The 181,400-nt window shown below is 34.0% G+C and carries 135 protein-coding genes, 6 tRNA genes and 1 pseudogene; 52 read left to right on the plus strand and 90 right to left on the minus strand.

The features are described 5' to 3' along the window. Positions 1-146: 146 nt before the first annotated feature. Positions 147-1,100 (minus strand): AAA family ATPase, encoded by a 954-nt coding sequence (locus NJT12_RS05455; RefSeq protein WP_271334888.1) that lies wholly within the window; start codon positions 1,098-1,100, stop codon positions 147-149. Between the two features lie 78 nt (positions 1,101-1,178). After that, complete coding sequence (locus tag NJT12_RS05460) at positions 1,179-2,609, minus strand: peptidylprolyl isomerase (RefSeq protein ID WP_271334889.1); 1,431 nt, start codon at positions 2,607-2,609, stop codon at positions 1,179-1,181. Between the two features lie 540 nt (positions 2,610-3,149). Here NJT12_RS05460 and NJT12_RS05465 point away from each other — a divergent pair. Both NJT12_RS05465 and NJT12_RS05470 read left to right on the plus strand, forming a co-directional pair. Beyond that, positions 3,150-4,592 (plus strand): alpha-amylase, encoded by a 1,443-nt coding sequence (locus NJT12_RS05465; RefSeq protein ID WP_271334890.1) that lies wholly within the window; start codon positions 3,150-3,152, stop codon positions 4,590-4,592. Between the two features lie 159 nt (positions 4,593-4,751). Continuing rightward, on the plus strand, positions 4,752-6,341 hold the full coding sequence (locus NJT12_RS05470; protein WP_271334891.1) for a peptide chain release factor 3: 1,590 nt from the start codon (positions 4,752-4,754) through the stop codon (positions 6,339-6,341). Positions 6,342-6,595: 254 nt separating this feature from the next. Here the strand turns inward: NJT12_RS05470 and NJT12_RS05475 are convergent, their stop codons facing one another. From NJT12_RS05475 to NJT12_RS05565, 19 genes are all read right to left on the minus strand, one after another. Continuing rightward, complete coding sequence (locus NJT12_RS05475) at positions 6,596-6,907, minus strand: DUF3467 domain-containing protein (protein WP_072959407.1); 312 nt, start codon at positions 6,905-6,907, stop codon at positions 6,596-6,598. A 10-nt stretch (positions 6,908-6,917) separates the two neighbouring features. Further along, positions 6,918-11,225, minus strand: a complete 4,308-nt coding sequence (rpoC, locus tag NJT12_RS05480) for a DNA-directed RNA polymerase subunit beta' (RefSeq protein WP_479686966.1) — start codon at positions 11,223-11,225, stop codon at positions 6,918-6,920. 321 nt (positions 11,226-11,546) lie between these two features. Then, positions 11,547-15,359, minus strand: a complete 3,813-nt coding sequence (rpoB, locus tag NJT12_RS05485; RefSeq protein WP_271334893.1) for a DNA-directed RNA polymerase subunit beta — start codon at positions 15,357-15,359, stop codon at positions 11,547-11,549. 264 nt (positions 15,360-15,623) lie between these two features. Further along, positions 15,624-15,995 (minus strand): 50S ribosomal protein L7/L12, encoded by a 372-nt coding sequence (gene rplL / locus NJT12_RS05490; protein ID WP_007807437.1) that lies wholly within the window; start codon positions 15,993-15,995, stop codon positions 15,624-15,626. A 91-nt stretch (positions 15,996-16,086) separates the two neighbouring features. Continuing rightward, positions 16,087-16,593 carry a 50S ribosomal protein L10 gene (gene rplJ, locus NJT12_RS05495; protein ID WP_271334894.1) on the minus strand — a complete coding sequence of 169 codons (507 nt, stop codon included), beginning with the start codon at positions 16,591-16,593 and terminating at the stop codon, positions 16,087-16,089. A 22-nt stretch (positions 16,594-16,615) separates the two neighbouring features. Beyond that, entirely contained in the window at positions 16,616-17,305 is a 690-nt protein-coding gene (gene rplA, locus NJT12_RS05500) for a 50S ribosomal protein L1 (protein ID WP_072944426.1), read from the minus strand. A 13-nt stretch (positions 17,306-17,318) separates the two neighbouring features. Next, on the minus strand, positions 17,319-17,756 hold the full coding sequence (gene rplK / locus NJT12_RS05505; RefSeq protein ID WP_007807442.1) for a 50S ribosomal protein L11: 438 nt from the start codon (positions 17,754-17,756) through the stop codon (positions 17,319-17,321). A 67-nt stretch (positions 17,757-17,823) separates the two neighbouring features. Further along, a complete protein-coding gene (gene nusG, locus NJT12_RS05510; protein WP_271334895.1) occupies positions 17,824-18,375 on the minus strand; it encodes a transcription termination/antitermination protein NusG in 552 nt (183 codons plus the stop codon). 10 nt (positions 18,376-18,385) lie between these two features. Further along, positions 18,386-18,583 carry a preprotein translocase subunit SecE gene (secE, locus tag NJT12_RS05515; protein ID WP_008466927.1) on the minus strand — a complete coding sequence of 66 codons (198 nt, stop codon included), beginning with the start codon at positions 18,581-18,583 and terminating at the stop codon, positions 18,386-18,388. 19 nt (positions 18,584-18,602) lie between these two features. Further along, a tRNA-Trp gene (locus NJT12_RS05520) sits at positions 18,603-18,673 on the minus strand. Between the two features lie 60 nt (positions 18,674-18,733). Then, entirely contained in the window at positions 18,734-19,921 is a 1,188-nt protein-coding gene (gene tuf / locus NJT12_RS05525; RefSeq protein WP_072959420.1) for an elongation factor Tu, read from the minus strand. A gap of 55 nt (positions 19,922-19,976) precedes the next feature. Then, positions 19,977-20,048: transfer RNA gene (locus NJT12_RS05530), tRNA-Thr, on the minus strand. An 83-nt stretch (positions 20,049-20,131) separates the two neighbouring features. Further along, a tRNA-Tyr gene (locus NJT12_RS05535) sits at positions 20,132-20,212 on the minus strand. A 53-nt stretch (positions 20,213-20,265) separates the two neighbouring features. Continuing rightward, positions 20,266-20,339, minus strand: a tRNA-Thr gene (locus NJT12_RS05540). 91 nt (positions 20,340-20,430) lie between these two features. Continuing rightward, entirely contained in the window at positions 20,431-20,733 is a 303-nt protein-coding gene (hpf, locus tag NJT12_RS05545) for a ribosome hibernation-promoting factor, HPF/YfiA family (protein ID WP_213302146.1), read from the minus strand. 34 nt (positions 20,734-20,767) lie between these two features. Beyond that, complete coding sequence (locus NJT12_RS05550) at positions 20,768-21,661, minus strand: tyrosine-type recombinase/integrase (protein WP_271334896.1); 894 nt, start codon at positions 21,659-21,661, stop codon at positions 20,768-20,770. A 121-nt stretch (positions 21,662-21,782) separates the two neighbouring features. Then, positions 21,783-21,977: a 30S ribosomal protein S21 gene (gene rpsU / locus NJT12_RS05555; protein WP_072959426.1), complete on the minus strand. Its 195-nt coding sequence runs from the start codon at positions 21,975-21,977 to the stop codon at positions 21,783-21,785. A 193-nt stretch (positions 21,978-22,170) separates the two neighbouring features. Beyond that, a complete protein-coding gene (locus tag NJT12_RS05560) occupies positions 22,171-23,313 on the minus strand; it encodes an acyl-CoA dehydrogenase family protein (RefSeq protein WP_271334897.1) in 1,143 nt (380 codons plus the stop codon). Between the two features lie 17 nt (positions 23,314-23,330). Then, positions 23,331-24,218, minus strand: a complete 888-nt coding sequence (locus tag NJT12_RS05565) for a ComEA family DNA-binding protein (RefSeq protein ID WP_271334898.1) — start codon at positions 24,216-24,218, stop codon at positions 23,331-23,333. A 267-nt stretch (positions 24,219-24,485) separates the two neighbouring features. Between NJT12_RS05565 and NJT12_RS05570 the strand changes: the two genes are divergently transcribed. Beyond that, positions 24,486-26,123, plus strand: a complete 1,638-nt coding sequence (locus NJT12_RS05570; RefSeq protein WP_271334899.1) for an amino acid permease — start codon at positions 24,486-24,488, stop codon at positions 26,121-26,123. A gap of 73 nt (positions 26,124-26,196) precedes the next feature. On the opposite strand, the gene NJT12_RS05575 is transcribed toward NJT12_RS05570, so the two are convergent. The 9 genes and pseudogenes from NJT12_RS05575 to NJT12_RS05615 form a co-directional block, all read right to left on the minus strand. Next, a complete protein-coding gene (locus NJT12_RS05575) occupies positions 26,197-26,424 on the minus strand; it encodes a PspC domain-containing protein (protein ID WP_264204740.1) in 228 nt (75 codons plus the stop codon). 102 nt (positions 26,425-26,526) lie between these two features. Next, a pseudogene (locus NJT12_RS05580) lies at positions 26,527-27,799 on the minus strand (DUF2851 family protein). 78 nt (positions 27,800-27,877) lie between these two features. Next, on the minus strand, positions 27,878-28,360 hold the full coding sequence (locus NJT12_RS05585; RefSeq protein WP_271334900.1) for a 3'-5' exonuclease: 483 nt from the start codon (positions 28,358-28,360) through the stop codon (positions 27,878-27,880). A 17-nt stretch (positions 28,361-28,377) separates the two neighbouring features. Next, positions 28,378-28,710: a Fic family protein gene (locus NJT12_RS05590; RefSeq protein ID WP_271334901.1), complete on the minus strand. Its 333-nt coding sequence runs from the start codon at positions 28,708-28,710 to the stop codon at positions 28,378-28,380. Between the two features lie 29 nt (positions 28,711-28,739). Then, positions 28,740-29,162: a hypothetical protein gene (locus NJT12_RS05595; protein ID WP_271334902.1), complete on the minus strand. Its 423-nt coding sequence runs from the start codon at positions 29,160-29,162 to the stop codon at positions 28,740-28,742. A 151-nt stretch (positions 29,163-29,313) separates the two neighbouring features. Beyond that, positions 29,314-30,675 carry a pyridoxal-phosphate dependent enzyme gene (locus NJT12_RS05600; protein ID WP_271334903.1) on the minus strand — a complete coding sequence of 454 codons (1,362 nt, stop codon included), beginning with the start codon at positions 30,673-30,675 and terminating at the stop codon, positions 29,314-29,316. Positions 30,676-30,723: 48 nt separating this feature from the next. Further along, positions 30,724-32,691: a putative porin gene (locus NJT12_RS05605; RefSeq protein ID WP_271334904.1), complete on the minus strand. Its 1,968-nt coding sequence runs from the start codon at positions 32,689-32,691 to the stop codon at positions 30,724-30,726. 182 nt (positions 32,692-32,873) lie between these two features. Next, positions 32,874-34,481 carry a RagB/SusD family nutrient uptake outer membrane protein gene (locus tag NJT12_RS05610; RefSeq protein ID WP_271334905.1) on the minus strand — a complete coding sequence of 536 codons (1,608 nt, stop codon included), beginning with the start codon at positions 34,479-34,481 and terminating at the stop codon, positions 32,874-32,876. Positions 34,482-34,490: 9 nt separating this feature from the next. Further along, positions 34,491-37,613, minus strand: a complete 3,123-nt coding sequence (locus tag NJT12_RS05615; protein ID WP_271334906.1) for a SusC/RagA family TonB-linked outer membrane protein — start codon at positions 37,611-37,613, stop codon at positions 34,491-34,493. Positions 37,614-37,987: 374 nt separating this feature from the next. Between NJT12_RS05615 and NJT12_RS05620 the strand changes: the two genes are divergently transcribed. Further along, positions 37,988-38,650 carry a ribonuclease HII gene (locus NJT12_RS05620; RefSeq protein WP_271334907.1) on the plus strand — a complete coding sequence of 221 codons (663 nt, stop codon included), beginning with the start codon at positions 37,988-37,990 and terminating at the stop codon, positions 38,648-38,650. A 53-nt stretch (positions 38,651-38,703) separates the two neighbouring features. Here NJT12_RS05620 and NJT12_RS05625 read toward each other — a convergent pair whose 3' ends face one another. From NJT12_RS05625 to NJT12_RS05640, 4 genes are all read right to left on the minus strand, one after another. Continuing rightward, the gene (locus tag NJT12_RS05625) at positions 38,704-39,555 is read right to left on the minus strand and encodes a nuclear transport factor 2 family protein (RefSeq protein WP_271334908.1); all 852 of its coding nucleotides are present in this window, start codon (positions 39,553-39,555) and stop codon (positions 38,704-38,706) included. Positions 39,556-39,879: 324 nt separating this feature from the next. Beyond that, entirely contained in the window at positions 39,880-40,578 is a 699-nt protein-coding gene (gene lipB / locus NJT12_RS05630) for a lipoyl(octanoyl) transferase LipB (protein ID WP_271334909.1), read from the minus strand. 5 nt (positions 40,579-40,583) lie between these two features. Beyond that, positions 40,584-41,339 carry a hypothetical protein gene (locus tag NJT12_RS05635; protein ID WP_271334910.1) on the minus strand — a complete coding sequence of 252 codons (756 nt, stop codon included), beginning with the start codon at positions 41,337-41,339 and terminating at the stop codon, positions 40,584-40,586. 233 nt (positions 41,340-41,572) lie between these two features. Continuing rightward, positions 41,573-42,298 (minus strand): hypothetical protein, encoded by a 726-nt coding sequence (locus NJT12_RS05640; RefSeq protein WP_271334911.1) that lies wholly within the window; start codon positions 42,296-42,298, stop codon positions 41,573-41,575. 449 nt (positions 42,299-42,747) lie between these two features. On the opposite strand from NJT12_RS05640, the gene lysS reads away from it, so the two are divergent. Further along, positions 42,748-44,448 carry a lysine--tRNA ligase gene (lysS, locus tag NJT12_RS05645; RefSeq protein WP_271334912.1) on the plus strand — a complete coding sequence of 567 codons (1,701 nt, stop codon included), beginning with the start codon at positions 42,748-42,750 and terminating at the stop codon, positions 44,446-44,448. A gap of 332 nt (positions 44,449-44,780) precedes the next feature. Here the strand turns inward: lysS and NJT12_RS05650 are convergent, their stop codons facing one another. The 6 genes from NJT12_RS05650 to NJT12_RS05675 form a co-directional block, all read right to left on the minus strand. After that, entirely contained in the window at positions 44,781-45,383 is a 603-nt protein-coding gene (locus NJT12_RS05650) for a hypothetical protein (protein ID WP_271334913.1), read from the minus strand. 62 nt (positions 45,384-45,445) lie between these two features. Continuing rightward, complete coding sequence (locus tag NJT12_RS05655) at positions 45,446-46,471, minus strand: 2-hydroxyacid dehydrogenase (protein ID WP_271334914.1); 1,026 nt, start codon at positions 46,469-46,471, stop codon at positions 45,446-45,448. A 125-nt stretch (positions 46,472-46,596) separates the two neighbouring features. Then, the gene (locus tag NJT12_RS05660) at positions 46,597-46,809 is read right to left on the minus strand and encodes a hypothetical protein (RefSeq protein WP_271334915.1); all 213 of its coding nucleotides are present in this window, start codon (positions 46,807-46,809) and stop codon (positions 46,597-46,599) included. A 162-nt stretch (positions 46,810-46,971) separates the two neighbouring features. Beyond that, positions 46,972-47,892 (minus strand): DUF4274 domain-containing protein, encoded by a 921-nt coding sequence (locus tag NJT12_RS05665; RefSeq protein WP_271334916.1) that lies wholly within the window; start codon positions 47,890-47,892, stop codon positions 46,972-46,974. A gap of 102 nt (positions 47,893-47,994) precedes the next feature. Further along, positions 47,995-48,303, minus strand: coding sequence for a hypothetical protein (locus tag NJT12_RS05670; protein ID WP_271334917.1), 309 nt, complete (start codon positions 48,301-48,303; stop codon positions 47,995-47,997). A 101-nt stretch (positions 48,304-48,404) separates the two neighbouring features. Beyond that, positions 48,405-48,749, minus strand: a complete 345-nt coding sequence (locus NJT12_RS05675; RefSeq protein WP_271334918.1) for a hypothetical protein — start codon at positions 48,747-48,749, stop codon at positions 48,405-48,407. A gap of 239 nt (positions 48,750-48,988) precedes the next feature. On the opposite strand from NJT12_RS05675, the gene NJT12_RS05680 reads away from it, so the two are divergent. Then, positions 48,989-49,429 carry a hypothetical protein gene (locus tag NJT12_RS05680; protein ID WP_271334919.1) on the plus strand — a complete coding sequence of 147 codons (441 nt, stop codon included), beginning with the start codon at positions 48,989-48,991 and terminating at the stop codon, positions 49,427-49,429. A 164-nt stretch (positions 49,430-49,593) separates the two neighbouring features. After that, the gene (locus NJT12_RS05685; RefSeq protein ID WP_271334920.1) at positions 49,594-50,328 is read left to right on the plus strand and encodes a hypothetical protein; all 735 of its coding nucleotides are present in this window, start codon (positions 49,594-49,596) and stop codon (positions 50,326-50,328) included. Positions 50,329-50,381: 53 nt separating this feature from the next. Here NJT12_RS05685 and NJT12_RS05690 read toward each other — a convergent pair whose 3' ends face one another. The 6 genes from NJT12_RS05690 to NJT12_RS05715 all read right to left on the minus strand — a co-directional run bounded on the left by NJT12_RS05690 (position 50,382) and on the right by NJT12_RS05715 (position 56,767). After that, on the minus strand, positions 50,382-52,856 hold the full coding sequence (locus NJT12_RS05690) for a zinc-dependent metalloprotease (RefSeq protein ID WP_271334921.1): 2,475 nt from the start codon (positions 52,854-52,856) through the stop codon (positions 50,382-50,384). A gap of 166 nt (positions 52,857-53,022) precedes the next feature. Continuing rightward, complete coding sequence (hemL, locus tag NJT12_RS05695; protein ID WP_271334922.1) at positions 53,023-54,309, minus strand: glutamate-1-semialdehyde 2,1-aminomutase; 1,287 nt, start codon at positions 54,307-54,309, stop codon at positions 53,023-53,025. A gap of 40 nt (positions 54,310-54,349) precedes the next feature. Continuing rightward, entirely contained in the window at positions 54,350-54,601 is a 252-nt protein-coding gene (locus tag NJT12_RS05700; protein WP_271334923.1) for a hypothetical protein, read from the minus strand. Positions 54,602-54,633: 32 nt separating this feature from the next. Further along, on the minus strand, positions 54,634-55,533 hold the full coding sequence (locus tag NJT12_RS05705; RefSeq protein WP_271334924.1) for a glucosaminidase domain-containing protein: 900 nt from the start codon (positions 55,531-55,533) through the stop codon (positions 54,634-54,636). Further along, entirely contained in the window at positions 55,526-56,422 is an 897-nt protein-coding gene (locus NJT12_RS05710) for a 1-aminocyclopropane-1-carboxylate deaminase/D-cysteine desulfhydrase (RefSeq protein WP_271334925.1), read from the minus strand. The genes NJT12_RS05705 and NJT12_RS05710 overlap by 8 nt, the downstream gene beginning before the upstream one ends. 3 nt (positions 56,423-56,425) lie before the next feature. After that, complete coding sequence (locus NJT12_RS05715; protein ID WP_271334926.1) at positions 56,426-56,767, minus strand: hypothetical protein; 342 nt, start codon at positions 56,765-56,767, stop codon at positions 56,426-56,428. 113 nt (positions 56,768-56,880) lie between these two features. Between NJT12_RS05715 and NJT12_RS05720 the strand changes: the two genes are divergently transcribed. The 7 genes from NJT12_RS05720 (at position 56,881) to NJT12_RS05750 (ending at position 65,360) form a co-directional block, all read left to right on the plus strand. Continuing rightward, positions 56,881-57,063: a C1orf53 family protein gene (locus NJT12_RS05720; protein WP_271334927.1), complete on the plus strand. Its 183-nt coding sequence runs from the start codon at positions 56,881-56,883 to the stop codon at positions 57,061-57,063. Positions 57,064-57,081: 18 nt separating this feature from the next. Continuing rightward, positions 57,082-58,056: a 2-hydroxyacid dehydrogenase gene (locus NJT12_RS05725; RefSeq protein ID WP_271334928.1), complete on the plus strand. Its 975-nt coding sequence runs from the start codon at positions 57,082-57,084 to the stop codon at positions 58,054-58,056. A 489-nt stretch (positions 58,057-58,545) separates the two neighbouring features. Further along, positions 58,546-60,522: a urocanate hydratase gene (locus NJT12_RS05730; RefSeq protein WP_271334929.1), complete on the plus strand. Its 1,977-nt coding sequence runs from the start codon at positions 58,546-58,548 to the stop codon at positions 60,520-60,522. 104 nt (positions 60,523-60,626) lie between these two features. Next, positions 60,627-61,166, plus strand: a complete 540-nt coding sequence (locus tag NJT12_RS05735) for a DUF4136 domain-containing protein (protein ID WP_271334930.1) — start codon at positions 60,627-60,629, stop codon at positions 61,164-61,166. 335 nt (positions 61,167-61,501) lie between these two features. Continuing rightward, positions 61,502-62,746 (plus strand): threonine ammonia-lyase IlvA, encoded by a 1,245-nt coding sequence (ilvA, locus tag NJT12_RS05740; RefSeq protein ID WP_271334931.1) that lies wholly within the window; start codon positions 61,502-61,504, stop codon positions 62,744-62,746. A 139-nt stretch (positions 62,747-62,885) separates the two neighbouring features. After that, positions 62,886-63,269 (plus strand): group III truncated hemoglobin, encoded by a 384-nt coding sequence (locus NJT12_RS05745; protein WP_271334932.1) that lies wholly within the window; start codon positions 62,886-62,888, stop codon positions 63,267-63,269. Positions 63,270-63,584: 315 nt separating this feature from the next. Beyond that, a complete protein-coding gene (locus NJT12_RS05750) occupies positions 63,585-65,360 on the plus strand; it encodes an aromatic amino acid hydroxylase (protein WP_271334933.1) in 1,776 nt (591 codons plus the stop codon). 276 nt (positions 65,361-65,636) lie between these two features. Here NJT12_RS05750 and NJT12_RS05755 read toward each other — a convergent pair whose 3' ends face one another. The 5 genes from NJT12_RS05755 to NJT12_RS05775 all read right to left on the minus strand — a co-directional run bounded on the left by NJT12_RS05755 (position 65,637) and on the right by NJT12_RS05775 (position 75,991). After that, positions 65,637-66,266 carry a DUF4230 domain-containing protein gene (locus tag NJT12_RS05755; protein WP_271334934.1) on the minus strand — a complete coding sequence of 210 codons (630 nt, stop codon included), beginning with the start codon at positions 66,264-66,266 and terminating at the stop codon, positions 65,637-65,639. Between the two features lie 243 nt (positions 66,267-66,509). Then, positions 66,510-68,828, minus strand: a complete 2,319-nt coding sequence (tamL, locus tag NJT12_RS05760; protein WP_271334935.1) for a translocation and assembly module lipoprotein TamL — start codon at positions 68,826-68,828, stop codon at positions 66,510-66,512. Beyond that, positions 68,812-73,908, minus strand: a complete 5,097-nt coding sequence (locus NJT12_RS05765; protein WP_271334936.1) for a translocation/assembly module TamB domain-containing protein — start codon at positions 73,906-73,908, stop codon at positions 68,812-68,814. Before NJT12_RS05765 ends, tamL begins: the two co-directional genes overlap by 17 nt. A gap of 229 nt (positions 73,909-74,137) precedes the next feature. Then, positions 74,138-75,109 (minus strand): GSCFA domain-containing protein, encoded by a 972-nt coding sequence (locus NJT12_RS05770; RefSeq protein WP_271335009.1) that lies wholly within the window; start codon positions 75,107-75,109, stop codon positions 74,138-74,140. Positions 75,110-75,214: 105 nt separating this feature from the next. After that, positions 75,215-75,991: a hypothetical protein gene (locus tag NJT12_RS05775; protein ID WP_271334937.1), complete on the minus strand. Its 777-nt coding sequence runs from the start codon at positions 75,989-75,991 to the stop codon at positions 75,215-75,217. Positions 75,992-76,377: 386 nt separating this feature from the next. Between NJT12_RS05775 and NJT12_RS05780 the strand changes: the two genes are divergently transcribed. Next, complete coding sequence (locus NJT12_RS05780; RefSeq protein WP_271334938.1) at positions 76,378-78,123, plus strand: ABC transporter ATP-binding protein; 1,746 nt, start codon at positions 76,378-76,380, stop codon at positions 78,121-78,123. A gap of 468 nt (positions 78,124-78,591) precedes the next feature. On the opposite strand, the gene alaS is transcribed toward NJT12_RS05780, so the two are convergent. After that, positions 78,592-81,228 (minus strand): alanine--tRNA ligase, encoded by a 2,637-nt coding sequence (gene alaS, locus NJT12_RS05785; RefSeq protein ID WP_271334939.1) that lies wholly within the window; start codon positions 81,226-81,228, stop codon positions 78,592-78,594. A 269-nt stretch (positions 81,229-81,497) separates the two neighbouring features. Between alaS and NJT12_RS05790 the strand changes: the two genes are divergently transcribed. The 8 genes from NJT12_RS05790 to NJT12_RS05825 all read left to right on the plus strand — a co-directional run bounded on the left by NJT12_RS05790 (position 81,498) and on the right by NJT12_RS05825 (position 89,034). Next, positions 81,498-82,475 carry a M23 family metallopeptidase gene (locus NJT12_RS05790; protein WP_271334940.1) on the plus strand — a complete coding sequence of 326 codons (978 nt, stop codon included), beginning with the start codon at positions 81,498-81,500 and terminating at the stop codon, positions 82,473-82,475. 48 nt (positions 82,476-82,523) lie between these two features. Then, entirely contained in the window at positions 82,524-82,856 is a 333-nt protein-coding gene (locus tag NJT12_RS05795) for a MerR family transcriptional regulator (RefSeq protein WP_271334941.1), read from the plus strand. A 45-nt stretch (positions 82,857-82,901) separates the two neighbouring features. Further along, positions 82,902-83,483: a LemA family protein gene (locus tag NJT12_RS05800; RefSeq protein ID WP_110837347.1), complete on the plus strand. Its 582-nt coding sequence runs from the start codon at positions 82,902-82,904 to the stop codon at positions 83,481-83,483. A gap of 61 nt (positions 83,484-83,544) precedes the next feature. Then, positions 83,545-83,982, plus strand: a complete 438-nt coding sequence (locus tag NJT12_RS05805) for a TPM domain-containing protein (protein ID WP_271334942.1) — start codon at positions 83,545-83,547, stop codon at positions 83,980-83,982. A 3-nt stretch (positions 83,983-83,985) separates the two neighbouring features. Beyond that, entirely contained in the window at positions 83,986-84,810 is an 825-nt protein-coding gene (locus NJT12_RS05810) for a TPM domain-containing protein (RefSeq protein ID WP_271334943.1), read from the plus strand. 103 nt (positions 84,811-84,913) lie between these two features. After that, the gene (locus NJT12_RS05815) at positions 84,914-85,327 is read left to right on the plus strand and encodes an RrF2 family transcriptional regulator (protein WP_041517419.1); all 414 of its coding nucleotides are present in this window, start codon (positions 84,914-84,916) and stop codon (positions 85,325-85,327) included. A 249-nt stretch (positions 85,328-85,576) separates the two neighbouring features. Further along, the gene (locus NJT12_RS05820; protein WP_271334944.1) at positions 85,577-88,123 is read left to right on the plus strand and encodes a TonB-dependent receptor; all 2,547 of its coding nucleotides are present in this window, start codon (positions 85,577-85,579) and stop codon (positions 88,121-88,123) included. Positions 88,124-88,290: 167 nt separating this feature from the next. Then, the gene (locus NJT12_RS05825) at positions 88,291-89,034 is read left to right on the plus strand and encodes a DUF2490 domain-containing protein (protein ID WP_271334945.1); all 744 of its coding nucleotides are present in this window, start codon (positions 88,291-88,293) and stop codon (positions 89,032-89,034) included. Positions 89,035-89,216: 182 nt separating this feature from the next. On the opposite strand, the gene NJT12_RS05830 is transcribed toward NJT12_RS05825, so the two are convergent. Together NJT12_RS05830 and der are read right to left on the minus strand one after the other, a co-directional pair. Beyond that, entirely contained in the window at positions 89,217-92,012 is a 2,796-nt protein-coding gene (locus tag NJT12_RS05830) for an outer membrane beta-barrel protein (protein ID WP_271334946.1), read from the minus strand. Between the two features lie 155 nt (positions 92,013-92,167). Beyond that, positions 92,168-93,478: a ribosome biogenesis GTPase Der gene (gene der, locus NJT12_RS05835; RefSeq protein ID WP_271334947.1), complete on the minus strand. Its 1,311-nt coding sequence runs from the start codon at positions 93,476-93,478 to the stop codon at positions 92,168-92,170. Between the two features lie 243 nt (positions 93,479-93,721). Here der and NJT12_RS05840 point away from each other — a divergent pair, with 243 nt between their 5' ends. Then, positions 93,722-94,084: a GTP-binding protein gene (locus NJT12_RS05840; RefSeq protein WP_271334948.1), complete on the plus strand. Its 363-nt coding sequence runs from the start codon at positions 93,722-93,724 to the stop codon at positions 94,082-94,084. A gap of 382 nt (positions 94,085-94,466) precedes the next feature. Here NJT12_RS05840 and era read toward each other — a convergent pair whose 3' ends face one another. Then, positions 94,467-95,348 carry a GTPase Era gene (gene era / locus NJT12_RS05845; RefSeq protein WP_041517423.1) on the minus strand — a complete coding sequence of 294 codons (882 nt, stop codon included), beginning with the start codon at positions 95,346-95,348 and terminating at the stop codon, positions 94,467-94,469. A 116-nt stretch (positions 95,349-95,464) separates the two neighbouring features. Here era and NJT12_RS05850 point away from each other — a divergent pair. Continuing rightward, positions 95,465-95,537, plus strand: a tRNA-Met gene (locus tag NJT12_RS05850). Here the strand turns inward: NJT12_RS05850 and NJT12_RS25115 are convergent. The 6 genes from NJT12_RS25115 to NJT12_RS05875 form a co-directional block, all read right to left on the minus strand. Next, positions 95,497-97,149 (minus strand): recombinase family protein, encoded by a 1,653-nt coding sequence (locus NJT12_RS25115; protein WP_414655382.1) that lies wholly within the window; start codon positions 97,147-97,149, stop codon positions 95,497-95,499. The two genes, NJT12_RS05850 and NJT12_RS25115, sit on opposite strands and share 41 nt — an antisense overlap. A 10-nt stretch (positions 97,150-97,159) precedes the next feature. Next, the gene (locus NJT12_RS05855; protein ID WP_271334949.1) at positions 97,160-97,420 is read right to left on the minus strand and encodes a hypothetical protein; all 261 of its coding nucleotides are present in this window, start codon (positions 97,418-97,420) and stop codon (positions 97,160-97,162) included. Between the two features lie 370 nt (positions 97,421-97,790). Continuing rightward, complete coding sequence (gene mobA, locus NJT12_RS05860; protein WP_271334950.1) at positions 97,791-98,228, minus strand: conjugal transfer protein MobA; 438 nt, start codon at positions 98,226-98,228, stop codon at positions 97,791-97,793. 253 nt (positions 98,229-98,481) lie between these two features. After that, complete coding sequence (locus NJT12_RS05865) at positions 98,482-101,163, minus strand: carboxypeptidase regulatory-like domain-containing protein (protein ID WP_271334951.1); 2,682 nt, start codon at positions 101,161-101,163, stop codon at positions 98,482-98,484. A gap of 5 nt (positions 101,164-101,168) precedes the next feature. Further along, entirely contained in the window at positions 101,169-101,942 is a 774-nt protein-coding gene (locus tag NJT12_RS05870; protein ID WP_271334952.1) for a GLPGLI family protein, read from the minus strand. Positions 101,943-102,007: 65 nt separating this feature from the next. Further along, positions 102,008-102,340 carry a hypothetical protein gene (locus NJT12_RS05875; protein ID WP_271334953.1) on the minus strand — a complete coding sequence of 111 codons (333 nt, stop codon included), beginning with the start codon at positions 102,338-102,340 and terminating at the stop codon, positions 102,008-102,010. Between the two features lie 286 nt (positions 102,341-102,626). Between NJT12_RS05875 and NJT12_RS05880 the strand changes: the two genes are divergently transcribed. The 5 genes from NJT12_RS05880 to NJT12_RS05900 all read left to right on the plus strand — a co-directional run bounded on the left by NJT12_RS05880 (position 102,627) and on the right by NJT12_RS05900 (position 107,616). Then, positions 102,627-102,962 (plus strand): helix-turn-helix domain-containing protein, encoded by a 336-nt coding sequence (locus NJT12_RS05880; protein WP_271334954.1) that lies wholly within the window; start codon positions 102,627-102,629, stop codon positions 102,960-102,962. A gap of 835 nt (positions 102,963-103,797) precedes the next feature. Further along, on the plus strand, positions 103,798-104,493 hold the full coding sequence (locus NJT12_RS05885; RefSeq protein WP_271334955.1) for a pseudouridine synthase: 696 nt from the start codon (positions 103,798-103,800) through the stop codon (positions 104,491-104,493). A gap of 348 nt (positions 104,494-104,841) precedes the next feature. After that, entirely contained in the window at positions 104,842-105,978 is a 1,137-nt protein-coding gene (locus NJT12_RS05890) for a helix-turn-helix domain-containing protein (protein ID WP_271334956.1), read from the plus strand. A gap of 88 nt (positions 105,979-106,066) precedes the next feature. Then, entirely contained in the window at positions 106,067-106,606 is a 540-nt protein-coding gene (locus NJT12_RS05895; RefSeq protein ID WP_271334957.1) for a DUF3575 domain-containing protein, read from the plus strand. Positions 106,607-107,061: 455 nt separating this feature from the next. Then, entirely contained in the window at positions 107,062-107,616 is a 555-nt protein-coding gene (locus NJT12_RS05900) for a porin family protein (RefSeq protein WP_271334958.1), read from the plus strand. Between the two features lie 248 nt (positions 107,617-107,864). On the opposite strand, the gene NJT12_RS05905 is transcribed toward NJT12_RS05900, so the two are convergent. The 8 genes from NJT12_RS05905 to NJT12_RS05940 all read right to left on the minus strand — a co-directional run bounded on the left by NJT12_RS05905 (position 107,865) and on the right by NJT12_RS05940 (position 115,179). Next, positions 107,865-108,398 (minus strand): hypothetical protein, encoded by a 534-nt coding sequence (locus NJT12_RS05905; protein WP_271334959.1) that lies wholly within the window; start codon positions 108,396-108,398, stop codon positions 107,865-107,867. 4 nt (positions 108,399-108,402) lie between these two features. After that, on the minus strand, positions 108,403-108,951 hold the full coding sequence (locus NJT12_RS05910; RefSeq protein WP_271334960.1) for a hypothetical protein: 549 nt from the start codon (positions 108,949-108,951) through the stop codon (positions 108,403-108,405). Further along, positions 108,948-111,623 carry a TonB-dependent receptor gene (locus NJT12_RS05915; protein WP_271334961.1) on the minus strand — a complete coding sequence of 892 codons (2,676 nt, stop codon included), beginning with the start codon at positions 111,621-111,623 and terminating at the stop codon, positions 108,948-108,950. Before NJT12_RS05915 ends, NJT12_RS05910 begins: the two co-directional genes overlap by 4 nt. Further along, on the minus strand, positions 111,624-112,421 hold the full coding sequence (locus NJT12_RS05920; RefSeq protein ID WP_271334962.1) for a hypothetical protein: 798 nt from the start codon (positions 112,419-112,421) through the stop codon (positions 111,624-111,626). A gap of 119 nt (positions 112,422-112,540) precedes the next feature. Next, the gene (locus NJT12_RS05925) at positions 112,541-113,095 is read right to left on the minus strand and encodes a hypothetical protein (RefSeq protein WP_271334963.1); all 555 of its coding nucleotides are present in this window, start codon (positions 113,093-113,095) and stop codon (positions 112,541-112,543) included. 673 nt (positions 113,096-113,768) lie between these two features. Next, complete coding sequence (locus tag NJT12_RS05930; protein ID WP_271334964.1) at positions 113,769-114,200, minus strand: hypothetical protein; 432 nt, start codon at positions 114,198-114,200, stop codon at positions 113,769-113,771. A gap of 107 nt (positions 114,201-114,307) precedes the next feature. Further along, complete coding sequence (locus NJT12_RS05935; RefSeq protein ID WP_271334965.1) at positions 114,308-114,991, minus strand: hypothetical protein; 684 nt, start codon at positions 114,989-114,991, stop codon at positions 114,308-114,310. A gap of 11 nt (positions 114,992-115,002) precedes the next feature. After that, complete coding sequence (locus NJT12_RS05940; RefSeq protein ID WP_271334966.1) at positions 115,003-115,179, minus strand: hypothetical protein; 177 nt, start codon at positions 115,177-115,179, stop codon at positions 115,003-115,005. Between the two features lie 263 nt (positions 115,180-115,442). Between NJT12_RS05940 and NJT12_RS05945 the strand changes: the two genes are divergently transcribed. After that, positions 115,443-115,928 (plus strand): hypothetical protein, encoded by a 486-nt coding sequence (locus NJT12_RS05945; RefSeq protein ID WP_271334967.1) that lies wholly within the window; start codon positions 115,443-115,445, stop codon positions 115,926-115,928. Positions 115,929-116,324: 396 nt separating this feature from the next. Here the strand turns inward: NJT12_RS05945 and NJT12_RS05950 are convergent, their stop codons facing one another. After that, positions 116,325-116,501, minus strand: a complete 177-nt coding sequence (locus NJT12_RS05950; RefSeq protein WP_271334968.1) for a hypothetical protein — start codon at positions 116,499-116,501, stop codon at positions 116,325-116,327. Positions 116,502-117,272: 771 nt separating this feature from the next. Between NJT12_RS05950 and NJT12_RS05955 the strand changes: the two genes are divergently transcribed. After that, the gene (locus tag NJT12_RS05955) at positions 117,273-118,364 is read left to right on the plus strand and encodes a Ppx/GppA phosphatase family protein (protein WP_271334969.1); all 1,092 of its coding nucleotides are present in this window, start codon (positions 117,273-117,275) and stop codon (positions 118,362-118,364) included. A 283-nt stretch (positions 118,365-118,647) separates the two neighbouring features. Here the strand turns inward: NJT12_RS05955 and NJT12_RS05960 are convergent, their stop codons facing one another. The 7 genes from NJT12_RS05960 to NJT12_RS05990 form a co-directional block, all read right to left on the minus strand. After that, positions 118,648-119,943, minus strand: a complete 1,296-nt coding sequence (locus tag NJT12_RS05960) for a serine hydrolase domain-containing protein (protein WP_271334970.1) — start codon at positions 119,941-119,943, stop codon at positions 118,648-118,650. A 6-nt stretch (positions 119,944-119,949) separates the two neighbouring features. Beyond that, positions 119,950-122,454: a beta-N-acetylhexosaminidase gene (locus NJT12_RS05965; RefSeq protein WP_271334971.1), complete on the minus strand. Its 2,505-nt coding sequence runs from the start codon at positions 122,452-122,454 to the stop codon at positions 119,950-119,952. A 20-nt stretch (positions 122,455-122,474) separates the two neighbouring features. Continuing rightward, positions 122,475-123,947, minus strand: coding sequence for a glycoside hydrolase family 10-like protein (locus NJT12_RS05970; RefSeq protein WP_271334972.1), 1,473 nt, complete (start codon positions 123,945-123,947; stop codon positions 122,475-122,477). Positions 123,948-124,687: 740 nt separating this feature from the next. Continuing rightward, positions 124,688-125,512, minus strand: coding sequence for an alpha/beta hydrolase (locus NJT12_RS05975; RefSeq protein ID WP_271334973.1), 825 nt, complete (start codon positions 125,510-125,512; stop codon positions 124,688-124,690). A 132-nt stretch (positions 125,513-125,644) separates the two neighbouring features. Continuing rightward, entirely contained in the window at positions 125,645-128,560 is a 2,916-nt protein-coding gene (locus NJT12_RS05980; protein ID WP_271334974.1) for an FAD-binding and (Fe-S)-binding domain-containing protein, read from the minus strand. Positions 128,561-128,771: 211 nt separating this feature from the next. Next, the gene (gene nagB / locus NJT12_RS05985) at positions 128,772-130,697 is read right to left on the minus strand and encodes a glucosamine-6-phosphate deaminase (RefSeq protein WP_271334975.1); all 1,926 of its coding nucleotides are present in this window, start codon (positions 130,695-130,697) and stop codon (positions 128,772-128,774) included. 133 nt (positions 130,698-130,830) lie between these two features. After that, the gene (locus NJT12_RS05990) at positions 130,831-131,580 is read right to left on the minus strand and encodes a DeoR/GlpR family DNA-binding transcription regulator (protein WP_271334976.1); all 750 of its coding nucleotides are present in this window, start codon (positions 131,578-131,580) and stop codon (positions 130,831-130,833) included. A 248-nt stretch (positions 131,581-131,828) separates the two neighbouring features. Here NJT12_RS05990 and NJT12_RS05995 point away from each other — a divergent pair, with 248 nt between their 5' ends. From NJT12_RS05995 to NJT12_RS06025, 7 genes are all read left to right on the plus strand, one after another. Beyond that, positions 131,829-135,116, plus strand: coding sequence for a SusC/RagA family TonB-linked outer membrane protein (locus NJT12_RS05995; protein ID WP_271334977.1), 3,288 nt, complete (start codon positions 131,829-131,831; stop codon positions 135,114-135,116). Between the two features lie 24 nt (positions 135,117-135,140). Continuing rightward, a complete protein-coding gene (locus tag NJT12_RS06000) occupies positions 135,141-136,871 on the plus strand; it encodes a RagB/SusD family nutrient uptake outer membrane protein (RefSeq protein WP_271334978.1) in 1,731 nt (576 codons plus the stop codon). Between the two features lie 254 nt (positions 136,872-137,125). Further along, positions 137,126-138,325 carry an exo-beta-N-acetylmuramidase NamZ family protein gene (locus NJT12_RS06005; protein ID WP_271334979.1) on the plus strand — a complete coding sequence of 400 codons (1,200 nt, stop codon included), beginning with the start codon at positions 137,126-137,128 and terminating at the stop codon, positions 138,323-138,325. 31 nt (positions 138,326-138,356) lie between these two features. After that, positions 138,357-139,184: an N-acetylmuramic acid 6-phosphate etherase gene (gene murQ / locus NJT12_RS06010; RefSeq protein ID WP_271334980.1), complete on the plus strand. Its 828-nt coding sequence runs from the start codon at positions 138,357-138,359 to the stop codon at positions 139,182-139,184. Positions 139,185-139,333: 149 nt separating this feature from the next. Next, on the plus strand, positions 139,334-140,839 hold the full coding sequence (locus NJT12_RS06015; protein WP_271334981.1) for a sodium:solute symporter: 1,506 nt from the start codon (positions 139,334-139,336) through the stop codon (positions 140,837-140,839). A gap of 75 nt (positions 140,840-140,914) precedes the next feature. Then, positions 140,915-143,908 carry a serine hydrolase domain-containing protein gene (locus NJT12_RS06020; RefSeq protein ID WP_271334982.1) on the plus strand — a complete coding sequence of 998 codons (2,994 nt, stop codon included), beginning with the start codon at positions 140,915-140,917 and terminating at the stop codon, positions 143,906-143,908. 62 nt (positions 143,909-143,970) lie between these two features. Beyond that, entirely contained in the window at positions 143,971-145,242 is a 1,272-nt protein-coding gene (locus NJT12_RS06025) for an acyltransferase family protein (RefSeq protein WP_271334983.1), read from the plus strand. Positions 145,243-145,834: 592 nt separating this feature from the next. On the opposite strand, the gene NJT12_RS06030 is transcribed toward NJT12_RS06025, so the two are convergent. Together NJT12_RS06030 and NJT12_RS06035 are read right to left on the minus strand one after the other, a co-directional pair. Further along, positions 145,835-146,299 carry a GNAT family N-acetyltransferase gene (locus tag NJT12_RS06030; RefSeq protein ID WP_271334984.1) on the minus strand — a complete coding sequence of 155 codons (465 nt, stop codon included), beginning with the start codon at positions 146,297-146,299 and terminating at the stop codon, positions 145,835-145,837. A gap of 41 nt (positions 146,300-146,340) precedes the next feature. Further along, entirely contained in the window at positions 146,341-147,078 is a 738-nt protein-coding gene (locus tag NJT12_RS06035) for a class I SAM-dependent methyltransferase (protein ID WP_271334985.1), read from the minus strand. 716 nt (positions 147,079-147,794) lie between these two features. Between NJT12_RS06035 and NJT12_RS06040 the strand changes: the two genes are divergently transcribed. Together NJT12_RS06040 and NJT12_RS06045 are read left to right on the plus strand one after the other, a co-directional pair. Then, the gene (locus NJT12_RS06040) at positions 147,795-148,385 is read left to right on the plus strand and encodes a TetR/AcrR family transcriptional regulator (RefSeq protein ID WP_271334986.1); all 591 of its coding nucleotides are present in this window, start codon (positions 147,795-147,797) and stop codon (positions 148,383-148,385) included. Positions 148,386-148,571: 186 nt separating this feature from the next. Beyond that, positions 148,572-149,768 (plus strand): MFS transporter, encoded by a 1,197-nt coding sequence (locus NJT12_RS06045; protein ID WP_271334987.1) that lies wholly within the window; start codon positions 148,572-148,574, stop codon positions 149,766-149,768. A 32-nt stretch (positions 149,769-149,800) separates the two neighbouring features. Here NJT12_RS06045 and NJT12_RS06050 read toward each other — a convergent pair whose 3' ends face one another. The 11 genes from NJT12_RS06050 to NJT12_RS06100 form a co-directional block, all read right to left on the minus strand. After that, complete coding sequence (locus NJT12_RS06050) at positions 149,801-150,802, minus strand: isoaspartyl peptidase/L-asparaginase family protein (protein ID WP_271334988.1); 1,002 nt, start codon at positions 150,800-150,802, stop codon at positions 149,801-149,803. 283 nt (positions 150,803-151,085) lie between these two features. Then, positions 151,086-151,988, minus strand: a complete 903-nt coding sequence (locus tag NJT12_RS06055) for an ROK family protein (protein ID WP_271334989.1) — start codon at positions 151,986-151,988, stop codon at positions 151,086-151,088. A gap of 126 nt (positions 151,989-152,114) precedes the next feature. Then, positions 152,115-153,575: a glycoside hydrolase family 125 protein gene (locus NJT12_RS06060; RefSeq protein ID WP_271334990.1), complete on the minus strand. Its 1,461-nt coding sequence runs from the start codon at positions 153,573-153,575 to the stop codon at positions 152,115-152,117. Between the two features lie 4 nt (positions 153,576-153,579). Then, entirely contained in the window at positions 153,580-155,865 is a 2,286-nt protein-coding gene (locus NJT12_RS06065; protein WP_271334991.1) for a GH92 family glycosyl hydrolase, read from the minus strand. Positions 155,866-156,327: 462 nt separating this feature from the next. After that, positions 156,328-158,604, minus strand: a complete 2,277-nt coding sequence (locus NJT12_RS06070; RefSeq protein ID WP_271334992.1) for a GH92 family glycosyl hydrolase — start codon at positions 158,602-158,604, stop codon at positions 156,328-156,330. A 281-nt stretch (positions 158,605-158,885) separates the two neighbouring features. After that, positions 158,886-160,874: a beta-mannosidase gene (locus NJT12_RS06075; protein WP_271334993.1), complete on the minus strand. Its 1,989-nt coding sequence runs from the start codon at positions 160,872-160,874 to the stop codon at positions 158,886-158,888. A gap of 463 nt (positions 160,875-161,337) precedes the next feature. Next, positions 161,338-162,852 (minus strand): SusD/RagB family nutrient-binding outer membrane lipoprotein, encoded by a 1,515-nt coding sequence (locus NJT12_RS06080; protein ID WP_271334994.1) that lies wholly within the window; start codon positions 162,850-162,852, stop codon positions 161,338-161,340. A 16-nt stretch (positions 162,853-162,868) separates the two neighbouring features. Next, the gene (locus NJT12_RS06085; protein ID WP_271334995.1) at positions 162,869-165,958 is read right to left on the minus strand and encodes a SusC/RagA family TonB-linked outer membrane protein; all 3,090 of its coding nucleotides are present in this window, start codon (positions 165,956-165,958) and stop codon (positions 162,869-162,871) included. 303 nt (positions 165,959-166,261) lie between these two features. Beyond that, the gene (locus NJT12_RS06090; protein WP_271334996.1) at positions 166,262-167,272 is read right to left on the minus strand and encodes a LacI family DNA-binding transcriptional regulator; all 1,011 of its coding nucleotides are present in this window, start codon (positions 167,270-167,272) and stop codon (positions 166,262-166,264) included. A gap of 324 nt (positions 167,273-167,596) precedes the next feature. Beyond that, positions 167,597-168,565 (minus strand): type I phosphomannose isomerase catalytic subunit, encoded by a 969-nt coding sequence (locus NJT12_RS06095; protein WP_271334997.1) that lies wholly within the window; start codon positions 168,563-168,565, stop codon positions 167,597-167,599. Positions 168,566-169,276: 711 nt separating this feature from the next. Continuing rightward, the gene (locus tag NJT12_RS06100) at positions 169,277-171,379 is read right to left on the minus strand and encodes a glycoside hydrolase family 97 protein (RefSeq protein ID WP_271334998.1); all 2,103 of its coding nucleotides are present in this window, start codon (positions 171,377-171,379) and stop codon (positions 169,277-169,279) included. 268 nt (positions 171,380-171,647) lie between these two features. On the opposite strand from NJT12_RS06100, the gene NJT12_RS06105 reads away from it, so the two are divergent. From NJT12_RS06105 to NJT12_RS06155, 11 genes are all read left to right on the plus strand, one after another. Then, on the plus strand, positions 171,648-172,001 hold the full coding sequence (locus NJT12_RS06105) for a hypothetical protein (RefSeq protein WP_271334999.1): 354 nt from the start codon (positions 171,648-171,650) through the stop codon (positions 171,999-172,001). Positions 172,002-172,162: 161 nt separating this feature from the next. Beyond that, complete coding sequence (locus NJT12_RS06110) at positions 172,163-172,525, plus strand: heavy-metal-associated domain-containing protein (protein WP_271335000.1); 363 nt, start codon at positions 172,163-172,165, stop codon at positions 172,523-172,525. An 87-nt stretch (positions 172,526-172,612) separates the two neighbouring features. Further along, the gene (locus NJT12_RS06115; protein WP_271335001.1) at positions 172,613-173,098 is read left to right on the plus strand and encodes a TlpA family protein disulfide reductase; all 486 of its coding nucleotides are present in this window, start codon (positions 172,613-172,615) and stop codon (positions 173,096-173,098) included. 1 nt (position 173,099) lies between these two features. Further along, the gene (locus tag NJT12_RS06120) at positions 173,100-173,627 is read left to right on the plus strand and encodes a heavy-metal-associated domain-containing protein (RefSeq protein WP_271335002.1); all 528 of its coding nucleotides are present in this window, start codon (positions 173,100-173,102) and stop codon (positions 173,625-173,627) included. A gap of 2 nt (positions 173,628-173,629) precedes the next feature. Then, positions 173,630-174,436: a hypothetical protein gene (locus NJT12_RS06125; protein WP_271335003.1), complete on the plus strand. Its 807-nt coding sequence runs from the start codon at positions 173,630-173,632 to the stop codon at positions 174,434-174,436. A gap of 737 nt (positions 174,437-175,173) precedes the next feature. After that, positions 175,174-175,662, plus strand: coding sequence for a TlpA family protein disulfide reductase (locus tag NJT12_RS06130; protein ID WP_271335004.1), 489 nt, complete (start codon positions 175,174-175,176; stop codon positions 175,660-175,662). A 102-nt stretch (positions 175,663-175,764) separates the two neighbouring features. Continuing rightward, positions 175,765-177,738, plus strand: a complete 1,974-nt coding sequence (locus NJT12_RS06135; RefSeq protein WP_271335005.1) for a protein-disulfide reductase DsbD family protein — start codon at positions 175,765-175,767, stop codon at positions 177,736-177,738. Positions 177,739-178,028: 290 nt separating this feature from the next. After that, positions 178,029-178,571, plus strand: coding sequence for a DUF4494 domain-containing protein (locus tag NJT12_RS06140; protein WP_271335006.1), 543 nt, complete (start codon positions 178,029-178,031; stop codon positions 178,569-178,571). 205 nt (positions 178,572-178,776) lie between these two features. Next, on the plus strand, positions 178,777-180,303 hold the full coding sequence (locus NJT12_RS06145; RefSeq protein WP_271335007.1) for a glycosyltransferase family 39 protein: 1,527 nt from the start codon (positions 178,777-178,779) through the stop codon (positions 180,301-180,303). A 5-nt stretch (positions 180,304-180,308) separates the two neighbouring features. After that, a complete protein-coding gene (locus NJT12_RS06150; RefSeq protein WP_271335008.1) occupies positions 180,309-180,833 on the plus strand; it encodes a DUF4269 domain-containing protein in 525 nt (174 codons plus the stop codon). A gap of 127 nt (positions 180,834-180,960) precedes the next feature. Beyond that, a tRNA-Met gene (locus NJT12_RS06155) sits at positions 180,961-181,033 on the plus strand. Positions 181,034-181,400 lie beyond the last annotated feature (367 nt).

The raw sequence follows: 181,400 nt of genomic DNA on the forward strand, positions 1-181,400 counted from the left end.
TAAAAAGCCTTATGATTACACCCAAAAGATACAAAAAAAAGAGTAGAAAACTTTTAGCTTCTACTCCTTTAATTAACAATTATTCCTGAAAAGGACTTTTTCAGTGCCCTCATTTATTTAGTCCGGCTTTTCTATTTATTCTTTTTTTACATCAGTTTCTGAATAATAATCTCTTCTGTGATTCCTTCAGCATCTGCTTTATAGTTTTTAATAATTCTATGACGCAAAATTCCGGTTGCTACCGCTTTTACATCTTCGATATCCGGTGAGAATTTACCATTAAAAGCTGCATGTGCTTTTGCTGCCAAAATCAAGTTTTGTGATGCTCTTGGCCCCGCTCCCCAATCTAAATAATTTTTCACAAAATCATTTGACAATGCATTGTCCGGACGTGTTTTACTTACCAAAGTTACTGCATATTCAATCACATTATCCGCCACGGGAATTCTGCGAATCAAATGCTGAAAATCGATAATTTCCTGAGCAGTAAACAAAGGATTAATTATTGTTTTAACATCAGACGTGGTACGTTTAACTACCTGAACTTCTTCTTCAAAACTTGGATATTCCAGCTTAATAGCAAACATAAAACGGTCTAATTGAGCTTCTGGTAACGGATACGTTCCTTCTTGCTCAATTGGGTTTTGAGTCGCCAAAACAAAATAAGGCAAATCCAGTTTATAATTTTGTCCGGCAATTGTAACTGAACGTTCCTGCATTGCTTCAAGTAAAGCTGCTTGAGTTTTTGGGGGCGTTCTGTTAATTTCATCTGCCAGAACAATATTAGAAAAAATTGGACCTTTGATAAATTTAAAATGCCTGCTTTCATCAAGAATTTCACTTCCTAAAATATCAGATGGCATTAAATCGGGCGTAAACTGAATTCTTTTAAAATCTAATCCTAAAGCCTGCGCCAAAGTATTTATCATTAACGTTTTTGCCAATCCCGGAACACCTATTAAAAGTGCGTGTCCGCCTGAAAATATACAAAGTAAAATTTGATCTACAACTTCATCCTGGCCTACAATGATTTTTGCTATTTCGGTTTTTAATTCGTTTCTTTTTTGAACTAAATTATGAATTGCTGCTACGTCAGACATTTAGATATGTTTTTAAAATTGAAAAGAGTTAGCTTTATGAATTCATAAAACTAACTCTTTTTATTTATTTAATAAAAATTATTTTTTCAACCAATTGTATACAAAATTACAATCTCTGTATTCTCCAATAATCTTAATGTAAGTATCTTTTATTTTAGTATCAAACCACTTTGAGATGGTTGTGATTTGTTTTTCTTTCAATGCTAATTCTTTAATCTTAGTGTAATCTTTAGCATAATCTGCTGTATGAGCATCAATTCTATTAGTGATAGTAATTAACTTATATGTTTTTTTACCTTTATCATCCGTGTTCAGAATTGGCTGAGAAACTTCATTGTCTTTTAGATTAGAAACCTGGCTGTATAAAGTTGGATCCATTTTAGTCAACTCAAAACGAGTATCCTGAGTATTAGGATTTACTAAAGTTCCTCCGTTTGCTCTGGTTTCTTTTTCATCAGATTCAGTTCTTGCGGCTTCAGCAAAAGTAATTTCTTTGTTTACTATCTTATTTCTTATATTGGTAATTCTTTCTTTAGCATCCTTTAGAGCATCTTCAGATACTGTAGGCGAAATTAAAATATGACGTAATTCAACTTCCTGACCTTTTATTTTATCAATCATAATAATATGATATCCAAAATTAGTTTCAAATGGCTCAGAAATTTCACCTTCACCTAAACTAAAAGCAACATCTTTAAACTCTTTTACAAAAGGAGTTTTTCTGGTCATTTTGTAATACCCTCCATTAGGTGCTGATCCTGGATCCAGCGAATATAAAACGGCTTTTGTCGCAAAGCTTGATCCTTCAAGAACATCTTTTCTGATCGCGTTTAATCTGTCGATTACTTTTTGTTTATCTTCTTTTGAAACTTTAGGTTCTACAACAATCTGTGCTACTTCCATTTCAGCTCCAAAAGTTGGCAATTCGTCTTTTGGTATTTTCTTAAAAAAATTACGAACTTCTTCTGGTGTAATTTCAACTGCATCAACAATTTTTTTAGTCATTTCTGACGCCAATTTTTGTTCTTTCAAGATATCAGAAAAATAGGTTTTGAATTCCTCTACTGAATTCTTTTTATAATAAGCAACAACCTTGTTGATATCCCCAACTTGTTGAATCATATAATTCAATCGGTCATCCATCATACTTCTAACTTCAGCATCACTAACCACAATACTATCCTGAATTGCCTGGTGCGCATACAATTTATCTTCTAAAAGCTTACCTAACATCTGGCATCTTGTAATATCTTTTGTAGAACCTCCTGATGCAGAAATTTCTAAATATCCTTTATCAATATCAGAATCTAAAACAATATAATCTCCAACATTAGCAATAATACCATCAATTTTTTGCTTGTGTCCAGAAGGAATTTCAACTGGTTTCTTAATCACAGTATCTTTTATAATTTCCTGAGCTGAGATAATTGAGGTGAAAAAAAATAAAAAACACATTGTCAATATTAACTTGTAATCAATTGTTTTTAACTGTAATTTTTTTAATAACATTATTTTAAATTTAATTTGAATGTAAAGATCTTGCTTTAGAATTTCGTTTTAAACTAAAATCACTTTACAATGTATTTTCAATGTTTATCCTGAAAATACTAAATAATTAAGATCTAGTTCAATTTACCTTATAACGAACAAAAATAACAATTCAATTACATAATACAACTATCGGCTATACTATTAACAAAAAATTATATGGATGATCGTTGAATTTCATACAGGACAACTGTTTCTATGGGATTAATCTCTTTAAAAAAACGGCAGTAATCTTTACCACAATGCTCACAAAGATCGATTTGATGAATATTTTATATACATTCAAAAGAAGCAACTTTTGATAAAATAAAAAAGTTATCAATACTACAACGTTTTCGCTGTATAAACATTTTCTTATAAAAACAAACCGAATCAAAAAACACATACTTTAGATAAATAATTGATAATTATTAGGGGATAAAATTACGAATAGCATTTACAAAACCTTTAATAAATATCAAATTACAAACTTTATTATCTAACCTAAACCCAAGTCTAACTATGAAAAAACCTATTGTAAAGATTTATCTGCTTGCAGCAATTACTATATTCCTATATTCGTGCTCGCAGAACGAAACAAATGAAACAGATCTAAAAGCTTCAAGTCAGCAATTTGAGATCATTAATGTTACCCATCATGACGGAAAACCATTCAGCACCGGAACTTCCAGTTCATCCCTAACAGGAAAATATGTCGATAATCCGGGCGGAGGAGTTATGATGCAAGCCTTTTATTGGGATGTTCCTGCCGGAGGAAATTGGTGGAATACTGTAAATAGTAAATTAACCGCGTGGTCAAATGCCGGGATAGGATCTATTTGGTTACCTCCTGCTTCAAAAGCTCAAAATGGGGCATTCTCTATGGGATATGATCCAACGGATTATTTTGATTTTGGAGATTACAACCAAAATGGTTCTGTAGAAACCCGATTTGGCTCTAAAACCGAATTGGTAAGTCTGATCACAAATGCACATACGGAGAACATGAAAGTATATGCAGATATAGTAATCAATCATAACAGTGGCGGTCAATCAGAAGCTAATCCGTTTACAGGAACAAATACCTGGACAGATTTTAGCGGAATTGCTTCTGGAAAATTTAAACGTTCTTATAATGACTTTTATAAAAACAGTTATGGTAATAATGATGAAGGTGCTTTTGGCGGATTTCCGGATTTATGCCATGCAAATCCGTATGTACAGGATTGGTTATGGGGAAGAGCTGACGGGGTTGGAAAATATTATAAAAACACCATGAAATTTGATGGCTGGAGATTCGATTACGTTAAAGGATTTGGTGCTTGGGTTGTAAATGCCTGGAATGCTAATGTAGGCGGGTTTTCGGTTGGGGAATTATGGGATTCAAATGTAAACGTATTAAATGACTGGGCTAATAACGCCAATAGTTCTGTTTTTGATTTTGCTTGTTATTATAAAATGAATGATGCATTCGACGGAAATAATCTTGCATTATTAAATGACGATATGATGTGGAAAAGAAACCCCTATAAAGCGGTGACTTTTGTAACAAATCATGATACTGATGAAATTTCTAATAAATTATTAGCCTATTCTTATATTTTAACTCACGAAGGATATCCTACAATTTTCTATAGAGATTATGAAGAATGGCTGGATAAAAATAAATTGAACAATCTGATTTGGATTCATAATAACAAGGCTACAGGCACAACTTCGATTTTATATTCAGATGATGACGAATATGTAGCCCGCAGAAATGGATATAATGGAAACCCTGGATTAGTAGTGTACATCAACAATTCAAACACTTGGCAAGAAAGATGGATCCAGACCAATTGGGCAAACACTCAAATTAAAGACTTTACAGGAAATTCAACATGGGTACCAACCACACAAGCAGATAAATGGGTAAAAATTCAATGTCCACCCAAAGGTTATTCAGTTTGGTCAGTTAACCAATAATTTAAATTTTAATAATTTTAAGGCTGTTTGAATAAAAACAGCCTTATTTTTTTGAATGCTGGCTGATTTGTAATAAAACGAAAGTCTTCCTAATTTAAGAAGTGAATATTTTTATTAAGCCGTAATTAATAGTACTTTTGCAACCTATTTATACGAAATATGAGCTTTTTAAAAGAAATACAACGCAGAAGAACATTTGGAATTATATCGCATCCTGATGCCGGTAAAACAACATTAACGGAGAAATTATTATTGTTTGGAGGGGCTATTCAGGAAGCTGGTGCTGTAAAAAACAATAAAATTAAAAAAGGAGCAACGAGTGATTTCATGGAAATCGAACGCCAAAGAGGTATTTCGGTTTCAACATCTGTACTTGCTTTTAATTACCAGGATAAAAAAATCAACATTCTTGACACGCCTGGTCACAAGGATTTTGCTGAAGACACTTTTAGAACTTTAACTGCTGTTGATAGTGTTATTGTTGTTATTGACGTTGCAAAAGGGGTTGAGGAACAAACAGAGAAATTAGTTGCTGTTTGTAGAATGAGAAATATTCCGATGATTGTTTTCATCAATAAGTTAGACCGTGAAGGAAAAGATGCTTTTGACTTAATGGATGAAGTAGAACAAAAGCTTGGTCTTACGGTTACGCCTTTGAGTTTCCCAATTGGTATGGGTTATGACTTTCAGGGAATTTATAATCTTTGGGAACAAAACATTAATCTTTTCAGTGGAGACAGTCGTAAAAATATCGAGGAAACGATCGCATTCTCTGATGTACAAAGTCCGGAATTAGAAAAAATAATTGGTCAGAAACCAGCAGATAGATTACGTGAAGAATTAGAATTAATCGATGAAGTGTATCCTAAATTTGATCGTCAGGATTATTTAGATGGGAAATTACAACCTGTATTTTTTGGTTCTGCATTAAATAATTTTGGAGTTAGAGAATTGTTAGATTGTTTTGTAGCAATCGCTCCGTCTCCAAGACCTAAAGATTCTGAAACTCGTCTGGTAGATCCTACTGAAGAAAAAATGACTGGTTTTGTATTTAAAATCCATGCTAATATGGATCCTAAACACAGAGACCGTTTAGCTTTTATCAAAATTGTTTCCGGAACTTTTGAAAGAAACAAGCCTTATTACCACGTTCGTCAGAAGAAAAATTTAAAATTTTCTAGCCCGAATGCCTTTTTTGCTGAGAAAAAAGAAATTGTCGATATTTCTTATCCCGGTGATATTGTTGGTTTGCACGATACAGGAAATTTCAAAATTGGAGATACTTTAACCGAAGGCGAAATAATGAGTTTCAAAGGAATTCCGAGTTTCTCTCCGGAACACTTTAGATATATTAACAACGCTGATCCTATGAAAGCCAAACAATTGGACAAAGGTATCGATCAGTTAATGGATGAAGGTGTAGCACAGTTGTTTACATTAGAAATGAACAACCGTAAAATAATTGGAACTGTTGGAGCGCTTCAATATGAGGTTATTCAATATCGTCTAGAGCATGAATATGGTGCAAAATGCACTTACGAAAACTTCCCTGTTCATAAAGCTTGCTGGGTAAAACCTGATGATGCTAAAAACAATGAATTCAAAGAATTTAGACGTATTAAACAAAAATTCCTAGCGCACGATAAATACGGTCAATTGGTTTTCTTAGCTGATTCTGACTTTACGATTCAGATGACACAAAGTAAATATCCAAGCGTGAAGCTATTCTTTACTTCAGAATTTGACTAAGTTTTTATTTAAAATACAACATAAAAAAAGCGCTAATTTATAATTAGCGCTTTTTTTTAATTTGAATTAAACCAACCTTTATAAGTTATTATATTCCAAAAATTAATCCTTTTCTACAAGGAGAAACCAATTTAGCACAATAGTTTCATACTAAGAAATTTAGTCGATGAAAGTAAAACTAAATCAGTTGAATTACATTTTACTCTTACCTTAAAAAAAAAGCCCCATTAAAAAAATAATGGGGCTTTAATAATTTATGCTTGTCCTGCCGGACCAAAATTAAGCGGTATTGGTGCTTGTTCCGTCTCTTTGATTTCGCCGTGGGCTGCTTCAAAACGATGAATATTTTCTCCAATTGCTTTTAATAATCTTTTAGCATGTTGTGGTGTCAAGACAATTCTTGACTTTACCTTGGCTTTAGGAATACCTGGCATAATACTCACAAAATCTAAAACAAACTCTGATGATGAGTGGTTGATAATCGCAAGATTAGAATAAATTCCTTCTGCAATAGTCTCGTCTAACTCAATATTAATTTGCTCCTGTTGTTGTTTCGGATTACTCATAGTTTCCTAATTAATAGATATATTCTTCTTTATTAGCCATCATTTCATTGTAATCGTCTTTAGATCCTACGATAGTATTATCGTATTCTCTCATACCAGTTCCCGCAGGAATTCTGTGTCCAACAATTACATTTTCTTTCAATCCTTCCAGATTATCTACTTTACCAGCTACTGCAGCTTCGTTAAGTACTTTTGTTGTTTCCTGGAATGAAGCAGCAGAGATGAATGATTTAGTTTGTAGCGAAGCTCTTGTAATACCTTGTAGAACTGGTGTTGCAGTTGCAGTAATTACATCTCTTGCTACTACTAAATTTTTATCATTACGTTTAAGTAATGAATTTTCATCACGTAAATCACGAGGCGAAATAATCTGACCTGGTTTCAATACCGCAGAATCTCCAGCGTCTTCAACTACTTTCATACCATATAATTTATCATTTTGAACGATAAAATCTTTAGTGTGAATTAATTGATCTTCTAGGAACAATGTATCTCCCGGATCTTGAACTCTTACTTTACGCATCATTTGACGAATAACTACCTCAAAGTGCTTGTCATTAATTTTTACCCCTTGTAAACGGTATACCTCTTGAATTTCATTTACCAAGTACTGTTGAACAGCAGCCGGTCCTTGAATTCTTAAAATATCATCTGGTGTAATTGCACCGTCAGACAATGGTACTCCTGCTCTTACGAAGTCATTTTCCTGTACTAAGATTTGGCTAGAAAGTTTAACTAAATACTTTTTAATCTCACCAAATTTAGATTCGATAACAATTTCACGGTTACCTCTTTTGATTTTTCCAAAAGAAACAACACCGTCAATTTCAGAAACAACCGCTGGGTTAGAAGGGTTACGAGCCTCAAGCAACTCAGTAATTCTTGGTAAACCTCCTGTAATATCTCCTGCTTTAGAAGAACGACGTGGAATCTTAACCAATACTTTACCTGCTTTAATTTTCTCTCCATTCTCAACCATAAGGTGGGCTCCTACTGGTAAGTTATACGAACGAATTAATTCACCTTCTTTACCGTAAACCAATAAAGTTGGAATTAATTTTTTATTTCTTGCTTCAGAAATTACTTTTTCCTGGAATCCTGTTTGCTCATCGATTTCAACCATGAACGATTGTCCTTGCTCTAAATCCTCGTAAGCAATCTTACCAGTAAATTCAGAAACAATTACACCATTATATGGATCCCATTTACAAATAGTAGATCCTTTAGTAACTACTTCACCATCCTTAACGAAAATACTAGATCCGTAAGGGATATTATGTGTATTTAAAACGATTCCAGTTTTCTCGTCAACTAATTTTAATTCAGTTGAACGTGATACTACGATATCTACCGCATTACCTTCACTATCCTCACCTTTTACAGTTTTTAAATCTTCAATCTCAAGTCTACCGTTAAATCTTGTAACAATACTAGATTCTTCAGAAATACCTCCTGCAACCCCTCCAACGTGGAACGTACGAAGTGTTAACTGTGTACCTGGCTCTCCAATAGACTGAGCTGCAATAACTCCTACTGCTTCACCTCTTTGTGTCATCTTACCAGTAGCTAAGTTTCTACCGTAACATTTAGCACAAATACCTTTTAAAGCCTCACAAGTTAATGGAGATCTAACTTCTACTCTTTCAATCGGAGAAGCTTCAATAACTCTCATGATTGCTTCAGTAATTTGTTGACCTGATTGAACTAATACTTCATTAGTAAGAGGATTAATAACATCTTGCAATGCAACACGTCCTAAAATTCTTTCTCCTAAAGATTCAACAATTTCCTCATTTTTCTTCAAAGCAGAAACTTCAACACCTCTAAGAGTACCACAATCTTCGATGTTTACAATAACATCTTGTGATACGTCATGAAGCCTTCTTGTCAAGTATCCGGCATCGGCAGTTTTAAGAGCCGTATCCGCAAGTCCTTTACGAGCACCGTGAGTAGAAATGAAATACTCAAGAATCGAAAGACCTTCCTTAAAGTTAGAAAGAATCGGGTTTTCAATAATCTCACCACCACCGGCAGTAGATTTTTTAGGCTTAGCCATCAAACCACGCATACCTGTTAACTGACGAATCTGTTCCTTAGAACCCCTCGCCCCAGAGTCAAGCATCATATATACAGAGTTGAAACCTTGTTGGTCTTCTCTAATATTTTTCATTGCTAATTCTGTCAACTGAGCATTTGCAGAAGTCCATACGTCAATAACCTGGTTGTAACGTTCGTTATTGGTAATAAGACCCATGTTATAATTCACAGAAATACCTTCAACTTGCTCTCTGGCATCTGCAATTAATTTTGTTTTTTGTTCTGGAATTCTAATATCACCAAGAGAGAATGATAAACCTCCTCTAAATGCGAATTTATAACCCATATCTTTCATATTGTCCAAGAAAGCAGCAGTAGTAGGTACATTAGTCACACTTAAAATGTGTCCAATAATATCTCTAAGGTTTTTCTTAGTCAATACATCATTGATATATCCGGCTGCTTCAGGTACTACTTCATTAAATAATACACGTCCTGCAGTTGTTTGGATAATCTTGTACACTAATTCTCCAGCTTCATTAAAATCTTTTGCTCTGATTCTTACACGAGCATTCAATTCTAATCTTCCTTCGTTTAATGCAATATTTACTTCTTCAGCAGAATAGAATGTTAAGTCTTGACCTAAAATTATGTGTTCTGGTGTAGAGATACGTTCTTTGGTCATATAATATAGACCCAAGACCATATCCTGAGAAGGTACAGTAATTGGCGCACCATTTGCAGGGTTAAGGATATTGTGAGAAGCTAACATTAATAATTGTGCCTCTAAAATAGCCTCTGGTCCTAATGGTAAGTGAACCGCCATTTGATCCCCATCAAAATCGGCATTAAAAGCCGTACATACTAATGGGTGCAACTGGATTGCTTTTCCTTCAATTAATTTTGGTTGAAAAGCCTGGATACCAAGTCTGTGTAACGTAGGAGCACGGTTAAGTAATACTGGGTGACCTTTAATTACATTTTCAAGGATATCCCAAACAACTGGCTCTTTTTTGTCTATAATTTTCTTAGCAGATTTTACTGTTTTTACAATACCTCTTTCAATCAATTTACGGATAACGAAAGGTTTGTATAATTCAGATGCCATATCTTTTGGCAATCCGCATTCGAATAATTTTAATTCAGGACCAACAACAATTACCGAACGAGCAGAATAATCCACACGTTTTCCAAGTAAGTTTTGACGGAAACGTCCTTGCTTACCTTTTAAGGAATCAGATAATGATTTTAATGGTCTGTTAGATTCTGTTTTAACAGCAGAAGCTTTACGCGTGTTGTCAAATAATGAATCTACAGATTCCTGTAACATACGTTTTTCGTTTCTTAAGATAACTTCTGGAGCTTTAATCTCCATTAATCTTTTCAAACGGTTGTTACGGATGATTACACGACGGTATAAGTCATTTAAATCTGAAGTTGCAAAACGACCTCCATCAAGTGGCACAAGCGGACGTAATTCTGGCGGAATAACAGGAACCACTTTCATAATCATCCACTCAGGACGATTTTCGCGGTTTAAGTTAGACTCACGGAATGACTCAACAACTTGTAATCTTTTTAAAGCTTCAGTTTTACGTTGTTTAGATGTTTCGTTATTAGCACTGTGTCTCAATTGGTAAGACAACTCATCTAAGTCGATACGTGCTAATAAATCCATAATACATTCTGCTCCCATTTTGGCAACAAATTTATTAGGATCCATATCATCTAAATATTGATTTTCTTGCGGAAGAGTATCTAAAATATTCAAATATTCTTCTTCAGTTAAGAAATCTAATCTTTGTAATGATTCTCCATCTGCATTTTTAGCAATACCAGCCTGGATTACTACGTATCTTTCGTAGTAAATGATCATGTCTAATTTCTTAGATGGAAGACCAAGGATATAACCAATTTTGTTTGGAAGAGAACGGAAGTACCAGATGTGAGCAATTGGCACAACAAGGTTGATGTGTCCTACTCTGTCACGACGTACTTTTTTCTCAGTAACTTCAACACCACAACGGTCGCAAATGATACCTTTGTAACGAATTCTTTTATATTTACCACAAGCACACTCAAAATCCTTAACAGGTCCGAAGATTCTTTCGCAAAAAAGTCCGTCACGTTCTGGTTTGTGCGTTCTGTAGTTGATAGTTTCTGGTTTCAAAACCTCTCCTCTTGATTCTTTCAAGATAGATTCAGGTGAAGCCAATCCAATTGAGATTTTATTAAATCTTTTAACCGGATTTTTATCTTTATTATTGTTTCTATTATTCATCATAGTTTTTACTATTGATTTATCTGCAATTAAAAAATTGATTTCGCTTTAGTCAAAAGTTTAAAAATCGAAAGTCAAAAGTCATTTTCAGGACTTTAAGACTTTAAGACATTTTACTTTATGACTTTAACACTACCTCGGATTACTTCTCTAAACTTCAAATATCAATGTTGAAGCGCTAATTATAAAACTTTTCAGGTCTAAATAAAAAATCGGAACGGGTTACGGGTATAAATCCTAAAAACTTTTATTTTAATAAACAGCTTCAGTCTCAGCTTCCAGTGTTGAACTGAATACTGAGACTGTAACTGAAAACTTTATTTATTCTTCTAAACGAATGTCAAGTCCAAGACCTTTCAATTCATGCATTAATACATTGAATGATTCTGGTAATCCCGGTTCTGGCATAGACTCTCCCTTAACGATAGCTTCGTAAGTTTTAGCTCTACCAATAACGTCATCCGACTTAACTGTTAAGATTTCACGTAGTGTACTTGATGCTCCATAAGCTTCAAGTGCCCAAACCTCCATCTCTCCAAAACGCTGACCTCCAAATTGAGCTTTACCTCCAAGTGGTTGTTGAGTAATCAACGAGTATGGACCAATAGAACGCGCGTGCATCTTATCATCAACCATGTGTCCTAATTTAAGCATGTAAATTACTCCCACAGTTGCAGCTTGATGGAAACGCTCTCCAGTACCACCATCATAAAGGTGTGTATGTCCGAAACGTGGAACTCCAGCTTCATCAGTTAATTCATTGATTTGGTCTAAAGAAGCACCATCAAAAATTGGAGTAGCAAATTTTCTACCTAAATTTTGTCCAGCCCATCCAAGAACAGTCTCATAAATCTGACCAATGTTCATACGTGAAGGTACCCCAAGTGGATTCAATACGATATCTACCGGTGTTCCGTCTTCAAGGAAAGGCATATCTTCATGACGGACGATTCTTGCAACAATACCTTTGTTACCGTGACGTCCAGCCATTTTATCCCCTACTTTCAACTTACGCTTTTTAGCGATATAAATTTTCGCTAATTTCAAGATTCCAGATGGCAATTCATCTCCGACTGTAATAGTGAATTTTTCTCTTCTTAAAGCTCCTTGTAAGTCGTTTAGCTTAATTTTATAGTTATGAATTAAATCATTAACCATTTTATTAGTAGCATCATCAGCAACCCATTGACCTTTGCTTAAGTGAGCAAAATCTTCTACTGCGTAAAGCATTTTCTGAGTATATTTTTTACCTTTTGGTAAAACTTCTTCACCCAAATCATTCATTACACCTTGAGATGTTTTTCCGTTCACGATCAAGAATAATTTCTCAACCAATCTGTCTTTCAATTCAACAAATTTAGTTTCGAATTCCATTTCTAAAGCGCCTAAAGCATCTTTATCCTGAGTACGTTTACGTTTATCTTTTACGGCTCTTGCAAATAATTTTTTGTCAAGAACTACACCGTGTAAAGATGGAGACGCTTTTAATGAAGCATCTTTTACATCTCCTGCTTTATCCCCGAAGATTGCACGAAGCAATTTCTCTTCCGGAGTAGGATCTGACTCTCCTTTTGGTGTAATTTTTCCGATCAAAATGTCGCCAGGTTTAACCTCTGCACCAATTCTGATCATACCGTTTTCATCTAAATCTTTAGTAGCTTCTTCAGAAACGTTAGGAATATCGTTTGTTAACTCTTCATTTCCTAACTTAGTATCTCTAACCTCTAATGAATAATCATCAACGTGGATAGAAGTAAAAATATCATCACGAACTACTTTTTCAGAAATTACAATCGCATCCTCAAAGTTATACCCTTTCCATGGCATGAACGCAACTTTTAAGTTTCTACCTAAAGCTAATTCACCATTTTGAGTAGCATACCCTTCTGATAATACTTGTCCAAGAACTACTCTGTCACCTTTTCTTACGATTGGTTTCAAGTTGATACTTGTTCCTTGATTTGTTTTTCTAAATTTAATTAAGTTGTATGTTTTTTCATCAGAATCAAAACTTACCATTCTTTCTTCTTCAGTACGGTCGTATTTGATAGTAATGATGTTTGCATCAACATACTCTATAGTTCCATCTCCTTCAGCATTAATCAATACTCTAGAATCTGAAGCTACCTGACGCTCTAAACCTGTACCAACAATTGGTGCTTCCGGACGGATCAAAGGAACCGCCTGACGCATCATGTTAGATCCCATCAAGGCTCTATTCGCATCATCATGTTCCAAGAAAGGAATCAATGAAGCCGAAATCGAAGCAATCTGGTTAGGAGCAACGTCTGTATAGTGTACTGCAGAAGGTTCAACAACCGGGAAGTCACCTTCCTCACGAGCAATAACATTAGTCGCCGTGATTTTACCAGTCTCATCCATTTCAATGTTTGCCTGAGCAATCATTTTTCCTTCTTCTTCTTCAGCACTTAAATAGATAGGTGTACTTACTAAATCAACTACACCATCTGTAACTTTACGGTAAGGAGTTTCGATGAAACCCATTCCGTTAACTTTTGCATAAACACCAAGAGATGAAATCAAACCAATGTTTGGTCCCTCTGGAGTTTCAATCGGACATAAACGACCATAGTGTGTATAGTGAACGTCACGAACCTCAAATCCAGCTCTTTCTCTCGAAAGTCCACCAGGTCCAAGGGCAGAAAGTCTTCTTTTGTGTGTAATCTCAGCTAATGGATTCGTTTGATCCATAAATTGAGATAACTGGTTCGTACCAAAGAAAGAGTTGATAACCGATGATAATGTTTTAGCATTAATCAAATCGATTGGTGTAAACACCTCGTTATCTCTAACGTTCATTCTCTCACGAATAGTTCTCGCCATACGCGCTAAACCAACACCGAATTGTTGAGACAATTGTTCTCCAACTGTTCTAACACGACGGTTTGATAAGTGATCAATATCATCAATCTCTGCTTTAGAGTTGATCAATTCGATCAAATATTTTACAATGGTAATGATATCTTCTTTGGTAAGCACTTGCTTTTCCATAGGGATATCTAAACCAAGTTTTTTGTTCATTCTGTAACGACCAACTTCACCTAAGTTATAACGTTGATCTGAGAAGAACAATTTATCTATAATACCACGAGCAGTTTCTTCATCAGGCGGTTCTGCATTACGCAATTGTCTGTAGATATGCTCAACAGCTTCTTTTTCAGAGTTTGTTGGATCTTTTTGTAATGTATTGTGAATAATACCATAATCTGCCTGGTTATTATCCTCTTTATGTAACAAAATTGATTTTACGTTTGCATCAATGATTTCTTCAACATTATCTTTGTCGATAATAGTATCTCTATCAAGGATGATTTCGTTACGTTCGATAGAAACTACCTCACCGGTATCTTCATCAACGAAATCCTCGTGCCAAGTGTTCAATACACGTGCAGCAAGTCTTCTTCCAATATATTTTTTAATTCCTGTTTTAGAAACTTTAATTTCCTCTGCAAGGTCGAAAATCTCAAGGATATCCTTATCTCTTTCAAATCCAATAGCACGGAATAAAGTTGTAACAGGTAATTTTTTCTTTCTATCAATATAAGCATACATTACGCTGTTTATATCTGTAGAAAATTCTATCCAGGATCCTTTAAAAGGAATTACTCTGGCAGAATAAAGTTTTGTTCCATTTGCGTGGAATGATTGTCCAAAGAAAACCCCAGGAGAACGGTGTAGTTGAGATACTACCACACGCTCAGCACCATTGATCACAAAAGTACCGCTTGGAGTCATATAAGGTATTGTTCCAAGATAAACATCTTGTACAATAGTTTCAAAATCTTCGTGTTCTGGATCTGTACAGTATAGTTTTAACCTGGCTTTTAAAGGCACACTATAAGTAAGACCTCTCTCTATACATTCTTGAATGGTATAACGTGGTGGATCTACAAAATAATCAAGGAACTCCAGTACAAAGTTATTTCTAGTATCTGTAATTGGAAAGTTTTCCATGAAGGTGTTGTACAACCCTTCGTCGCCTCTTTCGTCAGATTTTGTTTCTAATTGAAAAAAATCTTTAAACGATTTTACCTGAACATCAAGAAAATCCGGATATTGAGGTATGTTTTTTGTAGAGGCAAAATTCAATCTTTCAGTCTGATTTGTTATCATCAATGGACAAAATTTTGATTAAAAAAAAGTAGTTTTTTGTGTAAAAACACAATGTTTAATTGATACCTTCTTTTTGTAATCAATACATCTTTAAAAATAACCCGGTAAAAATTGGTTAATTTTTTTTCTTCGTACTGATCAAAAACTTTTTCGTATTTTAAACTATTTGATAATAAAACTTGATATATTTTATTATACGAAAAATGGTTTAGGCCATTGAGTGTTAACTCAAGACCTAAACCTAGTTCTTAAAACCGAGTAAACTTATTTAAGTTCAACTACAGCTCCAGCTTCTTCTAATGATTTTTTAAGACCTTCAGCCTCTTCTTTAGAAACACCTTCTTTAACGTTACTTGGAGCACCGTCAACTACATCTTTAGCTTCTTTCAAACCTAAACCTGTAAGTTCTTTTACTAATTTTACAACTGCTAATTTAGAAGCACCAGCTTCTTTTAATACAACTGTAAATTCAGTTTGTGCTTCTTCAGCAGCACCTTCTCCACCACCAGCAGCAACTACAACAGCTGCAGCAGCAGGCTCGATACCATACTCGTCTTTTAATATTGTTGCTAATTCGTTAACTTCTTTAACTGTTAAGTTAACTAATTGTTCTGCGAATTGTTTCAAATCTGCCATTTTTTCTATCGTTTAAAATGATTTGTAAAATATAATTTATTTATTGTGCGCTATTTAAGCAGCAAGGAAATAAAATTTCCTGCATTTGTTATTATGCTTCAGTTTCAGCCTCTTCGCTGTTTGCGAATTGGTTTTGTAAAGCAGAGATAACTCTTTGTGCTGGTGATTGCAATAATCCAATAAGCTCTCCAAGAAGTTCTTCTTTAGATTTAATAGTTGCTAATGCATCTAATTGATCATCTCCAATATAAACTTCAGAATTAATATAAGCTCCTTTTAATAAAGGTTTAGCCGATTTTTTTCTGAAATCTTTAATTATTTTTCCAGGTGCATTTGCTACATCTGAAATAAATATAGCACTATTACCAGTCAATACTGAAGGTAAATCACCATAGTCATTAGCAGAAGCTTCCATTGCTTTTGCAAGCAATGTATTTTTTACAACCTCTAATTTAATACCTGCTTTGTAACAAGCTCTTCTCAAGTTTGAAGTCGTTTCTGCGTTTAATCCAGAAATATCAGATACATAAATAATATTTGTACCAGCTAACTGTGCAGTTAAATCTTCAATCGCGATTGATTTTTCTTCTCTAGTCATACTAAAAATTATTAACTACCAATTATACTGCTTTAGGGTCCAATGCAATTGCAGGACTCATAGTGCTTGTAAGGTGAATACCTTTAATATAGGTACCTTTAGCAGCAGTTGGTTTAAGTTTGATTAATGTTTGAATAATTTCGTGTGCATTGTCATAAATTTGCTCAGCTCCAAAAGAAACTTTACCAATTCCTGCATGTACGATACCAGTTTTATCAACTTTAAAGTCAATTTTACCAGCTTTAACCTCTGCAACAGCTTTTGCAACATCCATAGTTACAGTACCTGTTTTAGGGTTTGGCATTAAACCTCTAGGTCCTAAAATACGACCTAATGGACCTAATTTACCCATAACAGCTGGCATAGTGATAATAACATCAACATCTGTCCAACCATCTTTAATTTTTTGTAAATAATCGTCAAGACCTACATAATCAGCTCCAGCAGCTAAAGCTTCTGCTTCTTTATCTGGAGTAACTAATGCTAATACTTTAACGTCTTTACCTGTTCCGTGAGGTAATGTAACTACACCTCTAACCATTTGATTCGCTTTTCTTGGATCTACACCCAAACGAACTGCGATATCAACAGACTCATCAAATTTTGCAGAAGCTATAACTTTAATTAATGCAGCTGCATCTTTTAAAGAGTATAGTTTGTTCTTTTCAATTTTTGAAGCAGCCTCTTTTTGCTTTTTTGTTAATTTTGCCATTTCTTTCTCTTAATTAAAAAGGAGCATCTCCTGATACAGTTATACCCATAGATCTAGCAGTTCCAGCGATCATGCTCATTGCAGATTCGATTGTGAATGCATTTAAATCTACCATTTTATCTTCAGCAATTGCTTTGATAACGTCCCAAGTAACGCTAGCTACTTTTTTACGATTTGGTTCACCTGATCCAGACTTTAGCTTTGCAGCTTCCAATAATTGGACAGCAGCTGGAGGAGTTTTTACAACAAAATCAAATGATTTGTCTTTATACACAGTAATTTGCACTGGGCATATTTTGCCAGGTTTATCTTGTGTTCTAGCATTGAACTGCTTACAGAACTCCATGATATTAACCCCAGCAGCTCCTAAAGCAGGTCCAACCGGTGGCGACGGATTCGCAGCACCTCCCTTAACTTGTAGTTTAACTACCTTACTAATTTCTTTAGCCATTTTTTAAAAAATTTAACACTATAATCATAGGAAGCAATTATAGTGGTTATTATAGATGTAACAAAAATTATACTTTTTCAACTTGCATAAAACTCAATTCTAATGGTGTTTTTCTTCCGAAAATCTTAACCATAACTTCAAGTTTACGCTTTTCATCATTTATTTTTTCAACCGTACCATTAAAGCCGTTAAATGGACCATCGATCACTTTAACAGTTTCACCTAAGTTGAAAGGAATTGCACGAGTATCTGTATTTACAGCTAACTCATCTACTTTACCTAACATTCTATTTACTTCAGAAAGTCTCAAAGGAACAGGTTCTCCACCTTTGATCTCACCTAAAAATCCAATTACACTAGTAATAGACTTAATAATATGAGGTATCTCACCAACCAAGTTGGCTTCGATCATAACATACCCAGGAAAATAAACTTTATCCTTAGACATTTTCTTTCCTTCTTTTACAGTAACTACTTTTTCTGTAGGCACTAAAACCTGGGAAACATAATCACCCATACCTAATCTGGCAATCTCAGTTTCGATGTAAGCTTTGACTTTATTTTCTTGTCCGCTTACAGCTCTTACTACGTACCATTTTTTCACATTATTATCTGCCATCACAAAAAAATTATCCTTTTAACCAGTTAAAAAATCCAGCCAAAGCTTTTGCAAAAAATTCGTCTACTCCCCATGTTGCCAAAGCGAATAAGATCGAAAATACAGCCACAACAATTGTCAATTTTTGAACCTCAGCCCAAGCAGGCCAAGTAACATTTGACTTTAACTCTTCGAAAGCCTCTGATAAATAATTCGTAACTTTTGTCATTTGATATATTTTTTTATTGCACGGGCGGAGGGATTCGAACCCCCATCAACGGTTTTGGAGACCGCTATTCTACCCTTGAACTACGCCCGTAATTAAAAGCCAGTGATTTCAGTTAAGAGAATCAGCTGGCTTTTTATAATATTTATAGGATTATCCTACGATTTCAGTTACCTGACCTGCTCCTACTGTTCTACCACCTTCACGGATAGCAAAACGTAAACCTACGCTCATTGCGATTGGGCTTAATAAAGCAACATTAATTGTCAAGTTGTCTCCTGGCATTACCATCTCTACTCCTTCTGGTAAAGTAATAACTCCTGTTACGTCAGTTGTACGTACGTAGAACTGTGGACGGTAGTTATTATGGAATGGAGTATGACGTCCACCTTCTTCTTTTTTCAAGATATAAACCTCAGCTTTGAAAGTAGCGTGTGGTTTTACTGATCCTGGCTTAATGATAACCATTCCTCTTTTGATAGATTCTTTATCAACACCTCTTAACAATAAACCTACGTTATCTCCAGCTTCTCCTCTGTCAAGAATTTTACGGAACATCTCAACTCCTGTAATAGTAGAAGTTAATTTGTCAGCTCCCATACCAATGATTTCAACAGCATCTCCTGTATTAGCAATACCAGTTTCGATACGTCCTGTAGCAACAGTTCCACGACCAGTAATTGTAAATACATCCTCAACTGGCATCAAGAATGGTTTTGCAGTATCACGGATTGGCTCTTCGATCCAAGAATCTACAGCTTCCATCAATTCAAGAATTTTAGGAACCCAAGCAGGATCATTATTCAATCCTCCTAAAGCAGAACCTTGAACAACTGGTCCATTATCTCCATCATATTCGTAGAAAGATAATAAATCTCTAATTTCCATTTCAACAAGCTCTAATAACTCAGCGTCATCAACCATGTCAACTTTGTTCATAAAAACAACCATTCTAGGAATACCAACCTGGCGACCTAAAAGGATGTGCTCACGAGTTTGTGGCATTGGACCATCTGTAGCAGCAACTACTAAGATAGCTCCGTCCATTTGAGCAGCACCAGTAACCATGTTCTTTACGTAATCCGCGTGACCTGGACAGTCAACGTGAGCGTAGTGACGATTAGCTGTTTCATACTCTACGTGTGATGTATTAATAGTAATACCTCTTTCTTTCTCCTCTGGAGCGTTATCGATTTGATCAAACGATTTTGCTTGACAGTAACCAGCATCAGACAATACTTTTGTAATTGCTGCAGTTAATGTAGTTTTTCCGTGATCCACGTGTCCAATTGTACCTATGTTTAAGTGCGGTTTGGAACGATTAAAATTCTCCTTTGCCATTTTACTTAATTTTTAATCTTAGTTATATATTAATTTTCAATTTCCTACTTACTTGAGCCAACTACGGGAATTGAACCCGTGACCTCTTCCTTACCAAGGAAGCACTCTACCTCTGAGCTAAGTCGGCAGAGAGTTCTGATTTAGATTGCATTTCAAAGATTTTAGTTTTAAAACCTGAAATCTACGTCCTAAAACCTTAACTTCTTTTTGTGGGGAGAGCAGGATTCGAACCTGCGAAGTTCACACAGCAGATTTACAGTCTGCCCTCGTTGGCCGCTTGAGTATCTCCCCTTTTTTTTATCAATAATCGTATGAACAATTTCAAATCGCATTTGAAATTTTAGAGCCGGCGGAGGGACTCGAACCCACGACCTGCTGATTACAAATCAGCTGCTCTAGCCAACTGAGCTACGCTGGCAATATCAATAAAAAAGTCCGCTATTTCTAACGGACTGCAAATGTAGCTATTTTATCTTTTAATCAAAACATTTTTTCAAAAAAATTTTCAATTATATGTGTGCTCTTATTTTTTCTTTCCTTTTTACTAATACACGCTCTAAAGATTCTGCCGAAAGCTCAATCGCCTCTTCAAAGGTTTTGCACTGTTTTTTAACCAAAAAATCATCTCCAGGAACATTAATCTTAATCTCTACTGCCTTATTCTCCTTATCACTTGTTCTTTCGACTTTTAAAAAAATGTCAGCCGAAACAACTCGATCGTAATACTTTTCTAATTTATCCATTCTTTCCTGAATAAAATCCACTAATTTTCTGTCAACAGTAAAGTTAACTGCATGAACATCTACCTTCATAATACAAATTTTAGGGTTAAACATTTCAGAACTGTTATTTATTCCTCGGATGCGCATTACCATACACCTTTTTAAGCTCTGCCAAACTATTATGAGTATAAACTTGTGTGGATGCCAAACTCGAATGTCCTAACAATTCTTTAACTGAATTTAAATCTGCTCCATTATTTAATAAGTGAGTCGCAAAAGTATGCCGAAGCACATGTGGACTTTTTTTTACCTTTTCGGAGACTTTACTAAAGTATGAATTTATTAATCGATACACAAAAGATTCACTCAATTTTAACCCTTTTCCTGAAATAAAAAAATAATCACCATCGACTATCTTTTCAACCGAAGTTCTTTCCTGCAGATACAAATTAAACTGTTCGACAATAATTGGCAAGACAGGAATAATACGTTCTTTATTTCGCTTTCCTAAAACCTTAATCACATTAGAAGACAAATCGACATTGTATTTCATTAAATTTATCAGTTCTGCTCTCCGCATTCCTGTTGTATAAAAAAGATCAACAATAAGCTTATCCCTCACCCCCTCAAACCCGGATGCATCCCCAAACTGCCGCATTAGATCTGCCAATTCTTTTTCAGAAAAAGGAATCTGCACAATTTTAGGCGTCTTCAAGGCCTTATGCTTCAACATTGGACTAACTTCTATTTGTTTTGTTTTTAAAAGGAACTTATAAAACGCTTTTAGAGATGACATCTTTCGATTTACAGAAACATTTGAAATATCCCGATCAACCAGAGAAACAATCCAACTTCTTATCTGACTATAATTAACCTGTTCGATATTCTCCTGATCAAAATGAGTTTTATTGAATGTTTCGAAAAATGAAATATCATTCAAATAAGCATTAATAGTGTGAACTGAATACTTTTTCTCTAACTGAAGATAATCCCGAAATGCTTCTTTATTTGCTTTCATAAAATAAGTACTTTTTTCCCTCTACTTACAGCGAATATTATTTATCTCAAAATTAAGCATAAAAAAACCGTTAGTATCAAAATTTTGACAACTAACGGTAATTATTTCCGATAAGCTAATACTAACTTTCTAAACCATCTTTCATGTTTTGAATGTAAGCTGCTTTTTGAATTTTGATTCTATTTTTAACAGAAGGCTTAATAAAAGCAGTACGCGCTCTTAATTGACGAACAGTTCCTGTTTTATCAAATTTTCTTTTATAGCGCTTTAATGCTCTATCGATATTTTCTCCGTCTTTAATTGGTATAATTAACATAATATAGACACCCCCTTTCGTTAAGTGTGCAAAAGTATATATTAATTATTGATTTCGGGTTATAAATTGTCAATTATTTTTTTCAAAGAAAAAAGAAGATAGAAAAAAGAGAATACACTTAAAAAAACATCCCTTACAATGAGACAATTAAGCAAGATTTATTCTTTATTCTTTATTCTTTATTCTTTATTCTTTATTCTTTTAATAAATTTCTAGAGATAACTACTTTCTGAATTTCGGTAGTTCCTTCTCCTATTGTACACAACTTCGAGTCTCTATAAAATTTCTCTACAGGATAATCTTTTGTATAACCATAACCACCATGGATCTGAACGGCTTCGTTTGCAATTCTAACACAAGCTTCTGAGGCATACATTTTTGCCATTGCCCCAAGTGTTGTAACGGGCTTATGTTGCTGCTTTAAGAAAGCTGCTTTATGAAGCAATAATTCCGATGCTTCGATCTCCGTAGCCATATCAGCTAATTTAAATGAAATTCCCTGAAAATTACTAATAGGCTGACCAAACTGATGTCTTTCTTTTGAATATTTAAGAGCAGCTTCGTATGCACCTTTTGCAATCCCTAATGACAAAGCTCCAATTGAAATACGTCCTCCATCTAATATTTTCATAGCCTGAACAAATCCCTGCCCTACTTCTCCTAATCTATTTGCATCAGGAACACGGCAACCATCAAAAACCAATTCTGCAGTTTCGCTGGCACGCATTCCAAGTTTATTTTCTTTTTTACCCGAAGTAAATCCTTTCATTCCTTTTTCAAAAACAAAAGCGGTCATTCCTTTTGAATCACCTTTTTCTCCCGTTCGAACTATTACAACTGCAATATCTCCGGAAATAGCGTGAGTTATAAAATTCTTAGCTCCGTTTACAATCCATTCATCACCATCTTTAACAGCTGTTGTATTCATTCCGCCGGCATCTGAACCTGTATTATGCTCGGTTAAACCCCAGGCTCCTATATATTCTGCGGTCGCTAATTTTGGCAGCCATTTTTTCTTTTGCTCTTCATTTCCAAAAGTTAAGATGTGATTGGTGCATAATGAATTATGAGCTGCGACTGATAAACCAATTGAAGGATCTACTTTTGAAATTTCCTCTACAACTGTAATATATTCATGATAACCTAAACCTGATCCGCCATATTCTTCAGGAACTAAAACTCCCATAAATCCCATTTCGCCTAATTTTTTAAACAAAGGAATTGGAAAAATCTGAGCCTCGTCCCATTCCATTATATTAGGTCTGATATTTTTTTCGGCAAAATCTCTTATAGATTGAGCAATCATTGACTGCGTTTCGTTATATTCAAAATTCATTGTAAGCTGCTTTTGTTTTAGAACTCCAAATATAAACTAATTATTTTTGCTTTATCAACAGGAAAACCTTTAATTTTTGACAAATCCTCAATATTATTAATATTTCCGTTCATACTTCGATACGTGACAATTTGTTTTGCCAAGGTATATCTAAAATACGAAAACTGTGATAACTCTTTTAATGACGCTTCATTTATAGCGATCTTTTTAAAAGTTGAAGGAATTACAACCTTAAAATGGGAGTTCAATTCACTAATAACTTCGGGCGAAAGTCCCCAAACATCATTCATCTGCTCCATAGAAACAAAACATCCCAAAATTTCTTTCTGTTTTAATATTCTTAATGATAATGCTTCACCTATTCCGTAAAGTTTAATTAAATCCTCCTGCGTCGCCTCATTAATATCCAAAACTATAATTTTTTCTTTTTTGAAGTTTTCTCTATGAACAAATTCTTTTCTTTCTGTTTTAAAATCTTTTTTATTCTGAACCCAATCCGGAAATTTGAATAGAGGAGCCATCACATTTAATAAAGAATCTGAAATTTTTGTGACTTCCTGAAATTCTTTTGCGGAACTAACATATTTATTCTCTTTACGAAAAGCAAACAAACGATCTATCTGCTGAACTGACATTCCTAACTTGTACCCTTTATAATCTGTAATAAAATTTGGATTGAAAGAATACACTTTTGGCTTTTCATTAGACTTTACGAATTTCATCGAATCAATTTCTGACTGTAAAGACATCCATTCTTCTTTTTCAGGAAAAGTTTTTTCGGGTAAACTAAAATCAACGAAAAAATATACCAACTGCAGTACTATTATTATAACAAAAAGGATAAAAACTCCCGTACGTTGTTGACTTGTAAACTTAAAATATAATTTTATGGTACTGAAATTCATATTATATAATGCAGTTATTTTAATTAGAGCTTTTTTAGCTTAATAAATTTATAAATATTTTACTACAATTATACGTTATAAAAAACTATTTACATAAGCTAAATGACATTTTTGCAATTCATATTTTAGTTCTTCTCCTACTAATAAAAGAGAAATGGCTTTCGAAAAGTTAAATATTCTTTTTTTATAACTTAAAACTTAATTATTGTTTTTATTTTTTATAAAAAACTATACATTTGGAGCTTAATAATAATAAAAACCACATATATGTCAATTTGGAAAAGAAAACCATTAAATCAGCTTTTGGCAGAAGCCGCTGATTCCGAAAAAGGATTAAAGAAAACATTAACGGCACCCGGATTGGTTGCTTTAGGAATTGGAGCTATTATTGGAGCTGGTTTATTTTCGATTACTGGTCTTGCAGCATCTATGAATGCAGGTCCGGCGATAACCATTTCGTTTCTTGTAGCTGCATTTGGATGTGTTTTTGCTGGTTTATGTTATGCTGAATTTTCTTCTATGATTCCAGTTGCCGGAAGTGCATATACTTACTCATTTGCAACAATGGGTGAATTTGTAGCATGGATAATTGGATGGGATCTTGTCTTAGAATATGCCGTAGGAGCAGCAACGGTCTCGATTAGCTGGTCGCGGTATTTTGGCAAATTCCTTAGTGGTTATGGTATTCATATCAACGAATCGTATATGCTTTCTCCTTTTGAAGGAGGGATAATAAATGTTCCTGCTGTAGTGATCGTAATGATAATGTCCTTAATATTAATTAGAGGAACAAAAGAATCTGCTTTCGTAAACAGTATTATTGTATTATTAAAAGTTACTGTTGTATTGGTTTTTATTGCTGTAGGATGGCAATACATAAGACCTGAAAATTACACTCCTTATATCCCTGCAAACACTGGTAAATTTGGAGAATTTGGTTTTTCAGGAATAATTAGAGCGGCTGCAATTGTATTTTTTGCATACATTGGTTTTGATGCTGTCTCTACTGCAGCACAAGAAGCTAAAAACCCTAAAAGAGATATGCCTATCGGAATTTTATTATCATTGGCAATCTGTACTGTTTTATATATTCTTTTTGCTCACGTAATGACTGGGGTTGTAAATTATCAGGCTTTTGCCGGTAAGGACGGAATTGCACCTGTAGCGATTGCAGTTGAATCGATGGGACATGTGGGAGCAAACGGAATGATTACTCCGGCATACCCGTGGTTGAATAATGCTATTTTACTTGCTATCCTGGGTGGTTATGCTTCTGTAATTTTAGTAATGTTAATGGGACAAAGCAGGGTGTTTTTCTCTATGAGTAAAGATGGGTTAATGCCAAAAGTTTTCTCTGAAGTACATTCAAAATTTAGAACTCCGGCAAAAAACAATTTATTGTTTATGGTAATTGTAAGTCTTTTTGCTGCATTTGTTCCTGCAAGAGTGGTAGGAGAAATGACTAGTATTGGTACTTTATTTGCTTTTATCCTTGTTTGTATTGGTGTATTGATTATGCGTAAAAAGATGCCGGATGCACCAAGAGCTTTCAGAACACCACTTGTACCTTTCGTGCCTATTGCAGGAGTATTAGTATGTTTATTTATGATGGTATTTTTACCATTGGATACCTGGATCAGACTAATTGCATGGATGATGCTTGGTTTTGACTTATACTTATTCTACGGAATGAAAAATAGTGTATTGAATAAAGGTACTTTTAGTGAGCGCAATTATAAAACTATCGCTTATTCCGGATACGCTATGGTAATAGCATTAGTTGCTGTTGCTTATATCAACCATTTAGATGCAAATGCTGATGGAGCCTTCTTGTATTACTTCTCTTTAATATTTGCAGCAATTCATGCCGTAATATTTACTTTCAGTTTTAATAAATCAAGATAAATAATTTCATTAAAAAAGGGCTCTGAAGTAATAATTACTTTAGAGCCCTTTTTTTTATGATTAAAATTTAGTGTTACAGATCAAAAACAGATGTTCGTTTGGCGCGAATTAAATCCTTCAGTCGAATCCAAAATGCCAAAGTCAGGTATACTCCAAACCATAAACCTGCTGTAACAAACGAAATATAAATAAAGAACAACCTAACACTTGTTACTCTCATACCTAGCTTATCTGCAAGTCGGGATGAAACATGAAATCCATATTTCTCGAAGAAAAACTTCAGTTTTAAAATTGCTGACATCGTAGATTTTAGATTTTATCCTTTGGCTTCGCTCAGGATGGTTAATATTTGATAAGAAAGGCAAAAGTACAAAATTATTTTATTGACGCATTTTCTAATCGCCTAATTACTTTTCAGTAAATTTATTCCTAAAGCACATTTTAAACACGCTTTTTGATTGCAATATTCATTTTTGAGTTCTAATAACGATTGTGCTTCGAAAGCATTTTTACAAGAAATGCCAAAGGAATTAAATTTATCAATAATGGCATTTTTTTCAAGAGTAATTTCATTCATAAACGCTATTAGATCTTCTGAAATAGATTCTCCTCTTATATTTGAGTAAGCAAACTGAATTGGGATTATAGTATTGATAATAATCAGATCTAAAAAAGCTTTTGATAAAATTTTGGGTCTCTTTATACTCTCTTTATCGAATTGATAGTGATTTTACCAATACAAACTTGCAGAAACACCTAAGAGATCGTAAACGTTTTTAACTGATTTTAAATCAATCATTTTCGAAAATATATTTTGGTGTTTATGATATAAATTAGCTAATTGTGAAAGTCTGATGGTTGGAAAATTATCCGGACGATGCTTAAAAAACTGCACCGAATCTATATGCTGTTTTTCTAACTGATATTTATTAAGCAGATAGTAATACCTTAATTTTAGATCCGTAAAATAAACATCTTCTTTCTCATCATCTAATAATCCTGAAGAGCCTAAAAGTATCGCTTCAAGATTTTCGACTTCAAAGCTTTCTTTTCGAATAATCGAAAACGGGACTGATTTTGCAATTTGTAAAAAGGAATTGCCATTGGTATTTAAGCCGAAACTTTTTGCCAATAAAGAAAATAAAACGGCCTCCCAATCTTGGTTTGTCTCTTCTAATAAATCATATATAAATTTCGATTTTCTTTCTAAGCGATCAAAAAATAGCCGCTCCTGCCAATTTTTAAAAACAAACTCGTCAATTTCGCCAATACTTTTTTTACAAAATATCCATGATTTGGGAATTATTAAAGCATGATAATTTGCCAGAATATCTGAAGAAATATAATCTTTGAGTACCAAAACAGGAATTTCTCTGTTGTTTTTACCGTATATATCTGTATCATGTTCCCAGAATACATGCAAAATTACATTTTCGTATGCTGCATCATTCTCGTGACCATGTACATACCAGTCTGAAGATTTTAAATGAATTTCGACATTTCCCGCCCATTTTTGATCTCCAATAGTAATTTGAGCGTTAAAAAAATCGGGGCCCGGCAAGTCGTAAATAGTCCTCTGTTTTTATAATTGTGATAGATTCATTCTGGATTGTTTGCAAATTCAACGTATCGAACTTCTTGAATTTCCAGAGGTAATGAAGAAAATCTTCTTTCATTTCTAGGCTTTTACTTTAATTTATAAAAACCCTAAATATAATTAAAAATAATAATAATCTTACATTTTTGTTTGGTATTTATTTTAACAGATACAATTTCGCACACGCACGAGCATCAGATAAGGCTTCATGATGGTTCAGCTGAATTTTCATTTCTCTGCAGCAATCACTTAATTTAGTAGGTTTAAAACCTTTTGCTTTATAGATTTTAACTGTACATTCCCATTTTTCAGCTATATTTAAATCCTCATATTGCAATCCGTAAAGTGCCATAGATTTACTTAAAACATTTCTATCAAAACTTTCGTTATGTGCAACAACAACTCTATTTTTTAACCTTTTTTCGATTTCAGGATAGACTTGTACAAAAGATTTAGCATACACGGTATCACTTGGATAAATTCCATGAACACGAATTGTAAACGGATTATATTCATTATTGGGCGGTTTGATCAAAGTAACGAACTCATCTACAATTATGCCGTTCTCTACAGTAACAATACCAACTGAACAAGGATGATGTCCTGTGGCGGTTTCAAAATCTATTGCGGTAAAATTCATTAATAGTTTTATACAGATTATAAAAATAGGGATTGAGGTAACATTTCAAGGAAAGGTAGTGCGCTTGAATAATCTAAGACTTCATATTCTAAACCTAAAGTTCGTAAATTAGAATAATATAATTTATGTTTTTGATAATAATTCTTCTCGCTTTGAATAAACCATGCTTTTTCTCCAAGCTTTTCAGATAAAAACCATTTCTCTAAAAGCCTCGCTGAGCGGCCATTTCCATCATTCCAAGGATGAATTTTCACAAAAACCAAATGAATTAAGCTTGCAAAATAAAAAACTTCAGAAAAACTTAACTCTTCATTTAAAAGGTAATCAACATCATCATAAAACTTTTTCATTTCTTCATTGACAAGATCAGGAATTGTAGCTACATATTCGATTTTCCGTCATCAGTTGTGATAAACATGTTTTGAATTCTATGTTTACCCTGATATGCCAACGCTACAATATTTCTTCCCAATAATTTATGAGCTTCCGAAATATTTTTTTTATTTAATGAATTTACTTTGGCAAAAGAATACGCTTCATATAAATCGTCAATTTTCCTGGTATAATCAGGAAGAAATTCTATACCAAAACGTTTATGGTTAACATAAGAATTTAATTCAATTTCTTCTCCTTCGATCTTACTCGAAAAAACCGAAGCTACTGAAGTATAAAAGCTAAAAGAATCATTAGAAATCTCAGCATCACAAAGATTCTCAAACTTCTGTTCTAATTCTTTTGGGAAATTTTTTTTATACTCTTCTAAAAGTAATTCCGGGATTATTTTCATTGAAAACTTAGTCATAGCACAAATATAAAACTTATATCAATAGTGTAAATTTATTACGGGAGATAACTTTAATTAAAAATGAGCTTTACAAAAATTCAACCATTTAAAACTAAAAATCCCACAGTTTAATAAACATGCAGGATTTTTAATATTCCTAATTACTATTTTATTTTATAGATCCAATGATATCATATTTTGTAATAATATGATGATTTCCATTTCCCAGATCAACCAAAACAGCATCGTTTTCTTTGGTAAATAATTTAGAAACTTCTTCTATAGGCGTTCCTAATTTTACAATTGGAAAAGGTTTTCCCATTACTTCCTTAATTGGTTTTTCGGCTACGTTTTTATCAGCAACATAGCTTCTAAACAAATCTGTTTCGTCTACAGAACCCACAAATCCGTTGATGTCTACAACCGGAATTTGCGAAATTTTATATTTACGCATACGTTCAATCGCGTGAGAAACCAATTCTTCTGTACGTACAACGATCAGTTCCTTATCGATATGATCTTTGATTACATCTTCTGCCTTTGTTATGTTTTCTTCTAAGAATCCACGCTCACGCATCCAGTCATCATTGAACATTTTACCTACATAACGGCTTCCTGAATCGTGAAAAAGTACCACAACCACATCTTCCGGCTTGAAGTGTTCTTTAAGCTGCAAAAGCCCTTTTATACAAGCTCCTGCAGAATTCCCAACAAAAATTGCTTCTTCAAGCGCAATCTTTCTGGTAAAAACCGCTGCATCTTTATCCGTAACTTTTGTAAAACCATCGATTAAAGAAAAGTCAACATTTTTAGGTAAAATATCTTCTCCAATTCCCTCAGTGATGTAAGAATAAATTTCGTTTTCGTCAAAAATTCCAGTTTCGTGATATTTCTTAAAAACGGAACCATAAGTATCAATACCCCAAATTTTGATATTCGGATTTTTCTCTTTTAAATATTTTCCAACTCCGGAAATCGTTCCACCCGTTCCTACCCCAACCACAAAATGAGTAATTTTTCCATCAGTTTGTTTCCAGATTTCAGGTCCCGTTTGTTCGTAATGCGCCAAAGAATTTGACATATTATCGTATTGGTTTACGTACCACGAATTAGGTGTTTCTTCAGCCAGACGCTTTGAAACAGAATAGTATGAACGTGGATCTGTTGGCTCAACATCTGTAGGACAAACTACAACTTTGGCACCTACAGCACGTAAAATATCCATTTTTTCTTTAGACTGTTTGTCTGAGATTACACAAATCAGTTTATATCCTTTTATGATAGCCACAAGTGCTAATCCCATACCTGTATTTCCAGAAGTCCCTTCAATAATAGTTCCTCCGGGTTTTAAACGTCCATCTGCCTCTGCATCCTCCACCATTTTAACGGCCATTCTGTCTTTTACAGAATTTCCGGGATTAAATGTTTCGACTTTTGCCAATACTAACGCATCAATTTCAGCAACAATTTTGTTGAGTTTTACTAATGGTGTATTACCAATTGTTTCTAAAATGTTATTTGAAAAGTCCATTTTTATTTTAATTTTAATATTTGATTTTAATATAACTTTTGATTTGATTTATTGGAAGAAATTCCAAACTAAACCAAATCGGATAACGAAGTCACGATAAGGATTATTAGGCGCAGAATAATAATCGCTTTTAGAAAAAATAGCATTTATATGTTCCGCTTTTAAATAAAATCGAGTCTGACGAATTCTTGCATTTACAAAAAGATCAAATAACGGATAACCACCAATCTTTTTATTTTCCTGAACAAAAAACTCTCCAATAACCGGATTGTAATCATTTCCGTAATACTTTGTAAAATAATTAAAAACGATTCCGGTTTGCATAAACAAGGCTTTCTTGAAAAAGTAACCGGTATAATAAAATGTATTTCTTGTAACAAAATCCGGTACATTCAAAATCAGATCTGACTGATCTACTTTCTGATATAAAAGTGTATTATCTAATGCAAAGGGGCCAAATTTAAATTCACGACTTGCTTTTATTTCCAGATAATTGATTGCATTCCCGTATTGAGCAGGATTTATAATTTGTGTATTCACTTTTATCTGTTCTGGTGTAGAAACATCAGCGAAATACAAGTGATCATTTAGAACCGTGTACTGAACTTCAGCATTCAACCAAGGCGTAAGAACACTGGCACTAAGCGAGTTTATTTTTTCGTTTTTAAAATCCTTAGACCAATTATATTCTACATAACTACTTTGGTATAAATTATAGTTATTATTTGGTAATTTATTAATGTTGCGGTATCTAAAATCAAACTGGATTTTATCACTAAAGTCATATTTCAATTTAGCATCTAAATTAGAAAGCGACTGATTCGTAATTGATCTGGAATAGAAAAAACGCCCGTTCCATTTGTTTTTTTGATATTCATATTGTCCCCCGAAATTATTAATCTGAAGGTATAGATTATTTGGAATAACATTGTTTAAGCTATCTACTAATACTCTTCCGTATTCATAATTCGATCTGTAATCATCTACAAAGAAATTAAATTTGCCTAAAAGAGAATTTTCATAAGCAAGTCCAACTCTGTTATACAGTCTTTCATATTTTGTATGATCATTTATGCCGCTGGTAACATAAGATTCTCCAAATCTTTGTACCGGTGTAGTACCAACAGTAGATAAAATAGTCTTCTGATTGTATTCAAAAAATTTAGTTTCGTAATTGAATTGATGTGTTACATATAAATTATTGCTTCCGTCTGTTGGATTTATTCTAAACGCATGATCGAAAAACAAACGTCTTCCTTTTAGAAAGGACTTTGCATCTGTAAGATATACTTGTAATCTCTGGCGGTTTTTATAATCTTTATTATCACTCTCAAAATCCGAAGTCGATGTAATACCACCATTTTCTCCATTTGAAATATCCTGATAAGTATAATGCCCTTTTATTTCATACCTCTTATCAGTTGTTGCATAACTTGTTGTAAACCTAAAATTTCCCGCACTCACTAATTGATTTATATAATCTCCCTCTGAACGTAAACCTCTGTAAGCAATAGAAAAATTGAGGTTTTTTGAGGTATTTAATGTAATAAATGAATCTACGTTTTGACCTTTATTTATGGTTGTATTAAAAAACAGCTCTGTTAACGGTGTCGCTACTGAATAATAGTTGATTTGATCTGCCTGTAAATAATTAAAATGTTTACCGCTAAAGCCTATTTCCGGATAAGGAGAAAAATTGGTCAGGCTGTATTGCAAAGTATTAAAAGTTTGTCCGATATTAGAAAAAGCCAAAAGTCCGAAATCATCCTTTCGAAGGTGGTTTTGCTTATAGGCACTTTTCAGCGTTAACGACGTATCTACATAAGTAGTATCATGTTCCAGCGTAATAATCTGATATTGATCTATTGTCGCTATTTTTGCTTTCTTCTTTTTTACAGTATCGGTTATGCTTGAATATTTTGTATTCATATCTAAACCTTTTTGAGAAGTAGTTTTTTCCTGAGAAAACAATAAAGTTGGTACAACTAATAGATATAGAAAAAAGAATATTCTCATTTGATCGCTTTATATGGAATTATTTTGGCAAAATTTGTCTGGCAAAGGTAAAAGATAAAAACGTATAAAAAAACAAATCATTGTTATTGAGGTATTTTTTCAGACGTATCAATAGAAGCAAAAACCCCCAATCAGAAAAGTGATTGAGGGTTTTCAAAAAAAAATCAAAATATTTATTTTTTCTAGTTCCAGCCTGGATTTTGTCCTAAACCTGGATTAGTATTTATTTCTAATTGTGGTATAGGCCATAAGAACCTGAAGTCATCACCTGGAATAGCAACAATAGCTTTAGTAACAACGAAACCATTATTTAATACAAATGCAGCAGCAGCAGGAGCTCCACTAGCATATTTTGCAGGTATTCCATCAATAGCAACTGAAGCTATTGGATCTCCTTGTAATCTATGGATATCAGTCCATCTGCGTCCTTCTTGTACAAACTCAATTCTTCTTTCTTTAAGAATACCAGCAACAAGTGCATCACTTGTAGCAAAAGAAGCAGCAGTATAAGCCTGACCAATTGGATTAGTCGACGTTGCTACCGGATTAGCCAAAGATCTATTTCTTACTGAATTTAGTAAAGTCAAAGCAGGACCGGTATTACCTAAACGTGCCTGAGCCTCAGCCACATTCAATACTACTTCAGCATATCTGATAACCGGAGAAGCATCTGTCTGGTTAGTAATATCTGTGTACTTATTAGTATACTTAATACCTGATGCTGTAAAAATAAACTTTCCATCTTCTCTTCGTTTATCATCAGGTAACCATGAATTCGTATCTCTCCAAAGAATTGGACTAATACAAACTAAAGCCCTGTTTCTCAATACACTAGGCAATGAACCATTTACACCAGGATTAGCCGTAGCAGAATGTTGAATAGAAAAAATAGACTCAGAGTTACTTGTTGCAGGGGTAGCTGTATTCTGAAACGGAGTATAAGGATCAGCTGTTAATGCAAAAGCAGTTTTTAACTTGTCTCCTTCAAGAATTACATTTGCCCAATCTCTCTTTTGAAGATAAAGTCTTGTTTTGAAAGCAATTGCAGCCCATTTAGAAGCTCTTCCAACAAGTCTTGATGCAAATGCAGTTGAACTACCTGTAGTAATTAAAGTTTCAGCGTCATTTAAATCAATTAAAATTTTTGCATAGACTTCAGCAACAGTATTTCTTGGTTTTCCCAATTCTGATGCAATATCCTCACTTGTATTAACCCCAACTTCTCTATATGGAATACCAGGATGAGTAGCACCAGGAGTATAAAAATATGGTTTTGCAAAATAAGTAAGTAATTCTAAATGTGTAATCGCTCGCAAAAATTTAGCTTGCCCAATATAATCATTACCAACAGCCTGAGTAATAATACCTTTAGCAACTGCATCTTTTGTTCCCTCGATCATAATGTTACATCTGTTAATCAATCTGTAACCATCAACCCAGTAGTAAACATTATTAGCCGTTGTTGGGTCATAAGTCGATTTGTATGTTAATTCGTAAAAAGTAGCCATATTAACAACATCTTCACCTCTTGTTTCGCCTTGTTCAACAAACGCAGCTCCCCAAACATAACCTCTACCACCATTTGGACTGGTTGGCGCAGCATTATATTGCCCAATTGCAGCAGCATTGTAAACACCATTCATATAGGTGTTGATCAACGTAGGACTTTTGAAAGCGTCAGGACTCAGGATATTATTTATTGGTTTTAAATCCAATATTTTTTCTTCTGTACATGAGCTCATCCCGAGTACAACTACAGAAAGTAGAATTGTTTTTATTATATTTTTCATATGTTTTTTTTATAAACTTACATTTAATCCAACTGATATCACTTTAGCACGTGGGGTACCATTCACATCTACTCCATTTGTTTCCATTTCCGGATTAAGCCCTTTATACTTTGTAATTAACCAGATATTTTGCGCCTGAACAAATAATCTAAAGTTATCTACTCCTATTTTGTCCAATACTAACTTAGGTAATGTATATCCTAAACTGATGTTATCAAGTGAGATGAAATCACCTTTTTCAACAAAACGAGTACTTGCACTTCCTGAAAGATTCGTAAATGTATTAGAACTAGCAATTAATCTTGGCGTCCATCCGTCTCCAGGATTATCAACACTTTGCCATCTGCCTAATATCTCAGTACCATTATTGTTAAAATTTTGATTCATTAATTCTCTTCTGGTTGCGTTGAAAACTTTATTTCCTCCACTAAATCTGAACATAAAACCAAAATCAAGATTTTTATACTTCATAGTAGATGTAAATGAACCATAGTATGTTGGTAAAGTATTTCCTAAAATAGTTTTATCAGCTGATCCTAAAGAAGCAGGTTTTGCTACATCAGCAGGATTAGTAGGATCATAAACAGAATATGTTGTTTTAATAGCATCACCTTGCACTAAACTACCATCGGCTTTATAATAAACCGGGTTACCATTTGCGCTGTTAACACCCCAATATCTGAATCCGTATAGAGAGTTTACTGATTCACCTTGTCTAATAATAATATTTGGTGCAATATTAGTTATATCAGTTTGTGTACCTGTAGATGACGAACCTCCTACAATATCTTGTCCCTGAAATAAACTTGTAACTACGTTTTTAGTAAGCGTTAGGTTAGAAGAAACATCCCATTTGAAATTTGCATTATTAATAGCTTTAAAAGTAACTGCAAATTCATATCCCTGATTGTACATTTTACCAACGTTTTGGTTGATTGTATTGTTTGGAATACCAATAGATGGAGGTGTTGGTGCAGCCAAAACTAAATTATCGATATCATTTTTATAATAATCAAATCCTACAGTCAAACGATTGTTGAATAATCCTAGATCTACACCAAAGTCCACTTTACTAGAAGTCTCCCATTGTAATAAAGGATTTCCGAATTGATAGTAACCAATACCATTTGAACCTGCGTATGGCGAACCAATTGTAAGATCTTTTGAAGGGTAAGACGCTTGATTTAAGATATCAACGTTACCTACCTGAGAATAAGAACCTCTGAATTTTAAATCAGAAACTGTACTACTAATTCCTTCCATGAAGTTTTCTTTAGAAACTGTCCAACCAGCAGAAACCCCAGGAAAATTATGATATCTTACATCTGATTCAAACTGAGAAATTCCGTCACGTCTTAGAGATCCCTGAACAAAATATTTCTCTTTGTAGTTGTATGTAACACGACCTAAGTATGATATAATTCCTTTTTCAGAAATACCACCACCAGTATCCTTAGTGTTGTAACTATTTGTTACTAAGTTCTTATCGAAGAAATCACTTATAATATCACTTCCCTGGCCCCATAATGCTTTATCTTTTGATTTTTGGTACTCAGCAACCCCTGTTACACCAAGGTTATGATCTTCAGCAAAAGTATGCTTGTAGTTCAAAATATTTTGCCAGTTCCATCTCAAAAGATTTCTATTTTCCTGATACAAGATTCCGTTTGCTGAACGTCCGTCTCCATGAATAGGATTCCAATATTGAAAACCATCTGTTGACGCATTATCTGCACTTACTTGTAATTTATAACTTAAGTCAGAAGTAATTTTTGCATTTGCAAATACACTTGCAATAATTCTCGTTGTTGTTGATTGATATTTATTATGGTCAAGAACATACATAATATTTGTAATATTATCTCCTACAGCAGCTAAGTTATCCCATTGCCCAACAGTCGCATTATTTGGCGAAAGATTATAACCCGTTGGATCAAGAGCATCATAAATTGGCGTATTTGGCAATTGTCTGATCGCATTAAAAATATTACCTGACAAACCACTCGGGCTACTATTCACCCCATTGTACTCTGTTCTGTTCACATTTAAATTGGTACCAAAACTTAACCATCTGTTGATATCCTGATCAATATTCGCTCTAATCGAATATTTCTTCATGTTATTTGATAAATTTATTCCGTCAAAATCTGAAAGGCCTAAAGATAAAAAGTACTTCGTTTTTTCAGAACCTCCGCTAAAATTAAGATTATGTGTAGTTTGAGGAGCGTTTCTTAAAACGGCTCTTTGCCAGTCTGTATTATACGTATTTCCTACAGCCCAAAGAGGTTGTGATGCATTTGTTCTTTTCTCATTAGAAATAACCAAGAAATCAGGAGTTTGCAATACATCGTATAATTTAGCAGCACTAGCAACACCAAAAACGCTTGAATAACTCACTTTTAGAGCTCCTCTTTTTCCGCTTTTAGTAGTAATCAAAATTACACCATTAGCAGCTCTCGAACCGTAAATAGCTGTTGCAGCACCATCCTTTAAGATATCGAAAGATTCAATATCATCAGGATTAATATCAGCTAAACCATTTGTGGGAGACACACCTCCGATATCCCCGGAATAAATAGGAATACCATCTACGATAATCAATGGCTCTGTACTTCCTGAAATAGATCCAACACCTCTAATTCTAATTTTTGGAGCAGCACCAATAAGACCAGTATTCGTTAAAACCTGAACTCCTGTTGCTCTACCTGCTAATACTCCCTCGAAACTTGGAGTAACTAAATTAGCAATATCACTTCCGGCAATTTTAGAAATAGAACCCGTAACTTCTTTTCTTTTTTGTACACCGTAACCAACAACAACAACCTCATTCATCAATTGAGCCTCTGACTCTAATTGAACATTTACACTGTTTGATGTTCCAACAGTAGCTTCTCTATTATTCATACCTACGTATGAAAATATTAAAACATCTCCAGTTTTTGCTTTCACGGAATAACTTCCGTCGAAATCTGTCTGGGTACTTACTTTAGTTCCTCTTACAAGAACATTTACTCCTGGAATGACGCCTGTTTTATCAGAGACCTTTCCGGTAACAGTTCTCTCCTGAGCGAAAGAAAACTGCATAGACAACGCTACTAATAGCGTACAAATCCATTGTAATTTTAATTTCATTTTAGTTTATTTTGAATTAGTATGCGGCAAACATCTTAATTATTTCTTAAAATACCAAAACATTTTAACTTATTTTTAATCTATTTTTTTAAACATCCATCAATTTATACCTTAAAAAGCATTAATTTTAATCGTTTTAATAAAATTATTCCTCGCTTTTTTGCATAAATTTCAAACTTACGTAAATCTGACACTTAACTTTTTTTTAACAATTAATCAAGGCAAATTAGTAAACCTCATAAAAAACAATACCTACTTTTACGAACATCATCAAAATAAATAGCTTATTTAATTTTTTGATAAATCCTAGATTATTATTAAAGAATTAAAAAAAAATATTTTATAATATTTGCATCTCAAAAAGAAAAAATAAAATGCTTGCAAAAAATTTCTCAGGTTTTATTTTAGAAACAGGAACAGATGAAGCCGGTAGAGGTTGTTTGGCAGGTCCTGTAACAGCGGCAGCTGTAATTCTACCTGCTGATTTTGAAAATTTAATTTTAAATGACAGTAAACTATTGTCTGAGAAAATAAGAGTATCCTTAAAACCAATTATCGAACAACATGCTGTTTGTTTTTCTGTGACACATTTACATCCTGACGAAATAGATGAGATCAATATATTAAATGCATCAATGAAGGGAATGCAGGAATGCATCCTGAAATTAAATCAGATTCCTGAATTTATTATTGTGGATGGTAATCGTTTACTGAATGCAAAACTGGGTTTAAAAAATACTTTTGGTAAACAATTTTCGAAAAAAGAAATCGAATTATTAAAATCCATACCCAATGAAAGTATTATAAAAGGAGACTCTAAATATATAAGTATAGCTGCGGCTTCTGTGTTAGCAAAAACATATCGCGATGAGTACATGGATCAAATTCACGAAGAATTTCCAATGTACAACTGGAAACAAAACAAGGGATATCCAACAAAAGAACATCGTGAAGCTATTAGAAAATATGGCCCAACAAAATACCACCGAATGAGTTTCAGGCTTTTGCCGGAACAACTGGAATTAATTTTTGAATGATTAAAAGACTTATATAATTGCAAGTTTTTAATCATTCAAAAAAATAACTTTCCTTATTTTTTGCTTTTTAAAAACTCTGCAAATTGCTTTGTATCAAAATAAAATGGTCTAATGGCAATAATTTTCCCGTTTTTTAAATCGATATGTTCTGAAATTGGCATTGAAAGTGTTTTACCTGATTTTTTTGCTTTCGCCTTTATTGTAAAATAAATAATAACTTCATTTTTAGTCGCGTCACTAAAATAAACAGGCTCTTTTTCTATTTGTAAATCAAAAAATTCAGTTGATTTTGTATACATCTTAATCCATTCGTTAAAACCAACATACGTTCCTCCGTAAGGCAATCCTTCGGCTTGGCTATATATTGCTCCTTCTTCGATTAAAGGTGCCATTGTGGTAAAATCTCTGGTTTTAAAAAAGCTTTCATAATATTGTGCTACAACTTTAAAATTATCGGTTTCAATATTTTTCAAAACTTCTGATTCTTGCAAAGTAGCTTCTGAATCCCAAAAACCAATAATTTTACTTACCTGTCCTTTTCCATTGAGTCTGGCAAAATCACGTCCTGCCATTATAAGTTTATTTTTTGAATCTAAAATTTTCCAGTCCCAACTTACATAATTGTCTTTTACTACTTTTGAGCCCGAAGTTAATATAGCATCCGGGAACTTTTTATAAAACTCATTGATAACATTATTAAGGGCAACTGTTCCCTTTATAGACGCAGAAGGATCTTCGAAAGTACTTTCCTCTAGCCAGATTGTTTTTATTATTTTTAATCTTGTCTCGCTATTGCGTTCTGACCAGACTTTTTCATAAACTGAAATTGGATATAATTTATCTTTTTTTTGAGCAAAAAGACCATTAAGCATAAAAAGGAAGCAAATAAAGTAGATTTTTCTCATATGTTATTTAATTAGATTTGGTTTAAAACTTTTATTAGAAGGGTCAAACCAAATTTAGCATAAAAAACCATACAATTACTACCCTTTTGTACAATTTACTATTCTAAAAAAGAAAACTATTAAGGAAAACTTATTGACCTATTTATCTTATTTCCCCACTTTAAAATATCATCTAAAAAAAGCATTCGGCCTTATCGAAATAAAAATGATATTGGTTTTTAATCCTGAGTAGCAAAACAAACGTAAATACTAAAGGAGCTACAATTATTATAAAATTGCAGCTCCTTCAGCATTTTTCCTATTATTTATATATAATAAGCCAATTTAAACGAATTCAGCTTCAAACAGTTCAGCTAAATGTTTTACAATTTTCGCTTTTACTTCGGCTTCATCGACTTTTTCCACGCCTAGTTCTACTTGTAATGAAGTAACACCTTTACCGCGAATTCCACACGGAATTATATTATCGAAGTAACCCAAATCAACATTTACATTTAAGGCAAATCCGTGCATGGTAACCCAGCGTGAAGCACGTACTCCCAAAGCACAAATTTTACGTGCAAACGGTGTTCCGGCATCTAGCCAAACTCCAGTTTCGCCTTCGCTCCTGCCACATTTTAAACCATATTCTTCTAAAGTAAGAATAATAGCTTCTTCGAGAAAACGTAAATATTTATGAATATCAGTGAAGAAATTTTCCAGATCCAAAATAGGATAACCTACAATTTGTCCCGGTCCGTGATACGTTATATCACCCCCACGATTGATTTTATAAAAAGTTGCGCCTTTGGCTTCGAGTTGTTTTTCGTTTAATAATAAATTTTCCAGATCTCCGCTTTTACCTAAGGTATAAACATGAGGATGCGATACAAAAAGTAAATAATTTGGAGTTGGCAAATCGAGCTCTTCTCTCCTGTTTTTGATTTTTAAGTCGACTATATCTTTAAAAATTTCTTCCTGATATTCCCAGGTCGATTTATAATCTTTGCCTCCTAAATCCTGAAGTTGAATTTTTTTATTCATTTTAATTATTTCTCAAACTCAACATCAAAGTTAAGTTTTTCAGGATTCTCCATATAATCCGTGAAAGGGTATTGAATTGTAATTGATTTTCTATCCTCGCTAAACAAAGCACCTGGGTTTGATACTTTTTTGATTCGTTTAGGAAAATGATATTTTATGATATAAGTCGACGAAGCAAAAATCATTTTAGACATATCTGCAGCAGAATCTTTTGCTTTTGCAGCTAGTTTTTGTTTATCTATTATTGCTTTACGCGTAAACTTCTTCCCATCATAACTGTAACTTAACTTACTATTATTATCTCCTAAACCTTTTGCAAAAGGTGTTGAAGAATTTGCCCCGCCTTCTAATTTTTGAAGTGCGCTTAAAGATTGCAATGCATCTTGTAATTCATTTACGTTTTTAAAATCAGTCGAAAGTGTCATTAAGAACTCTTTTTTCTCTGCGTTCATTTTGGTATTTACTACAAAATTTTCCAGCTTTTTAAGTTCTTTTTGCGCTTCAGGGGATAATTTTGCAATACTATCCTTTTTCCGTTCAAATAATTGTTTGAAGGTAAAAGTAGAATCTATATTTTTCTTGGCATCAGCTCCCATTTGATCACCAAGCTGATCTCCTGCCATTGCCATTAAAGACGAACCATCCATGTCGACAGAAAACTTCCCGGTTCCGTTATCGTTTACATAAATATTTTCGGTTAATGTGCAGCTTGTTAACGTTGCTAATACAAAACAAAAACTAAGTAACTTGTATAATTTCATAATGGCGAATTTTTCATCAAAGATACGAAGACTATTTTTATTTTTTTATCGTGGATTTGTATAATTGTTGATGCGAAAATTGCTCACGGATTTGACGGATTGAAATGGGTTGAACGCAGGTTATTTCCGTTTAATCTTTGTCAAAGTTTTGACTTTGACAAAGATCGTGTCTTCAAAATAAAAAAAACAGCGTTAACCTGTTTAAATTCGTTAAATCCCTGCCCTATGATAATTCACTCTAAAACGACTTCTAAGCTTGTCATTTCAGGATTTTGCATACAATCTGAAAGCTTAAATTCTATTGTCATTGTTTTTTTATCTGAACTGATAATTGCTTTTTCATTTGAAACTGATTTTATTTTATGAGGAAAATGATATTGCAAAATATAGCTTTGCGTCAATTTTAAAGAAGCATATTTAGGATCCACATTCCTAAATTGATCTTTTTCTTTTTGTAGCTGCTCTGGATTTGTGACCGAAACCAAACGTTTAAAAACTTTTCCATCAAAAGAGTATTCTATTTTGTAATAGTGATTTTCAGCAGTTAAAGCGTAGTTGTGCCTGAGGTCATTTGCATAATCTTCTGTTTTATACAAATCGGCAATTTCTGAAACTTTACTAAAATTTTGAGTAAATGTATTTCGGAATTCTTTTTCGAAGGAACTTTTTTTAAGATGTGCTTTTACATTCGCATACCTTTTAAATAATTGTTGTTCGACAGTTGTATATTTTAAAAATGTCTCGTTGTATTTTGTGATATATTCCTGAAAAACAAATGTTGTATCCTGAAAAGCTTCTTCTCGAGAATAGTTTTCTCCAACCACTTGCATATAACTATTTTCATCGCGAAGTTGTTCAACTTCAATATTACCGCTTCCGTCTGGTTTTATTGTGATGGTTTCTGTGATCTGACAACTTGTAAGAAGGAGTAGAATTATTAAGGCTGATATGTATTTCATTTTTTTTAAGGCTCTGAGGTTTTGAGAAGCTAAGATACTGCGGTTTTCGGTTTATTTCTTACATTTTTTTACACAATATTGTGTGTGTGTATTTTACTCATTAAGTATTGTTTTTTATTTCGACGAAGGAGAAATCACATCCAGTATTCTACAAAGATGGGCGAATTTCTTTGCGGAGTTTCTGGTGTGATTTCTCCTTCTTCGAAAGGACAGAAAAACCGAAAGGACAGAAACACTCCAACCAAAACATCTTTTAAAAACTAAAATTTCTAATCCAGCCCCGATAGAAGCGGTATCTTTTTTTGCTTTTTCTGCAAAAAAGATACAACCGAATAGCGGTACAAAAGAATCTTGAAACGCAATAAATTACTGCTACAAAAAATCTAAAACCTGCATTCTAAAATCTACATTCTTTTCTTTATCTTTGCACACTTAAAAAAGAGCACAAAATGGCATTATCAGAACAAGAAATCATCAGAAGAGAAAAACTTCAAAACTTACGCAACTTAGGAATCAATCCTTATCCTGCTAATCTTTTTCCAGTAAATCATACTTCAAAGCAAATAAAGGAGTCGTTTGAAGAAGGTAAGAAGGTGATCGTTGCCGGACGTTTGATGAGCGTGAGAGATCAGGGAAAAGCTTGTTTTGCTGAATTGCAGGATAGCGAAGGACGCATACAATTGTACGTGAACCGCGATGTTTTGTGTGAAGGTGATGATAAAACTTTATACAACACTGTATTTAAAAAACTAACTGATTTAGGTGACTTTATTGGAATTGAAGGTGAATTGTTTACTACAAAAGTTGGTGCGCAATGTATTCGTGTTGACGGATTTACTTTCCTGAGTAAAACTTTACGTCCGTTGCCTTTACCAAAAGTAGATGAAGAAGGAAACGTTCACGATGCTTTTAATGATCCTGAATTACGTTACAGAATGCGTTATGTAGATTTAACTGTGAATCCGCAAGTTAAAGAGAATTTCATCAAACGTACAAAGTTGTATACTGCAATGCGTGGTTATTTTAACGATGCAGGATATCTTGAAGTTGAAACTCCGGTTTTACAATCGATTCCTGGTGGAGCTGCAGCACGTCCGTTTATCACGCACCATAATTCACTTGATATTCCGCTTTATATGCGTATTGCAAACGAATTGTATTTGAAAAGATTAATTGTTGGTGGTTTTGAAGGTGTTTATGAATTCTCGAAAAACTTTAGAAATGAAGGTATGGACAGAACGCATAATCCTGAATTTACCGCAATGGAAATATACGTAGCCTACAAAGACTACAACTGGATGATGGAATTTGCTGAAGGTCTTCTTGAGCATTGTGCAATTGCAGTAAACGGAACGAGCGAAGTTACTTTTGGTGAACACGAAATTAACTTTAAAGCGCCTTATGCCCGTGTAACGATGACGGATTCTATCAAACATTTTACAGGTTTTGATATTTCTGGTAAAACAGAGGAGGAATTGTTTGACGCTGCCAGAGGAATGGGAATTGACGTTAATAAAACAATGGGGAAAGGAAAACTGATTGATGAAATTTTTGGAGCAAAATGCGAAGGAAATTATATTCAGCCTACTTTCATTACTGATTACCCTAAAGAAATGTCGCCTTTGTGTAAAGAGCACCGCGATAATCCTGAACTTACAGAACGTTTTGAATTGATGGTTTGTGGTAAAGAAATTGCAAATGCTTATTCTGAATTAAACGACCCAATTGATCAACGTGAGCGTTTTGAAGATCAAATGCGTTTGGCTGAAAAAGGTGATGATGAAGCAAACGGAATTATCGATGAAGATTTCTTAAGAGCACTTGAATACGGTATGCCTCCAACATCCGGAATGGGAATTGGTATGGATCGTTTGATTATGTACTTAACAAACAATGCATCGATTCAGGAAGTTTTATTGTTCCCGCAAATGCGTCCGGAGAAAAAACAATTAATTGAATTGTCTGATGAAGAGAAAGCAATTATTGATTTATTAAAAGGAAACGAAAATAAAATGGATTTAGCACAACTAAAAGTTACTGCCAATTTAAGCGGTAAAAAATGGGATGCTGCCATGAAAAACTTATCTAGACACGGTTTAACAAAAGTGGCTGTTGAAGGTGAGTTTAAATTTGTAGAACTTGTAGAGTAAATTTTAAAATTCCAATTTTTAAAAATTCCAAATTCCAAAATTGTTATAATATTCAAACCCGACAAATTTTTAAAAATTTGTCGGGTTTTTTATTTATTTAACTTAAAATCCTTTAATCATGAATACTTTAAAATTTACCAATTCGAACAATATGAATTTGATATTCTGAAACAAAGCGAAGAGGATATAAAATATGACAGAGTTATTTCTTAAGAAGATTTAGATAGAGAAGACTTAGAATGGCTTTCTAAACTGGAGTTCTAAACCCGACAGGTTTTAAAAACCTGTCGGGTTTGCCAAAGACTGTTCTTTTCGGATGGCTTCTTTCTATTTTAAAACGAATACTTCTCTAATTTCTTTCCTTGAATATCCAACACCTTCGTATTTTCTTTAGGAACATCACCTTTCCAAATTTCCTGAACAGATGGATTGGAAGGATATTTACCATTCTTTATTTTTAGAAGATGAAATTTTCCTCCAGTTTCAAAAATAAGATCATAAAATTTATCCGATGTTGAAGTTGTTACTAATATTGGGAAATCTGTCACAGTAAACTTGTTGATTACACTTCCGTCATTGTTTAGGATATATCCTGAACAACCTCCGCTTCCGCAAAAATAAGGGTTGGAGAAACCTACGAAATATTCATCCTTTTTATCATTATTTAAATCGAAAGCACTGTAATAAAAGAATCTGTCGTCTTTTGTCATTGCAGGCAAATCTTTCTTTAATAGAATATTCAATTGTGTACGAATCAGTTCAACCGCTTTATCATCTTTTACGGGAGCATCGCTAACATCTGCAGTTCCTGCAACTGTTTTTGACAATGTATCTTCAGCAACTGTTTTAATGATACTTTTTGAGTCGGTTTTGTCCTTGTTTTGGCATGAAATCATTCCCAGAATCATAAATGCCATTAAAATTTTATTTTTCATAATTATTATTTTTTATAAGTTTAAAACACAGAGAATATTCAATGAGAGAAACTAATTCATTTTTAAACCAACAAAGCTGCTTTGTTTTCAATATCATTATTAGTCAGCAAAGATTTAATATTATTAAACGTAACCAAAGCAATCTGCGTTAAAGCTTCGTTGGTAAAAAACGCCTGATGTGCTGTAACCAAAACATTGGGAAAACTCATTAAACGCTGAATATTATCATCCTGGATAATATCTTCTGAAAGATCTCTGAAGAATAGTTTTTCTTCTTGTTCATAAACATCGATTCCCAAATAACCAATTCTACCTTCTTTTAAACCTTCGATTACAGACGCTGTCTCAATTAATCCGCCTCTACTCGTATTGATAATCATCACGTTATCCTTCATCGAAGCAATCGAGTTTTTATTTACTATATGTTTCGTCTGATCGTTTAAAGGACAATGAAGTGAAATAATATCACTCGATTTAAAAATCTCTTCTAATGATACAAATTCAACTCCGTCTTTTTCCATTTCAGGATTCGTTACAATATCATAAGCCAAAACTTTACATCCAAAACCCAATGCAATTTTCGCAAAAGCTTTCCCTATATTTCCCGTTCCGATGATTCCGATTGTTTTGCCGAATAAATCAAAACCTAATAATCCGTTTAGAGAGAAGTTTTGTTCACGAACTCTGTTATATGCTTTATGCGTTTTTCTGTTTAAAGTCAAAATCATGGCTATCGCATGTTCTGCAACTGCCTCTGGTGAATATGCCGGAACTCGGCAGACTTTTAAATTGTACTTTTTAGCCGCTTCTAAATCTACATTATTAAAACCGGCACAGCGTAAAGCAATAATTTTCACGCCTTTTTCTACCAATTGTTTTATAACTGCTTCGTTGACAATATCGTTTACAAAAACACAAACAATTGAAGCATTTTCGATTAAAATTACAGTTTGCGGATTCAGTTGCGTTTCGAAAAAATCCAATTGAAAACCAAACTCCTTATTATGCTTATTAAAAAAAGCCTTGTCATAAGGTTGTGTTGAAAAAAAAGCGATTTTATTGTTATTTACTGCGGTATTTAAACTCATAATAGTTTCTTTTGGATTGTTAATTTCCGGTTTTACTAAATTACGCAATTAATCTTAAAGTAAATTTCTGATCATAAAAAAAGAGCTCAAAATTGAACTCTTTTAAACTTCTCTAATTATTTGTCTTAGGTTTCTGCTATACCTCCTGCAGCAACTATTTTATTATTTCTTATTTTAAATTCAAGACCATGCTCAATATCTAAATCGTATCGAATTAAAATTTGAATCGTATTTCTTTTCAAGATTCTTATATATATTACATCTTTTATGTATTCAAAATGTTTCTCTTTTGCATCAATATTAAGAGGTTCTTTTCCAGACTGTTGGCTCTCCTCCATTATATTTTAAATAATGAATTTTAAAATCATTCGTGAATTTTACTTGCAATCTTTTTTCAACATTTAACAAATCAAGTTCTGTAATTGACTTTTCACAGTTAGAAAATTTCACTTCTTCCATATTGAATTCTATTTAATTTATTTATCCCAAAAACTAAAATATCATTCTCTAAACTTCAAATGATCAGTACTAAAAAGCAACCCAATTCCGCTATAAGGATCTCTTTTTAAATCATAAAAATTACTTGCTCCTTCTAAATCTTTATACAAATCTGAAATTATCGAAGATTTCTGAAACCCATCAATGGTATGATTTATAATAGTATCTGCCAAACAAGTTAATTCTTTTGTTGCATTTGTAACCCCTATATTATTTCCTGTTTCCCAATCCCAAATAATCCAACTCCAATTGTGTTTTTTATGAATACAATCCATCCATAAATACGACAGATTCTTAATTTTAATTTTTCCTAATTCTTTCGTTTTCCAATATTCAATACTTTCGATTATAGCTTTAATTGCGTCATTTGTCTCGCCATAAACAAAATCAGAATTTGAGATTTGAATAATTTTTATAGCATCTGCTATTTTTGAGTTTATTGTTTTTAATTCCTTTTCATTCGGGTTTCTTAAAAAAGCAAATTCAATATCTATTCGGTCAAAAACAATTCCTGGCGATTTTATCTGCATTTCTGCAGGAATACATTTAATATTGGAATTTTCATCGAGAAACTCTTCCCTTGGATCAAACGAAAAATTTCCATCGACATAAAAACCGGAAATATATCTTTCTTCAATATCTTTTATTAATGGATAACTCTCAAAATTTATATCTTGCTTTATCTCGTCTTCGTTTTTGAATTTGCAAAAATAATCAGGCTGTAACATCCAATACAAGCAAAGTGCAGTTCCTTTATCCAGATAAATTTGCTTTATGATCCATTTAAAAGGTTCGATTCCGTCATCATAATTCCAATGCTGCACAAATTGATGTAATTCCGATGCAGTTAATTTTTGATACGACATTTCGTTATTTACTGCTTTAAGAACTCTGTTTTTATTTTTCTTATTGAATAATTCCATTTTTTTATTTGCTAAGGATATCTCTTTTAAAATTTTAAATTCTTTACAAATTTAAAAATGTGATTTAGAACAACACTACTAAATAAAATTAGATCTTGTTTTTCAATAACTATATATTGCACCAATCCTTTCCCGAACCTTTCCAAATTTAGGAACATCATTATATATTGTCTGCATAAGATTCTGATCTCCAAGCAATCCAAGAGCAACTAAAGCTTTTTGTTTAGGCAACGCCTGAAAAAATCCCACTCGATTAGCACCAAACGAAATAAGTAATGAAATAATTAAAATTACAGGAATCAGATATAAAATTAAATGCACAAATTCTTTAAAATCACTTGTCAAAAAAAATAGCGTAATACCTAAAGACAGTGAAGAAAACAGAAAGAAACCAAGAAAAATATATTTCATTGATTTAAACTCAAAATCAAGACTTAAACCGTTCCCATAAATTGGGTCGAATGCAATAATTCTTTTTATCGGACTATGTACTGCTATTATTTTATCCTCTTTTATAAGTAACTCAACTTCGTCTTGATCTTTAAAGAAAATCCCCCCAAGCCAACCTTTAAAAGGTCTCCCTTAATTTCCATCTCATCCCAATATAATTTACCTCTTGCAGCAGGATAATAACAATTCATAGCCATACCAGTTAAGGCGCCTGTACTATTTCCTGAAAGTGCTGATAAAACTGGAGCATATAATCTGGCATTACGCTCAAACTCTCCGGATTTAGTTTGACGTTCTTCTAAGGAATATTGAAGATTAGAAATTTTTCCGGTTATAGAACTGAGACCTGATTTCATTATCCTTTTTTCGACCGGTACTCTATTTATTATAGTTTCTGTTATTGTCATGCTGAATATATTTTAATAAAAAAATATTTTTTTGCAAGATTAAAGTATTCATTCTCTTTAATGTATTTACATAAGACAAAGTAATAATAGAATAAGACAAAATCACACACATTAAGGTCAAAATACAATATTGACTAATAATTTTTCGTTTTGTTAAATTATATACAATTCTGATTATCAGATTAAACCTAATGTTTTTAACTCAGTCTAATTGATCTAACAATTAAAAAACTTACATCATGAAAAAACTATTTATTGCAGCTTTGTTATTCGTTGGAGTAGCAAGTTTTGCGCAAGACAATGGCCAAAAACCTTCTCGTGAACAAAAAGAAAGACTAACTCCGGAACAACGAAATGAGAAACATTTACAAAAACTAACTACAGACTTAAATTTAGATGCTAATCAACAAGCACAAATCAAACAACTTTTAGCAGAAAGAAGTGCCAAAGCAGATAAATTACGAGAGGAAAGAAAAGATCGAAAAGACAGTAATGTAAAACCAACTGCAGCAGAAAAAGAAGCATTCAAAAAAGAAGTAATGGCTGAAAAAGATGCTAATGATGCTAAAATGAAAATGATCTTAAATGCAGACCAATACAAAAAATGGACGTCTATGCAGGAAGAAAACAAAGAGAAGGCCAGAGAAAAAATGAAAGAATATCGAAACGATAAAAACTAATTATAATTTACCAAAGAGAGGCCTTAACAGCCTCTTTTTTATTTTAAACATTCATTATGGTTTCGTTAATAGTTTTTGTTAATTAAAAGATAAATCTGACAAGATGATTAAACTTAGCAAAGTTATTGAAGTCTAATTGGTATAAACCTTTAAAAAAACGAATTATGAAAAAATTATTTATCGCAGCTTTATTGTTCGTTGGAATAGTAAGTTTTGCACAAGACGTCAAACAAAAACCGACAGGTGATCAAAAAGAGAATTTAACTCCTGAACAGCGTAATGAGAAACATTTACAAAAATTAACTTCGGAACTGAGTTTAGATAAAAAACAACAAGATCAGGTAAAACAATTATTAGCAGAAAGAAGCGCTAAAGCAGAAAAGTTTAAAGACGCCCGAAAAGACAGTAAAACAAAACCTACTGACGCAGAAAAAGAAGCTTTTAAAAAACAGATAGAAACTGAAAGAGCAGCAAACGATGCTAAAATGAAAGCGATTTTGAATGCGGATCAATACACAAAATGGACGGCTCTTAAAAAAGATCACGAGCGTAAAGGGAAACATCATAGAGATTCAAAATCCCCTCAAGAACGCGATCAGGCACTTCTACAAAAATTAACAACCGATTTAAGCTTAAATGCTGATCAGCAAAAACAAGTTGGTCAACTTTTATCTGACAGAAGTACTAAGTGGTCAATGCTTGAAAAAAGCCGAAAAGATTCCGGTACAAAACCAACTGCAGCGGATAAAGACGCCATGAAAAAACAAATGGCAGAAGATCAAAAAGCCTTTGATACAAAAATGAAATCTGTTTTGAATGCTGATCAATATAAAAAATGGACAGCGATTCAAAAAGAGCATAAAGACAAAATGAAAGATCACCGAAAAGATAAAATGTAATTGGGATCAAAAAGAAGAGGCTTTAAAAGCCTCTTCTTTGTTTTAATAAATTTCTATTTCGGATTCAGAATTAAATCAATTCTTTTAATACAATCTTCATAATGGTATTTTGTTTCCGTATTAACCGGTCTTGCCTTTGCTGCCAAAAGAGTACTTCGTAACGTTGTTAATTCTCCACGAACCAAAGCCCTAACATCAGATTGACCTACATTATAATATATTACTGATCTGTCTGCAGGTTTAATTTCTTCCGTCATCAAAGCCCCCATTCTGTCAATATAACCACGTTGCAAATTTCTGCGATATATAGTTACATTCTCTGGCGTAGCGGCTTCTTTCCAGATTCCTTTTCGCGTATCTTTTAATAAATCCAGTGCTTTATAAGTATCCGCACCAAGAATTTCATTATCGATCAATCGCCCAATACGGCCAATACTTAATAAACTATTTAAATGTCTTACCTGCAAATTTCTAAACCTTTCAGCATAACCTGCAAAATCTGTATTTTTTAAAGTATTGACATTTACAATCCACGTTGGTGAAGCAAAAGCATTGGCCTGAAGCCAATTCATTGCCTCTATCTGTTTTGATTTAGGCACAACTTCATAAACATTTCCCGGTTGATTTGGCTTTTTAGTATTTTCATAAACACCACCAACATTGGTTACAACATGACCAACATATCTACTCCAAACGTCCAGCATTTCTTTGTACAACTCGTCAAGATCATCATAATTATTAGTTGCTGTGCTCGTCCATTCACTTAAATGACCTGCAACAAATTCTAAATTTTTAAGTCCGTACGAACTTGCTTTCATTGAATTATTTCCAATATCTTCTGTTTGAGAAGTAGGATCAAAAGCACTGCTTTGTTTTCCGAATTTATACAACGGATTTCCTGCTTTTTCCAGAATCCATTTGTCCAGAGTTTTTATTTCATCCTGAGGAGATTTCGCATTTGGAATCACTCTGTATCCCCAATTTACTGCATATTGATCATAAGCCCCCATTTTACGAATAAAACGAATATTTTTATCTCCTGGCTGTGCTATATAATTAAAACGGGCATAATCCATTATACTTGCCGAAATTCCGTTTTGTTGTGTGAAATCACCATTTCTGTAACTCTCAACATCATAAGCGCAACTTGCGCCCATGTTATGAGGAAATCCTAAAGCGTGCCCTACTTCATGAGCAATCACCATTCGCATCATTTCTCCCATTTCTTCATCACTGGTTTGCAATGTTCTTGCAGACGGATTAGCCGCTCCGGTTTCTAATAAATATCGGTTTCTATAAGAACGCAAATGATTATGGTACCAGATAACATCACTTTCTATAATTTCTCCTGTTCTGGGATCAGAAACACTTGGGCCAACCGCATTACGGGTTGTACTTGCTACATAACGAATTACAGAATAACGGATGTCCTCAGGGCTAAAATCGGGATCTTCCTCTTTTGTTGGAGCATCTTTAGCAATAATGGCATTTTTAAAACCTGCACCTTCAAAAGGTTTTTGCCACTCTTCAATTCCCTGCTTAATGTATTTTCTCAATTTTTCAGGCGTTGCAGGATCTAAATAATAAACAATTGGTTTAATAGGCTCAACCAATTCTCCCCTATTATACGCCTCAGGATCTTTAGGTTCTAATCTCCAGCGTCTGATATAAGTTTTAAGATCAGATTTTAATTCCGTACTTCCGTAATCATATTGACTTACTGTAAACCATCCTACTCTGGGATCTGCTAATCTGGGTTTCATTGGCACTTCCGGCAATAAGATCATCGATTGATTCATCTGGATACTTATCGACTCTGTATCTGCTAACATTGATGGTTTCGAAGCATTATAAGTCATGTCCTGAATTACTTCAATATTCATTGGAAAACTTTTGATTGTATTAATAAAACTTCTTGAATCATCAAGACCTTTTACTTTGTAAGTTTCCCTCATTTCTGCAGATATTCCGCTGATGGCTTTGACATCTGTACTGTAAAATTTAGTAACATCAATAACTGTATTTACTGAATCTTTGCTAAAAGCTACGATATCGAAAGCAAATAATGTAGGTTCATAATTATTTGATTTTACAGAGATACTAATGGGTAAAGTATCGTTTGCAACTGCATTATATGATTTTGATTTGATCAGAATCTTATCCTGAAATCGTTGCCATACAATTAATTGCTCGTTGGTCTCGGATCCTGCATTTACATATCCGCCACCTAAATTAGACGGCAATTTAGAAAGTCTGCTTACCAAAAGCATGTCTTTATCTAAGTATTTATTGGGTATCTCGAAGTAATATTTTTTATCGACTTTATGAACCGTAAAAAGTCCTTCGTCAGAAATAGCATTTTTAGTAATTACTTTACTGTATTCCTTAATTGTAGATTCTGATTTTTTCTCAGGTGGCGTAACTACCGTTTCCTCTTCTTTGGATTTCTTTTTGTTTGATTGTGCAAATTGTTGAGTAGAAAACAGCATAAAAAATGCCATTGTAATAAAAATGAAAAGTTTCTTCATTTATTATAAGTTTAGTGATTATTCGATAAACAAAAATAATTTTTATTCTAATTTTAGAAGAAAAAAATAACGTATTAACTTTTCATTAACTATCCCCTGAATAAAAAAAAGGTTCAGCTTTACTAAAAAAGTTGAACCTTAAATTGAAAAAAAAATATATTATGTTTTAGAATGTCTTTGAAACCTTATCAATTGCATTAATCGTAAAATCTAAATCTTCGTAACTTAATGCATCTGTAATAAACCAGGTTTCGTAAGCAGATGGCGCAATGTAAATGCCTTCGTTTAATAAACCGTGAAAGAATTTCTTAAAAGTTTCATTATCTCCTTTTGCAGCCGTTTGAAAATCAACAACCGGATTGGCATCAAAATGCACAGAAATCATAGAACCTACTCTATTGATGGTAAAAGCAACATTATTTGCTTTTAAAACTTTATCAATTCCTGCTTCCAGATAAGCTGTTTTTTCTTCTAAACGGGTAAAAATAGCGCGGTCATTATCTAATGCCTGCAACATTGCTAATCCGGCCGCCATTGCTAATGGATTTCCTGATAATGTTCCTGCCTGATAAACGGGACCAAGCGGCGCCAGATAATTCATGATTTCTTCGCGTGCAGCAAAAGCCCCAACCGGTAAACCACCACCAATTACTTTTCCAAAAGTTACAATGTCAGCATTGATATTATACAATTCCTGAACGCCACCGCGAGCCAGACGGAAACCAGTCATTACCTCATCAAAGATTAATAAAATTCCGTTTGCAGTACACAATTCTCTCAAACCTTCTAAGAAGCCTTTTTGTGGTGGGATACAACCCATATTTCCTGCAACTGCCTCGATAATAATCGCTGCAATTTCGTTTTTGTTTGCTTCGATTAAAGTTTTTACATTCTCTAAATCATTGTATTTCGCCAACAAAGTATCTTTTGCAGTTCCTTCTGTAACTCCCGGGCTGTTTGGAGAACCAAAAGTTACGGCTCCACTTCCTGCCTGAATCAAAAATGAATCAGAATGTCCGTGATAACAACCTGCAAATTTTATTATTTTATCTCTTTTTGTAAATCCACGCGCCAGACGAATTGCGCTCATACAAGCTTCTGTACCTGAATTTACAAATCTTATTTTATCAATATTCGGAACCATAGAAACTGCTAAAGCAGCAATTTGAGTTTCCAGTTCTGTTGGCATCCCAAATGAAGTGCCTAATTTTGCTTTTTCGATAACAGCATCAACAACTGGCTGGTAAGCGTGCCCCAAAACCATTGGTCCCCATGAATTAATGTAATCTATTAATTTATTTCCGTCTTCATCATACAAATAAGCACCTTTGGCACTTTTTACAAAAATAGGAGTTCCCCCAACCGCTTTAAAGGCTCTAACTGGTGAATTTACTCCTCCCGGAATTACTTTTTCTGCTTCAGCAAAAAGCTGACTACTTCTTTTATATATCATTTTTGATTCTAGATTTTAGAGTTCTGATTCTAGATTTAAGCTATCTGCTTAAACCCTGATCTCTTATAAACTCATTAAAATATTTTTGTTCTGTTTGTTTTTCTACTGAAAGTTCTTCCAATTTTATATCTGACATTCCTTGAGGAGAATAAAATTTCCATTTCCAAGTTGGGCGATGTTTTACAAAAAGATGACTTTCCGCAAACTCATCATTATCGTAAACTCCGAAAAAGAATCTAATGATTAAAACTGCTGCAAAAGTAACAATTAGTATTAAAACTTTCTTTTTCATAATAACTGAAAACTGCCACTGAGACTAAAAAATTACTTCACTTTCAACCTCTGCCCTATTGAAATTGCATTATCTGAAAGATTGTTTTTCCGTTTTAAATCGTCAACAAGTACGTTGAATTTTTTTGAAATCGAATATAAGGTATCTCCTTTTTGAACTTCGTACGAATTTGGATCGTTTGAATTTGCATTCGAATTTGAAGAACTTCGAACGGGAGCTGAGGAACTTTTAGTCACAGTTGTTTTCTCAAAAGGTTTGTAATTTCTACCCGTAACCTGACAATCGTATTGATGAAGATTGTATCTTTCGATATAACTTATTAATTTATCCGGATAATTAGGATCTGTAGCATAACCTGCCGCTCTCAGCCCTTTTGCCCAAGCTTTGTAATCGTCTTTTTCGTAAGTAAATAAAGTCGCATATCTATTTTTTCCGACTAAAAACAAAGCGTGATCTCTATACGATTCCGCAGCTTCCGGATATTTCCTGAAACATTCCTGGGCTGAATCATCATCATGACGAACACTTTCTCCTAACCAGTCTTTATGGCATTTAATTCCGAAATGATTGTTTGCTTCAACAGCTAAATCACCTCTTCCTGCACCAGATTCCAAAATTCCCTGAGCCAGAATAATACTGGCAGGAATACCATATTTTTGCATATTACCCATTGCAATATCTTTATACAACAGGACGTAACTCGTAATTAAATCATTGGTTACAACTGTATTTGATGTAGATTGTATTACTTCTGTAGTATTGTTTGTAGAAGGATAATTTTTGCCAATTGGTTTAGCATACGCTGGCTTTCTGGTTGCTGCCACTCTGGGCTTCTGCATTGCTGCTTTTTTAGTCGTTGCAATAGTAGGTTTACTAGAGGAACAACTTACTAAAGTTGCCAGAATCAGGAATGTTATAATTTTTTTAACCATTGTTTTTGAGTATTGGTAATTTTTTCTGTCTCAATTTTATATTCATCCCTTCAATTCCCTGCAATCCGCCGGTATGAATGAGTACTATTTTTGAATTTTCAGGAAAATAGTTTTTATAGATTAAATCTATAACGCCAAAAACCATTTTTCCTGTATAAATTGGATCCAGGGGTACTTTATTATCTTCAAAAAAAGTATTGATAAATTCAATTAATTCTAAATTTATCTTCCCATAACCTCCAAAATGATAGTCAGAAATCAAATTCCAGTTATCTTGTTTTGCAAAAATACGAATTTCATCGGTTAAAAAGTCACCTTTTAACGCCGGAAACCCTAAAATTTTCTGATGTGGCAAGGCACTATTGATTAATCCGGAGATTGTTCCACCCGTTCCAACTGCGCAGCATACATAATCGAAAACAGCATCTTCATCAGTCAAAATCTCTTCACAGCCTTTTACGGCCAATTCATTTGTTCCGCCCTCAGGTACTAAATAAAAATCTCCAAACTTATCTTTTAATTTTTCAATAAAGGAAATTTCACTTTTATGCCTGTAATCTTCCCGGCTTACGAACTCAAATTGCATTCCGTTTTCCTGAGCAAATTTCAATGTTGGGTTTTCTTCAATTTTATCAAAAAGTTCATCCCCGCGAATAACACCAATCGTTTTAAAACCCTGCTCCTTTCCCGCATAGGCAACAGCAGCGATATGGTTCGAAAAAGCTCCGCCAAAAGTCAATATTGTTCCTTGGTTTTCAGCTTTTGCCGCAAGTAAATTATATTTTAGCTTCCTTAATTTATTCCCTGATACAAAAGGATGATTGAGATCATCTCGTTTTATTGTAAGCGCAATATTATTTGGAAAAGTGATATGAATTGGTACGTTCAAAATCTATTTTTGTTTTAAAGTTATGTAATTCAAAAAACCAAAGAAAGATCTGTTTTTCAAATAATCCAAATCATTTTCATTTGTATAAGCTTCTCTTTCAAAACTTATATTTCGGTATGCTAAATCTTTATTTTTATATTGTATTAATCTAATTATATATTCAAAAACATAAAAAACATAAAACGGAAAAACCAGTAATTCTAATTGCTGTCTCAAATGAATCTTTTCATGATTTACAAAAACCAGATTGTCTTTATCAAAATCATATTTTAAAAACACAAACGGAAATAAAGTCATTCCCCGATATCCTTTTGGAATTAAATATTTAGCAACAATCAGAAACATTAGCTGTAAAATTTATAAATTTGTAGATAAAAATTGTTCAATTTCATTAAAATCACAATCTAACAGTAGATTTTGATTGAAAAAAAATAAGAATATGAACCCAATGCAGATTTATGAAAGAGCAAAGTAATGAAAATAAATTAATCGAAGGCGAAGATTTTTACTATACGCCCGAAGGTTATAAATGCTTTACTGAAAAACACCATTTAAAACGAGGTTATTGCTGCAAAAGTGGCTGTCGTCATTGCCCGTATGGGTTTGATAAACGAACCGGAAGAATAAACAAACCGCAATAAAAACTAAAACAATACAAAATGAAGGTTTTTATAACTAAAAATATACCCGAAGCAGGCATTTTGTTACTTCAGGAAAAAGGTATCAAACTTACCATAAATCCAACAGAGAATGTATCATCACGAAATGAGTTTATAAATTTCTGTAAACAAAATGACGCTCTTCTGAATGTTGGAACCAATAATTTAGATGAAGATTTTTTTCAGCAATGTCCTAATTTAAAAGGTATCGCTTTATTTTCTGTCGGATTTGATTCCGTAAATATTCCATCCGCTAATAGCCGCAAAATCCCTGTTGGCAATACTCCGGACGTTTTAAACAGAGCCACTTCAGATCTTGCTTTTTTATTGATGCAAAGTGTTGCGAGAAAATCATTTTTTAATCATAAAAAAATTATAAGCGGAGAATGGAATTCTTTTAATGCCTTAGAAAATTTAGGACAGGAACTTTACGGTAAAACATTAGGCATATTCGGTTTAGGCAGAATTGGTTTTGAAATGGCAAAAAAGTGCAAAGCTGCATTTGGAATGAATATCATTTACCACAATCGCTCTCATAATAACAACGCCGAAAAAGAACTTGATGCTCAATATGTAGATTTCGAAAGCTTGCTTAAACAAAGTGATGTTTTGAGTATTCATGCAAATTACAGCAAAGAAAGCAATGAACTTTTCAATAAAGATGCTTTTGCAAAAATGAAACGCAATGCTATCTTCATCAATACAGCAAGAGGAAAATTTCATAATGAGGACGACCTTTTTTATGCACTAACCAATGATGTCATTTGGGGCGCAGGACTTGATGTTACAAATCCTGAACCAATGAAACAAAATAACCCATTATTATCTTTGCCAAATTGTTGCATTTTACCACACATTGGCTCCGCAACATACGAAGCCAGAAATGCAATGGCAATTTGTGCTGCACAAAATATAATAGCACTTTTTGAGCATAAAAAAATGCCGTTTTGTGTTAATGAAGAAGTTTATTCTTAATTAAAAAATGGGACAATTTATTAATTAGATAATTTCTTAATTCGTCAATTAAAAAATCAACAACTAACAATTAATCATCAATAATTATAAATGGATATTCGCTCAAGAAAATTTAGGATTAAAATCCACAAATCTTATCATAGGTCGGATATTCGTTATCCGTAGGTTTTTAATTAGAAAATATGTCAATTTGATAATAGATAATTCTTTTTAAACTGAATTTATATATCGCTCCAATGGAGCTTTTACTAAAAGATCTATTTTATTTCTATAAATATGACGCCTTTCCAAGGCTAAAATTAAACTCCGGAGGAGTGCCATATTTATAGCGGTATATTTATGCCGCATATTTATAGAATTTCATTTAACAATCAGATTTTTAGCCCCAGCGGGGCGACATAATTTAAAACTTATAATAACTAATTTATAGATTATAATTTTAGCCTTAGAAAAAGTCTAAAATCAATAATCTAAAATCTCAAATAAACCATGACTTTCAAAGAACAAATTCAACAAGGAATTCCTTCTATATTGCCTCCAAAAAAAGAGTATGATTTTGCAATTAACCATGCGCCAAAAAGAAAAGATATTCTTTCGAAAGAAGAAAAAAAACTGGCTTTAAAAAATGCATTGCGCTATTTTGAACCTCAGCATCACGCTGAATTAATTAAAGAATTTACCGAAGAATTAAATACTTACGGTCGTATTTATATGTATCGCCTGCGTCCTGATTACAGAATGTACGCAAGACCAATCGACGATTACCCCGGAAAATCAGTGCAGGCAAAAGCGATTATGCATATGATTCAGAACAATCTGGACTATGCTGTGGCGCAACATCCGCATGAATTGATTACATATGGCGGTAACGGAGCTGTTTTTCAGAACTGGGCACAATATTTATTGACGATGCAATATTTGTCTGAAATGACAAATGAGCAAACCTTAACAATGTATTCTGGACATCCAATGGGATTATTTCCTTCGCATTCTGAAGCGCCAAGAATTGTGGTTACAAACGGAATGGTGATCCCGAATTATTCTAAACCGGACGATTGGGAAAAAATGAATGCTTTGGGCGTTTCTCAATACGGACAAATGACGGCGGGAAGTTATATGTACATTGGCCCACAAGGAATTGTACACGGAACGACAATTACGGTTCTAAATGGTTTCAGAAAAATAAAATTAAATCCTGAAGGCAATTTATTCGTAACTTCAGGACTTGGCGGAATGTCCGGAGCACAACCAAAAGCAGGAAATATTGCAGGTTGTATCACGGTTTGCGCTGAAGTGAACCCAAAAATTACCAAAATCCGCCACGAACAAGGATGGATTAACGAAGTCGTAACTTCGACAGATGAATTGGTAAAGAGAGTGACTTTGGCAAAAGCCAATAAAGAAGTGGTTTCGATTGCTTATTTAGGAAATGTCGTTGATGTATGGGAATGTTTTGATAAGGAAAACATAAAAATTGACTTGGGATCGGATCAGACTTCACTTCATAATCCGTGGGCTGGAGGTTATTATCCGGCTGGAATTTCTTTTGAGGAAGCGAACGAAATGATGGCCAATAATCCTGATTTATTCAAAGAAAAAGTTCAGGAATCTTTGCGCAGACAAGCTAAAGCAATCAATAAACACACCGCAAAAGGAACTTACTTTTTTGATTACGGAAATGCTTTTTTACTAGAGGCTTCCCGCGCTGGTGCAGATGTAATGGCCGAAAATAATATCGATTTCAAGTATCCAAGTTATGTTCAGGATATCATGGGACCTATGTGTTTTGATTATGGTTTTGGTCCGTTTAGATGGGTTTGTACTTCTGGAAAACCGGAAGATTTACAAAAAACAGATACTATCGCAAGTGAAATTCTGGAAGAAATGGCAAAAACGGCTCCAAATGAAATTCAGCAGCAAATGCAGGATAATATCAAATGGATCAAAGGTGCTCAGGAGAATAAATTGGTTGTGGGTTCTCAGGCGAGAATTCTTTATGCAGATGCTGAAGGCCGCATTAAAATTGCCGAGGCTTTTAATCAGGCGATTGCAAAAGGCGAAATTGGAACTGTTGTTTTAGGTCGTGATCATCATGACGTTTCCGGAACTGATTCTCCTTACAGAGAAACTTCAAATATCTATGACGGATCCCGTTTTACTGCCGATATGGCGATTCAAAACGTGATTGGAGACAGTTTCAGGGGTGCAACCTGGGTTTCGATACATAATGGCGGCGGAGTTGGCTGGGGAGAGGTAATAAATGGTGGTTTTGGTATGGTTCTTGATGGTTCTCAGGAAGCTTCAAAACGTTTAGCATCAATGCTTTTTTGGGATGTTAACAACGGAATTTCAAGACGAAGCTGGGCTAGAAATGATGAAGCTATTTTTGCTATAAAAAGAGCAATGGAAGTTCAGCCGTTATTAAAAGTTACGTTACCTAATATTGTAGATGAAAATCTATTTTAGTTGACTAATGTAACCTTGAGTGGAGTCGAAAGGCTATAGAGGAAAAAGGGCTTCGACTCCGCTCAGCCAGACAAAGAAAGAAGAACATTAAAATTTTTAAACATATGAAAACATTCAAATTAGTACCCGTTTTTTTGCTTTTAATTCTTGCGTCATGCAGCACAGTCAGTGTTTATTCTGATTATGATAAAAACGTAGATTTCACGCCTTATAAGACTTATGCATTTTTTAAGCCGGGAATTGATAAGGTCGAAATTTCTGATTTGGATAAAAGACGTATCCTACACGCCATAGACGAAGAAATGCAAGCCAAAGGTTTTACAAAAAGTGAGAACCCAGATTTATTAATAAATATTTTTACAAAATCAAGAGAACAAGTTAATGTAAACCAATTTAGCGCCGGTTGGGGTTATGGTTGGGGTTGGGGATGGAATCCTTACATGATGTACGGAGGAAATCAAACTACTGTATCAACCTCTACAGAAGGAACTTTATTCATTGACTTAATTGATGCTAAAAAGAAAGAAATGATCTGGCAAGGTGAAGGTGTTGGAACTTTAACCAAAAACGTAGAGAAAAAAGATGCTAAAGTAAAAGAACTTGTATCAAAAGTTTTGGCACAATATCCTCCGGTTAAGAAGTAAGTTTTTAAGTCGCAGTTTTCAGTATTTGAAAAAACTAAAAAAAGTTATTAAATACTTTACGAAATAATTTATACATTTGCCATTCAATTATCTGAAATGAAAAACTTAAATATCATTATTATCTCTGTTAACATTATTGCAATTCAGCAATAATGGCGAGGTATTATATAAATAAGTAAACAAAATACAATTTATGAAACCTCCCAAACCGGGAGGTTTTTTATTTTAATAAATAATCAAAAGGTTGTCACAAATTTCACGTAGGTTCACAAATTATTTTTTTCTAATCAAACAATAAAATTTAGTGCTAATTCGTGGCAAAAAAACAAAACAAAATGAATTTATTTAACGAAGTACTTGCTGCAAAAAAGCAATTAGAAAATGTAGTAGCCGCTACTCCACTTACGCAAAATTTAAATCTTTCAGACGAATTTCAATCGACTATTTTATTGAAACGGGAAGATTTACAAATTGTACGATCGTACAAAATCAGAGGCGCTTATAACAAGATTTCTTCGTTGAATGATATCGAAAAAGCAACTGGAATTGTTTGCGCAAGTGCCGGAAATCATGCACAAGGTGTTGCATATTCCTGCCATATTTTGCAGATCAGAGGCAAAATCTATATGCCGAAAACGACTCCAAAACAAAAAGTAAAACAGGTTCAACTGTTTGGAAAATCGTTTGTTGAAATTGTGCTTATCGGAGATACTTTTGATGATGCTTATGCGTCCGCAACTGCAGATGCCGTAAAAAATCATAAAATATTTATTCATCCTTTTGATGATGAGAAAGTAATTGCCGGTCAGGGAACTGTTGGACTTGAAATTCTCGAAAATTATAAAGAAGCTATCGATTATGTTTTTGTCCCAATTGGCGGAGGTGGATTGGCTTCAGGATTATCTGAAGTTTTTAGACATCTGAGTCCTGATACTAAAATTATTGGAGTTGAACCTAAAGGTGCTCCTTCAATGAAAACCTCTATTGAAGAAAATAAAAATACTGCACTTGCAACTATTGATAAATTTGTTGACGGCGCTGCAGTAAAACAAGTTGGCGATAAAACTTTTGAAATATGCCGTAATAACTTAAACGACATCATTCTGGTTCCTGAAGGCAAAGTGTGCACGACAATTTTGCGTTTATACAACGAAGAGGCTATGGTTGTAGAACCGGCTGGAGCATTAACAATTGCTGCTTTAGATTTTTATAAGGATAAAATAAAAGGCAAAACCGTAGTTTGCGTAGTAAGCGGAAGTAATAATGATATCGAAAGAACGGCCGAAATAAAAGAGCGTTCTTTACTTTACGAAGGTTTGATGCATTATTTTATGATTCAGTTTCCACAACGTCCCGGAGCTCTAAAAGAATTTGTAAATAATATTTTAGGACCGGATGATGACATCACTTACTTTCAATTCGCTAAGAAAAACAGCCGTGAAGTTGGTTCTGTCGTAGTTGGATTAGAATTGAAAAACAAAAAAGATATTCTGGCAATTAAAATGAACATGACCAAAAATGGTTTTGAATTTCAATATCTGAATGACAACCAGGATTTGTTTACACAGTTAATAGGATAATCAAACTTTAACCCACTTTTTGTTTTTCTTTAAGTTTCACTGCATAATCTTTGTGTAACTTTGTGTACTGGATTTTCGCAGAGAATCACAAAGATTTCACCAGCTTTACAAAAGAAAGCACTTTATTTTTATTAAAAAAATGGCAACTCAGGATATTTCAAACATAGAAGACATCAAACTTTTAGTAAATACATTTTATGATAAAGTTCAGAAAGATGATTTAATTGGACCTATTTTCAATGAAAAAATGCTAGGAAGATGGCCTGAACATTTAGAAAAAATGTATCGTTTTTGGCAAACCATTCTTTTAGAAGAACATACTTATTCCGGAAGCCCATTTCCGCCACACAAACAATTACCTGTAAATCAGTCTCATTTTGATCGCTGGATGGAAATTTTCACTTCAACTGTCGATGAATTATTTATTGGAAAATTAGCTGAGGAAGCTAAAGTTCGTGCAGCAAATATGGCCTATATGTTCAATTACAAAATTGAATATTTTAGAAATCCTGAAAATCATTAGAAAAAAAATTGCCATCAATTTCACGAATTATCATGAATTATTTTATTGGAAATTTTTATCTCTATAAATTTAAAATGTTCTTTTGAAAACGGAAGTCCTAGCCCTGATGGAAGCGGCATCCTTTTTGTTTTTTCTTTAAAAACAAAAAGATACAGCGTACAGCAGGAATTAGCTCCTAAAACCTATATAAGATCTCAAGACAAACTTCACGAAAAACGCAATAAAAATCACCTTCGAATAAAATAATTGTAACAAATAGCAAAAAATAGCGGTGTTAATTCGTAATTTTGCATTCTAAACTACAACGTTTTCGAAATGAATGCAAGTATTGAAACAAACCCGTTATTAGAGCGATTGCCTAAACATTTAAAGCAGTTTATTAAACCTCAGGATTATAGCGATTACACTCCTATAAACCAAGCGGTTTGGCGCTATGTAATGCGTAAAAATGTAGATTATTTATCGAAAGTTGCACATAGTTCGTACTTAGACGGCTTACGCAAAACGGGAATCGAAATTGATGCGATCCCTAGTATGTATGGAATGAACCGGATTCTAACCGAAATTGGCTGGGCTGCGGTTGCGGTTGACGGATTTATTCCGCCAAATGCTTTTATGGAATTTCAGGCTTACAACGTTTTGGTTATTGCTTCAGATATTCGCCAGTTAGAACATATCGAATATACGCCTGCTCCGGATATTATTCACGAAGGTGCCGGCCACGCTCCTATTATTGCGAATCCTGAATATGCTGAATATTTACGCCGGTTTGGAGAAATTGGCTGCAAAGCCATTTCATCACATAAAGATTATCAGATGTACGAGGCGATTCGGTTGCTTTCAATATTAAAAGAAGCCGAAGATACTCCACAGGAAAAAATAGACGAGGCTGAAAAAGCTGTTGCCGATCTGCAAAATAATATGGGGGAATTGTCTGAAATGGCTCAAATTCGAAACCTGCATTGGTGGACTGTTGAATATGGCCTGATTGGAACTGTTGAAAACCCAAAAATATATGGCGCAGGATTACTTTCATCGATTGGAGAAAGTGCCTGGTGCATGACGGATAACGTAAAGAAAATACCTTACGATATCTCTGCTGCGAATCAGAATTTTGATATTACGCAATTGCAACCTCAATTATATGTAACGCCAAATTTCTCTTATTTAAGTTTGGTCCTGGAAGAATTTGCGAATAAAATGGCTTTAAGAACCGGGGGACTTTCGGGGATTCAGAAACTAATTCATTCCAATGCTTTAGGAACTATTGAATTGAGTACAGGTTTACAGATTTCGGGAGTTTTTACAAATGTATTAGAAGAGGAAGGAAAACCAATTTACATTCAGACAACAGGAAAAACAGCTTTATCGTATCGCGAAAAAGAATTAGTTGGCCACGGAACGCTAACACATCCGGAAGGTTTTGGAAGTCCGATTGGGAAACTGAAAGGATTCAATTTAGCAATCGAAGATATGAGCCCGAAGGATTTACAAGCTTATAGTATCGTTGAAAATGAAACTGTAAAACTGGAGTTTGAAGGCAATATTATTGTTGAAGGAGAAATCATTACAGGTTCCAGAAATTTACACGGTGAAATTATCCTGATTAGTTTTAGAAATTGTACCGTTACACATGGCGAAACAATTTTGTTTCAGCCGGAATGGGGAAATTATGATATGGCAATTGGTAAAAAAGTAGTTTCGGCTTTTTCAGGTCCAGCCGATGTAAATAGTTTCGATTTGATAAATTCGGTTCCTAAAACTACAACTATAAAAGCCAAACATTCAGACGAACGTGACGATCTGGAGATTTTGTACCAAACGGTTCGTATGATCAGAGAAAATAAAGATGCTAAATCTGAATTGAAATCTGTATTTGAGAAACTTCAAAAAAACCATTCTAATGATTGGTTGCTTTCTATTGAAATAGCGGAGCTTTCGAAGGATTCAAATGAAGCACAGCTTTTGCAGAAAGTATTGGTTTATCTGGATCAGTTGAAAATAAAACGTCCTGAAGTGGCACATTTAATTACTGGTGGATTGGATTTGATATTTAACGGTTCTTTGCCGGATTTGCCACAAAGACAATAAGACTTTTTGTTGTTGCGAAAATTTTGCCCACGAATCTTACTGATTTAAACTGATTAACGCAGGTTTTTTTTTAATCTCGCAAAGACGTGAAGTCGCAAAGTTTTTCTACAATTTTGTCATTTCGACCCAAGGGAGAAATCACACGCGGGATTCGACAAAGATTGACGACTTTCTGTGCGGAGCTTCTAGTGTGATTTCTCCCTTGGGCCGAAATGACAAACAATACGATTAATCATTAATTAAAAAAACTTAGAGTCTTTTTGCCTTTGTGGCAAACTACAATTTTAAATCTGTATTAAAATCTTTATCAGATTCAATTGTTTTTCCTTCGTATTGCAATTTCCAACCCATTGAATTTGTCAGGATCAGAATTTTAGATAACTCACTAATCAATCTATTTTGGGCATTGGTTTTCAAGGTCGATTTCTCGATTTTTTTCGCCAGATTGGCTTTTACTGATTTGTTGATTTTGTTGTAATCATCTCCTGTAAAAGGATTTAGTTTGCTTTGTTCAACATCGTAAAACTGAATATCCGGATTGATTGTAATTTCTTCTTTTGGAATATTAAGAATGGTGATGGTTTTATTTTTTTCGTCGATATCGTATTTGATTTTATGCAAATCATAAGCAACTGTAACATTTGCATTCACGACAACAAGTGCTTTCTTCTCAAAAGAAACCATATCCATCAAGTATTTCTGTTGATTTTTATAGGTAATGACTTCTGAAAAATGCCCTTCGGTGACTACTAATTTTCCAACATTTAAAATCTGCTGTTGAATTAAATTGGTATTGTAATCGATGGTAGAATCGTCGTCTTTTTTGAACTCACAATATTTGAAAGCCAAAACTATCAAAAGTACGACCGCAACGAAAACTATTATTCTCTTTATTAAATTTTGCATTCTATTATTTTATTAGACCAATTTACTTCTTTTTTCTAAGAGGTTAAAAGTTTTTCATCACTAAGTTTTTTCGCCATGACCCGAGCAACAGCGAACAGGCGAAGCAATTTCACGAATTTTCACTAATGCTTTGTTTATAATTTATAATGATGTGAATTTAAAATTTGTGAAATTGCTTATTATGCGCAAACTATATATCAGTGAAAATTCGTGAAATTTGCGGCAAAAAACGTGGCAAAATTCTTAAAATGGATAACCAATTGCGATATTCAAAATCAGGTTTTCTTTTCTCCACGGTCCGCTGCCAAAATTGATATCGTCGATTACCCATCTTTGTCCTTCCGGCAAATAAGGCTTTCTTAACGGAAATGCCAGATCTGTTCTTAGAACTAAGAAAGACAAATCAAAACGCAATCCCGCTCCGGCACCCACGGCAATCTCTTTCATGAAATCTTTGGTAATTTGTCCTCCTGGTTTATCTTTATCAGCATTTAAAAGCCAAACGTTTCCAGCATCTATAAATACTGCACCGCGAACAATACTAAAAAGTTTTGCCCTGTATTCTGTACTAAATTCTAATTTTAAATCTCCTGACTGATCCGGTAAGTATGAATTATCTGTGACAGTATTTACATAACTTCCAGGACCGAGAGATCGTGCTCTAAAAGCACGAATACTATTGGTTCCTCCTACCACAAATTGCTTAGACGTTGGCAATGCACCAGAATTTCCGTAAGGCAGTCCGGCACCAATAATAATTCTGCTTGCCAGTTCACTTTCTTTACCCAATTTTAAATAATGCCTGAAATCTCCTTTTAGCTTTACAAATTGACTAAACGGAACATCAAATATTTTTATGGTATCGTTCTTTTTTACATTAGCGCCTGTAGCCAAACCAGTTATATTTCCTGCCAAATCTAATTCTCCATTAAAATAAAACGTATTTTTTTTACGCTTCTGCATTGTATTTGTATATGTATACGAGTACGTTGGTCCAAAAATCAGTTGCTTTTCGATTACTTTCCCTAACGATGCATCTTCTATAATATCCTGACGATACTCTGCTGTTACATTATTTGGGCTCACATACGTAATATCAATAAGATTGAATTGGTGTTCTTTTCTGATGTTTTCTTTCCATTGATAACCAAATGATGTTTTAAACGAATTCAATGCATACAATTGTGTTCTGTTTTGATATTCATATCTCACTGTAGCTTTTGTTCTCGGCACATATTCGCTGGAACCTTCAATATGAAAAAACGGCACAATAAATCTCGGCCAGGTCAAGCTGGTTTCTGTTCCTAATTTATAAATATTTTTTCCGTTATTAGTTCCTGCAAGCTGAAAATCGGCTCCGCCAAAAACAGAAACCGTCAGCAGTTCAGCACCACGAAATAAGTTTCGGTTGTTCCAGTTTACATTCAGTTCTGTTCCTGTATAACTGGCTGAATTTGTTTTTCCTAAAACTTCTACACGAATAAATTTCTTCGGCAAAAGCGTCAGATAATAATAAGAATCCAAGGCGTTTTTTATACTATCAGAAGGTTTAAATTCGTTTTTTACAAAACTAAAAGTTCCCAGATTCACGAATCGGTTTAAAGTCAAATTGTGGTTCTTTCTATTGTATAAATCTCCTTTTTTAAAATAGATCGCCCGATCAAAAACCCTTGGTTTAAAAGTATCTGCAGTATCAATAATCGTAAAATCTTTGTATTGAACAATATCTTTACCAGTGTATTTCACGCTATCTTTTGAAACGGTAAAATTAGGATAAACTACAATTTTATTAATCTTGTAAGCGGTCAAAGCTTTTGGCGGTGCCTCAGGTTTTATTACCAACCTGATTTTTACTTCATGATCGCCTTTGCTGCTGTCTACCTGGGCTAAAATATAATCCGGATTAAAGTAGTAATATCCTTTTTCTTTAAGCCTTGCATCTATTCTTTCTCTCTCTGCTTTTATGACATCCAAATCATATGGTTTTCCTACTTTCAATAAACTTCTTCGGCTTGATCGCCCAATTATTCTTGACATGGCCAGAGAGTCATCCGGAAAAATTACACTTTTAATAATATACTGTCTTTTAGGCACAACCGTATATTCTGCAGTTGCTCTTTTGTTACTAACAGTAGAATCTGCACTGACACGCGTTTTAAAATAACCTCTGTTTTCTGTGAAATTTCGTAAAACCGAAGCATTATAATCTAAATCGACTTTGCTAAAAAGTACTGGCGCTTCTCCCACTTTATTACGCAGCCAATATCGAATTCCTTTTTGTTTTTTAGGTTCGCCTGCAATATTGTAAATCCATAATTTAGGTCGTAAACCTAATATTTGCTTGTTGGGTTTTGGTCGCAATAAATCTTCTAGTTCATTCTCGAAAGCTTTTCTTTCTTTCTTTTTAATAGTAGAATCCTTTACTGTCACAGAACCTCCTGTGTACAATAAATCTCCTTCGGGCAAATATTTAGTATTGCTGCATCCAAAAACAAAAAATAAGGATAGCGCTATAAAATATTTTACATATCTAATTTCCATATTGCTATGTCTTTTGTTCATTTCCTTCAATTTTATTTTCTTCGTCTTCTTTTTTATTCTCTTCCTTCTCTTTCTGCTTCTTTTTCTCTTTTCGCAGTTTTTCTTCTTTTATCATTTCTTTTTCGGCTGCACTTCTATGAAAAAGTTCACGGAATTTATTGTAACTCATTGTAATAATAAACGCAACTCCTGTCTCGACAACCTGACCTTCGACTGCAACCTGATATTCGTTTTTGCGATACGCACGAAGCATATATCGGCCGTCTTTTGTTAGTTGATAATCTAATGCTACGTCGCCGGCAATATTGGTACTTTCTTCATTTGCGCGTTCTTGTCCTTCGACAGCAAAACTGCTTCCTACCGTAACTTTTAATCGATCATTTAAAAGTTTTTTAGAAACACCCACATTCAAATCTGTTCTGTTTTCCCTGTTTCCGGTAGTATAATCATCTGTAGATTCAAGATCAAACTCTAATTGAACTCCGCTAATTAACTCTCCTGCAAGATCATTTAACTGTTGAGAAAGTATTTTACTCACACTTTGTCTTGCCAATGATTCTGCACTTGTTCCGCCGCTTTCACTCGCAAAAGGGTTTTCACCAATAAATCTGTTTAATAATAACAGTGCAAAAACCTGTTTGTTCAATTCATTTGGTTCTTGTCGTAATTGCTCTAATTTATTTTGGGAAGCTGTTACGATATCTGATGAAACATCATAATTCCCGTCAGGCAGCACAATATCAAATGTGATTTCCGGTTTCAGTAATTCTCCATTCATTTTCAATAATGTCTGGAACGGAATTTTCTGTTTGTATGTGTTTTTAACCGTCGGACTCATTGCTCCTAACTGGTTTCCAAGTAAATCTATTGGTGCTGTTTCTACTTTATAAATGGCTGTAATATTCAGACTTGCCATTGTAGGTTCACCATTCCAGGTAATAGAACTTCCTTTTTGAATATCAAATTTTCTTCGGATCATGTTGAAATTCATTTCATACGCTCCTTCAGAAAACTCATATTTACCCGTTAAAGTAGTTTTTCCTGACGGATCGATTCCTCCTGTAAGCTGTGCTTCACCTTTTAGATTCAGATAATCTCCGTTTCCTTTGTCAATCACCAAGGTAAGTTCAGCTTCTTTATCAATGGCAATTTCAACGCTCACATCCATACCAATTAACTGAGATTGATTCAGTTCTTTCTCCATCGCAACAGTTTGTTTCAGCAACATATTATCTTCATCGACAAACTCAACAATACCTTCACGATCCGCAATAGAAGGATCTGATTGTGGTAAAACAACTGTAAATTTAGTGTCTTTGTTTATTTTGATATTTCCGCCAACAACAGGATTTTTAAGCGTTCCTTTTATGTTTAGTTTGGTATCCAGAATTAAATCTCCATAAAACAAATCATTATCTGCTTCTTTAGAATGTATGGCTCTAAAATCGTCTGCAACAACTGTTAAACCAAAATCGAAATTACTATAATCAGCAGACTTAATCGTTCCGTCTATTGTTAACTCGTTATCATTCTCGTCATGAAAAGTAAATTTATCAAACGTAATTACATCATTTTGAAGCGTGATTTTTTCATCAACCGTTTTAAAGAAAGAATTCAGTTTAGTTACTCTGAAACCTGTTTCCTTAAAGTCTAATTCTCCAATTACTTTTGGCTCGCTTGCATTGCCCGTAATTTTAAAATTCCCGGTTAAATATCCTGTTCCTTCTTTAATATTACCCATACTGAATCCCTGAATACTTTTTATATTCAGTTTATTCAAATCTAAATTGAAATCAAGATCTCCATCGTCAACTTTATAATTCCCGGTAAGACTTACATCATTATCCTGACCCGTTAATGTAACATTTGCGGCCAATAAATTATCCACTTTGTTATCTACTTTAATACCAATATCACCAACAGGTTCCCCTTTAAAAGCGAACTGATCTACTTTTAAATCTGATGTAAAAGTGGGTTTTGTCATTATATTCTCAACAACTGCATTTCCGTTAATCAGACCTTGCATTAAAATCTCGTCTTTTTTAACCATATTCATAATGGTTTCGATTTTAAAGTTTACAAAATCAACTTTCAACGGTGCATTATCCTGTTCTCCCTGAGATTGTATCTTTAATTCATTGCCTGAATTTGATAAATAAAACTTATTAATATAAAGTCTTTTTCCTCCAAATTCAATTACATTTTCAGGATCAACCGTCCATTTATCGTAATTAAGCACAAAGTTTTCTGCATCGATTTTGAAGATATTTTTAGAATCTTCTGTTTTAAATTCTCCCGCAATAAAATACTGTTGTTTGTCTTTTACATCTTTCACTTCAAGAGCATAAGTCAAAATATTATTTTCGACTTTTCCTGCTAAACTTGTGAATGGAATTTTTAAAGAGCCACTTTCGATCGTTGCTACAGAAACCATATATTCTAAAGCATTCTCTTTTCCTTCGATATTTATTTTTCCATCGGCAATTGTGTTATCGGCATACACAATTCTTGGTATTGTCCCTTTTATTTCTAATGAATCTGTTACGTTATTGTACTTTCCTGTAATATTGACAGGCTCTAAACCAGTTAATTTTGGAACCAGTTTAAAAAGCAGCGGATCATTATCAATCTTTAACTTAAAGACCAAACGTTGTTCATCTGCTTCTCCATTTACTTTTGGATTTTTTAAATCAATATATTTCGATAATGATTTTTTTATTGCCGCTGTTAATGTGGTCAATTTATATTTTCCGTCAACTTCCGCTTTCAAAAACTGAGATGCAATTTTGATGTTATTTCTCGTATTATCCGCAAAAGCAATTATACGCACTGAATCCAGAACAATAGGTGCGGCATCTTGTACCACCTGTATATTGGAAAGAAATACTTTACCGTTTAAAAAATCAGGATTACTGTTGGCAATATCTGCATCTACATTACCACGCAGTTTCATTGGTCCGGCATGAAGATTTAGTTTTTCCAGATCAGCAATATCCAGATTTAATTTTAATTGTATGGATGGATATTTATCTTTTGTATTTCCACTTGCTACAAGATCAAAATGCAAATTAGGATCTTTCATTCCCGATTTTACATCAAATGATCCGTTTTCTATATTTCCTTTTAAAGCTAAATCCTTATAAGTATATTTATTAAAAACTGCTTTCTGAACCAATCCGTCAAATTGCGCCTGAGCTGTTTTTGGATCGAGTCCTTTCCCATCTACTTTCGCTTTAAGCGTAATTTTTCCGATTGAATCATTTTTGATTAATTTTCCCAAATCAAAATCCAACAAATAAACTGTTGCATTGTACTTCTCTTTTTTCTTAACACGCTGATCGAATAATGCATCGACTTTCGCATTTCCGAAACTACTGTTTAAGGCCAGGTTTGTTTTGAAATTCTGAACAGAACCTTTAAATTTTCCTTGCAGGTTTAATTGAGAAGGCAACTGAATGTTTTTCGGAATTGTTCCTGCCGGTACAAACGTATTAATATCCTTTGAAGTACTTGATATTTTTTTTATATCTAAATCGTAATAGGCTTTTTGGGCATCCGGCAACCCTGTTATTTTTCCAGAAAGAGAAACTTTTGTCGTTCCTATTCCACTCATTTCGAATTGTGGAATGTTAAGATCTTTAATTTTTCCGCTCAAGCGTGTATTAACGTACAAAATCGCATTTGGATTACTCTTAAACGGATTTGTCTTTTGCAAATCCGGAACAAAAAGCAAAATATCTTTAAAACCAATTTTTGATTGATTTAAATTAGCGTCTAAAGAAAGGTTTCCTAAATCTTTAGAAATTGTTGCAATCGAAGAATAAGCGACTTTAACTTTATTTTGAAGTAAAGTTTGAGGCGTTTTCAAATACAAATCATTCAGATATGCATTTTTAGGTCCGTAAAAGAAATCGGTTTTTAAAGACTGAATTTGTAATCCGCTTTTATCGTTTGCCGTTAAAGCTTTTATGTTCCCGGAAATGGTGTCGTTTCCGTAGTATAATTTCTCTGCTTTAAAATTTAATTTATCCAAATCAAGATGACTGTAATCAATACCTTTTAAAACTGGTTTCGATTGCATATCGTCAAACCTGAAGGCGACATCCTGTATATCTATATTCTTTAATTTTACTTTCCATCCTGCTTGCTTAATTGCAGTTGAATCTAAATCAGGAGTTTTTATTTGTTTGTCTTTTGTACCTAAACGTAAGTTCCCTTTTAGATTTTTCAATTCGAAAGTATCAAAATCTAAAAGCTGATTGTTCAGGTCAATTTTATTGACCGATAAATCAAGATTCCCCAGTTTTATTCCTGAGTCTAATTTGGAATCTTTATTATCATAAGCAATATCAATTTTCGACAAACTAATTTTACCTAAATTCAAATTAGAATCTTTTCTTTTCGAAATAGTATCAACGGTTTCTACCGATACTTCGGCAATTTTTTCGACTGCATCCTGATCTAAAACTAATTTTAATCCGTCTAACTTAATATTCGGAATATCGAAATTCATTTTATCCAAATCAAATTCCTTGAATTTTGTATCAAAATGTGTCAGATTGACCTTCACATCATTCTTAGAAAAATCATCTTTAAAACTGAATTTAACATTGTCCAGATTTACATTTACAACTGATATTTTGAATGGTTTACTATCCGGATCTTCAACCTTTGGTTCTTTAGATTCGAAAGCTTTTATTATATAATCAAAATTAAAAACGCCGTCTTTATTTCTGGAAATATTAGCATTGACATTTTCAAGGGAAACTGAATTTATCTCGAGCTCACTGCTTATTAGCTTAAACAAATCGACATCTAACTCTAAACGTTTACCGCTCAACAAAGTATCTTTCTTTTGATCTTCAAAATAGAAACCTTCCAAAACTATATCTTTTGGAAATTTAATAGAGATATGATCCAAAGCAACTTTGGTTTTTATTTTATTATGCAAATAGGTTATCGCTTTATCCTTTGCATAATTTTGGATCGACGGAACCTGAATTAAAACAATTAGAAGTAATAAAAGTGCAATGATAGAAACCACGCACCAAAGTAGTATACGTAGTGTTTTTTTAAGAAAATGAATTGGTTTCTTATTCATAAGTCAATAAAACACGGTTAAATTAAAGTTGTGTCATTATAAAGCTGTATTTCTACAGTTTACAAAATTGTAAATTTTAAACCTTAACAATTTACATAATTACATGCAATTATTCTAAAATTTTATGGACAAATAATTATTTTCTTACTTTAATTAGCCACGAAGGTGCTAAGGCACGAAGATTTTTAATAAACTTTGGTTTAAACAATGGAATTGAAATGTTTCTAAATTAAAATTTAATGTGCTTCCATTTTTCCTGAATCGCATTTATCTTCTGCTGAAGTTTTGCTAAGAATTTCTGGTGTTGTTCTGATTCCGGATTGAAGCTTCTGTGACGCAAACTTTTTTGTATTTCTGAAACCTCTTGCATCGTTGAAATACTATTTTCAGAAATATAGTTTTCACTGAATTTCTGCCAGATATAATCGATTGCTACTTGATTGGGATGTAACATATCTTCGGTATAAAAACGATAGTCCCGCAGTTCGTCCATCATGATTTCGTAGGACGGGAAGTATTCAATTCCCGAAAGACTTCGACTTTGCTCAGGATGACAATCGTTTAAAATAGAATGAACCGCCGCAAACAAATGTGATTTACTTAATTGATTTTCAGCAAAACCATCTTTGATATGACGAACGGGAGAAACAGTAAATATAAAATTGATTTTAGGATTTAACGTCTTAATAAAATCAACTGTATTTTGAATACTTTGCTCAATTACATTTACCGATAATAATTGTTTCGTAAATTGCTTTTGCGGTACTTTATGGCAATTGGCTACAAACTCATCGCTTTCTATGTTTCTGTAAATCCAGGAAGTTCCGTACGTGATAATAATGTGCGTGGCTTCTTTTAAGTATTTAGAGGTTTCTGAAATAGCCTTATTCAAAGTTTCCAATAATTCCTGTCGATCTGAATTACTTAAATCCGAATGTACTTCATAACTATGCCAGCGCTCATTATAAAAGAAAACATCTTTCTCTGTATAAAATTCTTCCTTAATAATCCTGCTGATTATCTTCTCGATCGAAACCGGATTAAAAATAATCCCAAACGGATTTGTCTGGTTTTGAAATTTAAAATAATCGAATTTCTCCGCCATATTTTCAGCAAAACAGGAACCAATAGAAATGATCTTCGAGTTATAATCGATTGGACTATTGGTTTTAGAAATTGGTATTTGCGTTCTGAATTGCATGACTTTTTTATTCAAAAATACAGTTTAAAACTCATTTAAAGATCTAAAAAAATCCCCAACATCAATTATTGATGATTGGGGATTTATTATTGTATTAAAAGCTAATTAATAAGCAATCTCTAATTTAAAAGAGTTTTTAGCATCTCCAGAGAATATTTCAGTTGCAAAATTATTAGCATTGTATTTATTGGTATTCGTTACTGTTACTGTTCCAATAACTTTTCCTGAAGCATCAGTTTCTACAGTAACATTTTTAACTGTATTATTTGCTGAATAAAAATCAAAATTATCATCTAAATCCAACAAAAGTTTAGCTCCTGTAATATTGGTAAAAGGGTTTTTCTTGTCATCAAATGTACTTGTACTTTTTTCCCTTACAGCATCGATAAACTCAGTAGAAATTATATTTCCATTTGCAAAAGTATAAAGTCTTGTTGTATCATATTTAACTTCCTGTCTGTTGATTATCTCAGAATAATTTGCGTTAACAGTACCGTTTGCATTGTAAACAAAAGTTAGTTTTTGTGGAGGAGTAGAACTGAAAGCACTCGTAGTAAGTTTAGAAACTAATTTTCCAGCTTCGTACGTATATACATCTGTAGATTGTAACTCACTTGATTTGAACTCCTCAACTTTAGTGATTACTTCTCCTGTATACGTATAAACAAATTTAGAAGCATCTGAAAGAGAAATTTGCTTTAATTTATTTCCGTCGTAAGTAAACGTAAAATCAAGACTTCCTGACTTTCCATTTTCAACAGTTGTTTCAACAATTTTTTTAGGTAATAATGTTTCAGATGCAACATCTGTCGAATCGTCACTAGAACAAGAAGAAATCAGCACCATAGATAAAGCACTAAAAAGACATAAAATTTTTTTCATTTTTATTTGTTAAATTTGTTATTGCGGCAAACTTAATACAACCAAAAATCAAAACCTTACGGCATCCCACATTCAAACTAAAAAAATACAGCATGCAACCCCACTACTTACTAAAGCATTAATAAAGAATAACATAAGCAAACAATTACCTTAGTAATAAAATTTAACCAAAAATAATCCCATTTAAATACCTGATTGTTTTCTTCGTTTTTTTTATAACGCCAGTGTTAAAAAATATATTTTATAAAAAATTAAGACACTCAAGACTAAAAAAACACGCCGCTAATTTCAACTGTAAAAAAATTTAGTTTTTTAATAACTAAAAGCAACTTTACAAAGCCAAACTATTCACTACTTTTGCATCTTCAATAAATTTAAACTCACACATGAAATTATTATATTCTTATATAATCAAACACAAAATGCTCTTGCTTTTTGCGTTGATTATGGCTTCTATAAACATTTGTTTCAGCTTATCAGACTCAATTATTACCGGTAAATTAATGCAGGATTGCGGTGTTGGTTTGCATAAATATGAAGGAAATGAAATAGGTTTTTTAAAATCTTTATCCTTCTGGCTGGGGCTTTCCCTTGGTGCTGCAATGATCTCAAGAATTACCAAAAACTTTCAGGATTACTTTACCAATGTCGTAATTCAGCGTACCGGAGCTCAAATGTATACTGACGGAATCAAAAAATCGCTTGATTTACCTTATGCCGAATTCGAAGATCAGCGAAGCGGTGAAACTTTAAGTAAATTGACGAAAGTACGCTCTGATTCTGAAAAATTAATTACGCTTTCGATCTCTTTGATTTTTCAAACCATTATCGGATTTATATTTGTAATCGTTTACGTTGCCCGAATCGATTACCGTATTTCACTAATCTTTTTGGTTACGGCTCCCATTATTGCTTTAATCAGTTCGTATTTAGGTAAAAAAATAAAAATCGTTTCCAGAAAAATTGTCAATCAAACCAATGCTTTGGCTGGTTCTACAACCGAGAGCTTGAGAAATATTGAATTGGTAAAAAGTCTTGGATTAACGTATCAGGAAGAAAAACGTCTGAACTTAAACACTTTTAAAATTCTGCAATTAGAGTTAGAAAAAATTCGTTTTATCAGAAGCTTGAGTTTTATTCAGGGAACAACCGTTCACTTTTTAAGAACTTGTGTTGTCTTTACGTTGTATTATTTCTTGTTTGGACATAAAATTATCGTGGGTGATTTATTGACCATGGTATTTTTTACTTTCTTCATTTTTGGACCATTACAAGAATTAGGAAATTTCATTATTGCATTGAATGAGACTAAAGTTTCAATGGAAAATTTTAAGGTTTTATTAAGCGCACCAAAAGAGTTTCGCCCAAAAAGTCCGAAACATGTTGGAGCAATAAGGTCTTTACTTTTTACCAATGTAAGTTTTCAGCATAAAACTGCAAAATTCAAAGCGGTAGAAAATATTAATTTCGAAATTAAACAAGGTGAAACCGTTGCTTTTGTTGGTCCGTCAGGTTCCGGAAAAACAACTTTAGTAAAACTATTAGTCGGATTGTATACTCCTGCCGAAGGGCAGGTTCTTTATAATGATATTGATTCTACAGAAATTGACTTGTTAGATTTACGAAAACAATTGGGGTTTGTAACTCAGGATGCTCAATTATTCTCAGGAACAATTCGTGAAAATTTACTGTTTGTAAGACCTAATGCTACTGATGAAGATTTGTATGATGCTCTTAAAAAAGCGAGTTGCGAAAAATTATTGCAACGTGCCGAAGATGGTTTAAATACAACAATTGGCGAAGGCGGAATTAAAGTTTCCGGTGGTGAAAAACAACGTTTATCAATCGCCAGAGCTATTTTAAGAAATCCTAATCTATTGATTTTTGATGAGGCTACTTCTGCATTAGATTCTATTACTGAAGAAGAGATCAATGCTACGATTAGAAATATCTCCGACCAAAACAGAATAACGGTTTTAATTGCGCACAGATTGTCTACTGTATTGCATGCCGACAAAATATTTGTCTTGGAACAAGGTAAAATTATCGAATCCGGTAAACATGAAGAACTGATTGTTGAAAAAGGTTTGTATTACGCTATGTGGCGTCAGCAAATTGGGGAAAGAAAATAGCTTTTTTTAAGGTTCTGAGCTGCTAAGGCGCTAAGTTGCTAAGTTTTTTTTCAGATAGTGTCCAGCTTTAGCTGAATGGAACAAAAAAGTTTAAAATTGAAGGGCTTTAGCCAGACTGTTACGTTTGGCTAAAGCCCTTTCTTTTATTAAGACAACCAATTACACGTAACTATTTATCATTTCGTTTTCTAGATAAAACTAAATCTTTTTTCAGGAGCTAATCCCGCTTTCCGTTTCCATATTTTGTGGCGAACCCCGCCACAAAAGGATTTTCTCTTCTATCGGGGCTAGGCCAATCATTTTCATAAGAATGTTTTCGTTTAGTATGTCATTTTAATTGTTTAACCTATGGTAAAAAATTGAATTTATATGCAAAACCCGACAGGTTTTAAAAACCTGTCGGGTTCGCTTTTTAGATCTTATAAAAAACTTAGAACCTTAGCAACTAAGCTTCTTAGTAACTTTTCTTTACTTCACAAAATCAACTGCGTGAGACAAAGCCTCAGCAATTCCTGCAGCATTTTTACCTTTTCCGGATGCGAAGAAAGGCTGACCTCCTCCATTTCCTTCAATATATTTTCCTAATTCTTTGATAACAGCATTTGCATTTAGGCTTCTGCTTGCTACTAAATCCTTAGAGATATAACAATGAATATTTGGCAAACCGTCTTCTATAGAAGCTAAAAACACAAAAGAATCTGCTTTTGAAGCTCCTAAAACAGAAGCTAATTCTTTAGTCGATGCCATGCTTAAATCTACTTGTTTTGCAAGGAAATTGATTCCGTTTACTTCCTGGAAATCTTTCTCTAAATCAGATTTTAAAGCATTTACTTTTTCTTTAAGCAATTGCTCAATTTGCTTTTTCAATTTAGCATTATCATCTTGTAAAGAAGCCACTGATTTTAAAATATCCTGTGGATTTTTTAATGTTTCTTTTATTTCAGCTAAGGTATTCTCCTGATTTTTATAGAAGTCTTTTACAGCATCACCTGTAATTGCTTCAATACGACGAATTCCAGCCGCTACTGCGCCTTCAGAAATGATTTTGAAATGCCAGATTTCTGCTGTGTTTTTCACGTGAATTCCACCGCAAAGTTCTTTACTGTCACCAAATTCAATCATACGGACATTATCTCCGTATTTCTCTCCAAATAAAGCCATTGCACCTTTATCTAATGCTTCTTTAATCGGAATATTTCTGTGTTCTACTAATTGCAATTGTGCTTCGATTTGCGCATTTACACTTGCTTCAACCTGACGTAATTCTTCGTCTGAAACTTTAGAAAAATGCGAAAAGTCAAAACGCAAATAGTTAGGATTTACCAATGAACCTTTTTGCTCTACGTGAGTTCCAAGAAGGTTTCTCAAAGCTAAATGCATTAAATGCGTAGCTGAGTGATTTTTAGAAGTTGAACTTCTTAAATCGGTATTTACTTTTGCTGTAAAACCAGCTTCAATATTTTCAGGCAATTGTTTTGCAAAATGCAAAATCAAATTGTTCTCTTTCTTCGTATCAATGATTTCGATCGTTTCGTTTGCAGAAACTAACGTTCCTTTATCACCCACCTGTCCTCCTCCTTCTGGATAAAATGGTGTATTGTCTAAAACAATTTGGTATAAAATTCCGTCTTTTTTAGAATCTACTTTACGAATTCTCGTGATTTTGACGTCGTTTTCTACTTTGTCATATCCAACAAACGTTTCTACATTTCCTGGAATCAAAACAGTCCAGTCTTCTGTTGAAACTTCTGATGCTGCACGTGAACGTGCTTTTTGCTTCTGCATCGATGCATCAAATTCTGCTTCGTTAAGAGACATTCCTTTTTCTTTCAGGATCAATGCTGTTAAATCTTTCGGAAAACCAAAAGTATCATACAATTCAAATGCTTTTGCTCCAGAAACTTCAGAACCTTTGGTTTGTGCAATTACATTGTCTAACAATTGTAATCCCTGATCTAAAGTTCTTAAGAAAGAAGTTTCTTCTTCGCGAATTACATTCGTAACCAATTGTTGCTGTAATTTAATCTCAGGAAAAAATTCTCCCATTTGGTTTGCCAGAACTTCTACCAATTTATTGATAAAAGGTTCTTTCGTATCCAAGAACGTAAATCCGTAACGAATGGCACGACGCAAGATTCTACGTATTACATAACCTGCTCCTGTGTTTGATGGTAATTGTCCGTCGGCAATTGCAAAAGCAACCGCACGTACGTGATCTACTACAACACGAATCGCAATATTCGTTTTGTTTTGTTCTTCACTGATGTTTTTAATTTCATTAGATGTATATGTAAAACCTGTAATTTGTTCTACTTTCTCGATAAGCGGTGTAAAAACATCGGTATCATAATTTGATGTTTTTCCTTGCAAAGCCATACACAAACGTTCGAATCCCATACCGGTATCTACGTGTTGTGCAGGAAGTTTTTCAAGAGAACCATCAGCTTTACGGTTGAATTCCATGAATACATTATTCCAGATTTCAACTACCTGAGGATGATCGTTATTTACCAAACTTTTACCTGAAACTTGTGCTTTTTCTTCTGCTGAACGTAAATCAACGTGAATTTCAGAACAAGGTCCGCATGGCCCCTGATCTCCCATTTCCCAGAAATTATCTTTTTTGTTTCCAAGGATAATTCTGTCTTCCTCGATTAATGTTTTCCAGATATCCCAAGCTTCCTGATCAAAAGGAACATTCTCTTCTTTGCTCCCTTCAAAAACAGAAACATAAATATTCTCTTTCGGGATTTTATAAACTTCTGTCAACAATTTCCATGAAAAATTAATCGCTTCTCTTTTAAAATAATCACCAAACGACCAGTTCCCCAACATTTCGAACATAGTATGGTGATACGTATCAATTCCTACCTCTTCAAGATCATTTTGCTTACCGGCTACACGAAGACATTTTTGCGTATCGGCTATTCGTTTACTTTTTGGAGTTGAATTTCCTAAAAAATATTCTTTGAACTGGGCCATTCCCGAGTTGTTGAACATTAAGGTTGGATCGTCTTTAAGCACAATAGGAGCCGACGGAACGATTAAGTGCCCGTTGCTTTTAAAAAAATCTAAAAATTGTTTACGTACGTCTTGTGATTTCATGTTATAATTAGAAATGTAATAATGTGATAATTTGATAATGTGTCAATTAGATAATTTAGTTCATCTGAAAATATATTAATGTATTTTTTAAATTAGAAATTTATCATTCTAAACAATAAATTTCACTTTAAAGACATTATCTAATTATCAGATTGACACATTACCTAATTCTATTTTATTCTTGAAAAAAGCTTCGAACATCTGAAACATTTATTAAATTTGTTCTACTAACTTATTTTACAAGCTGCAAAAATAGGGTATTTTAAAATATGGCGAAAGTAAAATATTATTACGACTCAGAAAATCTGGCTTATACAAAAATAAAGACCAGAAAAAGAATCAAATTTGGCTATGCATTATTGTTTTTGCTGGCTTCGGCATTGTTTGGTTTTTTAGTTTTTGTTCTCTTATTGAATACTCCTTATTTTGAAACACCAAAGGATCGTTTACAGGCTCGTGAAATCGAGAATCTGAAATTGCAATATTCAATTTTAAATAAAAAACTGGATGAAATCGACGATGTAACTGAGGCATTAGAAAATAGGGACAATAATATTTACAGGGTTTATTTTAATAAAACTGAAATTCCCGATTCTATCCGAAAAGCAGGCTTTAAAGATTCTAAACGTTATAGAGACCTAGAAGGCTACAACAACTCACAATTGGTTTTAAATACGACAAAACGCATTGACAGATTATCAAAAGAATTAGCCATTCAATCGAAATCATTAGATGAAATTTTGAAACTGGCGAGTACAAAAGGCAATTTATTATTGGCAATTCCGGCGATTCAGCCTGTTCGTAACGAAAACCTTAAGCGAATGGCTTCAGGATTTGGATATCGCACTGATCCTTTTACAAAAGTGAGGAAAATGCATAACGGAATGGATTTTACAGCCAACACAGGCACTCCTGTTTATGCCACTGGCGATGGTGTTGTAGAAAGAGCAGATAATTCGGCTTCAGGATTTGGAAACCACGTCGTCATCAGGCATGGTTTTGGATACGAAAGTTTGTACGCCCATTTAAGCAAATACAATTGCAGGGCCGGACAACATGTCAAACGTGGTGATGTTATTGGATATGTGGGAAGTACCGGCAGATCTGAAGGTCCGCATTGCCATTATGAAGTACATAAAGACGGAAAAGTCGTAAATCCGCTGAACTTTTATTACGGCAATATATCGGCAGCAGAATATGTGGCAATTTCACAAATGGCAAATCAGGAAAACCAATCATTAGATTAATCCTCCAAAAAGTTGTATTTTTGGAATAAAAACAGAAAATTACAAATCATGCATATTGAGCTTTCAAAAGATAAAAGATATTATAGTATTGGCGAAGTTGCCAAAGCTTTTAATGTCAATGCATCATTGATTCGATTTTGGGATAGTGAATTTGATATTTTAAAACCAAAAAAGAATGCCAAAGGCAACAGAATGTTTACTCCGGATGATATTACCAACCTGCAATTAATTTATCATTTGGTAAAAGAAAGAGGTTTTACACTTGATGGCGCCAGAACACACCTGAAAGAAGGACAAAAGAAAACATTAGATAAGTTCGAAATAATACGTAAATTAGAGACCATAAAAACACAATTAAACGATATTAAGAACGAATTATAGTATATTTATTAAATAAATCAAAAACAAACTTAAATTAAAACAGATATGAAAAAATGGTTAATCCCCGTAGGAATTATTATAGCGCTAATTGCTATTATTGCTTTTTGGTCAATTGGAATTAAAAATACTGGTTTGCAAAAAAATCAAGCAGTTAATAAAGAATGGGGAAATGTAAGTACTACTTACCAAAGAAGAAATGACCTTATTGGAAATTTAGTTAACACAGTAAAAGGTGCTGCAGATTTCGAAAAATCAACATTGACAGCTGTAATTGAGGCTCGTGCAAAAGCTACTTCGGTAACAATCGATCCAAGCAATGTAACTCCAGAGCAATTGGCTCAATACAACCAGGCTCAAAGTGGGGTATCCTCTTCTTTATCAAGATTGTTAGTTTCTGTTGAACAATACCCAACATTAAAAGCGAATGAAAACTTCCTTAAATTACAGGATGAATTGGCTAGTACAGAAAATCAAATTTTAACGGCCAGAACACGTTTCAACGAAGCTGTACAAGATTATAATGGTTATATTCTTGCTATCCCGAACAAATGGTTCTTAGATTACAAAGAAAAACCATATTTCGAAGCTGTTGCAGGTGCTGATAAACCAGTTGAAGTAAAATTCTAAAAAAGAATTTTACATTTTAGGTAAATCTAAAATCAACAAACTAAACTCTAAAATAACTCCAATGTCAAAAGTAGAAGATTTTTTATCCAAAGAAGAAGAACAACATATTGTTGATGCTATTTGCGTGGCTGAAAAAAACACTTCTGGCGAGATTAGGGTACATATAGAACAAACAACTTCTAAAGTTCCTTTTGATAGGGCTTTAGAAGTTTTTCACGAATTAAAAATGAATGAAACCCAACTAAAAAACGGGGTTTTATTTTACTTTGCTGTAGCAGATAAAACATTTGCAATTTGTGGAGACAAAGGTATTCATGATGTTGTTGCATCAGATTTTTGGGACTGCACCAAAGAGACCATGATTGCCCAATTTAAGTTAGGAAACTACAAGCAAGGTATTGTTGATGGCATTCTGAACGCCGGCGAACAATTAAAAAAATACTTTCCTTCGTTTGAAGGGGACACTAACGAATTATCAAACGAAATCTCAAAAGGATAAATAATGAAAATTTCCACAAACAAAATATCTCATTCAAAAGGACTTTTTCAATTTACCTTTTTGTTAATCGCTTTTTTTACCACCAATTGTATTTTTGCACAATTTACAATTCCGGAAAAACCAAGTTTTCAGACTTCAGTTTATGATTATGCGAATGTTTTAAGCGCATCTGAAAAGGCACAATTAGAAGAAAAACTAATTCGTTATTCTGATTCTACCACAACACAAATTGTAGTTATTACAATCGAAAGTTTAAAAGGAGAAGATGTTAGCCAACTAGCTACAAAATGGGGACAAACCTGGGGAATTGGAGGAACTAAGCAAGATGATAATGGTGTAATTATTTTATTGGCTAAGGCCGAAAAGAAAATAGCCATTAATCCGGGATATGGAGTTGAAGATCGTTTGACTGCAGGAATTGGTGGAACAATAATCAGAAATATTATTATTCCGGAATTCAAAGCAGGCAGTTTTTATAATGGTCTTGACAAAGGAACAGATGCCATAATTGATGTTTTTAAAGGCAAATTCAAGGGAGAACGCAAACAGGCAAAAGGAAATGATTTTCCGATACTGCCATTCATTGTTATTGTTGTAATTGTATTAATTTTGCTGTCCCGAAATAAAGGCGGCGGTGGAAATTCAGGCAATAACAGCGGTGGAGGTCCAAGTTTACTCGATGTTATCCTTCTAAGCAGTCTTGGAAGAAGCAGCGGTGGCGGATTTGGAGGAGGTTTTGGTGGCGGATCATCCGGTGGCGGAGGTGGCTTTGGCGGAGGTTTTGGCGGAGGTGGTTTCTCCGGCGGAGGTTCCAGCGGAGGCTGGTAAAGTCTTTAGTTTCAAGTTTTTTTAGTTTCAGGTTTTAAGTTGATACTAATAAAATTTAGTTTAAATTTATCATTCATAATTTACAATTTATAATTCAAAATAGATGTTATCACATAAAGCAAAATACGCCCTTAAGGCCTTACTTTATTTAGCAGAACAGGACGAAAATCACATTTCCAGAACGATAGAAATTGCTGATGGCGCCAATATTCCTAAAAAGTTTTTAGAACAGATTTTATTAGATCTAAAACGAGGACGTTTTGTGAGTAGTAAGCAAGGAAAATTTGGCGGATATTATCTGATACGCTCCAAAAATGATATTACTTTGGCAGAAATTCATCGTTTATTCGACGGTGCAATTGCGCTTTTACCATGTGCTTCGTTAAACTTTTACGAACCATGCTCAGATTGCAAAACTGAGGAAGAATGTAGCCTAAGACACGGCTTAATGATCATTCGAGACGAAACTCTTAAAGCGATGCAAGGCATCACAATCGCCTCACTTGTAAAGAAATAAAAAAATATTTCCTAATTCCTAGTAAATCTATAGAATTTACATATATTTGCAAAAAAATCAACTAACCAATTTACAAATTTTAACCAATATGAAAGTAAATTACAATCGATCGGGTGTGTCAAAAAATCTTTTGCAAAAAAACCAAAATAGTCAATTCAAGACTGTAAAAAACAATTCTTCTATGATGTGTATGTGCTGGTAAAAAAAATTTAATTTAAATTCTACTAATCACATATAACTAATATAAAAATGAAAAATTCTATAAAAAATATACTTACACTATTATCTGTTTTTACTTTCTCTATTTCATTTGCACAAAACATTGAAGGCGTTGTTAAAACAAGTGAAAACGTTCCATTAGAAGCCGTCAACGTTGTTATAAAAGGAACAACTTCTAACACAACTACAGATCCTAGCGGAAAATTTAGCCTTGATACAAAAGGAAGACTTCCTATCACTATTTTAGTTCAATATGTAGGCTATAAAACTACTGAGATTGAACTTGTTGATTTACCTACTACTCCATTACAAGTAACGCTTAAAGAAGAAAACGAACTTATAGAAGTTGTTGTATCTTCCAGACGCCGAATAGAAAAAGTTCAGGATGTACCAATTGCAATATCAGTTATTACTGGAAAACAAGCGGAGCAAACAGGAGCTTTTAACGTTAACCGTATTAAAGAATTAGTTCCTTCTGTACAGTTATATTCATCAAATCCCAGAAATACAGGAATCAACATTCGTAGCCTTGGTTCTCCTTTTGGACTTACTAATGATGGTATCGATCCCGGAGTTGGTTTTTATGTTGATGGTGTATATTATGCACGTCCCGCTGCTACGACTTTAGATTTTATCGATATCGAGCAAATCGAAGTATTACGCGGACCACAAGGATCTTTGTTTGGTAAAAACACCACCTCCGGAGCTTTTAACATTACAACGCGTAAACCAAGTTTTACTTCAGGAGCTGATTTTGAAGTGAGTTACGGAAATTATGCCTTTCTACAAGCTAAAGCATCTGTTACAGGAGCTTTAGGAAAAAAATTAGCAGGTCGTTTATCCTTTTCAGGAACACAACGTGACGGTCTTATTGACAATGTTGCTACAGGAAGACCTACAAATACTTTAAACAATCAGGGGATTAGAGGTCAGTTACTTTGGACTCCAACTGTAAATACCAATATTATATTTGCCGGAGATATCACAACGCAACGCCCTGACGGATATGCACAAGTTGTTGCCGGTGTTGCTCCTACTCAAAGAGCTGCTTATCGCCAGTTTGATGCTATTATTAAAGATTTAAATTATCAACTACCAAGCTTAAATGCTTTTGACCGTAAAATTGACCACGATACTCCATGGCGTTCAGGACAAGATATGGGAGGTTTATCTCTTAATATTGACACAAAAATTGGATCTGGAACTCTTACTTCAACTACAGCTTGGCGTTTTTGGAACTGGGATCCATCAAATGACAGAGATTTTACGGGATTACAGGTATTGGCAAAATCACAAAACCCAACAAGACAAACACAATTTACACAAGAAGTACGTTACGCAGGTCAGTTAACCTCTAAAGTAAGCGGTGTTGTAGGGGTATTTTTTATAGATCAGACATCTCAAACAAATGGTACTGAAGAATCTGGGAACGCTCAATGGAGATTTGCACAAAGTTCAACAAGTCCCTTATGGAAAACTCCCGGTCTTTTTGAAGGATACGGAATCAAAACTGATGCAAATATCAGAGCATCGAGTGCGGCAGTATTTGGCCAAATTGATTGGGCAATTACAGAACGTTTACACGTATTGCCAGGTTTAAGATATAATTTCGATAAAAAAGATGCTCGTTATGCTCGTACAACATACGGAGGTCTTCAAACTACAGATCCGGCATTACTTGCTTTGAAAAAATCTGTTTACTCTGATCAGGCTTTTAATTCAAGTACTGATAATACAGATTTCTCTGGAAATATAACAGTATCTTTTAAAGCTTCTGACAAAATCAATGCTTACGCAACTTATGCAAAAAGTTACAAACCGGTTGGTGTAAATGTAGCTGGACTTCCAACTGATTCAAAAGGTTTACCATTACTTGATCTTGCAGTAATTAAGCCTGAAAAAGTAAATCATTATGAAATTGGGGTAAAAACATCTCCTTTTAGAAATTCAGTTTTCAACCTGACATTCTTTAATACTGACATCAAAGATTTTCAAACAAACGTTCAGGCTGCTGAATTAGGTGTAAACCGCGGGTATCTTGCCAATGCAGATAAAGTACGTGTGAGAGGTGCTGAACTTGATGCAAGTTTTGTAATAAGCCAACACTTAACAATCAATGGTGCTGCAACTTATACTGATGGTAAATACATCAAATTTACAAATGCACCACTTCCGTTAGAAGAAACTGGAGCTGCTGTAGCCTTCAAAGATGTTTCAGGAACTGAATTACCGGGTGCTTCAAAATGGGCAGGATCTCTAGGCGGAGAATTATCCGATAATGCTAAATTCTTTGGAAACGCAGGAAAAATATTCCTTGGTTTAGATTCTTATGCTCGTTCTGAATTTTCGTCAAGCCCATCGGCTTCAAAATATTTAGTAGTTCCGGGTTATGCCATTTTTAATGCTCGTTTAGGTTTCCGCGCTTCTCAAGGTTTATCTGTTCATTTCTGGGGACGTAACCTTTTGAATAAAGATTACTACGAACAATTATTACCTGCTGGTGGAAACACAGGTCAATATGCGGGTGTAATTGGTGATCAAAGAACTTACGGAGTAACATTGAAATATTCATTGTAACACAGTTAGTTTTAATCATATTAAACGAGATAGGTTTTTAAATCTATCTCGTTTTTTTTATGCAATCAAATATGCTAAATCACAAAATAAAATTTAAAACAAGTTTTATTGTTTAGTAGTTATATCTCGATTTGTATATATTCGCAGCCTGAATTGATACAAATTGAATGAAAGTTCTTAGATTGCTACTATTACTTGTTTTAATAAATCCTTTTTTATCAGCACAAAGTCTAAAAAAGACGGACCAGCAAACCTTAACCTGGATACGATATTACAACATTTTACCCATAACCGAAAAATGGGCTATTCACCCTGAGTTTGACAACAGAAGTTTCGTTAATCCTCTTCACGAAAATTTATTTGTTATAAGAGCTCAGGGAAGATATCGAATTCATAAAAATATAGATTTAGGCAGCGGCCTGGCTTATTTTAATGTCAATACGCAAGATCCTCATGTTGATCCTGACTTTGCTGTACCGGAATACAGAATCCAACAAGATGTCACTTTTATTAATGATATTGCTAAAATTACTTTCCACAATCGTTTTCAGCTTGAAGAACGGTTTATTCAAAAAGCAACTAAAACAGCATTACTCGATGACTTTTCTTTTGCTTACCGATTTAGATACAGATTACAATCGACATTTGATCTTTGGAAAAAAGATAAACAAAGTTTAAAAGCTACCATTTCTGACGAAATCATGTTTAATTTCGGAAAAGACAACAAAAGAAATACTTTCGACCAAAATCGAATTTATGCAGCATTACGATATCATTTCAACCCTAATATAGCTTTGGAATTAGGGTATTTAAAAAGCTTCCAAAGGCGTTCCAGTGGGGTCGATTTTTACGATCGTGATATTATCCGTTTTACGGTTTATCATAGAATTAATCGGAAACCAAGGATTTAGAACAGAAAACTCTAAATAAAATCTCAGTATAAAAATTCCAAATTCCAATAAAAAAACTTCCGATAAAATCCTTATATCTTTTCTAAAGAGAATTCACGATTAAAAATTTTAAAAATTGATGTAAAATCTATTCCATCCGCAAAAATCCGTAGGCATAAAAAAAGACGCACTGCTGTGCGCCTCTACATAAAACCATTGAAACTTTGAACCTTTGTTCCTTTCTCTACTCCATTCTCTGTCTTTTCTTTCCTCCTTTTTTCAGCGCCTGCAAAATTTCCAATTTTATAACTTAGAGAAAACATTACGTAACGTTTCAAAACTGTATTTTCTTCATCACGAATCGAGGTTGCCGAAATCGTTCTTGTTGCACTTAAATTTTGATTCAGAACATCGTAAACTTTTACTTTGGCATAGATTTTTTTATCAAAAAAGCCATAAGACAAACTTGTATTCCACAGATAGAAATCTTTCTTGAAGTTGCTCGAAATATTAGAATTATAAGTATATCCAAAATCATTCCCGAAGATTAAATTTGCCGGCCAATAACTTGTGGTTTGCAGATTAATTCTGTGTACAACATTCGAGCTGGCATCTCTTGAAGAATTTTCATAATCGGTTTGATTGTATGATAAACTATACGATGGCGAAATAATAAGTAAATCTCCATACTCATACGTCATATTTACTTTTGGTGTAATGGCGGTTGATTTTGCATTGTATAAAACAGCATTTGTAAAACCTTTATCAAATGAATAACTACCATTTAATCCAAAACCATATCTTACAACATGAGCATCCCATTTGATCGATTGATTCCAGTTTCCTCCAATCGAAGCAATATAAGTACCGGATATATTTACGTAAGTAGTCGTTCTTTTTCCGCTATCGTCATAGATTGAAGTCGAAACCACGTCGTTGTTGTAATAATCTCCTTTTATGTAAAGGCTATAACCTGAACGTGTACGGAAATCATAATTTCTAAAACTAAAATTCGCACTATTTTTTTCGATAGGATTCAAATCCGGATTTCCCGTAATTGTATTTAATGGATTGGTTAAATTTAAAACCGGCATTAACTGAACTGCTGACGGAAGTGCGTTCGAATAATCATATCTGAATGACAGATTCTTTGAACGGCTAAACTTATACCTAATCTGAAAATCACCATATGGCAAAGCATATTTTTTATTCAGATCGGTCGCATTGTTAAGGTATAAAGAGTGATTGTCGAAGGCTACAATTGCTGTTCTCGAATTCAGGTTGACAGTAAATTTACTCTTCTGCCAAGTAATACCAACTTTGGGACTGAATGAATTTTGCTTTGACGTAGTATAATTTGTCAAAGATTCGTTTAGATTACTATACGATTGTGATGCAGCATCAAAATCGTATGTTTTCATATCTTTCATTTCGCTTTTCCAGTCAAAATCAGAACCGAACCTTATTCTTAATGAATCAGTAACGGGTTCCGTATATTCAAACTCAAGAGAATAAACATCTGAATTACTTATGTTTTTACTTTGCTGATTTCTATCGTCATTTGGTTTGCCGTCCTGATAAAAAATAGTTTGAGAAAGATTGAGTGCCTCAGCATCTGTCTTGGCATTATTATTATCAAATACAATACTAAAATTACGGGACTTTTTCTTAAACGCTTTATTGAAATTAATCGTGTTCCCAAAGGTTGTATTGGTACTTTCTGAATAATTTTTTGCATTACTTTCATTCAAAGCATCTCCGTTTTCATCTTCAGAAGAACTGGAGGATGTTGAATTACCATTCGTACGGGATTGATTGACTTTTGGCACGATCACCAATCGGGTTGTTGGATTTATTTTATATTCTAATTCAAAATTTACGTTGTTTCCGGTACTTTCGTTTCTTGTTTTAGAATCAGCCGAAGTAGCAATATTGCCGCTTGGTAAAAAACTAACCTGATCCGATTTACTTTCGTTATTATTAACTGAATTCGAAAAATTATAACTTCCCATCGCTGCTAAACTTTTAGACCAGTCATCAGAATAATTCAGCCCTATAAGGTTCGATTGCGTGATTCCTTTGCCACTTCCTGAGCTTCCGCTGCTGCCTTTGCTGTTTCTCCCGCCTCCCATATTATCAAACACCTCATCCATCGCAAAACCGGTAGAATTAATATTATTTGAAGAAGCGAGAACGCTAATTTTTTGCTTATTATTAAAGAAGTTCAAAAGAAGACTGCTTTCATAACGATCATCAGATCCATATCCGCCCAGAATTTTACCAAAGTAACCTTTGTTTTTCTTTTCGTCAATAGTGATATTAATACTCGAAAAATCCGAAGTCGATTCTTGTTTAGATAGTTCTTCTTTCTTTGTTTTAAAATCAGAAACCTGAATTTTTTTGATGATTTCTGCCGGTAGGTTTTTCAAAGCAATGGCACCATCTTTATCAAAAAATGTCTTTCCGTTTACTAATACCTGATTAACTTCCCGCCCGTTTACAGTAATTTTTCCATCAGTACCTACATCAAATCCCGGTAATTGTTTTAGCAAAGTCTCCACATTCGAGTCTGGTCGCACTTTATAAGAACCCGCATTAAACTCGAGCGTATCTTTTTTGATTGTAATTGGCGGTGCTTCGCTTTTTATAACCACATTATCTAAAGCATTTGCAGCCTCAAGTAAATACAATTTACCAAAGTCTTTACTTTCCAAAAGTCCTTTCTCTTCTTCAAAATATGGTTGATATCCCATATAATTTACCTTTAGAAAAATAGGTTTATCATATTTTTTTGTTTTAATAGTAAAAGATCCGTTTTTATCCGTTGTAGCATATTCGATTACTGTAGAATCTTTTACTGTTGTAAAATAAACAGTCGCTAACTCGAGTGGCAATTGTGTATTGATATCAACAACAGTTCCTTTAAGAACAATATCATTCTGAGCACTTGCCGAATAACAAAAAAGAGAAAAAATCAGGAAATAATAAATTTTGGTCATAAATTGGTTAGTTAGAAACAGTAAGACTCAAAAAGAGCTAAAAGGTTTAATTGTATTTTTAACATTTATTCAAATAGTATGCCATTTAGTATGAATATCATCAATTCGAATAAAAACAAGGCGTAAAAAAAGTCCCTTGTGAGGACTTATTTATTTTATTTTTCTCTGATATAAATATCGATTGGTACTCCTGAAAAGTCCCAGTTTTCTCTAATCTTATTTTCGAGATATCTTTTATACGGTTCTTTAACGTACTGTGGCATGTTTGCAAAAAACACAAACTGAGGCGTTAAAGTTGGTAACTGCATGCAATATTTAATTTTTACATATTTACCTTTTGTTGCAGGCGGCGGATAAGCTTCGATCACCTTCAACATAAATTCATTGAATTTAGAAGTTGGGATTCTTTGCTTTCTATTTTCAAAAACCTGAACTGTAGCTTCTAATGCTTTCAATAAACGCTGTTTCGTTAAAGCCGAAACGAACAAAATTGGCACATCTGTAAAAGGCATTAATTCTTCTCTAATTTTTGCTTCGTAATCACGTGTAGACATGGTATCTTTTTCGACCAAATCCCATTTGTTTACTAAGATTACAACACCTTTACGGTTTTTCTCTGCCAGCCAGAAAATACTCTGATCCTGACCTTCAAACCCACGGGTAGCATCGATAATCAAGATACAAATATCTGCATGCTCAATCGCACGAACAGAACGCATTACTGAGTAAAACTCCAAATCTTCCTTTACCTTCGCTTTACGACGGATTCCCGCAGTATCTACCAGGTTAAATTCAAAACCAAAACGGTCAAATTTAGTATCAATTGCATCACGGGTTGTTCCTGCAATATCAGTTACCATAAAACGTTCTTTACCAATTAATGCATTGATAAAACTTGATTTTCCTGCATTAGGACGTCCTACAACAGCAAAACGAGGTAAAACAACTTCTTCCTGAACTGGTTCTGGTTTTACAGGAAATGAGTCAATTAGAGCATCTAATAAATCTCCAGTTCCACTTCCTGAAATACTTGCAAACGTGTAATACTCCCCTAAACCAAGGTTATAAAATTCAATTGCATCTTTCTCACGCATGGCATTATCTACCTTGTTTACCGCTAATAAAACCGGCTTAGTCACTTTACGCAACAAACGGGCAACAACGTCATCCATTGGTGTAATACCTTCCTCAACATCAACTACAAAAATAATAACATCAGCTTCGTCGATCGCTAATTCTACTTGTTTACGGATTTCACCTTCAAAAACGTCATCAGACCCGCGAACGTATCCACCGGTATCAATGACAGAAAACTCTTTTCCGTTCCACTCGCTTTTACCGTAGTTTCTATCTCTGGTAACTCCAGAAACTGAATCTACAATAGCTTCTCTTCTTTGTATCAGCCTATTAAAAAGGGTTGATTTCCCTACATTAGGTCTTCCTACTATCGCAACAATGTTATTCATTTTTGTAAATTTTAGATTTTAGATTTCAGAATTTAAATTCTAGTTTCCTAGAATCCTATCTCTTACAAATCCAAAATGCTTTATTTTAATTTTTTGCAAAGGTAGTCTTTTTTTACTTTCTAGTTCACTGTTTTAAGCATTCAGTGAAAATGTCTGAAAATTACCACCTAAAAATCAAAAAAGAATCACTTTTTTGATATATTAGCTTTAACTTATACAGCTAATCACTTCATTATCTACTTTATGGACACCAATAACGATATCCGTCTACGTCTGCGTTTTTACAAAGAGGTCGATCAAAACATAGATTCCCTGCTTCAGAAATTCAACTATTTTACCACCAAAAACTCGCCTGATTTCATCCTGAAAATAAAAGGGTATCATATTTGGATCGATATAAAAAGCTCTAAAAAGGAATATTGGTCGCCACATTTACATCTCGAAATGGAATCAAGAGGCAAAAATCAAAGTCACATTCGTGGTTTATTTGGACCTGATCCTAATTTATGGACATTTTTTATGTTTCTGCACTTTATGATCGCAGGAACATTTATCATTTTTTGCGGAATCGCCTATACTCATTACGTCCTAAAAACACCAGTGTAAACTGATCTTATTATACTATCCTTGATGGTGATCGCCTGGATTTTGCTTTATTTTATCGCTAAGCAAATTCGGAAAAATGGCGAAAAACAAATGAATGAAATCGAAAAAGTATTTTTAGAAATCTTAGGATCTTAAACAGATAAAGAAACTTAACGATTTTTATGAATTACAAGAATTATATTTTTTTGAGGAGCTATTCCAGCTCTGCATTTCAACTCCTCGCAAAAAAAATTGTTCTAATGCATTTGCAAAGCTTCCGTTGGTCGCTTTGCAAATACAAGAACAATAATATTTTTATACTGCGGGGTTTTTATTTCGATCCGGGCTAAAAAAAACAGAATGATTTCTTAATAACTTTCAGATCTAAAAACTATTTGATCTCTTATTGATTATAACCAAAACGTTTCAACATATTGGCGTTACTTCTCCAGTTTTTGTTCACTTTTACAACCAGTTCAATATGAATTTGTTTTCCGAAGAATTTCTCTAAATCAGCACGAGCTTCAGTACCTACTTTTTTAAGAGCTGCACCTTTATGTCCAATAATGATTCCTTTTTGAGTTTCGCGTTCTACCATAATGATCGAACGGATTCTGATTATATTTTCATCTTCAAAAAATTCTTCTGTTACGATTTCAACTGCATATGGAATCTCTTTGCTGTAATTCAACAAGATTTTCTCACGAATTGTTTCGTTTACGAAAAAACGTTCCGGTTTGTCTGTTAATTGATCTTTTGGATAATATGCCGGTGATTCTGGTAACAACTCAATTATTCTCCCAAAAACTTCCGGTACATTAAAATTCTGTAAAGCCGAGATTGGGAAAATTTCAGCATTTGGTACTTTTGCTGTCCAGAATGCTACTTGCTCTTCTAATTGTTCCTGATTTGAATTGTCGATTTTATTCAACAACAACAAAACCGGAATTTTAGCATGAATGATTTTATTAAAGAAAGCTTCGTCTTTTAGATCCTGCTCTCCTATTTCGACCATATAAACCAGAATATCAGCATCCTCAAAAGCTGATTTTACAAAGTTCATCATCGATTCCTGCATTTCATAAGCGGGTTTGATGATTCCGGGAGTATCCGATAATATAAGTTGAAAATCTTCGCCATTCACGATCCCTAGAATACGGTGACGAGTTGTTTGTGCTTTTGATGTAATGATTGATAATCTTTCTCCAACAAAGGCGTTCATCAATGTTGATTTTCCAACGTTTGGATTCCCGATGATGTTTACAAAACCTGCTTTATGTGACATTTGTGTATTATTTAATTTGCAAAGGTAGTCATATCAACTCAATACAGAAAATAAAACATTTTTTAAAGTTTTCGTTGGATTTCTCAAAAAACGGCGTATCTTTGCACCCGAAACAACGCGGGATAGAGCAGTAGGCAGCTCGTCGGGCTCATAACCCGAAGGTCACAGGTTCGAGTCCTGTTCCCGCTACAGAGAATAACCCATCAAAATTTTGATGGGTTTTTTGTTTTTTATTACCTATCTCAGCCCTTGCAAACGTTGAGATTAAAGCAAAAACTAGGTTCACTTTTTTAGTTAGATACTGCCTGTTTTCAGCCCTAATTGACAAGCCTTCTGGAAATACCAATTTTTGAATCCTAATTTTACTATTAATATCTCCTTCTTTCCAGTATTTATTGATATTCGTAACTTTTTCTACTACCTTATCAATGTGTCTGCTGTGGTTAGATATTTTTTTTGAAGTCATATGAATCTGGCTTTCAATCATCTTTAATTCGGTCTCAAATTCAAGTGCATATCTGTTGTACTTTTCATTGCCAAAATTCGGATTATCGAAGTAGCGTTTATCCAAATTCTCAATTTTAGCTTCCACCTCTTTTTTCCTTGACTGCAAACTTTTCATTTCATCTTGAGCCTCTGCGTTTACTTCATCAAAGAATTTATTGAGCTGTATTTTGAAAGGTTCTTTAAATCGCGGTTGTAATGAATAATTGGACAGAAAACGTTCAAAAGACTCATTGAGTCCTTCCGTTTTTGCTTTCTTGGTAGTAAGTGCATTAAAACTTGCATTTTTACATTTCTGGCACTTGTAATAGTGTGCTTTCTTTTCTCGAACCTCATAGCTTGTCAAAAGGCATCCGTACTCACATCTTAAAAATCCTGTCAGGGGTCTGAACTCATTGATTTTAGTTTTGGAATATTCCTTAACCGCAATTTTATTGCCCTCAGAAAGCATATTGTCAATTTTCAGGAAATCTTCCTCACTGACTAGTCCCTCCCAATTTCCTTTTACTGGCTCTTCAAGGAGTGCATTGACCGATATTCCGCAGTAAAATGGATTGCGCCACATAGAACTTATCCCTTGTTTGGAAATAATCAGATTCAGTTTTTCAAGTTTCTCTCTGATTACAAAATCCCTTTCCCCTGCCAGCTTCCATTTCCAAGCCTTTTTTAAAATTTCTCCTTCATGATTGATGGTAATAGACTGCGTATCCTGCATCAAAGCATAGTCTCCTACTTTTCTTCCACGCATAGTATAGCCTCTGGGAGCTTTGCCAAGCCAGTTTCCTGATCTAAGCAGTGCCTTCATCCCAGGAATTGTTTTTTCCAATCTGTCCATGTTCTCTCTTCTGGCATCTAGGAGCTTTCCGTAAATATCCAGCTTGCTGTACTCATCATTAGTGCAGAGTCCTGATGATGTTTCAATCAAATGGACACCCAGCTTATCCACCAGTTCTTGCACAATAGTAATCGCATTTCCTCCAGTTCTGGAGAATCTGCTGATAAATTTGATGGCAATTGCGAAAGGTTTCTGCTTGGCGCTTTTAACCTCATCCAATAGCTTTGTAAATTCTTTGCGTGTGAAATCCCCAGAAGCACTTTCATAAGTACCTCCCAGTATATTTTTAAGAGTATAGCCATTCTTTGAGGCAAACTGAACTATTTCACTGCGCTGTTCTTCCAGACTGTTATTAACCAGCTGGAGTTTAGAGCTTACCCTTGTGTAGCCCCAGATTTCTTTTACCTCAATTTTTTGAGCAAATTTTTCTTTTTGAAATTTTTTAAAACTTTCAATACTCATGTTTTTAATTTTAATAATTATAAACTATTACCGCTAATTGAAAAAGGCTTTCAATTATTTCCTGTCCTTCCGATTCTGATACTGTTTCAAAACCTTTACAGCTTCTTAATTCTTCAAGAGTTAACTTTGCCTGATTGTGTTGGGCTTTTACTTTTTGATCGCTGAAACCGCTTTCTTTTTGATCTAGTCTTAAACCAAGATTTTCAGCTTTCGGCTTTATTAAGTTTCTGCCTGCTGTATTTTTTCCTGTACTCTTTTCTTTATTTCCCATCCTGAACCTCCAGCTTTAAAAAGCGAAAGACCATTTTAACAGTCTTTGCCACTTATACATTATTACACTTATGTAATAAATTTAAAAATGCATCTGTGAAGTAATTCCGGTAAGGGTACTGCGTGGATATTCTTTGTCTTTTAATGTCTTAATATTCAAAACAAAATTACCAGCGAACAACCTATACAATAAATTAAAAAGTGATAGTACAACATAACCAAAATGTATCTTTTAATAAATAGTAATTTATAAAATCTTACAGATGTATCATATCAATTCTTTGTATATGGTACATTGAAAATCATGTTTCACACATTGGAAGTGAATCAGCATTCGTACAGACTTACTGCCCTTACAGTTTCCCCTTTTATCAAGAATCTTTTTTCAGGTGCTTTTCTTCAAATTCCTCTGTAAGCTGTATTATCTTTTGACATAAAAAAGCAAATTCTGCGGTCTGCTTTTCCAGTTTGTACAAAAATGCCGAAGCCTTCCTTTCTGAAAATTTTTGATACAAAATCTTTACAACCTGATTGTAATTAACCCCAACAGCCCTAAACTGGCTGTAAAAAGTAGTCAGGCGCATATAATAATCCATCGTCGCTTTATCAATCTTGACCGTTTTGATTCCTTTTTGGAAAACACATGCTGTGATAAAGTGCGCCATGACATTCATTCCTGATGTTTCAAAAAGAGTCAGGAAACGGACATTTTCTTCAGCAGTAAGACTAATTGAATAACGGTGGACTGCGGGATCAATTTTGATAGGTCTGCCTCCTTTATGCGGGTTCTTTTTTTGTTCATTTTCCATGACTTCAATTAATGGTTTTACTTAAAACCAATATATTTTATAATCAGTATTTATTCCATTATTTGGAAGTACTGAAAAGTGTTTGGAAGCATCTGGCTTAGTTGCTTCAAATACACAGTCTTTAAACCTTTAAGACAGGACATCTTCTGCCAAGTAAAGCCACATCTTAAAAAAACAACTAGAGAGGAGATATGGAAAAAGGACTACCTATTATTAAATTATTTTCTGAGCATACTTATTCTTTCAAAAAATATTAAAATCTATAATCAATTTTGAAAAGAATATAGCGAGGCAGAATCCTGTATTCTGTTTTTGAAGTAAGGACATCACTTATGTAAGTCTGCCTAAAGGTTTTAGTATTAAATAAGTTGTTAGCTGATAATGATAAAGAAACTTTGTCTTTCTTTAATTTATAGTTTGAACTAATATCAAGAAAGTAATATTTATTATCTTGAACATTTAAATTACCAAAATAATATCTTTCCGCCTGAATTTCAGCATTAAAATCTTTTGTAAAACTAAGCAAAAGATCAAAAAAAGTAAGGTTATCAGTATTCTTATTGACAATTGATGTTGTAATTTTATTTATTGTCCATTTACTTCCGATGTGATAATTCAAAAAACCTTTAAAATTTGATCTCATTTGAATCCCGGGTACTAGTACTTCAGATTTTACTTCCCTTAATTCACTGTTATTTACAATGTTTTTATAATTACTTTTGGAATAATTGGCGTCAATTTTTAAATTAGATTTAATACTGCTAAAAAAATAACTTATATCAGCATCTGCCCTAAACATAGACCTGTTTTTAATTATGATTTTCTCTAACTTTGAATAACTGGGTTGTATCTCCGAATTAGTGGAGAAAAAGTCAAAATTTTTATAGTAATAAATAGAAGCATTTGATGAAAATTTACTTTCCCAATTTCCCAGTCCATATCTAACAAACAATACTTGTGACTGTAGCTGATTAAATTGGCCTGTTCCTTTTTGAAAGCTTTTATAACTTGTCAGTACATATCCATTATATACATCTAAAATTTTGGAATTTGTTGTATTATAAGAAAATGAAGTACTGACTTTATTATTTTTATTGATCTCCCAGCTTAAAACAAAAGAGGGGTTAATAAAGAAATTATTATTATTTTGATCGATTTCAGAAGTCTTGAGATCAGAAAACAGCTGATGTAATTCCACCTTGGCTTCAATAACAAATTTTCTAAAAAAATAATTATATTTTGATTTGAAATAAAGATCTTGTGTGCCGAATTTTATTTGATTTGAATAATCGGCAGGAGAAGCAATAGTATTATTGTTCTCTAAGAATTCTAATTTCGAATTAAAATAATCCCTTCTATTTTCATACCCTGCTTTAAATTCTAAAAGGTTTCCTTTTTCTTTTTTATCAAAGAAATGAGTTTCAAAACCAAAAAAATTCATCTGATCATTACTGTTCTGAGCTAAATTATCAGCATTAGTGCCATCTGGCAATAAATCTTCAAAAAGAAAAACGTTGTTGTAATAATTTTGAGGCGTCTTTTCACTTATCAGTCTTCCGGTAAAAATTAAAACTTTATTGCTTTTAAATCTATTGGTATACACTGCCTTTTGATCTATAAATTCTGTTTCCTCATGAAGCTTTTCTCTGGATTTTTCTTCATTAAAGATTAAATTTGTATGTGTATTTCTTATTTCTGAACTGTATTTAGATATGTATTCAAAGGATTCATTATTAGAAATATCATAGTTGAAATTTATTTTGCCAAAACCAATTTTTTTCTTCTTATTTAAATTGTAATCCTCAAAATTACTAAACATGGTATTTTCAAAAGAATATTCATCTATTGCTTTTCGGTAAAAATCATTTTTATCAGAATTAAAAAAACCGATTATTTTTAATTTTATTTTAGAAGTAATTGTGAAAATAGAATTTAGAGATACTAGCTCTGCGTTATTAAAGTTGGTTCTTTCCTCTTTGAGATTAGGTTTTGAACTGTCAAGACTTAGCAGTGTTTCAGAATTTTCATCATCTCCAATACTACTTATTCCATCTGAATTAACTGGTCTTATTATATAATCTATATCCCCGACAGCATCAACTCCTACATTATTAAGATTTCCCAATAAATAGAATTTCGCTTTTTTGTCAAAAGACATCAAATTAGTTCTCACATCATACCTGTTTTCTGAAGCTACACCATAGCCCACACTCATGTTTCCGAACCATTGAGATTTTATATCGTCTTTTAAAGTAAGATTAATGGCGACTTTATCACTATTCTCAATATTTTTCAACAGTCGATTATTAGAATATCTTTTGTAAATTTCGATTTTATCAACGGTTGACGCGTTCAGATTTTTGGTCAAAAGTTTATACCCATGCTCAAAAAAATCATCGCCAGCTATCATTACCTTTTCAACTTCTTTATTACCAACTTTAATCGTTCCATTTTCTGAAATATTAAGTCCCGGTATTTTTCGTAATAAGTCTTCAACAACAGTTTCGTTTCCCTGTGCAAATGCTTTTGCATTAATTACTATTGTATCACTTTTAACTGTAATTGGTTTTTCAGTCTTAATAACAACTTCATCCAGAAAAGTTGTTTCATCTTGAAGAATTGCATTTTGAACATATTTTTTACCCGTTTCGACGGAAATTTGAAATAAAGCCTCCTTATATAATAATGCTGTAAAACTGATTTCGTAACTACCCGGCTCTTCGATATTCAGAACGTAACTTCCATCTTTAGATGTCCTAGTATAAGCCTTGATAGAATTACTGCTTTTTAATTTAATAAATACGTTAGTAAAAGAAATGGGATTGGAATCCTTATCGCGGACAACTCCAGTGACAGAAGTTTGAGAATATAGAGAACTAGTTGTTATAATTTGTGCCAGCAAAAAAAAAATAATCGGAATGTGTTTTATACTCAAAATTTCTATTTATTTTTCTTTTCAGCTTCCCATTCATAAACCAGCTCTACGCTTGTTCTGTTATCTGTTCCTTTTTCCATTGTTGTCCCGCGTGGCATTACTTTCATAATACGGGCATACATGATTTGTTTTTGTTTTTCTATCTCTTCAACAAAATCTTTTAAAGTTATATCTTTAGCATTTTGCTTATCCAAAACGGTCAAATCAGCGTTATTAGTCAAAGGATAAGAAATTTTTGATACCGTCCAGTGATAATTATTATTTGTATCGTAAATCTCAAGAATCAGCCCAGGGAGACCGTAAAATTTCCAAGGCCCGAATGGCACAGCAATATATGGGGTGTACCATGCAATATAGTTACGTCCTCTGAAACTCAAAAAAGCTTTACTGCAGATAAAAGTATCAATTTTCTTTACCTCATTATCTTTTGAAAGTTTCCAATCCATAACTGGAAGTGGCTCGGTTATCTTGAAGTTTTTGTTTTTTATATTATCAATAGCAATAACCCTGTTGTTAACTAAATCAACTGATTCATAGGTATCAATTTCTTTTTCTGTAACGTTAATTGAATTGGTATTTTCATCGGTTTGAATTCCTGCTTTTGCATTATTTGCATAAGTTTTGGAAAGGGATGTGTTTTTAGCGCAGATGGTAACGACTTTTTTTTGCACATAATTTTCATTAGACGCATTTAGGTTATATTCGATCACTACATTTTTAACCTGAGCATTGGCTGAAAACACGAAAAGTAAGATTATTGCAAGAGCAAAATTTTTCATTTTTATTTTTTTAGAAAATACGATTTAGAAATATTTCTAAATCGTATTTTGAGATTCTGTTTTTTCTAATTTCCTTCTGTACCAAATTCAGGCTCTTCTGGGATAAAACGGATAGGCGCTTCCTCCAGAGGATCTATAGGATAAGCCATTGGTGCTTCCTGAAGAACTGCTAAAAGTTCTCTCATCATTTGATTGCATCCGCTTTGAGATCTAACATTAGGAAAACTCCATGTATTGGAGTAACTACCATGACTATCATGCCATGCGATATAAACTGAACAGCCGTAAGCCACCGCAAAGCCATTTTCAAAATACTGAATTTCAGCACCGCTATTCTTTGCGATCTTGTTAAGATCTAAAGATTCATTTGCAAATGCTCCAATAGCAAACATTGACATACACAATGTTAAAAATAAATTTTTCATAAATAAGATTTTAATTAAATGATTAGAAATACATAGCTCTTCAAAAAATTCAAAAGCGCTTTTGAATATTTTAGAGTGTAGTAAATAGGTCACAAATAAACAATATTATTATTTTTCAAAAAATGTGCAAATCACATAATACTAAAAATTTTAACAATAAAATTATCACATAGTGAGTATAAAAAAAAGTTACTGTCCTCTCTTGTTTTAATAAGCTATTTCTGTTAAATATAATTGATCTTTTTTGTTTTTATAATTTATGAAATTGAATAAAAGAATACGAGCCTTAAGAATAGAAAAAAAATTATCCCAAAGCTATATTGCTCATGAGCTAAGCTTGGAACAATCTCAATACTGCAGAAGAGAAAAAGGCGAAATACATTTTTCACCTGACGAAATCGTAAAAATTTCCAAGTTATTGGACACTAATATCGCATTGCTTTTTGGAGAAGAAACAAATAAATCTAACAATTTAGATCAAGAAAGTATAAAATACGTTACAGTACCTAAGCTGTTTATTGACCAATATGAACTTCGTATTAAAGAAAAGGATGATCTGATCAAATTGCTCAGAGGAGAAAGTGATAAAATATAAATATATTTTCAATTCAAAATAATCTTTAAAAATTAGATTTTTTCAATACTCCTGTTTTTAATTTTAAAATTATAAACTATTACTGTTAATTGAAAAGGCTTTAAATTATGTCGTTTCCTTCTGATTTTAATACTGTTTCAAAACCTTTACCCCCCTTAATTATTCAAGAGTTAATTTAATCTAATGCTGTGGGTTTTTTACTTTTTGATCGAAAAAACTGTTTTCTCTTTTGTTCTGGTTTTAAATTAAGATTTTCAGATATATTAAGTCTTTGCCGGCTGTATTTTTTTCTGTACTATTTTCTTGATTTCCCAAACTACACCTACAGCTTTAAAAAGTGAAAAGCCATTTTTACAGTCTTTTCATACTATACATTATTACACGCATAGACTTTTTTCTGAAGGATTCAATCCACGATTTTCCCATTCTTCGCTTGAGAATTTTTCAATGCTTTTTAATTTTTCTAATGCTAAAATTGTATTATTCACTATTGTTTCTTTAAGGTAACTGCTAACTTGTTTATGCCTATTACAAACCACACAAAGCCAACCAAATTCGGGTAGATATTTGTGATAAATTTCACACATTATTTATTTTCAAATATATAATTTTTTCACTACAAACTATCAAATACACTTTTAATCTGATTGATGCTTTTTTGGCACTTATATGAGCGGAAATGCAAACAAAAAGCAGAGAAATGTTTCTCGCTATTAAAACAAGGCTTTAGCCCATTTTGTCAAATATCTCTTTGCTCACACTAGCTGTAGAGAAAGTATAGAAACAAATAAGTCCTAAAAGTGATTTTAATCGAAATCTCGTTTACTTTTGCCAAATGTTAGAAATTCTTTACCAGGACGAATATATTATAGCAATTAATAAACCAAGCGGATTATTGGTTCACAAGTCATTTTATGCGCGCGATGCAAAAGTGTATGCTATTCAGGAATTGAGAAATCAAATAGGGCAACATGTTTATCCCGTTCATCGGTTAGATCGCAAAACATCTGGTGTCTTGTTATTTGCATTGGATAAGGAAGTTTTGAAAATTATGAATGATCGTTTTGCCACACGCGAAGTCGAAAAAAAATATTTAGCAATTTTACGGGGCTGGTCGCCCGAAGAACAAACGATTGATTATGATTTAACCAATGATGATAACGTTACACAAAATGCAATAACATACTTTCATCGTTTGCAAAATGCCGAAGTTGAGTTAGAATTTAACAACAAGCCCACGTCACGATATTGTTTGGTAGAGGCGATTCCTGAAACGGGACGTATGCATCAATTACGAAAACATTTTAAACATATTTTTCATCCTATTTTAGGAAGTCGGCCACATGGTTGCAACAAACAAAATAAATTATGGCTGGAGAATTATGACCTGAAAGGAATGATGCTTCACGCACATCAGTTAATTTTTAATCATCCAATAAAAAATGAACAGCTCATCCTGAATGCCAGGATTAATGAAGAGTTTAGCAGGGTTGGTACTATTCTTAATCTGGATTTGAGTAAGTATAAATAGAATAACAATTTTGAAATTTAAGATGTGTATGCTAAAATACTGCAGCTATTTCAATGCTTGGCGCTATTGATACAAAGCTTCAGAGAAATCTGGAGCTTTTTTCGCTTATATCCATTTACAAAACAATCTCTGATTCAGGTGCGAATTCAGGAAACAATCGTACAGCTTGCATGAGAGCTTTTTGGGGCGAAACATTTTAGTTAATCATTTCTTAATCCTTTAAGGAAGTAATTAGTATTACTATAAATTCGTCTTGTCAATTCGTATGAAATAAGTTATGTTTAAAAAAATGACTGATTATCATGATATCCCAGAACAAATCTTAGAAGCAACTTTTATATTAAAAAATTGATTTATACAACACTTTTAAATATTGCGATTTTTCAAGGTATAGTCTTGGGCTTAATTATTTTAAGGTCTTCCTTATTCAATAGTAATTCAAATAAATATCTGGCGTATTTACTATTTACACTTTCAATTATTTTACTTACTCAGGTTTTTCAGATTGAAGATGCATATACTTCCTATCCTCTTCTACACATTATTGACAATGTCGTATGGCCATTTCTGTTACCTGCTTTTCTATTTCTGTTTATTATAAACCGGATTGATGATTCTGTTAAAAACAAACAAAAAATTTATTTGTGTTTTATTCCCTTTGTCTATTCCGCTGTCCTTAATATTATAAACGACCTTGATCATGTTGCAGGACTTTATGCTATTCCTAAATTAGGTACAGCTATAATCACAATACTTGGTCTTATTCAACTTTTTTTAGCCGTTACATTTATACCCTCCCTGCTGCTTTACTCTTATTTTATTATAAGACATTTAAAAGATTCACAAGAAAAAAAATGGATCATTACCTTATTAACAATTGTTTCTTCTTTGTTATTTGCCTGGCTTATTACTTGTCTGGCTGGCCTATTTCTTGAATATGACATTTCTTCTACTTTGAGTGCTCTCGCTTTATCAGCAACATTCATAATTCATTGGACAGCTTACATAGGTATTTACAAATACAAACTGGCCAAAGACAAAGATGCTGTCTACAATTTTCTAAATAATGACTTCGCTATTTCCTATAGCAATCTACAAATTGTAGAAAATAGCAGACCCGAAGAATACAGGGAAGCAATCACGGCTGATAATCTTTATTTTCAAAAACTGGAACTTCTTTGCAAAGATCAGCACATTTATACTGACAGTACTTTAAACAGAGAAAAGGTTGCCGAAAAACTAGGTATAAGCCCAGGATATGTTTCACAAATTATAAACACGATAACAGGAGATAACTTTGCTCATTACATCAATCAATATCGGGTTGAAGCTGTCAAGGAAATGATCTCAAATTCTGAATATGGCAACTATAATTTGTTGACGATGGGATTAGAATCCGGGTTTACGTCTAAAACGACTTTTTACAAAGCTTTTAAAAAAGTTACTGGTCAGACACCCAATGAATATAAAAACACCAGCAAATAAGTACCATTTTATACATTCCTAAGCTTTTGAAACCTTTTCTAGTTTTTCTTCTGCGAATTTTGGATTCAAATAATTCAAATCACTTTTTATGAAAAAAAACTTTTTACTACTTATCGTTTTGTTTGCCTTTTATTCTGCTCATGCTCAAAATGAAACTGATCCTTATCAGAAAAATAATGAAATTAAATTAAATGCAATTGCTCCTTTATGGCAATCTTTTCAGGTTGGTTACGAAAGGCATTTAAATCATAATTCGTCATTAGGACTTTCTTTTTATTATGTGTTTGACAATACAAAGAATGAAGAAGATTTAAATTATTCCGTATCTCCGTATTACAGAAGATATTTTGGTAAAAAATATGCATCAGGCTGGTTTGTTGAAGGATTTGGAATGCTGACTTCTATAGATGGCAAAAAAATATACGCTTCAGAAGATCATTCAATATATACCGAAAATCCCGACGTTATTGATTTTGCTCTCGGTGCAGGCGGAGGCTGGAAGTGGGTCAGTAAAAGCGGATTTCTTTTTGAAGCAAATGTTGGTTATGGCGGTCTATTATTTAATGCAAATAAAACAGACCACACTATTGTTGCAAAATTTGGATTGAGCGCTGGATATAGATTTTAATAAACTGATAAAATAAATATTAGTTTGCGAAATTAATTTCACGTAATGAATTTGTGTCAATTAGTGAAATTCGTGTTCAAAATTGATTTATAATATTTGTTTACAAACGGTAGGCCACTAAGATAAAGCTTTAGAGAAATCCAGAGCTTTTTTATTTTGGACTCCCCTGAAACAACTTTGCGTTTACGAGCGGGACACTCACGCCCAATATCACCTTAAGGAGATTTCCATGATTTGTTGCAAAATAAATCTCTCCTAAAATTGTAAATTTTTTTTATTTCAGGCAGATTTAGGAGATCAGGCAGATTTTTCTAATTTTTTTAATCCTTTAATCTGTGGCTTTGAGAAAAAAAAGATAAGTAAATAAGTGCCAATTTATCCATTTTTAAGCTTTTGAAACCTTTTCTAGTTTTTCTTATGTGAATTTTGCATTCAAATAATTCAAATCACATTTTATGAAAAATTTTTTATTACTAGCTGTTCTTACAGTTTTAGGATTCGCAAATGTCAATGCCCAAAAAATTAAATTTGGTGCTAAAGGAGGTTTAAACTTTGCAAATGTCAGCGGAGATAATACCAAAGGTCTTGATGTCGTAACATCATTTAATTTTGGTGTTGTATCAGAAATTCCAATCTCAGATAAATTTTCTTTTCAACCTGAATTAATGTATTCCGGTCAGGGATATAGTTTCAATGACAATACCGTTGCTTTAAATTATCTGAACATTCCTTTAATGGGAAAATATTATGTAACAAAAGGATTAAGTGTGGAAGCCGGACCGCAAATAGGTTTTTTACTTTCTGCTAAAAATGAGAAGACAGATGTAAAAGATGCTTTTAATACTTTTGATTTTGGTATTAATTTTGGCTTAGGCTATAAACTTGACAACGGACTTAATTTTGGGGTACGATACAATCTGGGATTAACTGATATTAATAATGTGGATAATTCTTCCATTAAAAATAAAAACGGAGTATTTCAAGTATCTGTTGGTTATTTCTTCTTCTAGAACTTAATAATTGTATGGCTTTTATCCCTAAGACTGCCTAGGAATATAGCCGCCTTTTTTACCGGTGTGATTTGTACTCGTTTTACCTATTACAGATTTTTTAAACAGATTGGATCAAAATTAAAAGAGGTAAACAATGTAACAAAAGCTTCAGAGAAATCTGGAGCTTTTCGTTTTTATAATTCCCCTTATTACTGATAAACACTGATACCTGACTAACAATATAAAACCTGGCTATTTGACATTTTTTATGTTGGACCAATAGTAAATACAATACGAGCACTATAATTAGCAACCGGAATTATAACAGACACACCGCGTATTCGAAGGTTTAAGCCAATATTAGTTACTGTTGCTAATGATAAAACAGCAGTTACTCTAAATAACTCCGCATCACTCGTTAGAACTTCCTGATATGGCGCTGATTGATCTGGTACCATGCTACAAAGCACGCATAAACCTGATCCATTATTCAGTTTTCTTACATCAATTTTCAGAGAATTATTCCATGTAGGATTGGGTTCATATCTGACTGAAACCTTTCCTGTGCCTAAAAGAAGTGGTACTGCCAAACTTAAATTAATTTGAGAAGAGCTGCTTTCATAAGTTCCCACATAATCAGATCCCGCTTCTGTAATTGTTGGGATAACAGGAGTCCAATCTGTACCTCCTACCGTAATCGTTTGAGATTGGGCAACTACGCACACAAATAACGCACCAACTAAAGACAATAATCTTATAGATGTATTTATTCGATTTCTTATACTAGATTGTTTCACCATCTTTTTAGTTACTAATAGTATAGGTTATAGTAATTATTTTATTAGTAGTTTGTACTAATTTCTTATAATCATCCATTTCAAGAGAAATATTTAATAAGTGTCCGTTATTGATACCATTTCCCGTAAAAGCACCGCCAATACCTGTTATAATTGTTGTAGGCACGGTGGTTAGTGTAACTTTACCCACAGGAATCCCTCGTGTACCTCCCCCACTACCGCTGGCAGCAGCGGCCTGAAGCTTTACGAATAATCCGGTGAACGTCTGATCAATTTGGGCAGAAACAGATCTTGCGGGCGTTGTTGTTTTTATAGCAGACGTATAGTTTAACCATTTTGTAGTATTAACAGCAGGAATGGTTAATGGGCGACCAGCCTCTGTGGGTGCCAAAAAGCTAAAAGAAATAGCCGTCATAGCAGGTTCTACATCAAGTAATGCAACTTCAGAAAGATTCACATTAATATTGCGACTTCCTGTTGTTTGTGCCGAAAGAAACAAACTACCAGAAAAAAAAAGGAATACTCCTAAAACAAATTGAATCGAATTAAAAATCATTTTTTTTCTTTTGAAGTGTTAAAACCTACTCTCATTGGTTTTTGCAAATATTTTATTTCTTTTTCCGTTTTACTAATCTTAACCTGAACTTGTTGATCTTCATCCGGGTTAAGTGTTAAGTTTATATCATCTGTCTGAATTTTATATTTACTGTTTAATCCGTTGCGATATACTTTTAATTTCCAATCACCGGGTCTTAGATAGGTAAAATCAAAAGGTTTGGTAATATCACATATTTTTCTAAAAACCTGGCTATCTGATATCACTTCAACAATAACACTTTGGTCTTTGCTATCAGCATCTTTTTCGTCAAGCAGTATCATTCCTTTTATACCGGAAGCTTTTGTAATACCAAAATTGAAATAATTTCCTCCTTCGGTTATGGTAACTTTAGCCGGAATGTCAATATCGGTAATATCCTGCACACCTAATGTTCCTTCTTCTATTTCAAGAAAATAAATATCAGGTTTCACATTTTTAAACAAAAAATGACCATTTTCATCCGTAATAGCTGAATAGGGACCTAAATGAAGTTTTATATCCTTTATTTGTGCACTCCCTAAATTAGTGATATTTCCTTCAAAAAAACCATACTCTTTGATTTTTTTTATAGGCGCATTAATGTCCAGAACATAACGTACTGAAAATGCAAAATCCTTATTCTCAATCTGATGCTGCGCTAAAGCATATCGGGAAAGTATATTTATTTGTTGATTTGGTGCTACTCTGTAATTTAATGCCAGCTCCAACAGATTTCTGTCTGTATAATAATCCTCCAGATAATAGGTGTTTTGATAAAATAAACTGGCATCCCATCTGTTGTAAATATGAGCATTGACACGCCCTCCATATAAAAACAGCTTCTCATCCTTTGTCGCATATCGATTTACGGTCGAATAACTACCATAAAGACTTATAGAATTTCCTTTGTTGTTATAACTAACATTGGCAGTATATAGTGATGATGCGCCTTTTGAATTAATCAAAAAATTAGTCGTTTCTGCTAAATACATTTGAAGATTGATCGAAAATTTATAAATATCCTGAGACAATTCAATACGGCTAAACATTTCTTTATAAAAAAACTGTTTATGTTCCATTCTGTCTTCATATTCCTGAGTTCCGCTAAAGAACGAAATCGCACCTCTTTTTAAATAATTATAACGTATCCCTACCTGAAAAGCTTCTCTGTATGGCGCGGCTCCATACAGAGTATCTCTTTCAAAGTTTCTTGCATCCTTTTGATAGTTAGACGAAAGGCTCAGTTTGGGTAAAATTCGGTAATTAATATTAGCCGTAAAAAACTGGGTATTGGTATAATAACCTGAAAAATGAGGCGATGCATATATATAGCTCGCATTGACATCCAGATCTTTAAAATAAGTTTGTGTTTGTAGCTGCCATGCATTTCCTTGTGCTACATTATTACTGCTTAAAGCATATTCTCCTTGTACAGCAACTCTCTTAAAAACATTTCCCTCGCCTGCAACATAGTGTAGATGATCGTCCTGATTGTTCTCTTTTCGTTTCAATAAATATCCGTAGCGTATATTATTTTTGGCATTAAAATTTACCTTGGCATAAACACTGATTTCATCTTTAATATCTTTAAAAAAACGGGGTTTATTATAAAAACCTCCAACTTCTAACTTGTCGAATTTTTGCCTTAATTCTACACCTCTCCCATATCTTGAAAACTCTGTCAAAAATGACGAAGAAAAGGTCTTATCGCCCAAATGAGCATAAAAATTAGTCGATTTATAATTTATAAAATATTCTTCGTACTGAGAAAAGGACGTTAATCCGAAACGGTCCGGACCGATAGCCCTAAATTCAAGTAATTTAGAATTTTCTTCATTTAGAGCTCCTCTTCCATAAATTTCTCCCTGAAATCCGCTGTCAAAATCATTTCGCTCTTGTCTCCCAATATAGGTTGCCGCTATTCTAATAGGAAACCGAAGCCAGACATCTTCATTTACCGGAAAAACAGGAATAACATTTGTTATCTGGGAGGCAAAAACAGGTTGAACAGAGTCGTTTTTGACAGAAGCTGTAAGTTTAATTAAATTTTGTGAAGGTTTAGGCTGTTCAAGTTCAGTAGATTGATATGCATTTATTAGGACAGACTTTCCCGGTAATATCAAAATAGGATTATCACCTTTTATAAAAGTTCGGGCAGAGGTTTCGATAAAAATATTTTCTTTGACGTTTCCCTCATTTTTCAGCATAAAAAAATTATTGATAGTGTCTCCTGCTTTTACGTAGCTTGATGCCGAAATAAGTTCTAATGTTATTCGTTGCAACTGACTGACCGTTAGTACAAAATCCTGAGAGTGCAAAATATTATTTGTCTTGTCCTTAATAACTAAATTTATTTTGTCTTTGCCTTTTGATGAATTAATGGGTACCTGAATAGCAACTAAATATATTTTGGTCTCGTTTGCTGCTAAAGTAAGATCATAAGGTGCAGCAGCCAAAACCCAACCTTCAGGAAGTGTATTCGTTACCGTGACTAAAAAATCCTTGGGAAATGGATTCGTAATTTTAAAAACCAACGTTTGTACCTTTCCCGGAGTAATAAACTCATTCTGATTTACTAAATCGACCGCGAGTTTTTGTGCCTGAGAAAAGTACGGAATAATAAAAAATAATATAATTATTCTTTTATTCATTTATTCATTGGGTATATTTAATTCGATATTTATTCCAAAAACGTGGTCCTCTGCACTACTTGCAAGTATTGAAGCATTATAATTGCCAACAGGAACTGAACTTAAATCTATAGTAAATAGTTTAGAATTATTGGGTAGTAAACTCTGTATATCGCTCTTGAATTTTCCTTTATTACTGCCGTCTTTGCTGTCAAATATCTCAATGGTGGCTTCAACGATATGAAATATTTCCCCATTATTTGAAATTGTAAGTTCTAAAACATGCTTTCCTTCAATTTTCTTTAAATTGATGGCATCAAAAGTCATTAAAGCCTTCGCAGGTTTTTCATTTGTGGTCACCATCTGAATGCTATAACGAATGAGCGTTTTTAACTGAATACCGTTTTTGACATCATTTGGTACAACATCATCTACAGGTTCAACCATAACTACGCTCCAAAAGCTGCCGGCAGGGGTATTTTCAGGAATAGTGATTTCATAAGACACATCAGTCTTACTCCTGCCCTCTATTTTTAATAAATTGGTACTTAATTTAATCCATTTTAAATTGCTCCTTTTATTCTTTCCGTAATCTTCATAAAATGAAGTCCCCGTAGCATTATAGCTATAATCTTGTTGATACAATTTTACATTTTGAGCAATATCAGAAGTGTTTTGAATAGTGATAATTCCTTTTTGCAATATTCCTTCTTTTAGTTTGTAACTATGTGTTAAACCATTGGTTATAACAATGCTTGCGAATACATTAGTATACGCAAAGAAAACTGCAATAAAAAAGAGTGTTTTTTTTAAAGTCATCGCTTAGCAGGTAGGTTGAAATAGGTAGACAGAAGTAGATAGTTAAACAAAAATAGTGTCTCCTGATTTTATGTAAGCGACACTATTTTTGTTTAAATATCTTTGAAAAAATATGGGTTTTAGTTTTCACTAATGGTATAAGTAACTATCACTGAAGGTGTAGATGCAAACAAACCTGTGTAATTAGTCGCGTTTAATGAATAGGTTAAATTGTGTCCGTTGGCGGCACCATCTCCTGTATAAGAAGCTCCAATTGCTGATATAATTTGTTGATCAGCCGCGGTAAGTGTTATCGCGCTTCCGGCACTAGTTCCCAGTGTTCCGCCGCCATTTGTTCCGGTAGCTGTAGCTGCCAGAACCCTTACATCTAAACCAGGTACAACTGCATCCATTTTAACAGATACTTTGGCCGTTTTTGTGCTTGTTGTTGGAATATAAGAATAATTAAGCCATAAACTAGCATTGTTTGCAGGAGCTACAATGGGCAAACCCGCTTCTATAGGAGCAGTAAAAGCCATCGTAATGTTTTTGGCCAGAGCTGGTTCGATATCCACAATGGCTACTGTAGGAATTGTAATTCCTATCGTGTGAAAATCAGTCCTAGTGTCTTGGGCATAGACTTTTCCAAAAACAGCTAGTAAAAATAAAGCAGATAAAATTTTGTAGGTTTTCATAGGATATGTTTTAGATTTTATATAAAAGTATACAATATTCACATATCCCTAACTTAAATCTTACAATTTTAACAAACTTATTATTCAACACTACTTGTGGGGTTATATTTACATACTATTTAACATTATTCTTTAGGCATTATGTTTCCTGAGTTTGCCCATATCATCAGAGACAATGAGTATCAATGAAATAACTTCCCTTTTTTTCAAAAGATTATCGCTATTTCCTGAAGTATTAAATTTAAGATAGAAATACAACAATTATATGCATATCCTGCGATAATCTGGTTAGATTTCCGGCATTCCTCCTACTTTTTATAAGTTGCTTTTGGGGGAGCAGGGATACTTATTTACTGCTTTGTCATGACATAATCTTTATATTCAAGATTGGGAGCGGGAGGTGTTATATCGCCTTTCTTTAAAATTATAGTCGAACCTCTATCAAAAACAGAAACTTTAATCGCCGGTAAGTTATTTTACTGTTGTTTTTTAGATCCCAGACCAATAATTCTGTGTGCTTTTTTATCTGCAAAGCTAAGTCTTTGCGCAGAGCAACTTATTGATATAATGATTAATAATTTGATACAGATAAACTTTTCCATGATTGTATTTTTGATTACAACTTCTAAAGTCGAAAGACTTCACAGCCAAGAAAGACGACTTGTTAGTCGCATTACTTTGTTGGAATTGATTCTAATTTTCCATTCTTATATACATAAAAGCTTGTATAAGCATCAGAAAAATCTTTTTTATCGTTACTTTCTTTAGCTGTAAATTTTACATCAATTAAATCTCTAAAAGCAGATTTGTCATTAGAATAAAAAAAGACAGTTATTTTATCTGCATAGGTTTTTCCAATATAGTCCTCATTTTTAAGTTTTTTGGAGGAATAAAGCCCTACGCGAATTTCATTATTATCATTCCAAAAAGCTACCGAAACCGTATTGTCTGTATTTCTTCCTGTATGATATTTTGCATTTTCGTTAAATTTCAGGATTTCAGTTTTTAAATCTGAATTTTTTATTACAATATTATCTTCTCCAGCATTCCCTTTATCACAAGAGTAGCTTATAATTATAAAAAACAAAGCAATTATTTTTCTCATATTATTTGTTTTTTTTGATTCAAAATCAATCCCTTTTAATGGCTATCTGCTGCAGTGATTTCCCTCTTTATAAAATCTATTATAATTCAAATCGAGATTATTTTGTTTTATTCCACTTCTTCTCCAATCCAAAAAATTTTATCACGTACCAATGGAAAATTCCAATCTTCTGCATAAATATTTTCCAATTCTGCAGACCAACCATCTACAGTAGAAGTTTTTCCATCAATTTTGCTGGTCGCGATATATTTCCCGGTAATGAAGTTAAAAGATTTTGTGATGCTTTTTGTCTCTTTCTGATAAGATACGTCATATCCAATTACCTGAATTTTATGGTTTTGATTATTAAATCTTAATCTTATTTTTTCGACCAGATCTTTCTTTTCTCCAGAGATATTCGGGATCGATTCCTGATCAGCATATTGTATGGTTACTATGCATATCTTTTTTTCGTTTATTGTAAAGAATGTATAATAAGCCGATTCTTTATTATTATACAGAACGCTATTATTTAGCAGATTAATTTTGACTTCTTTCTTTTGCGAAGACAAATAAACCGAAAGTACACTCTGCGCTATTTCATCTTCATTGAATAAGATATTAAAATTATCAACTAAACTATCATCATCAAATTTTACTGATAAACTTCCTGCAAGTTCTTCCTCCTGTTCTTTTGTCCATTCTTCTGCTTTCTCTTTTATTTGATGTGAATCCTTAATCTTTTTTCCAGTTTTATTTTCGCAAGATTGCAAGGAGAATATTAATATAAAAAGTGCAAATAATTTATTCATTTCAATTCGGTTTAATCTTTAAATTCAGCTCCGGTTGCGAAGGCCAAAAACAATAAAATAAAAGGCAGCAATAGCATTAATAAAATAATTACAGAAAATATGATTACTTTTTTCTTACTTGTTGCTTTAGATCGAATCAAGACTCCAACTGTAATTACAATTATTAAAAGTCCAATTAGGTATCCCATTTTTATTATTCTTATTTCTTACTGCACATTTGTAAGATATGCTGTTCAAATATATTGTTTTTTTCATATAAACAATAGCAAGGATCGTGGTTTTCTACACTATTAAAAATCAACAATATACTTCTGAATATCCAGTATAATTTTGTTGGATTTTTAAACAAAGCTTCAAAAAAATCCAAAGCTTTTTGTTTATATTTACTCTTTATATAAACAAATTTAATTCATCATAATCACTACCAAAACAACCTGTTAATCAAAAATCTATGAATAAAACCCTCATAATAGCATCCTTATTTTTAGTCTTATCAGGATGTCAAAACAAATCTAAAACTGAAAATCTGGACCTAACGTCAATAGAAATAGGAGAACTGGATGACTCAAATCCAGCGCTCTTTTCGATTAAGCTCAATACAATTTATGGCGAAAATGGATTAGAAGATTATTCTCCGGGTGCTGATGAAGTTTCGGGAAAAATAGTAAAACAATTAGATGCTGCAGACGGAAGCGAGTACTATTTAGTAAAACTGGATAAAACTCTCGACTATAAAGAAAGAGATAAAAAACCTCAATTAAAAACTGATTATCTTATCGTAGGCGGAAGGTTTAAGGAACAGCCTCTGCAAAAAGGCGCTAATAAAACGGTTGTAAATGTTGCAATTGTAAAAGATGAAACTTTGATCAATGAGCCTAAACTGGACTTTAAAAAAGCCATTTTTGCGGGAATGGGAGAAGCTACCGAAATTCCGTAAAACTGAATATAAAGACACCTATAAAACTTATCGTGCAGAGACCAATATTGTAAATCAATTATAAACACGAATTGCACTAATTTGCACAAATTTTAATTACGTTAACTAAGTTTGTGAAATCAATTTCACAAAAAATTAATGCCAAATAATGAAACTTGTGCTTGTCTCGTAATTATGTCCATAGGTAGCTCCAGATTTCTCCGGAGCTTTTTTTATTCAATTATTTTATAGTCCTTTTTTATAAAAACTATAAGGAATCTGCACTAACCAATTCACTAATTTCAGTTAGAAGCTCGAATTCATTTATAGGAAACATTTGAAGTACCACCTCTAAAATAAGGGCCACATTAATCGATGGGTTTTCGACTTTTTCTGAAGTCCTTTGCGTTTCCTTATTCAGTGCCAAATACATAATTTGAGCATATCTGTTATGGTACAGCCAAGCTCATAATAATTGACAAACTTGATTTCAGCACTACAATCTGTTTTATTATCTGCTTCTTTGGAAATATCTAAATACTTATTCACTAGTTTTCTAAGATATTCTACGTTTTTAATTTCTTTTGCTTCCATTAGTTTCTTCCCAATTAAATTACAATTATGATAATTCAAATGTGAGACTATTTTTACGTAATTCGGTTATCATTTACGATAACACACAAAAAACTATTTAAAATCTGATATTGCTTTTAGAAAAAAGAAACGCATCATATCTACGATTCAAAAGAATAAAAAAACGCGCAAAAAAAACTTTTATGCAACTTCTACCAGAATTCTTCGAAGACTGAAAACAATTAATCAATAACATATATTATAAATTACTTTTAAACCCTTCCACCACATTCCCATGCTAATGATAATATGTATCTTTTTCATGAATATTAAAAATTGTCTGGCCTTTTCTCTTAATTATGGTATCTCTTATCAAAATAAGATTCAGGACATCCACCTATCGTTAGTTTGAACTAATTAGATAAACTCCATAACTTTTAAAACCAAATTTAATCCAAATTCTGTCGTACAAATGATTTACTATCTAAAACATTAATCATGACACTCGGCTATTGGATTGTTTTTAACCCTAAATACTTTTCTATTATTTATTCTTTTTCAGCACTTTAGCAACTACAATTCACCTACCGTTATCACTGAAAAAACCTCATATTAATTAAATGCTATATTTTCCAGCAACTGCGTTTATGTTCTTAAATGTTTTTATAAATTTGCGATCTTGTAATGAAACCCATTATTTTTAATTTAAAATTATGACTTTCACATAAATACCACACAAGTTATCTTACAACCTATATTCAAAAACAAATACTACAACAATAACTAAATCCAATGCTTAAAAAAAACAAATCCCAAATTTTATTTTTTATTCTTTTAAACCTATTTTTTTCGATCAATTCCTTTTCTCAAAAAAACCTTTACGTAGGAATTGAAATCGGACGAAGAGCAATAAAAACTTCTGTTCTTGAGGTTAATAACATCAAAAAAGCAGACTATAAGATTCTTTATTTCTCGAATGACAGAATTGATCTTGCCCAACACATTACTGATAACGGCGAGCTTACTCAGGACGATATCAACAAAACAAGTATCATCATTTTTGATCAATTAAAGAAAGTAAGAAAGCAGTTTAAACTTCTTGAAGAAAACATTTTTATAGTTGCCGCTCCGGTTTTTGAATCTGCGCGCAACATCGATGTTTTAAAGAATAAAGTTTCGACCCTGACCAGCAAAAATTTTGACATTATAGATATCGACGAAGAAGCTAAAATGCTTGTTAAAGGTGCTATACCTCCTGTTGATTATTCTAATGCATTATTGCTTGATATTGGTGCAAAAACGACAAAAGGCGGTTATATTGATGACCTTGACAGCAAATTAGAATTTGTACCTCTTGAACTTGATTTTGGTACGATGTCGCTTACTGATGCAGTCAAAAAAACGGTTGTAAATCAAAATCAGGTCAATGATATGTCTACATTTCAGGAAAAATCCTTTGATTTTAATACTGTTCTTCGCAAAAGAATAAAAGAAATGCTTGATGCAAATCCTCAAATTCTAAAGAAAGAAAAAATCTACTTATCCGGTGGTGCCGTATGGGCTTTTGCAACGCTATACTATAACGAAAACCTTAAGGATCACTACATTCCTTTGACTTTAGAAGATGTTATGTATTATGATGCAATCCTTAAAAACAATTTCAACAAGTATAGTAACCTTGCGAAAACTAATAAAGAAGCTGAAAGAGTTTTTAATGTTTACGACCAGAAATACCTTATTTCTGCAAATAACATATTGGCAATGTTCCTTGAAAGTATTCCAAATTTGGAAACTAAAAAAATATATTTTGTAAAAGACGGACAGGTAACCTGGCTGATCTCTCACATTGCAGATCGTTCTAAAAAAGTAAACACTAACTTTTAGAATATCCTTTATCATTCTTACGGAACCTGTCTGGTTTCATTATTACGGAATTATATATGTACCAAAGCTTCAGAGAAATCTGGAGCTTTTTTTATGCCGGATAAATTATGGAGATCAAAGTTTTTTAGCCACGAATTTCACAAATTAGCACAAATTTTTTCACACAGATCGTGCAGATTAAGGCAGATTTAATTCGTGGAAATTAGTGCAATTAGTGGCTAACTTTTTTAAATTATCAGAAATTAATTCGTGGAAATTAGTGCAATTTGCGGCTAACTTTTTTTTACTTATTTACTTGTTTCCAAATTTTAGCACTAAAATCATCTTTATACATCAATCTATTACTTCTGGTAGGATTGACACGATTGGTCAGAATAATTAAGAACCTATTATTTTCCGGATTTATAAAGAAAAATGTACCTGTAAATCCCGTATGTCCAAAATCATCTTTCTTAAAGAATTCATCCGGTTTACGTTTATCAAAACCAAGTCCGCGATAGATTCCTTTTTTGACAAGAGGCGATTTTGTAAACGTCGCAACAACCTTTGCTTTTATAATTTGGTTTCCATTATATTTTCCATTGTTAAGCAACATTTGGCAAATCACAGCGATAGATTGCGCATTGGCAAATAAACCCGCATTTCCAGAAACGCCTCCAAGAATAGCTGCTGCTTCATCGTGTACATATCCTCTTATGGTGTCTTTCCTGAACAAATAATCAATCTCCGTAGGTATTACATTTTGCTCAGAAGTCCATTGCAACGGATTGTATCCAATTTTTGAAATCCCCAATTCGTTATAGATTCCTCTCGCCATTTGATCTAGTTTTAAACCGGTTTTGGCTTCCATCATTTGTTGTACCAGAATCAAATTCAAATCACTGTACAAATATTGACCACGCTTATTTGTATTCGCTACAGCAATTTGGTCATAAACAGATTTATAAAATTCAGGATTCAGCCACATGTTTTTATAGATCCTCACATAATTGTCTTTTGGCTCAAAAGAAAGGTATTTTGTATCGTAAACGATGTTCTTGTTTACATACATATTATCAAACAAATCTGGATAATCTGCCGATTGCTGATTGCTCAATAAAGGCGATCCGTCAGGGGTTGACAACAGGCTTTTGTAAAAAGTGATTCCTGATTTTAGTCCCGTTGTATGTGTCAGTAATTCAAAAAGCGTTAAATCTGCAATAGGCGTATTTTTGTATGTCAGGACAACATCCCCCAATTTATCCTCTAAACTTATTTTATCTTCTCCTACTAAACGCATGGCGACAAGTGTTGCTCCCAAAACTTTAGACATGGAAGCTAAATCGTATACATCGTCTGTTTTTACCAAATCTTTTTTTGAGTAATCATGATAGCCGTAATTCTTTACTATAAAAACAGAATCTTTGCTTCCCACAATAATTTGAGCTCCCGGAAAAAAACCTTTTTTGAGGGCATTATTCATCATCGAATCAATAAAAACCTCATTTTGTTTTGTGTCAAAAGACTTTTTCAGGGAACTAAAACTAATTCCTGAAAGTATCAAAATAACAAGTACGATCCTGATTCCTGTTTTTTTCATTTTTTACTAAGGGTTAATTCTTAAATCCTGTCCTGCCATAAGAGGTTCGTTGTTTGTTCCTGTAATCGTAGTTTTAACTGCTTTTACCGGTTGTTTAGGATAAATTGATGCATTGCCATAATCAAAATCATCACCTTTTATAAAATCAATTCCATTATATGAATACTCAACAAAACCGTTATTAATAATAAATCTTGGATGATGCGGAATCCCTGTCAAAACATCAATTTTTGCAGTGGTTACAGGATTTGTAAAAGTATATAAAATCCAATCGCCATTTGCACAAGCAACATCAGTACGTAAATACGTCTCCGGGTTATAATCCGCTAAATTAGAAATTGGAAATTTCGGATTTTCAACCATTGATGAAGTTACCTTAACCTCTGGTTCTAAATAAGGAGAACAATTGAAATTGACTTTCGCCGAAGATTCTTTTGCTTCTTTATTTTCAACAGTAAAATCAAGACGATACGTATTTTTATCGTTATAATTTTCGATCAAAAATCGCAAACGAGGTTTTGATTTCAACGTTTTTTCATCTGAAAAAGTTTGTATCAGTTTATCATTTTCAAAAAGCGAAACAGCTTTGACAGCACCACTGATACTCTCATCTGTTGTTGGAACAAATGTGAGATACCAAATGCCATTCTTATCAATATGTTCCGAAATATTCTCCGAAATGTTTAAAACCTCAACTTTAGAGGTATTCCAGTTGGCAACCGGTAATTTCTCTACTTTTACAGCCGGACTTGCAACAACTTCATTAAAGAAAGTACGGAACTGGTAATTTTCATAATCCTTTGTCCTGATTGGATTTGTGTACAAAGGCGATTGTCTTGTAGGCTCATTTCCTTGTGTATCATATCGTACAATGGCTCCTTCATAAGGCGGAGTTACTGTTATGCTTCCGTCTTTATAAATCGCTGTAGGAGGAAAATCTCTAAAAGCAATTCCCATATTTGCCAAACGCTGTAAATGGCTATGTGTCAATCTTCCGTAAAAATCATCCCAGTTTTTATCTTCTTTTTTAGTCCACCCTATTTCAGACAAAGCAGCAATTCTGGGATAACTCTGATATTCCATAAATCTCGCAGGGCGGTCCAGATATTCACTCCACAAAGCACCCTGAACCCCTTTTATCATTTTTTGCTGTTCGGGAGTTAAATCATTATTTGGAATTGGCTCAAACGAATACGCTCTTTTTGTATCCGTAATCGCAGCCCAGCGATGACCTCGCTCATTTTCAGACTGTGCCATATCGAAATAAGTAAATTGCCCGGGCATCATAATTGTTTCATATCCTTTTTTAGCCGATTCAATTCCGTAGCTTATTCCCTGCCACGCACTAATTAAAGTATTGGGATTGATTTCTCCTCCTTTTAAAATTTCATTCCAGCCGGCTGTTTTCCTGTTGTATTTTGCTACTATTTTTTCTACACGTCTAAAGAAATAATTCTGAAGCTGAAAAGTATCTGTATATCCTTCTTTTTCCATCAAAGCCCTGCATTTTGGGCAGTGCTCCCAATTGGCTCTGTTTACTTCGTCGCCCGCAACATGAATGTATTCGAATGGAAACATTTCTGAAAATTCTCTAATAATAGAATCCAGAATCTGATAATTTTCTTCGCGGCCTACACACCAGACATTTTTTACTTCTCCCTGAACACTTTTTGTTTCCTGAGTCGTTACACATCCTACTTCAGGATATGAAGCTGTTACGGCACGCGAATGTCCTGGGATTTCGATTTCAGGCATGATATCAATTCCACGGGCCAATGCATACGCTACAACTTCTTTCATATCCTGCTGCGTATAAAATCCTCCGTAACGTTTATCTCCGGAACCATATGATGGCAATAAAACTTCACCGGGACCTCTCCAGGCTCCTTTTAAAGTTAAGTCAGGCATTGATTTAATTTCGGCTCTCCATCCGTTATCATCCGTAAGATGCCAATGAAAAACATTCATTTTATGTGCTGCCAGCCAATCTATATAATTCTCTACCGTTTGTTTATCAAAAAATTGTCTTGAACAATCCAGCATCATTCCGCGCCATTCGAAGCGAGGATAATCTTCTATTTTCACAAACGGAATTGTTCCTTTCTTCACGTCTTTTGCAGAACAAATCTGTAATAAAGTCTGAAAACCATTCAACACTCCGTTTGAAGATTTTCCTTTTACCAGAACTCCCTTTTGAGTTACAGTTAACTTATAACCATCATTAGGAAGATCTAATTTTTCATCTATCAAAAACGATATTCCATTTTTTCCGTATTTGCTTCCAGTAGCAACCGTTGCATTAATTCCTGTATTTTTAAAAAAATCACTTGCAATATAGCTAGCGCTTTTTTGCATTTTTTTGTCTACAATAATCTTCACAGCTAAAGGTATTACAAACAACTTATCTTCTTGTTCTATCTTTACAGGCCTGGGAATAATATCCAGTTTCTGCGCCTGCAATACATTCAGCGAGCTCAGGAAAACGGCAATTAGCAGTATACTTTTTTTCATCTTTATAGCTTTTTATTTTATTAAAATTGTATCGGAATACTTTCAGTTTGCGTGGCACTCAAAGCGGTAATAGCATAAGTGTAGTTTTTTAAATTAGCATCCGGTACCTCTAATTTTACAGCTGTAGTAACATAGTAAATATTCTCAGGATTAGAGAAATCAGTTATTTTTCCTTTAGGGAATCTATAGATAACAAATTTTTGATTGTTTGCCCCGGGTTTCCAGGTAAGCACTACTTTGTTTCCTTTATCTGCAATCGATGCATTTGTAGGCGGTTGTGGTTTTATCCTTGTAATTCTATTCGCCTCAGGTGTTAATGCGATATATTTATATTGTTTTTCAGTAATGGCTTTTCTCAGCGTATCTCCTTTTTTTAGAAAAGTAGAAGCCGTAAAATGCATTGAACCATCTATTAAAGGCATGGTTCTGATCATTTCTATTTGTTTTACAATCTGGTCAGGGCTTCTCCATTCTACTTCTTTGGCTGTATTCGAAATCTTGTAATCTCCATGACCTATATAAACATTTGTTCCGTATTTGTGTGCAGCCCACCATTTTGCCAAAACTTCAAAATTAGCTCTGTCAAAACCAATGTGCCAGTACAATTGCGGCGTTACATAATCGATCCAGTTTTCTTTTTGCCATTTCAAAATATTAGCATACAAATCATCATAATTTGTCGCTCCTGCCACAGTATTTGAACCCTCTGAATCTTTGGCTATATTTCGCCAGACGCCAAAAGGCGAAATTCCAAATTCGACCTCCGGTTTATTCGCAATTATAGTATCTCGTATTTGTTTGATGATCAAATCGACATTGTCTCTTCTCCAATCGTCTTTGTCCTTAAATTGTCTCGGCTCTTTGGCAAATGCTGCCTGATCAGGAAACTCTTGTCCTACTATTTTATAAGGATAAAAATAATCATCCATATGTATCGCCTGAATGTTATAATTACGGACTATTTCGCCTACTACAGAAGCAACAAAATCCCTGGTTTCTTGATAACCGGGATTAAAATATCTTGTTTTTCCATAGGTCACAAATAACTCCGGTTTCTTAAAATACAAATGATTTTTTGCAAGCACTTCTTTGGTTGTATCTTTTTGTACACGATACGGATTGAGCCAAACGTGAACACTCATTCCTCTTTTTCCTGCTTCATCAATCATTAACTGAAGCGGATCAAAACCGGGAGCAACTCCCTGTGTTCCGGTGATCCAATATGATGCGGGTTCTTTGGTTGATTTATAATAAGCATCTGCCGTAGGACGGATCTGAAAAACTACGGTATTCAGATTATTGGACCGTAAATTATCCAGTAAAGTGATCATTTCTGTTTTAATCTGTTTGTCTGACAAACCGGGTTTCGATGGCCAGTCTATATTATCGACAGTAGATATCCAGGCTGCCCGCATTTCTCTTTTTGCTGGTTGCTGGCTGAAAACATAGTTTTGAAACAGTAACATCACAATTAAAAATTTTAGACTTTTCATAATATTATTTTTGGTTAGTTAATATAGTTTTAATCTGTAACAAGCTAGCTTAACCGCAATGCCGATAGTTATCCGGAGCAAAGCTTAGACACAATATTGTCATTTCGACGAAAGGAGAAATCACACAAGAAATTCCTTTACTAATTTCGTCAATCTTTGTCGGGTTACTATTGTGATTACTTCGCCTGTTTGCTGTTACTCGAATCTCCTTTTGATCAAAATGAAAAACGAAGCGGAACAATCGTAAATAATCATAATTCTTAATTTAAAAAAAAGCTTAATTCTCTAATCTTCATCTGACTTTTCTTCATGTAAATTCAGCAGACTTAATTTGTGTTAATTCGTAGCTAAATAACTTTAATCTTTGGCTAAATTTTTCTCTCACAGATTTAGCAGATCAAGCAGATTTAATTCGTGGCTAAAGAACTTTAATCTTTGGCTAAATTTTTCTCTCACAGATTTAGCAGATCAAGCAAATTTAATTCGTGATAATTCGTGCAATTCGTGGCTAAAAAACTTTTAATCTGTGGCTAAATTTTCTCTCCCAGATTTAGCAGATCAAGCAGATTTAATTTGTGCAATTGATTTGCTTGTTCGCTGTTGCTCGGGTCGTGCGAAAAAACTTTTAATCTTTCTATTAATAGCAGCAAAAATACCTAACAGGTTTTAAAAACCTGTTAGGATAGGTAACCAAACCAATTTTTATGCATTGTTTATCGAAAATAGCAACACACAATTCCTTACTTAATTTTATTTTCTGTGAAAAAATTGTCAAAAAACAACAATTGAAATTTCAGGGAATTTTCCCAGTATTTAATATTATGCTGTCCCGGACGTTCTATATAATCATGGTCTATTTTCAGGGCAAGCATCTTCGTGTGAAGATTTCTGTTTACATCAATAAAAAAATCGTCGACACCACAATCAATAATCAGTTTTAGCTTGTTGTCTTTTACCAATTCAAGCATATTGACAACCGTATTTTTTTCCCAGTTTTCAGGATATTCCGTAATCGTTCCCAAACGTTTTTTGATATCCCACTTGTCAGGAAACGGACTAAAATCGACTCCTCCGCTCATACTTCCTGCCGCTCCAAAAACATCCTGATGCCTGAATGACAAATACAATGCGCCGTGTCCGCCCATGCTAAGTCCTGATATTGCCCTGCCTTCGCGACTTGCAATTGTTTTGTATTTATTATCTACAAAAGGAATTAATTCATTGATTATATAAGTCTCATATTTAAAAGTAGGATCAATAGGACTATCAAAATACCAACTTGAATAATTCCCGTCGACACTAATTACTATAAAACCATATTTATCGACCTGTTTCCCTACATCTTTAAAACTTTTTACCCATGTGGCATAATTTCCGCTGTATCCGTGAAGAAGATAAACAACCGGAAATTTTTTACTGCTTTTTTTATAACCTTCAGGGGTTATTACACAAGTTTTGATACTCTTGTTCATCGCAGTGCTAAAAACTTCTAAAGTATCTACCTTAGCCGCTTTAGCAGAAAAAAATACGAAGAATAAAAGAAGGACGCAGGTTGTTTTTTTCATAAAATCTTGTTTTATTAATTATGTCAAAATAAGTTCCTTATTTCTAACCATTAAGAGATTAAGTTCATAAAGCTTAAATTACTTAATATCTTAATGGTAAAGAAAATTAAGTCTCATTTAAAATTTAAAAAATTATCTCAGACAATTTCTTAAAATGGTCACCGGATGCATTGCTTTTCTATTTGTTCCGTCAAAAATCTGGTGGCGGCAACTGGTTCCTGCGGCAGCAATTGCTGTAGTAGGTTCAGTTGTACGGATTTTTGGAAACAAAGTATCCTCGCCCATTTGCATACTGATTTCATAATGCTCTTTTTCGTAACCAAATGAACCCGCCATACCACAACAACCGGAATTATAAATGGTCACTGAACTGTTTTTGGGCAGATTAAGCATTGCAAAAGAAGCTTCAATAGTACTCAGTGATTTTTGATGACAATGTCCGTGAATTTTTATTGTTTTCTGTTCCTCCGAAAATTGTCCGGAATGAATTTTTTCTTTTGTAATTTCTCTTTTAAAGAATTCTTCTATCGTAAATACATCTTTATATAATTTTTCGGCAGCTTCCTTGTCGTTTGCCAATCGGATGTATTCGTCTCTAAAAGTTAATATCGCCGATGGTTCAATTCCGATTAATGGCGTACCTTCTGAAATTATATCTTTAAAAATGGCTATGTTTTTATTGGCGATTTCTTTTGCTTCTTCCAGAAATCCTTTTGAAATAAAAGCTCTTCCGCTTTCTTCATGCTGTATTACAAGAACTTCATAACCTAGCTTGGTCAATAATTCATAAGCGTCTATTCCAACATTAACATCATAATAATTGGTGAATTCATCACAAAAAAGATAGACTTTTCCGTTTTCAAAAGAGTTACTTCCTGCTGACTTTTTGTTTTTTTCGTACCATTTTCTAAAAGTCGTTGGTGCTAATAAAGGTACTTGTCTTTTAGGAGCGATTCCCATACTTTTTTTGACCAACGGCAAATTGGCTACAAAATTTGTCATTGCGGGAGCGATACTTCCCAATTCATTCAGTTTCGAATTGAAAGCAAATATTTTATTACGAATAGAAAATCCGTTTGCTTTTTGGTATTGGTATAAAAACTCTGATTTCAAAGAAGCAACATCTACATTACTCGGGCATTCGCTTGCACAGGCTTTACAGCTCACACACAGCTCAAATACCTTATATAATTCTTCGTGGTCGAACTTATTATCTTTCTCAGAATTTGTCAGATATTCTCTTAATGCATTTGCTCTGGCACGAGTAGTATCTTTTTCGTTTCGGGTGGCACGGTAACTCGGACATAACGTTCCTCCTGCTGATGGCGGTTTCCTGCAATCACCGGAACCGTTGCATTTTTCGGCGGCACGCAAGATGCCCATACTATCTGAGAAATCCTGAATAGTTCTAATAACAGGTTCTTCCCTGCCTGCTTCAAAACGAAGATTTTCATCCATTTTAGAAGCATTTACAATTTTCCCCACATTTAAAATAGTATGGGGATCAAATGCTTTTTTTATTCGTTTCAGCAGCTCATAATTTTTATCACCAATCATAAAAGGTAAAAACTCTCCTCGTAAAATTCCGTCGCCATGTTCACCGCTTAGCGAACCTTTGTATCTTTTTACCAAGTGAGCGACTTCGGTTGAGATATTTCTAAACTGGTGTAGTCCTTCTTTTGTTTTTAAATTAATAACCGGACGTAAGTGCAATTCTCCGGCTCCGGCATGTGCATAATAAATGGCACTTTGTCCATGCCTTTCCATCATGGCGGCAAAATCAGCAATATAATTAGGTAAATCGCTTAGTTCAACCGCTGTATCTTCGATCGAATCGGCAGCCTTATCATCGCCAACGATACTTCCTAAAAGTCCTAAACCTGCTTTTCGAACCTCATTGACTTTATCAATATCAGTTCCGTAAATTTTAGGCAAAGCATATCCAAAATTATTATCTTCAAGATCTTTTATTAAAGCATCAGCTTGTAATTCGGCATCTTCCATACTGATATAAGAACCTACTTCAAGCATAATTACCGCTTTTGGTTCTCCCACAATAAAAAATCTGTTTTTAGATTGTTCCCTATTCGTTTTGGTACAATCTAAAATCGTATCATCCATCATTTCACAGGTATACAAATGATGTTTCATTGCTGTAACTACTGCTTCTAAACTTTCGTGAATAGTATGAAAATGCGCCACAACCATAATATTGTTTGTTGGCGGTAAATCATCTACTTTCAAGGTAATTTCTGTTGTAAATGCCAGGGTTCCTTCGCTTCCGCAAAGTAATTTCCCTAAATTGATCGTGTTTTCTGTTCCTGAAAACAGTTCTGATTTTAATAATGCATCAATTGCATAACCTGTATTTCTTCTGTGAATTTCAGGCTTTGGAAATTCCTTTAGAATCTCGTCCTGATTTTCTTTATTCGAAAGTTCCTCGTAAATGGTTTTGTAGATTTTACTTTCGAGTGAATCTCCTTTTGTTTTTTCTATAAATTCCTCCGAAGAGAGGTCTTTAAAAACCGCAATACTTCCATCGCTTAGAACCGCTTTTATCTCGACAATTTTATCACGCGTAACACCATAACGTATAGAGGTTGTTCCGGATGAATTATTGCCCACCATTCCGCCAATCATGCATCGGCTTGTGGTCGAAGTAGTTGGACTAAAAAATAAACCGTATGGTTTTAAATACAAATTCAGTTCATCACGAATTACTCCGGGCTGTACTGTGATCGTTTTCTTTTCAGCATCGAAAGCAACAATCTTGGTAAAATGCTTAGAAACGTCTACGATTATTCCGTTTCCTACCGTTTGACCCGCCAAGGAAGTTCCTGCCGTTCTGGGAGTTATCGAAATCTTGTTTTTTTCTGCAAAACGAATAATCTTGACAATATCTTCTTCTGATTTTGGAATTGCAACTGCTTCAGGCATAATTCTGTAAGCAGAAGCGTCTGTAGCATATATTTTTTTATGAAGCTCGTCATAAAAAAGTGTTCCTTCCAGTGAATCGGATAGTTGCTGTAATTGGAGAAGGCTGGACATGTAATTGGTTGTATTGCTTTGGTTGGTAATCCTAATATTTTGAATGCAAAAATTTTAACACATAGAAACATAGCTCACAAAACTTATTAAAAGGCGTTTCACTAAATTTGAATACACATAGTGTACTATGTGTAAAAATTATAATTTTCTTAGATCAACTTTTAGATTTTATGTTAATCTATGTTTCTATGTGTTTAAAAAAATTTACTTACTAATAATCAAAACGTTTAAACGCTTCGATCGCTTCGTATTCTGCCAATCCTAAATCATCGTATAAGATTGCTGTGTTTTTATTTCGGTCTTCGGCTCTAACCCAAAATTCTCTTGAGTCATTGCCCTGAAACATTACGCGGTCTTTTTGAGATTGATGATACAAAATGGCGTGACGTTTTAATAATACTTCTGATGGTGAAAGCGGAACGGCCATATCTATTTCGTGAATGTCCCATTCGTGCCATGCGCCACGGTACAACCACAACCAGCAATCGTCCATGTATTTTTCAGGTTTCAATTCTTTCATTGCTGCAAAAATCGCGTTCAGACAAACTTCATGAGTTCCGTGCGGATCTGCAAGATCTCCTGCTGCAAAAACCTGATGTGGTTTTATTTTGGCAATAATATCTTTTACAATTGCAATATCTTCAGGTCCTAATGGATTCTTTTTTACTTGTCCAGTTTCATAAAACGGAAGATCTAAAAAGTGTGTATTGACATCTTTTAAACCAATGTATCTTGTTGCCGCATACGATTCTCTTCTACGAATCAATCCTTTTAATTTTCGAACTTCCAGAGAATCAATTTGATTTTCGGATTTATTATTCAAAAACTCAATTATTGACTTAAAGTCTATTTCAGTATTAGTTTCGCCTACAAAATCGTTTGCAACCTCAGCAAATTTTAATGCTTCGTCATCTGTAACGGCTATATTTCCAGAGGTTTGATATACAACATGCACATCATGACCTTGTTTAATTAATTTCGAAAAAGTTCCTCCCATAGAAATCACATCATCATCAGGATGCGGGCTAAAAAGAATCACTCGTTTTTTTGCAGGATTGGCTCTTTCCGGACGATGAGAATCATCTGTATTGGGTTTTCCACCCGGCCATCCTGTAATAGTATGCTGCAATATGTTGAACATATTAATATTCAAATCATAAGCAGAACCTTCCTGCGCTAAAAGGTCTGACATACCATTATTATTGTAATCTCTGTCAGTTAATTTTAATATGGATTGTTTGGTTTCTTTGCAAAGCCAAACGATTGCTTTACTTTTTAATTCTTGTGTCCACGTACATTCGCCAACCAGCCAGGGCGTTTCGAATCGGGTTAATGCAGAGGCAGAAAACTGGTCTAATACAAAGGTCGCATTAGCATGATTTTGTAAAAAAGTAGCCGGAACTTCTGAAGATATATCACCCTGAATGGTTCTTTTGATGATATCGGCTTTGTTTTGTCCCCAAGCCATCAGGACAATTCTTTTAGATCTAAGAATTGTTGACACGCCCATGGTAATCGCTCTTTTAGGAACGTTGTCGATCCCATTAAAGTCTGATGACGCATCGACTCTGGTAATATGGTCTAAGGTTATAATTCTTGTTCCTGAATTGATGTGGGATCCCGGCTCGTTGAAACCTACGTGACCGGTACGACCAATTCCTAATAATTGAAAATCAAGTCCGCCAGCTTCTTTTATTTTTATTTCGTAATCTACACAATACTGGTTCAGTTCATCACTTGCAACTGTTCCATCCGGGATATTTACATTTTCCGGTTTGATATCAATATGATTAAACAGGTATTGATGCATAAAATAATGGTAGCTCTGGCGGTTCTCCTTGGTCATTGGATAATATTCATCCAGATTAAAAGAAACTACATTGCTAAAACTAAGGTTCTCTTCTTTATGCATGCGAACCAGTTCTTCATATACTTTTATTGGCGAAGAACCTGTTGCCAGACCAAGAACGCAAGATTCATTATTAGCTTGTTTTGAACGTATTAATTCGGCTATTTCCTGAGCGACAATTTTTGAAGCTTCCAGAGAACTCTCAAAAATCACATTATGATTTTTTTCAAATCTCGTTTCTTCAAATTTTCCTGGTATGTCGTATGCCAAAGAAGTATCGGTTTTCATAATATATCTCTTAGTTAAAATTAGTTTAACAAATATATACAAAAAACGAAGTCGATACATTATTTTGCACTATTTAACAAAAATAAAATTAAAAACAGCAAAATAATGCAGAAAATACTACCTAAACCTTAAACTACAAGACAAAAACGCCTGCTTTTCTATACTCTTCCAAACTTAAATCTTCCGGATCTAATTCGGTTACGATGGTATCCAACTGGCTAAGATCGCAAACACTGTGAGGCATTTTAGTATTTAATTTATTCGAAGAAAACATAGAGACTACCCTGTCTGAAGACTCTATCATTGCCTTTTTAACAATAGAGACTTCATAGCCAATCTCTGTCAGACCTTGTTTTATACTGATGCTGCTTGCTCCTAAAAAACAAATGTCAGCTTTAATCTTAGACAAAACCTGCATCACATCCATTCCTATTGTAACCATTGCCTTTTTCTGCATTTTTCCACCTATAAATATCAAATCGATATTGGGATGCTGGGACAATTGCATTGCTATTGGCAAACTATACGTATAAATTGTAGCTTTTAAGTCCGAAGGAATAAGCTTTGCAAAGACCAGATTGGTACTTCCTCCACTCATTATAATAACCTGTCCATCATGCAGTAAAGACAATGCTTTTTTAACGATTTTCTTCTTCTCCTCTTCAGCACTTATATTAATATTAAAGACATCAACAGATTTTTCGATAAATTGTATAGCACCTCCGTAAACTTTCTCAAGTAACTTTTTATCGTCTAATTCGTTCAAATCCCTTCTTATTGTGTCTTCGGATAAATCCAGAGCTAAAGCCAAATCTGTTGTAACAACCTTTTGTTCTTCAAGGAGTTTAGTCATTATAAATTTATGTCTTTCGGCTTTAAGCATTTGTTTTAGAAATTAAAAATTCAGAACAAATATATCAAATAATTCAATTCAAAATTGGAAGATCCATCAACAAATGCAACAGTTTGCACGCTTTAACACATACTTATTAACTTATTGAATCTTTATATTTAAAATTGCGTTATTTTGCATTATTTTAGTTAATTTTTCAAAATAAATTATCAATGTTGCATTTATATGCAATAAATAAATATATTTGCGCAACAACCATTAAAAAAAACCAAGTAATTATGAAAAAATTATTCCTTATTACATTGTTGGTTTTGTTCATACAGACAACATTTGGGCAAACAAAAACAATTACCGGAACAGTAAAAAACAAGGCGGACGGGTTTCCTTTACCCGGCGTTAGTGTTCTCATTCAAGGAAGTACCAGCGGTACTACAACTGATTTTGACGGAAATTTCAGTCTCTCTGCAACTGCAGGACAAAGCCTTAGCTTTAGCTATATGGGTTTTGAGACTAAAATCGTAAAAATTGAGGCACAGCAAAAAATCAACGTTGATCTTTTAGAAAGCACTTCTAAGCTGGACGAAGTTGTGATTGTAGGTTTCTCTTCTCAGAAAAAAACGAATTTAACCGGTGCTGTTGCTTCAATCGATGTAGCTAAGACAATTGGCAGCCGACCTCTAACAGATGTGAGCAAAGCCTTGCAGGGAACTACACCCGGGGTAAATGTTAGTTTTAACTCAGGAAACATCAATCGTGTGGCTAAAATAAACATTCGTGGAGCCGGAACTATTAATGGTTCTGATGATCCTTTGATATTGGTTGACGGGGTTCCAACGGATTTATCTCTTATTAATCCAAATGATATTGCAACAATGACGGTTCTTAAAGATGCAGCTTCGGCTTCTATCTACGGTGCGCGTGCTGCTTTTGGGGTAGTATTGATTACAACTAAAGGAGGAAAAACAGGAGAAGGAAAAGTGAGATTTTCTTATTCTGCCAATACGGCTTTTGTTAATCCTATTTCTACTTTAAATTTCTTAGATCCAACAGAAGAAATTCCGGGACTAGTTGCCGCCGGAACACGTACTGATGGTGCTGTACCAGAGCTTTTTGGTGCAAACTACAATACTTTACTTGCCGGAATCAAAAACTGGAAAGAAAAATATGCAAACAATCGTACGAGCCGTGAGATGGTATATGGTGAAGATTGGGAAATAAAAAATGGTACACCTTATTTCTACAGGGTTTGGGATGCTAATAAAGAATTGTATGCCAGCAATGCTGTTCAGACCACTCACAATCTTTCGGCACAAGGTAACTTGGGAGAAAAAAGTTCTTTCTTTGCTTCATTTGCCCTTGCTAACCAAGATGGCATGTTACGAGTGAATCAGGAACAAAGACAAAGAACCAATATCAATTTAGGATTCACTACAAAATTGGCTGACTGGCTTACGGGTGATTTCAAAGTAATGAATATCAACAGTAAATATGACCAGCCGTTTAACTACTATGGTGGTTCTGGTACTGATGATACAAGTTATGGAGGTTATTTTGGATATGCGCTTCGTTGGGGACAGTATTTTCCAAATTTCGGAACTTATAAAGGATATAATTTCCGTACTGCGGGAGGTTATTTATCGAATGCATCAAGAAATGAAAACGTGCAACGCAACAACAGGTTAAGTGCAAAATTTACAGCAGATATCACTAAAAATTTCAATGTGATAGCCGAAGTAAGTAACGTAACAAATACATACGACAGAAAACAAAATGGTGGTAAATTCTTAGCCTGGGACAGCTGGTCTGCCATGCCATATGATGCTACAACAATACAAACCGCTATACCTGCAACGCTGGAAGCCGGAAACGATTATGTAGCACAATCTAAATCTGAGTCAGTTACTAATGTGGTGAACATTTACGGAAACTACAAAAAACAAATAAACAAACATAGTTTCAAGGTTTTAGCAGGTTTTAACTCTGAGTGGCAGGATTTCTCCCGTAATTATGCAAGAAGAAACACGCTTTTAGACAAATCAAAACCAGAATTCAATCTTGCTGTAGGGGAACAATTTGTATCGGGTTCTGCTAATAAAGATCTAAACCCAACAGAAACAACGTATTCGATTGCGGGTTTCTTTGGTCGTATCAACTATGATTATAATGGGATTTACTTATTAGAATTGAATGCACGTTATGATGGTTCTTCAAAATTCCCTACAAGCGAACAATGGGGATTCTTCCCTTCTGCTTCTGTAGGATATAAAATTGTGAATGAGAAATTCATGGAAAGTACACGTGGCTGGCTGAACGATCTTAAAATACGTGGTTCTATTGGTGCAATTGGAAATCAAAACGTAGGAAACAATGCTTTCTTATCAATCATGAATTCTACTAATCCTTCATGGGTAAACAGCGGTTCTACATTGCCTCCGTCTACAGGTTTACCAACTAACGTTGACCCTTCTTTGACCTGGGAAAAAGTATACACAAAAGATGTGGGTATTGACGTAAGAATTTTTGATATGCTTGGTGCTTCGTTTGACTGGTACCAACGCGACACTAAAGGAATGCTGGCTCCTGGTATCACACTTCCGGGTTCATTTGGACAAAATGCTGCTCAAACCAACTCAGGAAACATGAGAACAAGAGGATGGGAACTGTCTTTGAACTTTAATAAAAATCTTAGCGAAACTGCTTCTGTATTTGTTGATGTGGCTTTGTCAGATTATAAATCTGTAATTACAAAATGGAACAATACTTCTAAATTATTAGGTATAGTTACTCCTACTACATATCCTTATTATGATGGTTACGAAATTGGTCAGATTTGGGGTTTAACCAGTGACAGACTTCTTCAGGCTGACGATGTTATTACTAATAATGGTAAAACAGTAAATGGTGTTGATTACTCTAAAACAATGGTGGGCAGCTTTAAATACGGAGCCGGAGATGTACATTATGTAGATAAGGACGGAGACGGTGTTATATCCCGTGGAGCAGGAACAGCAGACGATCATGGGGATTTAAGCAAAATTGGTAATACAACACCGCGTTACAAATATGGTATAACAGTAGGTGGAAAATTCCGCGGATTTGATGTTTCAGGTTTCTTTCAGGGAGTTGGAAAACGTGATTACTGGGCTGCTTCTGATGCTGTTTTACCTTTCTATCGTGCACCTCAGCAAATGTATGCCAGCCAGGCTGATTACTGGACACCGGAAAATACCGGGGCTTATTTTCCAAACCCATATTACGGAAATGAAGCTAATACACTTGGTGCAGGTACGACAGGTTCAAACAACTTTGTTACATCAACAAGATATTTATTAGACATGTCTTATTTCCGTCTAAAAAATGTTACTCTTGGATATTCACTGTCAAAAGATTTAGTAAAAAGAGCGCGCTTAGAAAAAGTAAGAATTTATGCATCAGGAGAAAACTTAGTGACCTGGGCAGACAAACGTCTTCCTGTTGACCCTGAAATTGATGAAACTGAAGTTTTCTGGGGAAGAGCTTATCCGTATACCAAAACAATCTCTTTTGGTGTTGAGCTTTCTTTCTAATACTAACAATTCAAAACTTTTAAAATGAAAAAATCAAATATAAAATCAAGATTTCTGTTTCTATTTGCTGCTGTAGCATCAATGACCGCAGTTAGTTGCTCTGATTATCTAACAGATGATCCTGCAGATAAATTTACAAACGATAACTTCTGGCAATCAGAAGATAATGTAAAAACATTTTCATGGCTTAATTACGATACCTTTTATGGTTACGGAAATGGTACAACAATAGGGCTTTCGTCTTTTTATTATCATGGAAGTGATTATAAAGTAGATGATAACTTATCAGCATTTACTTTTTATCAAATGCCTGTTACGGCAGCGACTACTAATGTTTATTCCTGGAATGAGTATTATACGCTTATTCGCCGTTGTAATCTGATGTTGGAAAAAATACCAACTGTGAGCATGTCTGCAGAAAAAAAGAACCATTATATTGGAGTCGCTAAATTCTTTAGAGCTTATACATACTTTCGTTTAGTGCAAAAAATGGGAGATGTTCCTTATACTGATAAATATTTAATTCAGGGAGATCCTGCAGTTTATGCGCCGGCAATGCCAAGAGCAGAAATTATGGATAAAGTAATTGCTGATTTAGAAGAAGCTGCAAACTTAATGCTTGTTGCAGATGACAAAAATGCTACCGTAAACAAATACACGGCTTATGCAGCTTTAAGCAATGCCTGCCTTTATGAAGGAACCTATAGAAAATATCATTTAGCTCAGGATGGAAGCACTTATTTTAATAAAGCTAAAGTGGCTTCATTAGCGATAATGAACAATCCGGCTTATAAATTAAATGCTGATTGGAAATCGCTTTACAATTCTGTTGAATTACTTGGTAATACAGAAGTGATCCTTACAAAACGTTATTTAACAAACGTATTGATGCACTCTCTACAAAACTATACCAATACCTCAACCATTCAATACGGGCTTACAAAATGGGCTGCTGACAGTTATGTAACCACAAACGGATTACCTATTCAACAAGCAGGAAATGCTCAATATACCGGCGATGATAATGTTACTAAAACTTTTGCTAACAGAGATCCGCGTTTTGGTAAAACTGTAAATCCTGCTAACTACGGTTATAAAGGAAAATCTTTTGGTACTGCGGCATTGGTTTCTATGTCTGGATATGTATTCGAATTATACAACAATCCTGCAACAACAGGTCCGGATGTTACAACCGGAGGACGTAATTATACTGATGCACCGTTATTTACACTAAGTGAAGTATATCTAAACTATGCCGAAGCTGCTGCTGAATTAGGTAATGCTTCTAATAATGATCTTGACATCTCGATCAACAAAGTACGTGCCCGTGCCGGAATTGCACCTTTGACTACTGACGGAACTAATGCTTCTGCGGGTGGTGTACTAATTAATGACCCTAGAAGAACAGCTGCATTAGAACAAATTTCTGGTGTTGTAAATCCTTTAATCTGGGAAGTACGTCGTGAGCGTCAGATCGAATTTATGAGCTGGACGACTTTAAGACAAGCCGATATTTACCGTTGGAAAAAAGGAGATTATTTAGATACTTCTAAAAATCCGGATGTAAATCTTGGTGCCAGAATTGGAACTCCTGTTGGAACACAAACGCAGGTAGACGCTAACGGATATGTAAAAATTTATCCAACAAGCACCAGAGCCTTTGAGGCAAAACATTATTTAATGAATATCCCTACAAATGATATTGATTTGTATAAAGCTCAGGGCGTAGCATTAAAACAAAACCCAGGCTGGTAATCCCTAAAATTTAATTACTATAAAACTATCTCCGGACATCAAAAATCCGGAGGTAGTCTTTTAAAATATTCTTTTTTACTTATTCTAAAAAGGCAGACAAGAAAACGTGACAAAATAAAAACTTCCGGTCTGAAAAACCCAGATCAAATATTCCATACTTTACATCAACAATCAAAAAATAGCAATAGTAATCAAATAATACTTTAATTTTATTTAGTCAATTTTTGCCTTCTAACTATTAACAGTACTTTAAAATGATAAAATTTATAACAAAAAGTGTTTTTATTGCCAGCTCTTTATTTTACACTGCATCTTATTCAAACTCCACTTCAACTCTCGTAAAAAATAACAGTCAGGAAATTACAAACCCTGTTATAAAAACCGGAGCTGATAATTACGAAAAATACTTACCGCTTTTAAAAAATAAAAAAGTAGGGATCGTAACGAATCAAACCGGAATTCTGACGGACAAAACTCATGTGGTAGATTTTTTACTGGAGAAAAAAATTGCAGTACAGACTATTTTTGCCCCGGAACACGGATTTAGAGGAACTGCAGATGCTGGCGAACATGTAGTTGACGGAAAAGATCAAAAAACAGGATTACCAATTATCTCTCTTTATGGAGATAATAAAAAACCAAAACCAGCACAATTAGCAGGGATTGATGTCATGATTTTTGATCTGCAGGATGTTGGTGCACGATTCTATACTTACATTTCTTCCTTGCATTATGTTATGGAAGCCTGTGCAGAAAACGGGGTTCCGCTTATTATTTTCGACAGGCCAAATCCTAATGGCCGTATTGTAGACGGACCGCTTCTAGAAAAAGAATATACCAGTTTTGTTGGCATGCATCCAATCCCGTTGCTTCACGGAATGACAATTGGTGAATATGCACAAATGATCAATGGACAAAAATGGCTTAAAAATGCAGTACAATGCAAGCTAACCGTTATTCCTTGTGTTGATTATAAAAGAACAATGGATTATAGTTTACTGGCAAAACCATCTCCTAATTTACCTAATGACCAATCGATAAATTTATACGCCAGTTTGTGCCTTTTTGAAGGAACGAATGTAAGCATGGGACGAGGAACGGAGAAGCAATTTCAAATTTATGGTTCGCCTTATTTAGCAAAAACTAATTTTAGTTTTACTCCCAAACCTAATTTTGGTGCCAAAGATCCGCTTTATAATGGCAAAGAATGTTTTGGCGAGGATTTGACCGCTTATCCTAAACTCAATCAATTAGAATTAAAATGGCTTATAAAAGCTTATCAGAATACCAGTGACAAAACAAAATTCTTCAATCCGTTTTTTACCAAACTCGCAGGAACTAAAAAACTGCAGGAACAAATTGAAAGCGGAATCTCTGAAGATAAAATAAGACAGAGCTGGCAGAAGGATTTAGAAGCCTTCAAAAAAATGCGCACAAAATATCTACTCTATTAAAAATCAAAAAAAAGTCAAAAAAAATAAAAAAATGTCACAAATAAATCCAGACACAGAACGTGAATCTCTTTATTCTAACTTAGATAAAATGAGCACTAACGAGTTACTTTCGAACATAAATAATGAAGATAAAAAGGTAGCCGCTATCGTTGAAAAACAAATTCCAAATATTGAAAAATTAGTAGATGTAATTGTTACGAAAATGAAACTTGGCGGAAGGCTTTTTTATATAGGAGCCGGAACATCAGGAAGAATTGGCGTGCTTGACGCCTCAGAATGTCCTCCTACTTTTGGAGTGCCTGACAGCTGGATTATTGGTATTATAGCCGGTGGTGACTCAGCCATTAGAAAAGCGGTAGAAAATGCCGAAGATGATATCGACCAGGCATGGAGAGATTTATCAGCGTACGAAATCACGAATTTAGATGTTGTTATAGGAATAGCTGCTTCAGGAAATACGCCATATGTGATTGGCGGACTAAAAAAGGCAAGGGAAAATAATATCGTAACTGGCAGTATTTCCTGCAATAGCGAAAGTTTGATTTCTAAAGAAGCTGATTATCCTATCGAATTGATTGTAGGCCCGGAATTCCTAACCGGAAGTACGAGAATGAAGGCCGGTACATCCCAGAAATTAGTCCTGAACATGATCTCGACATCTGTTATGATCAAACTAGGGAGAATCTACGGTAACAAAATGATCGACATGCAATTGTCTAATAAAAAACTAGTACAAAGGGCTGTTGAAATGATTATCGAAGAACTTCAGATTGATGAAGAATTGGCTTCTGTTTTATTGAAAAAACACAAAAGCGTAAGAGCAGTTTTACTCGCTCAAAATAAAAATTTGGAAGTTTAATCACGAAATCATTTAGAATCTTTTCTAAATTTATACGAATTAAATCCTTAATCTATAACTTTCGGGATTCAATAGAAACCTGGCAGGTTTAAAAAAGCTGCCAGGTTTTTATTAAAAGAATAAAAAAACAAAACCACTAAAGCTATAAAATGACACCAAGCACTATACTTCTTCTTATTATCATTTATTTTGGAATATTGTTTTATATCTCACACCGAGTGAGCCGAAAAGATGATGGTAATGATGCCTTTTTTACAGCCAATAAAAACTCAAAGTGGTATTTAGTTGCTTTTGGGATGATAGGAACGGCACTTTCCGGAGTTACTTTTATATCTGTGCCGGGAGAAGTAGGCGCACCTAGTGGTGAACAATTCAAATATTTTCAGTTTGTTCTGGGCAATGCCCTTGGATTTATAGTCATTACAAAATTATTACTGCCCTTGTATTACCGTATGAATTTAACTTCGATTTACGGATACATAGAACAGCGAATGGGTTTTTACAGCTACAAAACTGCCGCTACTATTTTCCTGATCAGCAGAACAATAAGCTCAGCGTTCCGACTTTATCTGGTGGTAATTGTTTTGCAGCGTTTTGTATTTGATTTTTATCATATTCCGTTTGCATTTACCGTATTAATCTCCTTGCTTCTTATTTTTTCTTATACGTACAGGGGCGGATTAAAAACCATTATTATCACAGATACTTTACAGACTTTTTTCCTGGTAACTTCTGTTTTCCTTACGATCTATTTTATTTGCGACCGCATGGATTTAAGTGCGATTGGCGCTTTTGAAGAAGTAAAAAACAGCAACTACTCGAAAATCTTTTTCTTTGATGATTTTCTGGGAAGCAAATTTCATTTTGTAAAACAAATATTGGGCGGAATGTTTGTAACAATTGCCATGACTGGACTGGATCAGGATTTAATGCAAAAAAACCTTAGCTGCAAAAACATTGGCGAAGCACAAAAAAATATGTTCACCTTTACGGGTATTTTTGTGATCATTAATATCTTTTTTTTGAGTGTTGGCGCACTTTTATACATTTATGCTAATAAAAATGGAATTGCAATTCCAACTGATTTAATTACAGGTAAACCAAGAACTGATTTACTTTTTCCTGAAATTGCTCTGAATCATCTGGCGACAATTCCGGCAATTGTATTTTTATTAGGGATTATTGCGGCAACTTTTGCTACAACTGACTCTGCACTTACAGCACTTACTACTTCTTTTTGTGTTGATTTCTTAGGCATGGACAAAGCGGAAAATAATAAGAAAAATACCGTTCGTACACGACATTTGGTTCATATAAGTTTCTCAGTATTGATTTTCTTTGTCATCCTGATTTTCAATTCGATCAATGACAGTTCTGTGGTAGGTATGATTTTTAGGGTTGCATCTTATACATATGGCCCGTTATTAGGTTTATATGCTTTTGGACTTTTTCAGAAATCAAGAAATGTACATGATAAATGGGTTCCCATAATTTGCTTATTATCCCCTTTGTTTACATTTTTAATCAATGAAAATTCAAAATTATTATTCTCCGGATATGTCTTCGATAATGAATTGATCGTACTTAACGGATTAATAACTTATTTAGGATTGTACCTGACGAGTTCACGCAGCAGTAAAAAAATATCTTTTTAAACATTTAAAAAAGTATATTTAATTCACTAAAAAAAAGAGGCAAATTAAAATCAATTTCCTCCAAAAAATCACCGTATGAAAAATCACTTCATAAAAATAAGTCTATACGCCTCACTCCTGTTTTTGATTACCAATTGTGCTACCAAAAAAAACACCACTGTTCCTGATGTTAAAAAAGACATCCTTCTACAAGATACTGTTGTTTACGTTCCTAAAAATAAATCAGAGAAAAAAACATTTTTCAAAGATTCTGATAAAGAAACCACCTGGGTTGACAGCATTTACAGTAAAATGTCTGTGCAGGAAAAAATTGGTCAGTTGTTCATGATCTCGGCCTATTCTAATAAAGATTCCCTGCATACAATTGAAATCAATAAGTTTGTTCAGGATTATAAAGTGGGCGGAGTAATTTTTTTTCAGGGTGGTCCGGTTCGTCAGGCAAGATTAACCAACCTGTATCAGTCGAAAGCAAAAGTCCCTCTATTTATAGGAATTGACGGTGAATGGGGATTGGGTATGCGTTTAGATTCGACTTATATTTATCCGTGGAATATGACTTTAGGTGCTATCCAGGATTTAAGTTTAATTGAAAATGTGGGAAGAAACATGGCCAATGAAGACAAACGAATCGGAATTCATTTCAACTTTGCCCCCGTTCTTGACATCAATACCAATCCTAAAAATCCTATTATTGGCAACCGTTCATTTGGCGAAGACAAAGTCAATGTCAGCAACAGAGCCATTGCCTTAATGAAAGGCGTGCAAAGTCAGGGGGTTTTTAGTACCGGAAAACATTTTCCCGGACATGGTGATACAGCAACAGATTCGCATAAAGCATTGCCTTTGATTACTTTTTCGAAAGAACGTCTTGAAATGGTCGAATTGTATCCGTACAAACAAATCTTCGATGAAGGTTTGGTATCTGTTATGGTTGCCCATCTTAATATTCCAAGCTTAGAACCCTTGCCCAATTATCCTTCTTCGGCTTCGTATAATGTTGTAACCAACCTGCTTCAAAAAGAATTAGGCTTTGAAGGGTTAATCTTTACAGATGGTCTTGCCATGAAAGGCGCCAGTAATTTTAAAGGTCCCGGAGATTTAGAAATCGCTGTAATTCTTGCCGGAAATGATATTTTGCTTTGTTCTGAAAATATCCCCGTAGCTTTCCAGAAACTGGAAGCTGCTTATAATGAAAACATCATTACTGAGGAACGTCTGGCACATTCCGTAAAAAAGATATTGCATTTTAAATTCAAAGCGGGATTAAACAAGTACAAACCCATTGCCATCAGCAATATTTATAATGACCTCAACCCACCGCAAAATGATGCTTTGCACTATAAGTTATATGAAAATGCAATTACTGTTCTAAAAAATGAAAAGGAAATACTGCCTGTCAAAAACTTAGACCAGAAAATTGCCTATGTAAAAATGGGAGAAGATGTAAACAGCACGTTTGTCACCACTCTAAAAAAATATACTGAAGTTACCGAAGTTTCAAACGCCAATATCGAAAGCCTTAATGACGAATTAAAAAAATACGATTTAGTCATCATAGGTTTCCACAAACTAAACAAACCGTGGGAAAAGCAAAATTTTACAGACGCTGAATTGATTCGTTTACAAGAAATTGCAAAACACAATAAAGTAATTCTCGATATTTTCACAAAGCCTTATTCCCTATTGCCAATTACAGATTTTGATGATATCGAAGGATTGGTAGTTTCGTACCAAAACTCGAATATCAGTCAGGTTGTTTCTGCCGAATTATTATTTGGAGCCATCCCGGCAAAAGGAAAATTACCGGTATCTATTAATAATTCCTTTCACGTAAATGATGGGTTATCAACAGAAAAATTAAACCGTCTTGCTTTTACTGCACCTGAAAATGTGGATATGAACCCAATGATTTTATCTAAAATTGATGCTATTGCCCAGAAAGCAATCGATGGCAAAATGGCTCCGGGAATGCAGGTACTTGTTGCCCGAAAAGGAAGCGTTATTTTCCAGAAATCCTATGGCAGCCAAACCTATGATAATACAAGGAAGGTGACTAACTCAGATTTATATGATGTTGCTTCGATTTCGAAAATGATTTCGACATTGCCTAACGTGATGCAATTATATGATAAAAACAAGGTAGAGCTGGACACAAAACTAAAAGACATGGTACCGCTTTTTGCTAAAACAAATAAAGCCGAAATCAGTTTCAAGGATTTACTCACCCATTATGCCGGACTTCAGGCTTGGATTCCGTTTTACAAAGCAACTCTTGACCATGAAGGAAAACCTTCTATAAAATATTACCGCAGCACAGCCGAATCTGACTTTTCTACTAAAGTTGCAGATGGTCTATATATTAGAAATGACTATCACGATACCATTATGAAAATCATTGCTGATAGTCCGTTATCCCTTAAAAAAGAATACAGATATAGTGATTTTACTTTTATCATCTTAAAAGAATATTTAGAAAAAAAGACGCATAAAAAATTAGAAGACCTGAGCCAGCAAAACTTTTACAGTACACTTGGGATGAATAATACGCTTTACAATCCGTTAGACAAATTTGAGAGAAGCAACATTGCTCCTACAGAAATCGACAACTATTTCAGACATCAGGTAATTCAGGGATATGTTCACGATATGGCAGCAGCAATGGAAGGCGGAGTTGCCGGTCACGCAGGGATTTTCTCTAATGCTATGGATGTTGCCAAAATGATGCAAATGTATTTACAAAAAGGAAATTACGGCAATAAACAATATTTCTCTGAACAGACCTTCAATGCTTTCAACACTTGTTATTATGCTGATAAAGGTGTTCAAAGAGGTTTAGGTTTTGATAAACGAACAGGTAAAGACGGCCCAACTTGTGCTTGCGTTTCTCCATCCAGTTTTGGTCACACCGGATTTACAGGAGATATAGCCTGGGTTGATCCTGAAACGGAAATTGTTTATGTCTTTTTATCCAATAGAACCTATCCGGGAAATAGTGATGACAATAAATTGGCAAAAGGAAAAATCCGCGAAGATATTCAGCAAATAATTCAGGATGCCATTATAAAATAAACCATACAAAAAGAAAACAGTTTTCTCTTTTTAAATAATTAACAAAACCAAAAAACAAACCAATGACAAAAGAACGTTTAATCTCGCTGGATGTATTTAGGGGATTCACCATTTTATTGATGACCATTGTCAACAATCCGGGAAGCTGGGCCTCTATTTATCCGCCTTTAGAACACGCAGAATGGCATGGCTGTACGCCTACCGATTTAGTTTTTCCTTTTTTTGTTTTTATAATGGGAACTGCAATCCCTTTTGCGATGCCAACAAAACATTTTGACTCTGGCGTTTTTAATAAAATTGTTGTGCGTTCTTTACGAATTTTCTGCCTGGGATTCTTTTTAGCTTTTTTTGGCCGATTCGAATTATTTGGTTTGGAAGGAATCCCTTTATTGATCGTTAGATTAATAATCACTTTTGCGGTAGCCTATGCTCTTTTAGGAAACTTTACTCTAAAAATTAAAACCTATCTCGTTTTCGCAATCTTCGCAATACTCTTATTTCTGGCCTACAGTAAAATCGAAGCCTATGAAGATGTAAGAATCCCGGGAGTTTTGCAACGAATAGGAATCGTGTATTTCTTTGCGTCTCTTTTATATCTTAAAACAAACCTGAAAACGCAGCTTATCGTTGTAGCTTCTATTTTAGTACTCTACTGGGTTCTGATGGCTTTTGTTCCTGTTCCGGGATTTGGTCCTGCTAATTTTGAAAAAGGAACTAATCTCGCTGCCTGGTTAGACAATGTACTTTTAAACGGACATTTATGGGGCGTTTCTAAAACCTGGGATCCCGAAGGAATTCTAAGCACTTTGCCGGCTATAGGAACCGGAATTCTGGGAATGTTTATTGGGCAAATACTAAACTTGCACATTAATAAGATCGAAATCGTAAAGAAATTAGCCATTACAGGAATTGCCTTAGTGATTACGGGTTTACTCTGGAACATCATATTCCCTATAAACAAATCGCTCTGGACAAGTTCTTATGTCTTGTACACGGCCGGAATTGCAACAATATGTTTAACAATACTGTATTACATAATAGACATCGCCAACTATAAAAAATGGACGAAACTGTTTTTGATCTGGGGCGTAAATCCTATGATTGTATTTTTCTTTTCGGGAATAATACCAAGGGTTATGAGTTATATTAAGGTTCAAAGCCCGGAAATAGCAACAGAACAAATCAATGTTCAAACCTTGATTTACAAATACGGAATTGCAACGTGTTTTGAAAATCCATTGAATGCATCTGTAGCTTATGCAATATCCTATGCGATATTTTGGTCTTGTATATTATGGGTATTTTATAAAAAGAAAATGATCTTTAAAGTATAGAACAGTAAGATTTTTGTTTTGCCACAACCCGAGCAACAGCGAACAGGCGAAGCAAATCACACAAGAAACTCCATAAAATAATGTCGTCGATCTTCTAGAGCTGCGCGTGTGATTAGAGCGCCACAACCGAACCCAGCGGGGGTGAAATATTTATCCATCAACTAAAAATCTATATATCGCTCCGATGGAGCTCTGATTGTACGCATTCCTATCATGCTACAAATAAATCGCTCCGATGGAGCTTTGATCTTAAGAATTTAAAAAACATATTTCTAATAAAAAATGGAATAATACCTCTTCTAGTATATTACCATTTTGAATATTTTGAGTCCCAGAGGGACGATATATTTATAGAAAATTATAGAGCGACCCAACAGAACCCCAGCGGGGTGATATATATAACCGTCAACTAAAAATCTATATGTCGCTCCGATGGAGCTCTGATTGCATGCATTCCTAACATGCTATAAATATATCGCTCCGATGGAGCTTTTACCTGAAGAATCAAAATAAATTTGATGAAATTATTTTAAAACCAAAAAGGCACTTCATAATGAAACGGCTTTTTGGTTGTTTGATTTCGGCTAAATAATTAACCAATATCACAACGCATAGTCGTAATGAGTTTTTTGAAACCTGCCTTTTCATATGCCTTAACTGCGGCTTCATTATCGTGATATACTTCGAGTCTGACCTCAGTGATTCCTTGCGATAAAACCCATTTTTTGAGATCGTTAAGCAAGAGATTACTAATTCCTTTTCCTCTAAATTCCGGGCTTACAAACATAAAACCCAGATAACCAAATAATTCATGTTTTTCGTATGCTTTCGCAGAGCGTATTTGAGCGTATCCGCAACCAATAATCTGATTATCATTATCCGCAACCAGAACTTCTGTTGCTTTATCTAATATCAGATCCTGTATATCATAGTAAAATATTTGTCCTTCTTTTAGTGTCGAATCAAATGGACGTTCAGCATCAACAAGACTTTGCAAAAATTCGGCTAATTGTGGCAAATCGGTATTTGTGGCGCGCCTGATAATGGTGTTATTCATAGTATATCTATCTTTTTAATATATAGAGCATTTTATTAAAATCAATCCTTTTTTACAGCAGTAACCATCATAAAAATTGGTCTTCTTAACTCGTCTTTCATTTCCGGATATTTTTCAATAATCTCATCTGATGATTTTGGTTCTGACAATTCCCGAATACTAAAATTAGCGTTGATTAAAGTATTTATGATACTTGCCATCGTTCGGTGATACTTGATTACCTGATGGCCTAAGAAATTCGTTTCTCTTATTCCCTCGTCCTGATAATTATCTATTGGCCAATGCAGCCTTTTGCCTTTTTCGTCCTTAAACCAGTCTTGTTCCGGTCTTGAAGTAAAAACAGGATGTTCTATTGAGAAAACAAAACTTCCTCCTTTTTTTAAGCATTGATTAATTTTGCGAAAAACAATATTCAAATCTTCTATGTAATGAAAAGTAAGTGAACTAAATACGATATCAAACTGCTCATTTTCAAACTCAATATCTTCAACTGGCATCTGATGGTATTCAATCGATAAATGTTTTGAGATTTCTTTTGCCTTATCAATCATCTTTTTTGACAAGTCAATTCCAATTACATTTTCGGCTCCCTGTTCCTTTGCATAAATACAATGCCAACCGTAACCACAACCCAGATCCAGAACATTTTTTCCCTGAAGATCTGGTAGCATTTTTTTTAAAACATGCCATTCTCCTGCTGAATTCAATCCGTCGACCGAACGGGGCATTTTGGCGTAATTTTCAAAAAAGTCTATATCGTCGTAAATATTTTGTTTCATTTCCTTATTTCTTATTCTTTAAACATATTCCCTTTGCTGAAGGGGTTTGATTTTTCATACAGCTACTTTACCGTAATAAAAATCCTAATAGTCCAAATATATAAAAAGTCATTTAAATCGATTCTATATTCTTTGCCTAAGTACTGTATTAAAACCTCCCGATTACATTCATCCCAAAACTTACAGATTTTTGTGATAATTTTTTTAATCTATTACCTAAATTTTTCTCGTCAACATTAAAAAAAAACGCATAAAATAATATATAATAATTTTATATATTCGTTAAAAAAAAGCTTTATCGCTGATACAGAGAAGTTAGAAAATAACAACTTCGTTTTTTCTGCAATTGTAATACATAATAATTGATATACTTATAAAAACTAAAAACTATGGAAAATAAAAAAGCACCTGTATTTACCTTTAGTATTCTAGCAATCATTTTAGGGGTAACATTGTACAAGCAATTCGACTTTAAAAATCTAACTTTTGAGAAACCGGCACTAGCAGTCGTCTATATAATTGTGTTTCTATTCTACGTTTTCGTTCTAATAAAGAACTTCACTAAACGATCTGAAAAATAAAAACCATTACTATCTTCTCAAAGTAAACCAAATCGATATTTTGTGTTGTCTTCATAAAACGAACCTCAGCTTAAATATTTTTTTTGCAGATTTAAATATTCTTCATACATTTGCAGACCAAACGGTCGGTTTAACATGAAAGACACAAAACAATATATTCTCGAGACAGCCTTTAATTTGTTTTTACAAAAGACATTTAAAGAAGTTACTATGAAAGAGATTGTAGAAGCAACAGCTTTATCAAAAGGTGCTTTCTATCATTATTTTTCGAGTAAAGAACAGCTATTTCGAGAGATTGTTGAAACGTATTACCTGACACAAATGTTAGATGGATATGAGCAATTTGATCAGAGTTCCTTAAAGGCTTTTTACAACGATTATCTGAACCACGCAGATAAAAAAGAAAATGCACGAAAAGAGGATAGCAATGTGAACAATTTTAGTTTGGTTTTTGAAGCAACAAGACTCTTTCCGGAAACAAAAGCAAAGTTTGCAGAAAACGACAGAATCGAAACAAAAATATGGTCGACAGTAATAGCCAATGCAAAAAAAAGCAAGGAAATTAAGTCTGAAATGAGCGATGAAGATATCGCAAAAATTTTTCTGTTTTCAGTCGATGCAACCAGCCTACGTTTGTTAATGCTTGAAGAAAATAACAATAGAAAAACGGTTAAAAAACAACTTAGTAGCTTTTGGAATAGTTTTTATAACCAAATAAAAATTTGATTTTTTAAGCAACACATCTTCCCTCACGATATTCTATAAATAACAAATCTCATAATTTTTTAACGAAGTAAAATGAAAGTTTGTCCTGAATGAACTCTAATCTTTTTTAAACACAAACAAACCAAACGGTCGGTTTAAAACAACTAGTTACCTGCCAATAATAAAACCTTAAAACAATAATTAAAAATGAAATCAAAAAAATATATCTTTTGGATCATCATATTGATCGTCCTGCTAAATTCTATCGGAATGTCTATTGTACTTCCTCTTTTGCCTTTTATAGTGGGCAAATATCTTCCGTCTCAACAGATTGTTCTGGGCATGAGTATTCTATTATCCGTGTTTGCAGCCTGCACTTTTTTTGCTGCACCCATTTTTGGAGCTTTAAGCGACAGATACGGACGAAAAAACATTCTGGTAATTAGTTTACTGGGGTCTGTAATTGGCTACATTTTATTTGGAATTGGCGGTGCTTTATGGATCCTCTTCCTCGGACGCATTATTGACGGACTTACAGCGGGAAATATAAGTATCTTATTTGCTTATATAGCTGATACTACTGAACCAAAGGAGCGAACCAAATGGTTTGGTTACATAGGCTCTGCTATGGGAATAGGAAAATTGGGTGGTCCGGCTTTAGGAGGATTATTGGGGAGCATTTCTCTTGCATTGCCTTTCTTTGTTACTGCCGCATTGATATTTGTTTCTGGTGTGGCTACCTATTTTTTGCTGCCTGAATCTCTGGCCCCTGAAAAAAGGACAACCCATTTAACCTTAAACAGTTTCAATGTCTTTTCGCATTTTAAAGATATCTTCAAATTAAAAGAAGTCAAATTACTTCTTATTTTGGGAATACTTTTTTATGCTGCCCTGGGTATTTTCCAGTTTAATTTCACCATTTTCCTGAAAGATATTTATAAATGGGGACCTGCTTTTATTGGGACGTTATTGACGCTGGTTGGTATCTGCGAAATTTTTTCCCGCGCAGTATTATTACCTTGGTTATTGAAACGTTTTAACGAAAGAACTATTGGAATTGCCGGTTTAGTTGGTTTTGGGATTGGTTTAGGTCTAATTCTGCTAAGTATATTTATACCTTCAGTAATCCTAATTGCACTGGCTGTAATCTTTGTCATTACAGGCGAAGGCTTATTTGATCCCACATACAATGCCAGATTATCACAATCAATTGACGAAAGCCAACAAGGTAAATTACAAGGTGTGAACCAAAGCTTACAATCGGCAAATAATGTGATTATGCCACTACTTGCAGCTGCCATTTACTTTTATAGTCCGGCTTCGTTGTACGCAACTGCAACTGGTATTGTAGTTCTGACCGTTATTGTATTCGCCAAATATATACCTAAAAGAAAATCGGCTTGAGCAACCAAATGATATTCTTGTGAATTATTATCTTACTTCAAAAAAGAATCTGCATCAATTAGTTTATTTCCTGTGTCATCATAAACAGCATAATTAAAACCGCTCTGAATACAATAAGAACCATACTCTCCTGCTTTGTTCAGGGCAATAAAACCTACCTGAATATCTTTTAAATCTTTCTTTCTGTTTTGGGTCAGTTTTATAATTCTGGCAACGGCTTCTTCACAGGCCTTTTGAGGCGATTTGCCTTGTCGCATCAATTCTACAACGAGATGACAACCTGAAATACGAATCACTTCTTCGCCATGTCCTGTGGCTGTTGCGGCTCCAATCTCATTATCGACATATAAACCTGCTCCTATAATTGGAGAATCTCCTACGCGACCGTGCATCTTAAAAGCCATTCCGCTTGTAGTACACGCGCCCGAAAGATTTCCGTTGGCATCAAGAGCAATCATACCAATTGTATCGTGATTTTCGATATTGGCAATGGGTTTGTATTTACTGTCTTTCAGCCATTCTTTCCATTCTTTTTCTGATTCTTCTGTTAGCAGATTTTCTTTTTTAAAACCTTGTTCCAATGCAAACTGCAAAGCTCCGTCTCCTACCAACATTACATGAGGCGTTTTTTCCATTACGGCTCTGGCAACCGCTATGGGATGTTTTATGTATTCCAGACAAGCAACTGAACCTATATTAGCATTTTCGTCCATGATACAGGCATCTAACGTTACACGACCATCTCTGTCCGGACGTCCGCCATAACCTACACTTCTTTCTTTGGGATCACCTTCCGGAATTTTAACTCCTGCTTCGACAGCATCAAGTGCGCTTCCGTTCTTTTTTAAAACTTCCCAGGCAGCTTCGTTTGCGGGAATCCCAAATCGCCATGTCGAAAGTACAATGGGTTTATTTCCTTTCTTTGCAACGAATACCTTTTCTTCTTCATGATCTGAATTAAAAGATTGCAATGCAACAGCGACTGAAGCGATTGCTGCTGTTTTTATAAAATTTCTGCGATTTGAATTTGTCATATCTAATATTTTGTTTGCCACAGATTAAAGGATTCTAAATGATTTTTAATCTGTAACAAAATTTATCAACCTATCTCAGTATGATACTATTTCCACATTAAAATAAAATCAGGTAAATTTTCAACAATGATTTTGAGCCAATTTTTCTTTTTACTTGTCATATTCGTTTTTTCCATTAAAAATGTTATTTACTAACCGTAGATTAAAACAATTATAAAAAATAATCTGTAAAAATCTTTTTATCTGTGGCAAAAATATATTTTCAATGTAAATTTATAAAAATCTACGATTTATAAAGCAAACTTGTAGCACCTAATAAAGCTGCGATTTCATTATCTTTAGAAATAGCAACTGTTACATTGCTACCTGCTTCTTTTATTTTTTTGTTGAAAACCGGTAAGAAAAACTCACTGGCATTTGCTATTTTTCCACCAATAATAAAACTATCAGCAGAGAAATTTTCTAACCACGGAAGCACAATTGCAGCCAAATCTTCTCCCATTGCTTCAAAGACTTTTATCGCCATTTCATCTCCCGTTTTAGCAAGATTAAAAAGCTCTAATCCATTATTTATTTTTTTTCCGCTTAAAGTGAAATAACCCGCGATAAGTCCGCGTGCTGAAACATAATCTTCGGCAATTCCTTCTTTGTACGGAAGGTCGTATATTTCTGCGTCTTTTGGTACTGAAATCCCTGTACTAATCGATTCTCCTTTGTCTATAAAGCAAGCTCCAAGTCCTGTGCCTAATGTGATTGCCATGACTTTTTTAGAAAGATTATCAGCGTTTTTAAAAACTTCTCCTTTACCAAAACAAACTGCATCATTTTCGAAAAAAATCGGAAAATCGTTTGAAAGATTTAATTTTTCCTGAAACAAATCGCGAACATTCAATCCATAAAAATGTTCGTATTTCGATTGTCCTTTTATCCAGCAAACTCCATTAGTATAATCAAACGGTCCAGGCATGCAAACGGCTAATCCTGTTGTGTTTTCTACTTTAGAATTTTCGATAGCAGTTTGTATGGCTTTTTCCCAAATAGTCATCACTTCTTGCACGGGCAAATTAGAATCGAACGACTCTTTGTGCAGCGAAAAATCAATCACTTTCATGTCTGTTATATCAATAACCGCTGCAGTAATATGTGTGCCACCAATGTCTAATCCAACGGCATATTCTTTATTCATTCTTTTGTATTTTGGAATTTTTGAATCATTAAGAGATTAATTGAATCTGGCTTTTAGGGCTGAATTAATACCTAACAGGTTTTAAAAACCTGTTAGGATAATTAATCTCTTAATGGTAAATTTATTTTAGATGTTTTTGTCTTTTAAAATCTGCGGATAATGAATGCTGGTGTGCATGATCATTTCTCCAAATAATGTATTTGCCCAAGCGAACCATTTTCTTGTAAACTTTGTTACATCGTCTTTATGGAATGACTCGTGCATAAATCCTGTATCGGCATTTGTTTTGATCAGGGTGCTAATACATGCTTCTATTTCTTTTTCGTCTACACTGGTAATCGCTCTTAAAACAATACTCATTGGCCAGATCGTATCTGTTCCGGTATGTGGTCCTCCAACTCCTTCGCCTGCTTTTCCTTTATAGAAAAACGGATTGTTTTCTGAAAGCACTACTTTTCTCGTATTCAAATATAGTTGATTGTCCGGTTCAACTGCACCTAAATACGGCAATGATAATAATGAAGGTACATTGGCATCATCCATCATGTGGAAACTACCGTAACCGTTCACCTCAAAAGCAATGATTTTTCCGAATTTCGGATGATCTATAATTCCGTTTTCTTCTAGTCCTTTCTGAACCTGTCCTTGCAATTCTTTTGCTTTAGCGACTAAGTTATCATCTTTTAATGCTGGCAAAGAAAAAATTTCCTGAAGATATCCAAGTACTTCAATGGCAAACATATTACTCGGAATTAAATATCCAAATAAAGTACTGTCATCACTTGGTCTAAAAGTCGAAACGATTAATCCGCATGGTTTTACCGGATATCCGTAGCCGCTTAATGGCACACCATCTGTAGCCCAAGCTGTAACTCTCTGAAAATTGTATGGTCCTTTATCCGTCCATCGCTGTTGCTCTTTGAAAGTTTGCAATACCAAAAGCATTGCTTCTTTCCACTTACTGTCGAACAAACTGATATCTCCGGTTTCTTTCCAATATCCGTGCGCCAGTCTTATTGGGTAACACAAACTATCGATTTCCCATTTGCGTTCGTGGATACCAGGCTGCATTTTGGTCATGTCATTTTTCCACTCGCTTACCTGATTAAAATCTTTATAAAAAGCATTCGCATAAGGATCAAGCAAAATACATTTGGTCTGGCGGTTGATTACTCCTTTTACCAATTCAGCCAGTTTTTTATCTTCTTTTACAAACGGAATATACGGCCATATTTGTGCTGTACTATCACGAAGCCACATGGCATCGATATCTCCTGTAATGACATACGTATCCGGTTTTCCGTCGATGATTTCAAAATCGACTGTGGTATCTAATGTATTTGGAAAACAGTTTTCGAATAACCACGCCAATTCCGGGTTTGCGATTTGTTTTTTGATTCTTACGATTGCAGCTTCGATTGCTTTACTCGTAAATTTTCTCTCAGCTAAAGGTGGTCTTTTGGTAATAAAATCTTTTAAGGCAAAATTGAAAACATCTGACTGCATTCCGAAAACATCGGTTTGAAGTGCCAATAATCCTGCTGAAAAAATCCCTGTGTTTTTTATAAATTTTCTACGTGAATTCATAATATTATTTTGAGGTTGAGTAAGAATATGGAAAGGCACTTGATGAAGTTCCTCTTTGTAAATTAGGCTGACTGTTCATGTCAAAATTCAATTCGCCACCTTTTAAGATATCAAAATGATTGATATAATTTTTGGTATGCGTTGCATTGTTCCATTTTAATTCCTGAACATACTTATTAGTTTCCGAATTATTTGGTGCATTTATAACCAATTGTTTTCCGTTTTCTAACTGTACAGTTACTTTTTTAAATAGCGGAGCACCAAGAACATATTCATCTGTTCCGGGACAAACTGGATAGAATCCCATTGCTGAAAAAACATACCAGGCCGAAGTTTGTCCGTTATCCTCATCTCCGCAATATCCATCCGGAGTTGGTTTGTACAAACGGTTCATTACTTCTCTTGACCAATATTGTGTTTTCCAGGGTTCACCTGCATAATTATACAAATAAATCATATGTTGAATAGGCTGATTTCCGTGTGCATATTGTCCCATGTTCATGATTTGCATTTCGCGGATTTCATGAATAACTGCGCCGTAATAACTATCATCAAAAATTGGCGGAGTCGTAAAAACAGCATCTAATTTAGCCGTGAATTTTTTCTGACCTCCCATTAAATCAATCAAACCATTGATGTCATGAAAAACACTCCAGCTGTAATGCCACGCATTTCCTTCGGTAAAAGCATCTCCCCATTTAAACGGATTAAAGTTTTTTGGAAAACTTCCGTCTTTATTTCTACCGCTCATCAGGCCAATTTCAGGATTATAAAGATTCTTATAATTCATCATTCGTTTTTCGAATAAGCTGATTTCTTTTTTCGGGCGGTTTAAGGCTTTCGCCAATTTCCAGATCGTAAAATCATCGTAGGCATATTCTAATGTTCTTGCAGCATTTTCATTGATTTTTACATCATAAGGAACATATCCTAAAGTGTTATAATACTCTACTCCTTTTCTCCCCACAGCATCTAATGGTCCTTCGTTATTGGCTCCGTGCAGCAAGGCTTCATATAATTTGTTGATATCGTATCCTCGCAATCCTTTTATATAAGCATCCGCAACTACAGATGCCGAATTGTTCCCTACCATTACATCTCTAAATCCGGGACTTGACCATTCCGGCAAGAAACCGCCTTCTTTATAATCGTTGATTAATCCTTCCTGCATTTCTTTATTGATAGAAGGGTAAACTAAATTTAGTAAAGGATATAAAGCGCGGAACGTATCCCAAAAACCAGTTCCTGCAAACATATAACCCGGCAATACTTTCCCATTATATGGGCTATAGTGTACCGTTTTTCCGTTGGCATCTATTTCATATTGTTTCTGAGGAAAACAAACAGTACGATATAAGCTGGAATAAAATGTTTTTAACTGTTCATCGCTGCCACCTTCGGCAGTTAATTTTCCTAAAACTTTATTCCATTCTTTTTTAGATTCAGCTACAGTTTCATTAAAGGAAGCTTTTCCTAATTCAGTGGCTAAATTCAACTCCGCTTGTTCTGCACTAATAAAAGAAGAAGAAACTTTTACGTTTACTATTTCTCCTCTTTTAGTTTTAAAACCTACAACTGCACCAACATGATTGTCTGTTAACTCTAGTTTGTCTTTTTCTAAAACTTTATCATGCCATGTATAATTGGTTGCAAATGGCTTATCGAATTGCAATACAAAATAGTTTCTGAAATTCTGAGGAACTCCACCACTATTACGGGTTGTATAACCAATAATTTTATTTTCTGACGGAATAATTTTGATATAGGAACCTTTATCAAAAGCATCAATTACGATTGAAGATTGTTCGTTTTCCGGGAATGTAATCTGAAAATGTGCTGCTCTTTCTGTAGCTGTAATTTCGGTCGTCACATCATAATCAGCAAGATATACGCTGTAATAATATGGTTTTGAAACCTCAGCTTTATGGCTGAACCAACTTCCTCTTTCGTCTTCGGCAAAACTTAGTTTACCAGTAACCGGCATGATCGAAAACTGTCCGTAATCGTTCATCCAGGGCGAAGGCTGGTGTGTTTGTTTGAATCCTCTAATCTTTTCTGCGGTATAAACATACGCCCATCCGTCGCCCATCTTTCCGGTTTGAGGTGTCCAGAAATTCATTCCCCAAGGTCGGCAAATTGCTGGATACGTATTTCCGTTAGAAAGACTATGCAACGATTGTGTCCCCATTAAAGGATTTACATATTCTACAGGATCTATCGTTTTTACTTGTGCATTTGCAAAAACGCAACAATGTAGTAGCCCTAAAAAAATTAAACTCTTTATTTTCATATTCTTATTTATTATCCTGACAGGTTTTGAAAACCTGTTAGCTATTATGTATTTATTCTAAAATCTGAATCTCGATAAGCTTTGTCAAAGTTCGAAACTTTGACAAAGCTGGCGTAAACCTGAAATCTTAAATTATACCTAACAGGTTTTGAAAACCTATTAGGAAACTGAAAACTAATTTTAAACTTTGACAAAACTGGCGTAAACCTCAAATCTTAAATTATACCTAACAGGTTTTGAAAACCTGTTAGGAAACTGAAAACTAATTTTAAACTTTGACAAAACTGGCGTAAACCTGAAAACTTAAACTGTATCTAACAGGTTTTGAAAACCTGTTAGGAAACTGAAAACTAATTTTAAACTTTGAAACAACTGGCGTAAACCTCAAATCTTAAATTATACCTAACAGGTTTTGAAAACCTGTTAGGAAACTGAAAACTGCGACTGAAAACTAAAAACTCCCTAAAGCGGTCTATCTTCTTTTTTCACTCCAAAAGTTGTCGATGGTTTGCTTCCCATATACAATTTTAATTCGCCTCCTTTTACAATCATATCATGTGTAATGTATGATTTTGTATAAGGTTTTCCGTTGTATTCTGCTTTTTGAATGTAGATATTGGTTTTACTATTGTTTATTGCATTCAATGTAAACGAAATACCTTCTTTATGATGAATTGTAGCTGTATTTACAATTGGACTTCCCAAAATATAAACTCTATTTGCAGGATTAACGGAATAGAATCCCATTGAAGAGAAAATATACCAAGCCGACATTTGTCCTAAATCTTCATTTCCACATAATCCGTCTGGTTTTGTAGAGTAGAATTTATCATCAATTTCACGGATTAGTTTAGCCGTTTTCCAAGGCTGTCCTGCGAATGCATACAAATAAGGAATATGATGGTTTGGCTCATTTCCTTGTGCATATTGACCAATTAATCCACTAATATCCGGTGAAATTTCTTCACCTTCTACTTTATCTGTGATTAGGAAAAGTGAATCTAATTTGGCTAAGAATTTATCTTCGCTTCCAAATAATTCAATCAAACCGTGAGGATCCTGAGGAACTAACCAAGTGTATTGCCACGCATTTCCCTCTACATAATCGTCTTTACGATGGGCGGATGAAAGCGGATTAAATGGTGTTCTCCAATTTCCGTCTGTCAATTTACCTCTCATGAATGTCGTTTCTTTATCAAAATAAAGTTTGTACAAATTGGCTCTTTTGGTAAAATAATTATAATCGTCTGTCTTATTCAAATCTTTAGCCATTAGTGCAATACAATAATCATCTATTGCATATTCTAAAGCATTACCAACTGATTCTAACAATTTATCAGCAGGAATGTATTCTAGTTTTTGAACATAATCCATTCCTTCACGTGTTTGCATGGCAGTTTTTTTGATTGCTTCATACGCCAATGCTACATCATAATCTCTGTATCCTTTCATATAGGCATCTACAATAACAGCGATCGAGTGATTCCCATTCATGGTATTGGTTTCGTTCCCCATCAAATGCCAAACCGGTAATCTTCCTTGCTGTTGGTAGATGGCTAAAAATGATTTAACAATATCATTGATTTTATCGGGATGAGTGATGGTATATAAAGGATGTAAAGCACGGTAGGTATCCCAAAGCGAAAAAGTCGTATAGTTGGTAAATCCTGCTTTTTCGTATACTTTTTTATCTGTTCCTCTGTAATCTCCGTTTACATCATTAAAAATTGAAGGTGCAAACATGGTATGATACATGGCAGTGTAAAAAACTTTCATCGTTTTATCATCTCCTTTTATCTGAATCTTATTTAATTCTTTGTTCCATTTTGAAGTGGCTTCTTTTACTACAGCATTAAAATCCCAACCTGGAATTTCAGCTTTGATATTGGCAGCAGCATTCTCATAACTTACAGGAGAAATTCCGACTTTTACTAAAACTTGTTTGTTTTTTAAAGTTGCAAAATCCAAAACAGCTTTCATTCTTACCGCTTCACCTTCATTTCCCGCAACAACAGTTATACTGTCGTATAAAGCCATTTTAGAAATTGGCTCTGAGAATTCCATAGTAAAAAAGACACGTTGGTCAGTTGCCCAACCTGTAGAATAACGATATCCTGCAAGGGTGGTTGCGTTTATTTTTTTGATAAAAGTTTTTACCGGTTTGTCCCAGCCTATACCGTCTGCAAGATCCAATAAAACGTGATTATCTGTAGTAGTATTAAAAGTATATTTATGAAAACCAACTCTTTCGCTCGCTGTCAATTCAGCTTTGATTTTGTATTTGTCAAGCAAAACACTGTAATATCCCGCTTTCGTTACTTCATTTTTATGAGAGAAATAGGAACCATAACCCGTTGCCATATCTTCTTTTGTTCCTTTGGTAAGCGGCACTTTTCCTGATACCGGCAATAACAAAATATCATTTAAATCTCCGATTCCTGTTCCGCTTAAGTGCGTGTGTGTAAAACCTAATATGGTATTACTGGCATAGTTGTATCCGCTGCACCAATCCCAGCCTTCAAAAACATTTACCGGTCCTAATTGCACTGCTCCAAAAGGAACATTGGCTCCCACAAATACGTGACCATGACCTGCAGATCCTATATATGGATTTACATATTGGGTATAATCTATATTGTTTTGTTTTACTTTCTTTTCCTGCGAAATGACAGGATTGGCAAAAAACAGGTTTAAAGCACAGATTCCGCTAAAAACTATTTTGTTATATTTTGTAAACATATTTTTTTATTTGATTTGTTGAATGGGCCACGGATGATACGGGTTAAACTGATTTACACGGATTTTTTTTAATCTTTGAGTCTGAAAAATTAATCGCAGAGCACAATCCTGATAGTTATTGGGATATGCAAGGGCCACAAGGAGACGCACTGCTGTGCGCCTCTACGGAAAACCTTTGAACCTTGTTTTATTCATAATACAAGAAACCTTTGTCCCTTTGAACCTTTGAACCTTTGAACCTTTGTTCCTTTGTTCCTTTGTTCCTTTGTTCCTAAAAAAACTTAGTACCTCTTTAAAACATTATACAGAGAATAAACTTTTACTTCCGGCTTTGCAATTTTCCCTTCGAACGTAATTGTTTTTTCTTCGCCTGCTTTTAAATCCATGTAATTATCGCTCCATTTTCCGGTATACCCTTTTATGGAAACGTTTACATATTTGGCAAATTTTGAAGCTTTTAAAATCAGTTTATTTCCTTGTACTTTCCATGTGATTTGTGGGTCTTCGAGTTTTAAATCTATCGGACGTGTCAAATCAATTTCGGGAGTTTTATCATCACGATACGCTTCTTTCATGGCGTACCAGGCTGCTTTGGGCTGACGATCATAATAATCGGTTACGCTCCAGCTTGCTACCGGCCAGCAATCATTAAGTTGCCAAACCAATGTTCCCATATTATAAGGTGCTTTTGAACGGTGAATTCCTATAATATTTTTAAGCGAATAATATTGTAAACATTGTGTGAGGTATGAATAATCCTCAACATTCATTTTCTTTATTTTGGTTGAATCAATGAAATATCTGTTCAGATAAGAATCTAATTTCATGAATCCTTTTCCGGCTTTTTGATGTGCCTGCAAAATATCCGAATATAAATAGCGGTCTTCCGGTAAAGTAAATTTTTCGATCGAAGAATATGTTGGCATTGCCTGCATTCCGTATTCGCTCACAAAACGACCTGTTTTTTTCTGCACGGCTTCTACATCTTCTAATCCCCACCAGGTTCCCCAATAGTGACTGTCTCCCTCAGTAAGGCTTTTTTCTTTTGACCAGTGAAATAATGGTGACGAACTGATATACGGTCTTTTGTTATCGACTTCTTTTACCCATTTTGGAATACTATCCTGAAACAAACGAACATAGTCTTTCCATAAACGAGTTGAATCCTGCTTGGACATGTTCATGCTTTTTTGCCAGCCCCAGCTTTTAAATGCTTCATCGATTTCATTATTACCACACCATAAAACAATACTTTTATGATGGCGTAAACGTTTTACCTGATACTGAACTTCTTTTTTTACATTATCAAAAAAAGCATCATCTCCAGGTACCATTGTTCCGGCAAACATAAAATCCTGCCAGACATAGATTCCGTTTTTATCGCATAGATCATAAAAATAATCGTCTTCATAAATTCCTCCACCCCAAACACGAAGCATATTCATATTGGCGTCTTTGGCCATTCCAATTACTTTTTCGTATTCTTTTTTGGTTACTCTTGAAAGAAATGCATCTGACGGGATATAATTGGCCCCTTTCATGTAAACCGGTTTTCCATCGATTTTAAAATAAAATGTTTTACCCAAATTATCCGGTTGTTGTACCAACTCGATTTTGCGATCTAAAACATAAGGTTTCTCAGGAGCTTTTGTATCATAAGCTTCTAATCGTGGTGTTTTCCAGATGCCGCAAGTGGTAAATTTTGGTCCCCAATCCCATCCAAAATGATATTGCGCTTTACGCACATAAGCACGGGGATTATCCGGAATTACAAACGGAAAATCTTTCTTGGCAAGTGAATCCACTACATTCTGTGCCGATTTAAAAACGATAACCAAATCATTATTTCCTGATTTAATTAGTTTTTTTACATCAACTCTCCATTGACGGAACATATTATCGGCTTTTAAAACCAATTGATTGTTCAGGTAGACTGTTGCGTACGTATCCAAACCATCAAAGACCAGTTCGGCGTTTTTCTTTTTTAATGTTGCCGGAGTAACCTGAAAAGTAGTTTTATATTCCCAGTCTTTCTTTTCGATCCATTCCAGTTTTTTTTCATTATCTCTGTAAAATGGATCCGGTATTAATTTGTTGTTCAACAAATCAGTATGTATTTCTCCGGGAACTGTGGCAGGGTGCCATTTTTCAGTTTTCGTTTCGCGATACTGCCATCCGGTTTTCAAATCTGTATTTTGGGCATTTGCCGCCAATGAAAAATTGGCGAGACAAATACCGACAAACCAATAAAATCTTTTTTTATACTCCATATTTACTGAATAATAAATTACTGTATTTTTCAATTCTGTCGCTGGCAGTGTGAGAAGGATAACCGATTATCTCTATTATTGCCTTCTCGTTTTAGGGTGTATTACGGAATAAAAGTAACTAACAAAATATCCTGAAATCATTTCCTTTTTTTACGGCTGCCAAGCTTGATTTAATTTTTGATTTTAGTCCCGATTCCCAAACGTCGGAAAGGGATAGATTTCTGATTGTGGCTTTCTAAATCTTAAAAAAATATTTATCCTTCTATTACATTCTTCTAAAAATAATTCCACCTTTTTCAGTAAAAGCAAATTTATCTTTTGCGAAAAAAAAGGACTAAAACATCTGAATGATTGTAGCATAAAACTCCTCTAATTTAATGAAAATCAAAATAGAAACTTAAAAATAAGCCGGGACGGGATGTATATCCCATCCGACTTATTTTAACTAACTTAACCAAATTAATTATTTATCCCACCAAATTCTGGTTGTCATTACATCCAACCCCTGGCGTGAAACTGCTTCTTTATAATTAGCTGCATTTGTTATCAACTCTGACTGATCATAAATTAATCTTCTTGGTATAGTTCCTTTTGTTTCTCCTATTGGATCATTTACCGGAACTAAAACAGGAAATCCTGTTCGTCTGTATTCTGAGAATGCTTCGAAACCGTTGAACAACAATACAATCCATTTTTGAGTTATAATTTGTTCGATTTTTTCAGCCTCTGTTCCTGCAGATTTAAAAGCATGAGCTGCAATATAAGTGTTGTATTCTGCTGTTGAAACTGCCGGTACTTTGTCTCCAAAAATAGTCAGTTCCTGCATTGCTCCTTTTACTCCGTCTTCATAATATTTCTGTGCCGTTCCGCCAACATTCCAGCCTTTTACAGCTGCTTCTGCAAGGATAAACTGAACCTCAGCATAAGACATTAACAAAGTAGGTGCGTCTAAGCGCAATACTGTTGAGGTATTAGGATCAGAGAATAATTTTTTGTCTCCACCCGGAAATTCTTTTGCATCATTTGCAAGACCTTGTTGGTTTGCCGGATTATTGTCTCCACTAGCCTCTAATTTGGCATAAATTCTCAAACGCGGATCGTTATTGTTTTTCAATAAATCGATAAATGTTTTACTGAATTTTATATTAGCTTCTCCACCATTCAGATCATTTCTAACCCATGAAGATGTAATAGGATTTGTTCTGACTCCTGCCGGACCTGCATCATGCTGTAAAACAAGACTATCATCATTTGATGTAAAAACTCCTTTAGCTACTGCTTTCTCTACATATTGTTGTGCTTTTGCAGGGTTTACTTTAGACAAACGCATTGCTACTCTCAACATTAATGAATTGGCCAGTTTTTTCCATTGGCTAACATCACTTTGATAATATAAATCAGCTGCACCTACAAATCCTTTACCAGCATCTAAAGCGTCTCCGGCTTCGTCTAATTCTTTTAAAAGGTCATTGTAGATTGCTTCTTGTGTATCGTATTTTGGAGTAAAAACATTTCCATTATACCCTTTTCCTGCTTCAAAATAAGGAACTTCACCGTAAGTATCTGTCAGTTTTTGAAACATTAGTACTTTCATGATTCTAAGCGCCTGAACCATATTCGAATTTTCCGGTGCGTCTTTTACAACAGACATTAACTGAAAAATCTGATTCAGTCCTTTACCGTATGATTCTCCAAAAAGAGAACCTGAATATTCCGCAACATAAGTATATTTTGACCCCGGACCTCCTAATGAAGCAAAGTGCTGCACTATTTGACCTGCATAACCATTGTTTCCTCTGGTATTAGAATAATCCTGTCCGTCTACATAAATCTCAGCAAGTGTAAACATTGATTTTACAGCCGGATCTGTCAAAGCATTTGGATTCTTATTCATTTCCTCGAATCCTTTGTCACATGAAGTTAATGTCATTGCACCAACGATTGTGATACAGAATATTTTTATAAATTTATTTTTCATCTTTCAATCTTTATTATTAAAATTTGACATTAAGCGTAACACCATAATTTCTTGTCAAAGGCATAGAAGCTCTTTCAAGACCTTGCGCATTGCTGTTAGAATAGTTCGATTCCGGATCAATGTTTGGCACTTTATCATAAATTGTCCATAAATTGTGAGCAGAAAATGCTAAACTAATCGATTGAAATGGCGTTTTTGCAAGATATGCTTTAGGGAAATTGTAGCTAAAAGAAACCGCTCTTAACTTCACAAAATCAGCATCATACACAAAGTTTGATGATACATCACTATAACTTCTCCAGTAATCATATGCAGAAACAGTCGTGTTTACAGGATTTCCGTTAATATCTTTTCCGCTTACTACAATTCCGCCTTCACGTCCGGCAAGTGTCTCTTCAGACAATCCGTAGCGTGCTCCTAATTGATTGGTTGCTGAATAGATTTCTCCTCCAAATTTAGCATCTACGAAAATTGAAAGTGTGAAATTTTTATAAGAGAAATCATTTGAAAGTCCCATTGCTGTTGGCGCTACACCTTGTCCAACATTAATTAAATTACCTCTCAGGAATTTACCATTTGTATCCAATACGATATCCCCTTGTGCGTCTCTCAAATAATCATATGCTTTTATTGTTCCAAAAGGCTGCCCTTTTTCCAGAACCACAGAAGCTTTTCCATCTCTGTTGTCGTCAAGTTTTTTAGTCGTTATGTTATCCGATAAATTAAGCACTTCACTATGATTGTAAGCAAAATTGTATCCTATGCTCCATGAAAAAACAGGTGTTTTTATCGCTTTTACATTTATCGCAAATTCAACCCCTTTGTTCATAATTTCTCCTACGTTGATTTTTGTAGTTTTATAACCGGAAGCCTGAGAAATATCAGCATCAGTAATATCATTCGTTGTTTTCTTCTGGTAGAAAGTTAAATCTGTACTTACTCTGTTATTGAAGAAAGTATTTTCGAAACCAAATTCTATTGTACTTACATTATAAGGTTTTAAGAATTTATTGGGTACTGTTTCTCCGTTAACACCCAAAATTGGCTGTCCCTGAGAATCTGTTTGTCCGTCTGGTGCCGTATAAGTCAATGCCAAAGCATATGCATCAGGCAAAGCTCCTCCTACGTTCCCCCAACCTGCTCTAATTTTACCATAAGACATCCATTCCGGTAATTTGATGATCTCAGAATAAATAAAACTGGTACTTACAGAGGGATAAAAAGTACTGTTATTTGATGGATCCAGAGTCGAAAACCAATCTTCACGACCTGTTAAGTTTACATATAAGAAATCTTTGTATCCTATATCAGCTGAGTAGAAAAGAGAGTTTACTTCGCTTTCTGAAAACAATTTTTCAGTTTTATCAGGCTGTGTATTTCCATAGAAATATTTGAACGGAACTATAAAATTATTTCCTTTCATTTTAATACCGCTGTATCTGTTGTGTTGACGGTTCGCTCCAACGAAAGCATCTAAAGAAAGATTTTTTGCAATATCTCCTTTATATCCTAAATAACCCGAAGCATTATATTCTGAACGGCTCTCTACTCTGTTTTCATAAGATCCTCCCGGATTATAGTTGATTCCTGTAGGCTCGATTTCAGTATATTCATAATTAATATCATCAATACCAATTACCCCTTTTGCGTAAATTTTATCTGTAATGTTATAATTTACTTTTGCAGAACCTATAAAACGTTTTCTAAGATCATCGTTCAAAGGTTGTTGTGTTGCAAAGTAAGGATTTGTCTGGTAGGTATTGGAACCAAAATAATCGGCCTCACCACCATTTGCGTCATATCCGTTGCTTAACCATCTGATGTCTGTTCCCGGAGTCAAAAATGTCGTTGGAAAAGAGGCATTTCTTGGAGAGTCATTCAAATAAGGTCTGTTGTGACTTTTCTCTGTAATGTACTGTGCATTTGTTTCAATACTAATTTTCTCATTTACAGCTGAGTTCAGATTCAATGCAATGTTATTTCTTCCGAAATTTGTTCCCGGTAAAATTGACTCGTCTTTTGTATTTCCAAATGACAATCTGAAGTTAGTAGTTTCATTTCCACCAGAAATTGCCAAAGTATTACTAAACGAATAACCTGTTCTGTAGAAATTCTCTACATTATTATTTCCATATGCCTGGTAAGGTCTGTTTTTTCCATCAAGAGAAAGAGAAGGAGTTCCGTCATATCTGTCGCCCCACGCATTATAGTAATTATCCCTAAGTTGTTGTAAATTATTATATCTTGTCGCTACACCATTTAAAGGTTCTCCTGTACCGTATTGATCTTGCCAGTTCAAAAGGCTTGCAGGAGTATTAAAGGTAGAATTTGTACTAAAATCTACACCAAGCCCTGTACCAGCTTTTCCTTTTTTGGTCGTAATCAAGATTACACCATTTGATCCTCTGTACCCGTAAAGAGCAGAAGCAGCACTACCTTTTAATACTGACATAGAAGCGATATCATCCGGATTAAATGATGACATACCATCTCCTTTATCAGCTCCTCCCCACATATTTGCATTTCCTTGCTGGCTGTTGTCGATTGGGATACCATCTACAACATACAAAGGCTGGTTAAGTCCTGAAGCTGAAGTTGCTCCACGAATTACCACACGACTGGAACCTGATGGTCCTGAAACCGGTGCAGAAACGTTAACCCCGGCAATTTTTCCCTGAAGGGCATTCCCTAAGTTAATTTCTTTATTCTTAGTCAGTTCATCGCCTTTCAGTTCTCCAACTGCATAACCCAAACTTTTCTTTTGTTTTTTAACTCCAAATGAAGTTACTACAACATCCTTTAATTCCTGTGTATTTTCTAACAATACAACCGAAACGCGGTTTTCATTTTCCTGAAGTACTACTTGTTTTGATGCAAAACCAATAGACGATACATTTAAGGTAACTTTTCCTTCCGGAACATTCATTTTAAATCGGCCTTCCGCATCTGTAATTGCATTAAACGGTTTTCCCTGAACTTCTATAGACGCAGCAACAACTCCCTTGTTTTCTGCATCCGCCACTATACCCGTTATTAATCGGTTTTGCGCCACAGCTCCTAAGCTGCAAAACAATACCATTCCTAACACTGCCAATATTCGTTTCATAAGCATTTTTTTTTGGTTATTCGTTTTGATTTTTGTTTTGTTTGAACGTGATTGTTTTAATAATTAGTAAAAATTTGAACTCAATTTTAATATGGTATTTATAGCTCTCCAACCTATAAACACTATGATTTAATAGTCATGTAAACATTCTTCTAATTTTAAGAAATCGATATAGTAAACAGATTAAAAAAATAACTGATTATCAGTTCAATCCATCTAAAATCTACTAAAACGATTTAGTAAAATAACTAAAAAAAAACACAAGGCTTTTTTTCTTTTTTATTTTAAAATTTATCCTAAAAACTAAACTGATTCCCGAACAATCAATTCTCCTTTTTTGATACTTTTTTCTACTTTAAATTTATCCATATCAGTCATCTGGCTCATTAATAACTGTATTGACTTTACTGCAATATCTTTAATAGGATGCGCAATAACTGTAATTGTTGGCGTGTGCAGCTTATAACTGTCATGATCATCAAAGCTAATTACTGAAATATCTTCAGGAATCCTGATTCCCATGCTTCTAAAAGCCTGAAGCCCCGCAAGACCCATATAATTTGCTAAGAATATAACGGCATCAATGGCAGGATTCTTTTTAAAAAAATCTTTTATTGTTGCTATTTTAGCCTCTTCATTACTATGGTAATCCATATGAAGCACGAATGATTCATTATAAATTTCGAATTCTTTTAATGCATCGCGACAACCATCTTCTCTCAATTTCATCTGAATCATTTCAGACTTGCTATTGACTATAGCAATATTTTTACGCCCTTTATTGATCAGGAATTTCATTGCCTGATGAGAAGCTTCATAATTATCCATTACGACATGGCTTACTCTCTGGCCCGGAAAATACCTGTCGATCAATACAACCGGTTTTTTTAATTTTAAGAGCAGTTCAATACTTTCCTCAAGGTTTTCTGTTGGTGCAATAATAAACCCATCAACATTTGCCTGCAAAAGGCTATGGATCAATTCTTCAGAACGTTCATCATCACCGCCAGTACTACAATAAAAAACCCTGTAGTCGATACTTTTTGCTTCGTCTTCTATAACCCTGGCGAGGTCAGCAAAAAACTGATTCGAAATATCTTCGACAATTAAACCTATAGATCTCGTTTTTCCGGTTCTAAGACTTGTAGCAATCATGCTAGGTCGATAATTAAGCTTTTCTGCAACTTCCTGCACTTTTTTAATCACCGCGGGGCTAATCCCCATTTTCTCGCCTTTATCATTAATGACAAAAGATACAGTAGATATAGACACTTGCGCCTCTGTGGCAATATCCTTAATAGTAATCTTTTTCATCACGCGAGTTAATTTTTTATTAAGTTCTTACTAATAATGTCACAAATATATATAAAAATAGTTACTAAAACGATTTTGTAATTATTTTTTTAAACTAATCGTTTTTTTAAAGTGAATTAATCATATAATCATCAGTAAATACAAGTATTTCTACCATTAATCATTTTATTATTCTTTAAACGAAGCCTGCTATTTTAATATGAATAATCTGTTATTGTGTTTCTGTGATCTCGCAAAAAAATGTTTCTTTCGTAATGAATTATCCTTGTAACTGCTGTGTTTAATGCAATACTTTAAAAATAAAATTATTTTTTATTCTCGTATTTATGAAATAAATACTTCTAATATTGATGCTGAACCATCTAGGATATAACTGCGCATATCAGCAGGAATCAAAACTGTATCCCCTTTTTTATATTGATAGGTTACGTTTTCATATCTCATTTCAAAAGAACCTTCGATACACATGTAAACCGTAAAAGTCTCTCCGTTTTTATTCCCTTCAATTTTTCCGTCTAACGGAATAAAATTAGTGGTAAAATAAGGACAATCAACAATTACATTCGATTGATTTGAAACCGTTTCATATTTTTTATGTGTATCTGTTTTATTATAATTAATGGCATCGAGTGCTAAATCAACATGTAGTTCTCTTTTGTTTCCCTGAGCATCTACCCTGTCAAAATCATACAATCGATAGGTAATATCAGATGTCTGCTGGATTTCAGCCACAACCAATCCTGCCCCAATTGCGTGAACAGTTCCGGTTTCAAGAAAGAAAACATCTCCTGCATTTACTTTTACATCATCCAGAATAGAAACCAATGTATTATTATTTAGATTTTCCAGATATTCTTCTTTACTCGAATCTTCTTTAAAACCTACTATAATTCTTGCATCAGTATCTGCCTGCATCACGTACCACATTTCAGTTTTACCAAAAGAATTGTGACGTTCTTTTGCCAATTTATCATTTGGGTGTACTTGTATCGAAAGATCTTCGCGCGCATCCAGATATTTAAACAATAAAGGAAACTGATTGCCAAATCGTTTATAAACTGCTGTACCTAAAATTTCGTTTGGTGATCCGTCAATTAATTCTGTTAATGATTTTCCTTTTAATTCTCCATTAGCCACAACGCTTACATCACCTTCTACGGTAGACAATTCCCAACTTTCTCCTGTAATCTCAGATGTGATTGGTTTATTAAGAACTGTTTGTAGTTTTTCTCCTCCCCAAATTCTGTCTTTCAGGATTGGTTCAAATTGCAAAGGGTACATTTTTATGCTCATTTTTATATTTTTTAAATTAATATCTAGTTTGTTGTTTTCTTTTTGCCACAGATTAAATGATTAAAATGATTTTTAAAATATCTGCCAAATCTGCGTGAAACCTTTTTTTTTGCCACGACCCGAGCAAAAGCAAATAGGCGAAGCAATTACACGAATTTCCACTAATTAATTTGACTCATTTAAATAATAAACGTGTCTAATTCAAATCATTTAATTTTTGAAATCTGTGGCTAAACTTTTTTCTCACGCAGATCTGGCAGATTAAGCAATTTTTTTTAGACAAATACTAGAAGGGAAAAATCCGTGTTTATCCGTGTGCCATTTACATATGCTTAAGTTTGTTTTTTTTTACCACAAATTAAAATGTTTTTTTTACCACAAATTGCACAAATTTTCTCAAATTATTTTCTTGTAGATTTTTCAGATTTTTACAAACAATAGAAAAAAAATCCGTGTTTATCCGTGTTTTCGCTTTAGCGAATCCGTCTCATCCGCGTGCCATTTCGTAAGCAATTTACTTTATAGAAATAGCCACTCCACCACTCGCTGCTAATTTTTGTTTTATCTTTGCTTTCTATTTAGCACTAATTATTCTCTCGCAGATTTGGCACATCAAGCAGATTTTTTTGCCAACCAACAGAAAAAATCCGTGTTTATCCGTGTTTTCGCTTTAGCGAATCAGCGTCATCCGTGTGCCATTTCGTAAGCAATTTACTTTATAGAAATAGCAACTCCACCACTCGCTGCTAATTTTTGTTTCAATTTTGTTTTGCTATTTACCGTTATTTTTCGAATAGTATACGATTGTGGATTGGTTTTGTAATCTGCCGTTTTTCCGTCTTCATAAATTATTGCTGTATATGATTTTCCTGCAGGAAGAAAACTAAAGTCAATCAAAGCCGTACGCGGGTTTTCATCGGTGATACCGCCTACAAACCATTCTTGTTTTCCTTTTGTTTTTCTTGCAATCGTGATATAATCTCCCGGTTCTGCTTCAAGAACATAAGTTGCATCCCAATCCAGCGCGACATCTTTTATGAACTGAAAAGCATCATTAAAACGCATATAATTTTCAGGCAAATCAGCCGCCATTTGCAACGGACTGTACATGGTAACATATAATGCCAATTGTTTTGCAAGTGTTGTACTGAGCTTGTTCTTTTTAGCTCCGTAAACAGATAAATCTCCCTGAAAAATTCCGGGCGTATAATCCATTGGACCTCCCATTAGTCGGGTAAAAGGCAAAATTGTTGTGTGATCCGGATGAATTCCTTCCATTGATTCAAACTCCGTTCCTCGCGCTGATTCCTGAGCAAACCAGTTAGGATAGGTACGGTGCAAACCAGTTGGACGAACTGCTTCATGAGAGTCTACCATTATTTTATGTTTGGCAGCTTCTTTGGCTACATATGTATAATGATTGACCATTTGCTGTCCGTCATGATGTTCTCCTCTTGGAATAATTGGCCCAACATATCCTGTTTTTACAGCATTATAATTATTATCAACCATAAAGTTGAAGGCATCATTTAATTGTCGTTCGTACTCAGCAGTCGAAGATGTAGTTTCGTGATGCATGACAATTTTCACCTTCTTCTTACTGGCATAATCACTTAAATCTTTCACATCAAAATCAGGATAGGCTTTTGTAAAACTATAAATACGTTCTTTTTTGAAAGCCGTATTATCTTCCCAGCCTTCATTCCAGCCTTCGACTAAAACTGCATCAAAACCATTTGCTGCGGCGAAATCAATATATTCTTTTACATGTTTTGTATTGGCTCCGTGTGTATTATTTGGTTTTAATTTAGAGAAATCAGTTTCACCAATTACAACATCCTGATTATCAGAATATGCCCAGGTAGATCCTCCACCTGTAAAATATTCCCACCAAACGCCAATGTATTTAACGGGTTTAATCCAGGAAGTATCATCAAAACTACAAGGTTCATTAAGATTCAAAATCATTTTTGATGCTAAAATAGCTCTGGCGTCATCACTCACTACAATGGTTCGCCAAGGCGTAAAACTTCCGGTCTGAATATATCCTTTATTTCCAACAGCATCCGGAACGAGATGAGAACTTAATGAATACGTTTTGTCATCGACATTAAGACACATTGCCGGATAATTTTTCAAGGCTGCTTCGTGAATATTGATATAAAGTCCGTCATTGGTCTTCATCATTAAAGGCGTTTGTGTTGCCAAATTTTTAATAGTCGTTTGAGCCGCAAGAGAAACATGTGTAGCTTTATAGACCAAAGATTGCATCTCTGATATTTTTGAAGTTGTATAACTATATTCGTTCGTGTCATAATCTCCAGGAATCCAGAAAAGTTTATGATCTCCTGTCAGATTAAATTCGGTAGTTTCTTCCTGAATAATAAAGTGACGTAAGTTATCCTGCACCGGAAATTCATATCGAAACCCCAAACCATCATTAAACAAACGAAAGTAAATCGACATTTTTCGCTTACTCTTTTCTTGCACAAGATCTGCCTTTAATTCATTATATTGATTTTGTATTTCTTTTTGTTCTCCCAAAACCGGTTTCCAGATACTATTATCCGACTGAAATTTTGTGGCAGCGATCTGAAAACCTTCATTCAGCATACTATCTGACTTTAGAACAAAACCCAATTTGCTTTCTTTGATCACTTCTTTTTTCTTGTAAATCAAAGAATAAACAGGAGTTCCTGCTGTATTTACTGAAAATTTCATAGTAAGATTACCATCAGGAGATTTTAGTTCCTGGGCATCTACAAATACATTCGAAACGATAATAAAAAAGCAGGTAAAAAATATATTTTTCATAAATCAAGAAATTTTCAATAGTTGCTAAATCGATTTAGCAAACATAATAAAAAATGTCATACTTGTAAACTTAATGTAAAATTTATGATTTCGAAATAACTAATTAATCTTACCAAACAGAATATATGACACTACAATTCAAAAGCTTACAGCCCATTAAAAACATAAGAAATGAATAGTAATCAACACCAAAAATCTATCGAAATAAAAGGTTTATAAAAAAATTAACAACTACGAGAACCAATAAAAAGTATCTTTGGCACTGATTATGACAAAAAAGTTCTACATATTGCTGCTTGTAACGCTTGGTTTCCTTATGGGACCAACGCTTACTTATGCGCATGGAACAAAGACAGCAATGTCATGTTGTAAAAAAGAATCTTCATCAGAAAACTGCTGCAAGAAAAAAGGTTCTAAAGAAAAAGAACATAACTGCGATAAAGGTTGTTTAGGTAATTCTTGTACTCCAACGTCCAGCTGTGGTTTTTCGCCAATGGCAATTTTTCAAACAGAAAACAACTCACTTTTTAGTTTTTCTGACAAAAAACAAAATTACTTTTATTCAGAAATCTTTATTTCTTCAGATTTCCGTTCTATCTGGCTTCCACCTAAAATAAGCTAGATTTATTCCCTGACAGCCATAAGTCTGTCTTATCCAAAGTCATTTTAAGGCTTTAAAAATCAAAACATTTTTTAATCCCTATTCTATTCACAGAAATAGCTGTATTTGCTATCGTTTCTGTTGTGGTTTTAGGATTAATTCATCTACAAAAAAAACATATAATGAACTCAATAAAAAAATTATTGATGGTAATAACTTTATTACTATCAGTTACTTTCGCCAGCGCGCAAATCAAAAATAAAACTACTCAAACTGTAAAAATCAATGGCAATTGCGCCATGTGCAAAAAGACTATTGAAACAGCTGCAAACATAGATAATGTTGCTAAAGTAAACTGGAACAAAGACACCAAAATTGCAACGATTACTTACGATAATAAAAAGACCAATCCTGATGCTATACTAAAACGTGTTGCAGATGCCGGATATGATAACGAAAGTTTTACTGCTCCAACTGCAGTTTATGATGAATTGCACGGATGTTGCCAATACGACAGAGATGCAAGCCCTAAAAAAGCAGAATAATCATAATTAAATCATTCAAAAAACAAGCTTGTCTGTATTATTAACGAATAAGACAATACTACAGACAAGCATTTTAAAAAAAATATCATGTTCAAAATAAAAAATAAAATCACATTATTCCTCCTTATTGCAACTGTTGCTGTAACAAATGCGCAGATAAAAATAGGAGATAGTTTTCCGTATGTTCAACTTCAGAACAATAAGAATGCTACGGTTAAACTAAATTCTTTTAAAGGAAAAACAGTTTTAGTCGACTTTTGGGCATCATGGTGTGCTCCTTGCCGAATGGCGAATAAAAATCTTGTAAAATTGTACGATCAGTACAAAGGTCAAAACTTTGAAATCGTTGGAATATCAATTGATAATGACAAAACAAAATGGCTAAAAGCAATTGAGAAAGACAAAATGAAACACCAGCAATTAACTGACCCAAAAGGTTTTGATGCTAAAACGGCTGTAACTTTTGGAGTGGATGCTTTGCCTTCTACCTTTCTTTTTGATGCATCAGGAAAACTGATTGCCATAAACCCAACCGAAGCACAAATAATTGCTCAAATCAAAAAAAACAAATAAAATGAAAACCTTACATATAAAATTCATAGCCGCTGCACTTTTAGTAGTATTAACAAGTGTAAATTCTTATTCGCAAATTACTAAAGCCGAAATAATGGCAACAGGATTAACTTGTTCTATGTGTTCGAATGCGATCAACAAACAATTAAAATCCTTAACTCAGGTAGACAGTATTGGTACTGACCTGAACACAAATACATTTACGGTTTACTTTAAAAAAGACAATTCAGTCGAGCCAAAAGTTTTGAAAAAAGCCGTTGAAAAAGCAGGTTTTTTCGTAGGTTCTATGGTATTGACCGCTAAGTTTCATACCGATCAAATTGAGGATAACACAACCTTAAAGATGGATGATGCGACTTATACTTTCATCGACATCAAAAAACCTGTAGCGCATGAAGAAATGAAATACAGAGTATTGGATAAAGGTTTTGTAACTCAAAAAGAGTATAAAAAACTAGTTAAATCTTATGCTAAATATCCTGGTTATGCCACAGAAAACGAGAATGATTATTACCTAAAAACATTATAAAAATGAAACAGCTATCAATAATTTTCTTATTCCTTGTTTCATTCCAAATAGATGCACAAGAACTTTTTGTAGTAACAGAACCTGCCAGTAACGTTCCGGCGGGTTCTATTGGGGTTCGCGTTGGACAATCGCTTATGGACAACAAACATGAAAGTGGCTCAATGTATAATTTAACTCCGGAAGTTACCTGGGGAGTCAATAAAAATTTAATGGTTCGTACCTCAGCTTTTCTAAGCAATCAGGATAATGGTTTGGGGCTTAAAGGCGGTGGTTTTTATGCCAAATACCGATTCTTTTCTGTAGATGATCTGCAAAGTCATTTCAGGATGGCTGCCTTTGGTAGATACAGTTATAATAACTCGTTTTTTACTCAGGAAGCTATTGACCTGGCCAACGGAAATTCAGGTTATGAAGCCGGTTTGGTGGCCACTCAACTGATTCATAAAGTAGCTTTGAGTTCTTCTGTAAGTTATGTGCGTGCACTGAACAATCCTGATTATAGTTTCCCGGATGCCTTAGGAAAGAATGCTATAAACTATACATTTTCAGTAGGTAAATTAATGTATCCTAAAAAATATACGAGTTACAAACAGACCAATATAAATGCGATGCTGGAATTTACAGGGCAAACCATAACCGAAAACGGAAAATCATATATGGATGTTGTTCCTTCGATTCAGTTTATCATTAATAGTCAGGCGAGAATTGACCTTGCTTATAAAAAAGAATTGTACAGCTCAATGGACCGTGCCGCAACTGATGGCGTTTTCCTAAAACTGGAATACACTTTTTTTAATGTGACGAAATAAATTACTTTTTAAGATTTTATCACGATAACCATTGGGAATGAGTAAATTTTATTTCACGCAGATTTTAAAAAGATTTAAGCGGATAAATGCAGATCTATTTTAAATCTGCTCTAATCTGCGTGAAACAAAAATCGTTTATTATTACTGAATATCAAGATGCATACACAAAGAATTAATCGTATAATATTTTCATAAAAGTAACAGCCTCTACTTTATTTAAATTTTATTTTGCCCTCCTTATGACAAAAAAATTCTACATAGTCCTAATTATAACACTTGGTTTCTTTATGGGTCCAATGTTTAATTATGCCCGTGGAATTAAAACACAAAAGATATGTTTTAAAAACAAAACATTTTTAATAGTAGCTTGTGAGGAAACAACCGAACACAGATGTGTTAAAGGTTGTGTCAAAAGTTCCGGTGATTGTCCTGTGGTTTACTGTAGTTATCATTCCCCTATGATTTCTTTCCAGATAGACAATCATTATTTTTTAAATTTTTCAAAAAGAGAACAAAACTATTATTATCCGGAAATCTTTATTTCTTCAGGCTTCCGTTCCATTTGGCTTCCGCCAAAAATAAGCTAGACTCCTTTTCCGACAGCCATAAATGCGTCTTGTTCAAATTCAATTTTAAGGCTTAAAATCATAAAACATATAATTCGATAACAGAATATAGCCGTATTTGCTATGGTTACTGCTGTATATTGAAATTAATTCTTTCAAAATAATAACACAATGAATTCAATAAAAACATTATTGATGGCAATCATCTTATTGCTATCAGTCACATTCGTTAATGCACAAATCAAAAAAGGTGATACTTTTCCGAATATTCAATTTCAAAATAATAAGAACAAAACAATCCAACTAAACTCCTATAAAGGAAAAACAGTCTTAGTAGACTTTTGGGCCTCATGGTGTCCTAATTGCAGGGCAGCCAGCAAAGATTTGGTTGCTTTCTACGATAAATACAAAGGACAAAATTTTGAGATTGTTGGAATATCAGTAGATGAAGACAAAACAAAATGGCTAAAAGCGATTGAAAAAGACAAAATGAAACATCCTCAATTAATTGACCCAAAAGGCTTCAATGCTGAATCAGTAGCAGTCTTTGGAGTAAAAGGATTACCTAGTACTTATCTTTTTGATTCTTCAGGAAAACTGGTAGCTATCAATCCAACCGAAGCACAAATAATTGCTCAAATTAAAAAGAAACAGATCTAAAAAATAGTTGTTTCGATGGCAAAATACTTATCGAAACAATTACTATAGCTTAATAAAAATCAAATCATCACCAGAACAAATCGTTCTGATTAAACTTATAAAATGAAGAAAATCTTATATTTATTATTCCTGTTTTTTGCTTTCGCCAAAATTCAGGCCCAGATCATCAATCCCGTAAAATGGGAGGCCTCGATTGAGAAAAAATCTGCCTCGGAGTTTGTTCTTTCTTTTAACGGAACTATCGAAAAAGGCTGGCACGTATATTCTCAATTCACTCCTGAAGATGGTCCGCTTCCTGCCGAATTCCTTTTTCATGATAACAAAAATAATTATGAGCTTGTTGGAAAAGCAACCGAAAGCGAAACCAAACGAGAGTTCAATGAAGTCTTTGGTGTCGATGAAATCTTCTTTTCTGATAAAGTTGTTTTTACTCAATTAATCAAACAAATCAATCCCGAAAAGGAAACGATTCAGGTAGAACTTTCGTATCAGGTCTGTAAAGAGAACTGCATTAGCGAAAGCAAATACTTCGAATTTAATCTTAAAACACTTAAAGCGAAAGAAATTCAGGCTACCGATATTGCAAATGAAAAAACTACAAAAGTTAATGCAACTACCGCAATAGAAAAAGAACCGGAATCTAAGAAATCTGATTCTAGTTTATACATGATTTTCTTTATTGCTTTTTTATCCGGCTTTGCTGCATTGCTTACGCCTTGCGTTTTTCCAATGATTCCTATGACAGTGAGTTTCTTTACCAAACAAAGCAAAACCAAGGCAAAAGGAATTAAAAATGCGATTATTTACGGGATTTCAATCATTCTTATTTATGTCTTTTTAGGAACCGTAATTACCTTAATTTTTGGCGCGGATGCTTTAAACGCATTGTCTACCAATGTATGGTTCAATATAATTTTCTTTGTATTACTGGTTGTATTTGCTTTATCCTTTTTAGGCGCTTTCGAAATTATGCTGCCTAATTCATGGGCCAATAAAGTAGATCGTCAGGCAGATAAAGGCGGAATACTAGGAATCGTATTCATGGCATTGGCATTGGCAATCGTTTCCTTTTCCTGTACAGGACCAATTATAGGAACCTTATTGGTTGAAGCAGCTTCTAAAGGCGGAATCGCTCCAATTGTTGGAATGCTTGGTTTCTCATCTGCTCTGGCATTACCTTTTATGTTATTTGCCATGTTTCCGGGCTGGTTAAACACATTACCAAAATCTGGCGGATGGTTAAATACCGTAAAAGTATTTTTAGGTTTTCTGGAATTGGCTCTTGCTTTTAAATTCTTATCGAATGCTGATTTGGTATTGCAATTGCATTGGTTCGAAAGAGAAATTTTCTTAGCCATCTGGATCGCAATATTTGGTACTTTGGCCTTCTACTTATTCGGAAAAATAACTTTACCGCATGATTCTCCTTCGTCTTCTATTTCAGTAGGACGATTATCTGCCGGATTGGTAGTATTGGTATTTACGATTTATCTTATTCCGGGATTGTGGGGCGCGCCTTTAAAATTGATTAGTGGCTTCCCTCCTCCAATGACGTACAGTGAATCGCCATATGGTGTTGGAGGTTCTGGCAAAGAAACTGCATCATCTGCAAAAGCGTTACCAGACGGCGCGCATAAAGGCCCGCATGATATCATGGCTTTTACTGATTATGAAAAAGGATTGGCTTACGCCAAAAGTGTAAACAAACCAATTCTTCTGGATTTTACAGGATTCGCCTGTGTTAATTGCCGAAAAATGGAAGATTATGTTTGGTCCGATCCCCGCATATTATCGATATTAAATAATGAAGTTGTTTTGATTTCTTTATATGTTGATGACAAAAGAGAACTTCCGGATGAAGAACAATATGTATCTAAAGAAACTGGCAAAAAGATACAATCGATAGGCAATAAATGGAGTGATTTTCAGATTACCCGTTATAAAGCAAATGCTCAACCGTACTATATTATATTAGACACGAACGAACAAAGCCTGAATAAACCAGCGGGATATACTCCTGACATTGCAGAATATGAGCAATGGTTAAAATCCGGAATTCAGCAATTTAAAAAATAACAGAAACGCTGTTTTTAATATTGATTTTTGACCATTAAGAAATTAAGAAAAGTTAAGTGCTGATACTTAATGAAGCCTAATTTCTTAATGGTTATTTTTTTACCCCAGATCAAAAATTTTTTTATGATATTAACTAAAATCATAAAATCTGCAAAATATTAACTTTTACTATATTCATAACAATCAATACCTTATAAAAAACTTACCTAAATTGTGAATATCTATTTCCAGAATTAAGAATTTATTTTCCTGTAAAATCTATCTTTGACATCCTTAAAAAACAATAGAAGATGAGCGCAACTTGGTACGAATGCAAAGTAAAATATAGAAAGACAGATGAAACGGGTGGACAAAAAGTTTTAACCGAACCTTATTTGGTTGATGCTTTATCTTATACTGAAGCTGAAAAAAGAATAAATGAAGAGATGGCAGCTTATATTAGTGAAGAATTTAAAATCACAAATATAAAAGTGGCCAATTATGCTGAGATTCATCCTTTTGAAAACGCAGATCGTTGGTTCAAGTCAAAAGTTTCTTTGATGGCTTATGATGAAGAAAGCGGTAAAGAAAGAAGATCGAATATGTACTTATTAGTGCAGGCAAATGATGTAAGAGAAGCCTATGACAATACACTTCATGTTATGCAAAGCACAATGGGAGAATACTCGATCCCGGCAGTTTCTGAATCTCCAATCATGGACGTTTTCCCTTATTTCAGCGGTGAAGAAGGAGAAACAGAACAATTAGAAAGATTCAATAAACTAAAAGCTTCAAGACCTGTAGAGGTTGAAAAAGTGGATCACATGGAATTTGAAGAAGCATTAGAGGAATAATTTTTCTAAAATCTCAAAAAAATGAAATTCCAAATCCCATAAAGGACTTCAATTGTTCCTGTGGAATTTTTATAAAACTAGCTTCAGAGAAATCTGGAGCTTTTTTGTTTTGTAACATTTTGGATAATACGCTGACTTATTCTACATTCAAAATAAATTATATATTAGCTATATCATTAACAGCCTGCCAACAAACCCAATTTACATGAATAAAAAAACGATAATTTTACTCGGGTTCATCATTTTAAAATTTGTTTTGCAGTATGTTTTAATAAGCCCTGAATACGATTTGCAGCGTGATGAATATTTACATCTGGATCAGGCACATCATTTGGCCTGGGGATATTTATCGGTTCCGCCCGTAACCTCCTGGATTTCTTATATTATATTTTTATTGGGCAATTCTGTTTTCTGGATAAAGTTCTTCCCTGCCCTTTTTGGCGCTTTGACACTTCTTGTGGTCTGGAAAACTATTGAACTTTTAAAAGGTAATTTATATGCATTAATCTTAGGATCGACCTGCATTTTGTTTTCAGTATTGTTGCGGCTTAACACGCTGTATCAGCCAAACTCTTTGGATGTATTATGCTGGACAGTATTTTATTATGTAATCATTCAATACATTTCTATAGAAAAACCAAAATGGCTCTATATAGGTGCTGTCGTATTTGCTTTTGGCTTTCTCAACAAATACAATATTCTATTTCTGCTCATTGGCCTCTTGCCTGCTCTTTTATTTTCGAATCAAAGAAAAGTGTTTGCAGAAAAGAAACTCTATTTTGCCTTAATTTTAGGGTTGCTTTTAATATTACCCAATCTTTTATGGCAATACAACAATCAATTCCCGATTGTACACCACATGAAGGAACTGTCCGAAACACAATTGGTCAATGTCGATCGTTTAGATTTTCTAAAAGAACAGCTTTTATTTTTTATCGGTTCTTTTCCGGTTATTCTTGCAGCTTTATATGCTTTATTGTTTTATAAACCTTTCACAAAATACAAGTTCTTTTTTGCTTCTCTAATTTTTACCTTTGCCGTTTTTATCTATTTCAAAGCCAAAGCCTATTATGCTATTGGACTGTATCCTGTTTACATTGCTTTTGGAGCAGTTTTTCTTTCTCAAACTTTACAATCTGGTTGGCAACGTTATTTAAAACCCGTATTTATCATTATTCCGCTATTGTTTTTTATTCCGATGTATCATGTCGTTTTCCCAAATAAAAGTCCGGAATACATTGTAAAAAATCCGGAACAATATAAAAAATTAGGAATGCTGCGTTGGGAAGACGGAAAAGACCACGATCTGCCGCAAGATTTTGCTGATATGCTGGGCTGGAAAGAACTTGCCCGAAAAACCGACTCAGTTTATGCATTGATTCCAAATAAAAAAGAGACACTTGTACTTTGTGACAACTACGGACAAGCCGGCGCCATAAATTATTACACCAAAAAAGGAATAAAAGCAGTTTCGTTTAATGCCGATTATGTCAATTGGTTCAATCTGGACATTCAATATAAAAACCTGATCAGAATCAAAAATTATGAAGAAAACAGTACCGAATTTCAGAAAACCAGTCCTTTCTTTCAGTCTTCTGTTATTGCAGGAGAAATAACGAATAAATATGCAAGGGAATACAAAACCACTATTTTTGTTTTCGCTAATACTAAAATCAATATCAACAAAAGGATTGAAGCCGAAATTAAAGAAGAGAAAAATTACAACAAATAAATACCATGATAGACTTTAGCTCTATAGAATATTTAAAAAACGGAAAACAAAAACAGATTAAGGCTTTTGACATCCTGACTCAGCACAAAGTTTTACTAAATCTTGTTGAATTCGATCCTATTTTGGTTGGTACGATTCCAATTAATATTGATATAGAAAAAAGTGATCTCGATATTATCTGTCATTGGAAAAACAAAAACGATTTTACAGCAAAACTAAATTCATTTTTTGGAAAAGAAACCGACTTCACAATCAGAGAAATATCAATTAATGAGAAAGAATCAGTTATTGCCAACTTTAAAATCGATGGTTTTGAAATTGAAGTTTTTGGACAAAATGTTCCAACCAAAAGTCAAAATGGCTATAAACACATGATCATTGAACATGAAATTCTACAATCTCATGACGAAAACTTCAGATTAGAAATCATCAAACTCAAACAAAACGGTTATAAAACCGAACCTGCTTTTAGTCATTTATTAGGTTTAAAAGGAGGTCCGTACTTAGCATTATTAGAATACAAAATTTAAGTGATTATTATGCTATTTGTAACTAACTACACTTCAATAAATTATATTTAAAATCCAAAAAATTAAAAATAATTTAGAAATTCCTTGCCACAACCGTATTAACTGTGTATCTTTGCACCCGAAACAACGCGGGATAGAGCAGTAGGCAGCTCGTCGGGCTCATAACCCGAAGGTCACAGGTTCGAGTCCTGTTCCCGCTACTAGTAAAAATTAAAAGCCGAGAAATCTATATTTCGCGGCTTTTTTTGTGGTTCGAAAAATTTAGTTCCAAATTAGAAATAATATTAACCCCCCTGTATTTTCTAGGAAATTTGGTTCGAGTCCTGTTAGGTTAAACACATAAATACAATTATTTAAAAATATATGGATATTTCGGTTCGATTTGTGCCAGTGATTTCGGTCGGACCGTGCCACCCATTTCGGTGAATTTGTGCCACTATTTCGGTTTGAATAGTGCCACTATTTCGGTTCAATTTGTGCCACTCGGTTAATAAGTCATAGTTTTCCGGTTCGATTTGTGCCACTTTGAAAGATCAAAATCAGCTACTATCTTGTTGTTATCTAAAG

Origin of the sequence: Flavobacterium azizsancarii, from assembly GCF_027980145.1 — a bacterium.
Taxonomy (GTDB): domain Bacteria; phylum Bacteroidota; class Bacteroidia; order Flavobacteriales; family Flavobacteriaceae; genus Flavobacterium; species Flavobacterium azizsancarii.

Coding starts and splice junctions, on each gene's coding strand:
- NJT12_RS05455 (WP_271334888.1), bottom strand. CDS start 1,100: ATGTCTGACGTAGCAGCAATTCATAATTTAGTTCAAAAAAGAAACGAA.
- NJT12_RS05460 (WP_271334889.1), bottom strand. CDS start 2,609: ATGTTATTAAAAAAATTACAGTTAAAAACAATTGATTACAAGTTAATA.
- NJT12_RS05465 (WP_271334890.1), top strand. CDS start 3,150: ATGAAAAAACCTATTGTAAAGATTTATCTGCTTGCAGCAATTACTATA.
- NJT12_RS05470 (WP_271334891.1), top strand. CDS start 4,752: ATGAGCTTTTTAAAAGAAATACAACGCAGAAGAACATTTGGAATTATA.
- NJT12_RS05475 (WP_072959407.1), bottom strand. CDS start 6,907: ATGAGTAATCCGAAACAACAACAGGAGCAAATTAATATTGAGTTAGAC.
- rpoC (WP_479686966.1), bottom strand. CDS start 11,225: ATGAATAATAGAAACAATAATAAAGATAAAAATCCGGTTAAAAGATTT.
- rpoB (WP_271334893.1), bottom strand. CDS start 15,359: ATGATAACAAATCAGACTGAAAGATTGAATTTTGCCTCTACAAAAAAC.
- rplL (WP_007807437.1), bottom strand. CDS start 15,995: ATGGCAGATTTGAAACAATTCGCAGAACAATTAGTTAACTTAACAGTT.
- rplJ (WP_271334894.1), bottom strand. CDS start 16,593: ATGACTAGAGAAGAAAAATCAATCGCGATTGAAGATTTAACTGCACAG.
- rplA (WP_072944426.1), bottom strand. CDS start 17,305: ATGGCAAAATTAACAAAAAAGCAAAAAGAGGCTGCTTCAAAAATTGAA.
- rplK (WP_007807442.1), bottom strand. CDS start 17,756: ATGGCTAAAGAAATTAGTAAGGTAGTTAAACTACAAGTTAAGGGAGGT.
- nusG (WP_271334895.1), bottom strand. CDS start 18,375: ATGGCAGATAATAATGTGAAAAAATGGTACGTAGTAAGAGCTGTAAGC.
- secE (WP_008466927.1), bottom strand. CDS start 18,583: ATGACAAAAGTTACGAATTATTTATCAGAGGCTTTCGAAGAGTTAAAG.
- tuf (WP_072959420.1), bottom strand. CDS start 19,921: ATGGCAAAGGAGAATTTTAATCGTTCCAAACCGCACTTAAACATAGGT.
- hpf (WP_213302146.1), bottom strand. CDS start 20,733: ATGAAGGTAGATGTTCATGCAGTTAACTTTACTGTTGACAGAAAATTA.
- NJT12_RS05550 (WP_271334896.1), bottom strand. CDS start 21,661: ATGAAAGCAAATAAAGAAGCATTTCGGGATTATCTTCAGTTAGAGAAA.
- rpsU (WP_072959426.1), bottom strand. CDS start 21,977: ATGTTAATTATACCAATTAAAGACGGAGAAAATATCGATAGAGCATTA.
- NJT12_RS05560 (WP_271334897.1), bottom strand. CDS start 23,313: ATGAATTTTGAATATAACGAAACGCAGTCAATGATTGCTCAATCTATA.
- NJT12_RS05565 (WP_271334898.1), bottom strand. CDS start 24,218: ATGAATTTCAGTACCATAAAATTATATTTTAAGTTTACAAGTCAACAA.
- NJT12_RS05570 (WP_271334899.1), top strand. CDS start 24,486: ATGTCAATTTGGAAAAGAAAACCATTAAATCAGCTTTTGGCAGAAGCC.
- NJT12_RS05575 (WP_264204740.1), bottom strand. CDS start 26,424: ATGTCAGCAATTTTAAAACTGAAGTTTTTCTTCGAGAAATATGGATTT.
- NJT12_RS05585 (WP_271334900.1), bottom strand. CDS start 28,360: ATGAATTTTACCGCAATAGATTTTGAAACCGCCACAGGACATCATCCT.
- NJT12_RS05590 (WP_271334901.1), bottom strand. CDS start 28,710: ATGAAAAAGTTTTATGATGATGTTGATTACCTTTTAAATGAAGAGTTA.
- NJT12_RS05595 (WP_271334902.1), bottom strand. CDS start 29,162: ATGACTAAGTTTTCAATGAAAATAATCCCGGAATTACTTTTAGAAGAG.
- NJT12_RS05600 (WP_271334903.1), bottom strand. CDS start 30,675: ATGGACTTTTCAAATAACATTTTAGAAACAATTGGTAATACACCATTA.
- NJT12_RS05605 (WP_271334904.1), bottom strand. CDS start 32,691: ATGAGAATATTCTTTTTTCTATATCTATTAGTTGTACCAACTTTATTG.
- NJT12_RS05610 (WP_271334905.1), bottom strand. CDS start 34,481: ATGAAAAATATAATAAAAACAATTCTACTTTCTGTAGTTGTACTCGGG.
- NJT12_RS05615 (WP_271334906.1), bottom strand. CDS start 37,613: ATGAAATTAAAATTACAATGGATTTGTACGCTATTAGTAGCGTTGTCT.
- NJT12_RS05620 (WP_271334907.1), top strand. CDS start 37,988: ATGCTTGCAAAAAATTTCTCAGGTTTTATTTTAGAAACAGGAACAGAT.
- NJT12_RS05625 (WP_271334908.1), bottom strand. CDS start 39,555: ATGAGAAAAATCTACTTTATTTGCTTCCTTTTTATGCTTAATGGTCTT.
- lipB (WP_271334909.1), bottom strand. CDS start 40,578: ATGAATAAAAAAATTCAACTTCAGGATTTAGGAGGCAAAGATTATAAA.
- NJT12_RS05635 (WP_271334910.1), bottom strand. CDS start 41,339: ATGAAATTATACAAGTTACTTAGTTTTTGTTTTGTATTAGCAACGTTA.
- NJT12_RS05640 (WP_271334911.1), bottom strand. CDS start 42,298: ATGAAATACATATCAGCCTTAATAATTCTACTCCTTCTTACAAGTTGT.
- lysS (WP_271334912.1), top strand. CDS start 42,748: ATGGCATTATCAGAACAAGAAATCATCAGAAGAGAAAAACTTCAAAAC.
- NJT12_RS05650 (WP_271334913.1), bottom strand. CDS start 45,383: ATGAAAAATAAAATTTTAATGGCATTTATGATTCTGGGAATGATTTCA.
- NJT12_RS05655 (WP_271334914.1), bottom strand. CDS start 46,471: ATGAGTTTAAATACCGCAGTAAATAACAATAAAATCGCTTTTTTTTCA.
- NJT12_RS05660 (WP_271334915.1), bottom strand. CDS start 46,809: ATGGAGGAGAGCCAACAGTCTGGAAAAGAACCTCTTAATATTGATGCA.
- NJT12_RS05665 (WP_271334916.1), bottom strand. CDS start 47,892: ATGGAATTATTCAATAAGAAAAATAAAAACAGAGTTCTTAAAGCAGTA.
- NJT12_RS05670 (WP_271334917.1), bottom strand. CDS start 48,303: ATGAAATATATTTTTCTTGGTTTCTTTCTGTTTTCTTCACTGTCTTTA.
- NJT12_RS05675 (WP_271334918.1), bottom strand. CDS start 48,749: ATGACAATAACAGAAACTATAATAAATAGAGTACCGGTCGAAAAAAGG.
- NJT12_RS05680 (WP_271334919.1), top strand. CDS start 48,989: ATGAAAAAACTATTTATTGCAGCTTTGTTATTCGTTGGAGTAGCAAGT.
- NJT12_RS05685 (WP_271334920.1), top strand. CDS start 49,594: ATGAAAAAATTATTTATCGCAGCTTTATTGTTCGTTGGAATAGTAAGT.
- NJT12_RS05690 (WP_271334921.1), bottom strand. CDS start 52,856: ATGAAGAAACTTTTCATTTTTATTACAATGGCATTTTTTATGCTGTTT.
- hemL (WP_271334922.1), bottom strand. CDS start 54,309: ATGATATATAAAAGAAGTAGTCAGCTTTTTGCTGAAGCAGAAAAAGTA.
- NJT12_RS05700 (WP_271334923.1), bottom strand. CDS start 54,601: ATGAAAAAGAAAGTTTTAATACTAATTGTTACTTTTGCAGCAGTTTTA.
- NJT12_RS05705 (WP_271334924.1), bottom strand. CDS start 55,533: ATGGTTAAAAAAATTATAACATTCCTGATTCTGGCAACTTTAGTAAGT.
- NJT12_RS05715 (WP_271334926.1), bottom strand. CDS start 56,767: ATGTTTCTGATTGTTGCTAAATATTTAATTCCAAAAGGATATCGGGGA.
- NJT12_RS05720 (WP_271334927.1), top strand. CDS start 56,881: ATGAAAGAGCAAAGTAATGAAAATAAATTAATCGAAGGCGAAGATTTT.
- NJT12_RS05725 (WP_271334928.1), top strand. CDS start 57,082: ATGAAGGTTTTTATAACTAAAAATATACCCGAAGCAGGCATTTTGTTA.
- NJT12_RS05730 (WP_271334929.1), top strand. CDS start 58,546: ATGACTTTCAAAGAACAAATTCAACAAGGAATTCCTTCTATATTGCCT.
- NJT12_RS05735 (WP_271334930.1), top strand. CDS start 60,627: ATGAAAACATTCAAATTAGTACCCGTTTTTTTGCTTTTAATTCTTGCG.
- ilvA (WP_271334931.1), top strand. CDS start 61,502: ATGAATTTATTTAACGAAGTACTTGCTGCAAAAAAGCAATTAGAAAAT.
- NJT12_RS05745 (WP_271334932.1), top strand. CDS start 62,886: ATGGCAACTCAGGATATTTCAAACATAGAAGACATCAAACTTTTAGTA.
- NJT12_RS05750 (WP_271334933.1), top strand. CDS start 63,585: ATGAATGCAAGTATTGAAACAAACCCGTTATTAGAGCGATTGCCTAAA.
- NJT12_RS05755 (WP_271334934.1), bottom strand. CDS start 66,266: ATGCAAAATTTAATAAAGAGAATAATAGTTTTCGTTGCGGTCGTACTT.
- tamL (WP_271334935.1), bottom strand. CDS start 68,828: ATGAACAAAAGACATAGCAATATGGAAATTAGATATGTAAAATATTTT.
- NJT12_RS05765 (WP_271334936.1), bottom strand. CDS start 73,908: ATGAATAAGAAACCAATTCATTTTCTTAAAAAAACACTACGTATACTA.
- NJT12_RS05770 (WP_271335009.1), bottom strand. CDS start 75,109: ATGCAATTCAGAACGCAAATACCAATTTCTAAAACCAATAGTCCAATC.
- NJT12_RS05775 (WP_271334937.1), bottom strand. CDS start 75,991: ATGAAAAAAATTTTATGTCTTTTTAGTGCTTTATCTATGGTGCTGATT.
- NJT12_RS05780 (WP_271334938.1), top strand. CDS start 76,378: ATGAAATTATTATATTCTTATATAATCAAACACAAAATGCTCTTGCTT.
- alaS (WP_271334939.1), bottom strand. CDS start 81,228: ATGAAATCACAAGACGTACGTAAACAATTTTTAGATTTTTTTAAAAGC.
- NJT12_RS05790 (WP_271334940.1), top strand. CDS start 81,498: ATGGCGAAAGTAAAATATTATTACGACTCAGAAAATCTGGCTTATACA.
- NJT12_RS05795 (WP_271334941.1), top strand. CDS start 82,524: ATGCATATTGAGCTTTCAAAAGATAAAAGATATTATAGTATTGGCGAA.
- NJT12_RS05800 (WP_110837347.1), top strand. CDS start 82,902: ATGAAAAAATGGTTAATCCCCGTAGGAATTATTATAGCGCTAATTGCT.
- NJT12_RS05805 (WP_271334942.1), top strand. CDS start 83,545: ATGTCAAAAGTAGAAGATTTTTTATCCAAAGAAGAAGAACAACATATT.
- NJT12_RS05810 (WP_271334943.1), top strand. CDS start 83,986: ATGAAAATTTCCACAAACAAAATATCTCATTCAAAAGGACTTTTTCAA.
- NJT12_RS05815 (WP_041517419.1), top strand. CDS start 84,914: ATGTTATCACATAAAGCAAAATACGCCCTTAAGGCCTTACTTTATTTA.
- NJT12_RS05820 (WP_271334944.1), top strand. CDS start 85,577: ATGAAAAATTCTATAAAAAATATACTTACACTATTATCTGTTTTTACT.
- NJT12_RS05825 (WP_271334945.1), top strand. CDS start 88,291: ATGAAAGTTCTTAGATTGCTACTATTACTTGTTTTAATAAATCCTTTT.
- NJT12_RS05830 (WP_271334946.1), bottom strand. CDS start 92,012: ATGACCAAAATTTATTATTTCCTGATTTTTTCTCTTTTTTGTTATTCG.
- der (WP_271334947.1), bottom strand. CDS start 93,478: ATGAATAACATTGTTGCGATAGTAGGAAGACCTAATGTAGGGAAATCA.
- NJT12_RS05840 (WP_271334948.1), top strand. CDS start 93,722: ATGGACACCAATAACGATATCCGTCTACGTCTGCGTTTTTACAAAGAG.
- era (WP_041517423.1), bottom strand. CDS start 95,348: ATGTCACATAAAGCAGGTTTTGTAAACATCATCGGGAATCCAAACGTT.
- NJT12_RS25115 (WP_414655382.1), bottom strand. CDS start 97,149: ATGAGTATTGAAAGTTTTAAAAAATTTCAAAAAGAAAAATTTGCTCAA.
- NJT12_RS05855 (WP_271334949.1), bottom strand. CDS start 97,420: ATGGGAAATAAAGAAAAGAGTACAGGAAAAAATACAGCAGGCAGAAAC.
- mobA (WP_271334950.1), bottom strand. CDS start 98,228: ATGGAAAATGAACAAAAAAAGAACCCGCATAAAGGAGGCAGACCTATC.
- NJT12_RS05870 (WP_271334952.1), bottom strand. CDS start 101,942: ATGAAAAATTTTGCTCTTGCAATAATCTTACTTTTCGTGTTTTCAGCC.
- NJT12_RS05875 (WP_271334953.1), bottom strand. CDS start 102,340: ATGTCAATGTTTGCTATTGGAGCATTTGCAAATGAATCTTTAGATCTT.
- NJT12_RS05880 (WP_271334954.1), top strand. CDS start 102,627: ATGAAATTGAATAAAAGAATACGAGCCTTAAGAATAGAAAAAAAATTA.
- NJT12_RS05885 (WP_271334955.1), top strand. CDS start 103,798: ATGTTAGAAATTCTTTACCAGGACGAATATATTATAGCAATTAATAAA.
- NJT12_RS05895 (WP_271334957.1), top strand. CDS start 106,067: ATGAAAAAAAACTTTTTACTACTTATCGTTTTGTTTGCCTTTTATTCT.
- NJT12_RS05900 (WP_271334958.1), top strand. CDS start 107,062: ATGAAAAATTTTTTATTACTAGCTGTTCTTACAGTTTTAGGATTCGCA.
- NJT12_RS05905 (WP_271334959.1), bottom strand. CDS start 108,398: ATGGTGAAACAATCTAGTATAAGAAATCGAATAAATACATCTATAAGA.
- NJT12_RS05910 (WP_271334960.1), bottom strand. CDS start 108,951: ATGATTTTTAATTCGATTCAATTTGTTTTAGGAGTATTCCTTTTTTTT.
- NJT12_RS05915 (WP_271334961.1), bottom strand. CDS start 111,623: ATGAATAAAAGAATAATTATATTATTTTTTATTATTCCGTACTTTTCT.
- NJT12_RS05920 (WP_271334962.1), bottom strand. CDS start 112,421: ATGACTTTAAAAAAAACACTCTTTTTTATTGCAGTTTTCTTTGCGTAT.
- NJT12_RS05925 (WP_271334963.1), bottom strand. CDS start 113,095: ATGAAAACCTACAAAATTTTATCTGCTTTATTTTTACTAGCTGTTTTT.
- NJT12_RS05930 (WP_271334964.1), bottom strand. CDS start 114,200: ATGAGAAAAATAATTGCTTTGTTTTTTATAATTATAAGCTACTCTTGT.
- NJT12_RS05935 (WP_271334965.1), bottom strand. CDS start 114,991: ATGAATAAATTATTTGCACTTTTTATATTAATATTCTCCTTGCAATCT.
- NJT12_RS05940 (WP_271334966.1), bottom strand. CDS start 115,179: ATGGGATACCTAATTGGACTTTTAATAATTGTAATTACAGTTGGAGTC.
- NJT12_RS05945 (WP_271334967.1), top strand. CDS start 115,443: ATGAATAAAACCCTCATAATAGCATCCTTATTTTTAGTCTTATCAGGA.
- NJT12_RS05950 (WP_271334968.1), bottom strand. CDS start 116,501: ATGGAAGCAAAAGAAATTAAAAACGTAGAATATCTTAGAAAACTAGTG.
- NJT12_RS05955 (WP_271334969.1), top strand. CDS start 117,273: ATGCTTAAAAAAAACAAATCCCAAATTTTATTTTTTATTCTTTTAAAC.
- NJT12_RS05960 (WP_271334970.1), bottom strand. CDS start 119,943: ATGAAAAAAACAGGAATCAGGATCGTACTTGTTATTTTGATACTTTCA.
- NJT12_RS05965 (WP_271334971.1), bottom strand. CDS start 122,454: ATGAAAAAAAGTATACTGCTAATTGCCGTTTTCCTGAGCTCGCTGAAT.
- NJT12_RS05970 (WP_271334972.1), bottom strand. CDS start 123,947: ATGAAAAGTCTAAAATTTTTAATTGTGATGTTACTGTTTCAAAACTAT.
- NJT12_RS05975 (WP_271334973.1), bottom strand. CDS start 125,512: ATGAAAAAAACAACCTGCGTCCTTCTTTTATTCTTCGTATTTTTTTCT.
- NJT12_RS05980 (WP_271334974.1), bottom strand. CDS start 128,560: ATGTCCAGCCTTCTCCAATTACAGCAACTATCCGATTCACTGGAAGGA.
- nagB (WP_271334975.1), bottom strand. CDS start 130,697: ATGAAAACCGATACTTCTTTGGCATACGACATACCAGGAAAATTTGAA.
- NJT12_RS05990 (WP_271334976.1), bottom strand. CDS start 131,580: ATGCTTAAAGCCGAAAGACATAAATTTATAATGACTAAACTCCTTGAA.
- NJT12_RS05995 (WP_271334977.1), top strand. CDS start 131,829: ATGAAAAAATTATTCCTTATTACATTGTTGGTTTTGTTCATACAGACA.
- NJT12_RS06000 (WP_271334978.1), top strand. CDS start 135,141: ATGAAAAAATCAAATATAAAATCAAGATTTCTGTTTCTATTTGCTGCT.
- NJT12_RS06005 (WP_271334979.1), top strand. CDS start 137,126: ATGATAAAATTTATAACAAAAAGTGTTTTTATTGCCAGCTCTTTATTT.
- murQ (WP_271334980.1), top strand. CDS start 138,357: ATGTCACAAATAAATCCAGACACAGAACGTGAATCTCTTTATTCTAAC.
- NJT12_RS06015 (WP_271334981.1), top strand. CDS start 139,334: ATGACACCAAGCACTATACTTCTTCTTATTATCATTTATTTTGGAATA.
- NJT12_RS06020 (WP_271334982.1), top strand. CDS start 140,915: ATGAAAAATCACTTCATAAAAATAAGTCTATACGCCTCACTCCTGTTT.
- NJT12_RS06025 (WP_271334983.1), top strand. CDS start 143,971: ATGACAAAAGAACGTTTAATCTCGCTGGATGTATTTAGGGGATTCACC.
- NJT12_RS06030 (WP_271334984.1), bottom strand. CDS start 146,299: ATGAATAACACCATTATCAGGCGCGCCACAAATACCGATTTGCCACAA.
- NJT12_RS06035 (WP_271334985.1), bottom strand. CDS start 147,078: ATGAAACAAAATATTTACGACGATATAGACTTTTTTGAAAATTACGCC.
- NJT12_RS06040 (WP_271334986.1), top strand. CDS start 147,795: ATGAAAGACACAAAACAATATATTCTCGAGACAGCCTTTAATTTGTTT.
- NJT12_RS06045 (WP_271334987.1), top strand. CDS start 148,572: ATGAAATCAAAAAAATATATCTTTTGGATCATCATATTGATCGTCCTG.
- NJT12_RS06050 (WP_271334988.1), bottom strand. CDS start 150,802: ATGACAAATTCAAATCGCAGAAATTTTATAAAAACAGCAGCAATCGCT.
- NJT12_RS06055 (WP_271334989.1), bottom strand. CDS start 151,988: ATGAATAAAGAATATGCCGTTGGATTAGACATTGGTGGCACACATATT.
- NJT12_RS06060 (WP_271334990.1), bottom strand. CDS start 153,575: ATGAATTCACGTAGAAAATTTATAAAAAACACAGGGATTTTTTCAGCA.
- NJT12_RS06065 (WP_271334991.1), bottom strand. CDS start 155,865: ATGAAAATAAAGAGTTTAATTTTTTTAGGGCTACTACATTGTTGCGTT.
- NJT12_RS06070 (WP_271334992.1), bottom strand. CDS start 158,604: ATGTTTACAAAATATAACAAAATAGTTTTTAGCGGAATCTGTGCTTTA.
- NJT12_RS06075 (WP_271334993.1), bottom strand. CDS start 160,874: ATGGAGTATAAAAAAAGATTTTATTGGTTTGTCGGTATTTGTCTCGCC.
- NJT12_RS06080 (WP_271334994.1), bottom strand. CDS start 162,852: ATGAAAAATAAATTTATAAAAATATTCTGTATCACAATCGTTGGTGCA.
- NJT12_RS06085 (WP_271334995.1), bottom strand. CDS start 165,958: ATGAAACGAATATTGGCAGTGTTAGGAATGGTATTGTTTTGCAGCTTA.
- NJT12_RS06090 (WP_271334996.1), bottom strand. CDS start 167,272: ATGAAAAAGATTACTATTAAGGATATTGCCACAGAGGCGCAAGTGTCT.
- NJT12_RS06095 (WP_271334997.1), bottom strand. CDS start 168,565: ATGAGCATAAAAATGTACCCTTTGCAATTTGAACCAATCCTGAAAGAC.
- NJT12_RS06100 (WP_271334998.1), bottom strand. CDS start 171,379: ATGAAAAATATATTTTTTACCTGCTTTTTTATTATCGTTTCGAATGTA.
- NJT12_RS06105 (WP_271334999.1), top strand. CDS start 171,648: ATGACAAAAAAGTTCTACATATTGCTGCTTGTAACGCTTGGTTTCCTT.
- NJT12_RS06110 (WP_271335000.1), top strand. CDS start 172,163: ATGAACTCAATAAAAAAATTATTGATGGTAATAACTTTATTACTATCA.
- NJT12_RS06115 (WP_271335001.1), top strand. CDS start 172,613: ATGTTCAAAATAAAAAATAAAATCACATTATTCCTCCTTATTGCAACT.
- NJT12_RS06120 (WP_271335002.1), top strand. CDS start 173,100: ATGAAAACCTTACATATAAAATTCATAGCCGCTGCACTTTTAGTAGTA.
- NJT12_RS06125 (WP_271335003.1), top strand. CDS start 173,630: ATGAAACAGCTATCAATAATTTTCTTATTCCTTGTTTCATTCCAAATA.
- NJT12_RS06130 (WP_271335004.1), top strand. CDS start 175,174: ATGAATTCAATAAAAACATTATTGATGGCAATCATCTTATTGCTATCA.
- NJT12_RS06135 (WP_271335005.1), top strand. CDS start 175,765: ATGAAGAAAATCTTATATTTATTATTCCTGTTTTTTGCTTTCGCCAAA.
- NJT12_RS06140 (WP_271335006.1), top strand. CDS start 178,029: ATGAGCGCAACTTGGTACGAATGCAAAGTAAAATATAGAAAGACAGAT.
- NJT12_RS06145 (WP_271335007.1), top strand. CDS start 178,777: ATGAATAAAAAAACGATAATTTTACTCGGGTTCATCATTTTAAAATTT.
- NJT12_RS06150 (WP_271335008.1), top strand. CDS start 180,309: ATGATAGACTTTAGCTCTATAGAATATTTAAAAAACGGAAAACAAAAA.